Origin of the sequence: Cellvibrio sp. pealriver (assembly GCF_001183545.1) — a bacterium.
Lineage (GTDB): Bacteria > Pseudomonadota > Gammaproteobacteria > Pseudomonadales > Cellvibrionaceae > Cellvibrio.
The window spans coordinates 3,219,081-3,449,766 of record NZ_KQ236688.1; the positions used below are offsets into that span (position 1 = coordinate 3,219,081).

The 230,686-nt window shown below is 48.1% G+C and carries 203 protein-coding genes (1 of these 203 running past the window's edge); 80 read left to right on the forward strand and 123 right to left on the reverse strand.

The features are described 5' to 3' along the window. From phoB to VC28_RS14010, 3 genes are all read left to right on the forward strand, one after another. Positions 1-443 carry the 3' portion of a phosphate regulon transcriptional regulator PhoB gene (gene phoB / locus VC28_RS14000; RefSeq protein ID WP_049631177.1) on the forward strand. 256 nt of this gene lie to the left of the window's left edge, so only the last 443 of its 699 coding nucleotides appear in the window; its start codon lies beyond the left edge, outside the window; the stop codon is at positions 441-443. Between the two features lie 149 nt (positions 444-592). Further along, entirely contained in the window at positions 593-1,876 is a 1,284-nt protein-coding gene (gene phoR / locus VC28_RS14005; protein WP_049631178.1) for a phosphate regulon sensor histidine kinase PhoR, read from the forward strand. Between the two features lie 282 nt (positions 1,877-2,158). Beyond that, positions 2,159-3,313 (forward strand): lytic polysaccharide monooxygenase, encoded by a 1,155-nt coding sequence (locus VC28_RS14010; protein ID WP_231591772.1) that lies wholly within the window; start codon positions 2,159-2,161, stop codon positions 3,311-3,313. 145 nt (positions 3,314-3,458) lie between these two features. Here the strand turns inward: VC28_RS14010 and VC28_RS19320 are convergent, their stop codons facing one another. Further along, positions 3,459-3,875 carry a DUF2141 domain-containing protein gene (locus VC28_RS19320; RefSeq protein WP_053094208.1) on the reverse strand — a complete coding sequence of 139 codons (417 nt, stop codon included), beginning with the start codon at positions 3,873-3,875 and terminating at the stop codon, positions 3,459-3,461. 204 nt (positions 3,876-4,079) lie between these two features. Here VC28_RS19320 and VC28_RS14020 point away from each other — a divergent pair, with 204 nt between their 5' ends. Next, the gene (locus tag VC28_RS14020; protein WP_049631180.1) at positions 4,080-5,198 is read left to right on the forward strand and encodes a sensor histidine kinase; all 1,119 of its coding nucleotides are present in this window, start codon (positions 4,080-4,082) and stop codon (positions 5,196-5,198) included. After that, the gene (locus tag VC28_RS14025; RefSeq protein WP_049631181.1) at positions 5,191-5,802 is read left to right on the forward strand and encodes a response regulator transcription factor; all 612 of its coding nucleotides are present in this window, start codon (positions 5,191-5,193) and stop codon (positions 5,800-5,802) included. The genes VC28_RS14020 and VC28_RS14025 overlap by 8 nt, the downstream gene beginning before the upstream one ends. Before the next feature lie 57 nt (positions 5,803-5,859). Here VC28_RS14025 and VC28_RS14030 read toward each other — a convergent pair whose 3' ends face one another. From VC28_RS14030 to VC28_RS14080, 11 genes are all read right to left on the reverse strand, one after another. Continuing rightward, entirely contained in the window at positions 5,860-7,440 is a 1,581-nt protein-coding gene (locus VC28_RS14030; protein WP_049631182.1) for an aldehyde dehydrogenase (NADP(+)), read from the reverse strand. A 33-nt stretch (positions 7,441-7,473) separates the two neighbouring features. Continuing rightward, positions 7,474-8,391, reverse strand: coding sequence for a 5-dehydro-4-deoxyglucarate dehydratase (gene kdgD / locus VC28_RS14035; RefSeq protein WP_049631183.1), 918 nt, complete (start codon positions 8,389-8,391; stop codon positions 7,474-7,476). A gap of 172 nt (positions 8,392-8,563) precedes the next feature. Then, on the reverse strand, positions 8,564-10,111 hold the full coding sequence (garD, locus tag VC28_RS14040; protein WP_049631184.1) for a galactarate dehydratase: 1,548 nt from the start codon (positions 10,109-10,111) through the stop codon (positions 8,564-8,566). Positions 10,112-10,128: 17 nt separating this feature from the next. Then, on the reverse strand, positions 10,129-11,538 hold the full coding sequence (locus tag VC28_RS14045; RefSeq protein WP_082191546.1) for an MFS transporter: 1,410 nt from the start codon (positions 11,536-11,538) through the stop codon (positions 10,129-10,131). A gap of 140 nt (positions 11,539-11,678) precedes the next feature. After that, positions 11,679-12,740 (reverse strand): lactonase family protein, encoded by a 1,062-nt coding sequence (locus VC28_RS14050; RefSeq protein ID WP_049631185.1) that lies wholly within the window; start codon positions 12,738-12,740, stop codon positions 11,679-11,681. Positions 12,741-12,852: 112 nt separating this feature from the next. Beyond that, complete coding sequence (locus VC28_RS14055; protein ID WP_049631186.1) at positions 12,853-14,244, reverse strand: glycoside hydrolase family 28 protein; 1,392 nt, start codon at positions 14,242-14,244, stop codon at positions 12,853-12,855. Positions 14,245-14,333: 89 nt separating this feature from the next. Beyond that, positions 14,334-15,536, reverse strand: coding sequence for a glycoside hydrolase family 88/105 protein (locus VC28_RS14060; RefSeq protein ID WP_049631187.1), 1,203 nt, complete (start codon positions 15,534-15,536; stop codon positions 14,334-14,336). Positions 15,537-15,672: 136 nt separating this feature from the next. Further along, entirely contained in the window at positions 15,673-18,555 is a 2,883-nt protein-coding gene (locus VC28_RS14065) for a TonB-dependent receptor (protein WP_049631188.1), read from the reverse strand. A gap of 642 nt (positions 18,556-19,197) precedes the next feature. Beyond that, positions 19,198-20,100: a LysR family transcriptional regulator gene (locus VC28_RS14070; RefSeq protein WP_049631189.1), complete on the reverse strand. Its 903-nt coding sequence runs from the start codon at positions 20,098-20,100 to the stop codon at positions 19,198-19,200. A gap of 97 nt (positions 20,101-20,197) precedes the next feature. Beyond that, the gene (locus VC28_RS14075) at positions 20,198-21,946 is read right to left on the reverse strand and encodes an ABC transporter transmembrane domain-containing protein (protein ID WP_049631190.1); all 1,749 of its coding nucleotides are present in this window, start codon (positions 21,944-21,946) and stop codon (positions 20,198-20,200) included. 213 nt (positions 21,947-22,159) lie between these two features. Then, positions 22,160-22,369 (reverse strand): cold-shock protein, encoded by a 210-nt coding sequence (locus VC28_RS14080; RefSeq protein WP_049631191.1) that lies wholly within the window; start codon positions 22,367-22,369, stop codon positions 22,160-22,162. A 260-nt stretch (positions 22,370-22,629) separates the two neighbouring features. Between VC28_RS14080 and VC28_RS14085 the strand changes: the two genes are divergently transcribed. Beyond that, positions 22,630-23,097, forward strand: a complete 468-nt coding sequence (locus VC28_RS14085) for a hypothetical protein (RefSeq protein WP_049631192.1) — start codon at positions 22,630-22,632, stop codon at positions 23,095-23,097. Positions 23,098-23,206: 109 nt separating this feature from the next. Further along, positions 23,207-24,397 carry a Bcr/CflA family multidrug efflux MFS transporter gene (locus VC28_RS14090; protein ID WP_049631193.1) on the forward strand — a complete coding sequence of 397 codons (1,191 nt, stop codon included), beginning with the start codon at positions 23,207-23,209 and terminating at the stop codon, positions 24,395-24,397. A gap of 4 nt (positions 24,398-24,401) precedes the next feature. Here VC28_RS14090 and VC28_RS14095 read toward each other — a convergent pair whose 3' ends face one another. The 5 genes from VC28_RS14095 to VC28_RS14115 all read right to left on the reverse strand — a co-directional run bounded on the left by VC28_RS14095 (position 24,402) and on the right by VC28_RS14115 (position 29,074). Further along, positions 24,402-26,219, reverse strand: coding sequence for an ABCB family ABC transporter ATP-binding protein/permease (locus VC28_RS14095; RefSeq protein WP_082191549.1), 1,818 nt, complete (start codon positions 26,217-26,219; stop codon positions 24,402-24,404). Between the two features lie 73 nt (positions 26,220-26,292). Further along, positions 26,293-27,729 carry an ATP-binding protein gene (locus VC28_RS14100; RefSeq protein ID WP_049631194.1) on the reverse strand — a complete coding sequence of 479 codons (1,437 nt, stop codon included), beginning with the start codon at positions 27,727-27,729 and terminating at the stop codon, positions 26,293-26,295. Continuing rightward, positions 27,726-28,397: a response regulator transcription factor gene (locus VC28_RS14105; RefSeq protein ID WP_049631195.1), complete on the reverse strand. Its 672-nt coding sequence runs from the start codon at positions 28,395-28,397 to the stop codon at positions 27,726-27,728. The genes VC28_RS14100 and VC28_RS14105 overlap by 4 nt, the downstream gene beginning before the upstream one ends. Next, entirely contained in the window at positions 28,397-28,735 is a 339-nt protein-coding gene (locus tag VC28_RS14110) for a PepSY domain-containing protein (protein WP_231591775.1), read from the reverse strand. Before VC28_RS14110 ends, VC28_RS14105 begins: the two co-directional genes overlap by 1 nt. 6 nt (positions 28,736-28,741) lie before the next feature. Beyond that, positions 28,742-29,074, reverse strand: coding sequence for a PepSY domain-containing protein (locus VC28_RS14115; RefSeq protein WP_049631196.1), 333 nt, complete (start codon positions 29,072-29,074; stop codon positions 28,742-28,744). A gap of 280 nt (positions 29,075-29,354) precedes the next feature. Here VC28_RS14115 and VC28_RS14120 point away from each other — a divergent pair, with 280 nt between their 5' ends. The 4 genes from VC28_RS14120 (at position 29,355) to VC28_RS14135 (ending at position 34,697) form a co-directional block, all read left to right on the forward strand. Continuing rightward, a complete protein-coding gene (locus VC28_RS14120; RefSeq protein WP_049631197.1) occupies positions 29,355-31,328 on the forward strand; it encodes an alpha/beta hydrolase family protein in 1,974 nt (657 codons plus the stop codon). A 201-nt stretch (positions 31,329-31,529) separates the two neighbouring features. After that, positions 31,530-32,699 (forward strand): glycosyltransferase, encoded by a 1,170-nt coding sequence (locus tag VC28_RS14125; protein WP_049631198.1) that lies wholly within the window; start codon positions 31,530-31,532, stop codon positions 32,697-32,699. Between the two features lie 30 nt (positions 32,700-32,729). Next, positions 32,730-33,722, forward strand: a complete 993-nt coding sequence (locus VC28_RS14130) for a glycosyltransferase family 2 protein (RefSeq protein ID WP_049632421.1) — start codon at positions 32,730-32,732, stop codon at positions 33,720-33,722. A 114-nt stretch (positions 33,723-33,836) separates the two neighbouring features. Next, positions 33,837-34,697 carry a PA4780 family RIO1-like protein kinase gene (locus VC28_RS14135; RefSeq protein WP_049631199.1) on the forward strand — a complete coding sequence of 287 codons (861 nt, stop codon included), beginning with the start codon at positions 33,837-33,839 and terminating at the stop codon, positions 34,695-34,697. Between the two features lie 55 nt (positions 34,698-34,752). On the opposite strand, the gene VC28_RS14140 is transcribed toward VC28_RS14135, so the two are convergent. Further along, on the reverse strand, positions 34,753-35,508 hold the full coding sequence (locus tag VC28_RS14140) for an SDR family NAD(P)-dependent oxidoreductase (RefSeq protein WP_049631200.1): 756 nt from the start codon (positions 35,506-35,508) through the stop codon (positions 34,753-34,755). A gap of 121 nt (positions 35,509-35,629) precedes the next feature. On the opposite strand from VC28_RS14140, the gene VC28_RS14145 reads away from it, so the two are divergent. Then, positions 35,630-36,529, forward strand: a complete 900-nt coding sequence (locus VC28_RS14145) for a LysR family transcriptional regulator (RefSeq protein WP_049631201.1) — start codon at positions 35,630-35,632, stop codon at positions 36,527-36,529. 49 nt (positions 36,530-36,578) lie between these two features. Here VC28_RS14145 and VC28_RS14150 read toward each other — a convergent pair whose 3' ends face one another. The 8 genes from VC28_RS14150 to VC28_RS14185 all read right to left on the reverse strand — a co-directional run bounded on the left by VC28_RS14150 (position 36,579) and on the right by VC28_RS14185 (position 46,731). Continuing rightward, entirely contained in the window at positions 36,579-37,277 is a 699-nt protein-coding gene (locus tag VC28_RS14150) for a DUF975 family protein (protein ID WP_049631202.1), read from the reverse strand. 73 nt (positions 37,278-37,350) lie between these two features. Then, positions 37,351-39,171 (reverse strand): DNA helicase RecQ, encoded by a 1,821-nt coding sequence (gene recQ / locus VC28_RS14155; protein ID WP_049631203.1) that lies wholly within the window; start codon positions 39,169-39,171, stop codon positions 37,351-37,353. Positions 39,172-39,174: 3 nt separating this feature from the next. After that, positions 39,175-40,395, reverse strand: a complete 1,221-nt coding sequence (locus VC28_RS14160; RefSeq protein WP_197085534.1) for a type II toxin-antitoxin system HipA family toxin — start codon at positions 40,393-40,395, stop codon at positions 39,175-39,177. Continuing rightward, entirely contained in the window at positions 40,385-40,654 is a 270-nt protein-coding gene (locus VC28_RS14165; RefSeq protein ID WP_049632422.1) for a helix-turn-helix domain-containing protein, read from the reverse strand. Before VC28_RS14165 ends, VC28_RS14160 begins: the two co-directional genes overlap by 11 nt. 244 nt (positions 40,655-40,898) lie before the next feature. Further along, a complete protein-coding gene (locus VC28_RS14170) occupies positions 40,899-41,912 on the reverse strand; it encodes an alpha/beta hydrolase (RefSeq protein WP_049631205.1) in 1,014 nt (337 codons plus the stop codon). A gap of 378 nt (positions 41,913-42,290) precedes the next feature. Then, entirely contained in the window at positions 42,291-45,455 is a 3,165-nt protein-coding gene (locus VC28_RS14175) for a DUF3427 domain-containing protein (RefSeq protein ID WP_049631206.1), read from the reverse strand. 55 nt (positions 45,456-45,510) lie between these two features. Beyond that, a complete protein-coding gene (locus VC28_RS14180) occupies positions 45,511-45,723 on the reverse strand; it encodes a helix-turn-helix domain-containing protein (RefSeq protein ID WP_049631207.1) in 213 nt (70 codons plus the stop codon). Between the two features lie 354 nt (positions 45,724-46,077). Then, on the reverse strand, positions 46,078-46,731 hold the full coding sequence (locus VC28_RS14185; protein WP_049631208.1) for a helix-turn-helix transcriptional regulator: 654 nt from the start codon (positions 46,729-46,731) through the stop codon (positions 46,078-46,080). Between the two features lie 314 nt (positions 46,732-47,045). On the opposite strand from VC28_RS14185, the gene VC28_RS14190 reads away from it, so the two are divergent. Then, complete coding sequence (locus VC28_RS14190; protein ID WP_049631209.1) at positions 47,046-47,327, forward strand: DUF1330 domain-containing protein; 282 nt, start codon at positions 47,046-47,048, stop codon at positions 47,325-47,327. Between the two features lie 38 nt (positions 47,328-47,365). Then, on the forward strand, positions 47,366-48,142 hold the full coding sequence (locus tag VC28_RS14195) for a nucleotidyltransferase domain-containing protein (RefSeq protein WP_049632423.1): 777 nt from the start codon (positions 47,366-47,368) through the stop codon (positions 48,140-48,142). Positions 48,143-48,248: 106 nt separating this feature from the next. On the opposite strand, the gene VC28_RS14200 is transcribed toward VC28_RS14195, so the two are convergent. After that, the gene (locus VC28_RS14200) at positions 48,249-48,926 is read right to left on the reverse strand and encodes a hypothetical protein (RefSeq protein ID WP_049631210.1); all 678 of its coding nucleotides are present in this window, start codon (positions 48,924-48,926) and stop codon (positions 48,249-48,251) included. A gap of 553 nt (positions 48,927-49,479) precedes the next feature. On the opposite strand from VC28_RS14200, the gene VC28_RS14205 reads away from it, so the two are divergent. From VC28_RS14205 to VC28_RS14215, 3 genes are all read left to right on the forward strand, one after another. Next, complete coding sequence (locus VC28_RS14205) at positions 49,480-49,797, forward strand: helix-turn-helix domain-containing protein (protein ID WP_049631211.1); 318 nt, start codon at positions 49,480-49,482, stop codon at positions 49,795-49,797. Further along, positions 49,794-51,029 (forward strand): type II toxin-antitoxin system HipA family toxin, encoded by a 1,236-nt coding sequence (locus VC28_RS14210; protein ID WP_049631212.1) that lies wholly within the window; start codon positions 49,794-49,796, stop codon positions 51,027-51,029. Before VC28_RS14205 ends, VC28_RS14210 begins: the two co-directional genes overlap by 4 nt. A gap of 166 nt (positions 51,030-51,195) precedes the next feature. Next, entirely contained in the window at positions 51,196-52,011 is an 816-nt protein-coding gene (locus tag VC28_RS14215) for a Cof-type HAD-IIB family hydrolase (RefSeq protein ID WP_049631213.1), read from the forward strand. Between the two features lie 22 nt (positions 52,012-52,033). On the opposite strand, the gene VC28_RS14220 is transcribed toward VC28_RS14215, so the two are convergent. The 7 genes from VC28_RS14220 to ubiE form a co-directional block, all read right to left on the reverse strand. Next, positions 52,034-54,784: an ATP-binding protein gene (locus VC28_RS14220; RefSeq protein WP_049631214.1), complete on the reverse strand. Its 2,751-nt coding sequence runs from the start codon at positions 54,782-54,784 to the stop codon at positions 52,034-52,036. A gap of 31 nt (positions 54,785-54,815) precedes the next feature. Next, the gene (locus VC28_RS14225; protein WP_049631215.1) at positions 54,816-56,633 is read right to left on the reverse strand and encodes a putative bifunctional diguanylate cyclase/phosphodiesterase; all 1,818 of its coding nucleotides are present in this window, start codon (positions 56,631-56,633) and stop codon (positions 54,816-54,818) included. A 160-nt stretch (positions 56,634-56,793) separates the two neighbouring features. Continuing rightward, positions 56,794-57,141: a hypothetical protein gene (locus tag VC28_RS14230; RefSeq protein ID WP_156184336.1), complete on the reverse strand. Its 348-nt coding sequence runs from the start codon at positions 57,139-57,141 to the stop codon at positions 56,794-56,796. A gap of 29 nt (positions 57,142-57,170) precedes the next feature. Further along, positions 57,171-58,778 (reverse strand): hypothetical protein, encoded by a 1,608-nt coding sequence (locus VC28_RS14235; protein ID WP_049631217.1) that lies wholly within the window; start codon positions 58,776-58,778, stop codon positions 57,171-57,173. A gap of 28 nt (positions 58,779-58,806) precedes the next feature. Next, positions 58,807-60,447, reverse strand: a complete 1,641-nt coding sequence (gene ubiB / locus VC28_RS14240; RefSeq protein WP_049631218.1) for a ubiquinone biosynthesis regulatory protein kinase UbiB — start codon at positions 60,445-60,447, stop codon at positions 58,807-58,809. 16 nt (positions 60,448-60,463) lie between these two features. After that, on the reverse strand, positions 60,464-61,075 hold the full coding sequence (locus tag VC28_RS14245; RefSeq protein WP_049631219.1) for a ubiquinone biosynthesis accessory factor UbiJ: 612 nt from the start codon (positions 61,073-61,075) through the stop codon (positions 60,464-60,466). Next, positions 61,075-61,824 carry a bifunctional demethylmenaquinone methyltransferase/2-methoxy-6-polyprenyl-1,4-benzoquinol methylase UbiE gene (ubiE, locus tag VC28_RS14250; RefSeq protein ID WP_049632424.1) on the reverse strand — a complete coding sequence of 250 codons (750 nt, stop codon included), beginning with the start codon at positions 61,822-61,824 and terminating at the stop codon, positions 61,075-61,077. The genes VC28_RS14245 and ubiE overlap by 1 nt, the downstream gene beginning before the upstream one ends. Positions 61,825-62,021: 197 nt before the next feature. On the opposite strand from ubiE, the gene VC28_RS14255 reads away from it, so the two are divergent. Beyond that, the gene (locus VC28_RS14255) at positions 62,022-62,528 is read left to right on the forward strand and encodes a hypothetical protein (protein WP_049631220.1); all 507 of its coding nucleotides are present in this window, start codon (positions 62,022-62,024) and stop codon (positions 62,526-62,528) included. A gap of 128 nt (positions 62,529-62,656) precedes the next feature. Here VC28_RS14255 and VC28_RS14260 read toward each other — a convergent pair whose 3' ends face one another. After that, complete coding sequence (locus tag VC28_RS14260; RefSeq protein ID WP_049631221.1) at positions 62,657-62,854, reverse strand: hypothetical protein; 198 nt, start codon at positions 62,852-62,854, stop codon at positions 62,657-62,659. Here VC28_RS14260 and VC28_RS14265 point away from each other — a divergent pair. From VC28_RS14265 to VC28_RS14275, 3 genes are all read left to right on the forward strand, one after another. Beyond that, complete coding sequence (locus VC28_RS14265; RefSeq protein ID WP_049631222.1) at positions 62,853-65,105, forward strand: arginine/lysine/ornithine decarboxylase; 2,253 nt, start codon at positions 62,853-62,855, stop codon at positions 65,103-65,105. The two genes, VC28_RS14260 and VC28_RS14265, sit on opposite strands and share 2 nt — an antisense overlap. Positions 65,106-65,250: 145 nt before the next feature. Then, a complete protein-coding gene (locus VC28_RS14270) occupies positions 65,251-70,911 on the forward strand; it encodes an alpha-2-macroglobulin family protein (RefSeq protein WP_197085535.1) in 5,661 nt (1,886 codons plus the stop codon). A gap of 60 nt (positions 70,912-70,971) precedes the next feature. Continuing rightward, a complete protein-coding gene (locus tag VC28_RS14275) occupies positions 70,972-71,718 on the forward strand; it encodes an SDR family oxidoreductase (protein ID WP_049631224.1) in 747 nt (248 codons plus the stop codon). 71 nt (positions 71,719-71,789) lie between these two features. Here the strand turns inward: VC28_RS14275 and VC28_RS14280 are convergent, their stop codons facing one another. Beyond that, positions 71,790-73,763: a carbohydrate-binding protein gene (locus tag VC28_RS14280; RefSeq protein ID WP_049631225.1), complete on the reverse strand. Its 1,974-nt coding sequence runs from the start codon at positions 73,761-73,763 to the stop codon at positions 71,790-71,792. 483 nt (positions 73,764-74,246) lie between these two features. Here VC28_RS14280 and VC28_RS14285 point away from each other — a divergent pair, with 483 nt between their 5' ends. After that, positions 74,247-76,835 (forward strand): glycoside hydrolase family 3 protein, encoded by a 2,589-nt coding sequence (locus VC28_RS14285; protein WP_049631226.1) that lies wholly within the window; start codon positions 74,247-74,249, stop codon positions 76,833-76,835. A 195-nt stretch (positions 76,836-77,030) separates the two neighbouring features. On the opposite strand, the gene VC28_RS14290 is transcribed toward VC28_RS14285, so the two are convergent. The 6 genes from VC28_RS14290 to prlC form a co-directional block, all read right to left on the reverse strand. Beyond that, entirely contained in the window at positions 77,031-78,515 is a 1,485-nt protein-coding gene (locus VC28_RS14290) for a tryptophan halogenase family protein (protein ID WP_049631227.1), read from the reverse strand. Positions 78,516-78,572: 57 nt separating this feature from the next. Then, complete coding sequence (locus VC28_RS14295) at positions 78,573-79,601, reverse strand: cupin-like domain-containing protein (protein ID WP_049632425.1); 1,029 nt, start codon at positions 79,599-79,601, stop codon at positions 78,573-78,575. Between the two features lie 40 nt (positions 79,602-79,641). Then, a complete protein-coding gene (locus VC28_RS14300; protein WP_049631228.1) occupies positions 79,642-80,364 on the reverse strand; it encodes a SapC family protein in 723 nt (240 codons plus the stop codon). Positions 80,365-80,566: 202 nt separating this feature from the next. Next, positions 80,567-83,638 carry a TonB-dependent receptor gene (locus VC28_RS14305; protein ID WP_049631229.1) on the reverse strand — a complete coding sequence of 1,024 codons (3,072 nt, stop codon included), beginning with the start codon at positions 83,636-83,638 and terminating at the stop codon, positions 80,567-80,569. Positions 83,639-84,098: 460 nt separating this feature from the next. After that, positions 84,099-84,350, reverse strand: a complete 252-nt coding sequence (locus tag VC28_RS14310; RefSeq protein ID WP_049631230.1) for a YheV family putative zinc ribbon protein — start codon at positions 84,348-84,350, stop codon at positions 84,099-84,101. Beyond that, positions 84,351-86,423 carry an oligopeptidase A gene (gene prlC / locus VC28_RS14315; RefSeq protein ID WP_049631231.1) on the reverse strand — a complete coding sequence of 691 codons (2,073 nt, stop codon included), beginning with the start codon at positions 86,421-86,423 and terminating at the stop codon, positions 84,351-84,353. An 83-nt stretch (positions 86,424-86,506) separates the two neighbouring features. Here prlC and VC28_RS14320 point away from each other — a divergent pair, with 83 nt between their 5' ends. Both VC28_RS14320 and VC28_RS14325 read left to right on the forward strand, forming a co-directional pair. Then, complete coding sequence (locus VC28_RS14320; RefSeq protein ID WP_049631232.1) at positions 86,507-87,046, forward strand: gamma carbonic anhydrase family protein; 540 nt, start codon at positions 86,507-86,509, stop codon at positions 87,044-87,046. A gap of 33 nt (positions 87,047-87,079) precedes the next feature. Next, positions 87,080-87,751, forward strand: a complete 672-nt coding sequence (locus VC28_RS14325) for a fumarylacetoacetate hydrolase family protein (protein ID WP_049631233.1) — start codon at positions 87,080-87,082, stop codon at positions 87,749-87,751. A gap of 13 nt (positions 87,752-87,764) precedes the next feature. Here VC28_RS14325 and VC28_RS14330 read toward each other — a convergent pair whose 3' ends face one another. The 4 genes from VC28_RS14330 to VC28_RS14345 form a co-directional block, all read right to left on the reverse strand. Continuing rightward, positions 87,765-88,055, reverse strand: coding sequence for a type II toxin-antitoxin system RelE family toxin (locus VC28_RS14330; protein WP_049631234.1), 291 nt, complete (start codon positions 88,053-88,055; stop codon positions 87,765-87,767). After that, positions 88,045-88,293, reverse strand: coding sequence for a type II toxin-antitoxin system Phd/YefM family antitoxin (locus VC28_RS14335; protein WP_049631235.1), 249 nt, complete (start codon positions 88,291-88,293; stop codon positions 88,045-88,047). The genes VC28_RS14330 and VC28_RS14335 overlap by 11 nt, the downstream gene beginning before the upstream one ends. Positions 88,294-88,359: 66 nt before the next feature. Beyond that, positions 88,360-89,052, reverse strand: a complete 693-nt coding sequence (locus VC28_RS14340; protein ID WP_049631236.1) for a pirin family protein — start codon at positions 89,050-89,052, stop codon at positions 88,360-88,362. A gap of 70 nt (positions 89,053-89,122) precedes the next feature. Further along, the gene (locus tag VC28_RS14345) at positions 89,123-89,563 is read right to left on the reverse strand and encodes a DoxX family protein (protein ID WP_049631237.1); all 441 of its coding nucleotides are present in this window, start codon (positions 89,561-89,563) and stop codon (positions 89,123-89,125) included. Positions 89,564-89,734: 171 nt separating this feature from the next. On the opposite strand from VC28_RS14345, the gene VC28_RS14350 reads away from it, so the two are divergent. Beyond that, on the forward strand, positions 89,735-90,619 hold the full coding sequence (locus tag VC28_RS14350; protein ID WP_049631238.1) for a LysR family transcriptional regulator: 885 nt from the start codon (positions 89,735-89,737) through the stop codon (positions 90,617-90,619). A 51-nt stretch (positions 90,620-90,670) separates the two neighbouring features. Here the strand turns inward: VC28_RS14350 and VC28_RS19775 are convergent, their stop codons facing one another. The 9 genes from VC28_RS19775 to VC28_RS14390 all read right to left on the reverse strand — a co-directional run bounded on the left by VC28_RS19775 (position 90,671) and on the right by VC28_RS14390 (position 98,355). Further along, positions 90,671-91,315, reverse strand: coding sequence for a hypothetical protein (locus VC28_RS19775; protein WP_156184338.1), 645 nt, complete (start codon positions 91,313-91,315; stop codon positions 90,671-90,673). Positions 91,316-91,347: 32 nt separating this feature from the next. After that, positions 91,348-92,016: a hypothetical protein gene (locus tag VC28_RS14355; protein WP_049631239.1), complete on the reverse strand. Its 669-nt coding sequence runs from the start codon at positions 92,014-92,016 to the stop codon at positions 91,348-91,350. Between the two features lie 169 nt (positions 92,017-92,185). Then, positions 92,186-92,629 carry a YqaA family protein gene (locus VC28_RS14360; protein WP_231591777.1) on the reverse strand — a complete coding sequence of 148 codons (444 nt, stop codon included), beginning with the start codon at positions 92,627-92,629 and terminating at the stop codon, positions 92,186-92,188. A gap of 23 nt (positions 92,630-92,652) precedes the next feature. Then, positions 92,653-93,336: a type 2 periplasmic-binding domain-containing protein gene (locus tag VC28_RS14365; RefSeq protein WP_197085536.1), complete on the reverse strand. Its 684-nt coding sequence runs from the start codon at positions 93,334-93,336 to the stop codon at positions 92,653-92,655. 163 nt (positions 93,337-93,499) lie between these two features. Beyond that, positions 93,500-94,336, reverse strand: coding sequence for a shikimate dehydrogenase (gene aroE, locus VC28_RS14370; protein ID WP_049631242.1), 837 nt, complete (start codon positions 94,334-94,336; stop codon positions 93,500-93,502). Positions 94,337-94,382: 46 nt separating this feature from the next. After that, complete coding sequence (gene hemF / locus VC28_RS14375) at positions 94,383-95,300, reverse strand: oxygen-dependent coproporphyrinogen oxidase (RefSeq protein ID WP_049631243.1); 918 nt, start codon at positions 95,298-95,300, stop codon at positions 94,383-94,385. A 141-nt stretch (positions 95,301-95,441) separates the two neighbouring features. After that, the gene (locus VC28_RS14380) at positions 95,442-96,011 is read right to left on the reverse strand and encodes an L-threonylcarbamoyladenylate synthase type 1 TsaC (RefSeq protein ID WP_049631244.1); all 570 of its coding nucleotides are present in this window, start codon (positions 96,009-96,011) and stop codon (positions 95,442-95,444) included. A gap of 41 nt (positions 96,012-96,052) precedes the next feature. Then, positions 96,053-97,243 (reverse strand): DNA-processing protein DprA, encoded by a 1,191-nt coding sequence (gene dprA, locus VC28_RS14385; RefSeq protein ID WP_049631245.1) that lies wholly within the window; start codon positions 97,241-97,243, stop codon positions 96,053-96,055. A gap of 53 nt (positions 97,244-97,296) precedes the next feature. Continuing rightward, positions 97,297-98,355 (reverse strand): LysM peptidoglycan-binding domain-containing protein, encoded by a 1,059-nt coding sequence (locus VC28_RS14390; RefSeq protein ID WP_053094209.1) that lies wholly within the window; start codon positions 98,353-98,355, stop codon positions 97,297-97,299. A 154-nt stretch (positions 98,356-98,509) separates the two neighbouring features. On the opposite strand from VC28_RS14390, the gene def reads away from it, so the two are divergent. The 5 genes from def to lpdA all read left to right on the forward strand — a co-directional run bounded on the left by def (position 98,510) and on the right by lpdA (position 104,424). Beyond that, positions 98,510-99,019: a peptide deformylase gene (gene def / locus VC28_RS14395; protein WP_049631246.1), complete on the forward strand. Its 510-nt coding sequence runs from the start codon at positions 98,510-98,512 to the stop codon at positions 99,017-99,019. A 68-nt stretch (positions 99,020-99,087) separates the two neighbouring features. After that, complete coding sequence (gene fmt / locus VC28_RS14400) at positions 99,088-100,059, forward strand: methionyl-tRNA formyltransferase (RefSeq protein ID WP_049631247.1); 972 nt, start codon at positions 99,088-99,090, stop codon at positions 100,057-100,059. Further along, positions 100,053-101,351, forward strand: a complete 1,299-nt coding sequence (rsmB, locus tag VC28_RS14405; RefSeq protein ID WP_049631248.1) for a 16S rRNA (cytosine(967)-C(5))-methyltransferase RsmB — start codon at positions 100,053-100,055, stop codon at positions 101,349-101,351. The genes fmt and rsmB overlap by 7 nt, the downstream gene beginning before the upstream one ends. 111 nt (positions 101,352-101,462) lie before the next feature. Further along, positions 101,463-102,848, forward strand: a complete 1,386-nt coding sequence (gene trkA, locus VC28_RS14410; protein WP_049631249.1) for a Trk system potassium transporter TrkA — start codon at positions 101,463-101,465, stop codon at positions 102,846-102,848. 157 nt (positions 102,849-103,005) lie between these two features. After that, a complete protein-coding gene (gene lpdA, locus VC28_RS14415) occupies positions 103,006-104,424 on the forward strand; it encodes a dihydrolipoyl dehydrogenase (RefSeq protein WP_049631250.1) in 1,419 nt (472 codons plus the stop codon). An 85-nt stretch (positions 104,425-104,509) separates the two neighbouring features. On the opposite strand, the gene VC28_RS14420 is transcribed toward lpdA, so the two are convergent. The 5 genes from VC28_RS14420 to gmk all read right to left on the reverse strand — a co-directional run bounded on the left by VC28_RS14420 (position 104,510) and on the right by gmk (position 109,766). Next, the gene (locus VC28_RS14420) at positions 104,510-106,024 is read right to left on the reverse strand and encodes an FAD-binding oxidoreductase (RefSeq protein ID WP_049631251.1); all 1,515 of its coding nucleotides are present in this window, start codon (positions 106,022-106,024) and stop codon (positions 104,510-104,512) included. Positions 106,025-106,128: 104 nt separating this feature from the next. Further along, a complete protein-coding gene (locus tag VC28_RS14425; protein WP_049631252.1) occupies positions 106,129-106,512 on the reverse strand; it encodes a RidA family protein in 384 nt (127 codons plus the stop codon). A gap of 61 nt (positions 106,513-106,573) precedes the next feature. Beyond that, complete coding sequence (gene spoT / locus VC28_RS14430; RefSeq protein ID WP_049631253.1) at positions 106,574-108,688, reverse strand: bifunctional GTP diphosphokinase/guanosine-3',5'-bis pyrophosphate 3'-pyrophosphohydrolase; 2,115 nt, start codon at positions 108,686-108,688, stop codon at positions 106,574-106,576. 97 nt (positions 108,689-108,785) lie between these two features. Beyond that, the gene (gene rpoZ / locus VC28_RS14435) at positions 108,786-109,037 is read right to left on the reverse strand and encodes a DNA-directed RNA polymerase subunit omega (RefSeq protein WP_049631254.1); all 252 of its coding nucleotides are present in this window, start codon (positions 109,035-109,037) and stop codon (positions 108,786-108,788) included. A gap of 111 nt (positions 109,038-109,148) precedes the next feature. Further along, a complete protein-coding gene (gene gmk / locus VC28_RS14440; RefSeq protein WP_049631255.1) occupies positions 109,149-109,766 on the reverse strand; it encodes a guanylate kinase in 618 nt (205 codons plus the stop codon). 152 nt (positions 109,767-109,918) lie between these two features. Between gmk and VC28_RS14445 the strand changes: the two genes are divergently transcribed. From VC28_RS14445 to VC28_RS14455, 3 genes are all read left to right on the forward strand, one after another. Next, positions 109,919-110,140: a hypothetical protein gene (locus VC28_RS14445; RefSeq protein ID WP_049631256.1), complete on the forward strand. Its 222-nt coding sequence runs from the start codon at positions 109,919-109,921 to the stop codon at positions 110,138-110,140. 111 nt (positions 110,141-110,251) lie between these two features. Beyond that, the gene (locus tag VC28_RS14450) at positions 110,252-110,767 is read left to right on the forward strand and encodes a hypothetical protein (RefSeq protein WP_156184340.1); all 516 of its coding nucleotides are present in this window, start codon (positions 110,252-110,254) and stop codon (positions 110,765-110,767) included. A gap of 13 nt (positions 110,768-110,780) precedes the next feature. Then, positions 110,781-113,543, forward strand: coding sequence for an LTA synthase family protein (locus VC28_RS14455; RefSeq protein WP_049631258.1), 2,763 nt, complete (start codon positions 110,781-110,783; stop codon positions 113,541-113,543). Positions 113,544-113,580: 37 nt separating this feature from the next. On the opposite strand, the gene VC28_RS14460 is transcribed toward VC28_RS14455, so the two are convergent. The 8 genes from VC28_RS14460 to VC28_RS14495 form a co-directional block, all read right to left on the reverse strand. Continuing rightward, positions 113,581-114,741: a TRAP transporter substrate-binding protein gene (locus VC28_RS14460; protein ID WP_049631259.1), complete on the reverse strand. Its 1,161-nt coding sequence runs from the start codon at positions 114,739-114,741 to the stop codon at positions 113,581-113,583. A gap of 4 nt (positions 114,742-114,745) precedes the next feature. Further along, positions 114,746-115,177, reverse strand: coding sequence for a hypothetical protein (locus VC28_RS14465; protein WP_049631260.1), 432 nt, complete (start codon positions 115,175-115,177; stop codon positions 114,746-114,748). Further along, positions 115,174-115,767, reverse strand: a complete 594-nt coding sequence (locus VC28_RS14470) for a nucleotidyltransferase domain-containing protein (protein WP_049631261.1) — start codon at positions 115,765-115,767, stop codon at positions 115,174-115,176. The genes VC28_RS14465 and VC28_RS14470 overlap by 4 nt, the downstream gene beginning before the upstream one ends. 76 nt (positions 115,768-115,843) lie before the next feature. Beyond that, positions 115,844-118,084, reverse strand: a complete 2,241-nt coding sequence (gene uvrD / locus VC28_RS14475; RefSeq protein ID WP_049631262.1) for a DNA helicase II — start codon at positions 118,082-118,084, stop codon at positions 115,844-115,846. Positions 118,085-118,194: 110 nt separating this feature from the next. Further along, complete coding sequence (locus VC28_RS14480) at positions 118,195-118,533, reverse strand: hypothetical protein (protein ID WP_049631263.1); 339 nt, start codon at positions 118,531-118,533, stop codon at positions 118,195-118,197. A gap of 198 nt (positions 118,534-118,731) precedes the next feature. Next, entirely contained in the window at positions 118,732-119,571 is an 840-nt protein-coding gene (locus VC28_RS14485) for a CPBP family intramembrane glutamic endopeptidase (protein ID WP_049631264.1), read from the reverse strand. Positions 119,572-119,587: 16 nt separating this feature from the next. Further along, the gene (locus VC28_RS20000; protein ID WP_082191555.1) at positions 119,588-121,225 is read right to left on the reverse strand and encodes a serine hydrolase domain-containing protein; all 1,638 of its coding nucleotides are present in this window, start codon (positions 121,223-121,225) and stop codon (positions 119,588-119,590) included. 158 nt (positions 121,226-121,383) lie between these two features. Further along, positions 121,384-123,567, reverse strand: a complete 2,184-nt coding sequence (locus VC28_RS14495) for a di-heme-cytochrome C peroxidase (protein WP_049631265.1) — start codon at positions 123,565-123,567, stop codon at positions 121,384-121,386. Between the two features lie 234 nt (positions 123,568-123,801). Here VC28_RS14495 and VC28_RS14500 point away from each other — a divergent pair, with 234 nt between their 5' ends. Next, positions 123,802-124,119, forward strand: a complete 318-nt coding sequence (locus VC28_RS14500; RefSeq protein WP_049631266.1) for a DUF4156 domain-containing protein — start codon at positions 123,802-123,804, stop codon at positions 124,117-124,119. Positions 124,120-124,374: 255 nt separating this feature from the next. Then, on the forward strand, positions 124,375-126,435 hold the full coding sequence (ppk1, locus tag VC28_RS14505; RefSeq protein ID WP_049631267.1) for a polyphosphate kinase 1: 2,061 nt from the start codon (positions 124,375-124,377) through the stop codon (positions 126,433-126,435). A 117-nt stretch (positions 126,436-126,552) separates the two neighbouring features. On the opposite strand, the gene vapC is transcribed toward ppk1, so the two are convergent. Beyond that, a complete protein-coding gene (gene vapC / locus VC28_RS14510; protein ID WP_049631268.1) occupies positions 126,553-126,954 on the reverse strand; it encodes a type II toxin-antitoxin system tRNA(fMet)-specific endonuclease VapC in 402 nt (133 codons plus the stop codon). Beyond that, positions 126,954-127,184 (reverse strand): type II toxin-antitoxin system VapB family antitoxin, encoded by a 231-nt coding sequence (vapB, locus tag VC28_RS14515; RefSeq protein WP_049631269.1) that lies wholly within the window; start codon positions 127,182-127,184, stop codon positions 126,954-126,956. The genes vapC and vapB overlap by 1 nt, the downstream gene beginning before the upstream one ends. Positions 127,185-127,379: 195 nt before the next feature. Here vapB and VC28_RS14520 point away from each other — a divergent pair, with 195 nt between their 5' ends. From VC28_RS14520 to VC28_RS14530, 3 genes are read left to right on the forward strand one after another with little or no spacing between them, the layout of a single operon-like run. After that, complete coding sequence (locus VC28_RS14520) at positions 127,380-128,240, forward strand: SPFH domain-containing protein (protein WP_049631270.1); 861 nt, start codon at positions 127,380-127,382, stop codon at positions 128,238-128,240. Positions 128,241-128,263: 23 nt separating this feature from the next. Further along, positions 128,264-128,494 carry a type II toxin-antitoxin system antitoxin gene (locus VC28_RS14525; protein ID WP_197085537.1) on the forward strand — a complete coding sequence of 77 codons (231 nt, stop codon included), beginning with the start codon at positions 128,264-128,266 and terminating at the stop codon, positions 128,492-128,494. After that, positions 128,494-128,682 carry a DUF4177 domain-containing protein gene (locus VC28_RS14530; protein WP_049631271.1) on the forward strand — a complete coding sequence of 63 codons (189 nt, stop codon included), beginning with the start codon at positions 128,494-128,496 and terminating at the stop codon, positions 128,680-128,682. Before VC28_RS14525 ends, VC28_RS14530 begins: the two co-directional genes overlap by 1 nt. Before the next feature lie 163 nt (positions 128,683-128,845). Here the strand turns inward: VC28_RS14530 and yaaA are convergent, their stop codons facing one another. Together yaaA and VC28_RS14540 are read right to left on the reverse strand one after the other, a co-directional pair. Beyond that, positions 128,846-129,634, reverse strand: a complete 789-nt coding sequence (gene yaaA / locus VC28_RS14535; RefSeq protein WP_049631272.1) for a peroxide stress protein YaaA — start codon at positions 129,632-129,634, stop codon at positions 128,846-128,848. Between the two features lie 45 nt (positions 129,635-129,679). Further along, on the reverse strand, positions 129,680-130,162 hold the full coding sequence (locus tag VC28_RS14540) for a DUF4265 domain-containing protein (protein ID WP_049631273.1): 483 nt from the start codon (positions 130,160-130,162) through the stop codon (positions 129,680-129,682). A 100-nt stretch (positions 130,163-130,262) separates the two neighbouring features. On the opposite strand from VC28_RS14540, the gene VC28_RS14545 reads away from it, so the two are divergent. The 7 genes from VC28_RS14545 to VC28_RS14575 all read left to right on the forward strand — a co-directional run bounded on the left by VC28_RS14545 (position 130,263) and on the right by VC28_RS14575 (position 136,273). Then, on the forward strand, positions 130,263-131,540 hold the full coding sequence (locus tag VC28_RS14545; RefSeq protein WP_369799058.1) for a M48 family metalloprotease: 1,278 nt from the start codon (positions 130,263-130,265) through the stop codon (positions 131,538-131,540). Between the two features lie 115 nt (positions 131,541-131,655). Beyond that, positions 131,656-132,207 (forward strand): TRAP transporter small permease subunit, encoded by a 552-nt coding sequence (locus VC28_RS14550; protein ID WP_049631275.1) that lies wholly within the window; start codon positions 131,656-131,658, stop codon positions 132,205-132,207. Beyond that, the gene (locus VC28_RS14555; protein ID WP_049631276.1) at positions 132,201-133,574 is read left to right on the forward strand and encodes a TRAP transporter large permease; all 1,374 of its coding nucleotides are present in this window, start codon (positions 132,201-132,203) and stop codon (positions 133,572-133,574) included. Before VC28_RS14550 ends, VC28_RS14555 begins: the two co-directional genes overlap by 7 nt. Before the next feature lie 193 nt (positions 133,575-133,767). Further along, entirely contained in the window at positions 133,768-134,265 is a 498-nt protein-coding gene (locus VC28_RS14560; protein WP_049631277.1) for a hypothetical protein, read from the forward strand. 93 nt (positions 134,266-134,358) lie between these two features. Next, positions 134,359-134,754 (forward strand): acyl-CoA thioesterase, encoded by a 396-nt coding sequence (locus VC28_RS14565; protein WP_049631278.1) that lies wholly within the window; start codon positions 134,359-134,361, stop codon positions 134,752-134,754. Between the two features lie 271 nt (positions 134,755-135,025). After that, a complete protein-coding gene (locus tag VC28_RS14570; RefSeq protein WP_049631279.1) occupies positions 135,026-135,583 on the forward strand; it encodes a cytochrome b in 558 nt (185 codons plus the stop codon). Between the two features lie 96 nt (positions 135,584-135,679). Next, entirely contained in the window at positions 135,680-136,273 is a 594-nt protein-coding gene (locus VC28_RS14575) for a YceI family protein (RefSeq protein ID WP_049631280.1), read from the forward strand. Positions 136,274-136,301: 28 nt separating this feature from the next. Here the strand turns inward: VC28_RS14575 and VC28_RS14580 are convergent, their stop codons facing one another. Together VC28_RS14580 and VC28_RS14585 are read right to left on the reverse strand one after the other, a co-directional pair. Further along, on the reverse strand, positions 136,302-136,919 hold the full coding sequence (locus tag VC28_RS14580) for a PEP-CTERM sorting domain-containing protein (protein ID WP_049631281.1): 618 nt from the start codon (positions 136,917-136,919) through the stop codon (positions 136,302-136,304). Positions 136,920-137,043: 124 nt separating this feature from the next. Next, entirely contained in the window at positions 137,044-137,970 is a 927-nt protein-coding gene (locus VC28_RS14585; protein WP_049631282.1) for a LysR family transcriptional regulator, read from the reverse strand. A gap of 99 nt (positions 137,971-138,069) precedes the next feature. Between VC28_RS14585 and VC28_RS14590 the strand changes: the two genes are divergently transcribed. The 5 genes from VC28_RS14590 (at position 138,070) to mapR (ending at position 142,154) form a co-directional block, all read left to right on the forward strand. Next, on the forward strand, positions 138,070-138,537 hold the full coding sequence (locus tag VC28_RS14590; protein WP_049631283.1) for a PACE efflux transporter: 468 nt from the start codon (positions 138,070-138,072) through the stop codon (positions 138,535-138,537). An 82-nt stretch (positions 138,538-138,619) separates the two neighbouring features. After that, complete coding sequence (locus VC28_RS14595; RefSeq protein WP_049631284.1) at positions 138,620-138,895, forward strand: type II toxin-antitoxin system Phd/YefM family antitoxin; 276 nt, start codon at positions 138,620-138,622, stop codon at positions 138,893-138,895. Then, complete coding sequence (locus tag VC28_RS14600; protein WP_049631285.1) at positions 138,892-139,188, forward strand: type II toxin-antitoxin system RelE/ParE family toxin; 297 nt, start codon at positions 138,892-138,894, stop codon at positions 139,186-139,188. The genes VC28_RS14595 and VC28_RS14600 overlap by 4 nt, the downstream gene beginning before the upstream one ends. Positions 139,189-139,353: 165 nt before the next feature. After that, the gene (ccoG, locus tag VC28_RS14605) at positions 139,354-140,736 is read left to right on the forward strand and encodes a cytochrome c oxidase accessory protein CcoG (RefSeq protein ID WP_049631286.1); all 1,383 of its coding nucleotides are present in this window, start codon (positions 139,354-139,356) and stop codon (positions 140,734-140,736) included. Positions 140,737-140,741: 5 nt separating this feature from the next. Then, the gene (mapR, locus tag VC28_RS14610; RefSeq protein WP_049631287.1) at positions 140,742-142,154 is read left to right on the forward strand and encodes a GntR family transcriptional regulator MpaR; all 1,413 of its coding nucleotides are present in this window, start codon (positions 140,742-140,744) and stop codon (positions 142,152-142,154) included. A 58-nt stretch (positions 142,155-142,212) separates the two neighbouring features. On the opposite strand, the gene VC28_RS14615 is transcribed toward mapR, so the two are convergent. After that, on the reverse strand, positions 142,213-142,905 hold the full coding sequence (locus VC28_RS14615; protein ID WP_049631288.1) for a glycosyltransferase family 32 protein: 693 nt from the start codon (positions 142,903-142,905) through the stop codon (positions 142,213-142,215). 91 nt (positions 142,906-142,996) lie between these two features. Next, a complete protein-coding gene (locus tag VC28_RS14620; RefSeq protein WP_049631289.1) occupies positions 142,997-143,947 on the reverse strand; it encodes a LysR family transcriptional regulator in 951 nt (316 codons plus the stop codon). 479 nt (positions 143,948-144,426) lie between these two features. Between VC28_RS14620 and VC28_RS14625 the strand changes: the two genes are divergently transcribed. Then, positions 144,427-145,455: a hypothetical protein gene (locus VC28_RS14625; RefSeq protein WP_049631290.1), complete on the forward strand. Its 1,029-nt coding sequence runs from the start codon at positions 144,427-144,429 to the stop codon at positions 145,453-145,455. 47 nt (positions 145,456-145,502) lie between these two features. On the opposite strand, the gene VC28_RS14630 is transcribed toward VC28_RS14625, so the two are convergent. Genes VC28_RS14630 through VC28_RS14640 form a run of 3 tightly spaced genes read right to left on the reverse strand, consistent with a single transcriptional unit; the run spans position 145,503 to position 147,286 of the window. Further along, positions 145,503-145,781: a type II toxin-antitoxin system RelE/ParE family toxin gene (locus VC28_RS14630; protein ID WP_049631291.1), complete on the reverse strand. Its 279-nt coding sequence runs from the start codon at positions 145,779-145,781 to the stop codon at positions 145,503-145,505. Beyond that, positions 145,778-146,047 (reverse strand): CopG family ribbon-helix-helix protein, encoded by a 270-nt coding sequence (locus VC28_RS14635; protein ID WP_049631292.1) that lies wholly within the window; start codon positions 146,045-146,047, stop codon positions 145,778-145,780. Before VC28_RS14635 ends, VC28_RS14630 begins: the two co-directional genes overlap by 4 nt. Before the next feature lie 57 nt (positions 146,048-146,104). Then, on the reverse strand, positions 146,105-147,286 hold the full coding sequence (locus VC28_RS14640) for a PA0069 family radical SAM protein (RefSeq protein ID WP_049631293.1): 1,182 nt from the start codon (positions 147,284-147,286) through the stop codon (positions 146,105-146,107). A gap of 277 nt (positions 147,287-147,563) precedes the next feature. Here VC28_RS14640 and VC28_RS14650 point away from each other — a divergent pair, with 277 nt between their 5' ends. Continuing rightward, complete coding sequence (locus tag VC28_RS14650) at positions 147,564-148,733, forward strand: carbohydrate-binding protein (RefSeq protein WP_049631295.1); 1,170 nt, start codon at positions 147,564-147,566, stop codon at positions 148,731-148,733. Positions 148,734-148,836: 103 nt separating this feature from the next. Further along, positions 148,837-149,832 (forward strand): family 16 glycosylhydrolase, encoded by a 996-nt coding sequence (locus tag VC28_RS14655; protein ID WP_049631296.1) that lies wholly within the window; start codon positions 148,837-148,839, stop codon positions 149,830-149,832. 77 nt (positions 149,833-149,909) lie between these two features. Here VC28_RS14655 and VC28_RS14660 read toward each other — a convergent pair whose 3' ends face one another. The 3 genes from VC28_RS14660 to VC28_RS14670 form a co-directional block, all read right to left on the reverse strand. Further along, positions 149,910-151,049, reverse strand: a complete 1,140-nt coding sequence (locus VC28_RS14660) for a helix-turn-helix domain-containing protein (RefSeq protein WP_049631297.1) — start codon at positions 151,047-151,049, stop codon at positions 149,910-149,912. A 94-nt stretch (positions 151,050-151,143) separates the two neighbouring features. Beyond that, positions 151,144-151,470 (reverse strand): YnfA family protein, encoded by a 327-nt coding sequence (locus VC28_RS14665; RefSeq protein ID WP_049631298.1) that lies wholly within the window; start codon positions 151,468-151,470, stop codon positions 151,144-151,146. A gap of 33 nt (positions 151,471-151,503) precedes the next feature. Beyond that, positions 151,504-151,905: a MerR family transcriptional regulator gene (locus VC28_RS14670; RefSeq protein ID WP_049631299.1), complete on the reverse strand. Its 402-nt coding sequence runs from the start codon at positions 151,903-151,905 to the stop codon at positions 151,504-151,506. A 93-nt stretch (positions 151,906-151,998) separates the two neighbouring features. Between VC28_RS14670 and VC28_RS14675 the strand changes: the two genes are divergently transcribed. The 5 genes from VC28_RS14675 to VC28_RS14695 all read left to right on the forward strand — a co-directional run bounded on the left by VC28_RS14675 (position 151,999) and on the right by VC28_RS14695 (position 156,321). Beyond that, on the forward strand, positions 151,999-152,283 hold the full coding sequence (locus tag VC28_RS14675; protein ID WP_049631300.1) for a hypothetical protein: 285 nt from the start codon (positions 151,999-152,001) through the stop codon (positions 152,281-152,283). Positions 152,284-152,358: 75 nt separating this feature from the next. Continuing rightward, a complete protein-coding gene (locus VC28_RS14680; protein WP_049631301.1) occupies positions 152,359-152,703 on the forward strand; it encodes a metalloregulator ArsR/SmtB family transcription factor in 345 nt (114 codons plus the stop codon). Between the two features lie 25 nt (positions 152,704-152,728). Next, positions 152,729-153,736: an ArsJ-associated glyceraldehyde-3-phosphate dehydrogenase gene (locus VC28_RS14685; protein WP_049631302.1), complete on the forward strand. Its 1,008-nt coding sequence runs from the start codon at positions 152,729-152,731 to the stop codon at positions 153,734-153,736. 81 nt (positions 153,737-153,817) lie between these two features. Continuing rightward, positions 153,818-155,020 carry an organoarsenical effux MFS transporter ArsJ gene (arsJ, locus tag VC28_RS14690; protein WP_049631303.1) on the forward strand — a complete coding sequence of 401 codons (1,203 nt, stop codon included), beginning with the start codon at positions 153,818-153,820 and terminating at the stop codon, positions 155,018-155,020. Between the two features lie 32 nt (positions 155,021-155,052). Beyond that, complete coding sequence (locus VC28_RS14695) at positions 155,053-156,321, forward strand: hypothetical protein (RefSeq protein ID WP_049631304.1); 1,269 nt, start codon at positions 155,053-155,055, stop codon at positions 156,319-156,321. A gap of 206 nt (positions 156,322-156,527) precedes the next feature. Here the strand turns inward: VC28_RS14695 and VC28_RS14700 are convergent, their stop codons facing one another. The 4 genes from VC28_RS14700 to VC28_RS14715 form a co-directional block, all read right to left on the reverse strand. Continuing rightward, the gene (locus VC28_RS14700) at positions 156,528-156,911 is read right to left on the reverse strand and encodes a GreA/GreB family elongation factor (RefSeq protein WP_197085538.1); all 384 of its coding nucleotides are present in this window, start codon (positions 156,909-156,911) and stop codon (positions 156,528-156,530) included. Positions 156,912-157,222: 311 nt separating this feature from the next. After that, positions 157,223-157,894 carry an RES family NAD+ phosphorylase gene (locus tag VC28_RS14705; RefSeq protein ID WP_049631305.1) on the reverse strand — a complete coding sequence of 224 codons (672 nt, stop codon included), beginning with the start codon at positions 157,892-157,894 and terminating at the stop codon, positions 157,223-157,225. Next, positions 157,894-158,304 carry an MbcA/ParS/Xre antitoxin family protein gene (locus tag VC28_RS14710; protein WP_049631306.1) on the reverse strand — a complete coding sequence of 137 codons (411 nt, stop codon included), beginning with the start codon at positions 158,302-158,304 and terminating at the stop codon, positions 157,894-157,896. Before VC28_RS14710 ends, VC28_RS14705 begins: the two co-directional genes overlap by 1 nt. 224 nt (positions 158,305-158,528) lie before the next feature. Then, entirely contained in the window at positions 158,529-160,043 is a 1,515-nt protein-coding gene (locus VC28_RS14715; RefSeq protein WP_049631307.1) for a methyl-accepting chemotaxis protein, read from the reverse strand. Between the two features lie 180 nt (positions 160,044-160,223). On the opposite strand from VC28_RS14715, the gene VC28_RS14720 reads away from it, so the two are divergent. From VC28_RS14720 to VC28_RS14740, 5 genes are all read left to right on the forward strand, one after another. Continuing rightward, positions 160,224-160,595, forward strand: a complete 372-nt coding sequence (locus tag VC28_RS14720) for a hypothetical protein (protein ID WP_049631308.1) — start codon at positions 160,224-160,226, stop codon at positions 160,593-160,595. 78 nt (positions 160,596-160,673) lie between these two features. Continuing rightward, on the forward strand, positions 160,674-161,975 hold the full coding sequence (locus VC28_RS14725) for a TolC family protein (RefSeq protein WP_053094211.1): 1,302 nt from the start codon (positions 160,674-160,676) through the stop codon (positions 161,973-161,975). Further along, positions 161,972-163,210 (forward strand): efflux RND transporter periplasmic adaptor subunit, encoded by a 1,239-nt coding sequence (locus VC28_RS14730; RefSeq protein WP_049631309.1) that lies wholly within the window; start codon positions 161,972-161,974, stop codon positions 163,208-163,210. Before VC28_RS14725 ends, VC28_RS14730 begins: the two co-directional genes overlap by 4 nt. Before the next feature lie 18 nt (positions 163,211-163,228). Next, positions 163,229-166,375: an efflux RND transporter permease subunit gene (locus tag VC28_RS14735; protein WP_049631310.1), complete on the forward strand. Its 3,147-nt coding sequence runs from the start codon at positions 163,229-163,231 to the stop codon at positions 166,373-166,375. Continuing rightward, positions 166,372-166,722, forward strand: a complete 351-nt coding sequence (locus tag VC28_RS14740) for a DUF3147 family protein (RefSeq protein ID WP_049631311.1) — start codon at positions 166,372-166,374, stop codon at positions 166,720-166,722. Before VC28_RS14735 ends, VC28_RS14740 begins: the two co-directional genes overlap by 4 nt. Before the next feature lie 104 nt (positions 166,723-166,826). On the opposite strand, the gene VC28_RS14745 is transcribed toward VC28_RS14740, so the two are convergent. Together VC28_RS14745 and VC28_RS14750 are read right to left on the reverse strand one after the other, a co-directional pair. Further along, entirely contained in the window at positions 166,827-167,951 is a 1,125-nt protein-coding gene (locus VC28_RS14745; protein ID WP_049631312.1) for a serine hydrolase domain-containing protein, read from the reverse strand. A 149-nt stretch (positions 167,952-168,100) separates the two neighbouring features. Then, positions 168,101-168,748 carry a PEP-CTERM sorting domain-containing protein gene (locus VC28_RS14750; protein ID WP_049631313.1) on the reverse strand — a complete coding sequence of 216 codons (648 nt, stop codon included), beginning with the start codon at positions 168,746-168,748 and terminating at the stop codon, positions 168,101-168,103. Positions 168,749-169,070: 322 nt separating this feature from the next. Here VC28_RS14750 and VC28_RS14755 point away from each other — a divergent pair, with 322 nt between their 5' ends. Then, entirely contained in the window at positions 169,071-169,691 is a 621-nt protein-coding gene (locus tag VC28_RS14755; RefSeq protein ID WP_049631314.1) for a cation efflux transmembrane domain-containing protein, read from the forward strand. 71 nt (positions 169,692-169,762) lie between these two features. Here VC28_RS14755 and VC28_RS14760 read toward each other — a convergent pair whose 3' ends face one another. Further along, complete coding sequence (locus VC28_RS14760) at positions 169,763-171,175, reverse strand: alpha-amylase family protein (RefSeq protein WP_049631315.1); 1,413 nt, start codon at positions 171,173-171,175, stop codon at positions 169,763-169,765. A 418-nt stretch (positions 171,176-171,593) separates the two neighbouring features. Here VC28_RS14760 and VC28_RS14765 point away from each other — a divergent pair, with 418 nt between their 5' ends. Beyond that, positions 171,594-172,277, forward strand: coding sequence for a YkgJ family cysteine cluster protein (locus VC28_RS14765; RefSeq protein WP_049631316.1), 684 nt, complete (start codon positions 171,594-171,596; stop codon positions 172,275-172,277). A 95-nt stretch (positions 172,278-172,372) separates the two neighbouring features. Beyond that, positions 172,373-174,958 (forward strand): bifunctional diguanylate cyclase/phosphodiesterase, encoded by a 2,586-nt coding sequence (locus VC28_RS14770; RefSeq protein ID WP_049631317.1) that lies wholly within the window; start codon positions 172,373-172,375, stop codon positions 174,956-174,958. Here the strand turns inward: VC28_RS14770 and VC28_RS14775 are convergent, their stop codons facing one another. The 30 genes from VC28_RS14775 to rpmH form a co-directional block, all read right to left on the reverse strand. Beyond that, the gene (locus tag VC28_RS14775) at positions 174,959-175,732 is read right to left on the reverse strand and encodes a TSUP family transporter (protein ID WP_049631318.1); all 774 of its coding nucleotides are present in this window, start codon (positions 175,730-175,732) and stop codon (positions 174,959-174,961) included. 106 nt (positions 175,733-175,838) lie between these two features. Continuing rightward, complete coding sequence (gene glmS, locus VC28_RS14780; protein WP_049631319.1) at positions 175,839-177,671, reverse strand: glutamine--fructose-6-phosphate transaminase (isomerizing); 1,833 nt, start codon at positions 177,669-177,671, stop codon at positions 175,839-175,841. A gap of 170 nt (positions 177,672-177,841) precedes the next feature. Further along, the gene (locus VC28_RS14785; protein ID WP_049631320.1) at positions 177,842-178,603 is read right to left on the reverse strand and encodes a DeoR/GlpR family DNA-binding transcription regulator; all 762 of its coding nucleotides are present in this window, start codon (positions 178,601-178,603) and stop codon (positions 177,842-177,844) included. 91 nt (positions 178,604-178,694) lie between these two features. Further along, the gene (locus VC28_RS14790) at positions 178,695-179,924 is read right to left on the reverse strand and encodes a serine hydrolase domain-containing protein (protein ID WP_049631321.1); all 1,230 of its coding nucleotides are present in this window, start codon (positions 179,922-179,924) and stop codon (positions 178,695-178,697) included. Between the two features lie 119 nt (positions 179,925-180,043). After that, complete coding sequence (locus VC28_RS14795) at positions 180,044-181,117, reverse strand: helix-turn-helix domain-containing protein (protein WP_049631322.1); 1,074 nt, start codon at positions 181,115-181,117, stop codon at positions 180,044-180,046. A 48-nt stretch (positions 181,118-181,165) separates the two neighbouring features. After that, positions 181,166-181,426: a type II toxin-antitoxin system RelE family toxin gene (locus tag VC28_RS14800; RefSeq protein ID WP_049631323.1), complete on the reverse strand. Its 261-nt coding sequence runs from the start codon at positions 181,424-181,426 to the stop codon at positions 181,166-181,168. Further along, complete coding sequence (locus VC28_RS14805) at positions 181,413-181,646, reverse strand: ribbon-helix-helix domain-containing protein (RefSeq protein ID WP_049631324.1); 234 nt, start codon at positions 181,644-181,646, stop codon at positions 181,413-181,415. The genes VC28_RS14800 and VC28_RS14805 overlap by 14 nt, the downstream gene beginning before the upstream one ends. Positions 181,647-181,714: 68 nt before the next feature. Further along, positions 181,715-183,742 carry a glycoside hydrolase family 9 protein gene (locus tag VC28_RS14810; RefSeq protein ID WP_049631325.1) on the reverse strand — a complete coding sequence of 676 codons (2,028 nt, stop codon included), beginning with the start codon at positions 183,740-183,742 and terminating at the stop codon, positions 181,715-181,717. A gap of 164 nt (positions 183,743-183,906) precedes the next feature. Continuing rightward, positions 183,907-185,367 (reverse strand): polysaccharide lyase, encoded by a 1,461-nt coding sequence (locus tag VC28_RS14815; RefSeq protein ID WP_049631326.1) that lies wholly within the window; start codon positions 185,365-185,367, stop codon positions 183,907-183,909. 220 nt (positions 185,368-185,587) lie between these two features. Then, complete coding sequence (locus VC28_RS14820) at positions 185,588-186,247, reverse strand: hypothetical protein (RefSeq protein ID WP_197085539.1); 660 nt, start codon at positions 186,245-186,247, stop codon at positions 185,588-185,590. An 80-nt stretch (positions 186,248-186,327) separates the two neighbouring features. Next, positions 186,328-186,525 (reverse strand): hypothetical protein, encoded by a 198-nt coding sequence (locus VC28_RS19780; protein WP_156184341.1) that lies wholly within the window; start codon positions 186,523-186,525, stop codon positions 186,328-186,330. A gap of 244 nt (positions 186,526-186,769) precedes the next feature. Next, positions 186,770-188,128: a bifunctional UDP-N-acetylglucosamine diphosphorylase/glucosamine-1-phosphate N-acetyltransferase GlmU gene (glmU, locus tag VC28_RS14830; RefSeq protein WP_049631328.1), complete on the reverse strand. Its 1,359-nt coding sequence runs from the start codon at positions 188,126-188,128 to the stop codon at positions 186,770-186,772. A 163-nt stretch (positions 188,129-188,291) separates the two neighbouring features. Next, complete coding sequence (locus VC28_RS14835; RefSeq protein WP_039916149.1) at positions 188,292-188,717, reverse strand: F0F1 ATP synthase subunit epsilon; 426 nt, start codon at positions 188,715-188,717, stop codon at positions 188,292-188,294. Positions 188,718-188,804: 87 nt separating this feature from the next. Then, positions 188,805-190,184, reverse strand: a complete 1,380-nt coding sequence (gene atpD, locus VC28_RS14840) for a F0F1 ATP synthase subunit beta (RefSeq protein ID WP_049631329.1) — start codon at positions 190,182-190,184, stop codon at positions 188,805-188,807. 114 nt (positions 190,185-190,298) lie between these two features. Continuing rightward, the gene (gene atpG / locus VC28_RS14845) at positions 190,299-191,162 is read right to left on the reverse strand and encodes a F0F1 ATP synthase subunit gamma (RefSeq protein WP_049631330.1); all 864 of its coding nucleotides are present in this window, start codon (positions 191,160-191,162) and stop codon (positions 190,299-190,301) included. 74 nt (positions 191,163-191,236) lie between these two features. Further along, positions 191,237-192,781 carry a F0F1 ATP synthase subunit alpha gene (atpA, locus tag VC28_RS14850; protein WP_049631331.1) on the reverse strand — a complete coding sequence of 515 codons (1,545 nt, stop codon included), beginning with the start codon at positions 192,779-192,781 and terminating at the stop codon, positions 191,237-191,239. Positions 192,782-192,803: 22 nt separating this feature from the next. Beyond that, positions 192,804-193,340: a F0F1 ATP synthase subunit delta gene (locus VC28_RS14855; RefSeq protein WP_049631332.1), complete on the reverse strand. Its 537-nt coding sequence runs from the start codon at positions 193,338-193,340 to the stop codon at positions 192,804-192,806. 11 nt (positions 193,341-193,351) lie between these two features. Continuing rightward, positions 193,352-193,822, reverse strand: coding sequence for a F0F1 ATP synthase subunit B (locus tag VC28_RS14860; protein WP_049631333.1), 471 nt, complete (start codon positions 193,820-193,822; stop codon positions 193,352-193,354). A gap of 51 nt (positions 193,823-193,873) precedes the next feature. Then, on the reverse strand, positions 193,874-194,113 hold the full coding sequence (gene atpE, locus VC28_RS14865) for a F0F1 ATP synthase subunit C (RefSeq protein ID WP_039916140.1): 240 nt from the start codon (positions 194,111-194,113) through the stop codon (positions 193,874-193,876). An 83-nt stretch (positions 194,114-194,196) separates the two neighbouring features. Further along, positions 194,197-195,102 (reverse strand): F0F1 ATP synthase subunit A, encoded by a 906-nt coding sequence (atpB, locus tag VC28_RS14870; RefSeq protein WP_049631334.1) that lies wholly within the window; start codon positions 195,100-195,102, stop codon positions 194,197-194,199. Between the two features lie 48 nt (positions 195,103-195,150). Beyond that, entirely contained in the window at positions 195,151-195,540 is a 390-nt protein-coding gene (locus tag VC28_RS14875) for an ATP synthase subunit I (RefSeq protein WP_049631335.1), read from the reverse strand. A gap of 293 nt (positions 195,541-195,833) precedes the next feature. Next, positions 195,834-196,745: a ParB/RepB/Spo0J family partition protein gene (locus tag VC28_RS14880; protein WP_049631336.1), complete on the reverse strand. Its 912-nt coding sequence runs from the start codon at positions 196,743-196,745 to the stop codon at positions 195,834-195,836. Positions 196,746-196,780: 35 nt separating this feature from the next. Continuing rightward, on the reverse strand, positions 196,781-197,584 hold the full coding sequence (locus VC28_RS14885) for a ParA family protein (RefSeq protein WP_049631337.1): 804 nt from the start codon (positions 197,582-197,584) through the stop codon (positions 196,781-196,783). Between the two features lie 36 nt (positions 197,585-197,620). Further along, positions 197,621-198,241, reverse strand: a complete 621-nt coding sequence (gene rsmG / locus VC28_RS14890; protein ID WP_049632432.1) for a 16S rRNA (guanine(527)-N(7))-methyltransferase RsmG — start codon at positions 198,239-198,241, stop codon at positions 197,621-197,623. Positions 198,242-198,349: 108 nt separating this feature from the next. After that, positions 198,350-200,260 carry a tRNA uridine-5-carboxymethylaminomethyl(34) synthesis enzyme MnmG gene (gene mnmG / locus VC28_RS14895; RefSeq protein ID WP_049631338.1) on the reverse strand — a complete coding sequence of 637 codons (1,911 nt, stop codon included), beginning with the start codon at positions 200,258-200,260 and terminating at the stop codon, positions 198,350-198,352. Between the two features lie 764 nt (positions 200,261-201,024). After that, positions 201,025-202,389 (reverse strand): tRNA uridine-5-carboxymethylaminomethyl(34) synthesis GTPase MnmE, encoded by a 1,365-nt coding sequence (gene mnmE / locus VC28_RS14900; RefSeq protein ID WP_049631339.1) that lies wholly within the window; start codon positions 202,387-202,389, stop codon positions 201,025-201,027. A gap of 9 nt (positions 202,390-202,398) precedes the next feature. Then, positions 202,399-204,111, reverse strand: coding sequence for a membrane protein insertase YidC (yidC, locus tag VC28_RS14905; protein WP_049631340.1), 1,713 nt, complete (start codon positions 204,109-204,111; stop codon positions 202,399-202,401). A gap of 1 nt (position 204,112) precedes the next feature. Further along, complete coding sequence (gene yidD / locus VC28_RS19600; RefSeq protein ID WP_369799042.1) at positions 204,113-204,436, reverse strand: membrane protein insertion efficiency factor YidD; 324 nt, start codon at positions 204,434-204,436, stop codon at positions 204,113-204,115. Then, entirely contained in the window at positions 204,408-204,917 is a 510-nt protein-coding gene (gene rnpA / locus VC28_RS14910; protein ID WP_049631341.1) for a ribonuclease P protein component, read from the reverse strand. Before rnpA ends, yidD begins: the two co-directional genes overlap by 29 nt. 106 nt (positions 204,918-205,023) lie before the next feature. Next, positions 205,024-205,161 (reverse strand): 50S ribosomal protein L34, encoded by a 138-nt coding sequence (gene rpmH, locus VC28_RS14915; protein ID WP_049631342.1) that lies wholly within the window; start codon positions 205,159-205,161, stop codon positions 205,024-205,026. A gap of 460 nt (positions 205,162-205,621) precedes the next feature. On the opposite strand from rpmH, the gene dnaA reads away from it, so the two are divergent. From dnaA to VC28_RS19870, 5 genes are all read left to right on the forward strand, one after another. Beyond that, complete coding sequence (gene dnaA, locus VC28_RS14925) at positions 205,622-207,169, forward strand: chromosomal replication initiator protein DnaA (RefSeq protein ID WP_049631344.1); 1,548 nt, start codon at positions 205,622-205,624, stop codon at positions 207,167-207,169. A gap of 81 nt (positions 207,170-207,250) precedes the next feature. Then, entirely contained in the window at positions 207,251-208,354 is a 1,104-nt protein-coding gene (dnaN, locus tag VC28_RS14930) for a DNA polymerase III subunit beta (RefSeq protein WP_049631345.1), read from the forward strand. Positions 208,355-208,400: 46 nt separating this feature from the next. Then, positions 208,401-209,498 carry a DNA replication/repair protein RecF gene (recF, locus tag VC28_RS14935; RefSeq protein ID WP_049631346.1) on the forward strand — a complete coding sequence of 366 codons (1,098 nt, stop codon included), beginning with the start codon at positions 208,401-208,403 and terminating at the stop codon, positions 209,496-209,498. Between the two features lie 70 nt (positions 209,499-209,568). After that, positions 209,569-211,989: a DNA topoisomerase (ATP-hydrolyzing) subunit B gene (gyrB, locus tag VC28_RS14940; protein ID WP_049631347.1), complete on the forward strand. Its 2,421-nt coding sequence runs from the start codon at positions 209,569-209,571 to the stop codon at positions 211,987-211,989. Between the two features lie 259 nt (positions 211,990-212,248). Further along, entirely contained in the window at positions 212,249-212,410 is a 162-nt protein-coding gene (locus tag VC28_RS19870) for a hypothetical protein (protein ID WP_197085540.1), read from the forward strand. Between the two features lie 83 nt (positions 212,411-212,493). On the opposite strand, the gene VC28_RS14945 is transcribed toward VC28_RS19870, so the two are convergent. Next, on the reverse strand, positions 212,494-215,313 hold the full coding sequence (locus VC28_RS14945; protein ID WP_197085541.1) for an alpha-amylase family glycosyl hydrolase: 2,820 nt from the start codon (positions 215,311-215,313) through the stop codon (positions 212,494-212,496). 469 nt (positions 215,314-215,782) lie between these two features. Here VC28_RS14945 and VC28_RS14950 point away from each other — a divergent pair, with 469 nt between their 5' ends. Continuing rightward, positions 215,783-217,081: a CAP domain-containing protein gene (locus VC28_RS14950; RefSeq protein WP_049631348.1), complete on the forward strand. Its 1,299-nt coding sequence runs from the start codon at positions 215,783-215,785 to the stop codon at positions 217,079-217,081. A gap of 4 nt (positions 217,082-217,085) precedes the next feature. Here the strand turns inward: VC28_RS14950 and VC28_RS14955 are convergent, their stop codons facing one another. Both VC28_RS14955 and VC28_RS14960 read right to left on the reverse strand, forming a co-directional pair. After that, complete coding sequence (locus VC28_RS14955; RefSeq protein WP_049631349.1) at positions 217,086-217,835, reverse strand: RES family NAD+ phosphorylase; 750 nt, start codon at positions 217,833-217,835, stop codon at positions 217,086-217,088. Positions 217,836-217,853: 18 nt separating this feature from the next. Beyond that, positions 217,854-218,225, reverse strand: coding sequence for an MbcA/ParS/Xre antitoxin family protein (locus tag VC28_RS14960; RefSeq protein ID WP_049631350.1), 372 nt, complete (start codon positions 218,223-218,225; stop codon positions 217,854-217,856). 189 nt (positions 218,226-218,414) lie between these two features. Here VC28_RS14960 and VC28_RS14965 point away from each other — a divergent pair, with 189 nt between their 5' ends. Next, entirely contained in the window at positions 218,415-220,043 is a 1,629-nt protein-coding gene (locus VC28_RS14965; protein ID WP_231591779.1) for a glycoside hydrolase family 43 protein, read from the forward strand. Between the two features lie 56 nt (positions 220,044-220,099). On the opposite strand, the gene VC28_RS14970 is transcribed toward VC28_RS14965, so the two are convergent. Then, positions 220,100-220,576 carry an Lrp/AsnC family transcriptional regulator gene (locus tag VC28_RS14970; RefSeq protein ID WP_049631352.1) on the reverse strand — a complete coding sequence of 159 codons (477 nt, stop codon included), beginning with the start codon at positions 220,574-220,576 and terminating at the stop codon, positions 220,100-220,102. Positions 220,577-220,952: 376 nt separating this feature from the next. Here VC28_RS14970 and leuA point away from each other — a divergent pair, with 376 nt between their 5' ends. The 7 genes from leuA to VC28_RS15015 all read left to right on the forward strand — a co-directional run bounded on the left by leuA (position 220,953) and on the right by VC28_RS15015 (position 230,616). Beyond that, positions 220,953-222,620: a 2-isopropylmalate synthase gene (gene leuA, locus VC28_RS14980; protein WP_049631354.1), complete on the forward strand. Its 1,668-nt coding sequence runs from the start codon at positions 220,953-220,955 to the stop codon at positions 222,618-222,620. A 315-nt stretch (positions 222,621-222,935) separates the two neighbouring features. Beyond that, complete coding sequence (locus VC28_RS14985) at positions 222,936-224,138, forward strand: Fic family protein (RefSeq protein WP_049631355.1); 1,203 nt, start codon at positions 222,936-222,938, stop codon at positions 224,136-224,138. Between the two features lie 431 nt (positions 224,139-224,569). Further along, positions 224,570-225,820, forward strand: a complete 1,251-nt coding sequence (locus VC28_RS14995; RefSeq protein ID WP_049631357.1) for an ABC transporter permease — start codon at positions 224,570-224,572, stop codon at positions 225,818-225,820. 11 nt (positions 225,821-225,831) lie between these two features. After that, the gene (locus VC28_RS15000) at positions 225,832-227,094 is read left to right on the forward strand and encodes an ABC transporter permease (RefSeq protein WP_049631358.1); all 1,263 of its coding nucleotides are present in this window, start codon (positions 225,832-225,834) and stop codon (positions 227,092-227,094) included. A gap of 208 nt (positions 227,095-227,302) precedes the next feature. Further along, on the forward strand, positions 227,303-228,031 hold the full coding sequence (locus VC28_RS15005) for an ABC transporter ATP-binding protein (RefSeq protein WP_049631359.1): 729 nt from the start codon (positions 227,303-227,305) through the stop codon (positions 228,029-228,031). A 68-nt stretch (positions 228,032-228,099) separates the two neighbouring features. Beyond that, positions 228,100-229,338: an ABC transporter permease gene (locus tag VC28_RS15010; RefSeq protein ID WP_049631360.1), complete on the forward strand. Its 1,239-nt coding sequence runs from the start codon at positions 228,100-228,102 to the stop codon at positions 229,336-229,338. Between the two features lie 12 nt (positions 229,339-229,350). After that, positions 229,351-230,616 (forward strand): ABC transporter permease, encoded by a 1,266-nt coding sequence (locus VC28_RS15015; protein ID WP_049631361.1) that lies wholly within the window; start codon positions 229,351-229,353, stop codon positions 230,614-230,616. Positions 230,617-230,686 lie beyond the last annotated feature (70 nt).

The window sequence follows — 230,686 nt, forward strand, 5'->3', positions numbered from 1 at the left end:
AAGGCGAGGAAGACAACAAGATCCAGGGGCTGGAAGTGGGTGCCGATGATTACATCACCAAGCCTTTTTCCCCGCGTGAACTGGTTGCCCGCTTGAAAGCCGTGTTGCGCCGCGCTGATCCGCAAATCAACTCAGCACCGATCACCGTACAAGGCCTGTGCCTTGACCCCGCCAGCCACCGCGTCACCATCAATAACCAGTCGGTGGATATGGGGCCAACCGAATATCGTTTACTGGAATTTTTCCTGACCCATCAGGAAAGAGCCTATACTCGCAGCCAGTTACTGGATCACGTCTGGGGCGGCAATGTGTATGTGGAAGAGCGCACGGTCGATGTGCATATCCGTCGCCTGCGCAAAGCCCTGACCGTGGATGGCCACGAAGACCTGATCCAGACAGTGCGCGGTACGGGCTATCGTTTTTCTACTCGTATTGAAGCCTGATAACACTTTCGTGAGCGGCTGCAGCTGATCAGTGCTGCGAGACCGTCTGCGGCATGGATGCCGCAGTCGAGCCTACATGGATGTATTCACGGCGAGTCTCGCAGTGCTGATCAGCTGCAGCCGCGGATTTAGAACCAAGAGGCTCGACGTTGTTAAAAGGTTTTAGCGCTGAACTCCAGCGCATTCTTATCATCCTCGCCATTTGCAGCCTGATTGGCTTCTTCAGCGATAATTATTCGCTGTGGATGCTGATTGGCTGCTCCAGTTATATCGTCTGGATGCTCTGGCAAATCCGCCGCCTCAACCAATGGCTGGTACGGCAGGACAGCCAAAATCCACCAGAAGCCAGCGGCATCTGGGGGCAAATTTTCGACAACATCTATCAATTGCAGCGCGACCAGCGCCTTGAAAAAGAAAACCTGCAAGCGGTGATCAAACGCATCCAGGAAATCAGCTCATCACTGAAAGACGGCTTGATCATTTTGGATGCGCGCGGCCATCTGGACTTCTGGAACCCCGCTGCCCATCGCATGCTGGCGCTCAACACCAAAGACCAGGGGCAGTCGGTAATCAACTTTATCCGTCACCCCAAATTTGTCGCCTATTTTGAAGAGGGCAAATACGAAGAACCGCTTGAGCTGCCGTCGCCCCGCTTTGCCTCCAAGCATCTGCAATTTCAGATTACCCCATTCGGTAAAAACGAACGCTTGATCGTCGTGCGCGATATCACCCAGGTGCACAATCTGGAAAAAATGCGGCAAGACTTTGTGGCCAACGTGTCCCACGAGTTGCGCACGCCGCTCACGGTGATCAACGGCTACGTAGAAACGCTGGCCGATAACAACACCATCCCCAGCTGGAATAAGCCCTTGCAGCAGATGTTGCAGCAGGCCAAACGCATGTCGCTGCTGATCAACGATTTGCTGGTGCTGTCCAAACTGGAAACCACCGAAGCGGGTCACAACCACAAGCCGATTAATATCGAGCAGCTGCTGACGATTATCAAAAGTGAAGCGGAAGTGCTCAGCAAAGAAAAAAACCAGCAGCTGACTCTGATCTGCAACAACACCACCAAGCCTTTGTTGTTACCGGGCAATGAAAAAGAATTGCACAGCGCCTTTTCCAATCTGGTCACTAACGCGATCAAATACACACTCGCCGACGGCAAAGTGAGCATGCTGCTCTGGCAAGACCAAAAAAATGTCTATGTCTCGGTGAGCGATAACGGCCCCGGTATTGAAGCGCAGCATATCCCGCGTTTGACCGAGCGCTTTTATCGTGTCGATGCCAGCAGAAATAGTGGGACGGGTGGAACAGGTCTGGGATTGGCGATTGTGAAGCACGTATTGATGCGCCATGAGGCCGAACTGAAAATCACCAGCGAACCCGGCAAAGGCAGTGTGTTCATGTGTGTCTTCCCTTTGCCGCAATAAATTCTGTTATTTGCGCAGCTAATCACATTATTTTGACGTCAAAATAAAATTCGAACTTTTAATTTCGTTTTCTTCTGAAAATTTTCCGAAAATCAAACCTGCATCCCAAAATATTACCCCCCAAACTGAAAGTCGGACTCGCCAATACAACGTTGTCATTTTAGACTCGTTCCCATGCAATGATCTTTGCGCCATGCCCTGATCACGTGCATGTTTTATTCAGTCGTACTCCCGAGTGCTGTCCAGGCACCATCTAACAAACAATAAGTTCGGAGATTGAAAGTGAAAAAGACAATGAAAGCATGCGGTATTTCCGCAGTCGTATTGGGCTCAATTCTGGTTGCAGGCCAGGCATTTGCCCACGGTTATGTATCTTCCCCAAAAAGCCGTGTGATCCAATGTAAGGACAACGGCATTGAGAACCCGACCCACCCAGCGTGTATCGCAGCGAAAGCAGCGGGCAACGGCGGTCTCTACACTCCACAAGAAGTGGCAGTGGGTGGTGTGCGTGACAACCACGAATACTTTATTCCGGATGGCCGTCTTTGCTCTGTAGGCCGCTCTAACCTGTACGGTATGGATCTGGCGCGCACCGACTGGCCAGCAACCAACGTAAGTGCAGGCCCACTGCAATTCGTGTGGACTAACACCGCTGCGCACAAAACCATGTACTTCCGTTACTACATCACCCGCGAAGGCTACAACCACGCGCAACCACTGCGCTGGTCTGACCTTGAATTGATCCACGATTCAGGTAAAGCTGATCAAGAACAATTCTCTTACCACACCGTTCAAATGCCACCACGTACTGGCCGTCACATTGTGTACAGCGTATGGCAACGTGACTGGGAAAGAGATGCGGCTGAAGGCTTCTATCAATGTATCGACGTAAACTACGGCGGTGGCGGTAACTCTTCTGTTCCTGCGTCGTCTTCTTCTGTAGGTTCTGTAGCAAGCTCATCTGTTGGCTCAAGCATTTCCAACAATACCTGTGCTGGTTTGGGTATCTGGAATCCAACTATCGCTTACCAAAACCCAACCCAAGTACAACACAACGGCAAGCGTTATCAGGCTAACTACTGGACTCAAGGCAACAACCCAGAGACCAGCAATGGCCAATACGCTCACTGGTTGGATCTAGGTGCGTGCGGTGGTTCAACTTCATCTACCCCATCCAGCGTTGCACCTAGCTCATCAAGCCGCTCAAGCGTAGCGTCTTCTGTTGCTTCATCAGTAGCATCATCTGTGTCTACCGGTAACTGTACTTCTCCTGCTTATGTAAACGGTGCTACTTACGCAACCGGCGCTAAAGTTGTTAACGCAGGTAGCGAGTATCAATGTACTGTTGGCGGCTGGTGTACTGTTGGCGGCCCATACGCACCAGGTACTGGCTGGGCATGGCAAAACGCATGGTCCTTGGTTCGCAGCTGTAACTAAGGCCTGCTGACCGTTATTACTTACAAGCACAAGTCCTGCAAGTCTGGCCTGTAAGTAATGCGGCGCACATAAAAAACGGCGATCTGAAAAGATCGCCGTTTTTTTATTTAACACAACCTACCACCTCCACCTGCCTGGCCTGTTGTTAGCGCAGCTGGATTTCAATTTCAGTCGGTTGATTAAGCTGTATTTTCGCATCGTCAAATGACGGTGGGCCAAACATCCCGCCATTGTTGGAAAACCCATAGGGTTCGGTGGGGATACCCATCGCATTCATATCGATACTGCCATTATCGTTCTCATCCTGAAACAACTTCACCGCGTATTCACCCGCCGGAAGATCGCCCAGCACAACCCGCATACTGTCACCAGTCATTTTCACTTTTTGCACTGCCACGCGCTGGCTGTTGTTGTCGTAGTGCGTTTGTTGGTTATAAACCGCCACTAGCAAATGACCGTCTGTTGAGGCGATGTTACCCACATTCACCACCAACTCGTGCGCCATAGCGGGCAGCGCGCATACCAACAATCCTGCACCTGCCAATTTATTGATCAACCGCATAACAAAACTCCTTTAAGCCGATATCTATAGTGATTGCATACCCGCACACAATACAAAAATCGCGATAACCCGGCAGGTGTCAATACTCAGGATTTTACGATGACACAGCTCATCAAAATACGATGACAAATGTCCTGTTCTTGTGGATGTAATTTTGGACGTAAGATAGGCGGCCCGTTTCCACGCAAAGCCTCAGGATACTCCATGACCAATGACCGATACCTACTCACACTGGCGGGCGTGATCACCTGGGGCGCAGTCGCCTACATTGAATTCCAACGGCTACTGGAATCGGTTTATGCCGTGCCCGGCATTGCTGGCTATCTGGTTTTTTTATATTTATTTGTCAGCGTTACTTACACAGCAAACATCCAACTCCATTATCGGCGGCACCAGATTTTTTTATTATTGCAGCTGGCCATCGCACTCTTGTTATTGCTTGTGCAGCGCAGCGATGTAGCGCCCGTACTCCTCGTGATTTGGGCTGCGCAACTGGCCGATTATTTTTCACGTCGCCAGGCCATTTTATGGGTGTTGCTGAGTAACCTTGTGTTCTTTTTTATAATGACCTGGGTGTGGCATTACACCAATCAAGTAATCAGTGCACTCACGTTCCTTGGCTTCCAGATATTTGCACTCGCCACTGCATTTGCACGTGTCAGCGAACGCCATGCGCGTGAAGAGCTGGAGCAGGCCAACCAACAATTGCTAGCGACGCGTATTATTCTGGCGCAATCCAGTAAGCAGGAGGAACGTTTGCGCATCGCGCGCGACCTGCACGATATTCTCGGCCACCAACTCACTGCACTCAATTTGCAGTTGGAAATTCTGCAACACAAAGTAGCGCAACCACTGCAAGCGTCGGTGATGGATACCAAACAACTCGCCAAACAGTTGCTCGACAATATCCGCGCGGTCGTGCGCGACCAACGCACCGCTACCGCAGTGGATTTTCATCAGGCAGTGCAGGCACTGGCAGAACATCTCCCGGAATTGGAGCTGGAAATCAATGGCCATTTGCAATTGGAATCTGCGCAAATCGCCGAGCAATTATTGCTCTGTATCCAGGAGGGTATCAGTAATGCGGTGCGTCACGGCAAAGCCAAAAAAATCCAACTCGCGTTTGAGCAGAAACAACAACAAAACCAACAACACATTGTTATTCAGCTCGATGATAACGGCCATGGCTGCGCGCTGATTAATCCCGGCAATGGACTCAAAGGCATGCAAGAACGTCTTCATCCTTTTGCTGGCAAGGTTGAATTAATACCGTTGAAGAAAGGTTGTCGGTTAGCGATAACAATGGAGTTACACAATGCTTAATGTAGGTTTGGTTGATGACCAACAGTTGGTGCGGCAGGGGATTTCCGGATTGCTGGCAATTTCCGGCAATGCGCAAGTCAGTTGGGAGGCGCGCAACGGCGAAGAAGCGCTGGCGTTTATCACTCAACAGCCTGTCGATGTGCTGCTCGCCGATATTCGTATGCCGGTGATGGATGGCATCAGCCTGGTGAAGCACCTGCGCGCACGCAGCAATAACACACCCATTTTGATGCTCACAACATTTGACGATGCGGATTTATTTGCGCAGAGCATAAAAGCAGGCGCTAACGGATTTTTATTAAAAGATGTGTCGCTGGAAAAACTCGTCAGCAGTTTGCAACTGGTGTCTGACGGTTCGACATTTTTGGCCGAGCCCGATATGTTGCGCGAATTCCAGCAAAAAAAATCGACATTGGATTTATCGGAACGGGAAAAACAAATTTTGCGCTTGTTGGTTAATGGCCGGTCCAATAAAGAAATTGCAAAAACGATTTTTCTGGCGGAAGGCACAGTGCGCAATCACGTATCCAATATCCTCGCCAAACTCGACTGCCGCGACCGCACCCAGGCGGTACTCAAAGCCATCAGCGAAAATCTGGCGTAAAACACACACTGAAAACACGCTTGTGTTTTACGCCGGATGCACCTTAAAAAACCGGGCTCACACTAGAAAAATACTACCGTCAATCAAACGCTTCACCTGCAACGGATTATTCGCCTGTAATTCTGCAGGCAATAATTCATCGGGCAAATCCTGATAACACACCGGCCGCAAAAAACGCTCCAGTGCAGCAGTGCCGACCGATGTAGTGCGCGCATCGGTTGTTGCTGGCCAAGGGCCACCATGAACCATTGCATGACACACTTCCACACCGGTAGGCCAACCGTTGGCAAGAATACGTCCGGCTTTGCGTTCCAAAACCGGCAGAAGTCTGCGCGCGGCATCACGCTCGGTGTTTGCAAAATGAAGCGTGGCCGTGAGTTGTCCATCCATTTTTTTTAGCACTTGCACTATTTCATCTTCATTGCGGCAACGAATTAATAGCGATGCAGCACCGAACATTTCTTCGTGCAAATTAATATCGGCAATAAAAGCTTGCGCCGTAGTTGCATAGAGCATTGCCTGACATGTATTGGGGGCAGGTGAAACCAAACCAGAGGCAACCAGTTCTACCTGTTTACTTTTTGCAATGCACGCAGTGGAATGTTGGTACGCATTATGGATGCCGGGGCTCAGCATGGTTTGCGCAGCCGATTCTTGCAGCGCAATTTTTGCGGATTGGATAAATTGATCAAGCGCAGGAGAATCAATCGCCAAGAGTAATCCCGGGTTAGTACAAAACTGCCCGGCTCCCATAGTGAGTGATGCAACAAATTGTCGGCCTAATTCCACCGCTTTATCTGTTAATGCACCGGGTAACAACACCACCGGATTCAATGCACTTAATTCGCCATAAAAAGGAATGGGCTGTGGACGCTGCTGAGCAACGCGCATCAGCGCAATACCACCGGCACGCGAGCCGGTAAATCCAACCGCCTGAATAACCGGATGCGCAACCAATGCTGTTCCTAATGTGTTACCTGAACCATACAGCAACGAAAATACACCTTCAGGCAAACCGCATTGCGCTACCGCCAGTTGAATAGCTTGCCCAACCAATTCCGATGTGCCCGGATGCGCCGAGTGCGCTTTTACAATAACCGGACAACCCGCCGCAAAAGCAGAGGCGGTATCGCCACCGGCCACCGAAAACGCGAGTGGAAAATTACTTGCACCAAATACTGCAACAGGGCCAAGTGGAATTCGGCGCTGACGTAAATCCGGACGCGCCACAGGTTTGCGCTCCGGCATAGGCAAATCAATGCGCGGCAAATTGTGTTCACCGGATTGGATAGCCTGCGCAAATAAACGCAATTGATTACAGGTGCGGGCGCGCTCGCCTTCCAAACGTGCACGCGGCAAACCGGTTTCTGCCATAGCGCGTTCAATTAATGTATCGCCAAGGGATTCAATATTGCGCGCGATAGTCTCTAAAAAACGGGCGCGCTCCGCAGGCGAGGTTGCGCGATAACTATCAAATGCCTGCTCTGCCAACGCACAGGCACGTTCAACATCCGCCACACCACCCAAATGATAAACAGGCTCAAGTTGTTCGCCAGTTGCCGGGTTTACGGCATACAAAGTTCCTTTGTCGCCCGCAATTTGCGCAGCACCGATAAGCAAGTTTCCCGTTAATTTCATTGAAGCTACCTTTTACAATCTATCGCGTGGGTTTTATTGGATGCGTGAAATTAACGCGGCAAGTTCAGCCATTTCACTCTCGGTCAAATCCAGCAAAGGTGTGCGCACAGGGCCGGCATCGCGCCCCACAATTTTCATACCTGCTTTTACAATTGACACAGCATAACCCTGTTTGCGATTGCGGATCGCAATATACGGCAACACAAATTCATTGAGCGATTTATACACCTGCTCATAATTGCGCGCGCGCACGGCATGATAAAAATTCAGCGCAAATTCCGGCGCAAAATTAAAAATGGCCGACGAATACGTAGTCACGCCCATTTCCAAATAAGGTAATGCAAATGTTTCTGCTGTCGGCAGCCCGCCAATGTAAGTCAAGCGATCACCTAAGCGGGCGTAGATGCGAGTCATTAATTCAATATCGCCCAAACCGTCTTTATAACCCACCAGATTGGGGCAGCGCTCCGCCAGTTTTTCCAGCTCGATTTCATCCAGACGTTGGTTTGCACGGTTATACACAATCACACCCAGTTTGGTGGATTTACAAATAGCTTCTACATGCGCAGCCACACCGTCTTTTGCCGCTTCGGTTAAATAAGGCGGCAGCAATAAAATACCATCGGCACCGGCAGCTTCTGCGGCTTGGCAATATTCAATTGATACCGCTGTACCACCACCGGCAGGGGCAATCACCGGCATTTTATTTCCGGTTTCTTCCACCGCTGCACGCACAACGCGATCCACTTCTTTTTGCGTGAGTGAAAAAAATTCACCGGTGCCTCCGGCTGCAAACATAGCGGCTGCTTCGTGGCTAAATAGCCAATTCAGGTTAGCGCGATAAGCATCTTCATTGAACGAATGGTCACTGGCTTTAAAATGGGTAACCGGAAAAGACAACAAGCCACTACCAACAATTTTTGCGAATTCTTTAGGTGTATAACGGGACACGGAATCATCTCCTGCTGAGGATATTTTGAGGAAATTTTTGCACCGCGCCCTGTGCGGGTAAAGCTTAATTACTGACTGGGTTAATACTGATTTTGTATTGATACAAATGCCGCGTCGATTTCTTCACGCCAGAGAAACAAAAACGCGCGAACAAGTCGCGCGTTGGTACACATCAGGTGACCGGTGCAGGATTAAACAACACCAGTGAGTTATACAATTTCCAATGTTCGGCCCAGGTTTTTTTGCCGCTGGCAACATCGAGCATTAACTGGAAAATTTCCCAGCCCATTTCTTCAATGGTTTTTTCACCATCGGCAATACGCCCGGCATTCACATCCATAAGATCGTGCCAGCGGCGCGCCAGATCTGTTCGCGTTGCTACTTTAATCACTGGGCACTCTGCCAACCCATAAGGCGTACCGCGGCCAGTGGTGAAAATATGCAAATTCATTCCCGCCGCCAATTGCAAAGTGCCGCAAATAAAATCGCTCGCGGGTGTGGAGTTATAAACCAAACCACGGGTAATACCGCGATCGCGCAAACGCTCACCCGGCGACACCACACCCACAATGGGCGATGATCCGGATTTCACAATTGAGCCCATGGCTTTTTCAACAATATTCGATAAACCACCTTTTTTATTTCCGGGCGTAGTATTCGCACTGCGGTCAACCATACCCGCCGCGAGATAATTATCGTACCACTGCATTTCTTTAATAATATCGGCGGCCACTTGCGGCGTTGCTGCGCGCGCAGTCAATTGGTCTACACCATCGCGCACTTCGGTATTTTCTGAAAACATAACTGTTGCACCGGCGCGCACCAATAAATCGGCTGCGTAACCCAGCGCAGGGTTGGCAGTGATGCCGGAAAACGCATCGCTGCCGCCGCATTGCATGCCCACCACCAAGGCTGAGGCCGGACAGGTTTCGCGTGTGCGTTTATTTAATCGCTCCAGATGAAATTCCGCCTGCCGCAAAATGGAATTGATCATGCTCATAAAACCCACATGTTCTTCATCTTGCAAACACACGACCTGCGGGCCATCAACAACGGTTGCAGGAATTGATCCGGCGGGCATTAACCGCGATGGCTGTAATTTTTCACAACCCAAACTGATCACCATTATTTCGCCACCAAAATTCGGGTTGAGCGAAATATTGCGAATAGTGCGAATGGGAATTGGCGCTGCCGGTGCATCTATCGCCACACCACAACCGTAGCTGTGCGACAAACCAATTACGCCATCCACATTCGGATATTTTGGCAATAATTGTTCGCGAATAATCTTTACCGCGTAATCCACCACACCCGCTACACACTGCACGGTTTGGGTGATGGCTAAAATATTGCGCGTACCCACACTGCCATCGGCATTGCGATAGCCTTGAAACGTAAAATTATCCAGCGGCTCGCCTGCAGTGCCAATACGCGTACTGATAGGTAAATTTTCCAACCCTAACGCATTGGGCATTATCAATACATTTTCATTTACCCAACTGCCAGCGGCGATATTGTCTTTGGCATAACCGATGGTAACGTTGTAGCGGATCACCGCATCGCCCTGCGCGAAATTTTTCAACGCCACTTTATGTGCTTGCGGAATATTTTCACGCAGTATCACACCGCCTGCCACTTCTGTTCCCGCCGCTAACCCACCCTCGCTGACAACGACAGCAACGTTATCGGCCGGATGCATTTTGATAACCGCTTGGGACATACTAAAACCTCAAAAAATTATTGTGCCGCAGGTGCACTCACTGAATCGCTCAGGGTGATGCGTTTAATCTCACCGACAACACACAAATAACTGACAATCGCCACAACCGCATGCGCCCCCACATAAGCGAGCGCACCCGCAAATGAACCGGTGCTATGCACTATGTAACCAATCACAATTGGCGTGACTATGCCGGCGCTATTACCAAAGGTATTGAATAATCCGCCCGACAAACCGCCCGCCTCTTTTGGCGATGTATCCGCTACAACCGCCCAGCCCAGCGCACCTACACCCTTGCCGAAATAGGCGAGCGACATAATCGCAATCACCAGCGTATCGGTATCCACGTAATTGCACGCAATCATGCTGGTGGACATTAACATGCCCACCACAATCGGCAATTTTCGCGCAAAGGTGAGAGAGTAACCTTTTTTGGTCAGGCGATCAGAAAGCCAGCCGCCAGACACACCACCCAAAAATCCGGCAATCGCCGGAAGCGATGCCAAAAAACCCGCCTGCAAAATACTCATGCCGCGCTCTTGCACCAAATACACCGGAAACCAGGTGAGAAAAAAATAGGTGAGCGAATTAATACAGTACTGCCCGATATACACACCGAGCAACATGCGCGAGGCAAGCAATTCTTTAATGCACTTGAAGGTATCAACACGCTGGTTTTGTTGCGTGGAATTATCAAGGTCAACCAGCGCACCACCTTCTTCTATGTAACGCAATTCGCTGGCATTGACGCGCGGGTGTTGTTTGGGTGAGAAAATCGTTTTTAACCAGATACCGGCCAATACAATTCCCAGTGCGCCCATAAAAAAGAAAATACTTTGCCAGCCGTAACTGTGCACCATCCAGCCCATTAAGGGCGCGAAGGCAACGGTTGCAAAATACTGCGCCGAATTAAAAATAGATGCTGCCAGCCCGCGCTCATGGGTGGGAAACCACGCCGAGGTAATACGGCTATTACCGGGAAAGGCAGGCGCTTCTGCTGCACCGACCAACAAGCGCAACACAATCAGCATAATGAATGCGGCACCGCCCGTTAAAAAACCCACAAACCCTTGCAGCAGGGTAAAAGTGGACCATAAAAAAATACTCGCAAAATAGGTCAACCGGGAACCAAATTTATCCAGCAACCAACCGCCGGGAATTTGCGCCAACACATAACTCCAGGCAAACGCAGAAAAAATATAACCCATCTCAATAGGCGATAAACCAAGATCGCTGGCGATATCAGATCCGGCGATAGAAATTGTCGCGCGGTCGGCATAGTTGATAGTGGTGGCGATGAATAGCATCGCCAAAATTCCCCAACGGGCACGCGTTGCAGTCGCTGTACTGATAACCCCCTGATTAGCGGATAGATGGCTACCGCTTTGGTTTATGTCGGGTGCGCCGTTTGCTGGTGCATTGGCCATGAATCAACTCCCGCATTGGTTGAATCGTTTTATTGTTAGGTTATTGTTACGTTATTAAGTCTTTTAAATGATGCGAGCTAATGAATGCCAAATCAAACCAATCGATAAATGGATTAATCCAGTTTGCGCATGAATACCATTCACTCATTCTGTACTTCCGGTTTATTGCTGCGCGCTTTCAATGCAAGCGTTTCCACCCAGGAAGGATTATTACCGGTTGCCTTGCGCTCTGTTACGGTCAGCGCACCCGTTGCAGGATTTATCGCAAACACCTGCAGGTGATGGGATTTTTGCCCAACCACTAACAGATAACGCCCGCTCTCAGAAATTGTAAACGCGCGCGGCTGATGTTCGGTTGTCCATTTACCCAGCGCGCGCAAGCGCCCCGATTGCTGATCCACCCTGAAACCAAATAGGCTATTGCTGTTGCGCTCCGATACATACAAAAAATGTTCATCCGGCGTTAAATGAATATCGGCCGCCCAAGGCGCATTCCCTGCTGGCAAAAGCGAATGCGATTCGCGCAACCTCAACACTCCCGTTGAAGGGTCGCGCGCAGCAACTTGCACTTGCGCACTTAATTCACTGAGTACATAAACGCGCTTTTTTTGTTTGGAAAAAACAAAATGGCGCGGCCCGGAACCTGCCGGTAACTCAAGCGCTGTTGTATGTGGAGTCTCATCACCCAGCCGAAAATAATCCAAGCGGTTTTCACCGAGTAACGACACATAAATAAATTGATTTTCAGGGTCCGCGGTTATTTGGTGCGGGTGCGCACCTGTCTTAATTACCTGCGCTTGCGCCGCAGGAATTCCCTCGGAATCCAATGGCTGGATGCTAATGCTATTGCCTCCATAGGAAGCCGACAATAAATAGCGCCCCGCGCGATCAAGATCGATATTGGCCATGCTATCGGGCAAAGGGATTGATGTTCGCGCAGTTAAATAACCCGTGTGCGGATCAATATCAAACACCGCCACGCGATAAGGCTCCGAGCGGATCGCGGCATAAAGCAGCCGCTTGTTGTGCGATAAACGCAGCGGCATGACTGCACCGCGCACCGCAAGGGTTTGTTGCAATGCAGCTTTGCCGGTTTGTTCATCCAACCAAAATACAGACAGACTGTGCGAATCGCTGTTGGCGATATAAACCGCTGTTGTTGCAGAGGCTATTGTTGCTGAGGTTGTTGTTGCTGAGGCCATTGTGGAAATAGCACAGAACCCAAATAAGAACGAACAGAGTAATAATAAACATGCCCGGCAACCAAGTCCGGGCACAGGCATCGTCTTTTCAACAGCGCCAATAGTGGAAGAATTATTCAAAATGCGCCGACAATGTTTGTCCATTGATTTGCAAGTCGGTAAAGGTCACATTTTTCAGGTTGGTAAAATCCATAAACTGTTTGGCAGATTTCACCTGGATATTTTTAAACAATACATTTTCCAATGGCTGCACTTGCGGGGCGTGGCTGATAAAAAAAGTATCCACTTTTTCTGCCACAATATTTTCAAACACAATATCGTGATATTTGGATGGAAAATTTCCGCCCAGATAACCCGCCACATAACTCAAGTCAAACCAGAATAAATATTTGGCTTCACCAATTTTCGTGTTGCGGATGCGCACATGCTCCACACTGCCACCGCGATCAAGATTTGCTTTTAAACGGAAAACCGATGTGCCTTTTAAATAAGTGTTATCGGTGAAAAAGACATTTTTAATCCCGCCTGACATTTCACTGCCCAGGCCCACACCGTCTTCACCATCGAGAATATTATTTCTCACCACCACATTTTCACTGGGGCGACCAATGGTGCGGCCATCCAGATCGCGGCCGGATTTAATCACGACCGAATCATCACCGGTGCGGAAATGGTTATCTTCAATCACCACCCAGCGGCCCGAATCAATATCAATACCGTCGTTGTTCGGGAACATGCTATTTACTTTGACTTTGCGCATTTGTGCGTGGTCGGTGTACACCAAATGATTAACCCAGAAAGGGGAGTTGATCGCAGTGTAGCCTTCAAGCAACACCCGTTTTGCATTCACAATCTGGATCAGCGATGGACGCAAAAAATGCCCTTCAGCGAATTGACGTTTTTCCAGTGGCACACCGTCAAAACCCATTTTACGCAGCGCCGCAATATCATCGGCTTGTTGTGTATGCCACGCATGGAATTCACTGTTGGCATTACCGTCAATCGTGCCGGTACCGGTGATAGCAACATCGGTAACATTATTGGCATACACCAGCGGTGAATAACCGTAAATTTCTGTGCCTTCCCAGCGGGTAAATACCGCAGGCAAGTAATCTTTTGCCGCTGCACTGAATAACAGGGTTGCGCCTTCTGCTACATGTAAATTAATAAAACTCTGCAAATGCACAGGCCCGTTGGACAACCACTTACCGGCAGGGATAATCACTTTACCACCACCAGCGGCAACAGCAGCGGCAATCGCTTTTTGAATCGCAGGACGGGCATCGCTTGCGCCATCGCTTTTTGCACCAAAGTCGGTAATCACAAAAGTATTCTCGGGAATCTTTGGTGATTCAATTTTTTTAAGAATGACATCCATTTGTTTCCAATCCGACTTCTTATAAAAATGCGTCGAGGCTTGAGCGCTGGATAGCACAACACAGTGCATCAACAATAAGCAGATGCTGATTTTTCGCAGACTGGGGAATAGAGTGGTTGATAACATAGTGGTTCTCACTTTTTATAAACGTTACTTTTATAGGTGTTGCTTTTATAGGCGCTGCTTTTATAGACGTTGTTTTTTCGCTGAATACATTATTTAAATTGCGCAATTTCGACACCAGCCAAAATAAATGGCCCCAACCCATGAGGGTCATCGGTGCGGATGGCTTCACTGACATAATACTCAAAGGTGCCCGTTCTATAGGGTTCATTGCCCAGGCCTGCGCTACCGCAGGTATCTTTTAAATGCAGCATGCCCTGACTATCCAATTCAGTATGATTTTTTACGATCCCATCAAAAATATTACGTGCGATACCTTTATATTTTTCCGGTAAATAATGTTTGTTGTAACCCTTGGCAAAGGCATAGGCAAACATGGCGCTACCGGAGGTCTCCAAATAATTACCATAGCGATCACCCTGATCTGTCACCTGATACCAGAGATGACTTGGGTGCTGCACTTTTAATAAAGCTTCCGACAATTCGTTTAACAACCGGATCAAGTCTTTGCGCTTGGGATGATTTTTGGGGAAGTAATCAAGCGTATCGACTAACGCCATGGCATACCAACCCATAGAGCGCGACCAGAAGTGCGGCGATAAACCTGTTTCTTTATTCGCCCATTTTTGTAAGTGACTTTCATCCCAGGCGTGAAACAGCAATCCGGTTTTGGCATCGCGGGTTTTGCTTTCAATCAGCAAAAACTGGTGCGCAATATCATCAAACGATGCGCTGGATTCTTTGTGCACTTGTGCAAATTGCGCGTAGTAGGGCGCGCCCATATACAAGCCGTCCAACCACATTTGCCAAGGGTAAATATTTTTGTGCCAGAAACCGCCGCCGGTAGTGCGCGGCTGCCATTGCAATTGCACACGCAAACTTTGCATAGCCGTTAAATAGCGCGGGTCTTTATATTTTTCATAGAGTAAAAATAAAAGTTTGCCGGGATTGATGGAATCAATATTAAATTCCGTCTGGGAGTAACCGTGAATTTTGCCGTTTTTATCGATGAGTTGATCGACAAACGTTTTACCGTAGGCGAGATATTTTTCATTGCCGGTTTGTGCATAGAGTTTTTGAAAACCGTACAACACCAGTGAATAAGGATAGCCCCACTCAGGCTCAGTTAACTGCTTGAACTCACGCATGGTCCAGGCTTCGGGGTGGCGCTGCATAATGGAGTTAGCCATTAGCTCGGTAGTCGCCAACGGCGTTTGTTCTGCCTGTGCTGCGCAGCTCACGCTAAGTGCAGCCCCAAAAATAAGAGAAGATACCAACAGAAATATTTTTTTCATGGAGAACACCACACTCGGAACAGCATCAATACCGCATGCTACGCGGCGGGAATGCTTTAGAGGAAAGAACCGGATCATTAATCAATAGTAATGATCCGGTTATTGCTGCTAATGGTACTGACTTGTGGATGACAACTTAGAAGGTCGCGCGAATTCCAAGGCTGATTTCACGGCCAGTGTTATTCACCTCACGCACCAAATCCAAATCGCCACCTGAGGTGACCGGGCCAGTGGTGTAAAGACGCTCGTCTTCTTCTGTCAGGTTAATCACTTCAAGACTGACTTTGACGTTGTCGGTAATGTTGTAGAACGCCGACATATCCACACGGGTTGGACCAGTGGTGTTTTCGGAATAGTTGCGATCACTGCCAGGAATTGAAGTTACGTAATCATCGCGACCATTCACGACTACGCGCGCACCAAAGTTTTCACGCTCAAAGTACACACCGTAGTTGTAACTGTTTTCCGATAAACCACTTAATGGACCTTTGATATCACCAGGGTAAGTAATTTCAGAATCCACGTAGGTGTAGTTGGCAAACATACCTAAGCCTTCAAAGGTGGAAGGCAAAAAGCTGAACGGTTGTTGATAGGAAATTTCATAACCATCCACCGTTGCGCCTTCACCATTAACCGGAGTAGAGATGTTCCACTCATCGTTAATACTTACACCATTAGGATCAAACGTCGGTGAGCTTGGGTTGGTTTGCGGGAATGCCGTTGCGACAATCGCTTTCAATTCCGGCGACAAGGTGCTCGCCACAGTGTCACTCAAAATAAAGCTATCAATATCTTTGTGGAAGAAGGTAATCGCCACTACGGATTCTTCCGCAAAATACCATTCCACGCCTAAATCAACAGCATCCGCCATCGTTGGTTTAAGACCTGGGTTACCGATATTCAGGTTGCCATTGATTGGCGTTGCGTTAACAGTCGCGGTCATGCTCGACATATTAGGGCGCGATAAATTTCTGTTGGCACTGAAGCGAACCAATACATCATCCACCACTTCCAAGGTGGCGTTCATGGAGGGCAGCCACTCTTTGTAATCGCTCTCGCGTTTTGAAATTTCGGTTCCGGCAACACCAATAGAAGTCACTTCCGTTTCAACATAACGCAAACCGGCATTGACCATTAATGGCATGCCCGCCAATTGCATATTGCGGTTGTATTCGGTGTAGGCACCAGTTGTCGTTTCGGTGACATCGAAGGTGGTAGGGTCATTCGGATTCAATGTAAATGAGCCTGCGTTATAAGCCGCTTTGGTTGCAGCAAAATCATTCACAATAAAATTCGTCGGGAAACCCGCAGGTGGATTAATTGCATCGCCATAACCTTTGGATACTTTATCCAAGGTAGTCGTCAAATTCACAGTAGCTTGGGTGATTGGAAGAATAGTTGCGGTGCCCGAACCGGTATTCACTTTTGCAACAGGATCGGTCAGCGAACCGGCGGTTGGATCATGGCGCTCGGAGGTAATGTTGCGGTCATTCCAGATCACACCGGTTTTGATACTGGATTCATCCAGATCCCAGGTCAGGTCTGCGCGGAAAGTATCGTTCTCACGCTCCACAATATCTTTACGCAATGTCGGCGCAGTGAAGTGATAATTCAACGGATCAGTAATATCAAAGCCGTAACTCATTTCCGCAATATCGCCATCGCTGCGGAAATCATAAGCAAAATAGGTTGGATTCAATCCGTTGATCGCTTTGCGCGTAGGTGCAGCGGCGTTTGCATAACTCGGATTGAGCGCATCAAGGTTAAAACGATACTGCTCTTCGTCGTGCACCACTGCGGCATTACCAAACATCAGATCCAATTTTAAATTATCAGTAAGGTCAAACTTTCCTGACAACACAACTTGTTCGAATTCGGTATCACTGAATTGGCCACGGCTTTCTACGCGCGGGGTAACACCGGTAAATTCACCGGCAATCGCAACGCGGCCAGCGTCATCCAACACAATATTGGTGGGCGTGATGGATGCAAAGGTATTGCGGAATTGCGCAAAGAAATTGTATGAAGAGACGGACGTTTTCAGATCGGATTTCAAATAATCCAACGTAAATTCCATGCGATCAGTTGGTCTGAACTGGAATGAACCTGTTACACCGGTACGCTCCTGATCAGTGTTGAATGAATCCATACGCGGTAAACGCGGGAACAACATGTAATCGAGTTTTTCATTGGCGAATTTTGCGCTGGTTTGATCGAGATCAGGATAGTTAGCTAGCGGATCTGGAGTACCACCACTGATAGCAACTGTAGAATCATTGCCAACAAAACTTCTGTTGGAGTTATCAAAAGCCGATGTCCAGCGCACGCTGCCAAAACCTTCCTGACGAATATTGCGCTCGGATTGTGCAAAACTCACTAACACACCCAACTTATCATCCGCGAATGTATTGCTAAACATACCGACTACACGCGGGTCATCTTCACCGGTCAGGTTATCAACGGCCATTGATCCGCCAACAACGGCATGCAAGCCCGGATTATCAAAAGGCTTGGCAGAATAAAGCTCAACTGTAGAAGCAAGGCCACCTTCTTCCAGTGAGCCTTTGGCCGATTTATTCAACACAATTTTATTAAATAATTCTGATGCAAACACGTTGAAGTCAAACGAGCGACCGCGATTCACGCCGCCAGAGGAGTCAAGACCACCGGTGCTTGATGGTACTTCCATTCCATTTAAAGTTGTTGCAGAAAAACCGGGGCCAAGACCACGCACGGTAATATTGCGCCCTTCACCGCCTTCGCGGGTAATCGCAACACCGGGAACGCGCTGTAAAGATTCAGCGAGGTTAAGGTCGGGCATTTTGCCCATGTCTTCTGCGACAATTGCATCGACATTGTTGGCCGAGTTGCGCTTGGTATTCAGCGCATTTGCCAAGCTGGCGCGGAAACTACCGGTCACGATAACTTCCTCAACCTCGGAGTCCTGAGCATAACTGGTGACGGGGATCATGCTGGCTGCAATAGCAAACACAAGCGGGTTAACTGCAAACTTTTTCATAGAGCTCTCCATTATTATTACCTGACGTTTTTATTAATTAGCAAATCGGTTTGAGTGTCGTTTATTAAACAGAAGTCGTGATCACGCCATTATTCCAAATAACTATTTTAGTTTTAGTGTTTATTGAAATAGATTTTTATGCTGATCAAGCTTCGTTGCGCAATCCATAGGCCGAAGTCATTACACATTGCCGATATGCAATTTTTATAACGTTGTATTAATAATTTTTTTATTTGCTTTCTATTAAAAGTTTTTTAATTTTCAATTTATAAAAATTATTTTTTTAAAAAATTTGTAACCGCTTTTATAAAATTCTAGTGCTATAACACGAGAGAGAAAAATTCACTCATTGCCAAACAAAAAACCTGCGCCCCGTTAAAGAAGCGCAGGAATTACGCTATGAGTGTAACTAAGGCAAACAACAATCACGACCTTTCCGGACGAAGTAGAACCAGCTAGCCGAACCAGAGTGACCGACGGAATCGCGATACCTTGCGGTGAAAGCCCTGTGAAACTTGCACCTGATCGCAAATCAGTTGGTTCGATTTTGCGAGCTAATCATATACAAATCAAACCAATTGCTATTCACACCTATTTAATTTGTGTATCAAAACTGCCCAATACCACTGTGCAAACTGGCTATCAATCCATCAATTCCGCCATAAACCCGGGCAACACCTCTTGCAATAAGGTCTCCAGCGCGGGGTTGTGGTTATCTTTACGATAGCTATAGGCCATTTGCACTGGTTTGGCTGGATGGGTTAACACTTTGCGCAACAGTAACCCTTCAAAGTGGAGGCTGCAGGCAGATTTGGGGATTAGCGCGACACCGATTCCGGACTTCACCAAGGCCAACATGGTATGGATTTGCGCCACATATTCCACAATCTGCGGCAACACCTCGGCTTGCAGGAAACAACCGGATAACAAATCGTGGAAATAGCGCGCTTCGTAGGGGGAATACATCAAAAAAGGTTTTTCATGCAGGCAGTCCAAGCCCGGCTGCTCCGGCCAATGATCAGCCTCTTGCCGGGGAATCGCCAAATAGAGTTCTTCACTGCCAAGCAGCGCAGTCTCCAGCTCACCTTCGTGGTTATGCGGGCGCACCAGACCTATATCCAGCACACCGGAATGGAGCGCTTCCAACTGTGCACCTGTCACCAACTCTTTGAGTGTCAGCGAGACATCCGGTGCCAGCTCGCGCAAGTGGCGCACAATTTCCGGAAGCAATTTATAGCCAAAAGAGGCGGTAAAACCGATCGACAGGGAGCCTTTTTCACCTTTTGCATTGCGCCTTGCAGTGGCGGCCGCTTCTTCGGCCATCCGCAAAATACGTGCAGCATCAGGGAAAAATGCCTTGCCTGCCGCGGTTAAACGCACGGTGCGGCTGGTACGTTCCAGCAGTTGTACGCCAATTTGATGCTCCAGCAGACGTATCTGCCGGCTCAGCGGTGGTTGGGTCATATTGAGCCGCTCAGCTGCGCGACTGAAGTGCAATTCCTCGGCAACTGCTACAAAGCAGCGCAACTGGCTTATCTCAAACATCTATTCATCATCCGCATCAATCACAAAACACCAATTCCTTAATGATATTAGATGACCACTGCAGATGCGCGAATATCGCCAGTAAATTTATCAGCGGCTAAGGCTCCCGTTGAAACTGCAATCGTGCAAGCTGCTGATATAACTCACTGCTGGCAAGCAATGCCTGATGGGTTCCGCTGGCGACAATATTCCCCTGCTGTAACACCAAAATTTTATCGGCATTCACGACCGTCGATAAACGATGGGCAATCATGATCGTTGTCCGGTTCTGCATCAGCGTTTCCAGGGCTTGCTGTACTTTTTGCTCGCTGTTGGAATCCAGTGCGCTGGTTGCTTCATCCAACAACAAGATTGGGCGGTCAGCGAGAATTGCGCGCGCAATTGCAATGCGCTGCTTTTGCCCACCCGATAAACGTACGCCGCGCTCACCCAGAAAACTGTCCAAGCCTTCCGGCAACTGCGCGATAAATTCCATTGCAAATGCCGCTTCGCAGGCGGCGATTACTTCGGCATCGGTGGCATCTGGCCGCGCGTAGCGCAGGTTATCGCGCAGGCTTGCGGCAAAAATCACCGGATCTTGTGGTACCACGGCAATGTGCGAGCGCAGTGCGTGAATATCGGCTTCTTTGATATTGATGCCATCCAGCAAAATCTCGCCCGCTTGAGGGTCGTAAAATCGCTGCAGCAATTGGAATACGGTAGTTTTTCCTGCGCCCGATTGCCCGACCAGCGCAATTTTTTCGCCGGGATTAATCTGTAAATCAAACCCGGTAAATACCGGCGTATCGGGGCGCGATGGGTAGGCGAAGTTAATGCCGCGCATGCTGATCTCACCCCGCACTTTTCCGGGAAATACCAGCGGATGCGGCGCTTGCGGTAAACTGGATTGCGTTGCCAACAACTCAACCAATCGCTCAGTAGCACCTGCTGCACGCTGCACATCGCCAATCACTTCAGAAATAGTGCCCATCGCACTGGCAACAATCACGGCATAAAAAATAAATGCCGATAACTCACCGGCACTAATCGCACCGCTGAGCACATCGTGCCCGCCCACCCATAAAATCAGTGCGATGGCGCTGAACACCAAGGTGATAACTGCCACCACCAATAACGCGCGTTGGCGAATGCGTTTGATGCCGGTTGCGAATGTCGATTCAACCCGCTCATTGAATTCACGTACCGATTCCGCCTCATGCCCGTAAGCTTGCACTGTGCGAATCTCATGGATCACTTCATCGGTGTAGGCACCAACATCGGCAACCGAATCCTGGGTCGCACGCGCCAATTTACGCACACGCCGCCCGAACATAATAATCGGCACCAATACAAACGGAATCGCCAGCAATACCAACAGCGTCAATTTCAAACTGGTGATGGCCAACATCACCAACCCACCTAACAACAGCAGCGCATTGCGCAACGCCATGGACACACTGGAGCCAATAACCGTCTCCAACTGAGTGGTGTCATTGGTCAAGCGCGATAGCACATCGCCAGTGCGGTTCTGCTCAAAAAACTCTGGCGATAGGGTTAATAAATGCGAGAACACATTGCGGCGTAAATCCGCCGTGATGCGCTCACCCAACCAGGACACCAGATAAAAACGCGCGTAGGTGGCCACCGCCATCACCAGAATCACAACCAACGTGCCCAATAACGCGTAGTTGAGCCACTGTGCGCTCCCCGCCACAAAACCTTTATCGATCACCTGCCGCAAGCCTTGGCCAATCAGCAGCACCGACACGGCAGCAACCAGTAGCGCGATAAACGCAAACACAATGCGCAAACGGTAAGGGCGAAGCAAATCCAGCAGGATTTGGCGGCGGGAGAGCGGATGAGTCATAACTGTTCCGAAAGAGTGAAGTACAGAACAGATTGGGCGATACCCATGTAAAAACAAGCAGGAAGATGTAAGAGGTGATGTTTGTCAGGTCACTGGCGACAAAAACGACACATCTGCACAAAAAATGCAGGCAATAAAAAAGGCGAAATCCGAAGATTTCGCCTTTTTAGCGTTAACACCAGCGACCTTGGTCGCTAGCAAGCATCTAAATAATTAGATAGCTTGGATGTTTTCAGCTTGTGGGCCCTTTTGGCCTTGGGTAACGGTGAAGCTAACTTTTTGGCCTTCAGCCAAAGTTTTGAAACCAGTACCAGAGATAGCACTGAAGTGAGCGAATACATCTGGACCAGATTCTTGCTCGATGAAACCGAAACCTTTAGCTTCGTTGAACCATTTAACAGTGCCAGTAGTTGTTTTAGACATAGTATTACCTATTAATACAAAAGTAAGTGTACCCCGAAGGGTGGTTTGTGCTGGAAATGTGGGAATTACTTATGTAAACAGGACGAAATACTACGTAGGAACTTCGAAATGTGGTGCATAAATATTAGACGTACTTTCAAGCTAAGACTCAGTTTACACGCCTTTATACTAATGTCAATCAAAGGGATTTTAACCTGCAGCCAGACCTTCGGAATATAATTGGATACTTCCAATCCTTTTGAGATAAATGAAGACCTGCTATGTCATCCCTACGCCTGCACTGCCGTTTATACACGCGCCTCTCACTGCTGCTGTTATCCCTCTGCATCGCCTGCCACAGTTGGGCGCAAGAAGGGGGCTTCACCCTTGCTGACTGGCCCAACACCCAAAGCACACTTAAGCCCATGTATGTCAAAGCGATTATGGAGCAAGCCGGGGTACATAAGGTGAGCTTCCAGAAAACGGCTGATTTTTATGTCGCGGAACTGGATAAATTTGCCGCCTTTGCACAAGACAAAAATTATTCGCCTTATTTAAAGACCTCGGTTGCGCAAAACCTTGCGACGATTGCGGTCATCCATTGCGATTGGAATAACGGTGTCGCGCCATGGGAATTTGCACAAACCTATTTAGGCGATAAGCAATTAGAACTTTTAAATCCACTTTATAGCGATGCTATAACCAAACTCAAAAATAATTGCGACGATAACACCACAAGCATGCAATGATCGAATTTTTCGTTGATTCGCACCTTCGTTGACCCATCGTTTTAATACAGGCAGATGCGTAAACTAAAACCACATTCTTACGCTTGATCGCAAATACCTGTGTTTTTCCATGACCAAAGAAACCCATCCGTTTTTAATTGTTTTACTCGCTGCCGTGATCGCCACCACACCGCTTGCTGTGGATATGTATTTACCGGCGATGCCCGATATTGCGCGCGATTTGGATGCACACATCGGCAGCGTGCAGCAATCGCTCAGCATTTTTCTCGCCGCCTATGGCGTGGGTATGTTGTTATTCGGCCCGCTCGCCGATTCACTCGGGCGCAGGCCATTAGCGATTTTTGGTTTGACCGGTTTTACGCTGTGCAGTATCGCACTCGCGTTTGTCGATAACATTCATCACTTTTTATTGTTGCGTGCACTGCAAGCATTTTGCGGCGCAGCGGCGACGGTTGTTGTGCCTGGCCTGGTGCGACACTTGTATCAGGAACACACCGCCAAAGGCATGTCGTATTTATCCATGATCATGATGCTTGCACCATTGCTGGCACCCAGCATCGGCAGCGCTATTTTATGGGTGAGCGAGTGGCACAGTATTTTTATCGTATTGGCACTTTACGGTGCGTTGATTTTTGCCTTCGTGTGGAAATGGTTGCCGGAAATCAGCCAACCCATTAATGACTCACCCAAGGTTACTGGCAATTTTTTTAGCGGTTATAAAGTGGTGTTTTCCAACAGCCAGGCACGCCCGTTAATTGCCAGCATGATGTTTGGCTCATTTGCGTTCTTTTGTTTTATTACTGCCGTGTCGTTTGTGTATATCGATTATTTTGGCGTAAGCGAGCAAATGTTCAGCGTGTTGTTTGGTGTGAATGTTATCTGCCTGATTATTGCAAACTTTATTAACAGTCGCGTGGTGACACGCTTTGGTTCACTGCACATGTTGCGCATAGGTATTGCACTTGCATTGGTCAGCGCGCTGTTGCTGTGCGGATTTAATTTTTTTGGACTGAACATTTGGTTCAGTGTATTCAGTATCGCACCGCTGATGGCAGGTCTGACCTTGGCATCTACCAATACCGATGCGCTGGTGCTGATGAAGTTCCCGCACAACTCCGGCACTGCAACAGCAGTGATGGGCACATTGCGTTTTGGCAGCGGCGCATTTGCCGGGCCGCTGCTTGCATTTTTTTATACGGGTACCGCCATGCCTTTTTCACTGTTGATGTTGGCCGGTGTGTTGGGCGTGATTATTTGCCAAGTCTGGTTTTTTTACACATCACGCTACGAAAAAAAATAAACCATTAATCTTCAGCTTCTTGCAATTGCATCGCCCACATCTGCGCGTATTTTCCTTGTAGTGCCAACAATTCACTGTGAGTGCCTTGCTCAACTACGCTACCTGCATCTAATACAATTATTTGGTCGGCATTAATAACGGTTGACAGGCGATGCGCAATAACCAACGTGGTGTGGCCACTTGCCACTTCATCCATAGCGGCAAGAATGGCTGCTTCTGAATTGGAATCCAGTGCGCTGGTGGCCTCATCAAAAATTAGAATCGGCGAGCCTTTTAATAATACCCGCGCAATCGCAATGCGCTGTTTTTCACCGCCAGACACTTTTAAGCCGCGCTCGCCAACAAGCGTTTTATCGCCCTGCGGCAAACTGTGAATAAAATGTTCGAGATGCGCCATTTTAATTGCGCGGTCAATTTGCTCATCGCTCGCGTGTGGATTACCGTAGGCAATGTTGTCGCGGATGCTGGTGTTAAACAGCACGGTATCTTGCGGCACTATGGCGATGGCGCGACGTAAACTCTCCAGCGTTACCTTGCGAATATCCTGTCCATCAATCTGGATACTGCCGGAATTAATATCGTAAAAACGGTATAACAGGCGGGAGAGCGTGCTTTTACCTGCACCCGATGAACCCACAATAGCTATTTTTTTTCCCGCCTGAATATGCAAATCAAACTGCTTTAAAATTGGGCGCTCGGCGTGATAACCAAATTCAACTTGCTGGAAATGGATTGCACCTTTATTCACCTGTAACGGCTGTGCATCACTGGCATCACTGATTGCCGGATTGCGTTTTAATAACGCCAGCATATTTTCCAAATCGGTCAGCGAACGGCGAATTTCGCGGTACACAAAGCCGAGGAAATTGAGCGGAATAAATAATTGGATCATATAGGCGTTAATCATCGCCAAATCGCCCAGCGTCATCTCTTTATCGAGCACACTTTGCGCAGCCATCCACATCATGGCGGTCATTGCCAGCGCAATAATCAATGCTTGCCCGGAGTTAAGTGCGAGTAGTGACATGCGGTTTTTTAATTTGGCGCTTTCCCAATTGGCCAGAAATTTATCGTAGGTTTCCGCTTCGTATTGTTCATTATTGAAATATTTAACCGTTTCATAATTGAGCAGCGAATCAATTGCGCGCGTGCTAGTGGAGGAGTCGGCCTGATTCGCCTCGCGCACAAATTTATTGCGCCACTCAGTGGTGTAGATGGTAAACACCACATAAATTGCCACTGCAACCAGCGTGATAACCGCGTACCAAATAGAAAAAGCCGCTGCAAAAATAACGGCTACCATCAGGATTTCAAACAGGGTAGGAACAATATTGAACATTAAAAAACGCATCAAAAAACTGATGCCATTGGTGCCGCGTTCAATATCGCGGCTAATACCGCCCGTTGCCCGGTCAAGGTGAAATGCCAACTCCAGTGAATGCAAATGCTGGAATACACGCAAGCCGATTTTGCGCATCGCATGCTCAGTCACACGGCTGAATAATGCATCGCGCACTTCACCGAAAAACACACTGCCAAAGCGCAAAGCACCGTAAAACAAAATAAAAAAAGCGGGCAATGCAATTTCCGGTGCGATACTGCGGTCAACGCCATCAATAATATGTTTGAGCGCCCAAGGCATTACCAGAGTTGCGCCTTTCGCGGCCAGCAGCGCAACAATCGCCAGCACAACGCGACCTTTGAATTCCCACAAATACGGCAGCAAATACGCCATGCTCTGGCGCAAATTGACTTTGGTATCCGCAGTGCGGGGTTCGTTATTAGGATGGACTGATAAGCCGGAGGAGTGCATACCGCGCATAGAAAATCTTCTGTGTGTTTGGTGATGTTGTGCCTGAAGCGGCGTTACAACAAACGAATACGCACAGTGTTAATCAAGCAGCGGAAATGGGCAAGCGAATGACAACTTGCAAACCACCAAGATGACTCGTGTGCAATTCAAGCTCGCCTTTGCAGTGCTCGACAATGTCGCGCACTATGCCCAAGCCCAAGCCATGCCCTTGCACAAGCTCATCGATGCGTGCCCCGCGCTGCAACACCTGCTCGCGCGCGTCAACCGGAATACCGGGGCCGTCATCATCAATCGTTAAGATAAAATGCGTATCGCCCTGTTGAATCTTGAGCAACACCTGATGCTTTGCCCATTTGCAGGCGTTATCCAACACATTGCCCAGCAGCTCCAGAATATCTTCGCGGTCCCATGGCAAACGCATTGATTGTTGTTCCACCCAGGCAACCTGCAAACCGCCACCGTGAATTTGCACAAGAGTGCTGATTAAATCGGGAATTTCTCTGGCGCAATCAAAATAAGCGCCTGGCAGTGCCTCGCCCGCCAGACGTGCGCGCCCCAGCTCGCGGCCAATACGTTCTTGCATATTGGCAAGTTGGTGACGCAATTGCTCGCGCAATTCAGGATGCGCATTTAATTCCTGGCGATTGGCAAGGCTGAATAAAACAGCCAACGGGGTTTTTAATGCGTGCCCCAAATTGCCCAATGCGTTGCGCGAGCGTGTGAGCGTGTCCTCGGTATGCAACAACAGATGATTGATTTGTTTCACCAACGGCTGCAATTCCTGCGGCACTTGTGAATCCAATTCTGTGCGCTGGCCCTGCTGCAATTGCGCAATTTGCACACGCGCATCTTCTAATGGCCGCAATGAACGCGCGACCAGATAACGCTGGAACAATATCAAGAAAATTAATGCGCCTACTCCCACGCCGCCGCCAATCCACTGCAAACGACGAAAGCTATCCAATATCGGCGTGTAATCCTGCGCGACTACAATATTAATTTGCTGACCGTAGCGGCGATACTGTGCGCGGTAAACCAATAATTGTTGCTCTTGCGGGCCATCAGCTAACTGTTTTTGCAATCCGGTTTTGGCGGGCACTGGCAGCATAAAATCCCACAACGACCGCGAGCGCCAACGCAATGTTATTGGCTCGGCATCCATTGGTTGAACAGTAGATGGCGGGGTTGATTCAGGATTAGTTGCAGTTGAATTGGTTAAGTTTGAATTCACTGAGGTTGAATTTGCAGGAATTAAATCAATCGAAAAGTAATATCCGGAAAAAGGGCGATGATAAGAAGCGGAGATTCGCTGTTGATCCAGCTCAATACCATTCGCACCGCGCGCAAGCGCCGCCACGAGCAATTCGGTTTCATCGCGCAAATTATTTTGTAGATAGCGACGCAAACCTTGATCAAATAACCACACGCTGACTTGTGCCAGCAGTAACCCAACCAATATCAATAGCGTAAACAGACTGATCCCAAGGCGATGTTGAATGGAATCGAAGCGGATATTCATGGCTGTTGAATTCCGATAAAGCGATATCCCTGACCGCGCTTGGTTTCAATAGCGCTTTTACCTAACTTGCTGCGCAGATGATTAATGTGTACTTCAATGACGTTGGAATCGCGTTCATTTTCGCCATCGTATAAATGGTCATTCAACTGGCTTTTGGAAATGATTTTTCCCACATTTAACATGAGGTAACGCAACAAACTAAATTCGGCAGCGGTGAGCGCAATTGCATTGCCTGAAATAATTACCGTTTGTTTGGCTTCATCCAACTGTATGCCTGCAGCTTCCAGTTGTGGTTGGTTGACTTGCCCGTGGGCGCGACGCAATAACGCCTGGATGCGCAATTGCAATTCTTCGGGATGAAATGGTTTAGTGAGGTAATCGTCGGCACCGGCTTTTAAACCATCGATGCGCTCTGCCCAATGGTCGCGCGCGGTCAAAATCAATACCGGGCGCTGCATTCCCGTTGCGCGCCATTCGCGCAGAATATCCAATCCGGATTTTCCTGGCAGGCCCAAATCCAACAAAATCAAATCGTATGGTTCGCTGGCACCTTGATAGACTGCATCGCGGCCATCGGCCAGCCAATCTACTGCGTAGCCACAACGTTTTAGATCGGCACTGAGTTCGTCCGCCAGCGCCACATTGTCTTCAACGATCAGGATGCGCATCAATCATCCTCTTCGTCTTTTAAAATTTTTCCCGTGTGCGCATCAATTTCAAGCTCACGCACCACACCATCGCGCGTGGCTAATTCCACTTCATAAATATAAATATCGTCATCCTCTTCGAGTTCCACTTCCAACAAACTCGATTGGGGATGACGCTCGGCAACCAACGCCAATAATTTTTCCAATGAAATAATATTGCCCTGCTCGCGCAGACGTAGAGCTTCATCTTGCGATAAATCACGCGCGCTCACCCCTTGAGGAAGGGCAATAAACACCGGGGGGAGCGCAGCAAGAAAAATACACATGGCGATATGCGCAATATTTTTCATCAGTGACATTGAACCTTAATCATCTTGATGGTTTTTTAGTACCTGACCGTTAGTCGCATCCAACTCCAGATCCCACTCAACACCCTGGGCATCTACGACTTCCAATTGGTAGACATAACGGCCCCATTCGTTTTCCAACTCGGTCTCGCCGATAACACCACCCGGATGCAGCGCAAGTGCTGTCTCATTGAGTTTGTCGAAAGATTGGATGGTACCAGAATCGCGCAGTTTGATCGCCTCATCGATCCCCAGATCGCGCGCTTGTACGCTCATCGCCAGCGTTGTCGACATACCCGCTACTAATATTAAGGTACTTGCCATCGCTACAGTTTGTTTAAAGGTTTTCATAGTAAAGCTCCTGATCCAGTTAAAAAGGAATAAGTCTTGATTTGACGTGATCAGGTTAAAGCCCATCGCTTAAATGAAACTTAATTTTGGGGTTTATGGCCAAGGCCACGTTAATGGATTGACGGGTAAATCCGCGCTGTGGATACTGTCACCGTAACAGACATTGCTGATGGAGACATGCCTTCAACGGAACCTGAAAGGGGAGTGTATGGATCTGGATCATCAAGGAATGGCTGCTCATAACCCGGATCGAAAAACGATACACATCCAAGGATATCTTATGCACTTGCCCGCCTTTTTCCGCGCATTGGTCGTTGATGCGACAAAAGCCTCTATAACATTGACCTTCATACTTTTCTTAAGCCCTGTGTTCGCAGCAGATACCGAATACAAACGGTTACCACTCGAAGCTTTTTATAACGATGCATTGGTCGAGACAGTTCAACTATCACCCGACGGAACGCACTTATTAGCACTGCGTAACTCCGGTAGCGATACTGCAGTAATGGTGATGGAATTGAGCACCGGTAAAGTTTTTTTCCCTACAAAAACTGATAACAAAGAATTTAAATTTAATTGGGTTAGCTGGGCTAATAATGACCGCATTTTGATGAGCTTGCGTTTTGATAGCCGCTCATATAACGGTGTGAAATACATGCAGACCCGGCTACTTTCGGCCGATGCAAAAAAGCCTGGCAAATTAATTACATTGTCAAAACCAGATGATGGTGCCAATGGTTGGGTCAGCCAGTTTCAAGACAATGTCATTAGTTATCTACCTGATGATCCCAAACATATTTTATTGAGTGTTGATCGCGAAGTACCCTTCCAACAAACCGTATACAAATCCAATGTTTATACGGGGAAATTGACTCGCGTTAAAAAGCATTCATCTTCTGTACGCTCCTGGTTTGCTGATCGCCAAGGCAATGTCCGCATTGGTGAGCACTACGATGACAAAAAACGTAAAGTCACTTATAAAGTCCTGGACGATGCCACACAAAAATGGACAGTAGCCTGGGAATATATAGTGTTTGATGAACCAAGCATTAGCATTGCAGGTTTCGGCAGTAAGCCAAACGAGCTGTATTTATTTGCCGATCACAATGGCCGTCAAGCGCTTTATAAAGTTGATCTATCCAAGCCCGGATTTCCGAAGGAATTGATATTAAGCGATGAAAATTACGATGTAAGTGGTCGCTTGATTTATTCCGATGCACATAAAGAGGTTGTGGGACTTTATTACAATGATGGAAGCTCACGCAGTATTTTTTGGAATAAGGAATTCAAAGCATTTCAGGCGGGACTTGATAAAGCAATGCCTGACACACGTAACTATATTGTAAGTATGAGCAGCAATGCCCGTAGATACATTGTATTCACTACCAACAGCACCAACCCCGGAACTTACATGTATGGGGATAGGGATGCAAAAACACTTTCCTATGTTGCAGCGGCCTATCCTCAATTAACTGAAGACGTGTTAATAGAAAAAGAATCACGCCGCTACAAAGCACGGGACGGATTAGAGCTAGAGGGGTTTTTATCCTTACCGAAGAATTTTGCAAAAAAACCTACCGCTACAATTATCCTACCTCATGGTGGGCCGATGAGCGAAGACGGCAAAGAATTCGATATGTTTTCTACGTTCATGGCGAATCGTGGCTATGTCGTTTTCCAACCCAACTTTCGCGGTTCATCGGGCTATGGTCACGATTTTATGATGCAAGCTGTCGGCGGTATGGGATTGGAGATGCAGGATGACCTCGAAGATGCCGTTACCTATTTAGTAAATGAAAAAATTGCCGACCCTAAAAAAGTATGCATAGTAGGTGCAAGCTATGGCGGCTACGCAGCACTGATGGGGGCAGCAAAAACGCCAGACTTATTCAAATGCGCGATAAGTTTTGCTGGCATTTCTGATCTGATTAAGTTGCGCGACAAGTATCGCTACTTCACCAACAAAAATGCAGCTCGCAAACAAATTGGTGAAGACAAAGACCAATTGAAGCAGACATCTCCCGTACGCATGGCAGAACGCATAAAAATTCCAATTTTGTTGATCCATGGAAAAGATGATGTAGTAGTTCCTGTCATTCAAAGCCAGATAATGGCTAAAGCGTTGAAAAACGAAGGCAAAGCTTACGAATATATTGAGCTAGAGGATGGAAGCCACTATCTGGACTATCTCCCTCATCGGCAACAAACATTTGAAGCGATGGATCGGTTTTTGGCAAAATATTTACCCCTATAAAACGTCATAAAAATTGCCTAACGTCGGCCTCTTTATAAAAAGACCTATGTTAGGCAATGAACTTTTCTTACTCTAGAAAAACTCCGCACAAAGTTTCACAATTTTTACTGCCTGTTCTTTTTATACTGCTTTCATCTGGATTACACATCCGCTGCAACCGTTCGCAATCCAAATTTTCGCTTAACATCTTTGGTTTCCACCATGAATAGCCCGCTATCAGCTATCGCATCACATTCATCGTCGCTCAAAGTCATCCATTTTGTGACCGGTGGTTTTACGGGCTCTACCAAGGTAGCAATTGAATTGATTCGTGCCGCCAAACAGAATCCGGCACTTTCAAGCATGCTGGTGTTGCGAAAAAAATCATCCACCGATATGGCGCAAGTACAGCAATTGCAGCGGGATGGCATTGCCTTAAAACTGGTGGCCGGTTGGTCACATGCGGCAACCATCATCGAACTGATCCGTATTTGTAAGGAATATCAGCCCGATATTCTTGTCACCCACGGTTTCAGCGAACACTTGTGGGGGCGTTATGCAGGGCTGCTGGCGCGCGTGCCGCATTTGATTCACGTTGAGCACAATTCGCGCGAACGCTATACGCCGCTGCGCTTGCTGCAAGCGCGCTGGCTTGCGCAGCACACCGACAACATCATCGGCTGCTCTGAAGGTGTTCGGCAACGGTTGTTGGAGTTGCAATTTCCGCCGGAGAAAATCAGCGCAATTAATAACGGTATCGATCTCACACCCTATACCGCAACACATCCCCTGCCATTGGAAGAGCGTATTCCTGGCATTGTGATGCCCGCACGTTTTGCCAAACAAAAAGATCATGAAACGCTGATCCGCGCAATTGCTCTGCTACGCGAAAAAAATATTTTCCCGTCAGTATTTTTTGCCGGTGCAGGAAGCAAGCGCCATATTGCCCGCGCACAAAAATTAGTAGATGAATTGCAACTCAATGCACAAATTCATTTTGCTGGCCACTGTGGCAACTTGCCTTTTATTCTAATGCGCCATCAAATTTGTGTGTTAAGTACGCGCTATGAAGGCATGCCACTTGCGCTGGCAGAAGGCATGGCCTCCGGTTGCGCGGTTGTGGGGTCTGCGGTAACCGGTGTAAAAGAAATGATCCATCACGGCAAAGATGGCCTCTTGGTAAAACCCCAATGTGCGCATGCGATGGCGGATGCACTTGAGATAGTGCTGACCAATTCCAGCTATGCGCAAATACTTGCCACCCAAGGACGCGAGCGCGCACTGGCCGAGTTTTCCCTTGCGCGTATGGCACAGACTTACGAACAAGTATTTTTTAGTTTGCAAAGCAGCAAAAAAATCGCACACAGCGAACAACTTATTCTGGAAAACTGATTTTTATTGATCGACAAGGCGCAATTGATTGTGGTTCATTCATCCAAACCCTGGCTCAGTATTTTAATCCCTGTTTATAACGTTGCCGATTATCTACAAGAGTGTCTGGACTCTGTGATAACGCAGGTTATCCCCGGTGTAGAAATTATCGCATTGGATGATTGCTCTACTGACGATTCACTCGAACGACTTCAGCGCATTGCCGAGTCAGCAAAAACCCCGATCAATATTTTACGCCACGCTCACAACCGCGGTTTAAGTGCTGCGCGCAATACATTGCTCGATCACGCGCGCGGCGAATATATTTGGTTTCTAGATTCAGACGATGCACTACACCCGGGTGCAATTGAAGAACTGCAACAAGTTGTGTGGCAGCACGAGCCGGATTTGGTGATGTGTGATTTTCGCGTGTGGCGCGAACACCAGCGCTTTAAACATAAATGGCGCGGTGAAGATCACACTGCTACGTTTGCGGGCAAAAAACGCCAGCTATTAACAGATCCGTTAAAATTATTTGAAGGCATTTATAAAGAACGCAACCTGCACATTTGGTCAAAAATTTCCAAACGCTCACTCTGGGGAACTGACCTGCGTTTTCCGGAAGGCCGTGTAATGGAAGATATGGTCGTCACACCGCGCCTTGCCCTGCGCGTTAAAACGTATTTTTACCAACCCAGTGTGTGGGTTGCGTATCGTCAACGTGAAGGCAGTATTTTATCCAGCTCAAACCAGAAAAAAATTGATGACATGTCAGTCGCCTGTGAAGGCGTATTGGATTTATGGTTAAAGCACTATCCGCAACTGTCACGCAAAGCACGTTTTTACTTCAGCTATTTTTGCGTGAAAACCCATATTTGCGTTGCGCGTGATATGCGCAGTCTGTACAACAATCCCACACCGGATCTCAGTGTGTATCGCGAACGGTTTTTTGAACATATTGGCTGGGGCAAGCGCGAACTCTTCAGTGAATACATCAAACGCGGCTGGGTATTACGGCTCAGGCGTTTTATCCAGGAACATTAAAGCACCTGTCACTGACGGTGCCACGGTAATCCAGCGATTATCCACCGTCGGCAGCGAGTGTTATCATGCCTACCACAATTGCCTGAATAACAATCGCTTGAATACCCAACACCAATGAAAATACCTAAACGCCTAACGGCATTGATCGAGGATGGCTTGATCGATGAAGTTTATTACCCCTTGATGAGCGGCAAAGAAGCGCAAGTATTTGTGGTGCGCGCCAATAACGAAGTCCGCTGTGCCAAAGTCTACAAAGAAGCCAATAAACGCAGCTTCAAACAAGCGGTGCAATATCAGGAAGGGCGCACCGTGCGCAATTCGCGCCGCGCCCGCGCGATGGCCAAAGGTACCCGCTTCGGTCAAAAAGAGGCAGAAGAAGCCTGGCTCAATGCCGAAGTGGAAGCGCTGTATCGCCTTGCCGATGCCGGTGTACGCGTACCCACACCTTATTGGTTTGTAGATGGCGTACTGGTCATGGAACTGGTGGTCGATGAGGAGGGCGAACCCGCCCCGCGTTTGGATGATGTCGCCTTTGACCCAGACACCGCGCGCGCTTATCACGCGCAAATGATGAAGGAAATCGTACGCATGCTCTGTGCAGGCCTCGTTCACGGCGACCTGTCGGAATTTAATGTGCTGGTCGATCACTCAGGGCCTGTGGTGATCGATCTACCGCAAGCCGTCAATGCCGCTGGTAATAACAGCGCGCAGATGATGCTCACGCGCGATGTAAACAACATGCGCGATTATTTCGGCCAATACGCACCGGATTTACTCGTCACCCATTACGCCGAAGAAATCTGGGATCTATACCAACACGGCAATTTGCACCCCGAGGTCAAACTCACCGGCGAATTTGCCCAGAGCAATATCGATGCTGACCTCGCCACCATGATGCGTATCATCGAACACGTAAAAGAAGAAGAGGAAGAGCGCAAAGAACGCGAGCGCATGGCGCGGGATGGGGAATTTTAATAACACACCGCTAAACCAAACTGGCGATAATCGTATCGCCAGTGTTCGGCAAGGCTTACACCATCATCCCACCCGATACCTCAATACGCTGCGCGTTGATCCAGCGGTTATGCTCGGATAACAGCGACGCAATCATCGGCCCGATATCATCAGGCACACCGGCGCGCCCCAGTGCGGTCATCGCAGAAATTTGTTGGTTCAGCTCTTCATTGTCGCGCACACGGCCGCCGCCAAAATCGGTTTCAATTGCGCCCGGCGCAACAGCATTTACCGCGATACCGCGCGCACCCAATTCTTTGGCCATGTAGCGGCTCAATACTTCAATCGCACCCTTCATGGAGGCGTAAGCGGCGTAACCGGGATAGGTGAAGCGTGTGAGGCCGGTAGAAATATTCACAATGCGGCCGCCGTTTTTGATCAATGGCAATAATGCTTGTGTGAGAAAAAAGGTGCCTTTCAAATGGATATTCATCAGCAGATCAAATTGCTCTTCCGTGGTATCGGCAAAACTTGCGTGAATGCCGATGCCCGCGTTATTGATTAAAAAATCAAAACTCTCGCGCTGCCATTGGGATGACAAGAGTGTGCGCAACTGCTCTGCAAATACAGCGAACCCTCTGCTATTGCCCACATCCAACTGCAGCGCTGCTGCGTTTACACCGAGCGCTTTAGCCTCGGCCACAACCGCTTCTGCCTCCGCGTGCTTACTGTTGTAGGTCAGCACTACGTCCACACCTTGCTTTGCCAAGGCCAATACAGTGTTTTTACCCAAACCGCGGCTGCCGCCAGTAACTAATGCAATCTTGTTCATGTTCATTTCTCCGTTAAGGACGATGTTGTGTTGGTGAAGCCAGTCTATTAATCGCCTTAATTTAGATAAATAAGCAAAAACGGATTAGACTGTTCGGATTATCCGAACAATAGGGCATGACATGAACCGACTGGATGCAATGCAGATGTTTGTGCGTGTAGCCGAACTGGCCAGTTTTACCAAAGCAGCCGATAGCCTGGGGCTACCCAAAGCCAGCATTTCCACTGGCATACAACAATTGGAAAACCTGCTGGGAACACGCTTGTTGCACCGCACCACACGGCGGGTACAACTCACACTGGATGGCCAGATTTTTTATGAGCGCAGCAAAGATTTGCTGGCCGATATGGATGAATTGGAAAGTTTATTCCAGCAAGGCGCGAGCAATTTGAGTGGCCGCTTGCGTATTGATATGCCCAGTGCAGTAGCCAAAAACCGCATACTGCCGAGACTGCCGGAATTTCTTGCGCTGCACCCACAATTGCGTTTGGAAATCAGCAGCACTGACCGGCGGGTAGATTTAATCCGCGAAGGATTTGATTGCGTTATCCGCGTAGGCAAACTCAGCGATTCATCACTGATTGCAAAACCGCTGGGACAACTTGAACTGATCAATTGCGCGAGCCCCGCTTATCTCGCCCGCTACGGAATACCCGACACATTGGAAGCACTCGCGCATCACCAACTGGTACATTATGTTCCCAATTTGGGATCGAAATCTGCCGGGTTTGAATATATGTACGATAACGACGTTCATTTTATTTCGATGGAAGGCAAGATCACGGTCAATAATTCCGATGCCTACACCGCTGCATGTCTCGCGGGTTTTGGTATTGCCCAAATTCCGCGCGTGGGAGCACAGGATTTTCTCGCACAAGGAAAACTAATCGAGGTATTACCAGATTACCGCGCAGAACCCATGCCGGTATGGCTGATCTACGCCAACCGCCGCAACCTGCCGCGCAGGCTACAAGTATTTATGGATTGGGTCAGCATACAAATGCAGGGATATATCGCGTAAAAATAAAAACGGCCAGTTTCCCAGCCGTTTTTATTTTTTAGTAGGCGCATTACATGGTTGTTTGTTCAACACCAAACATATTTCTGTAAATAACACCTGACAGCAAAATAGCAAACGGCAGCGACCAAATCAGCCCGATACCGAGTGGAATAATACTCACCAACACAATCACCATTACAACTAAATACAGCGCAAACACACTGAACCAACGTTTGGTAATGGTTTTACGTGATGTTTCGAGCGCTTCCCATATGCCCATATTTTTTTCAACCATCAGCGGGATAGCAGCGGTGTAAGCAATCGCCAAATAAATGCCGGGAATAATCAACAACACAAAGCCCAACAAGATCAATAACACCATCAATACATAGAGTAAAAAAATCGGAATGGTTTTGGAGAAACAATCAAACACCATGAACGCATTGATTGGCGTGTTCACGCTGCGCTTGATAGACATGAGCGAGATGGCGGCATACAACGGATAGGTAACGAGTGCGATAACAATCTGGCCAATAATGCCAATCATTACCGATTCCTTTCCTAAAAATTCAAAGGGTACTGATACAGCAATGGATATACCGATATAAATCAGCAGCGCGCCCCACAAACTGGCTTTCACGCCGCTCACTAATTCCCATGCTTCTTTAAGAACACCTTCAATTGTCCACTCCATATTTATTGAAGGCACTGCTGCTTGCGGCTCTTGCAGGTTGCTTTCGGGGGTTTGATAAGGATTTGAATCTGTCATTGTTATCTCCGTTTCCTTTATGGATTTGCGTTATTGGTCTTGCACTGTTGGACTTGCGTTTTGTTGGAACCCATCAAGCTTCGTACTCTGCCTCGCGGATAACCGCAAGGAACTCCTCGCCGAAGCGTTTTAGTTTACTCTCACCCACACCGGTAATACTGCGCAATTGTTCCGTTGTTAGCGGGCGAAACTCCAGCATTTCACGCAGTGTGGCATCGTGGAATATAACATAGGGCGGAACACCTTGCTCCTCTGCCAAGCGTTTGCGGCAACTGCGCAGCGCATTCCACAAGCGCTGGTCTTCTGCGGCAATACCTTGGGTAAGATTGGCGCGGCGCGGTGAATTGCCGGTGGTTTTATTATTGGCGATTTTTAAGTCGCGCCGTAAATAGATTTTTTCTTCGCCGCGCAAATAGGCACGGCAACTTTCATTTAATACCAAGCCGCCAAAACCATCGCTGCTGACATCAAGCAACCCGCGCGCAACCAATTGGCGAAAAATAGATTTCCATTCGTCAGCGCTGAAATTTTTACCTATGCCATAGGTGGTGAGCTGGTGATGGCCGAAAGACAGAATTTTTTCGTTATTGCTACCGCGCAACACATCAATCACATGGCCTGCACCAAAGCGCTGCCCCGTGCGATACACGCACGAGAGCGCCATTTGCACCGCCTCGGTGGCATCCCAGGTTTGCGGTGGCGATATACAGGAATCGCAATTGCCGCAAGCACCGGCAAGTGCATCACCAAAATACCGCAACAAACTTTGGCGGCGGCAACTGGTAATTTCACACAAGCCGAGCATCGTATTTAAGCGCTGTTGCTCGTTGCGTTTAAATTCTTCACTGCCTTCACTTTGCGCCATCATTTGCCGCAACTTCACCACATCTTCCAAACCGTAGAGCAACAACGTTGTTGCGGGCTCACCATCGCGCCCGGCGCGGCCGGTTTCCTGATAATAGGCTTCAATACTTTTGGGTAAATCCAGATGCGCGACAAAACGCACATCGGGTTTATCAATGCCCATGCCAAATGCAATGGTCGCCACCATAATAATGTTGTCTTCACGCAAAAACCGTTCCTGGTTTGTTTGGCGAATATTAGCCGCGAGACCTGCGTGATAGGGCAACGCATTAAACCCTTCGCCACACAACCACTCAGCAATTTGTTCCACTTTGTTGCGCGACAAACAATAAATAATGCCTGAATTGCCCGCTTGCTCATCGCGCAAAAAGCGCATGAGTTGGATTTTGGGATTATTTTTTTGTGCGATGCGGTATTGGATATTGGGGCGATCAAAACCATTAATAAATTGTTTGGCATCGCCCAGTTGTAACCGCGCGACAATTTCATCGCGCGTGCGCAAATCTGCCGTTGCGGTTAAGGCGATGCGCGGCACCCGTGGAAATTCGCGGTGCAGCAATTCCAGTTTTAAATAATCCGAACGGAAATCGTGCCCCCATTGTGATACGCAATGCGCTTCATCAATTGCAAACAGGGAAATAGTTAGCGAATGCAATAACTCCAATGTGCGCGGCTGGATCAAACGCTCGGGCGCGACGTACAGTAAATCCAACTCACCGCGTTGCAACGCCAACTCGGTCTGCCACATTTCTTGCGGCGAAAGCGATGAATTTAAAAACCCGGCACGCACGCCCAATTCACGCAAAGCACTCACCTGGTCTTGCATTAACGCGATCAGCGGCGACACCACAATGCCAACACCTTCACGCACCAGCGCCGGAATTTGGTAACACAGCGATTTACCACCGCCCGTCGGCATAAGCACCAGCACATCGTCGCCCGCCACTACCGCATCGATGACCGCTGCTTGCGGGCCGCGAAAATCATGGTAGCCGAATACGCTGTTTAAAATTGAAAGCGGAGTTTTCATCAATTACACAATCCTTTGCTGCAATAATGTCGCTATTGCGTCGCCAATCGGTTGGAACCCTTTGTGCGTAGCCATGAGTTGCTCAAGCAACGGTAAACCACTTGCGCAGGATGCATCAACATCGTTTACGATTTTATCGATAGTTTTGCCATTTAACCGGCAATGCACTTTGGCGAACTTTTCCAATACTTTCCATTTTGGCCAGCGCTTACTGCCGGTTAATGTGAGCGCCATGGAATCGCGCGGTATGTAGGGTGTGGTACTGACCAAATCAAAGACCGGCGCAAGTGTTCGTGTAACGGCGGGGATTTGGCCTGCGCGATACTCATGCAAGCTGGAATAAAGTACACCGAAATTTTTTAAATGTGCATCGCCATTTCTGATACGAATATTTAGCAGAGTCACCTTGAAGAAATCTTCCAGTGCTTGTTGCAGATATTCAGGTGAAACGAATTGCACGAGTGTACCCGCGCAGGCCTCGATACTGGATTCATATTTTTGCGGGGTAGTTTTGCCCTGCAATACACAAAAATCTTCAAAGCCTAACGATTGGCCTTGCGCATCCATATCAAACCTTTCACATACCAACAGTTTGCCGTTATCACTGAGATAAAAATTCGCCGTATTCAGCCCTGCATTGCGCGCAAGCGTCAGGCAAAAAAATTCATTGCAGGCTAATTCCGGAAATTCTGCCCCCCAACTTTTCACTATATATTTTTTGAGTGGCAGGCTTGCTTTATTAAGCAGCGAATTCTGCGCAGGATCACACATATCCATCAGCACTTTGGGCTGTACACCGGCCACACCGGATTGCAGCGCATAACGTTCAAATAATTGTTGGAATAATTCTGCATCATCACTCTTCAATAATTCATTGAGCGATGGCGGTGTGTGCTCATCATCGGGTAGGGGTTTGTCAGCCAGGCTATATCGCAACCGGCCAATTTGGTGGTTACCCAATAGCGTGAGATAGGTTAAATCTTCACTGCCAAAATGTTTTGCAGCAAAACGCTCAATGGCCTGACGCAAATACCCTTCAGGCAAATTCATTTGAAAGAGAGGATGCAAACCCTGGTCGTAGTGATAGCTTTCCACCCGCAACGGCATAGTGAGCGACAGCGCCTCAGTTGCATCCAGCCCATACGTAAAACTGTGGCGTTGTTGCGCGCGCGCCAAACGCCCAACGCGCTGCGAGGCGACAAATACATCGACCTTATCCTGCACGCTGCTGCTCCTCCACCTGGGCGGCAACCAACTCATCCAACGTAGGCAACCCGGCATTCGCCAAGGCTAATTTTTTGCCCAATAGCGCCAACACCCGCTCGATTTTACGGATACCGATATCGGTGTAATCGTTGCGTTCCAGCATGCCCAACGTAGTGCGATCCAGCCCGGCCATGTCGGCCAATTGCGACTGGCTCCATCCACGCTCTTTGCGCAGGGTTTTGATTTGTGAACCAAGATGTTCAAGTGCAGATGTCATAGCTGATGATTCAATAAGCATTTTTGATGAATATATACATCAAAAATGCTTATTTCAAACGATTTGATGAATATATTCATCAAATTAGGAGAGGCGCACACTCGCCAGAAGGTCATCACCGCGCCTCATGGGCTTGAGGCCTAAAGCCGGACTCCCGCTCGGATTTAACTCCTGTGTTGCTCTACCTCCTGCATCCATGCAGTCGAGGCGAGAGTGAGAGGTGCCGCGCGTATGACGGGTTGGCCTAGTTTTTCAGCGTTTTGTTCAGGAAGTTGATCATATCGTCCACTGGCCAGGCAGCGTCTTTATCAAAGCAACTATTGGCCCAGTTGCAGCCGTTATCCAGATACGCGTGATTTTTGTTAGGGTACACCTTGTACTCCACTGGCTGCTTGCCCGCTTTAAGCAAATCCACATAGTGTTGTGCAGATTCCGGCGGGGTGGTTTTGTCCAGACTACCTACATGCACAAATTGCGGTGGCAATTTGTACTCACTCGCCTTGGGTACAAAATAAATTGGCGATACCGCTTTGTAATAATCTGCGTGGTCTTTTACGTTGATCTCATTACCAAACAACCCGCGCGCTTCGGCATTGCCGAATTTCCAAAACATATTGCTGGGCGATTCAAAACCGCCTTGTGCCGCTTTGTATAAATCGAACGCGCCGTAACTCACAATCGCCGCCTGCACTTTTAAACCATCTTCTTGCGCTACCTGTTCAGCGGTTTTTCCGGCAGGCAGATAACTCGGTTTAAAACCAAGGCTATCGCCCGCGTAGCCATCGCTCTCTAACTGGCGGCCACGCGTGAGGATCATGGTAGTCAAATGCCCGCCCGCGCTATCGCCAGTCACTGCAATGCGCGATGGGTCGCCGCCGTACTCGGCAATATGGTCTTTCACCCACAACAATCCGCCGAATACATCTTCAATAATCTGGTTCATTTTGACGGTGTTGCCTTGATCCACCAACAATCGGTAATTCATATTCGCCACCACAAATTCACCGTCGCGCGCGATCTTGTTGGACAGGTCATTCATGATCGAATTGTTATTCACCAACCAACCACCACCGTGATAAATCACCAACACCGGATAGGATTTTTTGCCCGTCTGCGGGACATAAATATCCAGTGTTAACGGAAAGTTATCCGGCTTGGCAAACTCAATCCCCTTATGAACTTTCACCTCAGCCGCCGCTGCCGACAACGCGCTCACACCCAGCATGAGCGCCATTAACAAGTTGATGGTATTTCGCATAATTACCTCGCTGTAGATTTTGTTATAGACATTTGTTTTTGTAGTGAGAGAAGCATAGATCCCGATCCACCAGCAGGAAAGTGACAAGCGTCAACGCTTGGGTTGGGGTTTGTTTGGGGTGTGTAAGTAAGTGTAAGGGGGGAAAGCCTTTTACATGGTTTAACTTTATGCATATTTGTTCAGTTTGAATGAATAAATACGTATAAAGTTAAACCTTCCGGGAAATTTATAACCGTGTCTGTGCCAGCATTTATGCTGTACAACACCGCCAGCGGTGCGCTGACGAGAGGTGATTGGGCGTTAGCTACATGTAGCGACCATTTTCGTGACGTCACGAAAATGGTCGGCAGCATTCTTAATCAGTGTACAACTGCTTCCTTATGCCATAGCTAATTTGGCAGCCTCATGCCACATGGCTGATGGCATAGGTGTTTCTAGTTTCCATGTGATATTCATTGGCTGACTTCCTTGATGAGATAGATATTTCACTACACCAAAATTAACGAAGCCCATAGTTCTGTCGTTTTCATCTTGAGCTTGCTCCCGCACAAATAAAATTATTTTTAAATCGCTTTCCTGATGTTGCACATACTCCAATCCCTTTCCCCTATCTGGTCTTGCACTGTTTTGAGACTGCCAATGAAATAACACGTCACTCAAAGCGTAATCGTGATACATGGTCGTTGGCGAAAAGCGCTTTTCATTTTTGTTTAATGTAACAAATAACAGTTCTATGTTTTGATCAGCTAATTTCAGCACGCCTTCCCTAGACGTTGAAGCCTTCTCAAATGTACTAGCACCAAATCCAACCAATATTTGTTCGCGCGTATAGCGCGCATGAACTTTAATAGGGTGATCACTGTTTTCAGCCAGAGGTTGCTCATTATTGTGTATTCGAGCGATTAAGCGATCTATAACAGTAATTAATTCTTGTTGTAACTGATCATTGCATAAGGAAGTCAGGCTTTCTGATAAGGAAGAAAAACTTGTCTCAGAACCAGCACATCCCCAGAAATTATAATGACACATAAGTGCAAAGCGGCTCTCTATTGGATTTGTAGCATCAAATTGAAAGTTGCTTTGGCACAGTGTGCGTAAAAAACGTAAGTAGGATATTGATGTGCATGCTAATAAATGATTATTGATCGCACGATAATATGCTCGATAAAGACGTTCGTCTGGCACATTCTTATTGTTGCAAGGTAACACTGCGTTAGCTAATAACGTCCAGCCACCTAATTTATTAATTTTAATGCTGTATAAATCTTCTAAATCTATATTTGGGTTAATCTGCAAAAAGTTCTGTAGATTGAATGGTAGGTGGGTATGGCTAGAAAATCCATTGATGAGTGCAGTCAATCTAGATCTATTTAGAACTGCTCGACGAATATTCCTCAATATCATTTCTTGTGTTTTTTCTTGCAACTCGATACGGCAACCTAACGGTAAATGTGGAAAGCCATTGTTAATTTCTTTTTCTATTGATTGGTTAGTTTTGCCGACTAAAGCGCGAAATTTTTGCGTAAAATCATATTCAGATCTTGAATTGCCAACAAAGTCAAGAACAGTACAGCATTGTTTTTCATCTGCTAGACGCAAACCACGGCCCAATTGTTGCAGAAAAATGGTTAAACTTTCTGTTGGTCGTAAAAAAAGTAAAGTATCGACTTCTGGAATATCAATTCCTTCATTAAAAATATCAACAACGCATAATATATTAATTTCACCGCTGCGTAGCTTTTGCTGTTTTATAGCACGCTCATCTGCGTTGTCACTAGTCAGAAATTCGCACGGAATTTTATTTAAGAGGAATTTTTTCGTCATGTATTCTGCATGATCTTTACTGACACAAAACGCTATTGCCTTCATATTCATGACATCAGTAATAATTTCGTTTATGCTTTGAATTATACGCTTAACTCTCTGTTCATTATGAGTATATAGATTGGTAAGCTCTGCAATATCATAACGACCCTGACTCCACGATATTTGTGACAAATCGGTATCATCATCAATTGCAAAATATTGAAACGGACAAAGATGACGACGATTAATGGCTTCTGGTAATCTAATTTCTGCTGCAATTACACCACAAAAATCATCCAAAATATTTTGTCCGTCATGCCTTTCTGGTGTTGCGGTTAAACCTAATAAAATTTTTGGTTTAAAGTGTTGCAATATTCCTCGATAACTTTGAGCTGCAATGTGATGCACCTCGTCTATCACAATGTAATCATAGTAATCTTCGGACAAGGGCAAAGAATCAAGCTGATTATTCAGTGTTTGAATAGATGCGAATAAGTGATTAAATCGCTCTGGTTGAAAACTCCCTACCCACAACTCACCGAACTGATTATTCCTTAAAACACCGCGATACGCATTCAACGCTTGTATTAATATTTCTTGCCTGTGCGCAACAAATAAAAATTTTGCTTTTGGATTTTTCTTGTAATAACGAGAAAAGTCGAATGCTGAAATAATAGTCTTTCCTGTGCCAGTTGCAGCCACAACTAAGTTACGATGACGATCATGTAGATTTCGCTCTGCATCCAGCAAATCTAAAATTTCCACTTGGTGTGGAAATGGCTTTATATCAAAGTGAAAGTTACTCTGTTGGGCACCAAAACCTTTTGCTTCACTCAGCGCTTGCGTAAGCTTATTTTTACTATCTATTTCACCATCGAATACTTCAAAGTCATTGGATTGCCAATAGGTTCGGAATGTACTTAATGATTTTTCAATAATATGTGGGATTTCCTGAGATGTAATTTTTAGATTCCATTCTAAGCCGGTTGTTAAAGCAGAGTGTGATAAATTTGAAGATCCAATATAGCCGGTATTAAATCCCGTATTACGGATAAACAGATAGGATTTTGCATGTAATCTCTCTCGCTGGGTGTTGTAGCTTAGCTTGACTTCCGTATTTGGCAAGCTTGCTAAAAATTCAACAGCTTTAGCATCTGTGGCCCCCATGTAAGAAGTTGTAATTATTTTTAGTTGTTTACCACTACGAGTAAAATCCTCAAGTTCTTTTTTAAAGATTCGAATACCAGCCCATTTTATAAATGAAACCAACCAATAGATTTCATCTGATGATGCGATTTCGCGCTTTAACTCAGACTCAAGCGAAAGCCCTGCATTGTTACCACAAAAAAGCTCGCTTTGAGTCAATCCAGTTAGAGGAAAAATATTTGCGTTATATTTTTCTAAATCTGCAGCTATAGGATTTCTTTTGTCAAAAATTGCCGTGAGTATCTTACTCTCACTGACCAGCAAATTTTCATCAAAAAAATCATCATCATTGATATGATTTTTTAACCATAAAATCAAATTATTGGCTAATGATATTTGTTTTTGCAATCGCTCATCGCCAGAAGGAATCGAGTCAATTGCATAGGTCATGACTTTGACTAAAAACCTTGATAGCCATATTGCTGCTTCGCTAGTCTCAAGTCTTCTCTCACCCACGTAAAAATTGTCCCTATCAAGATTCCGTTCTATCAACTGGGTGATTAGTTGTTCGTAGATACCTATCTGATTCATGTTAAATCTTCCGATGACTGAAAATGTAACGAGTATGTATTCTGTATCAAGAATATTAGTCGGGCATTAGTTCTTTAGGTTTACAACCCAATGCACTAGCCAGTTGAAGCAAAATTAAGTATGAAGGATTGGCTATTCCTCGCTCCAACCGCGAAATAAAGGAGCGGTCAATATTAGCCATCAATGCCAACTGCTCTTGCGATAAATTAATTTGCTTCCTGATCGATTTGATAGTCACAGCGAGAGCCATTAATTCTTTGTTGCTCATAATTTATCGATCCCTTAAAGAGAGAGTTTCATGAGGTAAGCATATAATCCTCAATACTACTTACAGTTGCAGAAACGCACAAGTTTGTATTGCAATCGGCTGGAAGGTATTGGTGATTTTGAAATGCGCATTAAAAGGCAAAACACGCCGCAATCTTAATGAGGTAATTCACACCGCTGCGAATTGGATTATGTATGACTCTCCATCTGCAGAAATTGAAGGGAAAGTGTGACTTGTAGGAAGTAGCCCGCATGGAGTCTAACGGAAGCGGGGTTGGTTTTATTAACGGCAATTCAAACCAGAATCAAATATGCCCCGTATTTCGCTAGGCTCCATACGGGCTACGTATTGGTTTTATTCGACATTATCTTTCGCATCTTCTATCGCTTGAATCAGGTAATTGGGTTCGTCGGTACCGAGGCGGATAAATGAGCCGCCTTTCAACTCGATTTCAACTCCCAACAAACCCGAGACGTTGTAGATCCAGCCGGTGCCGTAGGCGTGGATGCCGAAGCCCATCCAGACAGGATTTTTTACTTTTTTGCATTGGCCAACTTCTTCCAGTGGCAAACTCTTTTTGAATAGGCCGGGGCCAAAATACCAACTGATTTCGCTTTCGTTGACTTCGATGGTCATAGAGCTGAACGCAATCGCGACAAGAGTGAGTACACCAAACAGAACGCCGATGCCAGCCGCAGGAAGCGCTACAGCAAGATCATTAATGGCCAATACCAATGCCGCAGCTATGGATATACCGGCAAGGGTAACAAAGCCCCATTGTTTATGTTTGTAAGCCTGACAAGCACCGTCGCGCCAGAACAATGTATCGGCTTCTACATTAAAAACGGCGGCGAGAGCTTTGATGGATTCTTGCGAGCCGCTGCCGCGCGCTTCCAATCGCTGAATGGTGCGCAGCCCAAGACCCGTCATTTCGGCAAGTTGTTCTTGCGACCATAAACGCTCGGTGCGGTATTTTCTAATCAGTGATGATTTTGCTTTCATATCCATCTTTCATTACTCCAGGTACATTGATCCAAGTGAATCGATGTGGAGCAAATTACCTGAAGATTTGTTAATTAAGTGACGCCACCTACCTGCCAATCGCCCGCCACACCAGTAAACATAAGGGTTTTAGCATGGAGCCTAGCGGAATACGGGGTTGATTGCATTAATGATAATGTTAAAACAAAATCAAAAACTTCCGCATTCCGTTTCACTCCATACGGGCTACGCTCGTGAAATTCCAAACATCGGCTAATTGCCGGTTTAAGTTGCGTCTACTGCTATGATTCCGTGACATACAAACCGCAGGAGCTTCAAAAATGCCCGCCTACATCACCGTCAATTTCACTCCGACCGATAAGGAGAAGCTACAACAATACATCTCCGCAGTACCGGCTACACTGGCCAAGTACAACGGTGAATATCTGGCCAGAGGCGTGTTCGAAACGCTGTCCGGCAATATCGATTATGAGATGCAGGTCATCCTCGCATTTCCTACCAGAGAACAGGCAACGGGCTGGTATTATTCACCGGATTATCAGACATTGATTCCGCTGCGCGATGCCGGTATGCGCGCGCAATTCCAATTGCTCAGTACATAACGCTGGCAACCAAACCTTAGTCCTTGATGAATAAATTTATGATCCCCGCTCACATCCACACCGAAATCCTGAAACGTATCAAAGCCGCCGAACAAGAACACAACGTAAAAGTGTTATACGCGATTGAATCCGGCAGTCGCGCCTGGGGCTTTGCGTCGCCTAATAGTGATTACGATGTACGGTTTATTTATGCGCATCCGCGCGATTGGTATTTGACGATTGATGTAGAAGACAAGCGCGATGTAATTGAATACCCGATTGTGGATGAGATTGATATTAACGGTTGGGATATTCGCAAAGCGTTAAAACTGTTGTGGCGATCTAACCCCGGTATTGTAGAGTGGTTGCAGTCGCCTATTGTTTATATTGATGATGGTTTATTTGCACCTGCGGCGCGTGCACTGTTGCCTGAAATTTATTCACCTGCGAAGGGGATGTATCATTATCGCAGTATGGCAAAAACGAATTATCGCGGTTACCTCAAAGAAGATATTGTTCCTCTCAAAAAATACTTTTATGTATTGCGTCCATTACTCTCAATTATGTGGCTTGAGAAATTTCAAAATCCCGCGCCAATTGAATTTCACCTGTTGCGTGAATTATTAACCGAGTTCCCGCAGGTAAATGAAGAAATTGAATTGTTATTAGAACGCAAAAAACAAAGTCTGGAAAAAGAATTGGCACCTGCGATTCCTGTGCTTAACCAATTTATAGAAAGCTTGCTGGAGTATTACGAGGGGCATAAACCCATTGAAGTTGATACCGAACGGGATATTGAACGGTTAAATCAATTATTCAAACGGTACATGATGTAACCCGCATGGAGCCCAACGGAATGCGAGACTTGTCTTTTTTGAGGACGGAATAAAAGGGCAACCTCAAAAGCTCCCTTATTTCGCTAGGCTCCATACGGGCTACTGTTTAAAGGTTACAGATATCTTCTGGAACTTGCGTGAGCACGTTAGAAGAAATTTCCTTTCCTGTAGATATATCGATCTTCTTAATAAAATTTGAATCTTTTTCTTGCGCTATAGCATGGAGCTTGCCATTGCACATTTTTGGAGTGTGAGTCTGCCAAACAAAATCTTGCTGCCATTGATTTTTTAGGGATTTACAACCGCTTTGTCTTACAACCGATTTTGCTAATGCAGCTGGATAGCAAACAATTAGATTGGTGTTGTTATCTGAGTACACCACTTGTGAATCGGGCGGGAATGTTAACTCGGTTAAATGCCAATCGTTGTTTTCCATTTTATACACTTCTCCATCCATGCTTACTGAATGGATATTTTTTTGGTATACAAAAATATCGTTTTGAATGCTTTCAAATGGCCAATATTTAATAGAGGAAAGATCACTGCTAATCTTTGCAATATATGGATAGTTTGCTCCTTCTTTGTCTATCTTGAAACCTGCGAGATAAGCATTCCCCTCATAATTTAGGGCATCGTAAATACCTTGAATTTCCAATTGAATTTTTTTGCCATCGGCACTGGTAACTAAACCATCTTCTCGCCAAGCTAGGGATACATCAGCATTCGTTTTGCATGCTGTTAAAAGAAATAGTGCTAATGCACCAAGAAATTTATATTGTTTCATTGTATTTGCGCACCACGAATGTTGTTTTTGGTTTAAAGCCGCCCATGCTCATAATTACATCTCTGCCGCACAGATTAATAGTGGATCACTGCCTAGTGACGATGGCCCACCCCACGCCTCATAGCGAGCGAAAAATACATTTCCTTTTTTTAGGAAGAGCAAATTCTGTCCTGGGAAAAAATGCAGTTCCATTGAGCTGTCCTTAATTTTGTTCCAAATTAGATGAACACAAAATGTAACAACCGAGGTAAAAAAATACATTCGTTTTTAGGCAGCGTTTTTAATATACGCTATGGGCATCACATATAATGTCATTTAAGTTGCGTAATCCGCATGGAGCTAAACAGAATGCGGGGTTTGTCTTTTTTGAGGACGGAATAAAAGGGCAACATCAAAAGCTCCCGTATTTCGCTAGGCTCCATACGGGCTACCAATCATCATGGGGTTACATCACCAACACCCCTCCCATCACCAACAGCAATCGCTAAACCCTGCTTTACTTGCTACAAAATGAGCACTATAGTTACCATATAAGGCCTATTTGGTAATTATTATGCCCAAAGACGACTCCAGCCAATCACGTACTGCCATTGTTTTTCCCCGTAACCAGAAGGTCTTGGCGCAGCTTGGGGAGAACATCAAGCTTGCGCGCAAACGGCGAAACTACACTCAGGCACTGATTTCCGAGCGCACCGGGTTGAGCCGTTTAACTATTCGCAAAATTGAAAACGGGGATGCAACTGTTTCCCTTGGCCACTATGTGGCGGTGCTGGGTGTGCTCGGTTTGGTGGATGATTTGCTCAAGGTGGCGAGTGACGATGCGCTTGGGCGTAAATTGCAGGATATAAAACTGATTGGAAAATCAACATGAATACGGAAGTTTATGTGTTTGCTGATTGGGAAGAATTTGCTGAGCCAACGTTAGTTGGTAGCTTGCGTTCAACAGTCAATAAAAATAAAGAGCATTTCAGTTTTACTTACGATGAGACTTGGCTGCGGTCTTCATTCGCGCAAAAAATTGATCCTGATTTACATCTTTATTCCGGTGAGCAACACAGCACTGACTCCAATAATTTCAGAATTTTTTTAGATTCATGCCCGGATCGCTGGGGTCGGCTGCTGATGAAGCGGCGCGAAAATTATATCGCCCGACAAGAAAATCGCCGCCCGCAGGTGCTTCATGAAATTGATTATTTGCTTGGCGTTCATGATCTTTATCGCCAAGGCGCTTTACGTTTCAAACGCGAATTAACAGGCGAATTTCTTGATAACGACCAGCGCTTGGCAGCGCCGCCCATGTCCTCCCTTAAAGAACTTGAATACGCAGCGCAACAAGTGGAAGACAGTAATAGTGAAGACCCTGACTATTTAAAATGGCTGTACATGCTTATGTCTCCAGGTTCCTCCCTTGGCGGCGCACGACCCAAAGCCTCGGTTATTGATGATGCAAAACATTTATGGATAGCGAAATTTCCAAGCCGTTATGATGATTACGATATAGGTGCGTGGGAATATCTTGCCCATCAACTCGCGCTGAATGCTGGCATTCATATGGCTCCCTGCCGCATAGAAAAATTTAATAGTCATCACCATACGTTTTTAACAAAACGTTTTGATCGTACGGAAAAAAACCGTTTGCATTTCACCTCCGCTATGACCCAACTCGGCTATTACGATGGCGAACACGATGCAAGTTATTTGGAATTAGCCCAATTCCTCACCGAACAAGGTTCCAATACCAAACCGGATTTGGAGCAATTATGGCGGCGCATCATTTTTAATATTGCTATTTCAAATACCGATGACCATTTACGCAACCATGGCTTTATTTATCACCATGGAGGCTGGATTCTTTCACCGGCATATGATGTAAACCCGGTAACTCCTGCTAGCGGATTACATTTAAATATCACCGACGATGACAATCGTCTGGATTATGACTTGGCGATGAGTGTTATCGACTTTTTTCAATTAAGAAAAAGTACTGCAGAAAAAATCAAAACTGACGTATTAACCAGTGTCAGTCAATGGAAAACAACAGCTACCGCTATTGGCATTAGTCGAGGAGAGCAACAGCTTCTTTCTGCTGCATTTAATGTTTAAAGACATAGAGTAGTCCGCATGGAGCCTAGCGGAATGCGGGGTTATGGGATCCAACGGAATACGGAGTTTGTCTTTTTTGAGGGCGGCATAGAAAAGCAAAATCAATAGCCCCGTATTCCGTTACACTCCATACGGGTCACGAATTATTCTCTATTTGGAGTTTTGCATGTTTGAGCAGTCATCAGCTCCCAACACATTTGTATTTGATATGGATGGCACTCTGTTAAATGAGCACCATGAACTTTCGCCATTAACGATTAGTGCGCTGAATGCACTGCGCGAGCGCGGTCACCGGTTGGTGATTGCGACGGGGCGGCACTACAAGGATATTCGTGCATATTTAACGCAATTGGGTGGCGGTATTGCGGCAATTACCTGCAACGGGGCGATGATCCATAACGCAGAAGGTGAGTTAATCCGGCGTGCGTGTTTACCATTGATTGTTAATGAAACGCTGTTGCCTTTGGGTGAAGCAGCGGGTGTTCATTTAAATATGTATACCGATGTCGAGTGGTTGGTGAATGCGCCCTGTGAATCTATGTTGGATGCGCACGCAGAATCACAATTTTTTTATCGCCAAATTCCATTGCAGGAAATGATCATCACGCCCGCATTAAAGATTTTGTTTTACGGGGAAAACGCCAAACTGCAACAACTGAAAGTACAAATTGAACACGCACTTCCGTTGCCAATCCATTTGACCTTTTCCGACGATTATTATTTGGAGGCCATGCCGCAACATATTTCCAAGGGCAATGCACTTAAAACCCTGGCGATGTATTTGAATTTCTCGCTGACCAATAGCATGGCCTTTGGCGATGGATTTAATGACGTGGAATTATTTGGTGCGGTTAGCCACGCAGTGGTGATGGGCAACGCGAGTGAAAAATTGAAAAACTTATTCCCTCACGCCCATCGCGCGTTATCACATACTGAAGATGGTGTGGCGCGCTTTTTGTTTGAGCATGTACTGCAGGGCTAGTAATTTATCTTGCGCGAATAATTTATGCCGAAATACCCACAAGCCACTCGCGCACCAGCTGCTCTATTTTTTCCAGATCGTATTGGCGCATTGCGTTAATAAGTTGTTGGTGACGCTGCTTGCCTAATTGCTCGGCGGTGAATGCAGTAATGATTTTTTTGCTCGCTGACATTTCACCGCTTGCCGCGAATTCAGCTAATTCCTGCAAACGGCCTGCAAGCAGTGAGAGATCAACGGGACCAGCATCTTCCTGTTCTGTCTCGCTTACATTTGCGTCTGTATCAAAATGCACATGCACATAATGTTTTAGTGCGGCGAATACATCGTCAAACGCATAGGGCTTGCCGATAAATTCCTGGAAGCCTTGCGTTAAATAATACGCGCGTTCATGTTCCAAACTGGATGCCGACACTGCAACGATGGGCGTGCTGCTGTAGCCGGGCAATGCGCGTAACCGGCGCAGCATTTCCAATCCGTTTAAATAGGGCATGCGGATGTCGGTAAAAATAATATCGAAGTGCTGCGCTTGGCAAAGTGCCAAGCCTTCGCGGCCATCGTGGGCGGCGTAGGTTTCGCAACCAATCTGCTGCAACAAATCCACCAGAATTTCACAACTGGCTTCATCGTCCTCCACCACCAACACTTTGCATTGACTGCCGGGTTGCAAGTGATGAACTTGTGTTTGGGTGTCGCGCGGGTCGAGCAAAATATTTTCGCTGAGTAGCGGCAAACGCAAATGCGCCAGCGTGCCCTGCCCAAGAATACTGGAGAGTTGCAAGCTGCCACCCATGCCTTCGGCCAAATGGCGCGAGAGGGTAAGGCCAAGGCCGGTACCACCGGCATCTTCACCGGCTTGGCCTTGCTTGAAGGCCGAAAATAATTCGGCTAACTCTGCTTCTGAAATGCCGGGGCCGGTATCGCCAATCACAAATTCAACTTCACCAGCAAGATGCGCCACATATAAACTGACGCTACCCTCGGGCGTAAATTTGATCGCATTACCTAATAGATTTAACAGGATCTGACCGATTTTTTGGCGGTCGCCTTTTACGATATAGGGGTCTGGCAAATCAACCTGGGTAATCAATTGCAAGCCTTTATTTTGCGCCCGCTCGGCCATGATAATTTTAATATCATCAACTTCCTGATGAAGGTCAAAATATTCTTTGCGCAAATTCAACACGCCGGATTCAATTTTGGAGAGATCCAGAATATCGTTGATGAGTGTTAACAGGCGCTGGCTGGCAACCAAAATTAATTGCAGGCGTTCGCGTTGATTGCCGGTGAATTGCTCATCGCGCATTAATAATTGGGTGTAGCCCAATACAGCGTTGAGCGGCGTGCGAATTTCATGGCTCATATTGGCCAGAAAACGGCTTTTGGCGTGCGTGGCTTTTTCGGCTGCATCTTTTGCTAGTGATAATTGTTTTTCTACTTCTTTTTGCGCAGAAATATCGCGGCCAATTCCCAGAATGCCAACGGCGTTACCCTGCTCATCGCGTACCGCGACTTTTAATGTATCCAACAAATAGTGTTCATGCTCGTTAACACTAATTAATTGTTCATAGCGATGCAGCTCGGTACTTTTTAGCGCTTGCTGATCATTGTGACGAAAGAATTCTGCCAGCTCACGCGATACCAGTTGTTCTTCAGTTTTGCCCACCACTTCATCTTCAGTTTGGTTAAGCATGCGTGCAAAAGCTTTATTGCAGCTGACATAAATGCCATCAAGATTTTTAAACCAGACAGGATCGGGAATATTATCGAGCAGGCTGCGTAAATGTTGCTCGCGGGCGCGCAATGCCGCTTGGGACTCCTGCAACTGCTCTTGCGTTTGCTGGCGTTGCATCACTTCATTCAGCAGCCAGTCATTGGCTTTGCGCAGCGCCTGGGTATGCGATAGTACTTCATCTTCCAAACGTTTTTGATTTTCACGCAACAGCGCTTCGTGTTTTTGACGCGTGCGAATATAAGCAGTTAATAAACCGATCAGCGATAAACCCAGTGCAAGCACCGATAGCTGCAACCAACTGGGTTGATACCAGGGTAACGTGTTTTGCGCGGGCATCAGCATCTCTGCGGTATTGGCAAAACGGTTCGATTCGTTGTGTTCGATGTAACCCAATGCAGACACCAGATACATCACCAAACCTACGCCCACATTCAACAACAAAAATGCTTGTGAATGCGTATTTTGTCGCACCCGTGGAATTAATAACCACGCGAATGCCGAGGTGAATACCAACATACCGATGCTGTCGCCCATCCACCAAAATTCCCAGGTTTTTCCCATCTCTGCCGCAGGTATAACCGAGAGCCAATACAAGGTGACTACGCCAACACTGGCGGCAATCAGTGTGCCTAGAAACACGCTGGCAATAAACAACAGCGTGCGGCGCAAATTCACTAATAAGTTACTGCTCAATAAACCGCGATTGATACGTGCAATAACAATTGCCTGAAATAATGCGGCACTACCAATAACCAGCGCTGCCACCAAGGTTGATAGGCTGGCACCCGCGATGGGTTCAAGGTGGACGAAGTAGGTTGCGCTAACGGTGCCTAGCAAAATTCCCGGAGTGATACGCAATCCAAATATTAATAAACTGAAAAGCGCAAAACCTGCCGCCGGCCAGATCAGCGACACTTGCGATGTAAGCGAACCCCAGCTAATGCCAAACTGCACCAATAAAAAATAAACCACCGCAAAACCCAGGTTAAGCAGTGGTAATTTGGCGTAGAGATAAAAATATTTACGAGAGAGCTTCAGCACCGGTAACGCACCCTGTGTAAGTCAGGTGTAATCAGCCCAGGAGTTTTTCCAACGACTGATAATTCAATTCTTCCGGGCGATGGTGGTGATAACCCTGCCCCCAACTGACACCCAACTCGCGCAGCTGTTGGGCAACTTCGGCTGTTTCTACAAACTCGGCAATAATTTCTTTATCCAAAGAATTCGCCATTTCCACAATGGATTTCACCATCGCGTAGTGCGCAGGGTCGGTATCCATATCGCGCACAAAAATGCCGTCGATTTTTATTTTGTCGAATGCCAATTGATGCAAATACGCATAAGACGCAAAGCCGCTGCCAAAATCATCCAGCGCAAAATGACAACCCAACTCGCGCAGCTCTTTCATAAATTGGCGCGCCGATTCTACGTTGACAATCGCTTGGGTTTCAGTGATTTCAAAACAAAATTTATGTGGTGGTAAATTGTGGTGATGGAAACTATTGATGATGAATTGCGCCAATTGTGATTCACGGATAGAGATGGCAGATAAGTTAATGGATATAAGCTCTAACAGCTCCAGCAATTGCGGATGCTGTGCAAATAAATTGAAGGTACTGTTAATTACCCATTTATCCAGCTCGGGCACCAAATGCAAACGTTCCGCCGGGCCGATGAATTCACCGGGTGAGACCATGCGCTGATGAGTTGCATCCCACAAACGCAACAATATTTCCAAACGATAACGGGGTTTGGCCAGGCCCGCTGTTGCGGGCAGAAATTCAATCATCTGGAAATAGGCGCGGAACAATTGGCTATGTACTGCATCCACCAAACGCGATGCCCAATTAATATTGTCTTTGTGCAAGTTGCTGCGTTGGGCAGCCTCTTCGTAACTGAAAATACCGCCGCGCGCTTCACGCTTGGCAACAAAAATGACTTCATCGGCGGCGAGCATGACTTGATCGTAACTCACCATGGTGCGGTTAAGTGGAATGGTGGCGATGGAGGCAGCCAATTGGAATTGGCGATCTTCCCATTGGAAATTAAATTGCTGCAAATGCTTGAGAATATTTTTTCCAAGCGCAATTCCTTTGTCGCCTTCTTCACAATGCGTGACGACGGCAAAACGGTCGCCGCCCAAACGCGCAAAAAAATCATTGCGCGTTAACAAGCCGCTGATGCTATCGGCAAATTGGCGCAATAGTTCATCACCGGCGATACAGCCGCAACTTTCGTTAATCAAACGGAAGCGGTCGATATCAATTAACAAGAACGAGGCATTAATGTCTTGTACTTGCACGCGCGCCAGCAATTCGGATACATGAGCTTCAAGGGCATTGCGGTTGTGCAGACGGGTGACAAAATCGTGGGTGGCGAGATAATTGAGGCGGTCTTGCATGTAGCGCCGCTCATTAATTTCCTCGCGCAGCTGGCGGTTGGCGATGGTCAGCTCGGCGGTGCGCTCGCGCACCTTGCCTTCCAGCTCACGGTTAAAGGATTTCAGTTCCGCGAGCATTGTCTGCCGTTCCAGCTGATGGCGCACACGGGAGCGCACCTCATCGGCATTGATCGGCTTGGTAATATAGTCAGCGCCGCCTACACGGAAGCCCTGGCTAATATCATCCGCACGCGCAGTCACAAAGATAATCGGGATTTCAGTGGTGGCCAATTCGGCCTTGAGGCGGGTACAGACTTCAAAGCCGTTCATGTCCGGCATCATTACATCGAGCAAAATCAAATCGGGCAAGCGCCGTGCAGCCAGCTCCAGCGCACGTTCTCCGGACGTTGCCACAATTAATTGGCAATCCAGATCTTCAAGAATTCCGCTGAGGACATCCAGATTTTCGGGGGTATCATCGACCAGCAAAATACGTGTCGCGCTCGACATGACAATAAAATCCTTGACTATTGTTGTCTTCGGATAATAGCAGATGAGAAAAGAATAGCTACGCGCTGTTTATGAAGATTTGTTTAGTGGTCAGGTGTCAAAACCAAAAGCGGGAATATGTAGGGGTTCGATTGACTGAACCCCTTTTGTTACATTCTTATTAATAAGCCGCAAGTGCAGGCACAGCTTCAATTAACGCACGGTATGCATCCGGGTTGAGGGTTTTGAGCTGTTGGATTTTTTCAATATGGCTGCGCTCGATAGAAGCACCAGCATTGATTAACAGGGCAATATCGCGTGGAGTACTGAAGTAAGGCGATCCATCATCCCGTTTCATTTGAGAATTATAACTATCCAATTCAGCCAACCCATAATCCAGTGCATCCAATCCGGGAAAGTCGGGTTTAGTGCTCACACCATTTTCCAGTAGCAATGCAATTGCCTCTGTATTATTGCCAAGACGTATAGCCCAAGATAATGCATTGCCATCGTAATCCTTAGAGTCCAAAGGCACGCCGTAAGGCATTAACTTCTTAATTAGATCAACACGATTTTAGTTGCCAATCCGGTTATCACATAAGGTGATAATTCATCGACATGGGGTAGGATTTTTTCCATAAATTCCCATGTGGCATTCTCGTCACCCGCATAGGAATTGAGGAGTGACGAACAGAGATTAGGACGTAAATCTGTGCGAGGATGCGTGGTACATAAGGTCAATGCTTTGTCCCATTGTTTATCAAAGGTAGCATTGATCATTGCCTTATTAGCTTCTTGCGATTGACGATTTGCTAAAAGGATAGCTTCTGGAACCACTTCTGCCAGTTGGGTAGCCGCCATTCTCTTCCATTCATTTTTAAACAGACTATCTATATGCTCCATCACCAGCTTTTTAGTTGCCAGGGATACTCTGGCAGAGTTGGGATTACCTTTTAACAACTCTTCTAAATATTGTTCAACCGTATATTTATGTTGTTTAACGCAAGCTTGTTCTGTTTTTTTTGTCGAGTCTATTTTTTTACGAAAGCCATCCAGTTCTGCTTTTAATTGTTGTCCTAACTCCAGGTGCTCTACAGGAACATCGATAAGCGGAGTCAATGAAACAGCATAATCGCGCTGTATATTATCGGGCAGCCAACGTTTGAGTCGCTCCAATGACGACACCTGCGTCATCCTTGCTCCATTCTTGAATGCATCCTCAACATAGATAAGTGCCCGCTGCCTCTGATCACCGGTAACAGGCTCGGGCATTACATCAAAAAAGGTTGCCATTGAGTATTCATTAGCAACATAAGGTGGGATGCCTTTGTTGAAAAAATAATAGAATAAATCATCGCGAAATACGGAGGCCGCTACCATGGTGAGATTGCTATCAATGTCATCAATTTGCCAAGTCGAGTTTAAATTACCTTGGTATCTTTCCGCCAAATAAGTAATCACTTCGGCACTAGCCGATCTGGTGGCTTCAACAATCGCCTCTAAATGAATTGCTACGCCCGCATCCAGAAGTGACTGGATCTCATTAATAGTAATTTGCGGATTTTTATTGATTGCCTCTGCAAGCACTGAACTACCTATACGCAAATGTGCAGGGTTAATTTGCTTTCTTTCAAACGCATCTATCAAACCTGCATAATCATTTTTATCCAACAATTTATCAAAAGTGTCACGCTGATCACTAGGCATGTGAACCATGGAGTCATAATTGTCAGGTAGCAACACCTCATGATAAATGTCATTGTGCTCCTGAATATCTCTCCCCATTAGTGCTGCAGAAACAGTATTTTTATTCAGTTCAGCAACATCCCCTATTTGTTCTAACTGATTTCTTTCATAACCTTTTTCTTCCAATTGGCGAAAAAAGGCAATCAAGTGATGGTTTTGCTGTTGGTGCAACAAGTCAGGTGTTTGATTATCACTAAACAGAGCAAAGCAATCCGACTTGGTTACTGTGGGCAATTGACTTTGCTCAGGAGAAATACCTGAACCGGAAAGGGATGCAACCGATTCAATGACTGGGGAGTTTTGGCTGTTTGCCAAATCAGGGGAAGATAAAGCCGGTGACGTTTCCATCCAGAAAAAATAAATACCGGCGGCGATTATTCCTACAATGAGAAAAATGCTAATCGATTTTTTATTGTTCATCATCAATCCTTAATGGGGTGGTAAATCGTTATTTTCTAAACCACAAGGCCAACAAGCCAATGGCACCCAATACAATAGTGGAGGGTGATACATCGGTAATAATCCAATCGCGCAATACCGCTGAACCTTGCATATCTTGATAGAGAAAATATCCGGCTGCACCAAGGGCGACCAGCGCGATTAATTTCCGGCGGCCGCGATGCTGGTGCAGGTTGCGCTTGGCAACATCGTTTTCCAATGCATCCAGCTTTTGCGTAATCAGCGGTAATTGTTGCAAGCTGCTGAAAATCAGATCCGGCACCTGCGGGAATTTTTCCATCCAATCCGGTGCGGTGCGTTTGAGTTCGCGCCAGAGCGATTTGGGATGAAAACGGTTTTTCAACCAGCGCTCCAAAAACGGGTGTGCAGTCGCCCACAAATCCAGATCGGGATATAACTGTCGGCCAAGCCCTTCAATATTCAGCAAGGTTTTTTGTAACAACACCAATTGCGGCTGCACTTCCATATCGAACCGGCGCGCCGTGCGGAACAAGCTCAGCAATACATTCGCAAACGAAATTTCTTTCAGCGGTTTTTCAAAGATCGGCTCGCACACCGTGCGAATTGCCGCTTCCAATTCTTCTACCCGCACATAGGATGGCACCCAACCACTTTGCACGTGCAGCTCGGCAACCTGACGATAATCACGGCGGAACATCGCCAGTAAATTTCTGGCCAAATAATATTGGTCTTCACGCGTGAGTGAGCCGACGATGGCCATATCCACCGCAATATATTGCGGCAGTTGCGGGTTTTTGGTGGAGACAAAAATATTGCCTGGGTGCATATCGGCATGGAAAAAATTGTGCTCGAACACCTGGGTGAAGAATATTTCCACTCCTCGCTCGGCCAATTTTTTCAGATCGGTATTTTGCGCATTGAGCGCGGCCATATCCGTTACGGGAATGCCATAAATGCGCTCCATCACCAATACATTGCTGCGGGTGTAATCCCAATAAATTTCCGGCACATAAAGCAAAGGCGAATTTAAAAAATTGCGCCGCAGTTGCGAGGCGTTGGCCGCTTCGCGCTGCAAATCCAGTTCATCAATAATGGTAACGCGGTAATCTTCTACAATTTCAACCGGATGCAGGCGTTTTCCATCGAGCGTATTGTTTTCTACCCAGCGCGCCACCAACAACAGCAGCTCGATGTCTTGTTCAATAACCGCCTGGATACCCGGACGAATTACTTTAATGACCACCTCGCGGCCATCGTTCAACACCGCCGTGTGCACCTGCGCTACCGATGCCGACGCAAGCGGCGCGTGCTCGTAACTTGCAAAAATATCACTGACTTTCGCACCTAAGGATGCTTCAACAATGCGCTGGAATTCTTCACTGGCAAAAGGCGCGACATTGTCTTGCAGGTGATTTAATTCCTGCACTATGTCATCGGGCACGAGATCGGGGCGGGTTGATAACAACTGGCCAAATTTGACAAAGATAGGGCCTAGGTCTTCGCACGCACGGCGCAAACACTCGCCGCGTGAGAGCCGCGGTGCCGGGAATAATTTGAAAAATAATAATAGAAGTTTCGCAGCAAAAGGCAGATTCGCTGGCAACAATTGATCCAGACGATAGCGTGCAAATACGCGCAGGATTTTTAATAGACGGAAAAAAACAATCACGGATTCAATTTCTCTTTCATGGTTTTTTATTAATGATCGTTTCAACACGCGCAGCTGCGCGATCTACCGCCAGACGCAACTCATCCACATCGCGATAAAAAGTTTCAAGTTCGGGTTTACCGGGCATGGTTTTTAATTCTTCGGTGAGGAATTCTTTGGTGAGCCGCTGCGCACTGTTTGCACGGTCTTTTACCCAACCAAATTTTGTGCGGATCAATTGTGCTGTTTGGTGTCCGATGATATCGCCCGTGAATTGGCTGAGCATATCTTCCCAATCGATGTCGAGGTTTTTGAGCAATCGCTGGTAGTCAGCAAGCAGCGATAAATCACCCATCGCGGTAACGCCACTGTCTTTTAAATTGTGGATTTCGGTTTGTGCCAGTTGCGCAAGCGCAGGCAGGGAACCAGTGATACGCGTATCCACATCGCCGTCCCAATTGCCCATTAGGCGCAGCTCATCATCCATTGGCATGATAAAAAAATTCAGTGCCGGTGCGCTGATTTGCACCGCAAGAATTTTTCCTTCCAAACGAGTAAGACCGGTGCGCGTGGCGGGATCGTAACGCAGAGCTGCGTTGATAATTTTCTCGGCGCTGGCGAGCGCGCCAATCAATAGGGTGTTAGCCATTAGGGTTTAATGCCTTTATGCAGCGCGACTATGCCGCCGGTCATATTGTGGAATTCGGTGCGCACAAATCCGGCGCTATCCATCATGTCTTTCAGTGTTTGCTGATCCGGATGCATACGGATGGATTCGGCAAGGTAGCGATAGCTATCAGCATCGTTAGTCACCAACTTGCCCATAAACGGCAGCACTTTGAATGAATAGGTGTCGTACACCTTGCTGAGGATGTCACTTTGCGGTTTGGAAAATTCCAGCACCAACAATCGCCCGCCCGGTTTCAATACGCGCAGCATGGAGCGCAGGGCGAGGTCTTTGTCGGTGACGTTGCGCAGACCGAAGGCGATGGTGATGCAGTCAAAGGTGTTATCCGGGAAGGGCAGGTACTGTGCATCGCACTGGGCAAAGTTGATATTGCCGGCAATGCCGCGGTCGGTGAGCCGGTCGCGGCCAACGCCGAGCATTGAGGCGTTGATGTCGGCGAGCACCACTTGCCCGTTAGCACCCACTAATTTGGCGAACTGGTAGCTCAAATCGCCGGTGCCGCCCGCGATATCCAATACCTTGTGGCCAGCGCGCACGCCGGATGCCTCAATGGTAAAGCGCTTCCACAAACGATGGATGCCTGCTGACATCAAGTCATTCATCAGATCGTATTTGGCGGCGACGGAATGGAATACTTCAGCAACGCGCCCCGCTTTTTCATCGACAGGCACTTCCTGAAAGCCAAAGTGGGTGGTTTTTTTCTCGTTCATAACGGATTCCAAAGGCAGGGCTAACCGCAAAGGGCAGGATGCCCGCATTGTACTGGCATTAACTGCACTGGGCGAGGCATATAGATACACAGGATGTTGTGGATTCGCGGCGGTTTCATATTTGCGCGGTGAGTGCGTAAAATCGCCCGCGACCAAAACCGGATCTAACGCAATCAACCACACGTAAGGAACCCTGCATGCGCTCCTGTTTTACCGCTATGGCATTGTTGCTGTGTTTGTTTACTGGCTTATCGGTCCACGCCAACCAAGCGACAACCAGCCCGCTCAAGCCCTTCACTACCGATGGCTGTTCGCTGTGGCTGGATGGTACTCCAGAGAACCCGAATCTTTGGCGGCACTGCTGTGTTGCGCATGATCTGGCCTATTGGAAGGGCGGCAGCAAAGCCGAGCGCAAAAAAGCCGATGACGAGATCAAAGCCTGTGTCAAAACTGCACAAGGCCCCGGCATGGCCAAATATATGTACAGCAATGTGCGCTGGGGCGGCAGCCCTTACTGGATGAACCACTATCGCTGGGGCTACGGCTGGCGCTATTGGGATGGGATGACCCCGCGCGGCTACAAAAAACCCAGTGCAGAGGAACAATTACTGATCCAGCAGGCGATGCCAGCGGCACAGCGCGTGATAGAAGAGGATGCACGGAAAAATCCCGCCAAGCCTGTTGAACCCGATCCGGCCCAATAAGCTCCCGTCTCTGTTGCTAACGCCCTTAAATGTCACAAATGGGTGTTTGAATTCGCTCAAGTGAATTACAATCGCCGCCGCGTTGCCGGGAACTTCGCAGTAGAAAATTCGTTCTACACTTAGACCGGTCAATGCGCGGCACTGTAAACCATACCTATGGCTTCCAAACCACCACCGGTTTTTCCTCGGTTCGCTGTTCCAGTGAGCTGGCCGGAAGGTTCGCCAGTAACCAGCGCTGATGTGTAGGGCATCAGTACAAGCACCACCCAGAGGCGTGCTCGCCAGCAAGTGAAATTCCATTCGTTTATTTTTTGTGGGGATCCCATGAAATTTCGCTTTCCTATTGTCATCATCGATGAAGACTTCCGCTCCGAGAACACCTCGGGTTCCGGCATACGCGCGCTAGCCGATGCTATCGAGCAAGAAAACTGGGAGGTACTGGGCGTTACCAGCTACGGTGATTTGTCGCAGTTCGCGCAGCAGCAATCGCGCGCCTCGGCGTTTATTTTGTCGATCGATGACGAAGAATTTGGCACCGGCTCGCAAGAAGAGACCGATCACGCCCTCAAAGCCCTGCGCGCGTTTGTGGAAGAAATCCGCTACAAAAACGCCGACATCCCGATTTACCTATACGGTGAGACGCGCACCTCGCGCCATATTCCCAACGATATTTTGCGCGAGCTGCACGGCTTCATTCATATGTTTGAAGACACGCCTGAATTTGTGGCGCGCCATATCATCCGCGAAGCCAAATCTTATCTCGATGGCCTTGCACCGCCGTTTTTCCGCGCGCTGGTGCATTACGCACAAGACGGCTCCTACTCCTGGCACTGCCCCGGTCACTCGGGCGGCGTAGCCTTTTTGAAATCGCCGATTGGCCAGATGTTCCACCAATTTTTCGGTGAGCGCATGCTGCGCGCCGACGTGTGTAACGCAGTAGAAGAGCTCGGCCAACTGCTCGACCACACTGGCCCTATCGCGGCCTCCGAGCGCAACGCCGCGCGTATTTTCAATGCCGACCATTGTTACTTCGTCACCAACGGAACCTCTACCTCTAACAAGATGGTGTGGCACTCCACCGTGGCACCGGGCGATATCGTGGTAGTTGACCGCAACTGCCATAAATCCATTCTGCACTCAATCATCATGTGCGGCGCGATTCCGGTATTCCTGATGCCGACGCGTAATAACCTCGGCATTATCGGGCCAATTCCGCTGGAAGAATTCACGCCGGAAAGCATCGAGCGCAAAATACAAGCGAACCCGTTTGCGCGTGAAGCCGCGAATAAAAAGCCGCGCATCCTCACCATTACCCAATCGACTTACGATGGTGTGCTCTACAACGTCGAGACGCTGAAAAATATGCTTGATGGGAAAATCGATACGCTCCACTTCGATGAAGCCTGGTTGCCGCACGCGACTTTCCACGAGTTTTACCAAGACATGCACGCGATTGGCAAAGACCGCCCGCGCGCAAAAGAATCGATGATTTTCTCTACCCAATCCACGCACAAACTGCTCGCCGGTTTGTCGCAGGCATCGCAAGTGTTGGTGCGCGAATCGGAAAAAGTAAAACTGGACCAGGACGCGTTCAACGAAGCCTACTTGATGCACACATCAACGTCGCCGCAATACTCGATCATTGCATCTTGCGATATTGCCGCAGCGATGATGGAAGCACCCGGTGGTCACGCGCTGGTAGAAGAATCGATTCTGGAAGCACTGGATTTCCGTCGCGCGATGAAAAAAGTGGACGAGGAATGGGGTCAGGATTGGTGGTTCCAGGTTTGGGGGCCGGATGAATTTGCAGCCGATGGCGTTGGCTCGCGCGAAGACTGGGTATTGCGCAGCGATGACAACTGGCACGGCTTCGGCAAACTCGCGCCGAACTTCAACATGCTCGACCCGATTAAAGCCACCATCGTTAACCCTGGCTTGTCGGTCAATGGCCAATTTGCCGAGACCGGTATTCCCGCGTCGATCGTCACCAAATATTTGGCTGAGAACGGCGTTATTATCGAGAAGTGCGGCCTCTACTCGTTCTTCATCATGTTCACCATCGGCATCACCAAAGGCCGTTGGAATACACTCGTAGCCGCGCTGCAACAGTTCAAAGATGACTACGACAAGAACGCGCCTATGTGGCGCATCATGCCGGAGTTTGCACAAGCCAACCCGCGCTATGAGCGCATGGGCTTGCGCGATCTTTGCCAGCAGATTCACGATTTCTATAAAGCCTACGATGTTGCGCGCTTGACCACGGAAATGTATTTGTCCGACATGCAACCGGCGATGAAACCGTCCGATGCGTTTGCAAAAATGGCGCACCGTGAAATCGAGCGCGTACCCATCGACCAGCTCGAAGGCCGCATCACCTCGATTTTGTTAACGCCTTACCCGCCGGGTATTCCGCTGTTGATTCCGGGCGAGCGCTTTAACAAAACTATCGTGGACTATTTGAAATTCGCACGCGATTTCAACGAAAAATTCCCCGGCTTTGAAACCGACGTACACGGCTTGGTGAAACGCGAAGTGGATGGCAAAAAAGATTATTACGTTGACTGCGTAAAACAATAAAGCTGCCGTTCATGGACAGGATGTTATAAATTAAAAGCCATCTCATGAAAGTGAGGTGGCTTTTTTGTTGGGCAAAAAAATAACGCGCCGAATCATCGGCATTTTTGGAATGTATCCACCAATCACAACCAAACAGGGAAATATTATGCGTGTTCATTGGTTTTCTTATTGTGCGATTGCCGCTTTGGTCTTTTTGCTCAGCGCGTGTGACAAACCCGCGCCAGAACAAAAAACACAATCGGCACCGCTTGATATAAAAACAGCAGAGGCCATAGCGCCGGATTGGGAGGCGCATATCGCTGATTACCCCAAGCGCTGGGTTGCCACTGAATCCCCCCTGTACATCCGCTTCACGCATCCCGTGGTAAGCGAAGCCGAAGTGAACACCGCATTTGACCCCAAGCAGGTGTCGCTGGATATCAAAATTCCCGTCAACCTCACGTTTACCTCCACAACAGACCTGCGCATCCAACCGATTGAACGATTGCCGGGTGATACAAAAATTCGTGTGCGATTAAGCCCCAAAGGGCTGAGTGGAATCGAAAATTCGCTCGATGATTTTGAATTTGAAGTGCATACCATCAAACAGGATTTTGATTTGCGTGTAGACAGCTTGAGCACGCAAGACGATGACGAGAACGTTATGCAGTTGAGCGGTGCAATTACCACCGCCGACACCAGTGAGCTGGATGCAGTGAAAAAAATCCTGCGCATCCAGGTGAATGGCCGGGATAGCAATGCGGTCTGGTCACAGGAATTGGATAAAAAAACACATCGCTTTTTACTGACCGGCATTGAACGCGGTGAGGCCGCTGGCTCCATTCATTTGGAGTGGGATGGTGCTGCTATTGGCTCGGACGACAAAGGCGCGCGCGATATTGAAATCCCTGCACAAAAAGCGTTTCAAATTACTGGCGTGCAAGTCACACACAAACCCAATACCACCATCGACATTCAATTTTCTGAAGAGCTGGACAACACCCAAAACCTCAGCGGTTTGGTAACGCTTGAAGGCAAACCCGTGAATGTGGTTGTAGATGGTAGCGTGTTGCGCTACACGCCCGACAAACTGGACGCAGGCGAACTTAATTTAACCATCAACGGTAGCGTCAACAGTAAAAAGCGCAAAAGTCTGGGCAGTGATTACCAACAAAAAATTGTTTTGGAATTAGTAAAGCCATTAGTTCGCTTTGTAGGTAGCACCTCTATTTTACCGCCAGCAAAACAAATTTCTGTTCCGTTTGAAGCAGCGGGCGTGGATTCAGTACAAGTAATCGCCTTTAAAGTATTTGCCAATAACATCGGCCAGTATTTGCAAGACTATCAATTGACCGCAGCTTACGCCGCTACTGACACTGGCCGCTACTTGTGGCGTAAAACCTACAACCTGCCAGAAATTCCACGCAGTGGTGTGCAACGTTTTAATCTTGACCTGACCGAGTTAATGGCGCAGCACCCGGAAGGATTAATCCGTTTGGAATTGCGTATTGACCGCAGCAATTCTATTTATACCTGCGATCAGGCGCGCCCCACAGAACCTACCAGCAAAATGCCGGAAAATGCTGATGGTGAAAATTATTACGACCGCGAAGAAGAACCGGCTTGGTATCAACAATATTACCAATCGAGCGGTTACTACAATTACAGCGAGCGCAATAATCCCTGTGACGATACTTACTATTACTACGGCGACAATATTGCATCGGCGCGCAATTTTATTGTCTCTGACATCGGTTTGATGGCAAAGCGCGGCAGCGACAACCAACTGCATATTATCAGCACTGAATTAACCACCGCCAAACCATTGGGCGGTACCGAGGTGACTGCATTTAATTATCAGCGCCAGCCCATCGGCAGCGGAAAAACTGACAGTTACGGTATGTTGCAATTGAATACCGATGGCGTGGCATTTTATTTGGAAGCCAAAAACGATAAGCAGGTCGGCTACTTGCGTGTGCGCAACAGTGAAGCGCTACCCACCAATCAATTTGATGTGAGCGGTGAACACATTAAAGGTGGACTGAAAGGATTTTTATACGGCGAACGCGATGTATGGCGGCCGGGTGATGATATTTTCCTGACCTTTATTTTGGAAGATAAAACCCAGCAGTTACCGGCGAACCACCCGGTTACGTTGGATTTGTTTGATCCCAGTGGTAAAAAAGTGCTGAGCCGAACTAACGTACAGCCGGTTAATGATTTCTATACATTTAATCTGCGCACCGATGAAAACGCGCCCACCGGAAATTATCGCGCTGTAGTGCATGTGGGCAACCGCTATTTTGATCAAATGTTAAAAATCGAAATGGTTGTTCCCAATCGCATTAAAGTCGATTTAACGCCAGCAGAAATACCCTTGCGCATTGGTAACATGCCAACCCAAGTCAGTTTATTTGCGCAATGGTTGCAAGGTGCAACCGCGAAAAATTTAAAATCCGATTCTGAATTAAAACTCTTTCCGAAAGCCTCTGTGTTTGCAGGCTTCGAACAATTTGTGTTTGATGACCCTGTGCGCAGTTTTTCCAGCAGCACCCAAAAAGTGTTTGATGGGCAATTGGATGAAAAAGGCTATGCCAGTTTTCCGGTGAATGTGAGTTTGTCATCGCCACCACCGGGGAAATTAACAGCCTCTTTTACTACTCGCGTATTTGAAGAGAGCGGTAACTTCAGCACCATTTTACGGCCCTATGAATTATTGCCGTTTGATCACTGGGTGGGTTTAAACATCCCCAAAGGCAGCGGCTATATGGATGCCATCAGCCGCGATGAAGATCATCCTATTTTAATCCAAACCTTAAATGCACAGGGCAAAGCCGATGCAAACCGCACAGTGGAAGTCAACGTATATGAGATCGGCTGGCGCTGGTGGTGGGATGAAGAAAATGAAAATCTCGCCGAATATTTTAATAATTCCACGCATCGCTCAGTGGCAACCGAAACCTTGGTGAGCGATAGCAACGGACGCATCAATTGGAAATTGGAAAAAAATAAATACGATTGGGGCCGTCATATTATCCGTGTGTGCGACATTGAAACGGACGATGCGGGTCACTGCTCTGGTGAAGTGGTTTATTTGGGCTGGAGTTATGGCTCATCAACCGCCAGCGATTCAGCCACGCAATTAATGCTGTCTACGGATAAAGAAAAATATCAGGTGGGCGATATTGCCAAAGTGCGCTTACCTAAAGCGCGCGAGGGGCGCGCATTAATCAGTATTGAAAATGGCAGCAAAGTATTGGAATCGCGCTGGTTGGATTTACAACAAGGCCAAACCGAAATTGATATTCCCATCACCCAGGCGATGGCACCTAATGTATACGCAAACATTGCGCTTTTGTTGCCGCATCAGGAGCGCGTTGCCGAAGCACCTATGCGTTTATACGGCATAGTGCCGCTGTTGGTGGAAGACCCAGCAACACGTTTGTTACCCGCATTAGAAGTGGCTGAAAAAGTCCGGCCAGAAACAGAATTCACGATTAAAGTGAGCGAGCAAAACCAACGCGCAATGACCTACACATTAGCAATGGTAGATGAAGGTTTGCTTGGCCTTACCAATTTCCATGCGCCCGACGCACACAACTATTTTTACAAACGCGAAGCACTGGGTGTACGCACCTGGGATTTATTCGACATGGTAGTCGGTGGTTATGGCGCATCGCTTGAACGCGTTTTAGCAATTGGTGGTTCCGATGCAGCACTGGAAGCCGAACGCAAACGTCGTGAACGCCGCTTTCCACCCGTCGTAAAATTTCTCGGCGCATTTGAATTAAAAGCAGGTGAAACACGTGAGCATAAAATTCAATTGCCGCCTTATATGGGCTCAGTGCGCGTTATGTTAGTAGCGGGCGATACCGCTAACAATGCAAAAGCCGATAAAGCGGTGAGCGCGTATGGCAGTGTTGAAAAAACCGTTACTGTTACGCAACCCGTCACGTTATTTGCAACACTACCGCGCGTACTTGGGCCAGGTGAATCCGTTAATTTACCGGTGAACGTATTTGTCAGCGAAGCGAATATCCAGAGCGTGGATATTTCTGTGGAAGCGAATGAAATATTCACTATTGAGAAAGGCAGTGCAACGCTCAGCTTTAATGAGCCGGGCGATGCAATTGCCAACTTGCAACTCAAAGTCAATGACCGCATCGGCAAAGGCCATGTGAAAATTACTGCGCGCTCGGGCAATGAAATCGCTACGCAAGAAATTTATATCGATTCGCGCGCGGCAAATCCGCCCACTACCGTTTGGGAAAATAAATTGCTACAACCGGGCGAGACCTGGACATCGCCGCTGCAACAAAATGGCATGATCGGCACCAATAACGCGAGCCTTGAAGTGAGCACACTGCCGCCATTGAATTTGGAACAGCGACTGGATTATTTAATTGGTTATCCGCACGGGTGTATTGAACAAACCACCTCAGCGGTATTTCCACAGTTGCGTTTGGAAAAATTGGTTAACTTAACCGACGCACAAAAAGCCGATATTGAACACAACATCAATGCAGGCATTAAACGCCTTGCGAGTTTTCAACATGCGAGTGGTGGATTCTCTTATTGGCCGGGCGATGGTTATGTGAATGAATGGGCATCCAGTTATGCAGGGCACTTTTTGTTGGAAGCAAAACGGGCAGGCTATTCAGTTCCAAAAAATTTGCTGGATAATTGGATTCGCTACCAGACCAATGCTGCACGCAATCCACAAATTGAAGGCAATTATTACGATGAAGTTGTGCTGGCCTATCGCCTCTACACACTGGCATTAGCCGACAAAGCCGAATTACCGGCCATGAACCGTTTGCGCGAAACGTTTAAATCATCAACGCAAAATAGCCAGCAAGATTATCGCCTGCCTGCACGCTGGTTACTGGCAATGGCGTATCAGCATGTTGGTGTAAAAGATGCTGCGCAAGATGTAATGGGCGCAGTATCGAATAACGTTCCTGTTTATAAAGATGCCGGATATACCTACGGCTCTGATATGCGTGACCGCGGCTTACTGCTCGCAACACTGGTAAGTTTGGATGCAAACAAAGACCTTACCTGGCAAGTGGCTGAACAAGTAGCAACTGATTTATCCAGCGATAGCTGGTACTCCACACAAAGTATCGCGTGGGGCTTATTGGCCATGAGCGAATTTTCTGCCGCCAATGTGAGCAGTAACGGTGTGAAATTCGCGTACCAGCAACATGGCGAAAATAATTGGATCACGCAAGCCAGCAACAATGCCTTGTTCCGCACCGCGATCAATAATCCGCAAGTGACTGTGCGCAATGATCACGACAAACCCATTCGCGTGCTGGTGAGCAACCGCGGTATTCCTGCTAATTTGCATGAAGAACCCAGTAATGATGGCCTTGCGATGAAGGTGGATTTTTTAACGCTGGACAATAAACCGCTTAGCGTTGAGCAATTGCCACAAGGGCAGGATTTTGTTGCGGAGGTCACCATCACTGGTGAGTTCGATAAATTGCTCACCAGCAATATCGAAAATATTGCACTCACCGCCGTCGTACCCAGCGGTTGGCAAATTCGCAACGAACGTCTTGAAGGTGCGCAAATGCCCAAAGGCATCGACTACATGGATATCCGCGATGACCGCGTACTCGCTTACTTTAGTTTGTGGCGCAATTACTACTGGAACTATCGCTACCAGGACCGCAACCAAACCAGCGTTACATTGCGCATTATTTTAAACGCGAGTTACGCCGGTAAATTCTATCTACCCGGTTGGCACACCAGCGCTATGTACAATGAAAAAATACATGCAAAGAGCAAAGGGTATTGGGTGGAAGTGATAGATAAATAAATGTAGATAGATTGATAATCAATTTATGACATGAAAGATTGTTATCAAAAGGCGCGGCATATGAATAACCCCGTTGTGTTAATTACCGGCGCAAGCAGCGGCATAGGTGCGACAACTGCACTGTTTGCCGCCGAGCGCGGTTACGATGTTGCGATTACGTATTTACATAACCGTTCCCAGGCAGAGGTGATCGCTGGAAAAATTATTGCGCTCGGCCGAAAGGCTCTGTGCATTCAGGCAGATGTCAGTATCGAACAAGATGTGTTGCGTGTGTTTGATCAAGTGGATGCGCATTTTGGACGTTTGGATGCCTTGATAAATAACGCGGCGATTTTGCGCCAAAAATTATTCCGCGACATGCAAGTGGCCGAATTGGAAAAAACCTTTTCGGTGAATGTGATTGGTAGTTTTATCTGTGCACGCGAAGCCGTTAAACGTATGAGCACACATAACGGTGGCAATGGTGGTGCAATTGTGAATATTTCATCAGTGGCATCACGCTTTGGTGCACCCTTTGAATATATTGATTATGCGGCTAGCAAAGGGGCGATTGATACTTTCACACTCGGACTTGCCAAAGAAGTTGTGAGTGAAGGGATTCGTGTTAATTGCGTCCGCCCGGGCATTATCAACACCGAGCTGCATGCAAAAGGGGGGGAACCAGAGCGGATTAAACGTATCGCGCCCTCAATACCCATGCAACGCGCAGGTGAGCCAGAGGAAGTTGCTAAAACTATCTTATGGTTATTATCCGATGATGCTTCATACATAACCGGCAGTTTGGTAGATGTCAGTGGAGGGCGTTAAGATCAAAAACATTCTCCAATAAAAAACGGCAGAAAAATATCTGCCGTTTTTTGTTTGCATCCTTTAAAAAATTACTGCCGCTGGATATCAACAAACGGACTGTAAACGCCATTTTTATCAAAGGCAGCAATCTGGAAAATATATTCTCCTTCTAACCAAGGGAAGTTATAGGTTGTTGTCCATGCATCATTAATACTGATGTAGGTAAATTTTGCGTCGGTGGTTTTTTTGTAGCGGATTTCATAGCCACCCACTTCGGTAATATCCAGATAATTACCATTTTCACGTTTATTCGGCGCGGTCCAACTTATCCCCACTGGCCCTGCAACATGTTGGCCACTTGCTGCCGATGATGATGACCAACTTGAAGAACTCACCGCCGGTTTTGATGAACTTGATGAACTGATCGCTGCTTTTGAAGAGCTGGACGAACTGACCGCAGGAGCGGATGAACTTGATGAACTGCTTACCGTCGGTGGGCTGACCGGATTTGTAGCGATAGGTTCGATTTTAAACCAATTCACATTAAACCCACCCAATAATGCTTTAATACCGAAGGAATGTTTTCCTGCAGGTAAGGTTACCGTGCGTTCAACACTGACCCATTTTTGCCAACCGCCTGTTACTGGTACAGACACCGTATCAAAAATGGTAGAAGTCCCCGCTTTATGAAATGTAAATTGCCCTCCTGCACTCAGGCTGGCAACACGATAAGTCACTTTGTAGTTGGCGGTTTTGGGAATAAACACTTCAACATTTTTGTAATCCATCCAATCACCAGTATTGATGTTGCCGGTGTTTTGACCACCGCCAACATCAGCAGTATTTTCATTCCAAACACCGCTCATTGCAGAATAATTTTCTGCTTGAATAGTCAATGGCATAGGCGTGCCTATAGGCTCGATCTTAAACCAGTTCACATTGAACCCGCCTACTTTTGCAAAAATCGCAAACTGGTGATCACCTTCTGTCAAATCGACTTCCGTTTCCACATCGACCCAGGTTTGCCATGCGCCTGTTTTTGGAATACTCACCTCTTGATAAGGTGTATTCGTGCTGGCCTCCTTCAATTGAAGAACACCACCACCATTCAGACTGGCCACACGATAGGTAATTTTGTATTTACCAGTGATGGGTAATTTCACATTGGTGCCGGAATAATTCATCCAGTCGCCAGTATTGATGTTGCCCGTATTTTGCCCGCCACCGACATCTTTTGTGGGTTCATTCCAAACACCAAACATGGTCGTATAATTTTCAGCCTGGATAACCACTGAATAATCTGTCGGTGTTATTGCGGGCGTACTGGATGCAGCTGAACTGCTTGCAACACTCGCAACAGATGAACTGCTTGAAGCAGCCAAGGGCGCAGTTACATTTTCAATCTTAAACCAATTGATATTGAATCCACCCAGGGTTGCGATCAGGGTCAGGTTGTGTGTTCCCGCGGTGAGCATAACGGTGCTCTCAACATCAACCCATTTTTGCCACCCACCAGTTACTGGCACAGTCACTGTATCCAAAACGGCAGACCCTGATTTCAATTGAAAACTTCCACCTGCGCTCAAGCTCGCCACACGGTAAATGATTTTGTAAGTACCATCGGCAGGAATATTGATGTTGTTGTACGTCATCCAATCACCGGTGCCGATATTGCCGGTATTCATCCCACCACCAACATCCTGAGTGTTTTCATTCCACACACCGCTCATGGTTGAATAATTTTCCGCCTCAACAGTGATGGGAGCCGCGCGGGCAATACTGGGAGCAAACATCATGAATGGTGCGCACAAAGCCATTGCGATAGAGGCATGACGCAAACGCAATTGCCAATTCAGGCCTCGCTTGAGTTGTAACCGGTCAATAAAACCCAGCTCAATTAAAATTTCACCAATAGGTGCGACAGTTGCCGTGCTGTCCGAAGGATCCAGTAAGCGTTTCCGACGGGATTGCTCCGCAATAGCAAGATCGAGCTGTGCGGGCGTTATCAATCCCTTACTGACAAGTATGTCACCTAAGCGTGTGAGCTCTTTTTTCTTGAACATGGTTCCTCCAAAACTACAACCGCATACGTTTTGCGAGCCGAGTGATATGAATCTAAATATGGTCAGATGGTATTTATCCTTTTTCAGTGTAGAAGAGCTTGTCGATTTTGGGATGCGGAACACATGTGCTCTGTTGCAATCTTTTCGCATATGAGCATCGGCGGATATGCTTTTAAAAGAGACAGGATGTTTTATGGATAAAAACCTGTTTTTTATATACCCAATATTTCTTGCAAATCACTGCCTCTGGAGAATTTTTCGATCATAAAAGGTAAAGTTTATTCGCAGGATTGCCATCAACTGCTACCTTTTATAAGCGAATATTTATGCTGCAGCTATTTTGGCTGTTGCATATAACCAATATTGATTATTATCGCGCCCTTTTTTGGCTCGCCTCATTTGGCATTCCATTCGGTATGGTTAATCGCTTTGCCATTGATTGTTTAAATAACAAGTCACTGCTTACATAACAGGTCTTCCACTATGAACAATAAAGTACAGCTTCGGTCGCTGGTTTCCGGTGCCGTTCTACTATCACTACTCGCTGGTTGCGACTCCCAAAAAACAGAAGCGCCTTCGGCTACCACTCCACCGGCTGCAACATCCACTGCCACCACTGTGGAATGGCCTGCAATCACCAGTGCGGTTAAAAAAGATCCGGCTGTTGAACAGCGTATTGAAGAGCTGCTGGCCAAGATGACGCTGGAAGAGAAAATCGGCCAAGTCATTCAACCCGAAATCAAATTCCTGACCCCTGAGGATATAAAACAGTATCACGTGGGTTCCGTGCTGAACGGTGGCGGTAGTACCCCCGGCAGCAACAAGTACGCAACGATGGAAGACTGGGTCAATCTGGCCGACAGCTTCTATAACGCGTCGGTTGATAAATCCAACGGCCGTATTGGTATTCCCATTATGTGGGGTACCGATGCAGTACACGGTTTGGGTAACGTGATTGGCGCAACCTTGTTCCCGCACAACATTGCGCTGGGTGCGACCAATAACCCTGAGCTGTTGAAAGAAATCGGCCGTGTGACGGCTGTTGAAATCGCCGTAACAGGTCTGGATTGGGACTTCTCACCTACAGTTGCTGTAGCGCGTGATGACCGCTGGGGCCGCGCTTATGAAAGCTGGTCTGAAGATCCAAAAATCGTCGGTGACTTTGCTGGCAAGATGGTCGAAGGCCTGCAAGGCAAAGGCGGCTCTGAAGAGTTCCTGTCCAACAACCATGTAATCGCAACTGCCAAACACTTTATTGGCGATGGCGGCACCTTGAACGGCGTTGACCGCGGCCCAACCCAAGGCGATGAACAACACTTGCGCGACATCCATGGCGCGGGTTACTTCAGTGCGCTGGAATCAGGCGTACAAGCAGTGATGGCCTCCTTCACCAGCTGGGATGGCACCCGCATGCACGGCCACAAATACCTGCTGACCGACGTACTCAAAGGCCAAATGGGCTTTGACGGTTTGGTCGTGGGCGACTGGAGCGGCCACAGTTTTATCCCCGGTTGTACCGCAGTGGATTGTCCTGAATCGCTGATGGCCGGTTTGGACATTTATATGGTGCCGGAGCCCAACTGGAAAGACCTGTACAACAACTTGCTCGCACAAGCCAAATCCGGTGAAGTCACTGCCGAGCGTTTGGACGATGCGGTGCGCCGTATCCTGCGCGTGAAAATCCGTGCCGGTCTGTTCGAGAAAGGTGCTCCATCTACCCGCCCATTGGCCGGCAAGAAAGAACTGCTGGGTGCACCTGAGCATCGCGCAGTTGCCCGTCAGGCGGTGCGTGAATCGCTGGTGATGCTGAAAAACAAAAACAACCTGCTGCCGCTCGCACGCAACCAAAAAGTATTGGTAGCAGGCGATGGTGCTGACAATATCGGAAAACAAGCTGGCGGCTGGTCTGTGACCTGGCAAGGCACCGGTAACGTAAACTCCGATTTCCCTGGCGCCACTTCCATTTATGGCGGTATCAATGAAGTGGTAAGCGCTGCAGGCGGTACCGCTACTCTGAGTGTGGATGGTTCATTTAGTGACAAACCCGATGTCGCCATTGTCGTTTTCGGTGAAGACCCTTACGCGGAAATGCAGGGCGATGTGGGCATGCTCGCCTACAAACCACGCAATCCAACCGATCTGGAGCTGCTGAAAAAACTGCGCAGTCAGGGCATTCCTGTCGTATCCCTGTTTATCACCGGTCGCCCATTGTGGGTTAACCGCGAGCTCAACGCGTCTGATGCGTTTGTTGCTATCTGGCAACCAGGCACCGAAGGTGCAGGTGTTGCGGATGTGATCTTCAAAAATGCTGCTGGTGAAATCAATTACGATGTTAAAGGCCGCCTGAGCTTCTCCTGGCCAAAACATCCTGACCAAACGCCGCTCAATAAAGGCGATGCGAATTACGATCCGCTGTTCGCATACGGTTATGGCATGAGTTACGCCGACAAAAACACCCTGGGTGATGACTTGCCGGAAGATGGCCTGAAAGCCGCTGAAGCATTGGATGTATTGGAAATTTTCAACCGTCGTCCAATGGAGCCATGGCAGTTGGAAATTATCGGCTACCAAAACGACATAGTGCCGATGAACAGCAACACTGTTAAAGCCTCGTCGCTCACCATTAAAGCGGTTGACCGCGATATGCAGGAAGATGCGCGCCGCGTAGAGTGGAACGGCTCCGGCAATGGCCAAGTGGCATTATCAGTCGCCAACCGTCAGGACTTCATCAACTACTACAACAGTGATTCCGCGCTGGTGTTTGATATTAAAGTTGATGCAGCACCCAGTGCGGTTGCCTACTTGCGTTTGGGCTGCGGCTCTTACTGTGCATCGGACATCGACCTGAGCGAAAAACTCAAGGGCTTCGCCGGTCAAGGCTGGCAAACAGTCACTGTGCCATTCAAGTGCTATCCGCAATCCGGTGCCAACTTCGGTATCGCACAACCACCAGAAGAGTTCTGGACACAAATCCTGCAACCTTTCTCGCTGATCACCAGCGGCACTATGGATATTACCTTCGCTAAAGTAAGCGTGGTAAAAGGTGCAGGCAAAGATGTAGCCTGTCCGTAATACCACTCGTTGCATAAATAAAAAGCCCGATCAGCAAAACTGATCGGGCTTTTTGCTTTTTGTATTACTGTATAAATTTTTAATGTGGGTTTTTATTCGCGTTTTTATTTGTCTCTGCTTTTTTATCAGACCGGCATACCGATTGATTTACATGCAATCGATAAAAATATTAATCGTCAAACGGCCATTCCGGATTTACCGCTGAGATTTACAATAATGGTCAACAAATTCGTGATGCATCGGCAACTTTTCGACTACCTCAGCAATTGTTGTGCGCATTTTGGAAAGATGTCCGATCATCTCCTCATCCGACATAGTCTGAAATATCGAATGGTAATGCTGTGGCATAAGACCTTGACCCAGCATAACGTGCAGCCACGAATCACGCCTGAACAACTCCCGACTATCCTGATAAGACAGCGCATGCTCTTTAAATAATTCAAGCCGATGGGACAATGATTCTGGAACACTCATATTTTTACAATAGCGCCAGAACTCACTGTCTTCACGTGACGTTACGTGATAATGCAAAATAATAAAATCGCGAATATTTTCCAATTCCGCTATCAATTGTTGATTATATTCTTTGATAACGGATTCCGTAATGCCATTAAAGGGAAACATGTTCATCAGCCGAACAATACCGATCATAAACAGATAGATACTGGTTGATTCCAGCGGTTCGACAAACCCACTCGAAAGCCCCAACGCAATACAATTTTGATTCCAAAAAACTTTGCGCCGCCCGGTTTTATATTTTATAACCCTCGGATCTGTTAACACTTTCCCTCTAACATTATTTAAAAGATGCGCTTTTGCTTGATCGTCAGACATAAAGTCACTGCAAAACACATTTCCATTACCAACGCGATGCTGAAGGGGAATATGCCACTGCCAACCGGCATGATGGGCAGTACAGGTAACATAAGGCTTGGGTGGTTCTACCGATTCGGTTTGTATCGCGATAGCGCTGTTACAGGGCAGCCAGTGAGACCAATCTTCATAAGGTGTGTTTAAGGTTTTATCTATCAACAGGCCGGTAAAGCCGGTGCAATCGATAAATAAATCACCTTCAATAAGCTCGCCCGACTCCAATAAGAGCGCCTTGATATCGCCATCAGGGTGCTGCTGCACCTGCTGAATTTTTCCTTCAATACGCTTGGCACCATGCCTTTCACTAAATTGACGTAAAAATTGTGCGTAGCGGGTAGCATCAAGATGATAAGCATAATTGATGGTGCCTGTTTTTGACGTAGCAAACTTATTTGCTTTAGCCGCCTGCACCTCCAAACTGTACTCACCAAACTCCGCGTTTATACCTTTGCTTTTTGCATGCAACCAAAAATGTTGAAAATCAGCGAGGTAACTACCCTGGCCGGTTGACCCAAAAGGGTGAATATATTCATCGCCAATTTGACCCCAATTTTTAAACGAAATCCCAAGCTTGAAAACCGCTTCGGTCGCGCGCATAAACTCTTGTTCATCAATCCCTAGCAATGAGTGAAATGTCCTCATCGGCGGGATAGTGGCTTCGCCCACACCGACGGTTCCAATTTGATCAGACTCAACCAGTACCACATCCAAAAGTTTTCCCAGCTGCTTGGACAGGGCAGCCGCAGCAACCCAACCTGCAGTACCACCACCCGCAATTACCACTTTTTTCACACTATTATTTTTCATCGCCACAGCTCATCAATTAATCGTATTCGTCAATATATTTGCAGATAAATAAAACATTTAACGGTTAAGTTTATTCAGCAGCATCGCACGCAGCATTTTACTTTTTGCCAAATCCATTTCACCCAGATACCCTCGCGCTGGCTCCGGCAAATGTTCGGCAGCTTGTTCAGCATCACCAAAAATGTAGTAGTCAAAAATGTGTTTCCACCCCAACTTTTCGTGCTCCGGTTTATCGCGCAAACTCAACAACGCGTGGTACAACACGTTGGTAGCAGCACCCATATATTTCGGTGAATTACTCCACCAGTAATTTACCAGCACATTAAAAGCATTGAGCGCTTCAACCTGGTGCCACCACATGCTTGGCAGGTACAACGCATCACCTGCTTCCAGCTCAGCAATTTGGCCGTGTTGAATCGCATCGGCAAATTTTGGATATTGTGTGAAGTCGGGATTATTAAAATCCACCATGCTCAATGCTTGCCCACCTGGAGTCGGTGTTAAAGGCCCCGGATACAAATTAGCAATTTGGTCAGGAGGGAAAAGGGTGAACCTGCGCTTGCCCACTACGCAGCAGGCTAAATTATCCGAAGCATCGTAGTGGCAACACGCAGTGGTGCGATTGCCAATCCAGATGCTGATGCGTAGATCTTCAAGCGGAACTATCGATTCAGGCCGCGGGATAACAATGTCATTCTCGCGCCTGAAATCGGGAAAGTGTGTGTCGATAACATTCGACGCAATGTAATACGATGTGGGATTCTGTTCGTTAAAACCTGCCTGAATCAGATCAAGGACTTCATCCACGCGCATGGTGCGGGAATCATAATTTAGCTGTGTCCGTTCTTCGTTGTAAAAGAAACGACCTTTGATATCAGGTGATCCAATAGAGGCCGTTGAAGGAGCCCCGTTGTAGTGGGACTTTAAATAGTGGATTGCATGACTATCTGATTGTCGCCCTTGTTCAGCAAGTTTCCAGTGATTGACTAAACCCTTAATCACAACCGGTTCTTTGGATGAAAATATTTCTTCATCCAAAGCCCGGCAATCAGTAATAACGTTTGTTCTAGCGGTAATCATTGACATAATATTTTTCACGCTGACTTTTTAGGCTATTCTGACAACCTTACTTTCTTTTATTTTTGATTTCTGTCAATTTTCGAATGTTTGTCATTGAGCTTATTACTGCATAGGCGAGAGATAAAAATCCCAGCTTGTTCAATTTTTCCAATTGCTCACCACCGAGCGCCATCAATTTTTCTTCATGAATAGTGAAGTTACCTACCAAACGATGTTTCTCACCATTATGTAAATCGATTTCTATATCGACAGGCTCAATTAAACCAAGCTCGGTAAACGCATTGAACATTGCATCTTGCATCGCAATGCCTTCGTGAATAATTTTCAAAATACTGGCAACGTGATCCAAATATGGACCGTTACCGCCATGCTCCAAAAATAATGGATAACCTTTTTCACCATTGGCTTTCGGATGATCCAAATCGATATGAATGACGGGCACTTTATGCTTGTCCGCATCAGACTGGAAGCCGATCAGGAAGGGGCCTCGCGCAATCACCGCGGGAATGTAATACGCATCCCACCCTGCTTTTACAGTTGGATTTAAAAACAGGTTTTCACCTTGGCTCAACCCCAACAAAACGGTTGCGTGAAATTTTTGTGTTTCAGGATTTTTTCTGAACAGGATTGGATATTCTTTTTGCAGCTCAATAAATTCGGTAGGGAAGGCTAATGCACTACTGACATTATCGCCAAATTCGGCTCCGAAGCGGGTGACTACTTTTAAATCCTGGTGTGCCAGGTTATTCAATAATACTGTGTTTGCCATTGCTTGATGTCCAGACCTTTAAAACCCATGGGTATTGGTAAAATTTTATTTGTATTTGATGCGGCGCATATAAGTAAAGCATATCTGAGAATGCAATAACGTTTCAGATGAAATTAAAAAGCCAGAAGAAATTAAAAAGCCGCTTTTCAGCGGCTTTTTAACTTATCAACGATAAGACGTTTAATTGAATCTAGTGATTTAATTAAAACGTGTAGCGAGCGCCAATTTGGTAACGAGCACCCAAATCGTACATATCCCACATCATCGCGTAATTACGGCCGTGTGAACGGCTGTCTTCACCAGTGATGTTGATACCTTCCAAAGACACCGTCAGTGCGTCAGTCACCGAGTAACTCAGGTTAAGATCGATTTGAGAATAATCCTCGATATAACGTGGGTTACTGAAACCACCTCTGCTTGTCTCATTCAAGTACTCGCCACGCCAGTTATACGCAATACGCGCCTGGAAGCGGTCGTTTTCGTATATACCTGACAGGTTTGCAGTATCGCTCAAACCAACCAACGCAAATTGAGACTCGGTTGGTGAACCCAGGTTATCGAAGCCTACGTCACCACGAACCAAGGTGTAGTTAGCCTGAACACCAAAACCGGTATCGCCGAAGAAGTGTTGCACGGCGAGTTCGATACCGTGGATTTTAGCTTCGCGTCCGTTGTTTGGCGTATTGGTTCTAAACACGGCCAGCGGATCACTTGCGTTGTCGTAAATATCCCAACCCGGTTGAGCGAGGATAAACTGATCTTGCTCAGGTGTTCCTGTGTAAGCAGTGTTACCAAATTCAGCTACCCAAGCTGCATTGAGACCGCCGCCAGGTAAAACGACAAACTCGTTGTATGCCGTTTGGCTGAACAGGGACACGTCGCTAACGGCGATTCCAGCGGCTTTCAACTGTGCTGCTGCTGCCTCTACACGAGGACCGTTAGTCGAGTTGCGAATACCTAGCAACGAGCGGTTTACTTGTTCAGAACCAATAAAGTTCTTCACATTTTTTTCAAACACGCCAATAGAAGCGTAGCTACCCTCATCGTAATACCACTCCACGGAGAGGTCGAAGTTAGTTGACTCCAAAGGTAACAAGCCAGGGTTTGATGCGCTCGCTGTTGGAATAGCGCCCAAATAGGTAGGACCACCACCGCTGCCGAAGTTGGAGGCGGATACGCCCAGTGAACCCAAGCCCGCTCTGGCAATGGTTTTGCTGAACGAGAAGCGGCTAACCACATCATCGGTCACATTCAATGTTAAATCGAAGCTAGGCAGCAGATTGTCATAGCTGGCTTTGGCAGAAGCCAACGTTTGTGGTTTGGATGTATCAACGTTGATGGAAACGTCGTTGTCGCTCTCCCAGCGGTAGAAGTAAGCAGAGGACAAAGAGCTTGAGTCTACATCGGTGGTCTCATAGCGCAAACCGGTCAAAACACTGAACGGCATATTCCCCACATTACCTTCCAAGCCAACCTGGAAGTAAGCGGACTGCATGTCTTCCACCACAATGTTATGGGCAGACTGGTTCATTTTTGCAGGCAATATGCTGCTGTAACGAGGGATAGTCATGGCAGCTTCATACAGCTCGGCAGCGTTGGCAATAAAGCCATAACCACCCGCTTTTGGAGAGAAGTCATCAAACTCACCCTGAAGATCAAAAGGACGAATCAGATTGCCAAACTCACCTGGGTAGTTACCATCCCAGTTGCCCAGAGAAATGTTTCCTGACGCATAGCGGCGGGTGTTAGATTCCATTTCACGGGACTCTATACCGAAATCAAAGTGACCGTTGTCAAGCTCGTAACGACCATCAAGTTTAATCTGGGTAACAGACGATAACTGATCCGCTTGATCCAGGTTGAGCATGGTTGAGCTGAGGTCGCTTGGATCAACCTGGCCATTAGGTGTCCAAGCCTGTTGATCTATCGCTGACTGGGGTCTTTGACGGCGTGAATCATCATAAACGTTCAGATAGGTGGGGAATTCTCCGCCAAAAAACCACTCCCGCTCAACAACAACAGGAGCTGCGAGCGCCATACGGATAGAGCCGGTACCGTGAGGGCCAGTACCGCGGCTGTGCATTTCTGAATCGTGTACGTCCAGGTCGAACGAGAGGGCATCAGTCACCTGATAACTCAAGTTTACGCCAAGAGAATCCAATGTGTTGGTTTGCTCTCTCCACTGTTGTTCAAAACCTTCATCAATCGCATTACCGTATGCCTCTTTGGCATAGATCATGGTTGCGATCTCTTGGTTATCAAATTCAACAGCCTGGAAATTGCCTTGTTGCTGCATCCAGTTGCCCGCTTGACCCAACTGTGACTTGATTTCATTTTCCGCAAAGGTGTAATCCACGGTAGCGGTAAAATCTTCCGTAGGAGCAAACTGAAGGGTTAACTGTGCGTTGTCGCGAGTACGTTGAGTGTCGATAAACTCATAGCGCAAGTCATAGAAGCGCGAGTACAGCTGACCCTCATCCGGTGCATTGATCACCTCGGCATTAGCGTTGTTCCACGTTCTTTGTGGTGCATTAACGCTGTCCCAAGTGTAGATACCCCAATCGTTAACTGTAGCGCCAACAGTGCCTGAATCGCGCTGCTGATGGCTAGCACTCACGGCCACACCGAAAGTGGAATCGTCATTGGCCCAGCTGAACAGGCCTGATGCTTCCGGAGTTACGTCATCACCAGCACGGTTAGTGGTATCCATAACGGCTTTGACGCCAGCGCTTGCTACCAAGCCTGGATTATCCAGTGGTTTGGCAGTTTTAACATTGACGGTCGCACCAATACCACCGGTAGTGATATTCGCTTTACCTGTTTTATAAACCTCTACACCGCTAATACCTTCTGACGCGAGGTTTGCAAAGTCAAACGCCCGGGAATCACCGCCACCACCGTTGCTGGTTGATGCTGCTGGCATAGTACGGCCATTCAGGGTCACCATGTTGTTGTCTGCGCCGAAGCCACGCACGGTGATTTGTGAACCTTCACCGTTTGAACGGCTGATGGATACACCAGTGATACGCTGCAGGGATTCTGCCAGGTTGGTATCAGGGAACTTACCAATGTCTTCCGAGCTAATCGCATCCACGACGCCCGCCGAATTACGTTTGGTATCCATCGAACGCTCTAGAGACGCACGGATACCGGTCACCATAACTTCTTCAACGCTTTCATCTTGCGCGACGGCAAAACCACTAAAGCCGGTAACGGCAGTAGATGCGATGACTGTGGCAATGAGTTTCTTTTTGAATTTTGCTGTTTGATACATGTAGCACTCCTTAATCTAATTATGTTCAGGACTTTTTACTAATACCGCCAAGAATTGGGCTTAAACGTGCCGATGGTGTTTAAGCCCTCCATCACTTCTAGCCAAAAGCGATGGAGACAAGCACAGGACTGACGTCAATTACCCCTTCACTGCGAATTATTGTTAAACACAGATAGGAGGCAGCTCGTCACGGACAGTGCCGACTTGAATACAAGTATCATATATTCATATTGACCACAACATAAACGAACCAGCTTCTATTCAAACAAACAATAAGTGTTACGGCAGGCCACACTCCGCACAACAAATCGGCTTATTGGTAGCACTTTTAGAAGGTGTTTTTACTGATGAAATGACAGCGATGTCAATTGAGTGGCTAACGATGAAGAAAGCCGTAACGGATGGCATTACTGCCACCCGTATATTCATCTATGAAAATATTTTGATTAGCAATTAAAGATCATTGATCCGGTTTACTGAAGGGAAGGATGTTGATGACCTGCACGGCATCGCGCTTGTCTTCTTCGGTCTGGTTTACGCGGGTTTCCAACTCCCGCGCCACCGGCTTGAAACGCATTTCCTCTTTATAGCCACAGGCGACACATTCGCGGTAGTCCTTACCCTCCTCGTTGAACACGACGAGCTTGTCCATTTCTGAACAGCGCGGGCAAACCGCGCCTGCGACGAAACGACGTTTTGTGCTGTAAGCCATTTACGCTGCCTCATCCGACGTTTCAGAAGGAGAGAACCCGGAGTGACGCAACAACGCGTCGATCTTCGGCTCGCGCCCGCGGAAATTTTTAAACAGCTCCATGGGTGCCTTGCTGCCGCCCTGCTGCAAAATTTCCTGCAGAAAACTCTCGCCAGTTTGCGCGTTGAAAATTCCTTCCTCTTCAAAGCGCGAGTAAGCATCGGCGGACAATACTTCAGCCCATTTGTAGCTGTAGTAACCGGCGGCGTAACCACCGGCAAAAATGTGACTGAAGCTATTTTCAAAACGATTAAACGCAGGCGGCTTGATGACCGCCACCTGATCGCGCACTTCATTTAATACATCCTGTGCGGATTTGGGCGCGGCCGGATTGTATTGCGCGTGCATACGGAAATCGAAAATGGAAAATTCCAGTTGGCGGATCATTTGCAAACCGGATTGGAAATTTTTGGCAGCCAGCATTTTATTGAGCAGGGATTGCGGCAGCGGCTCACCGGTTTGGTAGTGGCCGGAGATCAGCGGAATCGCCTCTGGCTCCCAACACCAGTTCTCCATAAATTGGCTCGGTAATTCCACCGCATCCCATGCCACTCCATTAATACCACTGACCGCTGCAACATCAATTTGGGTGAGCATGTGGTGCAAGCCGTGGCCGAATTCATGGAACAGAGTGGTCACTTCATCATGGGTGAGCAGCGAGGGTGTATCGCCTACCGGCGGGGTAAAATTGCAGGTTAAAAACGCGACGGGTAATTGCACGCCCAGCCCGGTTTTGCGGCGCACGCGGCAATCGGCCATCCAGGCACCGCCTTTTTTCTTGTCGCGCGCAAATAAATCCAGATAAAAACTCGCGATCTTTGCGCCGTTTTTTTCGATTTCATAAAAACGCACATCGGGGTGATAGCTGTCGAACTCGGCGATCTGTTTTACCTGGATGCCGAACAAACGCTGTACCACCTCAAACATACCCGCAATCACTTTTTCTGCGGGAAAATACGGGCGCAATTCTTCTTGCGATACCGAATACTTTTCTACGCGCAATTTTTCGCTGTAGTAGGTCGTGTCCCATGCCTGTAAATCGGCGCAGCCATTGGCGGCGGCAAACGCGCGCAACTCAGCGTAATCGCGCTCGGCATAGGGTTTTGATTGTTGTGCAAGCTCATCCAAAAACTGCAGCACTTGTGCGGGTGACTCGGCCATTTTGCTCGCCAGTGAACGCTCGGCGTAATTATCGAACCCGAGTAATGTGGCCAGCTCATGGCGCAAGGCAAGCGTCTCGGAAATGATCGCGGTGTTATCAAATTCAGCAGCAGAAGATCCATCGGCCTTTTTGCCTTGCGCCGAAGCGCGGGTCACATAAGCGGTGTAAATTTCCTCGCGCAGTGCGCGATTATCGGCATACATCATCACCGCGTAATAAGATGGAAAATCCAAGGTGACTGCATAACCTTGCAGATTTTTTTGCGCTGCCGCTTGCGCCGCTTGTGCAAGTGCCGACTCCGGTAATCCGGCCAGCGCATCGGCGTTATCAAATTGTTTATACCAGGCTTGGGTTGCATCCAACACATTGTTGGAAAATTGGGTAGCCAATTCCGATAAGCGTTTTTGAATATCGCCAAAACGCTTTTTATCCGCTGCATCCAAGGCAACGCCACCCAAACGAAAATCGCGCAGGGCATTGTTGATGGTTTGCTGTTGCGCTTGAGTCAAGCGCGTAAATTCATCGCTATCGGCCAATTGCTGATACGCGCGATACAGCGCTTCGTTCTGGCTGAACTCGGTTGAGTAGTCGGCCAGCAGCGCAACACTTTCGGTGTAGGCTTTGCGCAACTCATCGCTATTGGAAACCGAATGTAAATGGCTGACCGGTGCCCAGGCCTGATCCAACTTATCGCCCTGTTCCTCCAAAGGCACCACCAGTGAATCCCAGGTCGGTTGGGCAACATTCGCCAGCAACTGCGCCAATTGCGCTCGCCCTTGTTCAATTAATTCACTGATTGCCGGGGTGACATGCTCAGGCTTGATCGCCGAAAAAGGCGGCAGCAAGTGACTGGCTAATAAAGGGTTACTCATGGATAGCTCCGTATGGCGAAAATCGGGCGGGGTTTGGCGTATCATACCACCCACAATGACGATGGGTTTTGAGGAGAATATCTATGGGCGCGATTAGAAATTACCAAGGCCACACCCCGCAATTAGGTGCGCGGGTATTTGTCGATGAATCCGCGGTGGTGATTGGCGATGTCGTGCTCGGCGATGATGCATCGGTGTGGCCGTGCGTGGTCATCCGCGGCGATATGCACCGCATCCGCATAGGCGCGCGCACCAGTGTGCAGGATGGCTCCGTATTGCATATCACCCACTCCAGCGATTTCAATCCCGCTGGCCACCCACTCACGATTGGCGATGATGTCACTGTTGGCCATTCAGTGTGCTTGCACGGTTGCACCATTGGCAACCGCGTTTTAGTGGGCATAGGCTCAACCATTCTCGATGGAGCCATAGTAGAAGATGAAGTCGTGATTGGCGCAGGCTCATTGGTGCCACCGGGCAAACGCCTTGAATCCGGATTTATGTACATGGGCTCGCCGGTCAAACAAATCCGCCCGCTCAAAGATTCCGAGCGCCGTTTTTTTACCTACTCGGCCAATAATTACGTGAAATTAAAAGATACTTACATCAACGAAAACACGTAATAGCTGAAGCAAAAATATCATCAAGGAAAGCAAATGAAATACGCATTACCGATCGTAGACAGCAACACGGAATTTCCCGTCAACAAAATTATTTGTATCGGCCGTAACTATGCCGAACACGCGCGCGAAATGGGGCATGACCCTGAGCGCGAACCGCCATTTTTCTTTTTCAAACCGCAAAGTGCACTCGCGCAAAATGGCGATGATTTTATTTACCCGCATTTTTCACAACAAGTTGAACATGAACTTGAATTGGTGATTGCGATTGGCAAATCCGGCGCGAATATTTCTGTTACCGACGCAAGGGATTATGTCTTCGGTTTTGCCGTGGGCCTTGACATGACTTGCCGCGATCGCCAAAAAGAAGCCAAACAATTAGGCCGCCCCTGGGAACTTGCCAAAGGTTTTGACGGCTCAGCACCTTGCACCGCCATCCAACCCGGCTCATTAGCGGATTTGGAAAAGTACGGCGATTTAGTCTTAACACGCAACGGTGAAGAAGTACAACGCGGCAACTGGCGCGATATGGTGTGGCCAATTCCAGAATTGATTGCGCAAATATCGCGTTATTTTAAATTGGAAACCGGCGATTTGATTTTTACCGGCACACCTGCAGGTGTAGGGCCAGTGCAGAAGGGTGATGAATTGTTGGCGCGATTGGAGGGATTTTCACAAGAATTACGCCTATCAATCGCTAGGCTATAGATCACTTCAACAATTATTCTCGCAGCCGTGCAAGTGCCAATTCATACACTTCATTTTTATCGCGCTTGCCGATTGCGATAACTGTCACGGTAATAACCTCATCGCACACTTCATACACTAAACGGTAGCCCGCCTGGCGCAATTTGATTTTATAAAGCCCCTGCGCACCGGTGAGCGCAGCAGAAGGCACATGAGGATTCTCCAACCGCTCCCGCAGTTTCTTTTTAAATTGTTCTTTTACCGTTGCCCCTAACTTGTGCCATTCCTTGAGCGCAGATTGTTTAAATTCGAGGCTATAAGTCATCCAACGAAACCTTTACCGATTCTTCCGCTTGGCGTGCCTTAACCAACTTGAGCAGCTCCATATCATCGATCAGCTCCATCATCGCTTCATAAGCAGCAGCAGGAACGCAATAGAACGCTGGCTCGTTACGATTTAATACTACTACCGGTAACCCTTGGCCACTGGCAACCACCTTCATAGGATTTGCTTTAAGGTCGGAGATGCTCGCCGCAACATCGGTTAATATTTGATGGCTCATGATGCAATCACTCTAATAAAAGACCTAATAATAGGTCTTTTATTAGGTCTCTGTAAAGTGTATCAATCATGGCAAATCAAACACCAAAGCTTTCACCGGTTGTTTAGTTGCGTTCAACTGCAGTTCGCTGATCTCAGCCAGTTTTGCACCATCGCCCGCACGTACCGATTCACCCTCAATTTTTAACTCGCCATCAATCACATGCACATAGTAATGACGATTTTTGTGCGTGTTTAATTGCGCGGTTTCGTTAGCACCCAATAGCAATTGGTAAATGCGCGCATCCTGTTTGATTACCAGACTTCCGGCTTCGCCGTCCGGGCTTACCGCAAGGGTTAAACCGGGGTTGCGGCCAAAATCTTTTTGCTGATAGCCGGGCGCTTCACCGTACACATTCGGTTGAATCCAGATTTGCAAAAAGTGTAAGCCTTTAGTGCGCGACGGATTAAATTCGCTGTGGCGGATTCCGCTACCGGCCGACATCAACTGAAATTCACCCGGTGGCAATGTTGCTACATTACCTTCACTGTCTTTATGGGCAATTTCACCGTCGAGCACGTAGCTAATAATTTCCATATCGCGATGACCATGGGTATCAAATCCGGCACCGGGCGTTACGCGGTCATCGTTAATCACGCGCAGCGCAGAAAATCCCATGTGGCGCTCATCGTAATAACTGCCAAATGAAAACGTGTGCTTACTATCCAACCAACCGAAGTTGGCACCACCGCGTTCATGGCTGCGTCTGATACTGATCATGTTACACCTCACTCATTGCGCGGCCGGTCAATTCCGGCCGCGAAGTATCCAATCGGGTTTTTACTGATATTTACTGCACACGTTGGGCGATCAGGCTATCGGCACTGATACGGCCGCCGCCGGAGATCAGCAGGGACACAGCACCGGCAAGCAGCGCCAAACCAAACTCATAGCCGTTGTTGCTCATAAACAAACCGTTGCTGATATGCACCGAGAAAATCGCCACCACCATGGTGAATGCCAGTACCAACGCGGTAGGACGAGTGAGCAGACCAAGAATCAAAAACAGGCCGCCGAAGAACTCTGCTGAACCGGCCAGCGCCGCCATCAATACGCCGGGACCGAGGCCAATAGAATCCATCCACTGCCCAGTGCCTTGCAGGCCGTAGCCGCCAAACCAGCCGAACAATTTCTGTGCGCCGTGGGCGGCGAAGATAATACCCAGCGGCAAACGCAGTGCCAGTTGAGAGAATGAGTTGTTAGTTGCCAGTACTTTAGTGATTAGGCTCATGGTGTTCTCCAAAAAATTTGATTACTAAGTTGCGATTAGGTTTCTGGTTTGGCTCGCCGCATTTCGCTGTTCGCCTCACTTGTTGCCAGAATAGGCTTGTAACCGGCGAGAAAAAAGCGGAACATTTTGAGTTATTACTTCAAATTTTTTGAACAAAGGAAAAGCCAAGCCATGCACCATGCCATCACCCTGGAAGCCCTGCGTGTACTGGATGCGATTGAGCGTAAAGGCAGCTTCGGTGCCGCTGCTGAAGCCTTGTTCAAGGTGCCATCGGCACTTTCCTATACCGTCCAAAAGCTGGAATCCGATCTTGGTATCAGCTTATTTGATCGCAGCAAGCAGAAAGCCCAGCTGACTGCGGCTGGGCGCTTGTTGTTAGAACAGGGTCGCCAACTGCTACAAGCCGCCAATGCGATAGAGGAGGCGGTGCAGCAACTGGAATCCGGCTGGGAAACCCAATTGCGCATCGCGGTGGATACCGTATTGCCGCTGGCTCCCTTGCTAAAACAGATCAACGCATTCAACCAACTGGATAAACGGGTCGCCATCACCATCAGCGAAGAAGTCTTAGGCGGCACATGGGATGCATTGATCGCCGAGCGCTGTGATTTAGCGCTCGGTGCGAGCGGTGATTTACCCAAAGGGATTTTTGAATATCGTTTAATGGGTGAAGTGGAATTTGTGTTTGCTGTCGCGCGCGAACATCCGCTCTGCCTGCATAAAGGCCCGGTCGATGCCGCCGCCATACGCGCATTCCCTACGATTGTCATGGCAGATTCATCGCTCACCTCACCGGGGCGGGAATCGGGCTTGCTCGAAAGCAAACAAATTATCCGCGTACCTAATGTTGCTGCAAAAATTCAGGCGCAAATTTTCGGCGTAGGCGTGGGCTTTTTGCCAAAACATGTAATTAGCGATGAAATAAAACGTGGCGATTTGATTGTGCTGGAATGTTCCGTACCACGCCCGAATATCCCGCTTTACATGGCGTGGCGAAAAAATAATTCAGGCAGGGCGCTGCGGTGGTTTGTGGATGCTTGTGAAAAAATGGACTGACTAAATCATAAATAAAATCCCGCCATCAATTTCGATAGCGGGATTTTAATTTTATTTACAAAAAACACCATATTCAGGACTACGCCCATTACCACTATTTGGGCAACGAGACGTCCAACCCACATTTTTAAACTCCAAACTACAACCTGCACCACATCTCGCTATGTAGGTTGGATTTGATAGTAAAGCCGGATCTGCAGAGTTAGCACAAAAACCTCCATGTACCTGCATTCCTGGGGTAGTGCAAGAAGATACATTTGAGGCGGTGCTGGAGCTTTGTGCAGAACTGGAAGATGCTACATTTCTGAAAAAGCTTGGACTCATACAGGAACCTGTGTAAGTAATATTTGCAGCCGGTGTTAAAACACAATTTTGAACATCGCCATTGGAATAACCCACGAAACTTTGCGTGGCAACCAACGCATTATTTGACTCCCTGCATTCACGAACAATATTTCTATAGGTATTATTTGGTGGTCCATAAGAACTAACGACAGTCCAAGTACAAGACACTGGCGTTTGTGCATTCGCACTCAATCCAATAAAGGCCGCAAAACTGATTGCTACAGAACCCAACATTTTTATAACTCTCATAACATCTCCAATTTTTTTAATTTGAATTTTTCCTTTCGCGATTTTGAAAAGGCTTGCAATAACAAATCCCCTAAAAATCACAGATGAAATCTGATATCCCAATCAGATACTTGAGTTAACATCTGGCTTAGCCATCAATTAAACTCAAATCCTTTCTCGTTACGAGCGACATATAAAATAGTCTCGCCTTGCCGAATTTGGTTATTATCAATAATCACTTGTGCTGCACGTTCGCTACCCAATACCTGGGAGATAGCCATTGCAGTTTCATTTGCATGTTCACTGTTCACCACACTTACAGTGATTTGGCACTGGGTAGATTTACAGCGGGTAGATTTAAGTGCAACACCCGCTAGAGCAGGTGCTTGGGAAAAAAGAGATTGGATATGTGATTCTTCTGCGAGCGCCCAGTTGTAGTCCGTTTCTTCTGCGTCAAACCGCCCGCGCATCTCAACACCCAGATCAAACCAAGCCTTTTCCTTTTGATTATTCGTTAGCCATTGTGTAAACGCTTCCGAACGCTGCTGGAACTCATATTCGGCTTTGACCGCATCGACCTGCTGCTGAGTGTTTCGGTCTATGCTTGCCGCTTGGATAGAGCTTTGGGAAGAAGATGCAATGCTGTGAAAATTATTTTCAGATGACATTTGCTGAAAATTGTTAGCTACTGAGATGATATGCAGATTTTTTTCATAAATTGCCTCTACAGCAACAGGATCAACTGATTTTTCGCTATTTATGCCTATAAAATAGCCAAACCCAGCAGAAACAAGAATTGAAAAAGTAAAAACGACTTTATTCATGCTCTAATCATCCTTCCTGAATGTTGAAAGAAGAATAACAGAATGAAAATAATTTTCAGCAGATTTAGGCGACAATATTATCTTTCATCATCCTTACTCGGATGAAAACCCTTATCGACCCATCGCTTTTTTATGTTTTTAGCGAGACTGGTGAAATAAAAATGAAAAGCTACAAACTGAAGATGCCTATCGTAATGCCAATTAGAGCGGCGTATCTGAGTGCTTTTCCGAATGCAACCAATACAAAAAATTGCCAAAAACGCACACGCATAACACCTGCAACAAACGTTAATGGATCACCGACCACCGGTAACCATGAAAAAAATAGAGAAACCAGCCCGTAACGTTGGAAATGCACTTGAGCCCGGGCAAGTTGGGCAGGCTTTATTGGAAACCATTTTTTATCTTGCCAGCGCAAACATTCTTTTCCCAGATACCAATTGATACAGGAACCCAAGGTATTACCACTGGTCGCTGCTAACCATAATAAAAAAACAGAGTGCTGCTGCTTTAGCAGTACTAATAGTAAAGCTTCAGAAGATAAAGGGAATAATGTGGCTGCAATGAACGCAGAGATAAATAGACTGCCATATGCCATAAAAATTTCATTCAAAAAAGACAGTCTGGTAGGGGCGTTTAATAATCAACGCTATTATGGATCTTGAAAATTTTTCGCTGATTATTTTGCAAAATAAAATATCCAGCTTTTAACATAGGCATCTTCATGAACAACTCATCAAACGATCCATCTGCCTGAGCAATAGTTAAACCCCGCTCAATTCGATTAGCCAATGCTTTATTCTCTTTATTAACATAAAAACAATATCGGACAGGAATATCGTACTGTAACAATATATTTTTTTCTTGTACCAACCCCAAATCACTAAATCGGGCGATATCACTACTCACTTCATGCAGTCCGCGCGATAAAAAATCAAAACGTCCCGCACTTAACATTTTAAACAGCCCTGCATAATTAGCGCCGTAGATAACCTTAAACCCATTTGAATCCATGATCAGGCCATCTGTCCAATAATGGCCTGATCCAGCAGAAAATATTTTCATATCTTGCAGGGTTTTAACATTATCAAAGCGAGGCTGTGAGTTTTTATGAATCAGAAGGGCGCGATAATTATTAAGGCTTTTGAGTAAATCAACATCAACCACCCGAAGCTTTTCGGCTCGCTCTTTGGTGACAGAGCCCCACATGACATCAATACCGGCGTTGGCAATTAACATGGCGCGGTCACGCTCAATACCACCGCGATGATCCAGATAGACAATAATAAAATCACCATCTGTAGGCCGGGTTTTTTCCAACGCCAGATTCAGCACCTGCGTGTAATAAAAATAGATGTCATTGATATTCGTCGTAGCAGCGCCCGATACAGTGACTTTTAATGGCTCTGCGTGTGTAACAGCACTGGACCACAACAGGCATAACCAAAAGAACGTATTAATGAGCTTGATCATATTGCGTAGATTACTGTTTATTTTTTTCAGCAATCTGACGGCGCATGGCGGTAATGACAGGAACCACTTCCGGGCGAATTTGTCGCCACAAATAAAATGCCTCCGCTGCTTGCCCAATAAGCATGCCTAAACCGTCTGCCACATGTGCTGCGCCAAAATCCTTTGCCCAACGTAAAAAAATGGTGGGCTCAGCGCCGTACATCATGTCGTAACAGCAAGCGTTTTCTGCGAGCAAATTATCGGGCAGTGGCGGCAACTCACCTTGCATACTGGCCGACGTACCGTTAATGACAATATCAAATGTCTCACCCACCAATTGCTCAAAGGTTTTGGCCTGTACATCACCCAAATCAAGAAAGTTTTTGGCAAGTTCTTCTGCTTTTGCGAAGGTTCTGTTTGCGATGACAACTTGCGCGGGATTTTCCTCCAGCAACGGCTGCAAAACACCACGCACTGCACCACCCGCGCCCAAAATTAAAATGCGCTTGCCTTCCAGCTCCCAGCCAAGATTGTGCATGTCATGCACCATGCCTATGCCGTCGGTGTTATCACCCAAAATAGTGCCATTGCTCAACCGTGCTAATGTATTGACCGCGCCTGCGCGTTCAGCACGAGCCGTTCGTTGCTGCGCAAACGCATACGCGTTTAATTTAAACGGCACAGTAATATTTAAACCCTTGCCTCCTTGCTCAAAAAATTCCTGTGCCGCTTTTTCGAATTCACCTTCATTAACCAATTGTTTGGTGTAGTGCATGTCTTGACCGGTTTGCTCGGCAAACTGGCGATGAATACTGGGCGATTTACTATGGTTAATCGGGTTGCCGAATACGGCGTATAAGTCAGTCATGGGTTATCCAAAAAATCAACAAAACAGTTATCAGGCTATTTATTTTTTATTTCAGCCATTCGCGATGTGGTAAAAATTTTTCGTACAATTCTGCTTCTGCACTACCTGCATCCGGTTGCCAGTTATATTCCCAACGAACCAACGGCGGCAACGACATAAGAATTGATTCGGTGCGACCACCGGTTTGCAATCCAAACAAGGTGCCGCGGTCATACACCAGATTGAATTCAACATAGCGGCCGCGGCGATAAAGCTGGAAGTCGCGCTCGCGTTCAGTAAATGGCATCGATTTACGCGCGCTGACAATCGGTAAATACGCAGGAATATAGCTGTCACCTACTGCACGCATCAGCGCAAAACTATGGTCAAAGCTTTCAGCGTTGTAGTCATCAAAAAATAATCCACCTACCCCGCGCGCCTCGTTGCGATGTTTTAGATAAAAATACTCATCGCACCATTTTTTAAATTTGGGATAGAGATGTTCGCCGTGTGGATCACAGGCGTTTTTGGCAGTTTGGTGCCAATGGACAACATCCTCCTCATTGCCATAGTAAGGCGTTAAATCATAACCACCACCAAACCACCACACAGGTGCTGCGCCTTCTTTTTCGGCGATAAAAAAGCGTACATTGGCATGACTGGTTGGCACATAAGGATTATGCGGATGAATGACCAGAGACACCCCCATCGCTTCAAAAGAGCGCCCGGCAAGTTCAGGGCGATGCGCCGTCGCTGAAGCTGGCATTTGCGTTCCGTGTACATGGGAAAAGTTAACGCCACCTTTCTCAATCACTGCACCATTAGTGATAACGCGCGAACGCCCACCGCCACCTTCCACGCGCGTCCATGTGTCCTCTGCAAAGGAAGCTTCACCGTCTTCCACAGCCAGGGCGTTACAGATGCGATCTTGCAAATCGAGAAGATAGGCTTTTACCGCAGCCTTATCCGGTTGGGAAAGAGTCATGAGAATTCCTTAACAATGAGCCGGAGAATACCCGGGAGGAGGGTACATGATAAGAAAGGCCGACATTCTACGCGGCCATGCATGAAAGGGGAAAACCTCGATTGGTTTCATGATTGGATTGCGACGAATGGTTGATTCCCATCAACCTGGGCGAATGATCTCACCCGTCAATAGATCGCGGATTTCAGAGGGCGCATTTCGCTTCCCAACATGCCCTGCGGTAATCGCATCCAGGCTGCTGCCAAAATAACGCCGCACCTGATGGATGTCGGTTGCCGGTGGAAGACCGGCCGGATTACATGAGGTAGACACAATAGGGCCACCAAAGGCACGCGACAAACCCGCCGCAACAGGGTGGTCCGTCACCCTCAGCGCCACACTCGTGAACTTACCGGTAATCCAGTAGGGAACCAATCCATTGTTCGGCACCAGCCAGGTATGCGGCCCTGGCCACGAATTTTTCAACCGTTGACGCTGAAGATCATTGAGGTGACAAATAAAAGGCTCAAACATAGCGATATTGGCAGCTACAAGAATCACGCCTTTTTCAATCGGGCGATCTTTTAATGCAAGGATTTCATAAACAGCGGCTTCATCAAACGGATTGCAACCCAACCCCCATACCGCCTCGGTCGGATAAGCCACTACACCACCCTGTTTCATTTGGCGCGCGGCAAATTGGATGCGGGGATTCAGCGACCAATCAATCATGGGTGCGATACCTTTTATCAAGAGAGAACGATGTAATATCGCTATGATACCAGCTCAACTGCACCTGTCCGCACATAAGAAGCACCGACCTGTTGTACTAACCCCTTAATTTCCAAGCCAATCAGCTGCGCCGACAAGCTGCCAATATCCAAACCTGTGCGCTCTGCCAACAAATCGACCGGCAGAGGATCGTAGCCCAGCGCCTGCAGAAGCTGCTTTTCCGGATCATCAAGCGTAATAACGTCTTGCGTTATCGATGGCTGCGGCTGTTCATTCAGAGCGAAAAAATCAGTTTGTGATAGCGGCTGTTTGATTTCCTGCCGCTTATAGCTGAGCAATCCCGCTAACTGATCAACAATGTCCTGCGCCGTTTCAACCAGTGTTGCCCCTTGGCGGATCAGCTGGTGGCAACCGCGCGCTAAAGGATTGTGGATAGACCCGGGGATCGCGAATACCTCGCGGTCATGCTGTAACGCGTAGGATGCGGTGATCAACGAGCCGCTTTGAACTGCAGCCTCCACCACCAAAGTACCTCCACTCAAACCGCTGATAATACGGTTGCGTTGGGGAAAGTTGCAGGCATGGGATGCGGTCCCCAATGGAAACTCACTAACCAATGCACCACCGCTATCGATAATTTCTTGGGCCAGGGAGCGGTGACGGGAGGGATAAATCAGATCAATTCCGGTCCCCATTACCGCAATGGTTTTGCCATTGGCGCGCAGGGCACCCCGATGTGCCGCAGCATCTATTCCCAAGGCCAAACCACTGGTGATAGCAAACCCGCGCTCGGCCATGTAGTGCGCAAAACGTTCGGCATTTTCAGCGCCACCGCCACTGGGGTTACGGCTACCTACAATCGCCAACTGTGGCAGGCTAAGGCTTGCGGGTTCCCCGCGTACAAACAATAACGGTGGCGGACGCGGAATTTCACGCAGCAAGCGTGGATAAAGCGGATCGTCGTAATGCAGGCAGTAGAGTCCGGGTTGCGATTCGAGATAAGACAAATCTGCCGCTAACCGACATCCCGGTTCAGATCGATCAGGGTTGGATAAGTAATTTTTCAGCATCTCAGCGGCTGCAGGTTTTAGAAAAGAACCCAAGTCAGCAGGAGGGGAATTGATTAGTTGTGAAGGACATTCCAACTGGCTCAGCAGCTGCCAGTAGCCAGCAACACCGAATTCAGGCAGACGCAGAAGCAAAAGGGTTGCAGCAAGCGGAGAGAGGGGCATAGGGTTCATCCTTGAACTGGGGAGGGCTGCCAGTAATGGCAGCGGATTGGATATCAGGGATTGCGCACTTTATCGTGAACAGCCAAAGCGCGATCAGCCTCTAAAACCAGTGCAAAACTCATTTTTTCGAAGGTGCGGAATACCATCAGCAGGCCAGCACGTTCATCAGGCAAAGCAATTTTGCCGCCTTTCACGCGATCAGTAACCACTTCACCTTTTTTATAAATCGCCATCACATTGCCGATCTGCAAACCCTCACGCTCACCGCGATTGATAATCACAGTGTTGTACTTCCCAACTTGGGAAACACCACCTTCTACGGCAATGATTTGTGCTTCGATATCAACATCGGGGGCACTTGGGAAAAAGATGGAATCGACAGAGCGGTCTTCACTGGGAAGGAGTTTGTCACCCGGGCGAACTTCCTCGTAGGTGCGCAAGACGTCCAATGTCGCTATGTCGTTATCGACTTTGGATATGGCAACCGTACCAATACCTTGGGCATAAACACCGAGGAACTCTTTGGTTACCGGATCTTTAAATACCTGACCTTGGCGATACAGACTGTAATTGGCGTAATTGGCATCGAACTCGCCGCGTGCGTAAGCGCGATCACCTGCGCCAACAATCACGTGTTGTTGTTGCCCTGCAAGCATATAAGGCGCAGCCTCAAGCTCACCTTGGGCGACGATACGGCTGCGCGACAGGAACGCATCGATTTTATCGAGCGGAATGGTACTGATGGCTTCTTCGGTATTCTGGACACGGATGCTTGGGCTGAGTTTGATCGCACCATTCGTATTCACACCGCGCTCACCGGGAACCATTTTCAGGGTGCGTTCCAAAGTCAAACGTGGCTGGCCATCCAGATAGATCAACTTGATCAAATCACCAGGGAAGATCAGATGAGGATTTTCAATATGGGGATTAACATGCCATATCTCCGGCCACAGCCAAGGGCTATTCAAAAAAGTGCCGGAAATATCCCACAGGGTATCGCCTTTTTTGACGGTGTATTCGTCAGGATGACCTGTCTTTAAGAGTGCATCGTCAGCCCAGGAAAAAAAGCTGATGAGAGAAGCCGCAGCGACGGCCAGTAATATTTTTTTCATAGAAACCGATCCTGTTTTATTCGGTCCTGGGGCAGATAGACGTATAATAATGAATTAAAGCCCATGCTGTTTCCATTTGCACCGCATAAATCCTGTGCGATCATCATGTTAGCAGCGGTTATTACCTTTTTACTAGAAGTTTGTCACAAACACTATGGCCTTGTTACCTATCCTTGAATTTCCCGACCCACGGCTGCGTACTGTCGCCAAACCCGTCACAGAAGTGGATGACAGTATCCGCACATTGGTCGATGACATGTTTGAAACCATGTACGACGCTCCCGGTATCGGTTTGGCGGCATCGCAGATCAACGTCCATAAACGTGTAGTAGTTATAGACGTGAGTGAAGATAAATCCCAGCCACTGGTGTTTATCAATCCCGAAATTGAAGTGCTGGATCAGGAATTAAATGAATACGACGAAGGCTGCCTGTCAGTGCCTGGGTTCTATGAAACCGTCGTACGCCCCGGCCATATCCGGGTGAAAGCACTGGATCGCGATGGCAAACCGTTTGAAATGGAGCCTCAGGGATTGCTGGCGGTATGTATCCAACATGAGCTGGACCACCTCAATGGCAAACTGTTTGTAGATCATATATCGCCATTCAAACGCTCGCGTATCCGCACCAAGCTGGAAAAGAAACACAAGGCTGAGGCGCGTTAATACGCGCATTGCCAACCAAGGCGCCATGAGCGCCTTTTTTATTGCAAAAACAACTCGATAGGTCATCCATGAGCCAAGGTTTGCGTATTATCTTTGCGGGTACACCAGAATTCGCCGCAGAACATCTAAAGGCGCTGCTGGGCAGCCACCATCACGTGATTGCCGTTTACTCCCAGCCAGACCGTCCGGCAGGGCGCGGTAAGAAACTGACCGCAAGTCCGGTAAAGGAAGTGGCGCTTGCCCATGCTATTCCCGTCTACCAACCGCTGAACTTCAAAAGCCCTGAAGCGGTCGCTGAGTTGGCATCGCTCAATGCTGATTTGATGGTGGTAGTCGCTTATGGTTTGATCCTGCCCAAAATCGTTTTGGATACGCCACGCCTCGGCTGCATTAATGTCCATGCATCGATACTTCCGCGCTGGCGCGGCGCAGCACCTATCCAAAGAGCGATAGAGGCGGGTGATACTGAAACTGGTGTCACGATTATGCAAATGGATGTAGGGCTGGATACAGGCGATATGCTGATAAAAGCATTTTGCCCGATTTTACCCGACGATACCGGCGGAAGCCTGCACGATAAGCTCATCCATATTGGAACACCAGCGCTGCTAGAAGCGCTCGATCTGATCCAATCCGGCCTCATCACACCGGAAAAACAGGACGACAGCCAATCCAATTACGCCCCCAAACTCAGCAAAGAGGAGGCCGCACTCAACTGGCAGTTGCCATCCGTCGAACTGGAGCGCAAGGTGCGCGCATTTAATCCTTTTCCTGTAGCCCATACCAAACTGGCGGGCGCAGGCGATGACCAGCGCATTCGAGTGTGGGCGGCCACATTCTCTACCCAAACCCACACGGCCAACCCCGGCAGCATTACCCGCATAGACCCCCAAGGGCTTTGGATTGCCTGTGCGCAGGGGCAACTGATCCTTGAGCAATTGCAATTGCCGGGAAAGAAAGCCATGACAGTGACTGAAATCCTGCGCGGCCATCCCGACCTATTTAAAGTGGGCGACCAAATGGAGCAACCTCCATGCTAAGCGTGCGTGCAGCCGCGGCTCAGGTCATCGCGCAAATACTGAACGGTAGCGGCTCACTTTCAAGCCTTTTGCCAACAATTTTGCCGAAAATTGCCGAAAATGATCGCTCTTTACTGCAAGAACTCTGCTTCGGCTGCTGCCGCCATCACCCCCAGCTTCATGCCTACACCGAATATCTGCTAGAAAAACCTTTGCGCGCGAAAGACAACGATGTACAGGCGTTGCTGCTGCTTGGCCTTTACCAATTGCTGCATACACGCATCCCTGACCATGCCGCGATTGGTGAGACAGTAGAGGTGACCCGCCATATCAAAAAGCCTTGGGCGACCAATCTGGTAAATGGTGTTTTGCGCAATTTCCAGCGCGATAGCGGCAAAATTACTGCTTTTTTCAGCGAAAATCGCGCCTTTCAAAGCAATCATCCCGCGTGGATGGAAGGTAGCATCCGTAAAAGCTGGCCAGAACAAGCCACACAAATCATGGCCGCCAATAACCAGCATCCGCCCTTCACGCTGCGCCTCAATACACACAACATCAGCCGCAGCGATTACCTCCAACTGCTGCAAGATACCGGGGTTAACGCCAAGCCCACGCCTTATAGCCCTTATGGCATCACACTGGAACATGCCTGCGACCCACGGCAACTACCCCATTTTAATGAGGGCTGGCTGAGCGTGCAGGATGAAGCAGCGCAATTGAGTGGCGATCTTCTGCAATTATCGCCAAATTTGCGGGTGTTGGATGCCTGTTGTGCACCGGGTGGAAAAACCGGTCATTTACTGGAGCTGGAACCCAGCCTCAAGGTAACTGCGCTTGATGTAGAAGAGCGCCGCCTGCAGCGGGTGCGAGAAAATCTTGCCCGCCTGGGTGTGAGCGCAAATATTCTCTGTGGTGATGGCACTCGCCCGGCCGATTGGTGGGATGGCCAGTTGTTTGACCGCATACTGCTGGATGCCCCCTGTTCCGCCACCGGTATTGTGCGCCGCCATCCGGATATCAAAGTGCTGCGCACCCCGGAAGAAATTGACCGGCTGGGACAGTTGCAACATCAGTTACTGCAAAGCCTCTGGCCATTGCTCAAGCCCGGCGGCGTGTTGCTCTATGCGACTTGCTCGATTATGCCCAAAGAAAATACGCGGGTTATCGAAGCCTTTTTGACACGCCACCATGATGCAAACTGCGACCAACTCGATGCCGATTGGGGCTTGATGCAACCCTGCGGCAGGCAACTATTACCGCAAGTGGATGGTCATGACGGTTTTTACTACGCGCGTTTGCGTAAGGCCGCGTAAGGGTATAGCGACTATTATGTTGTTGGCTCCCGCGTGCAGGGCAACGTTGCGGAAATAAAAGCCACAATGCAGAAGTAAAAAGTGACGATACGAAAATAAAACAGGCGAACTATGAAAATTATCATTCTCGGTGCCGGACAAGTGGGTGGCAGTCTCGCGGAACATCTGGCGAGCGAATCGAATGACATCACCGTGATAGACACCGATGAAGCGCGATTGCGCGAACTGCGCGACCGACTGGATATCAGCGTCGTCACCGGCGAAGCCTCCCACCCGGATGTACTGGGGCAAGCAGGGGCGGAAGATGCTGACATGCTGGTCGCTGTCACCAGCGACGATGAGATCAATATGATCGCCTGTACCGTCGCCGAACATTTATTCCATACCCCCACCAAAATCGCGCGGGTACGCGCTACTTCCTACCTGACCCATCAGCAACTGTTTGAAAACGGCGCTATTCCGATTGATGTACTCATAAGTCCTGAGCAGCTGGTATCGGAATACGTATTCCGCCTGATAGAACAGCCGGGTGCCTTGCAGGTGGTGGATTTTGCCGATGGCAAGGTTCAGCTGGTAGCGGTCAAGGCCTATCACGGTGGGCCATTGGTGGGGCAGGAATTGCGTTTTTTGCGCGAACATATGCCTTCCGTCGATACCCGTGTTGCGGCAATTTACCGGCGCAATCGCGCCATAATGCCGACCGGAACGACGGTGATCGAGGCCGATGACGAAGTGTTCTTTATCGCGGCAAAAGCCGATATCCGCGCGGTCATGAGTGAGCTGCGCCGCCTTGAAGTCGCTTATAAACGTGTGACTATCGCCGGTGGCGGGAATATCGGTTTGCGCCTGGCAAAGATGCTGGAGGGCAAATACAACGTGCGCGTCATCGAGTTCAACAAGCAACGCGCCATCCGCCTCTCTGAACAGCTGGAACGCGCGATTGTGATTCAGGGCAGCGCGTCAGATAAAGATTTGCTGATGGAAGAGAGCATTGAAGATACCGATGTGTTCCTCGCGCTCACCAATGACGACGAGGCCAATATCATGTCATCCATGCTCGCCAAGCGCTTGGGTGCACGCAAGGTGATGACGCTGATCAACAACCCGGCTTATGTAGATGTGGTTCAAGGCGGCGATATTGATATCGCCATCTCCCCGCAAACCACTACGATTGGCAGTCTACTGACGCATGTGCGTCGCGGCGATATAGTGAATGTTCACTCACTGCGGCGCGGCGCGGCCGAGGCGATTGAGATCATCGCTCATGGCGACGCCAAATCATCCAAAGTAGTGGGCAAAGCATTGGAAGACATCGATCTTCCTGAAGGCGCAAACATCGGTGCGATTGTGCGACAGGGGCCGGATGGCGATGAAGTGGTGATCGCCCACGACGACGTGGTAGTACAATCCGGCGACCATGTGATTATTTTCCTGCTGCAGAAAAAACACATCCGCGATGTTGAAAAGCTGTTCCAGGTGGGCTTCAGCTTTTTCTAGACACTTATCCGGGAACAACTTCTTTACAGCACAAAGCACGCCGACAGGGCGTGCAATTGCCACACAATATTCCCAACAACCGCTATGATGCGGCTTATTTTTGATCGAACGAATCGCTAGCACGAACTGACAGACCTCACCTGCACAGGAGCATCTCATGGCAAATATCAAGACCCAATTAGTTGTACTCGGCAGCGGCCCCGGCGGATATTCCGCCGCATTTCGCGCGGCCGATTTAGGTTTGGACGTCACGCTGGTAGAGCGCTACTCCAGCCTGGGTGGTGTCTGCCTGAACGTGGGATGTATTCCTTCCAAAGCACTGCTGCACGTTGCCGAAGTGATTAATGAAACCAAACACGCCAATAACCTTGGCCTGAGCATAGGTGCTGTCAGTCACGATCTGGATAAGGTGCGCGCCTACAAGGATTCCGTGGTCAGCAAATTGGTATCCGGTGTCGGCGCTATGGCCAAAGGCCGCAAAGTGCGTGTGGTGGAAGGGCACGGCAGTTTTACCGGCAGCCATCAATTACAAGTCGTGAATGGCGGCGAAACCACATTGATCGACTTCGAACATGCGATCATCGCCGCTGGCTCACGCAGCGTGAAGTTACCCTTTATCCCCGAAGATCCTCGCATTTTTGACTCAACCGGCGCTCTTGAACTGCGCTCTGTACCCAACCGCCTGCTGGTAATTGGTGGCGGGATTATCGGGCTGGAAATGGCAACCGTTTACGAAGCGCTGGGCAGTAAAGTGACGGTGGTCGAATTTGCTGACCAACTGGTACCCGCTGCCGACAAAGACCTTGTCGCGGTGTACAGCAAGTACAACAAAGACCGTTTCGAGGTTCTGCTCTCCACCAAAGTAGAATCAGTGACCGCCAAACCGGATGCCATTGCTGTCGCCTTCAGCGGCGCGCAAGCCCCGGCCACCCCGCGCGAGTTCGATGCGGTACTAGTCGCCGTAGGCCGCACTCCCAATGGCAAGCTGATTGGTGCCGATAAAGCCGGCGTGCATGTGGATGAACGCGGCTTTATCCCGGTGAACGCATACCTGCAAACCAATGTGCCGCACATCTATGCGATTGGCGACATCATCGGCCAACCCATGCTTGCCCACAAAGCAACTCATGAAGGCCATGCCGCTGCCGAAGGTGTTGCTGGCCATCCGCACAAATTTGAACCTATGGCGATCCCTTCTATCGCCTACACCAGCCCCGAGATTGCATGGGTTGGCCTGACTGAGAAAGAAGCCCAGCAAAAAGGGATTGCATTCAAAACCGCGGTATTCCCCTGGAGTGCGAGTGGCCGTGCAATTGCTGCCGACCGCAGCGAGGGCAAGACCAAACTGATTTATGACCCTGCTACTGACCGTTTGATCGGTGCCGGGATTGTGGGTGTCCACGCCGGTGAGTTGCTGGGTGAATTGACGCTGGCGCTGGAGTTTGGCGCAAGTGTGGAAGACATCGCCCTGACCATCCACGCTCACCCGACCCTGCATGAATCCGTCGGTTTGGCGGCAGAATTGGGCGCAGGCACCATTACGGATTTGCCGAATCCAAAAGCAAAGAAAGCCTGATCTGACGCTATCTGTAGCCAAAAACGACTAAGACAAAGGGAGCCTCAGGCTCCCTTTGTCTTACCCGGGGTTTAACCACATCGTTCTAGCTCGCCTTTACCCCTTGGGGAATCCTGAAGAAACCGGTGGGATCATAGGTCGCCTTAACCTGTTGCAAGCGCGGGTAATTGGCACCGTAATAGGCTTGTGACCAATCGCTAATGAGCGGATCTATGTAATTCACATAAGCGCCGCCGCTACTCCAGGGCTTCATGATCTGGCGGAAATTGTTTACCCAGGTTTGCGCTTTATCCACCGTCGCATTAGACGTTCCTGCGGCGAAGTAGGTGTAGTACTCGATACTGAACAAAGCACCGCGATGGATAAATGCGGTTTCATCGGCTGCGATGTCATCAATCGCACCGCGCATCAGATCCATAATCATCATGCCGTAGTTACCTTGGGCAAAGCTGTCGGCAATGGCCTGCTTCATCACCAGCAATCCTGCCTCATCAATCGGCTCATGGAAGAAGTCGGAACTTGCGGCAAAGGCATTGCGCTGGGCGCGCCCGGCGGGGTCATAACCAGCCACATAGCAGGCGGACGGATTAACCGCGCAGCCGCCCAGCATGGTATCGCGGTAGCTATTGGTCGATTGGGTTTTGAAGAGTGGAGTGACTTTGGCGGCAAGCAGGAATTGTTGCCAGTAGATGTCCATCTCCGCTTGGGAGCCAATACAAAATGCCCGGACGTACACCGACGGAGCGGCTGATCGACTATCCCATCCGGGAATGACCTGCGCCCAAATATGGTTGGGCAGCGTCTCTGGCCACGCCTGCCAGGCTGTCATTACCGCGACAAAATCGTTGAAGTCGAAATACGCTTCAAGGGTGGTGATATCGCTGGTGGTGTGGGTTTTGAACGTAAAACTGGTCACTACGCCGAAATTGCCACCGCCGCCGCCACGCAAAGCCCAGAACAGATCGGCATGGTTATTCGCATCACAGGTGACCATGCGGCCATCAGCCAAGATCACATCAGCGGAGAGGAGGTTATCGCAGGTCAGGCCGTAGGCGCGGTCAACAATGCCGATGCCGCCGCCCTGGGTAAGGCCTGCAATCCCCACGCTCAGGCAGCTGCCTGCCGGGATCGCCACACCTTTGGCGGTCAGTTGGTCATAAACATCCACCAGTTTGGCACCAGCACCCACCACCGCAGTGCCTTCGCCAACGCTGATCGCATTCATCTGCCCCAGCTCCAGCACAATGCCGCCTTCGCTGGTGGAATAACCCGCATAGCCGTGACCACCGCAACGCGGCACCAATGGCAGCTTATTGGTTTGCGCAAAAGCGAGCGCTTTCTGGACATCCTGCGCATTGCTACAACGCACTACCGCTGCGGGCTTGATGCTATCAAAGCGGGTGTTGAAAACAGGGCGAAAATTATCGTACTGGCTATTGCCGGGGCGCAGCACAGTGCCCGCCAACTGGTTATCCAGGTCAGACCAAATATCGCTCGCAGAAGAAGAACTACCACCAGAACTATCGCTGCCGCCTCCACCACCACAGGCGGTCAAGGCAGCAGACGCAAGGGACACTACAAGAAATTGCCGACGATCCATAATCACTCTTACCCGTATTGTTATCGGTGTTTGCAAACACCTGTGCTTATCGGATTCCAGAGCTGTAGTAGTGATTATTGATAGTTTTTACCTGTAAATATGGATCAGAGCACCATCACGCCATCGGCTTCAATCAAGGCTGCACGCGGCAACTGGTTGATGCCGACTGCCGCACGCGCGGGATAGGGCTGCTGGAAATACTGACCCATCACTTCATTCACAATCGGGAAATTGGCCAGATCCGTCAGGTAGATATTGAGCTTGACGATGTCCTTCAAACCACCACCGGCGGCATCGCATACCGCTGCCAGATTTTTAAACACCTGATGCGCCTGGGCTGCAAAATCGCCGTCCACCATTTGCATGGTTTTGGGATCCAGCGGGATTTGGCCCGACAAATAAACGGTATGGTTTACCTTCACGGCTTGAGAATAAGTCCCTATAGCGGCAGGGGCGTTATCACTGTGAATAATGGCTTTATTGGTCATGAGATAACCTTTGTGGGAGTGTTTAAAAAAGAAAGAAGAGCGAAAGTATAGAGGATTATGGCTAGTTTTTACTGCGATTCACGCGAATCACAAAACTCAGGTTGCGGATGCGACGCATGATATTGGCAAGGTGAATGCGGTTGTGTACACCGACGCAGAGATGAATCACGCTGTTGTGGGCATCGCGCTCGTGCACGTTGATGTGCTCGATGCTCGCACCCTGCTCGGTAATGCGCGTGGCGAGGGTGGCGATAATGCCGCGGTCGCTTTCCACTTCAACCCGCACATCCACTAAAAACTCGCCGCTGACAGTCGCCGCCCAGTTTACCTGGCTGATTTTGTCAGGGTAGCTGCGGATTTCAGCGATATTGCGGCATGTATCCTGATGGATCACCAACCCTTTACCGGAACTGACGTGACCGATAATCGGATCGCCCGGAATCGGGCGACAGCAGCGGGCAAAGCTGATCATCATGCCTTCAGCAGAATCGATGGTAATCGCCGAATTCATCGCACCAGCGCGGGCTTTTACCTCGGCATCCGGCTGCAGCAGCTTGATGACCGAATAAACCACCTTGTTACCCAAACCGATTTCCTCGTACAGCTTCTCCATGGAATCCACTTGGGTGCCGTAGAGAATCTTGTGCTGCTGTTCATCGCTCAGGTGATCCAGATCCATGTGAATCTCACCCAAGGCGCGGTTGAGCATGCGCTTGCCCAACGCCACTGATTGGTGATGGCGCTGATGCTTGAGGTAATGGCGGATGGCCGAACGCGCCTTTGCCGATACCGCAAAATTCAACCAGTTAGGATTAGGCTGTGCACCCTGCGCGGTGATGATCGCCACCTTTTGGCCACTCAACAAGGGTTGCGACAGCGGAGCCATGCGCTCATTAATACGGCACGCCACGCAGGTATTACCAATGTCGGTATGCACGGCGTAGGCAAAATCCACCGGTGTTGCACCAGTCGGTAACTCCACAATTTTGCCTTTGGGGGTGAATACGTAGACTTCATCGGGGAAGAGGTCAATCTTCACGTTCTCGATGAATTCGAGGGAGTTACCCGCATTTTTTTGCATTTCCAACAAGCCTTGCACCCATTGGCGCGCACGGCTATGGCTTGCGTTGACCGGCTCGTCGCTGTTGGACTTGTAGAGGAAGTGGGCGGCGATCCCGCTATTGGCCATCTCATCCATTTCTTTGGTGCGGATCTGCACCTCAATCGGCACCCCGTGCATGCCGACCAATACAGTATGCAACGACTGGTAACCGTTAGCTTTGGGGATGGCGATGTAGTCTTTGAATTCGCTCGTCACCGGCTTGTACAGGTTGTGCACCACACCGAGCACGCGATAACAGGTGTCTACCGAATCGACAATAATGCGGAATGCATAGACATCCATAATTTCTTTGAAGAACTTTTTCTTCTGGCGCATCTTTTCATAGATGCTGAATAAGTGCTTCTCGCGGCCGATCACAATCGCGGTGATATTGTCTTTCTGCAGGCGCTTTTCAAACGAAGTCTGGATCTGCTCAACCAATTCCTTGCGGTTACCACGCGCAGTTTTGAGTGCGGCTTGCAAGCGCGTCGCGCGCAGTGGATACATGCAGTAGAAGCTGCGGTCTTCCAGCTCCAAACGCACCTCATTCATCCCCAAGCGATGGGCAATAGGCGCGTAAATCTCCAGCGTTTCTTTGGCGATGCGGCGCTTTTTATCGGGTGGCATCGCACCCAGGGTACGCATGTTGTGCAGGCGGTCGGCAAGTTTAACCAGAATTACGCGCAGGTCATTGGCCATCGCCAAGGCCATTTTCTGGAAGTTTTCCGCCTGTTTTTCCGCGTGGGATTCAAACTCAATCTGGGTGAGTTTGCTCACGCCATCAACCAAATCCGCCACTGAATCGCCAAATTGGCCGGCAATCGCTTTTTTGCTGATGCCGGTATCTTCAATCACATCATGCAGCATGGCGGCCATCAGGCTTTGATGGTCCATATGCATGGTGGCGAGGATGTCGGCTACGGCAAGAGGATGGGTGATGTAGGCTTCGCCGCTGCGACGTTTTTGACCGTCGTGGGCTTGTTCGGCGTAGAAGTAGGCGCGCTTCACCAAATTGATTTGGGAAGGTTCGAGATAAGACGAAAGCCGATGGCTAAGGGCCTCGATGGTTTGCACGCCTTTCTCCGGAATTTTTGGCCGGGGTTTGGTCCGGCCAGTCCAACAGCACAACTGCCATACATCTATTCATAAGATGGAGGCAGTTGTTGGAAATTTAAATCTCGTTGTCGTACACGCGCTCAGGCTTGGGTTGTGGCAGGGTATCTTTTTCCAACAGGATGCTGGCGTCGATAAAACCTTCTTCAATTTCGCGCAGGGCGATTACAGTCGGCTTGTCATTTTCTGGCGCAACGTGTGGATCTTTACCACCAATCGCCAATTGACGCGCGCGCTTGCTGCCAACCATCACCAACTCAAAACGGTTATCAACGTGATCCAAACAATCTTCAACGGTAATACGTGCCATAACTTTGTGTGCTCTATAAAAACAAACGCGAGGGTAAACGCAGCTGTGCTGCAATCCGGTCGGCTATTATGCGTCAGCGGGCGTCACTCTGCCAACCGCGCATGGACAAATTTAAGCCAATAAGTCGCCAAGTAACTGGCTATGGCGCTCAACCTGACGCGCAAGGCGGATATGCTGGCTGGTGATCAACGCCTGGAACTGCGCCAGTGCGACGGTAAAGTCATCGTTGATGATCAGATAATCGGCCTCAACATAATGCGACATTTCACTGATCGCCTCGCTCATGCGCGCCTCGATTACCGATTCGTCGTCTTGCCCACGGCCGGTCAAGCGCTGGCGCAAACAGGCCAGTGATGGCGGCAGGATAAACAAACTCACTGTACCCGGCATCAGCTTGCGCACTTGCTGCGCGCCTTGCCAATCGATCTCCAGAATTACATCAATGCCTTGGTTCAAGGTATCAACCACCCATTGCTGCGAGGTCCCATAAAGATTGCTGAACACCCGCGCATGCTCAAGAAAAGCACCCTCGGCTAGCATCTTTTCAAAGGTGGCATGATCGACAAAATGGTAATTCACACCATCCACTTCGCCAGGGCGCATCGGGCGTGTGGTGTGGGACACCGATACGCAGACTTCCGGGTTGGATTTGACCAGCGCACTGACAAGACTGGTTTTGCCCGCACCCGAAGGGGCGGAAACAGTGTAGAGAGTACCGAGATTAGCCATGGACAAAACCTGCTCGCAGAAAAGTGAAAAACCAAATTATGGCACAGCACGCCCCTCTCGCACATTGGATTGCAATAACCCCTGTTTCACTAACCATACATCCTGCTCTGTGCCATAGTAGCGCTATTGTCCACCTGCCTGCGAGTCAGCCAATGTTGCGTCAACTTCTCTCAATTACCCAAACTGCCGAACGTTTGCGTGTGCGCCCTGAATATGTGCGCCAGTTAGTTGCTAAAAAACGCCTGGATTTTATTCACGGCGAACAACTGGATGCAGCACAGGTTGAACGCCTTGCGCAGCTTATGGAAAAACTGCGCAGTAACGGCATAGCGACACTGGTGGAAATTACCGCGCAAGAACATCAGGAGGAATAATCCGAACCGTGAAAGGTTTACGTCCTGTTGCAAAAAATGGCACCATTACAAAAATATGACAATTATTTTAATGATTCCATTTTTTGGCATACACGATTTACAGGTAAGGACATGTCACTACACGCAGGACTCGAACAGCGCATTACCCAAACATTCATTATTGCGATTGTGATTGCACTCATCTGGATGTTTACACTTATCAATCAACCTGCAGCAGAAATTCACCGCGTTAATTTTGGCAATCAGGCGCAACTTGTCAGTGTCATTCCCGCTCCCGAAAATATTATGCGCGGGCGCAATGTTGAATTTGTCGTGAGCTGGTGGCTGCTGGAGCCACTACCCGCAGGTCATACTATTTCTTATCGATTGCGCAACCGGCAACAGGATCTTGCGCTTCTGGATACCACCAGCATACAAACCAGTGGGCAGCCTTATGCATCTATCTCTACTGGTGGTATGGTTTTTAATGACCGGATTTCACTCCCAACGCCCGCTGACGCAACACCTGGCATTTACGAAGTCGTTGCCTATTTATATCCCTTTGAAAATTACGCACTACACACCGATCAAGGTTCACCTATTTTTTTATCGCAGCGAACACTGTTCACCGTGAATATCACGCACTGAATCACAAGCGCTTATGAAACGATTTTTAACACCGCCACAGAGTTGGTCTGGCTGCTTACTTTTTTTATTGGTTTGCACCCATTTGATTTACCACTGGACAACCGCAGGCATTCAATGGATTAACTACAGCCTGTGGATAGCAACACATCTAGGCAATCTGCTGATCGCAATACTGATCGGAACGCATCTACAACAACAGCTTAACCCGCAACGAAGCAACGCATTATTACTGCAAATACTGATCATTTATCTCTTACTTCAACTAATTAACTATCCACTTCAAAACCCGATTCTTGACCATGCGCAGGCATTTTTCTGGTTGGAACCACAAGGCGCAGGGCTATTCGCTGGTGCTGCATTAATGTCACTAAGTGGAATTATTATTTTCCACCATTTCCAGTTAAAAAGCCTAATGCACTGGCGATCCTTATTGTTGCCTGTATTTTTGCTGGTATTGATGATTGCGTTAGCTACTCGCCATAATTCTTTTTATCTTGTCGGTCTTTCTATTACTATAACTGCCGGATATTTTCTCCTCGATAAAAAAATACCATGGCATTCATTTATTTCCGGCGTATTCAGTACACCCACATCCTGGTTTTATATCAGTTTGATTTTTACATCCATAATCATCCACTGGTCTCCGCCTTTTTTTGCAGACACCCGTCTTTTAGTAAAGTATTTGTTTTGCATCTTGATAGGCGCTTTGATCGTATTGCTGTCAGCAACGCATTCGGCTACCACATTGTGGGCCTGGATAAGCGGATGGCTTGATTGGATTAGCGGCACACAAAACCAAAACAATAATGCACATGAAATTGCTTCCCTCAACTCTGCTTTAGGCGATGCTCCCCTGTGGAAGCGTTTGAACCAATCACGGAGCATTAGCACTCTGCTTGCTCTATCACTTGCCGCATTGCGTATCCTGCTCATCACAACGCTGACTTTTTTGATTATTGAATTACCGCTCCGGTATTGGTCGATTCAAGCCGCTTTGTATTGGGTACATGATTCAATTTTTTTCGCCGCAATAGCTTATGGCGCTATCTTTTTAATTTATTGTAGCTTGCGCACTTTTTTAAGTTGGCACGCAGCAACAATCATGTTGTTTATTTTGGCAGGACTTTTTTCGGTCACCAGCGAAATAAAAACGCGATACCTTGGCGTTCCTCTGGTGCCCAGCGATTTAAACCTGATTAATCAAGCCCTGGATTCATTAGTCTTTATTGTCGGAACAGCAAAAGCGTTTTTGATATTTTCTGCACTTTTTATCCTGCTGTCTGTATTTTCTTTAGGTGTCTGGCGCTTCGCAAAACGACTTGCCAACAGAAATCCATGGATTGGTATGCGCGGGGCACTTTCTTTGTTGGCTATTTTTTGGTTATTACAACCAGGAAATTGGTCTCTGGATGAAAAAGTCCCCAATGCATGGGAAAGTGGTGACAGTGCAGGCCTGTATAAAAAAATTGGTTTTGTTACCGGATTTTTATTCCGCTATCAGCAGTTTTACATACGTCCACCACAAGGCTTTTCCAAACAATCCATTACAGCCCTGGCAACACAAATAAATATCGACCTGCAAGATATTCACGTACAACCTCAGCAGATTACACATCAACCCCGGCCTCATATTATTGCGATTCAATCAGAAGCATTTTGGGATCCAGGCTTATTGCACAGCGAGTTATTTCCTCATGGATCGCCCGGAAATTTATCGACCATTTGTAAACACTACACTGGATATTGCCAAACAGGCTATGTGGAAGTTCCGGTCTTTGGTGGCAGTACTGCGAATAGTGAGTTTGAATTTCTCACCGGTTTATCCATGAGATTGTTACCGCACGCGACAGTACCGTTTGTTCATTACGTTCAGAAACCGATTCCCAGTATTGGCTGGCGATTACAGCAAGCCAATTACCACACGCTGGGGATTCATCCCAATGGCGGTTGGTTTTGGAACCGTGATAAAGCCTACCCATCACTTGGTTTCCAGGAATTTTTGGATATCAGCGCCTTCGATGATGCAGAAAAAAATCAACTGTATGTAACAGATCGCGCCATAAACAATGTGGTTTATGATCGGATTGAGCAGGCACAACAACCGCAATTTATTTTTGCCGTCACTATGGCCAACCACGCGCCGTTTACTGACCAGCGTTATTCGTCGTTGCGCGATGTCGCGATTGATTGGGAACAGTTGCCAATGCTAACGGAAGAAGAGCAACAGGCTATCAAAACCTACTCTATCGGTGTGCGCGAATCACGTCTGGCACTGGAAGAACTCATCCATACTTATAGCGAAGAAAATGCGCCGCCAGTCATTATTGTGTTTTACGGTGATCACTTGCCTATTCTTGGAGAAAATTATTCTATCTATCACAAGGCGGGTTTTAAAACAGAAACTATGCACGATCAATTTCAGGAGTTTTTTTCAACTCCTTATCTTGTATGGAGCAACCAACCTCTGTCCACGCCACTGGCCAGCTCAATGACAGTTTCATTATTGGGTCAAGAAGTCATAACTCTGGCAGGATTGAACCCAAGCGGTTTGCAACAAGTGGTTAGCCAGTTACAAGACTCGCGCTTTTTACGCAGACCAACGCGCGCACAGGTTTTATCAAATGAACAACAGGTGCCTTTGACCGAACAACAAAAAATAGCGCGACAGCTCTACAAACACGCTAATTTCGATGCACTGTTCGATCAGTCCACGCCGGCATTTTTTGGTTTGATGCCACCTGCCACCATAAAGCCGGTGGCAGATGCGAATCCATAAGTGCAGAACAGATTTTTGATGAAGGTTTATCCGAGGGCTACTTGGATAATGAATCTCTTACCTCGTAATAGGTCTGCTCGGATATTTTCTGGTAGGCAGCCGAATCACGCATAAAATGCTTATAGGATTCATAAACCTTTTTAAATTGCGGATCTTTCGCGGCTTGCTGTTCATACACCTGCTGCGAAATTTCATAAAAGCGCTTTAACACTTCATCTGGCAATTTGCGAATTTGCACACCTTGTTTATCAACCAATTCTTTTAGCGCGCGGCTATTGTGTGCGGTGTAACTGTCAAACATATCCTGACTCATCGCACGCGCGGCATAAGTCACAATAGCTTGCAAATCTTTAGGTAAACTCTCAAACGCGGTTTTGTTGATGATCAACTCCATTGACGGCCCCGGCTCGTGCCAACCCGGGTAATAGTAATATTTAGCGATCTGCTGAAAACCAAACGCCAAATCATTTTCCGGCCCGACCCATTCAGCGGCATCGATCACACCGGTTTGCAGCGCTGTATAAAGTTCACCGCCGGGAATATTGACTGAAGTGCCGCCAGCAAGATTAAACACCTCGCCCGCCAAACCGGGGATGCGCATTTTTAATCCGCGTAAATCGTTCACTGAATTTATTTCGCGGTTAAACCACCCCGCCATTTGCACACCGGTATTACCCGCCGGAAAGGGAATCAAATTAAACGGTGCATAAATTTCTCGCCACAATTCCAAACCGCCGCCGTGATTAATCCAGCCATACAATTCCTGCGCGTTCATACCAAACGGCACAGAGGTAAAAAACTGCGCCGCTGGTACCTTGCCACGCCAAAAATAACTACCTGAGTGCCCCATCTCCACACTGCCTGCAGACACAGCATCAAACACCCCCATCGCAGGCACCAATTCATTTGCGCCGTACACATGGATTTGTAAACGCCCGCCCGACATTTCATTAATTACACGCGCAACATTCTCCGCGCCCACGCCAAGGCCAGGCGTATTTTTCGGCCAGGAAGTCACCATTTTCCAGTGATAGGTTTGTGTAGAAACGGCTGACGAATGTTGCTCACTCGCCACGGTTTGTATCGCCGCTTTTTTTGGTTTGGATTTCTCCAACACCAAGGCCGCAAATGTCGCCGCAAACGCCGCGATCAACACAACGATAACCAGCGGGTACCAATTAATAGATTTATTGTTCATAGTGTTATTTTTCGTTTAGCAAAGAGGTTTTTGTTTCTATTATTTTCCACAATGCTTCAGCTTGAATAATGCATTCATTCACTGCAGCATCCGTTACCAAATCACCGGAATAATCCGCAACATTTCGCTGCTTACGCAAAGCGTCCAAAATAATTATCTGAGTGTGAGAGATGTTCAGCGTCTTTGGTAAAGTCTGGATCATGGTTTGATGATGGCCCGGTTTACTGGTCAAGGTGCGATAACCTCGGCTTTGAAGAGCCGCATTGGCAATTTGCATTATTGATTTATAAGCCACATCGAACCGGTTTTCATTACTCAGTTGGATCAACTTTGCATCCTGCAAATTACGTTGTGCTGCTTCCAGCAACCGACGAATTGTTAACGGGTCTGGTGCTATTACTTCCAGGCTCATCCCTACCAAATTGTCCAATGTCATGCATGTCTCCTGACTAGATTCCTTGTTCCAATAATTTCAATAACCGGTTTTTCAAACAACTCCCGAATGAACACCGAATTCTCACTGAGTGCCTTACTCCACTCATCGGGAGAATAAAGCTTGGGATTTATTTCCCGCCCTAATAAGGACTGGCAGGGGTAGATTGCACTGACCAGTTCACTAAAACCCAGACTTCCAACCACCAGTAAATCAATATCGCTGTGCAGCCCCGCCTTACCACTGGCAACAGAACCAAATACCCAAGCCAGCTCAATCTGCCCCGCTAAAGGCAACAAAGCCTGCGCCAGCACATCCGCCAGCCCAGAGGTTTTGCGCACTATACTGGCCAGCTCTTCAAATACCAACGACTGCCGGTTAGCCCGGTAGCTGACCTGATTTCCTTGGGTCATCTTTTCCAGAATCCCTACCTCTGCCAAACGGCTCAGCTCCTTATGCAAGGTGCCCGGCTGGGTTTGTGTAAGACGCGCTATCTCGCGCACATGGTAAGCCTGCTCAGGCTGCATCAACAGCAACCCCAACACACGGCGGCGATAGTCACTAAAAAGAAGTTCGGCAATAGGGGAGGCCATATAAGCGCCCTCAAGACTCAGGTGTAGCCTATTTTGCTACATTTGTAGCTTTTTTGGCTACACCCAAGCTTCTGGATCACAACCCCTGCAATTTCGCGTACTGCATTACCAAGCGTTTGGTGCCGATTTTTTCGAATTTGACTTGTACGACGGCGTTGGGGCCTTTGCCTTCGAATTGCAAAATAACGCCTTCACCGAAGATCGCGTGGGTGACGCGTTGGCCGAGTTTGAAGCCGGTGTCTTCGCCGCTGTCGCTCAGGTTTTCGCGCTGGTTTTCACGTAAGGAAGTGCGCTGGAAGCTGACCGGGCGAGTGACGGCGGTTTTTAAACGGACTTCTTCAATGCACGCCGGTGGAATTTCTTTGACGAAGCGCGATACGGCATTGAAGGTTTCATTGCCGTATAAACGACGGGTTTCGGCGTAGCTGATAAATAATTTTTGCATGGCGCGGGTGATACCCACGTAGCAGAGGCGGCGCTCTTCTTCCAAACGATCCGGGTCATCGGCCGACATTTTGTGCGGGAATAACCCCTCTTCCACGCCAGCAAGAAACACTAGCGGGAATTCCAAACCTTTGGCTGAGTGCAACGTCATTAATTGCACGGCTTCTTCAAATTCATCGGCTTGGGTTTCACCGGCATCGAGTGCGGCGGTATCCAGAAATTGTTGCAGCGGGGTGATGTCATCGTTGTTTTCATCAACATCAAATGCGCGGCAGGCGGTGATTAATTCCTGCAAGTTTTCACCGCGCGCCTGGCCTTTCTCGCCTTTTTCATTTTGATGAAATACCAGCAAGCCGGTGTCTTCAATTACCATGCGCGCAATTTCATCGAGCGCGGGCAACTCGCCGTGGTCGTCAAATGCGTGAGCATCGTTCGCAAGTTTGATAATCAAATTTAAAAAGGTTTGTACTGCATTACCGGCGCGCGCCGCAAACACTTTGTGCGCGAGCATTTGCTCTGTCGCAGCCCAGAGTGAACAGCCCTGATCGCGCGCAAACAGGCGGATGTCGTCTACGGTTTTGCCGCCAATGCCGCGTGTAGGTGTGTTGATAACGCGTTCAAAGGCAGCATCGTCATGGCGATTGCTGATGAGGCGCATGTACGCAATCGCATTTTTAATTTCGAGGCGATCATAGAAACGCAAACCGCCATAAATGCGATAGGGAATTGCCTCGCGCAAGAGCGCTTCTTCCAGCACCCGCGACTGGGCGTTGGAGCGATATAAAATTGCTACCGAATCGCGTTTGTTGCCTTGCTTTAACCAGCTTTGGATGCGCTCCACAATAAAGCGCGCTTCATCTTGTTCGTTGTAGGCGGCGTAGAGCGAAATGGGTTCGCCTTTATCACCTTCGGTCCACAATTCTTTGCCCAAACGACCAGCGTTGTGTTTGATCACCGCGTTGGCGGCTTGCAAAATATTGCCGGTAGAGCGGTAATTTTGTTCGAGGCGATAGACTTGTGTGCCCGCAAAATCTTGCGAGAAGCGTTGGATGTTTTCAATTTTTGCGCCGCGCCAACCGTAAATGGATTGATCGTCATCGCCCACTGCGGTTACGCACGAGGTTTTACCGGCAAGCACACGCAACCACGCGTATTGCACAGCGTTGGTATCCTGAAATTCGTCAACCAACATAAACGGAAAACGGTTGCGATAGTGTTCGAGTATGTGCGGTTTATTGAGCCACAGCTCGTGGGCGCGCAATAAAATTTCAGCGAAGTCCACCATGCCACCGCGTTGGCAATCTTCTTCATAGGCGCGATAAATTTGCAGCATGGTGCGCACGAATGGATCGCCGGTTTCCTGAATATGTTGCGGGCGGCGGCCTTCGTCTTTTTGTTCGTTGATGTACCACTGCGCCTGTTTGTGCGGCCATTTGTTTTCATCGATATTGAGCGCCTGATACACGCGCTTGATCAGCCGCAGTTGATCATCGCTGTCGAGAATCTGGAAATTTTGCGGCAAGTTGGCATCTTGCCAGTGGGCTTTTAGCAGGCGGTGCGCAAGTCCGTGGAAAGTGCCGACCCACATCGCACGACTGTTGATGTGGTGATGGCCTCCGCCAGTCGGCAGCGTGTTATGGAAAAGCTCATCCAATCGGCTGCGCATTTCGCGCGCAGCCTTGTTGGTAAATGTCACCGCCATAATGGAATAGGGCGATACCTGCTCCACCTGAATCAGCCAGGCGATGCGATGCACTAGCACGCGCGTCTTGCCACTACCCGCCCCCGCGAGGATCAGCTGGTTAGTGGCCGGTGCAGAAACGGCCTCGCGTTGGGCATCGTTGAGAGAATCTAAGAGCAGGGAAACATCCATAACCAGCGCCAGTCAAAATAAAGGATCTGGCGATTTTACTGGCTAGATATACATATGGCCATCATTGTTTTTAGCGATGGCTGGCGACAGTTATAGGGTGTTAGAAAAAGCTACTTGGTGTTAAACGCCCGCGCCTTGATCAGCGATACCATCAGTAGCGCACAGATAAAACCAATCAGAGGTACCGAACCGGGGATATCGCTCGTGGCGTTCTGGTTTACCTGAAAATCGCTGGGCTGGGCGGCAACCGGTGCCCGAACAGGCACCTCGGTTACGCCATAAGTACTATTCCCACGTGACAAACTACCCGCCGCCAAACAATCCTCATTAGAGAAAACCACTTGCGACTGGGTGCAATCCAACAGTGCTGCATTGGCCGATACAGCGGCCATCAATGCAACCAGTGTGAACACTATTGTGAGATTTGCCCTGTAAGAATAGTGAGCCATGTTGTTCTCCTCCCGCTGTCAGGCTGCAAGGGTATCTGAGACTCTAGCAGCAAAACTTCGTGATTCAAGTCACGCTTTTTCGGTTGATACTGACCTTATTTTGGGCAAAAAAGCGTGTTTAAACGACAAGCCTTTGATTTCACTGGGGCTCGCAAATGTGAAAAAAAACGAATCTAGCGATGGGTTATAAGCAGCGTTTTAGAAGGGAAAAAATGATCCAGGAATTTCCTGTTTTCGCAGCAGTGCAGCGACATCCATGCTCAAGGCGACACCGGCATGCACCAGAACGCCACCCCAAATAGAACGGGATTGCAGGGCGAGGATACCCAGAAACAAGCCAAACAAAATGGCACCGGTTGCCTCCAGTGGCAACTTGGGCAAATGGATCATCATGTAGGGAACACACATCACCCAAATCGCGTTTGCGCCCATGGCCGGACGCAGGGCATTGAGCATAAAACCGCGAAAGAAAAATTCGAGAAACACAAACTGGCTCATGTAGAGCATCTCCCACAACAAGAAATCCAGCCAGCTGCGCCCTGCATGGTCGTAAAAAGGATAATGGTTGACGAAATCCTCACCAAAACTCACCAGCACCACAAACACCAGAATCGGGCTGAGAAGCAACAGATAACCGCGCCAGTGTTCGCCGACCTGGTTCCAACGCCAGCCAAAATCGCGCATGCGCTGTTTGAAACCGATACGGATCACCAACCACGGCAGGATGATAAACGTGAGCAGATGGCAAGCGGTCCACCAGAGATAACCGCACAGCTCCAACCAGCCGCTGGCTTGCAATGCATCCAGATAGCGATGGCCATCGCCCAGCCACACCAACAGTGCATGGAGATGGGTGGAAAACTTGGCGTAGTGCAGCACCAGCAAACTGACCGATACACAGGCCAACACCCAAACCACCCGCCGCAATGCAGCGGGGCGATCCAGAGTGTACGACGGTGCGGCTGCATCTATGTCATCGAGCGCGCGCAAAATCTGGCGCGGATGCAGTTGCGCTACCAGCACGGCGACAGGATTCATGCTCCGCGCGTCCCGGTCATTTCTTTTTAGCCGCTTCACGCGCGGCAACCTGCGCACGCTCATAGCTGTCGATAAAGCGGAAAATAATATCGCGCGCGAGGCGGGTTTCCGAATTGCTCAGGAACACCATGCCGATTTGCAGATCGCGGTTGAACACCATCTCGGTGCGGAAGCCTTTTACGTGGCCGCCGTGATGGACAAAATTCTTGTAGCGGCCGTAATCAAACACGCGCCAGCCAAGACCATAAGCAGTATTTCCCACGGCTTTACGCACACCGTAATAATTCTGCGCCGGAGTATTTTTGGTCACACGCGCTTGGATGGGGTTGAGTATCGACAGCGGCAGTGCATCCTGCCGCTTGCCCATTTGCCCGAGCAAAAAGCGCGACATATCGACAATACTGGCATTCACCCCCGCCGCCGGCGCAACGCGATACCAATTGCCGGTCACTGAGGTGGGAATCCAGCGGCTGCCGTTATTGATGTGGGGCGATGCACGGTTAGGCGAGGCATTGTAATTGGCCAATCCATAGGAGGCGGTGGTCATCCCGAGCGGATCAAATACATGTTGGCCGACATACTTTTCAAAGCTGACGCCGGATTTCTTTTTGATCATATCGCCCGCAAGGCTGTAACTGACATTCTGGTAGGCGAAGCATTTGCCCGGCGGGCAGACGAAATTCACGTAGCGCAAGCGCCGCACGGCATCGGCGTAACTCATATTCTCGTCGATAAAGTGGGTATAGGTATGGCGCGGCAAACCCGATGCCTGAGACAACACATGGCGTAACGTTAGCTGCTTGCCATAGCGCGCATTTTTAAACGCGACATCCGGCAACACCGAGGTGACCGTGGTATCCCAGGTGATTTTGCCCTCATTGACCAGCGCACTGGCGGCGGTGGCAGCAAAGGGTTTGGAGAGAGAGGCAAGGCGGAAAACGGTATCCGGCGTGACCTTTTCACGCGTACCTGCGCGGCGCACACCATAGCCCTGCAAGGATTTTATTTGCCCGCCCGACACCACCACTATGGCCACACCCGGCACAAAAGGCGCGACTTTCTTGGCGACATAATCTTCAAATTCAGCGATAAAGGCCTCGGGGTGCCCGGCTGGATAGCGCGGCGCTTTGATCGGTGCAGTAGTAATGATGGGAATGGTACGTGCCGGTTCCGCCGGTTCTGCTACAGCGGGCTTTGGTTTAGCCGCTTCCGCTTTGGGTGCAGGTTTGGCCGCCGCGGAGGTTTGCGTTTTGGCCGTAGCAGCCGCTTGGGTTTTTACCGGCTGGGCCGCCGGTTTGGCAGAGACAGAGCTGGCCGCCAGAGAAGCAACGGGGGTCGCCGTGGCAATGGCAAGCGAGCTGGCTAGCGAACTGTCAGACAATGACACCACAGGGGCGGTCGCTTGCGCCGGTGATGACGATGCTGCAACTGTTTGGGTAAACGCCGTGGTTTGCAGCGTCTGGATAGGGGCGGTCGCCACCGAAGACCCAGCACTGCTGGCACTGGACTTTAGTTGAAAGGGCAGTGCGATAGGCACAGTCACGCGCTTTTCGCCCGATGCCTGTGCGCCTTGCAATCCACATAACAAGATCAGGGCAAGACAGGTGGCCTTGCGCACCAGAAAACAGGATTTACTACTTATTGTTGATCGCATAAACGGGCAGATAACTCGTTAAAGGCCATTACGGCAGATGGCCATCAAAATGGCGTCTAAAAATACGGCGCTGAATACACAAACGCCACGGGTGAGGCTGCCCGGAACGACTCCGGAGCAACTCCAACCGTGGCGTGGCCTTTCCCTATCCGCCCTTTTTACAGGGTTTTAATATATTCCACCAAATCCCAACGCTCATCGTCGGTCAGCGGTTTCTGTTGCTGGCCATTGACCGCCGGAGCATGCACAGTGCCGTATTCATGGCCACTGTTGAAATCGCCCAGCTTGTCCGCCTTGAACGTGAAAGCCTCATAACCCTCAGTGCGCAACCCGACTTTACGTGGGTCAAACTCGCGGCTACCAACCTCGAATTGCATTGGACGATAAAGCCCATCATCAGGATCACCGGCGCGTTTCACCGGCAATAACAAATCATAGATGCTGGGTACCGAACCATTGTGCAAGTAAGGGGCTGTCGCCCAGATGCCATTGAGTGAACGCGCTTTGTAGGATAGCAGCGATTTATAAGGCTCAGCGGTGGTGTCAGGGTCGTAATTGCCGGATTTTACACTGGCTTTGATTTTATTATCAAAGAAGGATTTCGCCATCATATACAGCCAATCCAGTGTGCGGCGCGGCCACCATTTATCCGGATCAGGCTCGGTCGCCACCTCGCCCATAGTCGCTGCCGTAAGGATCTGCACCACCGGCGCACGGTCTTTGATGACAAGAGCACCAACGCTTTCCGTCTGGTAGGTGTTTTTGAAATTGCCCGAATAGCCGGTGTAATTGACGCTGTTTTGCGCCATGGCCGGGTCAGTTCCCACCGCCTTCAGGCTCGACATATTGGCCACAACGATGCGGTCGCGGTCGGTGCGGTCAATCACCTCATGACAGGATTCGCAGTACTCGGCATACAAACGGCGGCCGCGGCGCACCTTGTCTTTATCGATTTTCCACTCCGGCAACTCACCGAAAATCGCCTTGGCGTGATCCTGTTCCAGGCTCTCTTTGGTGAGCGTCGGCCAGACGGGCGAAGTCAGGCTCGCCAGATGGGATTCCAGACGCGAGAGATTTACCAGATCGATGGATGACGTGAATTCTATCTGGTAGCTCTTGCTGCTTTGGCCAGTCAGCCAGGACGACAAGCGCCAGCCGCGTTTGTGCGCCTCCCAATCGAGTATGCCAAATACGCCAATGACCTCACCGGTATTGCGCCCCAGCGGGCCTACCCCGGCATTGTTGGCCAAGCCATTCCACTGCACATAATCCGATTGCACGATATCCCACAAGAAGGGGTAGCTCACCGGTGCGTTGGGTTCATTGAAAATCTGCTGCTTGATGCGGTTCATGTCCGCCATGCCCAGCGCCGGATAGCCCTCTTTGTCAGACATCAAACGGTCGATAATTTTGGCAAACTGTAAGTCGCCGATAATGGTTTCGCTGATGCCCTCAAGCACTTTATCGACCTGCGCTTTGGTCAGCAGATCGCTGTCACTGTCGCTATCGGATTTGGTCATTCCCAGCAGTACATCGCGCAGTTGTTTACGGCTGATAACATGCTCAAGCACCCGGTTATAAATGCGCCCGAACGCATCCAGGCGCGCGTAGCCATATTCCACACTGGATAGGTTGATGTTGTTATATAAGCGGATCTTGCGCGCCCAGCGTTTGAGGTCAGCTTGCACATCCTCGGCATTGGCATAACTGTTATTCAGCTCCAGCACCTTGGATACAAAACGCTGGTTTTTCTCGCCGTTGGTCATGGCGACATCCAAACTATGCTGCAAGTCCGTCAGGAAGCCCACCATATCCGCCATGGCCGGGCCGCCGTCGATACGGATCGCTTTATTTTGATAATTGACCTGGCCGGTATGGCAGGCAGCACAGGTAAAGCCGACGTAATCCTTACCTTTATAAGACTCTTTCACGAAACCGACGGGCAGCCCATCGGGGTTAAAAAAGGTAGGCTTCTGCGGCAGGTAACGATATTTATCGATCACACTGTTGGCGCGGAATAATTCAGTGGATGTCGCTTGTTCAAGCGCGATAAAAAAATCGTAGGGCATCAGTGCCGAGCCCTGGGTGGTGTTGTAGTACCAGAGGCTATCGTTCGCGCTCCAACCCTGATCGAGGTAAATCGGTGTGGAATAACTTTCACCAAAAGCGCCGTTCTCAATGGCAATCGCCCCGCGCTCCGGATCATCGTCCCAGCTTTGGTAAAGTTTGCCGATAGCCAATGCAATGCCCATAGGGATAGCAATGACAATCAGCAGCTTGATCAAGCGCCAAAAATTGCGCCGGGAAAACAGGTTGCCCAGGCTAAACGAATGTGAGCCCATAGGATTAACTCCTCTTTAATAATTTTCCTATTTGTTATGGATGAGGGTAAAGATAGCCCTCTGGTATACCGCCGCCAAAAAATAAAGGATTTACGCCAAAATAAACACTACAGCTTATTACTTCTCGCCTGCGGGGGTGCGGATCGGCGGCTTGCAACCGGAGCGCGCTCCGATTAGTGTAGCCACACATTTTTGCCCCCTGATTACTGTTTAACCACATTCGAGGAACATCCCATGAAAAAGACCGCTTTATTACTTGTTGCAATCACCAGCCTCACCAGTGCTTGTACCTGGGTTAAAGTCAGCGAACAAGGCAGCAGTGTTGCCGTTGCCAATGCCGCTAACGTGCGCAGCTGCGACAAAGTGCGCACCGTTAACGTAAAAGTAAAAGATAACTTCGTTGGTTCAATGAAGCGCGATCCAAACAAAGTAGCGACTGAATTGACCAACATGGCGCGCAATGAAGCCAGCCAATTCGGTGGCGATACCGTGGTACCGGTAACCTTGGTACAAGACGGCCGCCAAAGCTTTGATGTGTACAAGTGCAACTAAGTCTTTAGCGCGCCAACACGTTTGCCATTAGCCCGGTTTAACACAACCGGGCTCATTCAAACTCACGCCTCTCACTTCATACTCACCCTTCTCTCTTTACCTCCCCCACGCTCCATTCTTTGCACCCGTCCCGCCGCGGATCAAAAAACTTTGCTAGTGTTAGCAATAGCAATCTACTGTCTTATTTCTGTCACAAAATTGCCATAATCTGGCTGCACCACTTACGGGTTAATAATCGTGTCCACGAGGTACAAGGTGTCTAACGCCTATTTCAACCGCGAGCTTAGCCTGCTCGAATTCAACAAGCGCGTTCTCCATCAAGCCTATAACCGCAGTTTGCCGCTGCTGGAGCGCCTGCGCTTCCTGTGTATTTTTTCCACCAACCTGGACGAATTTTTTGAAGTGCGCGTTGGCGGTCTGGTAGAAATTCTGGAGCGCAATGCGCCGCCCACCCAGGGGCCGGATGGCATGACGCAAACGCAAACACTGAATGAAATTTCTTTGCGCGCGCACGAATTGGTCGCAGAGCAATACCGCATCCTCAACAACGAAGTCTTGCCCGCGATGCGTGAGCAAGGCATCCAGATTTTGCGCCGCGAAGATTGGACAGCCGAACAAATCCAATACCTGAAACACATTTTTTTATCCGATGTACTGCCCGTACTCAGCCCGATTGGGCTTGACCCGGCGCATCCATTCCCGCGCATCCTCAACAAAAGTTTGAATTTTATTGTGCGGCTCGACGGCAAAGATGCATTCGGCCGCAACTCCGGCCGCGCCATCGTACAAGTGCCGCGCTCACTGCCGCACATTATTGAATTGCCGGAAGCGCTCAGCAACAAAGGCCGCAATTTTGTTTTTATTTCTTCCATCATCCATTTTTTTATGGCCGAAATTTTCGTCGGCATGACGGTGGTAGAAAGTTACCAATTTCGCTTAACGCGTAACTCGGATATTTTTCTCGACGAAGAAGAGACCGACGATTTGTTGCGCGCGGTGCAAGGTGAACTGGCCTATCGCCAATATGGCGATGAAGTGCGTTTGGAAATTACCGATACCTGCCCGGCAGAGTTGGAGCAGTTTTTATTGCAGCGCTGCGAAATCAAAGAGCGCGATTTGTACCGTATTAATGGCCCGGTGAATTTGAACCGCTACAGCGATTTGTTTGATCTGGTCAAAGACCAACAGCACTATTTCATCCCCTTTGTGCAAGCAATGCCAAAATTGCCCAAGCGCACCAACTCCTATTTTGAAGTACTGCAAAAACAAGATATTTTGTTACACCACCCATTTGATTCATTTCAATGTGTTGTGGATTTTTTGCGTGAAGCCGCTGCCGACCCGAATGTATTGGCAATTAAACAAACCCTGTACCGCACTGGTTCCAATTCGCCAATTGTGGATGCATTGGTTGCCGCTGCAAAAGCAGGCAAAGAAGTCACGGCAATTGTCGAGCTGCGCGCACGTTTTGATGAAGAACAAAACGTGGCACTGGCCGAGCGTTTACAACGTTTTGGTATTCACGTGATTTACGGTGTAGTGGGTTTTAAAACCCACGCCAAAATGATTTTGGTTGCACGCCGCGAAAGCAGCAAGCTGCGTTATTACGTTCACCTGGGCACCGGAAACTATCATCCGCGCACCAGTAAAATTTATACCGACTACGGCTTGCTCACATCCGATAAAGATATTGGTGAAGATGTCTACCGCATCTTTTTGCAATTATCGAGCATGGGCAAAGCATCAAAAATGGAAGCGCTGCTGTACGCGCCTTTCACTTTGCATAAAGGTATGGTGAAACGCATCCGTACCGAAAAAGAACACGCAGAAAAAGGACTGCCAGCACGCATCATCGCCAAAATGAATTCGCTCTACGATGAAGAATTGGTGAATGAGCTTTACGCGGCATCGCAAGCCGGTGTGCAAATCGATTTAATTGTGCGCGGCGTTTGCCAATTGCGCCCGGGCGTTACAGGCATGTCAGAAAATATTCGTGTGCGTTCTATCATCGGTCGCTTTCTGGAACATCACCGCGTATTTTATTTTGAAAATAACGGCAACCCCGAATTATTTTGCTCCAGCGCCGACTGGATGCTGCGCAACATGTTCCATCGTGTAGAAACCTGCTTCCCTATCAAACACAAAAAAATCCGCGACCGGATTATTGAAGATATGGAGTTATACCTGCAGGACAACACCCACGCCTGGTTGCTACAAGAAGACGGCAGCTACCTGCCCACACAACCCAAAGACGGCGAAGATCCCATAGACGCACAAGCCATTTTGTTGGAGCGCTGGTCTGCGCATACGGCGTAAAAATCAATCGCGCCAAAAATCATTACGCAGAAGGTGAAAAATGTCAGCTTTATTCATTAAAACCTGCAGTTTGTTGGTTGGGCAGTAATGTCCAACCGTCCCGTAAAAACACAATCGTTATTTAACCCAGTTTGCCAGCCGGATGCCTGGAACGTTTTCAAATTGTTTTATGTTGTTCGTTACAACAACCAACCCTTTTGATCTGGCATGACCAGCGATCATTTCATCGTAGGGACCGATAGGGCGACCGATTTTTTTGAGTTCTGCCCTAAGCTGCCCAGTATGAACTGCGGCTTCATTGTCGTAGGGTAAGACTTCCAAACGCGCAGCAAAACCTTCTATATCACGCAAATTGCGCTCTACGGCGGCGGATGCCTCAGCGCCATAGATCAGCTCCATTAGCGTGACCGATGAAATACACATTTGGCCATCGTGCGCTTTAAATGCTTCTCTCACTTCACTGGGTTTGTTCTTGATCGTGTAAATAGCGATATTGGTGTCGAGCATGTATTTCAACATCAAAATGCCTCGCGCTCTTGATGATCAGGCTGCTCACGACTAGCCATGAAGTCATCAGAAACACCTTCACCGTCAAACCAACTATCCCAAGACTCGCCAGCAGGTGTGATGATCCGGGCGCGCCCCTGAATCACAATATCCACTTGTTTCACTGTATCCGGATAAGCAACCGGCTTTGGAAGCCGCAGAGCCTGACTCTTGTTACTCTTGAAAATACTTGCTCGTTCCATTTTTTACTCACCTTTAGTAGATACCTGCGGTATATCCCATTCTGAAATCGCTCATGGGATATGTCAACGGCATATCCCATGATTATTTTTTATCACCTTTGTATTTACTTTATCCAAATACGGTATTAAATTGATATCTAAATGATATCAACATCAATAACAAACCCATTGGAAACCCAAGTAAGGAGCAAGATCATGGTTCATGAAGTTGAAGCGCGTAGTGGTTCAGGCTACTTCCTGCTGGTCGTTTTGCTGGCACTGCAAGTGCTGACGGTAGCCGGGGTCGTGATGATACCTGGCACTATCAAAATTGTTGCCGGGTTGGCGGCGGTTATCGTGTTTATCTGCTGGTTCGGGTTTTATATGGTGCAGCCCAACCAAGGCAAAGTGTTGCAGCTGTTTGGCCAATACGCGGGCACTGACCGCAACAACGGGCTGCGTTGGGCTAACCCGTTGTACAGCAAAAAATCGGTGAGTTTGCGCGTGCGCAATTTTGAATCCGGCCGTTTGAAAGTGAACGATGCCAACGGCAACCCGATTGAAATTGCCGCGGTGATTGTGTGGAAAGTGGTGGACACTGCCGAAGCCGTATTTGAAGTGGATGATTACGAAAATTATGTGACCATCCAGAGCGAAGCCGCGCTGCGTAATTTGGCAACCAGTTACCCCTATGAACACAATGGTGAAGACGAGCAGTTGTCACTACGCAGTGATTCCAACGCGATTGCGCTGAAATTAAAAAATGAAGTGCAAGACCGTTTGCAAAAAGCCGGCGTGGATGTATTGGAAGCGCGCTTGAGCCACTTGGCCTACGCACCGGAAATTGCACAAGCAATGTTGCAACGCCAACAAGCGAGTGCTGTGCTCGCCGCGCGCAAAATTATTGTGCAAGGCGCAGTGGGTATGGTGGCCGATGCCTTGGAGCAATTAAAAGCGCAAGATGTTGTGGAATTGGACGGCGAACGCAAAGCGGCGATGGTGAGCAATTTATTAATTGTGCTCTGTGGCGACCAGCAAGCCAAACCCGTGATTAACACCGGAACACTCTACTCATAGGTGACTATTAACAGGTGATTCAGGTGAGTAAAAAATCCTTTCCACTGCGCATTAATGAACAAGTCATCGCCGCTATGCAGCGCTGGGCGGATGATGACTTGCGCAGTTTGAATGCCCAAATTGAATTTGTATTGCGCGATGCATTGGTAAAAAGCGGCCGCGTGAAATTGATCCAGAAAGTGGTCACTGATCTTGAGCCAACCGACAGTGGCCAATTTGATAACGACGAGACTAACGAAGAAGGAGACAAATAATGCGTTGGGAATACAAAACAATTACTTTTAAAAAACGCAGCTTTTTTTCCGGCGCGATTGATGCGGAAGCACTTACTCAACAGTTGGATGGCTTGGGGCGTGAGGGATGGGAATTAGTGAGTATTTGCCCCGGATCATTTTTTGGTGCGCCAGTGGGTGTGATCGCAGTATTAAAGCGGCAGAGATAATTTTCTCACTTCCACATCAATATCACTTGCTGCCAGATCGTCACTCCCGCTCGCGGGAGTCCATTTTTAAAACCTATGGATACCCGCAAGCGGGTATGACGAGTCCCAATATAGTAAGTTTCTCCTTTGAAACAGGACACGTAGTCGGGAGACTGGGAGTGATTCACACTATTTCTTCTCTCGCCTCATCCCTCAAGAAAACCCACTCCTTCGGTGAAGACGAACGTTCATCGTAGCGATAGCCGGCGGTATCAAACTGTTTCAGTTGCTCTACTTTTTTTAATTTATTTTGGATGATGTAGGCACTCATCATGCCACGCGCTTTTTTGGCAAAGAAGCTGATGATTTTGTACTGGCCGTTTTTGCAATCTTTAAAGACGGGGGTAATCACTTCTGCGTGCAATTTTTTGGTGTTCACTGCGCTCCAATATTCGGTTGAGGCGAGGTTGACCACTACACGTTCTTTTTGCGCATCCAATTCCTGATTAAGTTGATCGGTGATGATATCACCCCAAAACTGATACAAATTTTTACCGCGCGCGTTGGCAAAGCCGGTGCCCATTTCCAAACGGTAGGGTTGGATTAAATCGAGCGGGCGCAACAGTCCGTACAGGCCTGACAAAATGCGCAAATGTTGCTGCGCAAAAGTGAAATCGCTTTTTGAAAAATTTTCCGCTTCCATGCCGGTGTACACATCGCCTTTAAACGCGAGCACCGCTTGTTTGGCATTGCCCGGTGTAAAGGGTAATTGCCACTCCAAAAAACGCTGTGCATTTAATTCGCCGAGTTTTTCGCTGATCGACATCAACTTGGATACTTGCGGCGGTGTAAGCGCGCGCAAATCTTTAATCAACTCTTGCGAGTGATCCAAAAATTGCGGTTGCGTATGCACAGCGGTTTTTGCTGGCGTTTCAAAGTCCAGCGTTTTAGCGGGGGAGATTAGATGCAGCATAAATAAATCGGGTTACCAGCGAACGATAGCGAAAAAGCAAAAAAATTATTCCGGTTTTAACAGATCTTGCCACCAGTTGAGCGGTGTTTGGCCATCGGTAGGGTCGTACACATTGCCGTACATCCACGCACTTTGGCCATCGCGGCCGACAAATTCGTTGAGGATATTTTCAATCGCAGTAAATCCGCAGCTCACGTGGATGGAATACACCAACATACGCGGCGTTTCGCGGTCCAGTTCACCACCAAGCTTTTCCAGTTCGGGCGTGAGCGCATCGGCAAGGGTTTGGATATCGTTGCGGCTGAAGACACGGATACTCAAGTTGCCGCTGCGCTGCACCAAATCAAATTCGCGCGTATCGGCCAGCATTTTCACCACATCGCCACTGGCCAGGCCTTTGGCAAATGCGGGCGATTGCACCAATTGGAAATTGCCATCATCCAATTCGCGTACGTGGAGCTGTTCAACAATCGGCTGGCCATTCGCGCCAATACCGGCAAAAAGTTCGATCACTTGCAAGGACTTCATAAATGGGCGTTCACTTGTGAGAAAAGGCACCTTTAACGGTGTCTGATAAGGGAGTTATGGCATTATACCCATCTCTGTTACAAGGAGTCTTACTATGAAAATGCTTTCACGTGTGTTTGTCCCTTTGTTTGTATGGGGTGCTATCGCCTCATCACTGATTGGCTGCGTGGTCAATCCGGTGACTGGCAAAAGCCAGATTTCCCTAATGTCGCCCGAGCAGGAAGTGGCCACGGGTGCCAAGAACTATGTGCCGGCACAACAATCGCAAGGTGGCCAATACGTGGTCGATCCCGGCCTCACCACCTATGTGCAGCAAGTGGGCAAGAAGCTCGCCGCCGTGAGTGACCGCCCCGACTTGCCTTACGAGTTTGTGGTGCTGAATAACGATGTCCCTAACGCCTGGGCGATGCCCGGCGGCAAGCTGGCCATTAACCGCGGCTTGTTAGTCTATCTGGAAGATGAAGCACAACTCGCCGCAGTGATGGGCCACGAAATTGTCCACGCAGCCGCCCGCCACGGTGCGCAACAACAAACCCAAAATGTATTGATGGGTGCCGGTGTGCTGCTGGCTGGTGTTGCGATTGCCGAGAAAAAACCCGAATACGGCGCGCTGGGCATGGGTGCGCTGGCGGTGGGATCGCAAGCATGGCAAGCCAAATACGGCCGCGACCATGAATTGGAATCCGATGCGGTGGGCATGAAGTACATGATTAAAGCGGGATATGACCCGCAAGCCGCCGTCGAGCTGCAAGAAATATTTGTGAAGTTATCGGAAGGCAGAAACGCCGGTTTTATCGAAGGCCTGTTTGCCAGCCATCCACCTTCACAAGAACGCGTGAATAAAAATCGCGCATTAGCCGCTAAACATCCCGGCGGTGTACGCAACAAGGCCGCGTTCCAACGCGCCATGGCGCAAGTAAATAAAGACAAAAAAGCCTACGAGAATTATCAAAAAGCGCAGAAACTCGCAGGCGAGAAAAAATATATCGATGCAATGACCTATGTTGAACAATCCATCGCCCAACAACCCAAAGAAAATTTATTCTGGGAGATGAAAGGCCAACTGTTATTGCAACAGGATAAAACCAACGAGGCGGTCACTGCACTGAACCGCGCAGTGGATGCCAACCCGAAATATTTCAAGCCTTATGTATTCCGCGGTATTGCCTACAACCAATTGGGCAAACAGGATATGGCCGAAAAAGATTTACTCACCAGCACGCGTTATTTGCCCACACAAATTGCTGCCTATTATTTGGGTGAAGTGAATATGGCCAAAGGCAACCGCTCACAAGCCGCGCAGTATTACCAACAAGCAGCGCAGGGCGGCGGCGACATTGGTGAAGCCGCCAAAGGCAAATTGGGTAAATTGCAGTAACCGTTTTTTAACCATTGTTGTTTTTATTTAAAATTCGCAGGCGCTATTGGAATACACAACACCAATAGCGCCTGTATTTATAATCGACACACATTATTACGATAATAATTCCATCATGAACCACTCCGCTGATATTTCTCCTGCGCAACAATTTGTGCGCGCGCTCGATTCCATCGCCGAATACACCGGCACGACTACCGCTTGGCTTACCGGCATTATGGTGCTGGTGGCCTGTACTGTCGTTACCTTGCGCCATGTGTTTGGTATTGGTTCTGTTGCACTGCAAGAGTCCGTCACTTACATGCATGCATTGGTGTTTATGTTGGGCGCAGCCTACACCTTAAAAAAGGGCGAACATGTGCGGGTGGATATTGTGTATCGCAAATTATCGCTACGTGCGCGTGCATGGGTGGAAGTGTTGGGGAGTTTGGTATTCACCTTGCCATTGATGATATTTATCGGCTGGGGCAGTTGGGATTTTGTGCAGGAAAGTTGGCGTATTCGTGAAGGTTCAACCGATTCTGGTGGATTAGGCGGTGTGTATTTATTGAAAAGCTTACTGCCATTAATGGCAGTCAGTGTGAGCTTGCAGGCAATTGCCGAATTGCTGCGCAATTTATTAGTACTGATGAACATTGCTCCAGCGCAGGAGGAAGCATCATGCTAATTGAATTGATCCCGCTGTTCATGTTTGCAGCGATATGTATTTTTTTAATGTTCGGCTATCCCGTCGCACTCACGCTAGGAGGCGTTGCATTAGTGTTTGCAGGTGCAGGAATTGCAGGCGGTGTGTTTGATCCGAATCTATTAAAAAGTTTTCCCACGCGCCTGTACGGCATTATGAACAATTACACGCTAGTGGCTGTTCCGCTATTTGTATTTATGGGCACAGTGTTGGAAAAATCCCGCCTTGCGGAAGATTTATTGGAAAACATGTCCAAAGCCTGTGGGCGTTTACCCGGGGGGTTGGGTATTTCGGTTATCGCTGTGGGTGCCATGCTCGCCGCCAGCACCGGTATTGTAGGTGCAACAGTAGTGACTATGGGTTTGATGTCGCTGCCGCTTATGATAAAACGCGGTTACGCGCCCAGCTTTGCCTGCGGCACTATTTGCGCAACAGGAACACTCGGGCAAATTATTCCACCTTCAATTGCACTCGTGTTATTGGGCGATGTGTTATCCAGCGCTTACCAACAAGCGCAATTAAAACTCGGTGTGTTCAACCCCAAAACCATTTCCGTTGGCGATTTATTTGTCGCCGCCATAGTGCCCGGTTTAGCGCTGGTCGCACTCTATATGCTCTATGTTTTCTTTACTGCCTTTTTCCGCCCACAAATTATTCCGCGCACATCCATCGACCAAAATGCAGAAAAAGTACCCTTCATTAAAATTTTGTTCAGCTTATTACCGGTGCTGTTATTGATCGGTTTAGTGCTCGGCTCCATTTTAATTGGTGCCGCCACACCCACCGAAGCGGCTGGCGTAGGTGCACTCGGTGCCTGTTTGTTAGCACTCGGAAAAAAACAACTTTGCATAAAACGTTTGCGTGAAGTTTCACAATCCACCATAAAAATCACCGCCATGATTTTTATGATCCTGATCGGCGCATCTTTATTTTCACTCGTGTTCCGCGGCTTTGGTGGCGAAGAATTGGTACACAACTTTTTCAGTCAATTACCGGGCGGTGTATTTACTGCTGTATTACTGGTAATGCTGGTGATGTTCGTACTCGGATTTATTCTGGACTTTATCGAAATTATTTTTGTAGTCGTACCAATCGTCGCACCGGTATTACTCGCCATGGGTGTAGACCCTATTTGGCTCGGCATTATGATCGCCGTAAATCTGCAAACCTCTTTCCTCACACCACCCTTCGGATTCGCACTTTTCTACTTACGCGGCGTCGCACCCGCCAGCATCAAAACCAGCGAAATCTATCGCGGCGTTGTACCCTTCATCGCACTGCAACTATTACTGTTATGCGTAATGGCTATTTGGCCGGGGATTATTACCTGGTTGCCGGAGCAGATGTAAGCCAACGACTTACTCTTAGAACTTATAGTTATCAATTAAACCTTTTGTGCTAACTATAGACTCCAATAAATTGATTTACCTTCTCAGCAATGATCACTACACTCCCAAAATAAACAAATAATAATACATACAACAGAAAAACCTGATTCTTCATAATTAGATAAAAAATCTATCCTTAACAAAAGGCACCAGAATGAAAAGAAATATTTTCTCTTATTTTTTTTATAGCATCATTGCTTTCAGTACTTCAAATGCAATCGCTGAAATAAAGACCCAACAATTAGACAATGGCTGGATTGCACTAACTAAGCAAGTAGACCCATTTGATAGCTCTACTGTTAAGGTTATTCAAATAATCAAAGATGATTTTGTATTCCAATGCGGCGAGCTAAACATGAAGGGAGGATCTTATGGATTTGAAAGCTTGAGTTTTTCCGCAGAAATAAGATATTTAATTGATGAGAAGCACACACAAAACAAAACTGGAAAATATTCTACTTACCTCAGCGGATCAGACATGGTTACAGATAGTAGATACTATTCTTTCGAAATAAATGCTGAAGATATTAATGCTATGAAAAACGGTTCGAGCATGAAAGTTGCTGGGAAATATGGAAATTCAGGCTGGGAGACAAAGAGTCTAAACTTAATAGGGTTTACATCAGCATATAACATGATGTGTGACAAATAAATTTAACTTTATATACAGCAATTATCCCTTCTACAACTCGCTAATCACCCCAGAGGGCTATACTTGCCACAGCCCTCTGGAGATTACGCCATCATGCAAGAATTTAACTCTACGCCTACCGGCACCATCGCGTTGCAAACTATCACCATGCCGGGGGATACCAACCCCTTTGGCGATATTTTTGGTGGCTGGGTGATGGCGCAGATGGATATTGCTGGCGCGATACATGCGAATGAAGTTGCGCAGGGGCGGGTGACGACGGTGGCGGTGGGGAGTATGGTGTTTATGCGGCCGGTGCCGGTGGGGGCGATTATCAGTTGTTACACCAGTACGTTGCGCATTGGGAATACCTCTATCCGCGTAAAGGTGGAAGTATGGATTAAAGATTTCCTGACTCACAAAATCAGTCAGGTGACGCAGGGCGAATATGTGTATGTGGCGATTGATGAGCAGGGTCGCAAGCGGCCGGTGCTGAAAAACCCTGAATAAATGCCCTGAATTTTGGATGATAACAAACGAAAAATCTGATGGGTCTGCGCGTATTCTGTGCGCTTATGATTATTAAAAATTTTCCAACTCCCTGATTACTCACTACTTATTCAGTTAAACCTTTCTTTACGCCCGCACCTGTGTTTTTCCCGCCGGGCTCCGCTAGACTTAAACGACCTTGTTATTGTCATCTGTTACCGTGTATCGTCTTTTCACGTTGTTTTTCATTTTGTGCATATTCAAATAAACAGGCTTTCCGCAGAGGCTAGGGATGTTAAAAGATTCGCGCAGTGGTTACGGTTTGGTTTCCATTCTGATTCATTGGATAAGTGCGCTGCTCATTCTGTTTTTATTTGGATTGGGCACTTACATGGTGGATTTAACTTACTACGACGACTGGTATCACAAAGGCCCCGAGTTGCACGTGAGCCTCGGCTTGGTTGTTTTATTATTGATGCTGGTGCGCATTGTGTGGCGCATTGCCAACCCAACCCCGGTTGAACTTACCGCAAAACGCGCACAAAACCTTGCCGCAAAACTCGTTAAAATCGGTTTGTATCTTTTCATTTTTGTGGTGCTGATCAGTGGTTATTTAATTACCACAGCGGAAGGCCAACCGGCGAGCATGTTTAATCTGCTGAAGTTCCCCGTTCTAGTTGAACTGGAGGCGGGCAATGTCGATCTTGCCGGTGAATTGCATGAATATTTTGCCTGGGGAATTATCGCGCTGGTTGTACTGCATGTACTGGGTGCGCTGATGCATCATTTTGTGATGCGCGACAAAACCTTGGTACGCATGATTAAACCTGTTAAAAAATCCGATGTCTGATGATTGAATTTTATTGTCTCAATCAACACTTAACTTAAAACAACATTAATTTAAAACGTTTCACTCAACTCGATGAACCTCAAAGGAGTTTACACAATGTTAAAACAATCCTTATTAAAAAAATCTTTTCTCGCATTAGCCGTTAGCAGCGTTGGCTTGATGAGTTTGCCAACCATGGCTGACACTTATGTGATTGATACCAAAGGTGCGCACGCATCGATCAATTTTGCAATCAAGCATTTGGGCTACAGCGTACTGACTGGCCGTTTTGATAAATTTGAAGGTGAATTTACCTACGACCCTGCTAAACCAGAAGCAAGCACTGTGAATGTCACTATCGACACCGCCAGTGTTAACTCTAACCACGCCGAGCGCGACAAGCATTTGCGTAGCGATGATTTCCTGAATGTTGAAAAATTCCCGAAAGCGACCTTTGTGAGCAAGTCTATTAAAGTGGATGACAAAGATGAGTTTGACATCATCGGTGATTTGACTCTCAATGGCGTAACCAAAAGCATCACCATTGAAGTAGAAAAAGTTGGCGAAGGTAAAGACCCATGGGGCGGTTACCGCGCTGGCTTCTCCGGTGAGACTGAGATCAAATTAAAAGATTTCAACGTGAAAATGGATTTGGGCCCAGCATCAGAAGTGGTCAAACTGGAATTGGAAATTGAAGGTATTAAAAAATAATTTCCACGTGTGAACACAAAAGCCCGGCTTATCGCCGGGCTTTTTTATGCGCGCGCCACAATAAAAAACCTGAACCCAACAACAATAATGTACCCGACGACGGCTCAGGTAAATGTGCGTAGGTAAAGGTTAAATCATCAATGCCGGCATTGACCCGCCCATCAAAAAAACTGGAAAAATGCAGCCGCTGAAAGCCAGCGGGTGAATAGAAACTCACAAGCTGATTGGGTGTGTAAGGTGTCGGCGTGTGCGGATTAAATCCATCTGTGGTTTTAGAATACGCATTGCCATCGGCATCTAGCGCGTCGATATAAATATTATCTCCAAGATAAGAAGACACATACAGGCTTACCATCGTCGGGAACCGATCAACAAACAACAAACTACCACCGTGCCCCATCAACAAATAATTTGGTGATGAGACGCTGGGCTCTGATGGTGAGCGATAGGTTGCGAGAAAACCATCAACGATGATTAAGCCATGGTCGGCATATTCATCGGAGAGAGGGTGATCGCCAAAATGATCAAAAATCGGCGTGGGGATATATTCACGATCGTCAAAATTAATCGTCACTGCCTGGGCAGTGGTACCCGTCAATAAACCTAATAGCACAGCAATGTTGCGAAACTTGGTGACGACACACATACGAACCTCCTGGTTCAAACGCAGGGCGAACAATTGAAGGGAGCGAGAGGACTTGACCGAAAGAGTCGATTGATTTTTATACAATCTGAACAGGCTTTACCAGTAGCAATTCACATTTTTGCCACTACCTGCCGGCCGCCTGCCGATACTGCTCACCCATCAACGCAACAAAGCGCTGCGCGCCCAAACCCAATGGGCGCTCACGCGACCACACCAGATCCACCCATAACTCTTCGCCGTTAGTGAAATTGCCCATGGGTAATTCCACCAATAATTGGCCGTTGAGATACGGCTGCACACAGGCGCGTGGCAACCAACTCCAACCCAATCCGGCCAGAGCCAGTTGCAGTGCCGCCTCGGGGTGATCCACCCGCCAGTGGTGATCCGATGCCACGCAAAACTGCTCGCTGGTGGCGAGCCCTGTGCCTTCATGGCGGCTGCCGACGATGATCTGGCGCACCGGGCGCAACTGATCGCCCTGCAACTGGCCGGAGTCCGACAGCAATTGCAGCAGGGGATGGTTGCGCGCAATCACGGCGACTAATGTCTCGCGCCCCACTTCCTGAAAGCGCTCGCGCCCATCGGCGGCAGGGCGCTCAAATACCAGCGCGAGCTGCGCTTCACCGCGATGCAATAAATCCAGTGCATCGCTTTGCGGTGCAGTGATGATGCGCACGTCCAGCGAGGGATATTCCTTCGCCAATACTTGCAAAGGTTTCACCCACTGGGTGGATTGCAGCTCGGGGGCGATCACCAATGTCAGGCGCGGCTCCAACCCTTGGCTGAGTTCCAGCGCCTGGGTATTGAGCTGCTGCATTTGCCCCATCAACAAGCGCGCTTGCGGCTCCAGCGCGCGCGCATGGGCGGTGGGTTTTGGCTCGCGACCGCTGCGTTCAAATAACTCCAGCGCCAGCTCCGCCTCCAGATTGGCGATCGCCATGCTCACAGCTGACGGCACTCGCCCCAGCTGGCGCGCCGCGGCAGAAAAAGAGCCGGTATCCAATACCGCCAGAAATACCAGCACCGCGTCTGAATTGAATGCTTTGCTCATCGCCAACCCCACCTTTCAGAAAAACTGATATTAGCTAACTTTTTCTGTCAGTTAAAACTTTAGAAAATATCAACATCTTACCCAGATGAAGAGGTTGTGATGCAAAGTGCTTCTGTTCAAACTCGCCCCTTACAAGGAGCCAAGCGCCGTGTGGTATACGTCGCGCTCTATGAGCTGATTGCGATACTGCTTTCCACCATTCTATTGATGTTGATGAGCAACACAGGCACCGCTGAATCCTTGGGGCTGGCGGTGGCGGCATCGGCCTTGGCGATCATCTGGAACCTCGTCTTCAACAGCCTGTTTGAACGCTGGGAATCACGCCGTGCAAAACCGGGGCGCAGCCTGGGTATGCGCATATGCCACGCAATAGGGTTTGAAGGCGGTTTACTGGTGCTATTGGTGCCTTTGGTTGCCTGGTGGTACAGCGTCAGCCTTTGGCAGGCGCTATTGATAGACTTGGGTTTACTGGTGTTTTTTCTGGTGTACACCTTCGTATTCACCTGGGTGTTTGATGCCGTATTTGGCTTGCCATCGTCCGCAAGGCTGCAATCTACCGCCATCTGATCCGGTTTTTTAACTTGCCCAAGGGATTAAAATAGATTAAAACAGAGAATAAACCGTTTATTCTCTGTGATGAGGGTTCAGTATGTTTCACAGCTCCGACATCTACACTGTGACCGATTTCAGCCGCAAACCGGCAGAACACATCAAACGCCTGAACGAAAGCAAGCGCCCTGAAATACTGACGGTCAATGGCAAAGCAGCCGTCGTCATTCAGGATGCCGAAAGCTACGAAAAGATGGCAGCCTTGGCAGAATATGCCGATAGCATCCTCAATATCCGCAAAGCGCTTGCTGAAGAAGGCCGTGAGTTAACCAATTTCACCCGTGAGTTCGAAGCAAAATACGGAATAAAACGTTGAAGGAATATCGCGTTCACATCAAACCCACCGCAGAAAAGGATCTTGAGCAACGCTATCTGCAAATAGCAGAAGATTCTCCGGAAAATGCCCTGCGCTGGTACCTTGGTTTAATAGAAGCGATTGAAACGCTGTCGTTAATGGCAGAGCGGTGTCCCATCGCCGCTGAAGATATTGATGTGCAAATGGGTATCAGGCATTTGATTATCGGCAATTACCGTGTGCTTTTCCGGATTCACAACCAACAGGTTGATGTACTTCATATCCGTCATAGCGCTCACGAGCGTTTTCTGTGAATCTACGGCACCATTCATAAATCCTGTTTCTGTAACTTCTCTTTCCACAGCTTCTCTTTCTACTATAAAAAACTGATCCGGTTTTTTTAACCTAAACTGAATCTGTTTTCAGTACAGATTCGGGCGCATAGTGGCCTTGTTCAGTTATCTGCGCATGAGGCCGTTATGAGCGATTCCCCGTTGTTGATCCCCACCCGCACCTTGCCTGAAGGCAAAATTTTCACGCGCAGTTTTACCGGCCGGTTCCGCAACTTGCGTTTATTGGGTGCCGGTTTTTTAGCGCTGCTGTTTTTTGGGACATCCTGGATTAATTGGAACGGCCACCAAGCCGTCTTGTGGGATTTGGAGACGCGTCAATTCCACGTGTTTGGCACCACCTTTTGGCCGCAGGATTTTATGCTGTTGTCGTTCGCGATGATTATTGGCGCGCTCTTGTTATTTGCCGTTACGATGGTTGCTGGCCGGGTGTGGTGTGGTTATGCCTGCCCGCAGAGCGTGTGGACCTGGGCATTTATGTGGGCGGAGAACATTACCGAGGGCGACCGCAACCAGCGCATGAAATTGCAACAGGCACCTTGGGGAGCAAACAAATTATTCAAACGCAGCAGCAAGCATCTGCTGTGGATTGTCATGAGCCTCGCTACCGGCATCGCCTTTGTGGGTTATTTTGTGCCGGTGCGCGAATTGGTGCATAACCTTGCACAGCTGGAGTGGTTGAGTAGCAGTGCGATTTGGGTCGCTATAGTGGCATCGCTCACCTACGTAAATGCCGGATGGGTGCGCGAAAAAGTGTGCGTGCATATGTGCCCTTATGCGCGTTTCCAAAGTGTGATGTTTGATCGCAACACTTTGGTCATTGCTTACGATGCAGCACGCGGCGATACGCGCGGCTCGCGCAAAAAAATCGATGATCACAAAGCACTTGGCCTTGGCGATTGCATCGACTGTTACATGTGCGTGCAAGTGTGCCCGACCGGTATTGATATCCGCGATGGTTTGCAAATGGATTGCATTGGTTGCGCTGCGTGTATCGATGCCTGTGATGATGTGATGGATAAAATGGGTTACGAGCGCGGGCTGGTCAGCTACACATCCGAGGCTGCATTAGCTGGCGAGCCGCAGAAAATTCTGCGCCCGCGGTTATTGGGTTATGGTGCCATCATCGCCGTTATGCTTGCGGCGTTATTCATGTCATTAAACGCGCGTGAATTAGTCGATTTGAGCGTTGTGAAAGACCGCAGTGTGATTTATCGTCACACGAGCGATGGCAATATTCTCAACGTGTATCGTTTGAAAGTGACGAATAAAACCCAACAGCCCGCGCGTTACACATTGCAGTTGCACAATGCGCAGGGCCTATCGTTATCGCGCGAGCATCAATTTACACTCAAGGCAGGTGAAATTTATGATTTTCCTGTCACGGTAAAAATGCCGTCATCACTTCATCAGGCCGCCGGTATGATTCATTTTGATTTTGAATTGGTAAACGATTCCACACCGCTTCTGCCCAATCGGGAGGCCGCCAATTTTATGTATCCTGCGCAATAATTTTTATGAAATTATACGAAAAGCTCGCCGATGAAATTGCTGCATTGATTCGCGCGGGCGTGCTCACTGCAAATGAAAAAGTGCCCTCGGTGCGCAGTGCCAGTCGCACCTATGATGTAAGCCCTGCAACGGTTTTTGAGGCTTACTATTTATTGGAGAGCCGCGGCTTCATACAAGCGCGGTCGCGCTCCGGATATTTTGTGTGCGCGCAGGCCAACAAGGATTTAGCCGAGCCGGAGATGTGTCCGCAACTGACAGAGACCACACCGGTGGATGTCAGCGAACTGGTTTTTTCAGTGTTAGGTTCAATCAAAGATCCGGATATCATTCCGCTCGGCTCTGCCTTTCCCAGCCCGGATTTATTTCCACTGGCGCGCCTGGCGCGCTCCATGAATAAAAGCCTGCAGCAAATGCCTGCCAACCGCATCCTCACCGATATCACCAGCGGCAACCCGCACTTGCGCAGGCAGATTGCATTGCGTTATCGCGTGAATGGTGTAATGCACGCGCCAGAAGAACTGGTGATTACCAATGGCGCATTGGAAGCATTGAATTTATGTTTGCAAGTGGTTACCCAACCGGGTGATTTGGTCGCCATTGAAACACCTACTTTTTATGCTGCACTGCAAATTTTAGAGCGCTTGCAATTAAAAGCGGTAGAAATTCCTGTGCACCCGCGCGACGGTATTCATTTACAAACACTGGAAGACAGCTTACAGCGTTTGCCGATTAAAGCCTGTTGGCTGATGAGCCATTTTCACAATCCGCTCGGCGCATCCATGAGCGATGAAAAAAAACAAACCCTGTGCGAATTATTGCATCGCCATCAAGTGCCTTTAATTGAAGATGATGTTTACGCTGAATTGTATTTTGGTGTAACACCGCCCAAACCCATCAAACAATTTGACCGCTCCGGTTTGGTGATGCATTGCGGTTCTTTTTCCAAAAACCTTGCTCCCGGGTATCGCGTAGGGTGGGTATCTGCTGGCCGCTATGCGGAACCAATACAGCGTTTGAAATTGATGACAACCATATCGCCTTCGGTTCCCGCGCAAGCGGCTTTGGCCGATTATTTACAGCAGGGCGGATATGATCGCCATTTGCGTAAACTGCGCAATTCGTTGGAGCAACAACAACAGTGCATGTTGAATGCGATTGCCACTTATTTTCCTAAAGACACGCGTGTTACACGCCCAACTGGCGGATATTTTTTGTGGGTGGAATTACCAGAGCAGGTGGACAGTTTGCAATTATTTTCCATGGCATTGGCGCAGGGCATCAGTATCGCTCCCGGGCCAATTTTTTCTGCAACGCGGCGATTCCGCAATTGCATCCGGTTGAATTACGGTTATGCGTGGAATAAAGAAATGGATGATGCTTTCGCAACATTAGGGAAATTAATTACTTCCTTGCTCTAACGTCTGGGTTCGCTGTGCTAATGCCCTGACTCGCCGCTCTAATGAATAGACTCGCAGTTTACACCACCGCCGAAATCCAGCGGCGCAAACGGCTGCGCAGATATTGCATCATCGGCTTGCCGCGCCATGAACCCCAACACAAATGCGCACCAATGGTGTGCGCAGTTTTTTTTGCGGTCAGTTTAGCCATTGCAAATTCCGGATAAATAACATAGCTGGGCATCACTGTAATATCGTCTTTATAGTGCGGATGTTCCTGCAAAAATAATGTCAGCGCATGCGGGCCACTGAGAAACACAATATTGGTTTCACCGGCGCGATGCTTGGCAAAAATCTGTTCGATAAATTTTAACCACATCTCAAAGCCCGGCTCCGATGCCATAAAGGCATTGCCCAGTTTTGCGCCACCGCCAATGCTTTTGCATTCCGGCTCTTCAATCGCTAATACACATTTATTATTAAGAAATTTTTGGTTAATCGGTTTATAGAAAACATAATCGGTATCAAAATAAATTCCGCCATACACGTACAGATACAAGCAGCGCGCAATATCCACACGGATTACTCCCACCGGAATACGTAAATAATCTTGTAGAAATTGCGGCGCTTTCTCCTGCACAAGCTGGAGATTGGTTTCATCGGTCCAGGCGTGGTATTCAAAATCGGGCATTAATGCGCGCGCGCGACGCGTTAGCTGACGCTCTTCCCAAACGTAGGACTTGGAACATTGGTGCAGGATTTTCGGAATCATGGCGTTTTCCTTTTTCATCTGGCGATTAAAACCGGAATACAGCGCTTAGTTTTAATGTTTGCAATTGCTATGCCAGTAAAAAAGGAGCCGCTCAACCCTGACCGGTTCTTCGCTGTTTGAGCGTGGGTGATTGATAAAGATATTGGTCGTGATCCACCAGCCACAGCTCGCGGTCGCGGCACATATCCACGAGATAATCGATAAAACGCCGCACATAGCCAGGCATGTATTTATCTTTGGGAAACACCAGACTGAGGGTTTTTGTCTCCCGGCATTCTGCTAGCGGCAGCGTCGCCAATTCGCCACTTTGCAGTTCGTCGTAGCACATAAATAAAGGCAAATGCACCAATCCGAAGCCTTGGCTGGCAAATTGTTTGGCAAGGATAAATTCATTGACCACTAATTGCCGGCACTGTTGCAGCGGCGAATCGCGGCCAGTATTGCCCGAACTTTTGCTCACCATAATGTAAGTGTGACGCGCGAGATCATCGGCTGTTTGCGGCGGGCTGATTTTTTTCAGGTAACAAGGGCTCGCGACCAAACCGTAATTAATCGTGCCCAAACGGCGCGCGACCAGCGATGAATCCTCTAACTCGCCCAAACGGATCGCCAGATCAAAACCGTCGCCCAATGCAAAACTGTTGCGGTCACAGACATTAATATCCAATTTGATACGCGGATGTTTTTCCATAAACGTCATCAGGTAATTACAAATGGCTTTGCTGTTGCAATCGTGCGGCAGACTGATTTTGATATTGCCTTCCAGTGCCGTCTGGTGCGCCTGTACCTGCGCATTGGCCAATTCAATCTGCTGGATAATCTGGCAGCAGTGTTGGTAGTAAGCCTGCCCCGCACTGGTCAATTGGAAATAGCGGCTATTGCGCGCAATCAGCGTCACGCCCAATGCCGCTTCCAACTGTGCCAATTTGCGGCTGATGGTTTGTTTGCTGCTGTTTAATTGCTTGCTCGCGGCGGTGATGCTGTTTAATTCTGACACGGCATGAAAAATATAAATGTCGTTTAAATTAACATTGGATACCATAAACCCCTCAACAAAAGTTGACGCAGAAAATAAAGGTACTGCTCTACTGAGTTCTGTAGAACCTCTGTTTGCTGGGGCAAATCGCTAGGTTGGATTGGCTGGCACTTAAATTATCATGCAGGCCAATCAAATTTCCTGATGAGGTGTATTGGTCTTAGTGTGGTTTGCAATGTATCGTCATTGCTTTTTTATTTCTGTTAACCGTATTCCCGCGAGGCTTTTTTTGGGTTTGGTCGCGCAATTCCGTTTTATTTTTTATCTCCATAGCGCTAAACCGTTTGCTGATGTGAACAATAAACGGTGACCACAAACTACCGCGGCTTATTTAACACAGCTTCCCTCCAAATAACAGCCCAAATCACCGCCGCGCGCGTATCAAAGCTGCAACGCAGTGTCCCGATAATTTCACTCTGCAAATAGGTTGTTGACGAATAGTATCTTCGCCCTGCTACTGAATAACGAATAAAAGGAGCCTTGATATGAAATGCCGCCTCTCTTTATGGCTTGTCTTATGCCTTGCCCCAGCACTGTTTCCGCAGATGGCGCACGCGCACGTTAAATGGTTTGTCGATGACAGTCACGCCTTTACTGAAGCCGGTTATTTCTTTGATAGTCTTTTTGCATTTATCCTTACCGGTGCATTTTTATTTGTAGCAGCCGCCAGCCTCTTACAGCGGCACGCACGGCAAAACATACGCAGCTATGATTTTCTTTATGCACCTGTCAGTAAACTCTGGATGAAAAATCCATCGCGCTACATCAACACCTTATTAAAATTTTCACTGGGAATATTGCTACTCGCCAATTTACTGCAAGGGCATTTTATTGCACCCAATTTCGTGCGCGATGGCGGATCATTTGAATACGCACTGGTTCAGGCGCTGTTGATATTGTTATTGATTGTGGATGTCAGCCTGTTTGCATTGGCACTCTTTGTGTTTTCACTTTCGCTATTTTTATTATTTCCTATCGCCAGTGCGATTGATTACGCACCGGAATTAATTGCGCTGAGCATCGCACTGTTTTTTACCAGCCCGCGGTATGCAGAGGGGCGTTTAAATATGAACTTTTTCGGCAAACAATATCGCATTCAACATCGCTCATTGGCTGTCGGCATTGTGCAATTTGGGTTGGGTTTGCAATTAATTATTCTCACCTTCCATGACAAATTATTGCACCCCGGTTATGGCCTGGCATTTTTGCATGAGTATCCGGTGTTTAATTTCCCACACTATTTTGGCTGGCACAGTTTTACCAATACCCATTTTGTTTTTGGTGCAGGCATGGCCGAGCTGTGCTTTGGTGTATTGCTCGTGGCCAATATTGCACCGCGCATTGCATCGCTGTTAATTGTGATTATTTTTACGTTGACCGGAATTGTGCTGGGGCCAGAAGAATTACTCGGCCATGTACCAATTATTGCGATGGCACTGGTCTTACTGCTCACACCGCTCCCCGGTTTTGCCGCACCTGAAGCGCAATTGGATTCGCAACTATTACCAGATTGACCTGTGGCAATTTACCAGCATTAAATGCGACGAACTGTGCGCGGGAGTCAGCGCTGCTCGCGGGTATGCCACACACGTAATACATAAAGAGTGTCAGCATGGATTTCATAGCGCAGCTCATAAGCGCCAATCAGGATACGACGAACTTCGCGCGGTAAAAATTCATCCAGCTTTTCACCAATACGCGGATTAGCGAGCAGTTTGACAGGTGATTGGGTGAGGTTCTGGATAACCCGCGCAGCGGCAGGTAGATTGAGGGGAGCGAGAAAATCGTAGAGCCGCGCCAAATCCATGAGCGCTTTACTTGTCCATTCGATTTGCATCATTTGGGTACCGGTAAGGGTTTGTCTGTACCCAGACTTTCAGCCCACGCCTGCACAGAGTGGTGATCAATAACTCGCCCCTGATCTACGTCGTCAAGCGCCTCCCGGGTCAAGCGGCTGCGCTCTTCTTCCTGATCAATCCAGGCTGCTAGCGCCTGTTTGATAATCCAACCACGTGAACGCTCAAGGCGCGTAGCCAATTCATCAATCTTTTCAGCCATTGGCAGGGAAACATGGGCGGTTATTACTTTGGTGTCTGCGGTAGCCATAACAGTCTCTTAATCACAGTGATTAGAAATTAATCATAGTGATTACCAATGTTGGATTCAACCAAAAATATCCATCTGCCCATCGGACTTTTGGGTGGCGGGGATGTGTAGGGGTTTGCGGAATTGGGTGCAATCCAGTTCGCCGTAGCGGCGGCTTTTATCGAGGCCGTAGCGTTTTAGGCCTTTTAAAAATCGCTGGCGGATCATATCGGCCCACAGCCCTTCGCCGCGCATGCGCGTGGCAAAATTTGCATCGTAGTCTTTACCACCGCGCATATCGCGGATGCGGTTCATCACCCGCGCGGCGCGTTCGGGAAAGTGGATTTGCAGCCATTCCTGAAACAGCGGATTGATCTCCCACGGCAAGCGCAGCACGGTATAACCGGCGGCAGTCGCGCCTGCATCGGCGGCGGCTTTTAATACGCGCTCGATTTCCTGCTCAGTAATAAACGGAATAATTGGCGCAACACTCACCATGGTGGGAATGCCCGCATTCGCCAAACGCTCGATAGTTTGCAAGCGGCGAGTGGGCGATGCGGCGCGCGGCTCCAAAATGCGAGCGATGCTGTGATCCAACGTCGTGATGGTAATCGCGACTGCCGCGAGATTTTTCTGCGCCATCGGCTGCAGCAAATCAATATCCCGTTCAATTAAGGCCGATTTGGTAATCATTCCCACCGGATGGTCGCACTCATGAAACACCTCCAGACATTGGCGGGTGATATTCAGCTCGCGCTCGCAGGGCTGGTAGGCATCGGTGTTCACCCCGAAGGCGATGGGGCTCGGCTGATAATTCTGCTGCGCGAGTTCACGGCGCAGCACATCCGCGGCATTGGTTTTGGCGTACAGACGGGTTTCAAAATCCAGCCCCGGCGATAGCCCCAAATACGCGTGGGTCGGGCGTGCAAAACAATAGACGCAACCATGTTCGCAGCCACGATAGGGATTGATGGAGACGCTGAATGGAATATCCGGCGACTGGTTGCGGCTCAAAATGCTCTTGGCCAGCTCGGGGGTGACGTGGGTTTTTAACGCGGGGCGGATGTCAGTGTCATCCTCATGGGGTTGCCAGCCATCGTCCACGGTTTCAATCAGCTGGGTTTCAAAACGGCCGGCAATGTTACTCGCTGCACCGCGCCCCTTTTGCGCTTGGGGTTTGGCGACGATCCACAATTCCGGGTCTATCGATTCTGAGCCTATTGATTCCGGGTCTACATAGTCATGATCATCAGCCGCCATATCACCACCCCCGAATTACTGCAGTGCAATTTACTGTATATAAAAACAGTATTTTGCGCTTCATAGCGGCTGCTTGGCAAGGTACGACTTTTATCTGTGAGCAGGATTTTGCGTTTGTTGGGTGTCATTGTCGGTTTGCAGCGCATCATTTTACGTTTAGTGCTCAAACTGGTGCGACGCGCCCTGTACCTGCCCACAAGATACGCTTGTGGCATTCAGTGGTTGCCACCCAACGACAAACTCAAGCGTTTTCTAATAAAGATAAAAGGTACTCGCTATGTTCACTCTCAATCGCTATACCGGCGTGCTCTTTGCGCTCGCCACCCTGATCGGCGTTAGCATCACCAGCGCCGCCACTGCCAAGCCTTACAAAGCGGCGGAAATCTACTCCAAGCAAACCTATAAATACGGCCGCTATGAAATGCGCATGCGCGTCGCCAAGGGGAGCGGGGTATTGTCCACATTCTTTACCTACAAAAATGGATCGGAACAGCCGGGGGTTTTCTGGGAAGAAATCGACATCGAGATCTTCGGCAAGAACAACGCCACCCAATGGCAGAGCAATGTGATTATCGGCACCAATCGCCCCACCACCAAAACCGAAGGGGTGCACACCATGCCTTATTCATTGGGCGATGGTTACAACACCTATGTACTGGAGTGGACACCCAGTTACATCGCCTGGTTTGTGAACGGCACGCAAGTGCGCCGCATTAACGGCGGCCAGTTCGTCACCAGCCTGACCAGCCCGCAAGATCTGCGATTCAATCTGTGGGCGGCGAATATCGCCGAGTGGGTCGGGGCTTGGAACCCGAACATACTGCCGGTTTATCAATTCGTAAATTACATCGAGTACAAACCCTGGAATGCTTCTACCAATAGTTTTGGCACCGGCTGGCGCGATGATTTCAACAGCTTCGATACCAATCGCTGGAATAAAGCCAACTGGACGTTTGGTGAAAACCTGGCGGATTTCGACCCCAATAACGTCGTCGTAAAAAATGGCATTTTGGTATTGGCACTGACCCGCGAAGGCCAAACCGGCTATACCGGCACACCTCCGGCCGATAACGGCTCTACGCCCGCACCTACCGTTTTTATTGAAGCAGAAAGCTTCAATGAAGTGGGTGGTAGCGTCAATGTGGCGGGTGGAGTTGTGGGTTATATCGATGCCGGCGAATGGTTCAAATACCACAATGTGAATATCCCGCAGGCCGGGACTTATCGCGTGGAGTACAAAGTCGCCTCGGCACTGACCACGGCGCAATTTACACTCGATAAAAACGGCGTTGGCTTGGGCACCATTAGTGTTCCCAACACCGGTGGCTGGGGAACCTATCAAGTGATTTCACACAATGTGTATTTGAATGCAGGTGTGCAAAGTTTGGCGATCTACGCCAACACTGGCGGCTTTAATATCGATTGGATCAAGCTCACTAAAATTTAATCTGTTTTAGCCCTTGGGAGAGGCGGGCACTGCTCGCACTCCCATTTTTTAATACTGTTTTTTTGATGTCGATTTTTAATTGTTTGTTGATGAGGTAAACGTTATGCGTCGTTTGTTGTGTGTGTTGTTAACCGTCACTGCCGGATTGGTTAGTCATCTCGTTCATGCCAAGGCTTACAAGGGCGCAGAAATTTATTCCAGTGAAAGTTATCTGTATGGCCGTTACGAAATTCGCATGCGTGTGGCGAATGCCAGCGGCGTGTTATCCACTTTTTTTACTTACAAAAATGGCTCGGAAGTCGGCAATACTTTTTGGGAAGAAATTGATATTGAAGTGTTCGGAAAAAATAACGCAACCGAATGGCAAAGTAATATTATTCTCGGCAGCTCACGCCCAACACTTCACACCGAGCAAGTGCACAACGCCAATACATCTCTCGCCAATGCGTATCACACTTATGTACTGGAGTGGACGCCGGATTACGTCGCCTGGTATTTGGATGGCGTAGAAGTGCGCCGCATCACCGGCACCAGCACCGTCACCAGCCTCACCAATCCGCAAAGTTTACGGTTTAATTTGTGGGCATCGGATTCAGTGCCTTGGGTAGGCGCGTGGGATGACAGCGTGCTGCCCGTGTATCAGTTTGTAAATTACATCGATTACAAAGCTTACAACAACACCACCAAAACATTTGAAGGTGGATGGCGCGATGATTTCACTACATTGGATACCACACGCTGGGGCAAAGCAAACTGGACATTTGACGGCAACCGCGTGGATTTTGCGCCAGAAAATGTGGTGATCAAAGACGGCATTCTAGTGCTCGCACTCACCAAAGAAAACGCAACAGGTTACACAGGTACACCACCGGCAGATGAACCTGCAAACACCAGCAGCTCCGCTGCAAGTTCCATTGCCGTTTCCAGCTCTGCAGCGTCCAGCTCCACTGCGAGTTCTATCGCAGCCAGTTCAGCCGCTGCATCGTCTGTCGCCACGTCAAAAGCATCGGGCGGATCTGGCGGTGGCGGTGGCGCATTTAACTTGCTCGGCTTGATTGCGCTGTGTGGATTATTGTTGGTTCGTCGCGAGAAAAAATAACCCTCACCCCAACCCTCTCCCATTTACGGAAAAGAGAAGGGAGAGGGAGTTAAAAAGTCTTGACGACGGGAGGGGGATTACAGCGGATGTTGTTTTCTAAACTCCGCTGCCGACATTCCCGTATAGCGTTTAAAAAACCGATGAAATGACGATTTACTGTTAAATCCTGACTCCAACAAAATATCCAGTATCGTCATAGTGGAACATTGGGGGTCAAGCAACATTTGCTTGGCCTTATTTACCCTGTACTCATTCACAAATTCAAAGAAATTGGTGTTGAACTCTTTGTTAATAATGTTCGATACCTCGCGGTAATGAATACCCACCTGCCGCGCAAAATCTTCAATATTCAAATTCTGTTTTAAATACAACTGATGCTTTTCCATAGTGTTGCGGATGCGCGCAATTGCCTCCGGCGATATTTCTACTGCTACTGCAACTTCTTTTTCTTTGGGCTTGTCTTTGGTCTCTAACAGTTGATGTGCATACAACAAGCTGTAAACAAAGAGCGCGTTAACCAACAAAAAGGTAATGTAATTATCAAAAATACCGAAACTGTCGGCGATGGAGAAACTCACGGTTTGCCCCAGCAGATGAACCACCAGCGACCACAACCAATTCAGCGCAAACCCCAAGGTCAACAACAACAGCCAATAAGGCCCCTGCAAACTCAAGCTGGAATAAAATTCTTTTAATTGTTGTTTGTAACGATAAATTTCCAAGGCTGCAGCAAAGGCATAGACCACAGGCAAGAATTTTAAATAGTGCCATACAAAACCGGTGAGCCTGAGGGTAAGATCTGTGTGGCTATTGGGTAAATAACGCAATCTATCACTGTCCAAACCGCCCAATAAAATCCAACCTAATAGCACGAACAAATGCAATAAATGCATGCTGTCTTTTAAACGCAACGAAAAATTCGCGCGCGTGATAGACACCACATACAGATATAAATAAATACTTTTGCCTACCACCGCGGTCACCAACCCCAGCGACAACATCATCTTTGCCAATCCGCTATCCAAACCAATGTAATCATTCCACAGCCATAAATTACACAGCGCACTTGCACCCACGCACACAAAAAAACCCGACAACAGATGTGAAGCAATCGCTTTTTGCTTGGATAGCAACCACTGAAAAATGACCAACAGCACACAGACAGCGAGTGTGAGCAGCAGAATCAGATCATGGATATTGAAGATAGGGGTTTTCATGGTTGGTTTGAGTCTTTTTATAGTGGTTTTATTAGTAGATAGAAAAATTTTAGCAGAGAGATACGTCAGCGTTTTGAAATTGGTTGCATATCACTCAGTGATCACGCCAACCCAACACAATAATTGCCATGCCCAACAGCGCCACACTGGCACCTACCCAATCGTAAACCGAGAGTTTTACACCATCGACAAAATACAACCAGAGCAATGCGACGGCGACATACACACCACCATACGCCGCATAAACACGGCCACTTGCGGCGGGGTGCAAAGTAAGCAGCCACACAAATAGCGCGAGGCTTGCTGCGGCAGGCAATAGCAACAAAATAGAGCCGCCTTTTCGCAACCACAGGTAAGGTAAAAAGCAGCCGATAATTTCAGCCAGCGCAGTGGCGACAAATAACAAGGTTGTTTTGAGCATAGAATTTTCCAAAAAACTGGCGCGCCCATAACATTAATGGGCGAGTGCATCGATAATGCTGCAATCGGGTGCTTTAGCGTTAGGGCAACAACTCCGGCAACCTCCCGCTAATTCCCGTAAACTTTTTTCCATTAATTGCAGCTGTGTAATTTTCTGTTGTATGTCTGCCACATTATTTTCAACCAATTGCAACGCATCGTCACAAGAGCGGGTGTTATTTTCCGAGAGACTTAATAACTCGCGGGTTTTTTCCAAACTGAAACCCAACTGGCGCGCTTTCACAATAAACTGCAAACGCTTTTGTTGCGTTAGGTTATATAACCGGTGACCGCCCTCAGTGCGGTGGGGTTTATCCAACAATCCCAAACGCTCGTAATAGCGGATGGTTTCTATGGGGCAACCGGTTGTGCGCGACAACTCACCAATACCCAACATATTTATTCCCTCATAAAGTACTTGAATCTGTAGCAGCTCCAGATTTTAACCTTATCACTTCGCAATCACACATTTAAATTGGGCGGAGTTGTTATGAATAAATCAAAAGCATGGTTAGTGTTTGGCACTGCCTTGGCATGTATCGGCTGCTGCGCAATACCAGCCTATATTGTGTTTAGCGGTATATCGGCTGCCGGTATTGCTGCTGCAATCTGGTCACCGCAATTACTGGAGTTAGTTCTCTGTCTCTTACCGCTTTTGGTGCTCGGCTGGGTGTATGCCCGCTACACAAAGCGCCAACGCTGCTGTGACAACCCTGCCAAATGCTGTGGTTCCAACCAGTGCCGCAGCCCTACTGATCCAACCAACAAAACCTAACCATAACAAGTAACGCTTGCCTGAATATACGTTTTTTCATATATTCAAATAAACATATATTCAGGCATCGCGATTATGTCCCTTTTCACCCCCGATTCACTCTGCAAAACCCTCGCAGACCCAACGCGCGCGCGCATTGCACTGTTGGTTGCGCGTGAAAAAGAGCTGTGCGTCTGTGAACTCACCTGCGCGCTCGATGAAATCCAACCGAAAATTTCCCGTCACCTGGCACTTTTGCGCGAATCCGGTTTGCTTGCTGATCGCCGCAAAGGGCAGTGGGTGTATTACCGCTTGCATCCGGAATTACCGGCATGGGTTACCAAAACCTTGAAAACGCTACTGGATGCCAACCATGAGTGGCTAGAGGAAAATCACCAGCGCTTGTGCGCGATGGAAGACCGCCCAAACCGCTGTTGTTAATAATCAAATTATTGTGAGCGCGAACATGAAAAAAATCAGAATCGGTATTAATGGCTTTGGCCGTATCGGTCGTTTGGCATTGCGTGCGAGTTGGCAATGGCCGGAATTTGAATTTGTGCAAATCAATGACCCTGCGGGTGATGCCGCGACTTTCGCGCATTTATTAAAATTCGATTCAGTGCAAGGTCAGTGGGCACCTGAAACCAGTGCAGATGACAATGCGATTATTATTGACGGAAAATCGATTAAATTTACGCGCAATAAAACTATTGCTGAAACCGACTGGAGTGGATGTGATTTGGTGATTGAAGCCAGCGGCAAAATGCGCGAGGTGAAATTACTGCAGGCTTATTTGGATCAAGGTGTAAAACGTGTTGTTGTGAGCGCGCCGGTTAAAGAAGCGGGTGTGTTAAATGTAGTGATGGGTGTTAATCAACATTTATTTGATGCAGCGATACACCGCATAGTGACAGCCGCGTCTTGCACCACTAATTGTTTAGCACCGGTGGTAAAAGTGATTCATGAGCAACTCGGCATTCAGCACGGTGCCATCACTACCATTCACGATTTAACCAATACCCAATCGATTTTGGATCAACCCCACAAAGATTTGCGCCGCGCGCGTGCATCCCACTCCAATTTAATTCCTACTTCAACCGGTTCAGCCACCGCAATTGCAGAAATATTTCCCGAATTGCGCGGCAAATTAAATGGCCACGCGGTGCGTGTTCCGCTTGCTACTGGTTCACTGACTGACTGTGTATTTGAAGTAAAGCGCGCAACCAGCGTAGAGGAAGTAAACGCGCTGTTAAAAACAGCGAGTGAAACTTATTTGAAAGATATTTTGGGTTATGAAACACGGCCATTGGTGTCCAGCGATTTTTGTGGCAATCCACTGTCATCCATTGTGGATGCGCTCTCTACTATGGTGGTGAATGGCAGCCTGGTAAAAATTTATGCCTGGTATGACAACGAATGGGGTTATGCCAATCGCACGGCGGAATTGGCAAAACTGGTGGGATTGGGGGATTAAATAATTTTTTCTTGGTATTGAACATTGTCTGTTGGGCATCGCTGCGCTCAGCGCCAACCTACGGAGCACCTTGTAGATAATATGAGTCAATCATCGGCCATAAAACAATACGCCATCGTCACCGGCAATTATTGGGCATTTACCCTTACCGACGGTGCGCTACGCATGTTGGTGGTATTGCATTTCCATCAGCTGGGTTACAGCCCGCTGCAAATTGCGGCGCTGTTTTTGTTTTATGAAATATTTGGTGTGGTGACGAATTTACTGGGCGGTTATTTGGGGGCGCGTATTGGCCTTAACCGCACCATGAATATCGGCTTGGGTTTGCAGGTAATTGCGCTGGCCATGCTGGCGGTGCCAAGTCAGTGGTTAACCATTCCGCTGGTGATGGCAGCGCAAGCGTTATCGGGAATCGCAAAAGATTTAAATAAAATGAGCGCGAAAAGTGCAATCAAACAATTGTTGCCGGGCGAGCAACAGGGGCGATTGTTTAAGTGGGTGGCGCTACTCACCGGTTCTAAAAATGCGTTAAAAGGCGTGGGCTTTTTTCTTGGCGGCGCACTGCTGGCACTGATGGGTTTTAAAGCAGCGGTACTGGCCATGGCAGCGGTGTTGGCGCTGGTATGGATTGCAAGTATGTTTGCGCTACAGCAGGATTTAGGTAAAGCCAAAAACAAACCCAAATTTTCTGAACTCTTTTCCAAAAGCCGCGCGATTAATTATTTATCCGCTGCACGTTTATTTTTATTTGGCGCGCGCGACATTTGGTTTGTCGTGGCATTACCGGTTTTTTTATCCAGTCAATTGCAGTGGAATTTTTGGCAGACCGGCGGGTTTTTAGCGAGTTGGGTAATTGGTTACGGCATAGTGCAATCTGCCGCGCCTTTTTTACTGCGCACTAAAACCGGCAATCCACCGACAGGTCAGAGCGCTTTTATCTGGGCATTAATACTTACGCTAGTCACCGCGAGTTTGGCTTTTTTATTAACGACCGAATTGTCAGCCACAATAGTATTAATCGGAGGCTTGATTGTATTTGGTATTGTGTTTGCGCTTAATTCGTCGGTGCATTCTTATTTAATTGTGAGTTACGCCAAAAGTGATGGTGTATCGCTGGATGTAGGTTTTTATTACATGGCCAATGCGCTGGGGCGTTTGATAGGTACACTTTTGTCAGGCTGGGTTTATCAAGTGGCGGGCTTGGTCGCTTGTTTGTGGGTAGCGGCGCTGTTTATCGGCATAACCACATTGATTTCCATCGCACTGCCACGCAATAGTCAATAACGTTTTTTCCTCTCAATCCATTCGGGTGCGCTATGAATCGTGATAATCCTTGTGATTGCAGTTCAGCGGCGGAATTATTAAATCGCGCCTGTTTTTGCAAAACTCTCCAGCGCGAGCAATTATTGGCAAGCCTGCAAGCCCAGGCATTGCCCGCAGAAGTGTTGCAGCATGAGGCGCAATTGTTTTCCAATACCGCAACCTTTATTTCACCCGCGCAGTGGCAGCAGTTACAAAATCTGGTGCAAGCGGTGATGCGTGTTACTGCGCTGCCAGCGTATCGGCAGCGGGTATTAAACAATGCACCCGCTCTTGCACAGCGGCCATCGCCCACGGCGGGTGTATTTATGGGTTTTGATTTTCACATGAGTGATGCTGGCCCGCAGATTATTGAAATCAATACCAACGCCGGTGGTGCGTTTTTAAATGCGGCGCTACTGAGCGCGCAAACTGCCTGCTGCAATGCCGCTGGTGCCTTGCCAGTATTATTGCAACCGCAGTTGGATGCAGAATTTGTTGCTATGTTTAAACAGGAGTGGCAACTCGCGCGCGGCACGCAACCATTGCGCTGCATTGCCATAGTGGATGAAAACCCCAGCGCGCAATTTTTGTATCCGGAATTTTTATTGGCGCAAAGCCTATTTGAGCGCGCCGGTATCAAAACCCTGATTGTCGATCCGCGTGAATTGCAGTTGCAGAATGGGCAATTGTTTTTCCAGCAACAAATCATTGATTTGGTGTACAACCGTCTAACCGATTTTTCCCTCGCGCAAGCACACAACCAAATACTGCGCACCGCATACGAACAAGATGCCGCAGTGCTCACACCCAATCCATATCACCACGCGCTTTATGCGGATAAACGCAATTTGGTATTGCTGAGCGATAGCAAAACATTGAATGACCTTGGTGCAACGCTTGAGGATATAAACACACTGGTCGCGGGAATTCCGCACACCCAATTAGTCAGCGCCGATAACGCCAGTGAATTGTGGAATGCACGCAAACAATTATTTTTTAAACCTGCCACCGGCTATGGCAGTAAAGCGGCTTATCGCGGTGACAAACTTACCCAGCGGGTGTGGCAAGAAATTTTGCAGAATGATTATGTCGCCCAACAACAAGTACCACCCAGCGAGCGCGGCATTTTAGTGGACGATGAAAAAACCTCACTCAAAATGGATATTCGCGCCTACGTTTACGCTGGCAACATTCAATTACTCGCCGCGCGTTTATATCAGGGGCAAACAACAAATTTCCGCACCCAGGGCGGCGGTTTTGCACCGGTGTTTGTGGCGGGTTAAGGCTTATCGATTGTAAAAAAAGGCGCACTCTGGAATGAGTGCGCAAATGGCTACGGACTTAAACACCAAATAAAATCAGTTAATTGCTCAGTACTGATTTGTTAGCGCGCTTATCTTTTTTATCGCGTCGTTTATCTTTCAATGATCTTTGTGGTTCTTTTTTAGTTTTCTCTTTAGACATACTGTGTACTCCTGATTACCAACAATTAATTTTCAATACGGATCACACGAAATAACGCTGTGCGCGAGAATATTTTTATCTCTATTACATCACCTGGCCTACGGCCAATCAGTTGCCGCCCCAGAGGTGAAAAACAGGATATAAACCCTTTATCGGGATCGCTGTCGCGTGGATTTGTGAGCACTAATGTAAAAATGTTTTTTTCCTGTACATCAAACAATGTCACTTTATGTCCGATAGTTACCCGGCATGTGTTCGTGTCTGTACATGCAGTGCTTTGCTCCAAATTAGTAAACAACGTCGATAATTCAGCTGCGTTTAGACTCATGCTCCAGGGCAGGTGCAAATAGTGTTGACGAGCACAATCGCCCAGTCGTTTTTTCAAACGATTGAAGTATTGGGGTGACAATTTATTTCTCCAGCACAATAAAATAACGGCTCAAAACAAAATTGTTTTAAGTGGATTTAATCAACCAGAAATAAAAACGAAAAATAGCCGAGCGTATTTACCGCTCGATTAGAGGGGAAAGGCGAGAGAAACTCTTTTAAGGATAAAACGCAGTAAGGAAAACATAATAGGCGCTTTAATATTAATGATTGGGATGATTCAATCATAACCCCAATAAAATTTAAGTCAACCGCGTTTCCAGCCATTGCTTGATGACTGATAAAACATCAAATAATTTTCATTAAAGTAATGTCCAGGATTTATTTTTCAAACTAAAAAATTGTTTCCACCGCCAACACATGCGTTATTAAATTCCCATCCCAATAAAACTGATAATGCCCCGCTTGAATCGCCGGTGGTGTTAACGCTTTTGGGCGCAAAGCCGCAATGCATTCACCACCGGCATGGCGAACTGATTGATACAAGATCCCCATTTCGTTTTGCGCTTTTAATTGTCGCCCTATGGCTTGGGCGTAAGCGAAACTATCGGGGTTGTGCACCTGTGCATCTGCGCGAAGATCGACTAATTCTGTATGCACTTCGCAGGTATAACAGCGCAGGGTGAGCATTTGTGGGGGCTCATTGGTCGCTTGTAAAAAGCGTGCGCGGCTGAAGCGCGATTCCGCCAGCGCGGTTTCCAAATTTAAACCGGCGTAGTAAATGCCGAAGCGGCCATCGGTAAAACGGCTGGGAATTCCTGTGTGGGTGAAGGCCGCCATAATCGCAGTGGTGCCTGGGCCGGTCACCCGGTCTTCGGGGGCGACCAAGCTAATGTTGCCCGCTTGATCTTGCAGGCGATCATTGGTCAGGCTTTCGAGTGCATAAGCGGCTTCAAGCTCGGTGGGGTCGAGCAGGTTTTCAAACAGGGCGATGGGTGGGAAGTGGCTGGGGATCAGGCGATAGGTATTGCTGTGAACTTCCTTGTGGGTTGTCGATTTTGCCATCAAACATAAACCTCACCGCGCCAGCCATCCAAATAGCGGCGCACATCCACCAAATCCACCACACGGCCAGCCAGCATTCGCTCCAGTGCTGAGGCACCGCCGAAATCGCGGTTGGGTTTGCGCACCCAGTTTTTCCACTGTGCGGGGTCAGCAAAGAGTAGCTGTACCGCCTTGTAGATACCGGCAAGATAAGACAGGCGTTCCAAGGTATCTTTGCCCAGCTTGATAGGCTCGCCCGTTGCCAGCTTTTGCCGCCAATTGTGCAGCGTCGTGCGGGTACCAAGCCCGGCGAGGGTGCAGCGTTGCTCGTCGGTGAGGCTCCATTCTTCGGCGATGCCAAAAAACAATTTCACAGCTACACGGCTCATCTGTGCCTCATCTACCGCCGGTAGCGGTTGGGATTTGCTCATTGCTGTTAGCTCCTGATTTTCTACAGTCTCTTTCACTATATGTTCAAAAGTGAACAATATCAAACAATATATTTCAAAATGAACAATTTAGAATCTTCTTGTTGTCTATATCCGGGAACGTCATACACAACAATAACCCCCCCCAGCGACACATGTATCACTGGGGATTTATCGCTGGGAATGATTAGAAAGGCTTGCAGGAGGAATCGAAAAGCAGCGAGCGGTTAACTCGCTACTTTGAAGAACGACATTAATTGTTGCAGGTGTTGCGATTGGTCATTGGTCTGTTCGGCCGTAGCGGCAAGCTCTTCGGCGGCGGCAGCGTTTTGTTGGGTGGCGGCATTGATTTGGCTCATGGCCACATTTACCTCCGACAAACCGCTGGACTGTTCGGTTGAGCTGGCGGAAATTTCCTGTACCAAATCCGAGGTCTTGGTAATTGCCGGGACCATATCGCCCAAGAGTTGGCCTGCGTGTTCTACCAGCTCCACATTACTGTTGGTCAGTGCGTCAATTTCCTGCGCTGCTACACGGCTGCGTTCGGCCAGCTTGCGCACTTCGCTCGCCACTACGGCAAAACCACGGCCGTGTTCACCCGCACGCCCCGCTTCAATAGCCGCGTTCAACGCGAGCAAATTAGTCTGGTAGGCGATGTCATCAATGATCGCTACTTTTTCAGCAACCAAACGCATGGCATCTACCGTTTGGGTCACTATAGTGCCGCCTTCTTTTGCTTGTAACGCCGCTTTGGATGCTATGCCGTTAGTGACTTTTGCGTTGTCGGAATTTTGCGCCACAGAACTGGAAATTTGCTCAAGCGTGGCAGAAATTTGCTCCACACTGCTGGCTTGTTCCGTCGTCGATTGGCTCAAACTTTGGGTAGTTGCGGATACCTGTGCCGAGGCGCTGGAGAGTGCATCCGAGGTGTTGAGAATATCGGTCACGGTTTGCGACAAGCGCTCCATAGAATCATTCATCGCCATCAATAACTGGCCGAATTCATCGCGGCGCGGATCCCGGTTGCGGAAGCTAAGATCGCCCTCCGCCAGTTGGCGCACCGCAGTAGCGACGGTTTGCAACGGTGTCGTGATGCTGCGGAACAACATAACCGAAAGAACAACGGCCAAAAGAATGCCAATCGCACCGGTGATAATCATTGCAATTGAGGTACTGCGGAAATTGGCGACTGCGGATTCGTGTTTCTCGGTAAGGATTTGCTCCAGGCGCTCCTGCATCAAATCCAGTTGGTTGCGCATCGCCTCAAAATCGTCGGCTGCTTTACCAGTGCTTAACTGCAAAGCCGCCGCACGCGAAGCCTGGTCGCCCTGTTTTACCAACGCAATGACTTCATCCGTGGATGCCTCCCAGGTATCGCGCAGGCTGGCATAGAGTTTCATTTGCTCGCGTAATTTGTCGTCATCCATCAGGCTGAAAAACTGATCGACACGGTCGCGCGCCTGCTGTTTATTTTCCGCGTGTTCTTCCAGCAAGGTTGTGATTTTGTCACTTGCCGGATCTGTTGCGATAAGCGTTCGCTCTGCCACCAGCGCTTGCTGGAGATCCCGATCCGAGGAATAAAGAGTACTGGTGCCCGGCACAAAATTACTCAGGATGAGCTTGGTGGTGCTATGTTCCTGATGAAAGGCATAGGCGACAAAGACCAGCAGTGCCACAAAGGTGAGAGTCACCAGTGCAAAACCGCCACCTAAACGTTTGGATACCGAAATATTCACTAGCATAAATTGCCTCCATTCTCGCGATCGGCTAATAGCAGGTCGATTGTTATCATCGTAGATAGACTTTTACCCTAGCTCCAAAACAGTGCTTCTTCCAGTTTAGGGGGCATTCAGCCTAGTCAGCGCTGGCCGTCTTGGCTATGCTTGCGTACTTGTTCAGCAGCCCGATAGCGCCTGTAACCTATGTCCAAACGCTCCCATCATCTTGCCTTTTTGGCTTTTAGCTTCTGGCTGCTCAGCAGCTGGGCGGGGGCACATGGGCATTTTTGCTTTGATGGGCAGGAACCACCGATTTCGGTGCATATGCATTTGGATGGCCATGAGGTGCACGACCATCACCCGGATGAAGTCCATCAAGATGCCGATATAGAACTGGGTACCTCGGTGCTGGCCAAGCTGGGCAAGATCGATTTAGGTCTGGTTCTGCTCGCGGCAGTGGCGCTGGGCTTGTTAGTCTTGCCCGCGCGCTTTGGCATAGGTTTCTATCAACCATCTCCTCTTTCTCTCCCGCTCTACACACGGCCGCCGTTGCGCGCGCCGCCTTTCGCTGCCTGATTCTTTCCTCACATGCTGCACTTGCAGCTTTAAATCGGTTACTTGCGCCTAAAAAGCGCGAAAAAGGCAGGAAATGCAATGAAAATCCGTTTATCTGCACTGGTATTTGTCGCCAGTGCTGTCTGTGCACCTGTGCAGGCCCAAAACACTATTAACGCTCAAGACATTGTTAGCTCTCAGGACACGCTCAGCTTGCAGCAAGCACTGAACGCGAGCTTGCTGCATAACCCGCACTTGGCGGGTTATCAATTTCGCCGCGCGGCCTTGGCAGGCGAGCACACCACTGCGGCCTTGCGGCCAGAACTGCGCCTGCAGGGCGAGCTGGAGAACGTTGCGGGTTCGGGTGAGTTATCGGGTGTGGATGGCGCTGAATTTACGCTGTCGTTCACCTCCATCATTGAACTGGGCAACCAGCGCGATGCGCGTCTTGGCGTGGTGACTGCACGCCAGCAACAGCTGGCAACCGAGCAGCGCGTGGCAGTGCTGGATCTGGTCGCGGCGGTGAATTATCGCTTTATCGCACTGCTCGCCGCGCAGGAACAGGTGCGTTTGGAAGAAGACGCGCAGCGGCTGGCGGAGCAGTTAGTCGATAGCCTGACCAAGCGCGTCAAGGCAGGCAGCACCCCACAAGCTGAGTTAATGCGCGCCCGCGCGGCACTAGCGCGCACTGCAATCGCGCTGGAAAAGTCGCGTCAGCAAGCCCAGCAGGAAGCCCTGCAATTAAGTGCTTACTGGGCTGACCCCATGCCGGACTTCACCCGCGCCAGCGGTGATTTGTTTGCACTGACTAACCCACAAACCCTTGCCGAATGGCAAACACGCCTGGCACAGAACCCGGACGTGGCACTTTTGGGCGATGAAACCCGCCTGCGCGCGGCTGAACTGCGCAAAGCAGAAGCAGAGGGCAAACCGGCCTTGGGCTGGAATGCCGGAGTGCGCCAATTGCAGGCATCAAATGACACAGCGTTAGTGCTCGGCCTCAGTGTTCCATTGGCGAGCGGTAAACGCGCCAGCGGGGCGATACAGACCGCTCGCGCCGAGCAAAATGCCGCTCAATTTGCCGAAGATAGCATCAGATCACAGCTTGAAACTCGCTTGAATCAAACCTTTGCTGCCCATCAACAAGCTTGGAGCGAAGCGCAGAGCCTGCGCGACCAGATTTTACCGCTGATGCAAGAGGCCAGCCGCGCGACCGCCAACGCCTTTGAACAGGGGCGCTATAGCTCGCTGGAACTGGCCATGGCACAGCGCGAACTGCTCGATGCCCGTGCCGAACTCATCAGCGCCGCCCTGCGCGCCCATCAAACCCGCATTGAACTGGAGCGTCTGACCGCGTCCGCGCCCGTTCCCTCAACCCAATCAGGGGAGACAGCCCAATGAATAGTTTTATCCGCACCCTTTTATTAATTGCGAGCCTCGGCCTCTCGGCCCAGCTGTTCGCCTCTGGCGATCACGATCATGGCCACGATGAGCACGACGAGCATCACCCCGAAGAACCTGCAAAGGGCAGCCATAATGGCCGCCTGTTGGAAGACGGCGACTTTGTGGTCGAGTTGGCGATTGTTGAACAGGGCATACCACCCGAATACCGCGCCTGGGCAAGTGTTGATGGCAAACCCATCGAGCCGGACGATTGGCAATTAGAGGTGGAACTCACCCGTTTGGGTGGCGAGGTCAATCGCTTTGCGTTCAAACCCGAACAGGATTTCCTGCGCGGGCAGGGCGTAGTGGAGGAGCCGCATTCGTTTGATGTCAAAGTCACTGCGCGTTATCAAAACCAACGCCATGAATGGACTTATCCCTCCTACGAAGGGCGCATCGCGATGAAGGCAGATATTGCTGCAGCATCCGCTATTACCACCGCCATCGCCAGTGAAGGCGTACTGCAAGAACGCATCAAGCTCTACGGCAATATCGTGGCCGACCCGCTACGGCTGAGCCATATTCAAGCGCGTTATCCCGGCCTGATCCGCAGCGTCAAACCCAGCATCGGTATGCGCGTAAAAGCGGGCGAGGTGATTGCTACGGTGGAGTCCAACGAAAGCCTGCGCGAATATCCGCTGCTGTCGCCCATCGATGGCACAGTGGTGGAGCGCCACGCCAATGCCGGCGAATTTACGGCCGACCGCGTGCTGTTCAGCATCCTCGATGAGCGCGTGCTTGAACTGCATCTGCAAGCCTTTCCCACCGATGCCGCCAAGGTCAAAAACGGCCAGGCGATTGTGATCAACGCCAACGGGCAGCAGGCGCAGACCAACATTGAATACATCACCCCACGCCACGGCGATACCCCCACGCTGGAAGTCCATGCGCCGGTGGATAACAGCAGCGGCCAGTGGGTGCCTAACCAAGCGGTTGAGGGCTGGGTAAGTGTGGCCGATACACCCGTGGCGCTGCGAATTGAAAATCGCGCGTTGCAAAGTTTCCGCGATTGGCAGGTGGTGTTTATTAAAGTTGGTGACACCTATGAGATTCGCCCACTCGAACTCGGGCGCAGCGATGGTACCTACACCGAAGTGCTCGCTGGCCTGAACGCGGGCGATGAATACGTGGTGGAAAACGCTTACATCCTCAAAGCCGACCTGGAGAAATCCGGGGCGAGCCACGACCACTAAGCGCAGGAGAATCAAATAATGATTGATGCAATCCTGCGCACCGCCATCGCACGGCGCTGGTTAGTGCTGGCCGCTGTGGGTTTTCTCATCGGCTTGGGCATGTGGAATTACCAGCGCCTGCCAATTGATGCAGTGCCCGACATCACCAACGTGCAAGTACAAATTAATACCGAAGCGCCCGGCTATTCGCCGCTGGAAACCGAACAGCGCATCACTTACCCGGTAGAAACCGCACTCGCCGGTTTGCCCAAACTCGCCTACACCCGTTCGATTTCGCGTTACGGTTTATCGCAAGTCACGGTGGTATTTGAAGAGGGAACGGATATTTATTTTGCGCGCAATTTAATTAGCGAGCGCATCGCGCAAATCAAATCCGCGCTGCCGGAAAATATTTCGCCGGTCATGGGGCCCATCGCCACCGGCCTCGGCGAAATTTTTATGTATACGCTCGAAGCAACCTCTTCATCAAAAGAAGGTCCTGAAACCTTTAACGCGATGCAATTGCGGGAGCTGCAGGATTGGGTGATCCGCCCGCAATTAATGCAAGTCAAAGGTGTGGTGGAAATTAACGCGATTGGCGGTTACACGCGGCAGTATCACATCACACCCGATCCGGTGAAATTATTGCAATGGCAATTGGGTTTTGACGATCTGATTAATGCACTCAATGCCAACAACAATAATCGCGGTGCCGGTTATATCGAGCGTAACGGCCAGCAATTATTGGTACGCACCCAAGGCCAACTTGAAAGCATTGCGGATATTGAAAACGTCATTGTGAGCAACCGCACCGGCGTAAAAGTGCGCATTCGCGATCTGGCGCAGGTTGCGATTGGCAAAGAATTGCGCACCGGCGCGGCCACGCAAAACGGGCGTGAAATTGTGCTGGGCACCGCGATGATGTTGATGGGCGAAAACTCGCGCACTGTTGCGCGCGCACTCGCGGCCAAACTGGAAGACATTAATCGCTCACTGCCCGAAGGCGTTACCGCAACCGCAGTTTACGACCGCACCACACTGGTCGATAAAACTATCGCTACCGTGCAAAAAAATTTGCTCGAAGGCGCGCTGCTGGTGATCGCGGTTTTATTTTTATTGCTCGGTAATTTACGCGCGGCGCTGATCACCGCCGCAGTGATTCCCATCACCATGTTGATGACCATTACCGGCATGGTGGAAGCGGGCGTATCGGCCAACTTGATGAGTTTGGGTGCGCTGGATTTTGGTTTGATTGTGGATGGTGCAGTGATAATTGTAGAGAACTGTATCCGCCGCTTAGGCGAAGCACAGCGCAGCAGTTCACTCTCGCTCAAAGAGCGATTACAACTCGCCTATGAAGCCACCAATGAAGTCATCCGCCCGAGTTTATTTGGTGTAGGGATTATCACGCTGGTGTACTTGCCGATTTTTACGCTCACCGGTGTGGAAGGAAAAATGTTCCACCCAATGGCAATCACTGTTGTCATCGCATTAACAGCAGCATTGATATTGTCGATCACTTTTGTACCTGCCGCTATCGCACTGTTGATGAACGGAAAAATTGCCGACCATGAAAGCCGTGCAATGCGCTGGTTAAAAGGTCGCTATCAACCATTGTTGGTTGCAGCGCTGGATTGTAAAGCGATTATTCTTGGCAGTGCGCTGGTGTTGGTGATCGGCTGTGTATGGCTCGCCACGCGTTTGGGCTCGGAATTTATCCCGCAATTGGACGAAGGCGATATCGCACTGCACGCGCTGCGTATTCCCGGTACCGGTTTGGAGCAAGCAGTGGCAATGCAAAGTGTGCTTGAAGCGCGCATCAAACAATTTCCGGAAGTGGATAACGTGTTTGCCAAAATCGGCACTGCCGATGTCGCAACCGACCCTATGCCGCCATCAGTTGCCGATAATTATGTGATCCTCAAACCGCGCGACCAATGGCCAAATCCCAAACGCAGTAAACAGGATCTGGTCGATGCAATTGAACAATCGGTGCGCGAATTGCCCGGCAACAATTACGAATTCACCCAACCGATTCAAATGCGTTTTAACGAATTGATTTCCGGTGTGCGTTCAGATTTAGGGATTAAAGTGATCGGCGATGATCTCAATCAATTGCAAACATCGGCCGCTGAAATTTTGGAAGTTGTCGAAAAAATTCCCGGCGCTGCTGATGCGCGTATGGAACAAGTCACCGGTTTGCCGGTGCTCACCATCACACCCAAACGCCAGCAATTAGCAGCTTATGGTTTGACGGTGAATGAAGTGCAGGATTTTGTGGCAAGTGCGGTTGCAGGGGAAAGTGCTGGTGTGATGTACGAAGGTGACCGACGCTTTGAAATCCTTGTGCGCCTGCCCGAACATTTGCGCACCGATGTTCTTGCATTGGAACGCTTGCCGGTTCCTATTAGCGGTGAGCCGTATTTTGTGCCGCTCAATGAAATTGCGCACATCGAACTCATACCCGCGCCCAACCAAATCAGTCGCGAAAATGGCAAACGCCAGATCATCGTTACTGCCAATGTGCGCGGCCGCGATTTGGGATCATTTGTGCGCGAGGTGCAAACGCAAATTACCACGCAAGTGAAATTGCCAAGCGGTTATTGGCTGGATTATGGCGGCACTTTTGAACAGCTCGAATCCGCCAGCAAACGTTTAGCGATTGTTGTTCCACTAACATTGTTAATGGTTATCGTACTATTGGTAATGGCTTTCGGTTCACTAAAAGATGCGCTGATTATTTTCACCGGCGTACCTCTCGCACTCACCGGCGGCGTACTCGCACTCTGGCTGCGCGACATGCCGTTATCGATGAGTGCAGGCGTGGGTTTTATTGCACTCTCCGGTATTGCCGTCTTGAATGGTTTGGTCATGCTCGCGTTTATCCGCCAGCTCTATCACGAATCCGGCGATTTAATTCACGCGATTATCGAAGGTGCGTTAACACGCTTGCGCCCGGTATTAATGACTGCGTTAGTGGCGAGTTTAGGTTTTGTCCCTATGGCATTTAATGTAGGGATTGGTGCAGAAGTACAACGGCCGTTAGCGACGGTGGTAATTGGCGGGATTATTTCATCGACATTATTAACGCTGGTGGTGTTACCGATTCTTTATTTACTGGGTCATTCTAATATTGCTTCTACAAAAACATCGCTTACATCAACAAAACATCCGGAGACACTATGAGTTGGATTATTACCAAATATTTAATCACTGCAGCATTGGTGGTTTTGATTTCTGAAGTTGCCAAGCGCAGTGACAAACTCGGTGGTTTAATTGCCGCCTTACCGATGGTAACTTTGCTAACGCTGATTTGGTTGTATGTAGAAAATCAATCAACGGAGAAAATCGCCAACCACGCCTGGTATACCTTTTGGTACGTAGTACCAACTCTACCGATGTTTTTATTTTTCCCAATGCTGCTCAATCGTTTTGGTTTTTGGATGGCACTGGGAATGTCAGCCATTATTACCATCGTCAGCTTTGTCTTGTTTGCACTGGTTGTAAAACGTTTTGGAGTCGAACTTTGGTAAGTAAGGCATAACGACGTTGTCGGTTGGGGTGAGCTTGCACAACCCAACCGACACACGTAGACCTGTGAGCAGGTTTTACTTTTTATCGTAAAAACGAAAAGCTTTTACTGATACAGCATTTCAATCACTTTCCCTGCAACTCTGCCTTCTTTTTTCAATTGCCCATTAGCGACATTGGAAAGAAAAATGTAGCTAATCTGGTCTTCCGGTAAACGTAAAATATCCGAGTGAAAACCGTATATTTGACCTGGGTGACCTATGGTTGGTTTTCCTGAAATATCTTCAATTCCCAAACCATAGCCATAGCCCACAAACGGCACAAAGCCATTGGTAAATTTATGCGGGGTAGTCGCTTCTGTGTAATGGGCTTTATTTAACAGCTTTCCGTTATGGAGCGCTTCATTCCAAATAAATAAATCATTTACCGTCGTGTATAAAGCCGCTGCGCCATTCCATGTCGTCATATTCACATTGATTGCGCGAACCGGCTTTCCATCTTTCATAATGTAGCCAATCGCACTGTGAGGATAGTTGGTGTGATTATCGTAAAGCCCGGAATTTTTCATGCCTAACGGATCAAACAAATTTTTCTGCATATAAATTGCAAGCGGCATGTTTGATACTTTTTCGACAATCAGCCCTAACATAAAATAGCCGTTACCCGAATAAGCCCATTTTTCTCCTGGCTCAAAAAAGAGATCATGTTTTTTGATGTAGCCCAGATGCACATCAGGAGCAACGGCTTGATCTAACGGAAACGGAAATTCTTCGTCTTTTTGATGATCCCAAATACCAGACGTATGGTTAAGCAAATGCCTTATGGTAATTTTTTCGCCTTGGGAAAAATCAGGAAAATACTTCATCAAGCGGTCATCCAACGACAGCTTTCCCTGTTCAGCTAATTGCAAAATAGAAACTGCAGTAAATTGCTTGGTAATGGAAGCAGCTCTAAATTTTGTATCAGTATCATTCGGCACTTTATTTTCTACATCCGCTAGTCCCACCGCACCTTGGGCAATTACTTTTCCATCCTTTGCAACCAAGTAAGAAAAGCCTGGTGAATGTTCATCAGACAGTGATTGAAAATATGCTGATATCTGCTCAGCGTTATATTTTTCCTGTGTGTTTGCGTCTGCCATAGGAATAGCCGGTTGACTAGCACAACCGGTCAATAGCGAAATTGAGAGCAATGCAGCAATAACCGAGTTAATAAGTTCTAATCTTTTCATTCAGACTTCATCCCTACTTTATTAAATACAACAAATCAATTGCTTAACTTTAACCATGTCTTACCGCGAAGGAGCCAAAGGGCTACACCAACCCTAAATGGAAAAGCCGGCAGTGTGCCGGCTTTTCGATATATTGACTCTGCTTAACACTATTGGCGACGGCGCGCCAAGTTCAATCCCAACAAGCCCAAGGCAAATAGCATCACACTATTGGCTTCAGGAACGCTAGCGGGCAGAGCTTTTACCAACATAGTGGAATAGAGAATATCAGGGTTGTTGCGGTATGAATCTAAATTCACGTTGCGGCCATAAACATCTACATAATCACCGCTCGTATTGAAGTTCATAAAGTTAACATAGCTCAAGGAGCCAGTAGAATCGGCAAAAAAACCTCTAGAAAAGCAATAAGAGGAATTCAAAATATTGCAGCCCATACTATCGAATGTAGTTTCATGTACCGATTGATAGGTTGGATAGGTAACGTCGTCATCGTAGCGGGCATAATAGTTACCTGATACATACTCGGCATCGAAATCTGAACCCTTGCCTGAAAAAGCGTTATGCCAAAGATTCAGTACCTGTGCTTCTGTCGCCAGGCTCCAGCCGATCCAAGTGGTGCTTAACTCATCCACTACCTGGTCATAGCTGAGGTTATTGTTAATACCGAAATCCATCCACTCCAAACCGGTATCTGTATCGATAAAACTGTTATTAGAAGTATCGATAATGCCTGCATGGCTGAATTGTGCAGCCAAGGCCAAGAGAGTCGCGCAGGCACCTGCAAAAAAAAATTTCATAGAGTTAGTCCTGTAACGGGTAATTTAGTCAAAAAACTGGAAAATATGGCAGCGGCGGGATAATACACAATAAGTGCTAGTGCTTCTAATGACATTTTGTGTTTTGCTATAAATCGTCAGATGAACAGTTGATTCCAAGTCAACTACACTAAGGTTGTGTACACACGACCTGGAAAACAACTTTGATGAATTCTTAGTTCAAGTAAGCAAGTAGGTGATTATTGATAACACTTAGGTAATAGTTATATTAGTAGCAAAAGCTTACCGCTCACCAACCTACATCAAATCTATTTTGAACAAAAATATAATACTGGAGAAAAGCATGGGTGCCAGCTGTTGTCATCACGACCACGATCATGAGCCATCGAACTCTCCAGATCCGAAATATCGCCGGATTTTATGGATAGCGTTGATTATTAATGCGCTTATGTTTGTGATTGAAATTATTTTTAGCCAGCGTGCGAATTCTGTTTCGCTGCTTGCGGATTCGATCGATTTTTTGGGCGATGCCGCTAACTACGGCATTAGCATTTGGGTGTTGGCGATGAGTGTGCAAACACGCGCAAAAGCATCGCTGCTTAAAGCTGCATCCATGGGGCTTTTTGGTATTGCCGTGCTAAGCCACGCTATTTGGAACGCCATTACCGGCGTGGTACCCGATGCACAGACCATGACACTGATTGGTTTTCTGGCATTGGTCGCCAATGTGACTGTGGCGATTTTGCTTTTTGCGTATCGCAATGGCGACAGCAACATGCGCAGTGTATGGCTGTGTACACGCAACGATGCACTGGGGAATATCGCCGTTATACTCGCTGCAGTTGGAGTATTTGGTACAGGAACCAATTGGCCGGATTTAATTGTCGCCGCCATTATGGCAAGCCTTGCGTTAACGGCATCGGTTCAGGTAATTAAACACGCGCGAATTGAATTGAAACATTAAAATTGCACGGCATAAAAAAACCCGGACATGTCCGGGTTTTTTATTTCTAGCTGATTGCAAAAATATCGGGATTATTCCGGCAACCACATACGCGCGGTGCGTGCTGGCAATGCGAAGATATAGCTGCTGCTATTGATGTAAACCAAATTGCCGTTGGTTAATACATCGCGATAATTGCGGTACCACTTAAAGCGGCTGTTGGTGTTCACGCTAAAATTTTGTTGGCTGCCGCATTTGTTAATACCCACTACACCTTCTTCACCACGGCGGAACAAAATTGCACAGCTGTTGTGTGCCAATACTTCCATGCCTTGCCCTTGTACTGTGTTGTGGAATTTCAACATCGCGGCAATGTGCGTCGCTTTATACGCATTTACCCAACGGTTGCTATCGGTGCCGGTGCTATCGCTAAAAATTAATGGCTTTCCACCATCGCGCCCCATGATGTAGGCATATGCCAATTTCTCATCGGTTGCATCCATTATCCAGGCACGGAAACCACTGTTGAGTGGAATGTCGTGATTGATAGTGAAGGTGACCGCACGGAAACGGTCAATCGCTTGACCTACCGCTTGTGGATCTACCAGCGAACTCATGCTGCCGTTAAATCCAAACGCGTTGCGGATATGTTGGAACAACGGGAAGTCATAGGCATTGTGATCGGTATCGCGCAAATACGGGCTAAGGAACCGGTCAAATTCCACATTGCCTGCACCGCCACTGGTAATAATCTCACCAAACAAATACATATTGGTTTTGATGGTGGAGGTAAAAATTTGGTTCAGGTGATACGCCGTCATGTGTTTGGCAGCATCGATACGGAAACCTTTTACACCCATATTTTTCAGCGAGGTTAAATAATTGCGCTGTTGGGTCACAACCCAATTGTTAGGGTTTAAATCCGGTAACCCGGTATCGCCACCGCCACCACACATACGCCAGTTTTGCACTTGCCACACATCGTTATAATCGCTGATGCAATTAGCAGGGTTAAAATCCCCGCTGCCAAATATTCCCTGGGTTAAATCACCAAATAATTTTTGGCTGTTCCAATAAGTCGCGTTGGAATTGTACGCACTAACCGCTGCAGCACCGGGAAAATCGGTTGCGGCATTGCGCTCATTTGCCATGTGGTTCAGCACAATATCGGCATACACAGCCACGCCTTGTGCATTTAATGCATTCACCATGGTTTGGAAACTTTGTTTGTTACCGCGCGCGTGATCAATCACGCGGATGTCTTGCGGCTGATAGCGTTGCCACCATGCCGAATTGGCCGCATTGGATTTTAACGGCGGCGCAACCAACACCGCTTTGTAACCCAAATTTTTAATTTCGGTAGCCTTGGCCGATACATCGCTGTAATTCCAATCGAACGCATGCAAAATCGCATCGGCACTGGCCTGTTGCACAACACCAATACTGGTTAACGACAGGCTGATCATCGCAGCCGATAAAAAACGTTTTAAAGCAGTAGTTTTCATGTGGGATCCCTCGTGGAGATTCGGGGTTGATTATGGTTATTGTGTTTTTTTGGGCAAAGCAATTCCCTCACGCAAATGCGCTTGAAAAAATCGATTCACCGGCTGGATAAATGTATCCAAAATGCAATGCTACACAGTGTGGATCACACACATAGCAACAAGACAGAAATGGGTTGTAACCTTGGCTCTATCCTGAATTCTCAATCCAGAGTTATTGTTATTTCACTAACAGAGCACACGCGTTAACAGGGGTTGTACGCGCATAACTGCCAATTATTTACGATTAATTTGCAGCCAAAATAGTTAAATCTATTTAAGAAAATTTGAAAAGTCTGTTGCATACGTATTCAATAGCATCAATCCCGATTTAGGCAGATTTGGAAATTCACTTTCACTCTTATTGCGTGCTAACCATTAAATGACAGAACTTTTTCAAACTACCGCCCAGCAAGAATACCAACGCGCTACAACTCAATTTAAAAACAGCAAAGATGCCAATGCAGCGCTGAAAAAATCCTATGCGCGTTACGATAATCTGATTGCTGTCGCGGTTGATGAATCACCGACCAAGCCCGAGTGCAAAGCCGGTTGCGCGTTTTGTTGCCATTACAAAGTGGAGGCGCGCGCGCATGAAGTATTATTGGCGAAAGACTATATCCGCACCCACTTCAGTGCCGGGCAAAAAGCGCAGCTCGTAGAACGGCTTACAGCAAATGCAGCCATCATCCGTACACTGACACCTGAACAACATCTGCTAACCAATATCCGCTGCGCGCTGCTGGATAACAACCAATGCAGTATTTACCCCGCGCGCCCGTTCCGCTGCCGCAACTTTCATTCGACCGATGCACAAGCCTGTGAGGCATCATTTAATCATCCGGACGATATGGCGATTGCGACAGGTATGATCGAGGGCGTGGCGATTCTTGCCGATGCCCATACACAAGGGTTTGAAGCCGCTGCCGCCCAGACCGGGCGCGATAACCGCATCTACGATTTCACTACCGCTCTGCTGGAAGCACTGGCGGATGACCAGCCCTTAAAACGCTACCAGCGCGGCAAAAAAGCGTTCCAGCAAGGGATTGAAGTGGTGGCTGAATAAAGCCGCAAAGCCCTTGGATGAAACCACCACAAACCGGCCAGAAATCAGGTGCTATAGTAAACCTTACTTATTTTTGATTGCTGACTGGACCCCTTATGCCCGAGGTTGTGCCCTTACTGTTTCGCCGTCCGCGCGCGCTGGCATTTGTGGTATTGGCAGTATGCCTTTGCCTGTCAGCATTAATTGTTTGGCAGATGGAACAAAACCTGCGCCACGGCACCCGTGCGGATGTCGAAAACCTCGCGCAGAACCATGCTTTTTTGGTACGCGACAGCCTCGACCAGGCACTCACGCTCAACTATTCATTAGCGACTATGGTGCGCCTTGGCCAGGGCCGTACCCCGCGCTTTGATGATGCCGCACGCGAGCTACTGCCTTATTTTGATAGCGTCTCCCATATCAGCCTCGCACCCAACGGCATCATCACCCAGGTGTATCCGCTGGAAGGCAATGAAAAATCCCTCGGCCTCAACCTGCTGGAAGATAAACTCCAAAGCAGGGAAGCCATTCGCGCGCGCGACAGCGGGAAGCTGACGCTGGCAGGCCCGGTCAATATGGTGCAGGGCGGCCTGGGAGCTATTGCACGCCTGCCGGTGTTTTTGGAAGACCAGGGTGGCCGCCAGTTTTGGGGGTTCTCGGTAGTGGTGATCCGTATCAACCGATTGCTGGAAGCCGCCAACCTCAATCAGTTGACAACCCAGGGGATGGCCTACCGGCTCTGGCGCACCAACCCGGATACTGGCGTGCAAGAGACGATTGCCGAGCATAGGCCAGATGCACTTTACGAACCTATCAACAAATCTTTCGATGTACCCAATGGCCACTGGACACTCAGCGTTTCACCGGTGGCCGGCTGGACCAAGCTCTGGCAGTTGGGTGGAGCTTGCCTGGCGGCATTGATGATCAGCTTATTGCTGTCTTACCAGACGTTTTTGATGGCCGTGTTGCAGCGGAGGCGTTTGCATTTGCAGGATGCCGTGGCTGAGCAGACACGCGAATTGCTTAATGCCCGCGCGCATTTGCAAGCAACGCTCGATGCCATTCCCGATTTGTTATTTGATATCGACTATAACGGCATTATCCACAGCTATCACACCAACCGGCCGGAGTTGCTGACCGTACCACCAGAGGAATTTTTGGGCACCAGTTTTCATCAATACCTACCTGAAGAGGCTTGCATAATTATCCACCAAGCTTTTGATGAGGCGATGGAGAAAGGTTCTTCATCAGGAAAATGTTACTCCGTTATGCTGCCACAGCGCGGCCTGACAACTTTTGAATTATCGGTATCGCGCAAAGCCAATGACGAGAGCGGCGTACCGCGCTTTTTGGCGCTCAGCCGCGACATCAGCGAGCGCAAACAAAACGAAGAACGCATCAACACGCTCGCCTTTTTTGATCCGCTCACCCAACTACCCAACCGCCGCTTACTGCAAGACCGGTTGGAACACGCCATCGCCACCAGCCAGCGCCAAAAAAATCTGGGCGCATTGTTATTCATCGACCTCGATGATTTCAAAACCCTGAACGACAACCGCGGCCATCACGTCGGCGATCTATTATTGATTGCCGTCGCGGAACGCTTGAAACAAGCCGTGCGCAGCCAAGACACAGTTGCCCGTCTGGGCGGTGATGAATTTCTGGTGGTGCTGGAGGGGCTTGATCAGGCACGCGATACAGCAGCAAGGCAAGCGCAGCAAATCGCCGAAAAAATTCTCTTTAGTCTCAATGAAGCCTATCAATTGGAAAATCAGGAGTATTTCAATTCACCCAGCATAGGCCTGTGTTTATTTGGCGATCAGGCAGTCGCCATCGATGAATTGCTTAAACAAGCCGATCAGGCCATGTACCACGCCAAAGCGGCGGGCAGAAATACACTGCGGTTTTTTGATCCGGAAATGCAAGCCATGACCGCGCAACGTTTTGCATTGCAAAATGAAATTCGCGAGGCTTTGCAGCAGCAACAATTCCAACTCTATTACCAACCGCAAGTGGATAACCAGGGCGCTGTTGTTGGAGCAGAAGCCTTGATCCGCTGGTTGCATCCGCAGCGCGGAATGGTATCGCCCATGGAATTTATTCCCATCGCCGAAGAATCCGGTTTGATTTTGCCGCTGGGTAACTGGATTGTAAAAACCGCGTGCGAACAATTAATCCGCTGGAGCCAAGCACCCGCCACAGCTGATTTGGTATTGTCGATCAATGTCAGCGCCCGCCAGTTCCAGCATCCACAATTTGTGGAACAAATATTGGCAATTATTGCGCGCACTGGCGCAAACCCAACCAAACTCAAACTGGAACTCACAGAAAGTATGCTGGTTTCCAATGAACAAGACATCATCACCAAAATGGATGCGTTAAAGGCCGCCGGCATTAAATTTTCACTCGACGATTTCGGCACTGGTTATTCATCGCTGTCGTATTTAAAACGCCTGCCGATTAACGAACTGAAAATTGATAAATCTTTCGTCAACGACATTCTCGCCGATGCTAACGATGCCGCCATTGCGCGCATGATCATCCGCCTCGCGCAAAGTATGGAATTGACCGTAATCGCCGAAGGTGTAGAAACCCAGGCACAACGCGACTGGCTGGAAAACGAAGGCTGCTTTAAATATCAGGGTTATTTTTTTGGTAAGCCGGTGGCGATTGATCATTTTTGCACTGAACCCAGACATTAATTACCAATACACCGACACCAATCCAAAACCACTTAGTATTAACAGCGCACTGCCAATCACACGGTAAAAAATCACTGGATCAGCCGCAACCAAACGCGTGTGAAATTTCAAACCAAAATAATGCCCAACTGCCGTCGCCGGTAACAACCAAAGATGCGCCTGCAATTGCAAATCCACCCCGGCAATTAAAAACGCCACCATTTTGATGCTCACCAAAATAAACCAGAGCACAAACAAGGTATCGCGTAATTTTTCACGCGCAACGTGCACCATATACACCGTCATAATCAGCGGCGCGCCAATCAATGAAGTACCGCTAATATAAGCGCCGAGCGATAAAAAAATTCCATCGCTCACCGGATTCGAACTCTTGAACGGTTTATTCAAAATATAAGTGATGGCGTACACGGAAATAATGCAAAAAATAATCGCACTCATAATGTTCGCCGGAATGGTCAACAAACCGGCCACACCAATCAGCTTCGGGATAATCATTATCTTGAGCGATTTTTTAAGATAAACCCAATCAACGGTGGATGGCTTTTTTTCTCCTGTCGCTATTTGTTTGCGATTGTTTTGCCACACAGTGAGCGTTGAAAAAATTAATAGATGCACCGCGATAATTGGCAAATACACCAACGGGCGGTTATCTACCAATAGCAACAACGGCAACGCCATCATCGCCCCACCAAACCCCAAACCGGTGCGCACAAAACCGCTCCAGATGAAGATCAGTAACACGAGGATGAGCTGGGTGAGGGAGAGATCATTCATGGGAGAAATCCAATTGCTAACTGCGGGTACAAAGCAACCACAAATAAATAAGGCACCCAAAAGGTGCCTTATTTATACATACGCAGGTCAAAACAACAAATACTAATTATTCCACCGTCACACTCTTCGCCAAATTCCGCGGCTGATCCACATCCGTGCCTTTAATAATCGCCACGTAATAACTCAGCAATTGTAGCGGCAAGGTATAGAGAATCGGTGCTAACCATGGGTGGATATGCGGGACGTTGATAACGCGCATAGTGGCATCGGATTCGAAGTGCGCGTCTTCATCGGCGAAGACATACAAAATCCCGCCGCGTGCGCGCACTTCTTCCACGTTGGATTTTAATTTTTCCAACAAGTCGTTATTAGGTGCGACAACGATGATCGGCATTTCGGCATCGATTAGCGCGAGTGGGCCGTGTTTTAATTCACCGGCTGCGTAAGCTTCAGCGTGGATGTAAGAAATTTCTTTTAGCTTCAGCGCGCCTTCCATTGCAATCGGATATTGATCGCCACGGCCTAAGAAGAGTGAATGGTGTTTGTCCGCAAACTCTTCTGCAAGTGCTTCAATTTTTGGGGCGAGTGCGAGTGACTCTTCCAATTTTGCGGGCAGATTTTTTAACGCGCCGACCATTTCTTTTTGTTGCTCAGCAGAGAGACCGTTGTATTTGCCAATGGCTAATACCAGCATCGCCAAACCAACCAATTGCGTGGTGAACGCTTTGGTAGATGCCACACCAATTTCTGCACCGGCGCGAGTCATAAATGCTAAATCAGATTCACGCACCAATGATGAACCCGCCACGTTACAAATACTCAAGCTGCCTAAATAACCGAGCTCTTTTGCCAAACGCAATGCAGCCAAAGTGTCTGCCGTTTCACCGGACTGGCTGATGGTAACAACCATACTGTTAGGTTGCACAAACGATTTTCTGTAACGGAATTCGCTGGCGATTTCCACGTTACAGGAAATTCCGGCAAGGGATTCCAACCAATAGCGCGCTACCATCGCCGAGTGATAACTGGTGCCGCAGGCGACGATTTGAATGTGTTTTACTTTTTTAAATAATTCTGCAGCGCCGTTGCCAAAGGTTTCATCCATTACCGATTCACTACTCAAACGACCTTCGAGTGTATTCATCACCGCATTAGGCTGTTCGTAAATTTCTTTGAGCATAAAGTGACGATATTGGCCTTTGTCACCCGCATCGTAACTGGCAGTAGATTCGTGAACCTGACGCTCAACGGCTACACCGTCTTTATCAAAAATACGAATGCTATGACGGGTGATTTCTGCTACATCACCTTCTTCCAAAAAAATAAAACGGCGAGTGACTGGCAATAGCGCAAGCTGGTCGGACGCAATAAAATTTTCGCCAATACCCAAACCAATCACTAAAGGTGAACCAGAACGCGCAACCACTAAACGCGATGCATCGTTTTTATCCATCAACACAGTGCCGTAAGCGCCGTGCAATTGTTTTACGGTTTTTTGTACCGCTGCTAATAAACTCTCGGTATTTTTTAATTCTTTTTGCACCAAATGCGCGATCACTTCGGTGTCGGTATCGGACGTAAATACATAACCTTCTTCTTGCAACAGGCGACGTAAATTTGCGTGGTTTTCAATAATGCCGTTATGCACGACCGCGATATGTTCTTTTGACACGTGCGGGTGCGCATTGCGCTCACTCGGCTCACCGTGGGTTGCCCAGCGGGTGTGTGCAATACCGGTACCGCCCGGTGTTGGGCTACTGTGTACTGCATCGGACAATTCTTTTACTTTGCCCAAGCGACGTACGCGTTGCAATTCGCCGCTGCTATTCACCACAGCCACACCGGCTGAGTCGTATCCACGATATTCAAGGCGGCGTAATCCTTCCACCAGAATATCCACCACATCGCGTTGCGCTACTGCGCCAACAATTCCACACATAATTTTCTCCTTAGGTTTCTGAGCTGTAGTAAAAATTTGTAGTAGTAAAAATATTTTTTTAATCCCTATCAAAAAGGGGAGGAAGAGCAATCCCTCCTAACCTCCCTTTTTCAAAGGGAGGGATTAAATCCCCCTCTTTGAAAAAGAGGGGTTAGGGGAGATTAGGGGTGTTAACCAATAATCACTTGCACACCTTGTTGTTCTATTTTTTGTTTATCGTTTGCATCAATGCCGTCATCAGTGACGAGGACTTTTATCGCTGACCAAGGCAATTCCAGATTGTGAATTTTGCGCCCGATCTTGTCGGACTCCGCCATCACAATCACTTCGCGCGCGACTTCGGCCATCACGCGGCTCAAGCTGTAAAGTTCGTTAAAGGTGGTCGTGCCGCGCTCCAAATCCAAACCATCCGCGCCGATAAAAAATTGGTCGAAGTTGTAGGAACGTAAAATTTGTTCGGCGAGTTGGCCTTGAAAGCCTTCGGATTTTGGGTCCCAAGTGCCGCCGGTCATGAGAATCGTGGGTTCGTTTTCCAGCTCGCGCAGGGCGTTGGCGATGCTGAGGGAGTTGGTCATCACCACTAGCCCTTGCTTGTGCGATAACTCGGGGAGTAGTGCTGATGTAGTAGAACTGCCGCTATCGAGGATGATGCGGTTGTGGTCGCGTATCAGTTGCGCGGCAGCTTTGGCAATGGCTTGCTTACGAACCGAAACTTTTTCGACCGGATCGCTCATCAATTCTTGGGGAACCGGAACAGCACCACCGTAACGACGCAACAGCAAGCCGTTGGATTCCAGGGCAGCCAAGTCCTTGCGGATAGTGACTTCTGAGGTAGCAAACTGCTCGGCAAGCGCTTCAACACTGACTTCGCCACTACTGTTAAGCAGGTCGATAATCGCCCTACGGCGCTGCTGGGTGTTGCGTTTTGTCATGATAACTTGCCAATAAGTTTCGATTTGAAAGATATTGTAGTCTTTCGAAACTTATTGGCAAGGTTTATTTGGTTAAAAAAGCAACTTGGTATTAGAAGAACAGGCGCGCCAAAGGCATGCTTACCTGTCCAAAATCCCAGAATTCTTCAACATTGGCGTTGATCATGACGGCAACTACCATGTTTCGCTCTGGAATCACCATCAGCCAACTTTGCGAGCCGCGTGAAACGCCGCCGTGGTTGGCATTTTTGATGATGCCGTTGCCATCGTCATACTCTGCCCAACGCCACCCAAGTGCATAGTTTTGTGGATTGATTGAACCATCTGATAGTTGCTGGGGTTGCCAGAAAAGCGCGCGGGTTTGTGGGGCGATGAAATCATCATTCAACCAAGCCGAACCCAGCATGGCCATATCGGAAGGTGTGGAGATGAACCCGCCGCCTGCGAGCCGATGGCTTAAATCGACTTTTTGCCACACGCGAAATGCAGGGTGCTTTCCATCTTTATTCCAATAAAAAGTCGCCAATGAATTCGGCTGGGACAATTCATATTCAGCACCCGTGGCGTTCATTCCCAGAGGCGTAAAAATGTTGTTGCGCATAGCACTAAGAAAAGGCTCATCTGCTACAGATTCCAACACCACACTCTGCAATACGGTATTGAAACTGGTGTAGTGAAATTGGCTGCCCGGCGTAAATAGCAGCGCTGTATCATCAAATACTTCCAGCGATTCACGCACAGATGTGTAGCGTTTATCGAGCTTAAATAAATAATGCATTCCCCACAGGTCGCCATAATTATCCAGATAATCCGGCAAGCCGCTGGAGTGGGAGGCGAGTTGCCGCGGTGTAATATTTCTCCATTGCGGATTAGGTAAATCCGCAATGTAATGGGAGATAGGTTTATCCAAATCGATTTTTCCATCTTGGACAAATTTAGCGAGCAATGTGGCGGTGACAGCTTTAGAGGTACTGCCAATCCGGAATTGTGTGCTATCAGTTGCGGGGGTTTGTTGTTCGATATTTTCCCAACCCACTGCACCCGCCCAGATAATTTTTCCATCCACTGCGACTGCAGCCGACATTGCCGGTGCGTGAATTTTTTCCCGCTGTTGCGCGAGTAATGCTAATGCCGCAGTTGATTGTGGATGCGCAGAAAATGCAGTTGTTTGTGGATAGGTATCCGGCGCGGCTATATCGGTCGGGAACCACATAGGTACTTTGCCTTCATAGGCAAGGAATTGGTAAATCGGTGCGGCAAACCAAATTAATGTCATCGCACCGGCGAGCAGGCTGATTTTTTTGTAGGAAATCTTGCACATTTTTTTTCACCATCGCGTGTTATTTAAAAATAACACTCTGGTGGAGCAAGCAGAAAATGGCTTAGCAAAATCAAAAAAAACTGATCGATTTTAAAATTGATCAGCGAAATTCACTTTTATTAAGGTGAATTCTGCTGTTGCGTTGCTGTGCGATACGCCGTTGGCGTAGTGCCCGTAATTTCTTTGAATGCGCGATTAAATGAAGCGATTGAACCATAACCCAGATCCAGCGCAATCGTGAGCACTGGCAATGATGTTTCCACCAAGCGCTTGCGCGCCGCCTCGATCCGGTAGTAATTCAGGAAGGCGTTGAAGTTGGTGTAACCCAGCGACTGGTTAATCAGTTTGCGCAAATGGTGTTCCGCGCATTCCAATTGTTCGGCCAGTTTGCTGATGGTGAGATCGGGTTGTAAGTAACCCGCATCGTCAATAAAACAGTGCAGCTTTTTAGCGAGTGCATTTTCTTGCGGGATCAAACGTGAATAGCGCGGTGCATCCGGTGTTGTATTTGATACGGATTCTGGTTTTATCGATAACGCATGAAAAAAAAGCAACGCCGCCGTCACACTGGTGCCAAGCAAACAAATGGACGCGTTCATCAGCATGAAAAACTGATGGCGATTCAACCCGGTTCTGCTGAGCTCGACCAGATCCAGCATGAGAAAAAATAATCCGACTAACAATACAAACCAAAAACGCGCCACACGCCGCTGCTCCACCAAGTCATTGCGCCAGGTCAGCATCACACTCGCCAAAAGATGCACAATAAAAATCAATGCGATGACATGGCTCGCCATTTGGAGCTGACCGCCACCACCACGAATCAGGAAAACATAAATATAAAAACAACCCAGCAACACCAAGGCTAGTTTTCCAACAATCGGCCAGCGCTGTAAATTGAATTCGTCATCAAACAGTTGTTTGCCGAGCAACCATAAAAATACCGGCATGGTGTGGGTAAACATCAACAGGATGCTGCGAATAAAACCCTGCGGGCGCGGTGAGTAAGGTGCGGTCAACAGTAAATAAGCAGCAATACCGAGCGCCAACATCAGTGGAAGAACCTGCATGCGAAAAGTAGATTGCGTGCGATAGGGCTTATAAAACAGATAGGCAACCAATAGCAGCAATTGCCCGATGCAGGCGTAGCGGATAAAAAAATCAACACTGGAAATCAGGTTATTGGTAAACATGTGGGTTTCCATCACATCGACCCTGACTGTTTTTATAAAGGGTTAGGATTATGTTGCGTAGACTGATGACCTATGCCCAACCTTGATCACCACCACAACCAATTCACCATCGCGGATTTCATAGACAATCCGGTAGTTGCCTTGGCGAACACGATACAGCTCATGGCCGCTGAGTTTGATGCAACCATGGGCGCGGGGATTTTCGGCAAGTTCGTCGATACGGCTGAGAATTCGCTGGATGTCTGCAGTGGGAATTGCGCGCAGATCTTTCGCCACAGAACTTTTGAAGGTGATTTTATAGTTTGCCATTCGCCTTCAAGTCATTGAGTAGCGCTTCATAGCTAACTTCCGGTTCACTCACACGATCGGCGTAGGCTTTAAGGTCTTGCTGGTCTTCGCTCATCAACAGGCGCACGGCTTCATCGACCAGTTCAGAGACAGATACCTGGGTCGATGCCGCTTTCAGGCGAAGGGCTTGATGGAGTTGCGGATCGAAGTAGATGGTTGAGCGCTTGGATAACTGGCTCATGGGAGTGGCCTCTTGGTTGACACCACAACATCATGACGTTGTGGTGTTGTGGTGTCAAATCAAGGCTTTTATTGCTTGGGCACAAACTTGGACAGCAACCGAATATAGGCGACTTGATAGTCATTATGGTTTTCGGTGATCTGCCAAGAGTTGAGCGGCCAGCTGGTGTTGAAATCCAGATAGGCTTTCATCGCCGGTTGGCCTTTTGGGGGGTTGGGTGCTGCTGAGCCGCAACCAGAATTTGGACTATTAGACGTACAGTTACCGTCCCAGTCATAAGAGGGGTTAGGGCCGCCCACTAAAAAGCCGGGTGCCGGGCCATAAGTAGAGGTTCCAACACGATCCCAGAGTGCGCTGCCGTTGGTGAACCACGAATGGTAGAACTCGTTGACCGAACTGTGCACACCCAGACTGTACATATTAGACAGGTAGACCATTGCCTGTGGATTAACGCCGTGGATGTAATTCAGATAGCCCACCGCCGCGTTGCGCACCTCTGCTTGGTCAGTACCGCTGATGTTGTAGTCGATCAGATTGTGGAAGGTCAGCCCCTTGCGGGAAATGGTGCGGTTGCTGCCCCAGGTGAAGTTGCTAGTGCCGATATAAGCGCGGTAAGGGTCATCGCCATTGCGCACCGCCGGCCAGTTGTTGTTGGCGTTGAATGCGGATTGGTATTGATTTTTCAGGCTGGTAGCGACGGCACCGGTGGCATCAGGCAGGCTGGCGTAATAGAGCCAGGCGGTGACTTCCGGTTCATTCCACACATCCACCCAGCTAGTCGCGTTAGTGGCGTTGGCATCCACATGGCTGCGATAGGTGGCGGAGCCGGTGGCGGCAAACAGGTAAATAGCGGCGGCTGTTTTCTTGGTGGCGTGGCCTGCGTCATCCACCTCTTGTTGGCCAGCACCTAAGCCAGCCGATGCGCCCTCGTTATTGCGGAAGGTCACATTGGGGTTAGCGACCGCCCAAGTCCAGGCATTTTCCGCGCGGGTTTTCAGGTCAGCGGCGTAGGCATTCAGCTCGGGGTTATCCAAACCGGCCAAGATTTTACTGCCGAGCGCAAACGCGCCCGCGCTGGTCAGTGTCGCTGAAGTGCTGGCCGGGCCGTAATAGCTGGGGCCAGTCGCGGCAGATGGCGGACTGGCGTGCGCAAGCCCAAGGATCGACAGCACCGAGCCATCCTGGTTCTGCATTTTCTTCAGCCAGTCAAAACCCCATTTGATCTCGTCGATTATGTCGGGCACACCGTTGCCGGATTCGGGGATGTTGTAATCGTCTGTCCAGACCGTCGGGTTTTCTGCATAGGCGTGGAGCAGGGCGACCAGATAATAGGCGTGCCAGTTGGTGTACTTGTTGTAATCGCCGGCGTCATACCAACCACCGGATAGGTCTTTTTCGGTCGCGGCATTATTTTTGTCGCTGTACAGACGCGCGTTTTTGTCCTGCCCCGCGCCTATGTGGCTTGCACCATCCGTCCAACCTGCTTCGGCAAAAGGCGCTTGTTTGGCAAAACCGGCGCGCTGGTAAAAGAAACTGCGCATCGCATGTTTGAGCACAGGTTTGTACACATCGGCCGCGATTTTAAAGCCGGGCGAGCGGACATTCTTTTCTACATCCAGCACCGCGTAATTACCCGGCGTGGTGACGCTGGAGAAATCGAACCACCAGGCTTTATCGCCTGCGGCATCAAAGGTTGCGCCGGATTTCCAACTCACCGCACTGCCACTGAGCACCACGGCGTTGGTATCCAGATTGATCAGCTGGTAAGTCGCACCGGGGGTAAAACTCAGTGCCGCGTCATAACCGGTTTGCGGGTCGCGGATCACCGCGACTTTTTTGGCATCGGGCAAGTAACCAAATTGATCGACCACAATAAAACTGCTGATCGCCGCGGCACCCTGACTGGCTGCACTGGAAGCGGCGACCGATGAGGTCGCTAGTGAAGAGACTGCAACCGACGAGGGCGCAACACTGCTGGCAGGTGCAACGGAAGACGCGGGTTTGGGAGTACTGGAACCACCACCGCCTCCACCACCACCGCAGGCAGCCAGTGATCCTACAAACGAAAGTGCAACGAGAAGTGTTGATCGGGTCATAAATCGCTCTTTATATTTATCTGATTTAATCGTCAGATGATACGGGTTTCACAACCAAAACTTAAGACGATTTTTAGATCTTTACGGAGACTTACTTGCGACCTGACAAGCATCCGGTGTGGAGCAGCGCTTCACACCGGATTAACATCACTGATGAATTGTGATCAGGGGTTGATCAACTCCACCCACGGCTGGCCATTGTCCAAGCGTACCGGGCTGTAAACACCCACATGGTTTTCCGGCAGTGAGTTTTGCAGCGGATTTTTATTCACCGAGACACCCCAACGCACCTGATAGTAGTGATACACGCCCATGGCATCCTGCAGATACACCTTTGCGTTTTGGCTGTAGGATTTATTTATCCACAGTGTGTATCCGCTGATCGGATGGCTAATGTTGCCGCCGTTGTTACCGCCTGTGGTCACTTCACTCAAGCGGCTGGTAGTACTGATACTGATATCGTCAAAATAGGAATACTGATCTATCGCCGGTGCCCAATCGCTGGTACTGCCGCCAAAAAATGTTTCAAACAAAAACTTGTCGATGCTGACCGATGCCGAATTGCGCAACATCAACCCACTCACACGCGCTACTTCTTTGCCATCGATATAAGTGGTAACTGCGCCGTTATATTGGTTGGCGGTACCCAACTCAACAAAACTGGTGATGGTGTACCAGCGCCCTTTGGTGAAAAAACTGGCGAGTGATTTGTAGTCGCCGCATTCTTCCTGCTTGACGGGATTGTATAAATACAAAAACCCATTGCCATTCTCACGCCACATAAATCGTGCGCTGAATCCATCAAGCAAACTGTTGTTCACACAGCCGGTTGGCTTGGTGCCATCAAATCCTGCCAAGCCCGGCAACTTTCCGCCTTTAACCCAGGTGAAATTGCTGTCGAACATCACTTTGTATTGCAGCCACAATTGCGTGTGCGGGCCGCCCGGAATCGAATAGGTAAATACAGATGCTGAATTACCACCAATCTGATTCGCTTTATAAGTTACGCGCAACACGCGGTTATTAGCATCGAGCGGATCCGCCAAAATACTCAAGCGATTATCTGCCACACCTGCTGATGCACCGGGATTAAATCCCCAATCGGCACTGAAACGCGCTGCGGTATACGCACCTACTGTGTGTTGTTGAAAATTGTTGTTGTAAAGCGCCGATAGATTATTTGTACTGGAACTGCTGGATGATTCTATCGAGCTTGCCAGAGATGAACTGTTCGATGAGCGCGAACTACTGGATGGCACCAGCGAAGACGATTGACTGGAGATTACAATCGCGGAAGAACTACTGGACGAACTTTTACTGGATGAGGATTTACTCGATGCCGGTATTACCGATGAGCTGCTCGCTGTAGCACCACATGCGCCCAAGTCACTCCACGCATTGGTCCACGCCCAACCAACGCCCGGCTCATAAGGACCGCCCACCGTACACCATCCACCCACGTTACAGGAAAACGCCCGGTTATTATGTTTAACCATTTGTCCCGTTGTATAGCTTTGGCCATTTTGGTATTGGCTCAGGCTGCCGCACTCGTAGGCACTGTTGGCCGCACTTATCAATAGCGCACTTGCGCCCAGTGCAAACGCACTGATCAGGTTTTTGCTCATGGTGTTAATCCCCGGCTTTTTATTAGTGATTGCAGCAAAGCTGCTACGGACGTATAACCAGAGCGATCAATGTGTAGTGGTGATGTATTAACTATTTTTTGTTTGTGCCGATCATCATTATTTTAAAAAGACTATTCATCCCACTTTTTACCAATTATCCCTATTACTAAAAATCGAACCATAAATTGGGATGTATTGAGCAAATCAGTCACCCTTTTTCTTATTCCACATTCGCCACAATAAATTCCAGAATTTGTTTCGCGCTGGTGACATTATCCAATTCGGTATAGAGCGATCCATCACTGCCGGAATGATGGCCGTGGCCGACCAGATTAAATAAATGCTGCCCCGATTGTTGCGAATCGATAATCGCTTCATAAATCAGTGAAGGCTGTCCCGATGAACCTGTGCCTGAATAAATCGCATCGTCCGGAAAACGAGTTTTGCTGTAATACTCGTTGAAATCATAGGTGCGGTTTACTTCCATTATCAGCTTGTAGCGCCCCATGCGCGGTGCCGACAGAGTGACTTGATAATCCACTTTGGGTGTTGCTGCAGAAATGCCATCCAAATCCGAATTGTGTTGGTCTGGAGTGTAAAGTCCATCAACCGATTTGATTCCACGCTTGTGGCTCCAATAAGGCAATGCCTCGGGGCGGCGCACTACATCAATCGCCGGATCTTTTGAGCGATAACTGGAGTCGGACGTTTTGCCGGTGATGTACAGCGTATCGATATATTTGCCTTCCAGCGTTTCCATCCACACCACAATTTGCGGCGTGCTGGTGTAGGTTATTCCCAGAAACAAATCTTGCGGTGGCGAGTGATACTCGCGGCCAGCTTTAAAAAACACATGTAATATTTTTTGGTTTTCGCCCATTCAGCGAATGAATTTTTGAATTGCGCCAATTCTTCCGGTGTTAAGAGCGCGGCTAACTCCGCTTCTTTTTGTGTGAGGAATTACGGAATCTTGTCGCTTTGGTTGGTGAAGTAGAGCTTGGATACTTCGCGATAGGAATCGAGGATGGCAGACATCTTTTCAGCGCGTTCAGCATCAGGATTTAATTCCGCAACAAAACGCTGATGGCCAACCGTCCAATAACTCTTTCTATTCCAGTTGGCCTGTGACGGGAATCGCTTGTGAATAAGCCAATGCATGGGCCTTTTGTGCAAGGCTTGTCAAAGGCCGGCTGATTCGTCGCGCCAATAAGGTGGCAACAATCGTCGCAATCAGCAACACAAATAAACTGATAAACCCGACTATCTGGTTTGCATCCGTTACGGGAATCCAGTCCAGCGTTTGGTGCTTACATTCATGCGCATGAAATTCTCCATAAATGCATGGGAAGGGTTCCATAAAAAACGAGGCACTTGGCCTCGTTTTACTTTTCGTTTTTTCTATTTATTTTTTTGTCGGCCGTTCCCAACCTTGAATATTACGCTGTTTACTGCGCGCAATTGCCAACTCTGCATTTTCCACATCTTTAGTAATTATCGACCCTGCACCAACAGTGGCACCCGCACCAATTTTTACCGGTGCGACCAATGCAGAATTAGAACCGATAAAGGCGTTATCACCAATTTCGGTTTTGAATTTATTCACACCATCGTAATTGCAGGTGATAGTTCCAGCGCCCACATTCACCTTGCTGCCGACCTTGGCATCGCCGATATAACTCAAGTGGTTCACTTTACTACCTTTTGCGATCACGGCCTTTTTGGTCTCAACAAAGTTTCCAATTTTGACTTCATCTGCCAAATCAGTGCCTGGGCGCAAGCGGGCGTAAGGGCCAATATCACAATTGGCTGCCATCGCCGCTTCTTCAATATGGCTGAAGGCTTTGATGTGGGTTCCCGCTCCAATCTTGCTATTAATAATCACACAGTTGGGTTCAATCACCACACCATCACCCAACACAACATCGCCTTCAAACACACAGTTCACATCAATCACTACATCGCGGCCGGCGGTTAAATTACCACGAATATCAAGGCGCGACGGGTCAAGCAAAGTCACACCCGCTACCATCAATTCATTGGCTTTTTGTTTTTGATAAAAACGTTCGAGTGCGGCTTGTTGCTGACGATTGTTAATGCCTTCCACTTCTTCAACTGCATTCGGTTGCTCAACATGGATGACGATGCCGTCGGCCTTCGCCATAGCGATAATATCGGTAAGATAATATTCGCCCTGTGCGTTATTATTTTTTAATTGCGGTAACCATTTTTGTAAATGAGCCGCTTTGACCGCCATGATACCGGTGTTAATTTCACGAATTTTTTTCTGCTCGTCGCTGGCATCTTTATGTTCGACAATCGCAACAACTGCATTTTTTTCATCGCGCACAATACGGCCATAACCTGTGGGATCGATCATATTGACGGTGAGTAAACCCATTTGTTTTTCGTTCACGCCGGCGATTAATTTTTGCAGGGTTTCCGCGCGTGTCAGCGGAACATCGCCATAAAGAATTAATACAGTTGCATCATTACGCACTTGCGGCAAGGCCTGTTGCACCGCATGGCCAGTTCCCAATTGTTCGGCTTGCAGGACAAATTTCACATCGGGTGCAGCCATTTTTTCCTGCACTTTTTCTGCACCATGGCCAACGATAATTAAAATTTGTTCACCGCCTACCGTACGCGCTGTATCCACCACATGTTGCACCAGCGCTTTACCGCCAATCGGGTGTAAGACTTTGGGTAAGTCCGAGCGCATACGAGTGCCTTTACCGGCGGCAAGAACGAGGATGTCGAGCATGATGAAATCCTTTAAATGTTTGATTGAGCGAGCAAGTAGTTTGTATTTTCTGCATTTTAGCGAGTTGATCGCTTATTGACATGAACAATACGGCATCAGTTAAAAATTTTGTGCAATAAAAAAGGCGACTCGAGAGTCGCCTTTTTTGTCCAACAACAAACGCTTACTTGCCCGCTTTTCTTTTGATTGCTTGCAAGGTACGCAATTGGGCAGCAGCTTCTGCCAGTTGCGCGGCGGCGCGCTGGAAATCTATCTCGCTGGATTGATCTGCCAGTTGTTGTTGCGCTAATTGCTGTGCTTCCAAAGCTGCAGCTTCATCCATATCGTCTGCGCGCAAAGCGGTGTCCGCCAGCACAGTGACATGGTAAGGCTGAACTTCAAGATAGCCACCGGAAACAAAGAAAATTTCCTCAGCACCACCTTGTTTGATAAGACGCACAGGACCAGGTTTGATACCTGTCAGCAATGGGGCGTGACCGTAGGCAATACCTACTTCACCCAGACTACCGGTAGTGATTACCATCTCTACCAGGCCGGAGAAAATCTCACGCTCAGCACTGACGATATCGCATTGAACTGTCATGGCCATTTTTGTGTCTCGGTTATCTTGCGTTACTTTTCAGCTAAATCGGCGAAACAAATCAGCAAAGGCCCCGCATTAACGGAGCCAACTCAATTACTTGAGCTTGCTGGCTTTTTCGATTGCTTCGTCGATTGAACCTACCATGTAGAAAGCTTGTTCTGGCAGGTGATCGTAATCACCGGCTAACAAACCTTTGAAACCGCGGATGGTTTCTTTCAGTGGAACGTATTTGCCTGGAGAACCAGTGAATACTTCCGCTACGTGGAAAGGTTGTGACAAGAAACGTTCGATCTTACGCGCACGAGATACGGTTTGTTTGTCTTCTTCTGACAATTCGTCCATACCCAGAATCGCGATAATATCTTTCAACTCCTTGTAACGTTGCAATACGGTTTGCACACCGCGCGCCGTTGCATAGTGCTCGTTACCGATAACCATTGGGTCCAACTGACGTGAAGTTGAATCCAGTGGATCGATCGCCGGGTAAATACCTTTTGCAGCAATATCACGGCTCAATACTACGGTTGAGTCCAAGTGCGCAAAGGTGGTTGCTGGCGACGGGTCGGTCAAGTCGTCCGCTGGTACATATACTGCTTGTACAGAGGTAATAGAACCGATCTTGGTAGAGGTAATACGCTCTTGCAGAACGCCCATCTCTTCCGCCAATGTTGGTTGGTAACCTACCGCTGAAGGCATACGACCCAACAGAGCAGATACTTCGGTACCGGCCAGGGTGTAACGGTAAATGTTGTCAACGAACAACAGAACGTCTTTACCTTCGTCACGGAATTTTTCCGCCATGGTCAAGCCGGTCAACGCAACGCGCAGACGGTTCCCTGGCGGCTCATTCATCTGGCCGTAAACCATCGCCACTTTATCTACTACGTTAGATTCTTTCATCTCGTGGTAGAAGTCGTTACCTTCACGAGTACGCTCACCTACACCGGCGAATACAGACAGACCGCTGTGCTCTTTCGCGATGTTGTTGATGAGTTCCATCATATTTACGGTTTTACCTACACCAGCACCACCGAACAGGCCTACTTTACCGCCTTTGGCGAAGGGGCAAACCAGGTCGATAACTTTAATACCGGTTTCCAGCAGTTCTTCAGAAGCTGCCAGCTCTTCGTATTTAGGCGCAGCGCGGTGAATCTGCATACGCTCTTTTTCGCCGATTGGACCCGCTTCATCAATTGGGTTACCCAATACGTCCATGATACGACCGAGGGTTTCGGTACCCACTGGCACTTTGATTGGCTCGTTGGTGTTGGTCACGGTTAAACCGCGACGCAAACCTTCAGATGAACCCAGAGCAATAGTGCGGACTACGCCGTCGCCTAATTGCTGTTGCACTTCGAGGGTCAGGTTGCCATCGGTGATAACCAGTGCGTCATACACTTTAGGCACTGCATCGCGTGGGAATTCCACATCGATAACGGCGCCGATAATCTGAACGATACGTCCGCTACTCATTTCCGGTTCCTCTTTGTTCCAGAAATTCCAGATCCCTTTTAATAAAACTCAGGGCTCTGAAGGATTAAATACAAAAATCGTTAGCCTTTCAGGGCAGATACATAACAGCGCCGCTTATTGGATCGCTGCCGCACCGCCCACAATTTCTGACAGTTCCTGGGTGATCGCTGCCTGACGCGCTTTGTTGTAAATCAGCTTCAAGCTATCAATCAATTCACCGGCGTTGTCGGTCGCACTCTTCATCGCAATCATTCGCGCTGCTTGTTCAGAAGCCGCGTTTTCTACTACCGCCTGATAAACCTGCGATTCAATAAAGCGAGTCAACAACCCTTTCAACAGGAACTCTGCATCCGGCTCGTAGATATAATCCCAGTGATGTTTCAACTTGGTATTTTCTTCGGCAACCAAAGGCAGCAATTGACGAACTTTTGGTGTTTGGGTCATGGTGTTAACAAAGTCGTTGCTCACCAGAAACAGCTTGTCGATAGTGCCGGCTTCAAACGCATCCAGCATTACCTTCACACTGCCGATCAGGTCGGCCACTTGTGGGGCTTCACCGATATCGCGAGTTGAGGCAACTACATTGCCACCAAAGCTTTTGAAAAACTGGCCAGCTTTGGCACCAATCAAACCCAAATCAATCGCTACACCTTTGTCAGCCCATGCCTTCATATCCCGGATAGCGGCTTTGAACAGGTTAGTGTTCAAGCCACCACACAGGCCACGGTCACTGGAAACAATGATGTAACCCACGCGCTTAACATCGCGCTCTTTCATAAAACGGTGTTTGTACTCGGGGCTGGAGTTGGCCAGGTGCCCGACTACTTCACGGATACGCTGGGCATAAGGTTTACCCAATTGCATCCGCTCTTGTGCACGGCGCATTTTACTCGCGGCGACCATTTCCATCGCGCTGGTAATTTTCTGCGTGCTTTTGACGCTCGCTATCTGCGTCCGAATTTCTTTTGTGCTTGCCATCTCTCGAACCCCGGTTAAGGCCTCTCGACCTAAAAGGTTAGAGATCGCTGCGAGTTAACGCAGCGATCGCCAGATTACCAGGTGCGGCTCGCTTTCAGCTTGGTCACCAGCTCTTTGAACTTGCCTTCCAATTCGCCATTCCAGTCACCGGTGGCATCGATGTGAGCCATAGTGTCAGCGTATTCAGATTTGGCGAAAGACAACAGAGCCGCTTCGAAGTCCAGCACTTTGCTTACTTCGATATCTTTCAGGTGACCTTCGTTCGCAGCGAACAGTACCAATGCCATTTGCGCAACGCTCAATGGAGCAAATTGTTTTTGCTTCATCAGCTCGGTAACACGTTGACCATGTTCCAACTGTGATTTGGTTGCTTCGTCCAGATCAGATGCGAACTGGGAGAAGGCTGCCAACTCACGGTATTGCGCCAATGCGGTACGAATACCACCGGAGAGTTTCTTGATAACTTTGGTCTGTGCAGCACCACCTACACGGGATACCGAAATACCGGCGTTCATCGCAGGACGAATACCTGAGTTGAACATGGACGATTCAAGGAAGATCTGTCCGTCGGTAATAGAAATCACGTTGGTTGGAACGAATGCAGAAACGTCACCAGCCTGAGTTTCAATGATTGGCAACGCGGTTAAAGAACCGGTTTTACCTTTCACTTCACCCTTGGTGAACTTCTCTACATACTCTTCGCTTACGCGAGATGCACGTTCTAGTAGACGGCTGTGGAGATAGAACACGTCGCCAGGGTAAGCTTCACGGCCTGGTGGACGGCGCAGCAACAGGGAGATTTGACGGTAAGCCCAAGCTTGCTTGGTCAGGTCGTCATAAATAATCAGAGCATCTTGGCCGCGATCGCGGAAGTATTCACCCATGGTACAACCGGTGAATGCTGCCAGGAATTGCATGGATGCAGGATCAGAAGCAGTCGCTGCGATCACAATGGTGTGATCCATAGCGCCGTTTTCTTCCAGCTTGCGCACAACGCTCGCTACAGAAGACGCTTTTTGACCAATCGCTACATAAATACACTTAATGCCAGAACCTTTCTGGTTAATGATGGCATCAACGGCGATAGCGGTTTTACCAATTTGACGGTCGCCGATGATCAGCTCGCGCTGGCCACGGCCGATTGGCACCATCGCATCGATTGCTTTCAAACCGATTTGTACTGGCTGGTCTACCGATTTACGCCAAATTACGCCCGGTGCAATTTTCTCAACTGCGTCGGTCATTTTGGTGTTCAGCGGACCTTTACCGTCGATTGGGTTACCAAGAGCGTCAACAACGCGACCCAGCAATTCCGGACCAACAGGCACTTCAAGGATACGACCAGTACACTTACATTTTTGGCCTTCGGCCACACCGCGGTAATCACCCAGGATTACAGCACCAACGGAGTCGCGCTCCAGGTTCAGTGCCATACCGTAGATACCGCCTTCAAATTCAATCATCTCACCGTACATAACATCGGCGAGACCGTGAATACGAATAATACCGTCAGTTACGGAAACGACAGTACCTTCGTTTTGTGCTTCTGTTGAAAACTCAAGGCCAGCGATGCGCTGCTTGATGATTTCACTGATTTCAGAAGGATTCAGTTGCTGCATGCTCTGTTCCTCAACCCTAAAATTAGGATTTCATTGCTTCGGCGAGCTTCGCCAAGCGACCACGGACTGAACCGTCGATAACCATATCGCCAGTGGAGATAACAATCCCACCTAACAGGTTCTTATCTACCGAACCTTGCACACTGACTTTACGATCCAGTTTGGCGCTCAGGGCCTGAGCCAATTTGTTAATCAAGTCAACTGGCAACTCGTAAGCTGCTGTTACCTCGACATCAATAGTTTTTTCTTGCTGTGCTTTCAGTCTGGCAAACAGCTCTTTCACATAGGGAAGAAGTGCCAAACGTTTATTGCTTGCAAGGGTGTGGATGAAGTTTTTTTGACTTTCATCCAGTTGGTCACCACAAACCTGTACAAACACGGAAGCTTTCTGCTGTGCCGACAAACCAGATGCGCTCAACGCTTTTTTCACCTGATCTTGTTCGGCAACGGCGGCTGAAACTTCCAGAGCTTCAAACCATGACTGCAATTTGTTGGCAGCCAGGGCGAACTCGAATGCTGCTTTGGCGTAAGGTCTAGCCAGGGTAGTGAGTTCAGCCATATCTACCTCTCTTACAGCTGCGCAGCGAGTTTGTTTACCAACTCGTTGTGAGCATTTTGATCGATAGAAGATTCCAGAATCTTTTCTGCACCCGCTAATGCCAGGGTCACTACTTTCGCACGTAATTCTTCACGCGCACGCGCAGTTGCCTGGTCAATTTCAGCCTGGGCAGCGGCTTTAACACGATCTGCCTCAACACGTGCTTTCTCTTTTGCTTCTTCAACAATTTCGATAGCGCGCTTGTTTGCTTGATCAATAATTGCAGCAGCTTCTTTCTTTGCAGAAGTGAGTTGCTCAACCACTTTTTGTTTAGCCAGTTCGAGATCTTTTTCAGCTTTATCGGCAGCCTGAAGACCATCAGCGATACGCTTGCTACGCTCTGCCATTGCCGCAACAATGGGTGGCCAAACAAAGCGATGTGTCAGATAAATAAAGATGACAAACGCCACCATCTGACCGATAAGAGTTGCATTAAGATTCACGTTTAGATGCCTTTGTTAAAGGAATTTAAATCGCAAACACGACAGCTAAAATTAGGCGCCAGTTGCGAACAGGATGTACATACCGATACCAACACCGATCATTGGTACCGCGTCAACCAGACCCATAACAACGAAGAATTGAGTACGCAGCATTGGAATCAATTCTGGCTGACGAGCACCGCCTTCCAGGAACTTACCACCAAGAATACCTACACCAATGGCAGCACCAACAGCACCCAGACCAATTACCAGTGCACCTGCCAAATAAATCAAAGCTTGAGCTTCAGTCACAGTGTTTTCTCCTACTAAGTTGATAAATAAAAATTAAAAGAACAAACAAAAAAACAAATTACAAAACGGGTTACAAAAAACGCTTAGTGTTGCTCATCGGTTTGATAAGCCATGCTCATGTACACAATGGTCAATGACATGAAAATAAGGGCTTGCAAGAAAATAATCAGGATATGGAACAACGCCCAGATAACCTGAATAACACCCGCAACACCGGCAAAAATGATTCCTGCACCGTAAAGGATCGCCACCAGGATAAAAATAATTTCGCCTGCATAAAGGTTACCGAATAGACGCAAACCCAGAGAAACTGGCTTTGCAATCAAACCTGGCAATTCCAACACAAGGTTCACAGGGATAAAGAGCGTTTGGATAATCGGATTACTGCTGCTGAACGGGTGCAAAGTCAGCTCTTTAAGGAAGCCCAACAAACCTTTTTGAGTAATGCTGAACCAAAGAATCAGGATAAATACACAAAAGGCCATGCCTAAAGTGATATTAGGATCGGTTGTGGGAACCACTTTGAAATAGACATGGTGTGGATCCATACCCAGTACATTAGCGCCAAACAATTGCGCCAACCCGGGAAGCAGGTCGATGGCAACCAAATCCATCGCGTTCATGAAAAATACCCACACAAAAACAGTCAGTGCCATAGGAGCAATCATGGAGTTTTTGTAAGGGAACATACTTTTGACATTGCCTTCGACAAATTCGACGGCTGCTTCAACGGCGTTTTGCATGCCGGTTGGCACATCGCTGGTCACTTTCTTGGCAACACTACGGAAAATCAGAAAAAACACTGTTGCCAAAAATACCGACCAACCCAATGTATCAACATGGAAAGCCCAAAAACCCATTTGAGCTGCTTCATCGCTATTGTGTGCGAACCCCCAGGTACCATCAGGTAACTGGCCATAGGTGAGATTGGTAAGGTGGTGTTTAATATACTCGGAGGATGTTAATGCTTCGTTCTCGGCGGATGACATCGTTAAGTTCCAAATTAAAGTTGAAAAAACGTTTAACCCATTAACGCTTTAAACCTTGCGGCGCATCAGCGGGTATGTCCAGGCAATTACCTGAACTATCACATAAGCCATGATCATAGTGGCGGCATAAGCGGCTTCCTTTAGAAACCCAATCTGCTTGAATGCCAGCAGGAACAACACGGCCGTGATGATAAATTTTCCAAACTCACCCATATAAAATGCTGCAAGCATTCTTTGGGTCGGCGCGCCCAACGCAGGGCGAAACGCTATGAGTGCCAGCCATAAGTTGGCTGTCACACCAATTATTCCACCGATTAAAATTGAAATTGCGACCGAATCATTGATCGCCAGGGCAGTAGCGGCAGCAACCAGAGTTAATACCAACTGGGCGGCTACTGTTTGGAGAGCTATATCACGCCCCTTGAGATAACGAGACAAGTGTTTTTACCCCCCCAATTTTGCGGCGGCATTCTGTCATAAACACTTTCTTATTACCATTAGTAACAAGCTTATGTTCCTTGCGCCCAAACGTGGCGCATTATAGAGACTAAGCCCCCCAGCAGCAACCTTCGGGCTAGCACCAAACTCAAAAACTGACTAGTAAATTTGCTGTAAATTTAGGCGTTATTTTGAGACTTACTGCCGCTTGTGGCTAATAGAAGCTATTACAACTAGATGTAGGTACAAGGCACCAAAATCAGGATGCCTTGTATAGGACGAAAAGATAAAAATTATTTGATATGACCGAGAATGCCATCGAGTTCATCGAGGGAATTGTAGCTAATCACCAGTTTTCCTTTTCCTTTGGCACTGTGCTGAATTTCAACGCCAGCTCCCAAAGTTTCCGACAGTTGATCTTGCAGGCGGCGAATATCAGCCGATACTTTGACTTCTGGCGTTACTTTTTCCTGATGTTGATTTTCCTGTAATTGACGAACCAATGCCTCCGTTTGACGCACAGATAATCCTTTTGCGACTACCTGACGAGCAATCTCTTTCTGCTGGAACGGTTCCAGAGTCAATAAAGCGCGGGCGTGCCCCATTTCCAAATCGCCATGTTCCAGCAATGTTTTGACTTCTTCGCTTAATGCAATCAGACGCAGCAGGTTAGTCACCGTAGTACGTGACTTGCCCACCGCTTGAGCCACTTCTGCATGGGTTAACTCAAATTCATCTTGCAGGCGCTTTAACGCAACCGCCTCTTCAATGGGGTTTAAATTTTCGCGCTGGATATTTTCGATCAGCGCCATAGCGATGGCCGCTTCATCCGGCACTTCACGGATTACTGCGGGGATTCTATCCAAACCAGCCAATTGCGTTGCGCGCCAGCGGCGTTCACCCGCGATAATTTCATAGCGTCCTTCACCGATGCTGCGCACCACTATCGGTTGCATTACGCCCTGGACTTTTATCGACTCAGCTAATTCTTCCAAGGCTTCCTGATGCATATCGCGACGTGGCTGATACTTACCACGTTGGATTAACTCGACAGGTAAGTGTGCGAGCTTGCCATCTTTGTATTCAATTTTTTGATCAGCCTCACTTGGAGTAATGGGCATTTCCGGTGCTGGCGAAGTTACTCCCAAACCTGCACTCAGCAATGCATCCAATCCTTTACCCAAACCTTTGCGTTTACTCGACATTCTTGTTGGCCTTGTGTAATTCAAAAATTGAATTTTTAGTTGGCTGCTACAGCTTCTGCGGCAGATTTATTGCTGGATTCATTGCGGCGTAAAATTTCCCCCGCCAATGCGAGGTATGCAATAGCACCTTTGGATTGACGATCAAAGGCTAATACCGGCATACCAAAACTTGGGGCTTCTGCAAGGCGTACATTGCGCGGAATACAGGTGCGATACAATCGATCACCAAAGTGTTGTTGTAACTGCGCCGATACATCGTTAGTCAGACTGTTACGCGGATCGTACATAGTGCGCAACAAGCCTTCGATTTTTAAATGCGGATTTAATACTTTCTGGATTTGATTGATAGTACCAACCAAAGCTGACAAACCTTCCAGTGCATAGTACTCACATTGCATCGCAATAATGACACCGTCACATGCAGTTAATGCATTCAAGGTAAGCATGTTCAACGAAGGGGGGCAGTCAATTAAAATATAATCAAATTGGTCACGCACTTGATTAAGCGCGTTCTGCAAACGGCGTTCTTTATTATCGAGCGCAAGCATTTCAACTTCTGCTGCAGTCAGGTCGCCGTTTGCTGGCAACACTTGGTATTTACCGCTTTCCGACAGCACCAAACAATCATTGATTGATTCGCGTTCTGTGAGCACATCGTAAATGGATTTTTCCACTTCGTTTTTATTAACGCCACTGCCCATTGTAGCGTTGCCTTGCGGATCAAGATCAACCAGCAATACACGTTTCTTGGTAGCTACCAAAGATGCCGCCAGATTCACGCAGGTTGTTGTTTTGCCCACACCGCCTTTTTGGTTTGCAATCGCATAGATCTTGGTCAAGTGACAATCCTATAACCACCGCGTGGTTGAAAAATTTTATTGTTTAGCCTGCAGGATTAACAAGTGGCGTTCGCCGTCAGTTTCTGCGACAACCAATTTAATACTTTCCAATAACTCAATTTTGTCGCTGATGGGTGCCAACTCATCTTCAGGAAAAATGCCCTTCATGGCGAGAAAAATTCCATCTTTTGCAACAAGGTTTGCGCATCCTTCAGTCATATCCTGCAAACTGGCAAAAGCACGACTAATAACACCATGAAACTTTTCTGCCGGATTAAATTCTTCTACACGGCGATTTTCTACGGTTACGTTTGTTAACCCCAGTAGGGTCTTTACGTGGAATAAAAACCGGGTTTTTTTACCATTGCTATCCAGCAACGTAAATTGTTTTTCAGGAAACATAATTGCCAACGGAATTCCCGGAAGGCCACCACCTGTTCCTACATCAATTATCCGCGTCAGCGGACATTTTTTTTCTACTCTGGCTTTATGTGAGTTAAACCAAGGCACTACGCTTAAACTATCCAACAGATGACGCGCAACCATTTGCTGGATATCACGCACCGCGGACAAATTATACGCTTTGTTCCATTTTTCAAATTCACTGACATATGCCAGTAATTTTTCAGTTTGTTCGCCAGTAAGCGAAACCGACATTTCAGCTGCACCGCGTACTAGCTGTTGGGTTAATCTATCGTGTAATTCTGGTTCAATCACGTGCACTACTCAATGTATCCGCGAAGCGGAAAAAATTTTATTCGCTGATTAACTGGCTTGTTGTTCAGGTGTATCTTCTTTTAAACGCTTAAGTACACCGCGTTTTTTCAAATACACTAATACCAGTGATATCGCTGCCGGTGTTACGCCGGAAATACGCGATGCACGAGCTAATGTTTGTGGCCTTGCTGCGATGAGTTTCTGTTTTACTTCATTCGATAAGCCATCGACTTGTGAATAATCAAAGTCATCAGGAATAATCGTATTTTCATATGCACGCAAGCGATCAACATCTTCTTGCTGACGTTCTATGTAGCCAGAATATTTTGCCCCGATCTCAATTTGTTCGGCAGCTGCTTCATTGGCAAGCGATTCACCCTTTAAATGTGCAACATCAGCATAAGTTAATTCCGGCCTTTTTAACAAATCCATCAAACTGTATTCGCGTGTCAATTTAGTCTGGATTTTTTGCTCAACCAATTCTGCCTCAGTGGAACCGGCTTGAATCCAGGTTGAACGTAAACGCTGTTGTTCCAATTCGATTTGTTCGCGTTTATCACAGAAAATTTTCCATTGCTCATCACCGATCAAACCAAGTTCGCGGCCTTTTTCGGTCAAACGCAAATCCGCATTGTCTTCACGCAATAACAGGCGATATTCAGCACGGCTGGTGAACATGCGATAAGGCTCTTTGGTTCCCAGTGTAATCAAATCATCAACCAGAACGCCGATGTAGGCTTGATCGCGAGTCGGACACCAGGCTTCTTTTTCCTGAGAACGGAGTGCGGCATTGATACCTGCAAGCATACCTTGCGCACCCGCTTCTTCGTAACCCGTGGTGCCGTTAATCTGACCAGCGAAAAATAATCCGCCAATCACTTTGGTTTCCAAGCTGTGTTGCAAATCCTGCGGATTAAAAAAATCGTATTCAATCGCGTAACCAGGGCGAAGGATATGTGCGTTTTCAAAACCCTTCATCGAACGCACGATTTCCAACTGCACATCAAACGGCAAGCTGGTGGAAATCCCGTTCGGATAAAGCTCGTGTGTGGTAAGTCCTTCAGGTTCGATAAAAATTTGGTGTGAATCTTTATCCGCGAAGCGGTGAATTTTATCTTCGATCGATGGACAATAACGCGGACCTATCCCTTCAATTACACCTGAGTACATCGGTGAACGGTCGAGATTGCGGCGAATAACATCGTGAGTTTTTTCGTTGGTATGGGTTATGTAACAACAAATCTGGCGCGGTTGCATTTCACGGTTTCCACGCACAGACATTACCGGGCGCGGTTCATCGCCATATTGTTTTTCCAGAACATCAAAATTAACCGTTCGGGCATCGACACGTGGCGGTGTGCCGGTTTTTAAACGATCAACACGCAGTGGCAATTCGCGCAGGCGTTTGGATAGCGCGATTGATGGTGGATCACCGGCGCGGCCGCCGGAAAAATTTTGCAAGCCAATGTGAATCAAACCACCGAGGAAAGTACCGGCGGTGAGTACCACCTGATTGGCCATAAATTTCAGACCCATTTGGGTCACAACTCCACGCACCTGATCGTTTTCAACAATCAGATCGTCAGCAGCTTGCTGGAAGATCCACAGATTTTCCTGATTTTCCAAAGTTTCGCGGATCGCCGCTTTGTAAAGGATACGGTCAGCTTGAGCGCGGGTCGCCCGTACCGCCGGGCCTTTGCGCGCATTCAGGACGCGAAATTGAATACCGCCTTTATCGGTGGCCAATGCCATGGCACCGCCAAGGGCATCAATTTCTTTTACAAGATGGCTTTTACCAATCCCGCCGATGGCGGGATTACAGGACATTTGGCCGAGTGTTTCAATGTTGTGGGTGAGCAACAAGGTTTTGCAGCCCATGCGCGCTGCAGCCAAACAGGCCTCTGTTCCAGCATGGCCGCCACCAATCACGATCACATCAAAACGATCCGGGAAAATCATCGCTTACACCTTGCAGTTTACCTGCGTACTTAACCGAAATATGACCTGAAGGTCAAAAGGGGCAACATTATAGAGCGAGTCTTGGTTTTGCACAAAACTTGTACAGGGATTAATCAGTATAAATTTACTATCTCCAAAATCAGCATCCGCTAACTCAATACGATACACGTCATAGGTTCATCCTTGGAGCTTGTCTTCAGATTGAGTTACCCAAGTCCTTTATGTAAGAGCCAGTCAAGTTATCCAAAAAAAGCGTCTGCGTTACAACAAAGGAGAAATTTTTTAAAAGAGAAATATATATTTTGTTATTTAGGGTTTTGATGATGTTGTTATATATAGTGCCGTTTATTTCTGTGGATAAGATTTAAAAGTTATTATTTTTCAAATACTTGAGATGATGATAATCCATAGGAAAACAACTCGGTAAGCTGCGTTTAAGCTGATTGAAAGCTGGTTGTAACACCACGAGTTATACATAAAAGAGGGAAAACGGGAGTTATCCCCAAAACGCCGCCCAGTTTTTGTCATGAACACACACAGGTTTGTGCACAACACTCCTCTATTAATAATAAAATTTCTCGATAAAACAGCTATTTACCTCTAAATCTTAATATTTTCTGTGGATAACCTGTGTAACTGTGTGGAAAAACATGAAGATAAGTCGGTATTAAGGTTTCCCTTACTGGAAGCTTTTGTGTAAAGAGTGTGATTTTTGGAAATTGGATTGATTGAAGATAGGGACAAGAAAGATGATGAAATTTACGTCATTTGCCTATGCAGAAACTGCTGAAGATCCTGCCTAAAAGATCATCAGGGGTAAATTCACCGGTAATTTCCCCCAGGCTATTTTGCGCCTGACGCAGATCTTCAGCTAGCAACTCACCTGCTGCATAACCATGAAGTTGGGCTTTACCTGAATTCAGGAACGATTGAGCACGTTCCAGTGCATCCAAATGGCGACGACGCGCAGTAAAACCACTTTCTCCGGTCTCGCTGTAGCCCATGATAGTTTTGAGATGCTGTTTTAAATCATCGATACCGGCACCAGTAGCAGCGCTGATACCGATGTAGGTGTTGTTCAAGTTGGACTGGAATAAACCTGCCGCTTCGTTGCTAAGGTCAATTTTGTTACGAACCAGCGTGATTTTATTGGGATCTTGTAGTTGTTCGACAAATTCTGGCCAGATTTCCCGCGGATCCGTTAACTGGCTCTGACGGCTGTCCACCAGTAGTAACACCCGATCAGCTTGTTGAATTTCCTGCCATGCGCGTTGGATACCGATTTGTTCAACTTCATCCGGGCTTTCGCGTAAACCGGCGGTATCGATAATATGTAATGGCATGCCATCGATATGGATGTGTTCGCGCAGTACGTCGCGAGTCGTGCCTTCAATACTGGTGACAATGGCAGATTCGCGGCCGCTCAGGGCATTGAGCAGGCTGGATTTTCCAGCATTGGGGCGGCCGGCAATTACCACACGCATCCCATCGCGCACCAAAGTACCTTGTCTTGCTTCTTTAAAGACGTTTTCCAGTTTATCGATAATGGTATTCAGGTCATTGGCGACTTTGCCATCGCTGAGGAAATCAATTTCTTCTTCAGGAAAGTCGATAGAGGCTTCCACGTAAATACGCAAATGGATCAACGCTTCAACTAACTCATGGATACGTTTGGAGAAAGCGCCTTGCAAAGAGTGAAGTGCATTGCGTGCCGCTTGCTCGGTAGTAGCGTCAATCAAATCGGCGATAGCTTCGGCTTGGGAGAGATCGAGCTTGTCGTTTAAAAATGCCCGTTCAGAAAATTCGCCCGGGCGCGCAAGGCGGATTCCCAGTTGGGTAATTTCCCGCAGCAGTAAATCAAGAATGACCGGGCCGCCGTGGCCTTGTAGCTCAAGGACATCTTCACCAGTAAATGAATTTGGGCCGGGGAAAAACAGGGCTATGCCTTGGTCGAGCACATCACCCTTACGGTTTTTGAAATCGCAATAATGTGCGTAACGTGGCTGGATATTAATAGAAAGAAGAGTTTCCGCAACGAGCCTGGCTTTCGCACCAGAGACCCGGATAATACCGACACCACCGCGGCCAGTGGCGGTAGCGATGGCGGCGATAGTGTCGGTAATCAGCATAGCGATAACTTATTTAGCAGTAGGTTCGGCGTCGATTTGTTTGGTAATAATGTACTGTTGGATGATCGACAAGGTGTTGTTGGTTACCCAATACAATACCAAACCAGCAGGGAACCACAGGAACATAAAGGTAAACACAAACGGCAGCATGTTCATAATGCGCGCTTGCATAGGATCAGTCGGTTGCGGGTTCAACTTCTGCATGAAGTACATGGTAATACCGTAAATAATCGGCAGTACAAAGTAGGGGTCTTTTACCGATAGATCGAGAATCCAGCCAAAGAATGGCGAATGACGCAACTCAACCGATTCCATCAATACATAATACAGTGCGAGGAATACCGGCATTTGGATCAACAGAGGCAAGCAGCCACCAAATGGATTTACTTTCTCGGTTTTGTAGAGCTTCATCATCTCTTGTGAGAATTTTTGACGATCATCGCCATAACGCTCTTTCATTTCGGCCATTTTCGGCGCTAATTTGCGCATTTTCGCCATGGATTTATAGCTAGTTGCCGAAAGTTTGAAAAACAGGGCTTTTACAATCAGGGTTAACCCAATAATTGCAAGACCCCAGTTTCCAACCAATTCGTGGATCCACTTAAGAACAAAGAACAAGGGTTTTGCTACCCACCAAAGCCAACCGTAATCCACAGTTAAATCGAGATAAGGAGAGATTTGCTCCAAACGTTCAGTATCTTTGGGGCCAGCATAGAAATTAGCGCTGATGACACCTTGGGTACCCGGAGCTACTTCAGTGATATTGCCGATAAATCCCATCAAGTAGAGATCATTTTCATCGGATTTGTGTAAATAGTAACTGTTGTTGCTATTGGCATCAGGAATCCAGGCGCTGACAAAGTAGTGTTGCACCATCGCAATCCAGCCGCCGGTATTACTGAAGTTGAAGCTGCGCAAGTCGCGATTATTTAGACTTTGTGCTTCATCGTATTTTTCTCTCATGTCAGCGAAGGTAATTTTTTTGTACTTTTCATCGGGCGTAGTGATCGCTGCGCCCAAATAAGGGTTCATTTCCAGAGCGCTGACTTTGACGAAATTCTGGCTATCGCGTTTGATTTGGCCATAAATGCGGCCTGACCAGTTATTACTGCTTTGGTTATCGATCAGGTATTCAACATTGATCAAGTATTCGCCGCGAGTAAACGTAAAACGTTTGGTGATTTTGACTTCACCCTGCTGCAACACCAGATCAACCTGCAGTTGGTTTTGGCCTTCGCTCAATGAATATTCTTGTTTTTCACTGCTAAAGACCGGGCGGGATTTAACATCGGTACCGTTTGGACCAATCAAACCACTTTGTGCAAGGTAGGTGTGGTTGTTGCGGTTATCCAACAGGACAAATGGTTGGTCAGGGGTATCCAATTTCAGAAAGTGGCGCGGCAATGCTAATTGCACAATATCACCACCGACCGGGTTGATAGTCAGATCAAGACTGTCTGTTTTGACGTTGATCATCTGTGCAGCTGTTGCCACCTGGGTATTTTTTTCTGACTCAGATGAAGTATTTGCCGCAACGGGAATATCAGTATTGGCAACGGCATCTGTCGGTGAGCCACTGGTGGGGTTCACTGAAGGGGAAGTTGTTTGGGTAACTGCTGTACCTGGTACAGGTAGTTTTTCCTGATATTCATGCCAGCGAATAACCAACATCAACAAGGTCGCGAGAATTGCTGCAATTAACAGGTTTTTTTGCCAATCCATCTTAATGACTGCCATCTGTAGTGTGTGAGTGAAAAGAACAACATTTGTTGTTTTTGGGTTCAGGTATCTTTGATTCAGGTACCAGGTCTATCCCGCCTTCATGCCAGGGGTGGCATTTTAGTAGGCGACGCAGGGTTAGATAAGACCCTGTAAAAAATCCATGCCGAACAATTGCTTCTTCCGAGTAATGTGAGCAGCTGGGATAAAAGCGGCATTGGTTGCCAATCCAGGGGCTTAATACATAGCGATAAGCGTGGATTAACCTGATCGCCAGCCAAACCAGACAGGAATACGTGCTACTCATCAGTTGTTTTAGTATCTGCATTAATAGATTCCCCACTTGTCTGGGGTTGCGATGTTAACCGATGATGGCGCACTTTTTTGAAAATTCGCTGACACTGTTGATTTAATTGCTGGTTAAAGTCGATATTGGACAGTTTATCCATGCCTTTACGCGATAAAACCACAACATCCAAACCAGCAAAATCCTGCTGGTGAAGGCGAAAGCTTTCGCGGATCAAACGCTTCATGCGGTTTCGTTCAACTGCCAGGCGTATGTGTTTTTTTGCCATGACCAATCCCAAACGCGGCTGGGTTAGCTGGTTCTCACGGGCAAGGATCAAGAAAAACTGATGTGAAGCGCGAAAAGGAGCGTCATCAAACACAGGTTTGAAATCAGCAGCACAGAGTAAACGTAGGGATTTGTTAAAGCGGAAAGAATCAGGTTGTGAGCCTGAACCAAAGCGATTGCTGCTTCGGAGTTGATTCGAACTAGCAGGCTGTTGAAATTCTATTTTGGCTGGCATAAGTGCGCTAAAAATAGTCTGGGAATGGCGGTTATCGACTACTTTATTTCACGTTTGCCAATAACAAATTTCAACAAACTGCTAGTGAACCAAGAATCGGTAGCGATTAAACGCGAGTCAGTTCTGCACGGCCTTTTGCGCGACGACGAGCCAATACTTGACGACCGCTTTTAGTTGCCATACGAGCACGGAAACCGTGGTTGCGAACGCGTTTCAGATTGCTGGGTTGGAATGTTCTTTTCATGATAAACCTGTTAAAAATCCTGAGTTAATTCACACGGTGTGCGAAAAGAGGCGGGATTCTAATGAATGCCTTCTGCTAAAGCAAATAATTTTGAGCAAATAATCAACAAAACAGCTGTTTTTCATTGGTTCTCTATTTTCACCAGTTTTCCCTCAGTTAATTCATATCTTATCCACAGTTTTATCCACAGAATTATTGTTTTTATCACTGATCCGATAGATTCGGAGTGTTTTTTTTCATGGGGATATTGATTGCTAACTACTTGAATTTTAATGCTTAAGTTTTAACCTGATAATTTTTTTATGGTTGTTGTGGATAACTCTGTTATGCGGGAGTAGACTTGCCTCCCCCTGTGCAAAACCCGCCAGGATATTTATTTATGTGTCCTCGATATTTCTTATCGGGAACACCCTCAGTTCAATAAACAATAACAGTCATTTGTTTGTCGGGAGTTTTAGTTTTGTCGCAGTCAATTTGGAAGTTATGTGCCGCTAGCTTGCAGGATGAATTGCCTTCACAGCAATTCAATACCTGGATTCGGCCATTACAAATTGATGAATCTGCTGCGCCGCAAGAATTGCGCCTATTGGCACCTAACCGATTTATTTGTGATTGGGTATCAGAGAAATTCCTGAACCGTATTCGTGAGCTAGCCAGTCATTATCATCAAGGTAATGGATTGCAGGTGGCAGTGGGTGTAGCACCCAAACCTGCTATTGGATTTCAGGTAACTCCACGCAGGGCTACGCAGCCAGAGCTTGTCCCGTCTATTGTCAGTGAGCAGCGATCCGTTGATGTACCGGTTTTGAATCAGCCTGCTGAAGAAATTTCAACGCGCGATACCAGTAAACAAAGTTCATTGATAATGCCTGCTTATGCCAGTAAAAGCACCGATTATGATGCTAAAGTTCGTGATCTAACACAGGAGAGCCTGGATACCTACACGCGCCCAACTCCGGATGTTGAAGTTGAGGGAGGTCTCAAGCACAGCAATTATCTAAATGTGTCATCAACTTTCGCTACGTTTGTTGAAGGTAAATCCAACCAGTTAGGTTTGGCAGCAGCGCGTCAAGTGGCCGAAAATCCGGGCGGGGCTTACAACCCACTCTTTATATACGGTGGTGTGGGACTAGGTAAGACTCACTTGATGCAGGCTGTAGGCAACGCGATGGTTGCGCGCAATCCGAATGCGAAAGTGGTTTATCTACATTCCGAGCGGTTTGTGGCGGATATGGTGAAAGCACTGCAATTGAATGCGATTAACGATTTCAAGCGCTATTACCGTTCAATGGATGCGCTATTGATTGACGATATCCAATTTTTTGCAGGCAAAGAGCGATCGCAAGAAGAGTTTTTCCACACCTTCAACTCACTGCTTGAAGGTGGCCGCCAGATTATCCTGACCTGTGATCGCTTCCCGAAAGAAATTAATGGATTGGAAGAGCGATTGAAGTCCCGTTTTGGTTGGGGCTTAACGGTCGCTGTTGAGCCGCCAGAGTTGGAAACACGCGTGGCGATCCTGATGAAGAAGGCTGAGCAGGTCAATATTGAATTGCCACATGAAGCGGCATTTTTTATTGCCCAGCGCATCCGCGCCAATGTGCGTGATCTTGAAGGTGCGCTCAAACGTGTGATCGCCAGTGCCAATTTCACCGGTAGACCAATTGATGTTGAACTGGTGCGTGAGGCCTTGAAAGATTTATTGGCGTTGCAGGATAAACAGGTGGGTATTGATAATATCCAACGTGTAGTGTGTGAATACTACAAAATCAAAATGAATGACATGATCTCCAAGCGACGCAGCCGCTCAGTGGCGCGCCCGCGTCAGGTTGCAATGGCTTTGGCTAAAGAATTGACCAACCACAGTTTGCCAGAGATTGGCGAAGCATTTGGCGGGCGCGATCATACAACCGTGTTGCATGCGTGTCGCAAAATCAAGGAACTACAGGAAGAAACAGCGGATATCCGCGAGGACATGAAAAACTTGCTGCGCTCGCTGACTACTTGATATAAACACCGTTATGTTGTGCATCATCGATTTGCGATAAAAACTCAATAAGTCCCGGAAGATTACCTAAGAGACCATCACATGAAATTTGCCGTATCCCGCGAAGCGTTGCTTAAACCCCTACAATTGGTGGCTGGTGTGGTGGAGCGTCGTCAGACGTTGCCGGTGTTGTCCAATGTACTGATTCAATTGAACGGTGATCAGTTATCACTGACCGGTACTGATCTTGAGGTTGAAATTGTCGGCCGCATCACACTGGAGCAACCCGGTGTTTCCGGTGATATTACTGTTCCTGCACGTAAGCTGGTAGATATCTGCAGATCGCTACCAGATGGCAGCAATATTGAGTTTTTTCTAGAAGAAAACCGAATTATGGTCAAGTCTGGCCGCAGCCGTTTTACGCTGTCCACCTTGCCCGCATCCGATTTCCCCAATGTAGAAGATACCCCAGGAAACCTTCGTTTCAGTTGCGCCCAGCAAGAAGTCAAACGTCTTATTGAACGCACTGCTTTTGCAATGGCACAACAGGATGTCCGCTATTATCTGAATGGCATGTTATGGGAAGTCCGTCAGGATCAATTGCGTGTAGTCGCAACAGACGGTCACCGTATGGCGATGTGTACCCGTGCAGTGGCAGTCAATACAAATGATGTGGTTCAGGCAATCCTGCCGCGTAAAGGTGTACTGGAATTGTCACGTTTGCTTGACGATTCTACCGCCCAGGTTGAGGTTGTTTTGAGTGCTAACCATATACGTGTCACGTCAATGGACTATACCTTCACCTCAAAATTGGTAGACGGTAAATTCCCTGAGTATGAACGCGTATTGCCACGCGGTGGTAATAAAGTAGTAATAGGCTCCCGTCTTGAATTGAAACAAGCGTTTGGCCGCACAGCAATTTTGTCCAATGAAAAATACCGTGGTGTACGCCTGCTTCTATCAGATGGCACTTTGACGATTGTTGCCAATAACCCTGAGCAAGAAGAAGCAGAAGAACAAGTTACTGTGGATTACACAGGTGAATCCTTGGAAGTCGGTTTTAACGTAAGTTATTTGCAAGACGTCACCAATGTTATTAGCAACGAAAATATCAAAATTACCTTGTCTGATGCTAATTCAAGTGCATTGTTAGAAGAGCCGGAAAACAGTGACTCTCTCTATGTAGTTATGCCGATGCGCCTGTAATGGCGCATTGGTTTTCTGATTTTTCAGATCCTGTCCTGCAGGTTCTATGACCTTAAAACGCCTCCTTATTCAGAATCTACGCAATTTATCCAACGTAGATATCAGCCCTTCACCCGAAGTTAATCTCTTTTACGGAGAAAATGGTTCCGGAAAAACCAGCATTCTGGAGGCAGTTAACTTACTTGCGTTAGGGCGGTCTTTCCGAAGCCATAAACACAAAGCGTTAATTAACTATCAGCAAGCATCGTTTACTGTGTTTGGAAAAGTGCTTGGTCAAGACCATTCCGAAGTACCCATAGGCATTAATCGCACACAAGAAGGTGAGGCCTTCTTCAAAGCGAATGGTGTGAATGTGCCTTCAGCAGCTGATTTGGCTATCTATCTTCCAGCGCAAGTGATTAATTCAGATACATTTTTATTATTAGAGGGCAGCCCTAAAGTCAGGCGGCAGTTTATTGATTGGTTAGTGTTTCACGTGGAACCTAATTTCTTCCCTGCATGGAAGGCAATCCAACGTTGCCTCAAACACCGCAATAGCTTGTTGCGGCGTGATAGAATAGACAGCTTTGAGTTAGCCCCATGGGATCAGGAGCTGGTTAGTCTGACAGAGACAATCCACCGGTTTCGCGCTATTTGTATTGAGCATTTCAATGCTTGCATTGATGAACTTTTGGAAGAGTTTGTCAAAGTTGATGGAATCAAGCTGAGCTATTATCGCGGCTGGGATAAAGACACTGCATACGCAGAGGTCCTCAGTACAGGTGTAGAGCGAGACCAAAGGTTGGGATACACCCATCTTGGTAGTCATAGGGCAGATCTAAAAATAACAGTGAAAGGGCAGGATGCTGCAGAGATACTTTCCCGAGGGCAACAAAAGCTTCTTGTATGTGCGCTCAAGATCGCACAAGGGTTTGTATTTAATCAGTTAACCGGCCGCAAGTGCATCTATTTGGTAGATGATTTACCAGCAGAACTGGATGAGAAGTACCGGTCACTACTGGTTAACTGGTTAAATAAAATGAAAACACAGGTGTTTATCACAGGCGTGGAGCGGGAAACACTCTTATCCAGCTGGCGTGATTATACCGATATCACCCCTAAAATGTTTCACGTGGAACAGGGTAGGGTAACTGAGACTGGATAAGTCTCATGAATTTAATGAATACATTATCAGCCTAATGCTGATCGCTAATGAACCAAAGCGGAGAATAGCTATGTCAGAAGAGAACACTTACGACTCGTCCAGTATTAAAGTCCTGAAGGGCTTGGATGCGGTGCGTAAGCGCCCAGGGATGTACATTGGCGATACCGACGACGGTTCAGGCCTTCACCATATGGTATTTGAGGTAGTAGATAACTCCATCGATGAGGCTTTGGCTGGGCATTGTGATGAAGTACGGGTTACTATCCACCCTGATGAAACTGTCTCTGTATCCGATAACGGCCGTGGTATCCCGACCGAGATGCATGAAGAGGGTGTATCAGCAGCAGAAGTGATCATGACTGTGCTTCACGCCGGTGGTAAGTTTGATGACAACACCTATAAGGTATCCGGCGGTTTGCACGGTGTAGGTGTATCGGTTGTTAATGCGTTGTCTGAGTATTTGAAACTGACCATCCGTCGTGGTGGCAAGATCCATGAGCAGATTTATCGCCACGGTGTACCCGATGCGCCACTGGCAGTGGTAGGTGATTCCACCACTACCGGCACAGAAGTGCATTTCAAACCATCGGCTGAAACCTTTACCAATATTGAATTCCACTTTGAATTATTGGCTAAGCGTTTGCGCGAATTATCCTTCCTGAACTCCGGTGTGCGTATCGTATTGAAGGATGAACGTTCAGGTAAGGAAGAGGTTTATCAATACGAAGGTGGTTTGCGTGCCTTTGTTGAGCATTTGAATACCAATAAAACCCCCATTAACAAGATGGTGCATTTTGTTTCACTCAAGCGTGACGACGGTATTGGTGTTGAAGTGGCGTTGCAGTGGAACGATTCCTTTCAGGAAAATCTGTTCTGTTATACCAATAACATTCCCCAGCGCGATGGTGGAACTCACTTGGCGGGTTTCCGCGCTGCATTAACACGCGGTTTGAATACCTATATCGAGAAAGAAGGAATCGCTAAAAACGCCAAAGTGGCCACTACTGGTGATGATGCCCGTGAAGGCTTGACCGCTATCATCTCGGTAAAAGTACCCGATCCAAAATTTTCCAGCCAAACCAAAGACAAGCTGGTGTCTTCCGAGGTGAAAACCGCGGTAGAGCAGGAGATGAACGAACACTTTGGTAACTATTTGCTGGAAAACCCGCAAGAAGCCAAGGCGATCGTGGGCAAGATGATTGATGCTGCCCGCGCCCGTGAAGCTGCCCGTAAAGCGCGTGAAATGACTCGCCGTAAAGGTGCACTGGATATTGCTGGCTTGCCCGGCAAACTGGCAGATTGCCAAGAGAAAGATCCAGCACTTTCAGAACTTTACCTGGTGGAGGGTGATTCTGCGGGTGGTTCTGCCAAACAGGGTCGCGCGCGTAAAACCCAGGCGATCCTGCCGCTCAAAGGTAAGATCCTGAACGTTGAGAAAGCCCGCTTCGACAAGATGCTCTCATCGGCGGAAGTAGGAACCCTGATTACCGCGCTGGGCTGCGGTATTGGTAAAGAAGATTACAATCCGGAAAAACTGCGCTACCACAGCATCATCATCATGACCGATGCTGACGTGGACGGTTCACACATCCGTACCCTGTTGTTGACCTTTTTCTTCCGTCAAATGCGCGAGTTGATTGAGCGTGGCCACATTTATATCGCCCAGCCACCGCTGTACAAAATTGCCAAGGGCAAGCAGGAGCAATACCTGAAAGATGAATCGGCGATGACTGAGTTCCTGACTCAAGCCGCGTTGGAAGATGCCAGCCTCTATGTAAACCCGAGCGCGCCTGCTATTTCAGGTGAAGCCTTGGAGAAGTTGGTGCAGGAATATCGCAAAGTGATGGCGACTATCGAACGCTTGTCGCGCTTGTATCCGGCAGAAGTGTTGGAACAAATGATTTATTTACCGGCAGTTCGCCCTGAACATCTGGCAGACCAAGGCCATATGCAGCAGTGGTGCGACCAAATGCTTGCCCGTTTCAGTTTGGATGCGCGCGCTGGCAGCCAGAAATACAACATTGTGGTGCGCGAAGATGCAGAGCGTCATTTGTTCCTACCGATGGTAGAAATTATCGCTCATGGTATTAGCACTCCATACCCGTTCAATCATGACTTCTTTGCTTCGGGCGAATATGCATCGATTGTTTCTCTGGGCGAAAAACTGGAAAGCCTGATTGAAGAAGGTGCTTATATCCAGCGCGGCGAGCGTAAACAACCAGTTGCCAGTTTTACCGAGGGCCTTGAGTGGTTGATGAAAGAATCGCGCAAGGGCTACAACATTCAACGCTATAAAGGCCTGGGTGAAATGAACCCTGAACAGCTGTGGGAAACCACCATGAATCCGGAAACCCGCCGTATGCTGCGTGTGACCATTCAAGATGCTATCGCCGCTGATCAAATTTTCACCTGTCTGATGGGCGATGCGGTAGAACCTCGCCGCGATTTCATCGAAACCAATGCGTTGGCGGTAGCTAACCTTGACGTATAATTTTTAATTAAATCAAATAGTTAAGTTAAAAACCCGGAAAAAATTCCGGGTTTTTTTATACTTATTGGAAGGACAATATCAAATAACCAAGAGAGTTGATCCAGGATAAAATCCAATTTTTGATATAGTTAGTGATGTTGATTATAAAAAATTGAAATAAAAAATGACCTAAAAATCATGAGTGGCTAAATTGTGCTGGTCTATACTCAGGCCGTGGTAAACGATTTAACAGAATCAACTGTGTAGCGAGACAAGTGGAATGACAATCGAGAAAAAAACACCCAAAGTGCTATTAACCCAGATCGAAGATGCGTTGGAAGAACGCCAGCGTCATGACCGTCGCCAGCAGCATGCGGGTATCCCGCAAGATGTGCCTAATGATCGCCGTAAGAATGATCGTCGTGCACAAAAGCATAAATAAGCTGTTATCTGAATAGCAAAAGTAAAAAAGGGGCAATAAGCCCCTTTTTTATTACCGGTTGTTTGTGCGATCGGGTTGATGCACTAACGCAGCCAGGTTCCGGTATTACCGATTTTGCCCGGACCATTCAGCACATAAATCCCCGCCGAATAGCTGGCAACATTAAAACTGATACTGCCATTGGTCACATTGATGGTGTTACCCGTCACCGCATCGCGGTAGGTTCCATTTTTCACACCGCTCACAGTGATCGATTGGCCACTGCTGGATGCTAGCCCCACCACCGCATAGCTTCCCTCTGAAGAAAGATCGCGCACATAACTCATGCCTGCGCCCCATTCACTCACTTGAGTACTAGGCGCTTTTTGCAGGGCAGGTATCGCACTGCGGATCTGGTTCAGGCGTTTGATGTGTTGGTAGAGGGGATGGCTTTGGGTGGCAGCGAGGTTATCCAGATGCGGCCCGAAATAGGCGCGCCCGGTCTGGTCGATAGTGTCGCTGTTGCCGGCGATATCCTGCGGTAATCCGGCCTGGAACATAATTTCTTCACCGTAGTAGAGCGTGGGAATGCCGCGATTGGTCCAGAGCAGGTTGTACACCATCGCGGCATTGGCCATCTCGCCGCCGTAGCGATATTTAAAATCGTTATCTGGCCCTACATCGTGGTTCTGGAAGAAGGTGACGAGTTGGGTGGCATCGCCATAGACCCAATCCATCGCCATTACCCCACCGATACCGCCAAAGTTGCCGCGTGTGACGTTATCGCGGAAGGTTGAAAAGACTGAGAAATCCAACACCGAGAAACCGGAATCGCCACCGGCTAACGGATTGGCCGGATTGCTGGTGGTGCGCGTATACCACCAGGGGCGGATCACAGCGCTGGCGTTGTCGTTGGATATCTCGGAGCCAAACCCGGTGCCTTTTACCAGGTTTTCACCAAATACAAATAAACCCGGTTTGTGCGCTTTCCAGTTATTCACATAGGTCAGCATTTCGTTGCGCTCGATGTGTTTCACGGTATCCAGGCGGATCGCATCCACGCCCATATCCAGATACATGCGAATTGCGCCGTTTAAATAGTCTTTTACGTTTTGGCGGCCAGTGGCCAGGTCGATGGTGTCGCCCGCCATGTGTTTGCGCTGCAGCGCGAGCGGACTCTCCCAATCACCGCCGGACATAAAGCCATCCAGGTGATACCAGTTAGGGTCAAGGCCGGCGGCATCGATACCAAAGAAACGGTTGGCGTCATATCCGGCTTTGGGTACGGTCACACCGGTTTTGGGATCGACCAACGGCACTGTTCCGTTGGGGTCGCTGGTATGGCGGTCTTTGAACCATTGGGGAGCGACGGGGTTGTCGTTATCGTCGCGGAATGTGCTTTTATAATCGCCTAAATTGCCAAGATAAGGCCCATTTACGATATTCCCCTGAACCCCGCCTGCCGGTACGTAGTACTTGATTGGCAGGTGATCGATCCAGACCGCGTTGCGCAAACCGTATTGGCTGGAGTGGTTGATCACCACATCCTGGATTACTTTCAGGCCTTTGGCATGGGCGGCATCGATAAACTCTTTGTAACCGGCTCCGGGCGATTCAAGGCGCGGATCGACTTTGTAAAAGTCATAGGCGTGATAACCGTGGTAATCCAGACCCGAACGGTTTTCTACCGGTGGCGTTACCCAAATGGCGGTAAAACCAAGGTCTTTAATGTAATCCAATTTTTGGATCAACCCTTTGAAATCACCACGCCAGTGTGGGTCGCCCGCCTTGTAGCGGTCGCGGTTGTAATAGTTATTGCTGGCATCGCCATCATAAAAACGCGCGGTCAGCAAAAAATAAATCGTCTCTTTGCGGAAATCGCCATTCACAATACCAGTGATGGAACTGGCAGTGCTGCTGCTGATGGCGCTCGAACTGGTTGCCGCCACACTGGAATTCAAATTGGCCAGGGTGATGGCTTTGGTGCTGGCGTTGAAACAAATGGAATAAAGTGTGTTGGCAGCGACTACATAATCCGTTTGCGGATAGCTCTCGGTCCAATTGGCAAAGTGATCGATCTTGAAACGCGGATTGGTACTCGCCGCACCAAATTGCTGTTGCGTACAGTGCAAACCATTTTGCAATGTCATCAACGTTGATGCCCAATTGTTCGGCGTACCGCGGAAATACCAATTGTCATTCGCGGCAGATGAAACACTAGTGGACGAACTGCTTTTTGATGAAATCGCTGCGACAGATGAGGGTGCTGAACTGCTCGGCGCAACACTACTTGATGAACTTGAAATACCTGCAATGGGTGTCAGTGTGTAAGCGAGTGTCGCGTCATTCACTTGTACGCGATACTGTCCTGCAACGTTGGAATAAATATCACTGCCGTTTTGGTTTAATACACCATCACTGTTGCTATCGCCGTAATTCACTGCCCAGTTATTGCTGGTATCAAATTTAAAACGCTGGTTGGCTTGGCCATCAAAGGTCACATCCACCGACCACAGATTATTAGCGACCAGCGTCATCGCGCTGGTAGACCAATTGTTGGCAGTGCCGCGAAAATTCAGCGCAGTAAAATTTTTATTGAATGCAGTAGAGTTGCAGTTAGAAACTGATTGCACTGCAATTGCTTTACTGACGGTATTAAATGTAATCCGGTAAGACTGGTTTGCGGCAACGATGTAATCACCGGTTGGATAACTCTCACTCCAATTACCCGTGCGATCAATTTTAAATCGCGGGTTAGTGCTTGCTGCACCAAAAGTTTGGCAGGTGGAAACATCCGTGGACGATACTGCCGTCATCGCCGTCGTTGTCCAATTATTCGGAGTGCCGCGAAAAAACCAATCGGCATAGGCCAGATTGCTGATCAGCAGCGTACCCGCCGCAATCAGCTTAATAGATGTGTTCATAATGTCCTCGTGTCAGGTTATAAATTATTTTTTAATGCGCCAGGGTTGCGAAAAAATCGCGCCGGAAATCAGGATTGCAATACAGCAAAACAGGAACTGCTAAACAGCAAATGGATACATCAACATTATTATTATTCTGGTGTGGACAAGGTTTACGCCTTATGCCTGCAGTAGACTAGAGCGAGTAATTGTGACAAAACAATAAATTGCATACGTATGCAGCATATGAATACGTATGTAAAAACGGGATGATCTAACACTAAAGACTTTTTATAGCTGATTTTTTTCTAGCAACCCTCGAATTTTCTAACGCGCAAGGCGATAGAAATATGGAGGCTAATGTGAAAAGGCCTTGCAGCAATTTCGCCAGCCTCAAGCATGTGATGATGACTTGTGGTCAAGGTCTCAGTGTTTCATCGTCAAGCTTGTTAGTATTTTTCGCCTGTACTTTGCGAAGAGAGTATTGGCTATGAAAAGCATCGTTAATGTGGATAAATGTATTTCAGTTTTAATGCTGTTGACATTAGTTGCTTGTGGTGGAGGTGGTTCCGGTGGAGGAGCTTCCAATCCGCCAGCCGAAAATTCTTCAACGCCTGCGGCGAATAATTCTTCCAGTATTACTAGTAGTACGAATTCAATAACAACTTCTTCATCTGGCAATGCAGTAACGGCACCGCAAAATGTTGCTATCGTGCCGGGCAATGGTTCAGTTACTTTGAGTTGGAATCCGGTTGTCGGTGCAACGGGGTATCGAATTTATTTTGCTTCTGAAGCCAACATTATTATCAATTCGATTGCCAGCTTTGATGATGGTACGCGTGTGGACAATGCAATGTCACCGCATGTGATTAACAATTTGCGCAATCAGGAAACGTATTATTTTGTAGTGACTGCGCTGAATGGCAACAGTGAAAGTATTGCCAGTACAGAAGTGAGTGCAACACCGGGCTCGATTGATTTAACAAAACAACCCACTGCGCAAGAAGTGTTGGTAGTGGAATTAGTCAATCGCGCCCGCGCCAACCCTGGTGCAGAGGCAGCACGTTTAGGTATTGGTTTAAATGATGGGATAACCGGAACACAAATTACCGATACGCCCAAGCAGCCCCTTGCGCACAATCTATTACTGATTCAATCAGCGCGCCTGCATTCGCAATGGATGCTGGATGAAGATATTTTTTCCCACACGGGCCAAAATAATTCCACACCCCATGAGCGTATGCTGGCGGCAGGTTATACCTTCACCGGCAGTTGGACTAGCGGAGAAAATATTGCTTGGAGTGGTACCACGGGCAGCAGTATTAACTTGACCAGTTATGCAGTGTCGCAACATGAAGGTTTATTTAAATCGCCTGGTCATCGCGTCAACATACTCAACGGTAATTTTCGTGAATTGGGTGTTGGTCAATTGCAAGGCTATTTTATGCAGGACGGCCGCAATTATTTATCGTCTATGCTCACGCAAAATTTTGCGCGCTCTGGCTCAAATTATTTTTTAACCGGTGTGATTTATGACGATAAAAATAACAATGAATTTTACGATGTCGGTGAAGGCCTGAGTGGAATCAGCATCACCATCAATGGCAAAACCTACCCTGCATTTAATAGCGGTGCCTATTCAATTCCATTCCCTAACGGTACTTACGAATTGAGTATTACTGGCGATGCACTGGGCGCACCAGTTTTTTATGCAGTGCAAATCAGCAACCAGAATCGAAAATTGGATGTGATCAAAAGCGGCAACAATGTGCGTGTGAATACGCCGTGATCTTCTAAACGGCTGGCATCTGCAAGCGGTCATTTACGCAAAAAGTATCCAATGCAAAACGGATAATCTCTTTTTGTCCCACTTGTTTGAAAGCTACCTCAGTTGCGCTTAGTTCACACAACCACTGTGTCATTTCTGCCGGTTTTTTTTGTGCGAGTGCGGAGGGGATAAATAAACCGACACAGTGTTTTTGTTGTGGGTCGCGTGCCGATTGATATTCAAATGCCTGCACACCCGCACTGCGCATATCGCTGCCGAGTTGTTGGGTCATTGAATAATGTTGCGGATGGGTAAGTTGCGTTTGGTATTGGGTAAATGGTTCAGTGTGTAAACGAATTCCGCGCTCGGTTGCGTAATTCACGCTGAATAATGTGTGTGCAGAGGTGATGGTGTTTTTGATGGGAGAATTGCTGATTGAATACCAAAATACAAATCGGTAATAGGCCGCTTCTGCCAAGGTCGTATTTGCATTGCAGCCCGCATAAAAAATACCAGGTTCATGCGCGCGCCCAAAACGTGAACCCCATTTGAGCGGTGGATAGCGAAACGGTGTTTTCAATAAATAATGATAGTGGTCGCAATGTGCTGGGTAGGGTGGTTTTACTGAGTCGAGTAATTCTTCCAACAACGCCTGTTCTTCGAGTGTATCGACATAACCCAGGGTAGCGATTTGCTCCTGGCTTTCAACTAACCGCCATGCAGTGCCGGATATGGGCTGAATGTACGTTGCTCCCTCGCAGGTTTCCCAAATCATCCGTCCCACCCTTCGCGATTAAATTTTGCCGCGCAGGGCATCAACAAATTGCAGCACCTGAATCAGCCCTTGAATGGATTCGATCTGCCGCGCGGGCACGCCACCCGTCACCTCGTTGGGGCTGTGCATAAAATGTTTGATCCAGTCTTTATCGCCCCCGGTCAACGCAAAAAGCGCGCGGGCGATGCGGATCAACAGCAAAGCCAGTTCGCCCTGTTTGGATTTAGGGTCAAGTGCCGGGTTTTGTTTAAGGCGGCTCACAGCGGTGCGATGGATTCCCAATACAGCAGCCAACTCAGCTTGCTTCAAGCCGAGCTGGTCGGCGGCATTCAGTACCGCTTTGGCGAGTACCGATGCTGGATCCGGACTGGTTTGTGCAAGTGCTGACATGACGAACCCCTATCATCTAACAATGTTCAATATGCACTTATAATAGGTTATATGTGCATATTGAACAAGTTTTGGGCGAATAGTAAAGAATGAGTAAAGGTCTTGAGATGAATTGCTTCGTTGTAGGAAATCATTGAGGATAGGTCGCCGATTTGTCGCATAAACCACACAAAAGAAAGGATCAGCAAGGTGCAAAAACTCACTCACTTCCGCTACGACTGCATGGGGTTTAACAGCCAATTGCCCAAGGTAAAGATTTTGCCTGCCGTGTCCAGACTCACGGGTTTGCTATTGTTTTTGAGTTTATTGATGGGCTGTCAAACGGCGGAAATCAAAAAACCGTTTGCTCACAATCCTGTGATCTGGGCCGATGTACCTGACCCTGCTGTGATGCGCGTGGGCGATACTTATTATATGAGTAGCACCACCATGCATATGAATCCCGGTTTGCCGATTATGAAATCAAAGGATTTGGTCAATTGGGAAATGGTGCGTTATGCCTATCCAACGTTATCAAGCGATGAAAAATCCAGTTTGAATAATGGCAAAGAAGCTTACGGTGAAGGTACCTGGGCGAGTAGTTTGCGTTATCACAATGGACGTTATTACGTCAGTAGTTTTTCCAACACCACCAAAAAAACCTATATTTTTTCAACCGACAATATTGAGACAGGCGATTGGCAACGCGTTGAAATCGATGCTTTGTTTCATGATTCATCATTATTTTTTGATGATGGCCGTGTATTTATGATTTACGGCAATGACGATATTTTTATCGTCGAGTTGACCGCTGATGCGACCGCAATTAAAAAAGACGGCGTTAATCGTGTATTAATTCCAAAAGCGTCACGTGTTGCCGGTGATAAATTCTGGGTTCCTTCCGAAGGTTCGCAGATGTTAAAAGTAAACGGAAAATATTACCTCAATTTAATTTCCTGGCCCGCGAATAAAATGCGCACGCAATTAATTTATCGCTCCGATACTTTACTGGGAAGTTATGAAGGTAAAGTCGCATTAACGGATAAAGGCATTGCCCAAGGTGGATTAATTGATACGCCCGATGGCAAATGGTATGCGTTTTTATTTCGCGATCGTGGTGCTGTAGGGCGTATTCCTTATTTGGTGCCCGTGCACTGGCAAGACGGTTGGCCGGTTTATGGTGTGAACGGCAAGGTGCCCGATGAGTTACCTATTCAAGTTACTCACCAAGGATTCAATAATATTATTGAATCAGATGAATTTGATTATGCTGCCAACCAACCACTTAAAATGGCGTGGCAATGGAATCACAACCCGGTTGCCGAAGGCTGGTCGCTGACTGATCGCAAAGGCTTTTTGCGGTTAACCAATTTACGTTTGGATAAAAGTTTTGTTGAAACACAAAATACCTTGACCCAACGTACCTTTGGCCCGGTTTCAACTGCATACACCTTAATTGATGTCAGCAAAATGAAAGCAGGCGATTACGCTGGCATTGGTGCTTTGCAATCAATTTATGGATTTGTCGGCGTTGAAAAAACCAAAGACGGTTTATTTATTGTGATGGCGAGCGGTGAAAAAGATCAGTGGGAGGTGATCGAACGCGTGCCGCTCACGGAATCAAAAATTCATTTAAAAACTTATATGGATTTCCGCGATCTGAAAGACACAGCAACCTTCGCTTACAGTCTTGATGGCATAGATTGGAAACCCATCGGCAACACCCTGCAGATGAAATATTCACTGGATCATTTCATGGGTTATAGATTCGCCCTGTTTAACTTCGCCACGGAGCAAACCGGCGGCAGTGTGGATTTTGATTTTATGCGATTGGAATAATTACCGTTTTATAAATGGGTAAGGATGCTTTTCAAACAGATCAAAACCGCAAGTGTTCATCCCACCGGCAGCGCCGTTTTATCCACTGGCGACTTCAACACAAACGACGAATGCACACCGCTCACCCCTTCGATGCGGGTGAGTTTTTGTAATAAAAATTGTTGGTAGGCATCCATATCTTTTACGATAACTTTCAACAGGTAATCGGCAGATTGGCCGGTGATCAAATGGCATTCCAACACTTCAGGGTAAGCTTCCACGGTTTTTTCAAACGCATCGAAACGATCCGGAGTGTGTTTATCCATGCTGATCTGGATAAACGACACCAGCGTCAGCCCCAGTTTGCGCGCATTGAGCAGCGCGACATAGCCGTCAATCAGGCCGGATTCTTCCAGCGCACGCACCCGGCGCAAGCAAGGTGAAGGAGAAAGGCTGATACTGTCAGCCAGTTCCTGATTGGAAATGCGCCCGTCTTTCTGGAGTGCTTCCAATATCAAACGGTCGTATTTATCCAGTTCCAAGCGTGATTCCATAGCGGTAAATCTCTAATGTAAGAGTTTAAATTTCAATAAATATATAATTTAAGCAATTTTATTGCTAATAAGTTGATATTAACACAATCTTCGCAATCATCTGCCAGTCTCGCCACACTATACTAAAACCATGCTGATAAAAGCCCAGGCGCTATCCGCGCGGGTTTGGGGTTTCCACCGATGTGACTGCATCACCAGAAACCGGCACCTGTCACCACCAGGTTCCTGACCAGATCCGTTTACATCAGCCAAGACCGCAAGACCACTACTACAGCAGTACACAAGAACTATACAGCTCGGAGCCTGGAACACTTGTACAGCAAGGTTCCAAGCGCTCCTTATAAACCGGACACTTAGGCAATATTCGGAGTCGATCATGCTTGCCAATCCATCTACCAAGTACCAGCGTTTTGTCGGTGTCTCCTTGCCCGACCGCCAATGGCCGAACAATCACATTGAGAAACCGCCCATTTGGATGAGCACTGACCTGCGTGATGGCAACCAAGCGCTGATCGATCCTATGTCCGTTGCCACCAAGTTGCGCATGTTCAAAGAATTGGTGGCGATTGGTTTTAAAGAAATTGAAATCGGTTTTCCGTCTGCGAGTGAAATTGATTACAACTTTACTCGCCAGTTGATCGAGGAAAATTTAATTCCCGATGACGTCACTATTGAAGTGTTGGTGCAAGCGCGTTACGACTTGATTGAAAAAACCGTGCAGAGTTTGCGCGGTGCCAAGCGTGCGATTTTGCATATGTACAACCCTCTCGCACCCGCGTTCCGCAAAATTGTGTACAACACTGACGAAGCCGGTGTAAAAAATATTGCGATTCAAGGCACCAAGTGGTGTAAAGAATTAACCGCGCAAGCTCCAGAAGTGGATTGGACTTTCCAATACTCACCGGAAGTTTTTTCATCTACTGAAATCGAATTGGTGAAAGACGTGTGCGATGCGGTGGTGGAGATTTGGAATCCATCGCCGCAGAAAAAATTGATTTTGAATTTGCCAGCAACGGTAGAGATGAACACACCCAATACCTATGCAGATCAAATTGAGTGGATTCATCGCAATATCAATCGCCGCGATTCCATTATCATCAGCGTGCACCCGCACAATGACCGCGGCACTGCAGTAGCCGCGGCTGAATTAGCGGTAATGGCCGGTGCAGATCGTGTGGAAGGTTGTTTGTTTGGCAATGGCGAGCGCACCGGTAATGTGTGTTTGGTGACCTTGGCGATGAATTTGTATTCGCAAGGTGTAAGTCCCGGTTTGGATTTTTCCGACATCGACCGCGTGCGCAAATTGCATGAAGAGTGCACGCAATTGCCGGTACATCCACGTCACCCTTATGCGGGCGAATTGGTATTTACCGCGTTTTCCGGTTCACATCAGGACGCAATCAAAAAAGGTTTTGCAGTGCAGAAAAAAGATGCGCTGTGGGAAGTGCCTTATTTGCCAATCGATCCAGCCGATTTAAATCGCAGTTACGATGCTGTCGTGCGGGTAAACGCACAGTCCGGTAAAGGCGGTGTGAGTTTCCTGTTGCAACAAGAAGTGGGTTTGCAATTGCCACGTCGCTTGCAAATTGAATTCAGCGGTGTGGTACAAAAAGTCAGTGACAGCACCGGCAAGGAAGTGAAGGCCAGTGAAATCGCCAAAATATTTAACGATGAATATTTTGCAGTGACAACGCCGATTACTTACCAGTCGAGCAAATTCACTGAACAGGATGATACGCATCAGGTTGATATCACTATCCACGCACAACATCAGGATAAAACCGTGCAAATCAGCGGCAGCGGCAACGGCCCCATCGATGCCGCCGCTCACGCGATCAGCCAGTTTATCGATGGTGAAGTGAGTGTGATTGATTACCACGAACACTCCGTTGGCGAAGGCTCCGATGTCGCTGCAGTGACCTATGTGGAAATCAAAGTGAAAAACGGCAAACCCGTTTACGGTGTAGGGCAGGATCGCAACATCATCACTTCAGCAGTGAAGGCACTGATTAACGGCGTGAACCGCAGCGGTGTGGTGAGTTAATAAGTTATTGTCTCGATAAAAGCGCAGCCAGTGAAAACTGGCTGCGCTTTTTTTATGCCGGTTCCATAGACAATCAGTGATTGCTAGGTTTGGATTGTTGGTTGGCTGATATGTATAAAAAACGAGTTTTTCTTGGTTCGCTGGGAGAAAAGCAAGTCTTATGGATTATTAACCGGCCAATAATTCGGCCAAATAGACAAATAAAATTTACAAAATATGTAAAAAGTGATTTAAACTCAATAGGTTACTAGCACTATAAAGCGGCCAACAAAGCGGCCAAATTGTTTCCTTTATCGGGTTCTTTCGGGTGTAGCTATGGCCACTTCTATACTGGATATTGCGCCTTTTATCCCCAGCGATAAATCATTGGGGCAGTCATTATTACCTGATAAAGCTATATCCCTCATTAGCCAATCCGCGAAGCTCACTGGCCAGATTGCGCCATTAACACTGGCTCGCCTTGAACAGCATATGGCGGCTATTAATTCTTACTATTCCAATCTGATCGAGGGTAATGCAACTCGCCCCCATGAAATTCGTGCGGCACAACGCGGCAACTACAGTGGCGATCCTGCCAAACGCGACTTGCAGCAGGAATCTCTTGCACACATGCAAGTGCAAGAGTGGTTAGTGGCGCAACAACCGGATTTGGATAGGTTATTTACGCCCGATTTTATTTGCCGTTTACATCGCGAATTTTATCAGCGCGTACCTGAAAGTTTGTGGGTTATTAAAGACGAACAAGGCGAGACGGTAGATAAAGTTATTCCCGGTGAATGGCGTGCTCGCTCGGTAATTGTTGGACAACATATTCCACCCAAAGCGGAAGACCTTGCGCTGCTAATGGCAAAGTTTTGCGAAACCTATAACCCTAAAAAATTCAGTGGCGACCGAAAAATTATTGCGCTTATGGCGGCGCACCATCGTTTTGCATGGATTCACCCCTTTATTGATGGCAACGGCAGAGTGGGGCGTTTATTAACAGATGCCGCACTGAAAGCAGTAGGGCTGGAAAGTTATGGTGCATGGTGTCTCAGCCGAGGATTGGCACGCTCAGCTACGCAATATAAAAATTTGTTAGCAAATGCAGATGCACCCCGTCAGGGCGACCATGATGGTCGCGGCCATTTTACTGAGAAAGGATTAATCAATTTTTGCGATTACATGTTGGATAACGCAATAGATCAAGTCACTTACATCAGTGATTTACTTGAATTGGCCAAAATGCGTCAGCGTATAGAAAGCTATGTAGCGGCGCGCAATGATGATCGAGTTGATGGCATTAGTGGGCAATTAAAATCGACGGCGAGTTTAATTTTATTTACTGCGTTTCAGCAGGGCGAAATTCAACGCGCTCAAGCATTGGAATTATGTGCGATGCCTGAGCGCAGCGCACGGCGGCTATTAAGTCAGTTAAAAAGTGAGGGACTATTGAGTGAAACCAGTAGTAAATCTCCATTGCGTTGGGAAATTCCAGAGCACGCCGAACCTTGGTACTTTCCAAATCTCAATCCGTAACCATTAAATTGTTTAAACAACGCGCTAGACGTTTAATTCATTTAATCCCGAGTATAGATACCATTATCAATTCTGATTTTACTGTCATCTGTTGAATCCAATCTGCATTCCCGCACGTCTTATTATTTGAGATTGCCAAATTCCCTATCCCCCCAACTTGGGAATCGGGTTTTCTCTCCGCATGATTTACTCACTATTAGCGGCACCTGTGACAGGTGGGTAATGTGCTCCGGCAGGTGCTGCTGCCGGAGTTTTTTTTGCTGAACGTGCATACTCTTATGCTTGTTCGTCGGCTCCTTAATCAAGGCGATTGGATTGCTTGTCCTGTTTCCCAAAAAAAAGAAAATTACCGGAAGTGAATCCAATAGGGTTTCACACGCGTCAAATCCCACACGCCTTTACGGTATCACCCGAATCGTTGGGAACTCGCGATGGATAGTTTGCAAGAAATTCTTTTTAGCCTGCGCCAGAACAAGTTGCGTACCGGGCTGACGGCCTTTGGAGTGTTCTGGGGCATTCTCATGCTGATCCTGTTGCTGGGTGCCGGGCGTGGGATGGAAAAAGCGTTTGCTGAAGGCTGGAGCAACGATGTTGCTGATTCCATCTGGATATTTCCCAGCACCACATCCGTGCCCTATATGGGGTTGCCCGTGGGGCGGCAGATCCAGCTAACCCAGTCTGATATGGCTGCGATTCGCCAGCAAATTCCCGGCGTGCGTTTTCTCTCCAGCGAAAATCCGCTCGGTTCTTTTATCAATTCCGATATTTCTATCAGTTACGGCACCAAGTCTGGCAGCTTCGGCGTGCTGGGCGTTGCTGACCAATATTTCAATATCAAGGAAAAAATACGCTTTGATGAAGGCCGCCGGTTGAATGGTTTGGATGAAGATGACAATCGCAAAGTGGTGGTTATTGGTACGCGGGTGAGTGAGCGATTGTTTACGACGCACATAGAAGCCATCGGAAAAGAAATCCAGATCAATGGGATTTCTTTCAAAGTAATAGGGATTTTTTTTGATAAAGGCAATCAAGGGCGAATGTCAGAACGGATTTATATGCCGGTGAGTGCCTTTAAAAAAGCTTTTGGCGGAGGGCAAGATGTGGCGTTGATTACTGTGCGCCCCAAAGAAGGTGTTGATGGAATAAAACTCGAAGAAGATGTGATGGCATTGCTCAAGCAGCGCCACAAAATTGCACCCGATGATGTGCGGGCAATTGAAGCGAGCAACATGGCGCGTGCCGCACAAGATGTGAATGCAATGTTTACCGGTTTGAATATGTTTATCTGGTTGGTGGGAATCGGCACTTTGCTTGCGGGCATTGTGGGTGTGAGCAACATTATGATTATCACGGTAAAAGAACGCACACGTGAAATTGGCATCCGCAAAGCGTTAGGCGCAAATCCGAATTCAATTGTTGGCAGTTTGTTATTTGAATCGGTGTTAGTGACCAGTGTGGCGGGTTACTCCGGTTTGGTATTGGGTGTTGCCATTCTTGAAGGTGTTTCTGCGCTGTTTACCAAAATGAAAATTGAATTGCCTTTTTTTCAGCAGCCGGAAATTGACATAGGCGTTGCCATCAGTGCGCTTGTGTTACTGATTGCCTCTGGTGTAATTGCCGGATTAATGCCTGCGTTGCGTGCAGCGCGTATTACACCAATAGAAGCTATGAAGGCCGAGTAAAGGAGCTATTTATGTTTGATTGGGATAAATGGCAAGAAATTATTACCAGTTTACGCAAACAAAAATTGCGCACCGGCCTCACTGCCTTTGGGGTTTTCTGGGGCATTTTTATGCTGGTGATACTTCTGGGTTTTGGTACCGGTTTTGGAACCAAAATTGAAAATATTTTTGGCGATGCCAAAAGTGTAATACTGCTTTGGCCATCCAACAGCACCCAGCTGGAATACGAAGGTTTGGGCAAAGGCCGCACCATTAAATTTACGCCGGAAGATGTTGTTGCTATTCGTCAATCTATATCCAGCGTGCAAATGATTGATGGAAAAAATAATCTCGGTAGCTGGGGGGCAGCACAATATATTGTCTACGGAAAAGAAAGTGGTTCTTTTGCCGTAATGGGCACCCATCAGGGGTGGGAATCGTTTGAATTTATCAAACTGCATGAAGGCCGTTATATCAATTCCCTTGATGAAAAAGAAAAACGCAAAGTCGCTGTGATCGGAACACGCGTTCAAGAGGTGCTATTTAAAAATGGTAAAAATCCTATTGGGGAATCCATCGATATTGGTGGCGTAAAATTTAAAGTGATTGGTATTTCCAGCTCGCGTGAACCCGGCGATGGAGGGCAGCAAAATAACGGGCGTATTTTTATTCCCAACGAAACCCTGCGCCAGGCATTTAACCAGATGGATGCTTACCAGTTTTTATTTTTTACGCCTGTGCCAGGTGCAGACCCGTTTGCAGTTGAACGCGATGTAAAAACGTTTTTGTACGAGCGTAAAAAAATTCATCCGGATGACAGTGGTGTTATCGGTGGTTTTAATATGGAACAAAATTACCAGCAAAACCGCAGTTTAATAAACGGCATTTTGGGTTTCAGTTGGATGGTTGCAATTGGCACTATCATCGCCGGCGTGATCGGTGTAGGGAATATCATGCTGGTAGTCGTGAAAGAGCGCACGCGTGAAATTGGTTTGCGCAAAGCCATGGGCGCAACACCGATCAATATCAGTGTAATGATTATTCATGAATCGCTCATCATCACCTTGATTGCCGGTTATGCAGGCTTAACGGCAGGCGTGCTGTTATTAGAGGTAATAAAAGCATTACTGGTAAAAATGGGGCAGGGCGATGGCATCTTTGCATCGCCCTATATCGATATCGACATCGCACTCATGGCACTGGTTGTGTTGGTGATCACCGGTGTGTTGGCGGCACTCTTACCTGCAATCAAGGCTGCATCGGTCAATCCCATTACTGCGCTGCAGGACGAATAAGCAGTAAGACCGATAAAATTTTTTTCACTGCCTGAATCCAAAACAATCGGATACACATCAAAGCTAATAACACGGGCAAAATGCGCAGCACACCCGGCACTGACACTTGTCATTAGAGTGTTAAGCCAAAGTAAATAAGCCGGACATTTGTGTGAAAGACTCTAAGCTGTCGGCTTGGGCCCACAGTGTTCAATAACAGGAAGCTACCATGATCAAACTGCATAACATCCACAAGTACTATCACTCTGGCGAACAGCCACTGCATGTACTGAAAGGCATAGACCTGCATATCCGCGAAGGAGAGCTGGTATCGATTATGGGATCTTCGGGCTCAGGCAAATCGACCTTGTTGAATATCCTCGGCATATTGGATACCCATGACCAGGGCGATTATTTTCTTGCCGGGCGTGAAATCAAAAAACTGAAAGAAAAAACCGCGGCGAAAATGCGCAATGAATTATTGGGTTTTGTTTTTCAATCATTCAATTTACTGCCATTTAAAAACGCGACTGAAAACGTTGCACTGCCGCTTTATTACCAGGGCGTGAGCCGCAAAGAGCGCAATTATCGCGCTGAACAATATTTGGAAATGGTGGGGCTTTCACATCGCGCCAAGCATATGCCGAATGAAATGTCCGGCGGACAAAAACAGCGCGTTGCTATTGCCCGCGCGCTAGTCACCAAACCCAAAGTAATTCTTGCCGATGAACCTACCGGCGCACTGGATAGCCAAACTACGCAAGAAGTGATGGCGCTCATGAAAGAAGTGCATCAGCTAGGCAATACCATCGTGATTGTGACCCACGAACAGGATATTGCCGATCAAACCCAGCGCCAAATTATTTTGAAAGACGGATTGATTGTCTCTGGCAAACATCACCATTCCCATGTGGCGGATGACATTGCCGATCAGGATGAAGAAGCGATTTTGGGTTAGAAAAAGTCTTGGCTAAAAAACCGGCGGATCATAAAAATCCCGGATGAAAAAAACTTGGATGAATTGCCATGATTGATAGTTTGCAAGAAATTCTCTACACGCTGCGCATGAATAAATTGCGTACCGGCCTTACTGCCTTTGGCGTGTTTTGGGGAATATTTATGTTGATGCTGCTGCTCGGTGCCGGGCGCGGTATGCAAAATGGTGTGTATGAAGATTTTGGTTCGGATGTATTGGATTTTATTGTGGCTTACACCGGCACTACATCGGTCGCGTACAAAGGTATGGGGTTGGGGCGGCAAATCCAGTTGACGCTGGATGATGTTGAAGCGATCAAACAACAAATCCCGGGCGTGCGTTTTATTGCTGCAGAAAGTACCCGTGAAGGTGTTTCGCTTGTATACGGGCGTAAGAATGCGAGCTTTTCGGTGTTGGGCGTACCCGATGAATATTTTGATGTGAAAGAAAGTATTCCGTTTAACATCGGGCGCAAAATTAATCCGCTGGATGAACAAGAGCTGCGCAAAATTGCGGTGATTGGCACCGTTGTTGCCGAACGTTTATTTGGCAAAGACGTTGATCCGATCAATAAAGATATCCGTGTAAACGGTGTGATGATGAAAGTCGTCGGTGTGTTTTATGACAAGGGAAACCGCGGCCGCGATTCTGAACGCATTTACATTCCCCAGCCGACTTTTCAAAAAATATTTGGTGAAAGCAACCGCATAGGCGCGATCTGGTTGCGGCCGGAATTAGGTTTGGATGGTTTTGAGCTGGAGAAAAAAGTCATCGAATTATTGCAGCGCCGCCATTCGGTTTCTCCGGATGATAAACGCGCGGTTCGCTCCTTCAATATGGCGGAGCCAGCCAAAATGGTGAATGGATTATTTTTTGGTATTAACGCGATTATCTGGTTCGTCGGTTTGGGAACGCTCATGGCCGGTATTGTGGGTGTGAGCAATATCATGATTATCACGGTGAAAGAGCGCACACGCGAAATTGGCATCCGTAAAGCACTGGGTGCAACACCTTTTAATATTGTGGGCACTTTGTTGTTTGAGTCGATTATGGTTACCAGTATTGCCGGTTATGCTGGCTTGGTGATGGGGGTCGGGTTAATCGAATTAATATCGTTTGCACTAAATTCGGTGGGTGCACAATTGCCGTTTTTCAAAAACCCGGAAATCAATTTTCAAGTAGCGGTAACGGCAATTATTTTACTGGTCGCGATTGGTGCCCTTGCAGGGCTAATGCCTGCGGTGCGCGCGGCGAAGATTATGCCCATCGAAGCGATGCGCGCGGAATAACAGGAGCCACTGATGATTATCGATACTGAAAAGTGGCACGAGATTTTTAAAACACTCGGCCAACACAAACTGCGCACCGGCCTTACTGCATTCGGGGTTTTCTGGGGCATTTTTATGCTCACTTTATTGCTCGGTGCAGGCAAGGGTTTGGAGAACGGCGTTAACGAAGGTTTTCCGCGTGTACCCAATATTGTGTGGGTGTGGGTGCAAGGCAATACGCAGCTGCCTTATCAAGGTATGCCGATTGGCAGGCAAATCCAATTTAAACCGGAAGATGTTGCCGCCATCGAAAAAAATGTGCCCAGCGTTGGTTTTATCCGCGGACAAAACTCTGTGGGTATCTGGAGCGGAACGCCTCCCTACGCAGTGCATAAAGACAAAAACGGAACATTTTTTGTGGAAGGCATCCACGCAAAAATGGAAAACATCAACTCATTGCGCATGATCCTCGGGCGCAGCATTAATGAGTTTGATGATCGTGAAAAACGCAAAACAGTGATCATCGGAACCCGTGTACGCACGCAATTATTTGCAGAGGGTGAAGATCCGATTGGGGCAGACATCACCATCAACGGCATCAGTTTTAAAGTGGTGGGTGTATTTGAATCCCTTGCCAATGGCAACCAGCAACAAGAAGAAGAAAAAATTTACATCCCTAACGATACGCTGCGTTATGCGTTTAATCAGGTGGGTTGGATTGGTAGTTTTGTTATCCAACCAAAACCTGGATTGCATGCGCGTGTCGCAGAAGAAGATGTAAAAAAATATCTCGCGGAACTTAAAAAAGTCGATCCAAATGATGTAGGTGTATTTGGCAGTTTCAATTTACAAAATGAGTTCGACAAGATTGAAGGTTTGTTTACCGGTATTACGGTTTTCAGTTGGGTAGTTGCGATAGGCACCATCATGGCGGGCGCGATCGGTGTGGGCAATATTATGTTGATCGTAGTGAAGGAGCGCACACGTGAAATCGGTTTGCGTAAAGCGCTGGGCGCAACACCCAATTCGATTATCGGCATGATTGTGCAGGAATCCATTTTTATTACCACGGTTGCAGGGTATATGGGCTTGGTAATAGGCGTGCTGATTTTAGAAGGTGTAGGGCAACTATTAGAAGCGGGTGGCGGTAAAGCAGGATTTTTCGGCAAGCCGGAAGTGGATTTTGCAACCGCGTTTAGTGCATTGGTGGTGCTGGTTATTTCCGGATTACTCGCATCAATGTTGCCTGCTGCAAAAGCCGCAAGTGTTAACCCTATAGTGGCGTTGCAAGATGAATAATTTTTACAAAAAGTGTGTGGCACGGTATTCGGAGTAGAGGACAGAGTTTGGTTTAAAACCATATGAGGCA

What these genes read in the sequence shown, in the direction of transcription:
- VC28_RS19320 (WP_053094208.1), bottom strand. Translation starts at nt 3,875, where the DNA reads ATGCGGTTGATCAATAAATTGGCAGGTGCAGGATTGTTGGTATGCGCG.
- VC28_RS14020 (WP_049631180.1), top strand. Translation starts at nt 4,080, where the DNA reads ATGACCAATGACCGATACCTACTCACACTGGCGGGCGTGATCACCTGG.
- VC28_RS14025 (WP_049631181.1), top strand. Translation starts at nt 5,191, where the DNA reads ATGCTTAATGTAGGTTTGGTTGATGACCAACAGTTGGTGCGGCAGGGG.
- VC28_RS14030 (WP_049631182.1), bottom strand. Translation starts at nt 7,440, where the DNA reads ATGAAATTAACGGGAAACTTGCTTATCGGTGCTGCGCAAATTGCGGGC.
- garD (WP_049631184.1), bottom strand. Translation starts at nt 10,111, where the DNA reads ATGTCCCAAGCGGTTATCAAAATGCATCCGGCCGATAACGTTGCTGTC.
- VC28_RS14045 (WP_082191546.1), bottom strand. Translation starts at nt 11,538, where the DNA reads ATGGCCAATGCACCAGCAAACGGCGCACCCGACATAAACCAAAGCGGT.
- VC28_RS14050 (WP_049631185.1), bottom strand. Translation starts at nt 12,740, where the DNA reads ATGGCCTCAGCAACAACAACCTCAGCAACAATAGCCTCTGCAACAACA.
- VC28_RS14055 (WP_049631186.1), bottom strand. Translation starts at nt 14,244, where the DNA reads ATGTTATCAACCACTCTATTCCCCAGTCTGCGAAAAATCAGCATCTGC.
- VC28_RS14060 (WP_049631187.1), bottom strand. Translation starts at nt 15,536, where the DNA reads ATGAAAAAAATATTTCTGTTGGTATCTTCTCTTATTTTTGGGGCTGCA.
- VC28_RS14065 (WP_049631188.1), bottom strand. Translation starts at nt 18,555, where the DNA reads ATGAAAAAGTTTGCAGTTAACCCGCTTGTGTTTGCTATTGCAGCCAGC.
- VC28_RS14070 (WP_049631189.1), bottom strand. Translation starts at nt 20,100, where the DNA reads ATGTTTGAGATAAGCCAGTTGCGCTGCTTTGTAGCAGTTGCCGAGGAA.
- VC28_RS14075 (WP_049631190.1), bottom strand. Translation starts at nt 21,946, where the DNA reads ATGACTCATCCGCTCTCCCGCCGCCAAATCCTGCTGGATTTGCTTCGC.
- VC28_RS14080 (WP_049631191.1), bottom strand. Translation starts at nt 22,369, where the DNA reads ATGTCTAAAACAACTACTGGCACTGTTAAATGGTTCAACGAAGCTAAA.
- VC28_RS14085 (WP_049631192.1), top strand. Translation starts at nt 22,630, where the DNA reads ATGTCATCCCTACGCCTGCACTGCCGTTTATACACGCGCCTCTCACTG.
- VC28_RS14090 (WP_049631193.1), top strand. Translation starts at nt 23,207, where the DNA reads ATGACCAAAGAAACCCATCCGTTTTTAATTGTTTTACTCGCTGCCGTG.
- VC28_RS14095 (WP_082191549.1), bottom strand. Translation starts at nt 26,219, where the DNA reads ATGCGCGGTATGCACTCCTCCGGCTTATCAGTCCATCCTAATAACGAA.
- VC28_RS14100 (WP_049631194.1), bottom strand. Translation starts at nt 27,729, where the DNA reads ATGAATATCCGCTTCGATTCCATTCAACATCGCCTTGGGATCAGTCTG.
- VC28_RS14105 (WP_049631195.1), bottom strand. Translation starts at nt 28,397, where the DNA reads ATGCGCATCCTGATCGTTGAAGACAATGTGGCGCTGGCGGACGAACTC.
- VC28_RS14110 (WP_231591775.1), bottom strand. Translation starts at nt 28,735, where the DNA reads ATGTCACTGATGAAAAATATTGCGCATATCGCCATGTGTATTTTTCTT.
- VC28_RS14115 (WP_049631196.1), bottom strand. Translation starts at nt 29,074, where the DNA reads ATGAAAACCTTTAAACAAACTGTAGCGATGGCAAGTACCTTAATATTA.
- VC28_RS14120 (WP_049631197.1), top strand. Translation starts at nt 29,355, where the DNA reads ATGCACTTGCCCGCCTTTTTCCGCGCATTGGTCGTTGATGCGACAAAA.
- VC28_RS14125 (WP_049631198.1), top strand. Translation starts at nt 31,530, where the DNA reads ATGAATAGCCCGCTATCAGCTATCGCATCACATTCATCGTCGCTCAAA.
- VC28_RS14135 (WP_049631199.1), top strand. Translation starts at nt 33,837, where the DNA reads ATGAAAATACCTAAACGCCTAACGGCATTGATCGAGGATGGCTTGATC.
- VC28_RS14140 (WP_049631200.1), bottom strand. Translation starts at nt 35,508, where the DNA reads ATGAACAAGATTGCATTAGTTACTGGCGGCAGCCGCGGTTTGGGTAAA.
- VC28_RS14145 (WP_049631201.1), top strand. Translation starts at nt 35,630, where the DNA reads ATGAACCGACTGGATGCAATGCAGATGTTTGTGCGTGTAGCCGAACTG.
- VC28_RS14150 (WP_049631202.1), bottom strand. Translation starts at nt 37,277, where the DNA reads ATGACAGATTCAAATCCTTATCAAACCCCCGAAAGCAACCTGCAAGAG.
- recQ (WP_049631203.1), bottom strand. Translation starts at nt 39,171, where the DNA reads ATGAAAACTCCGCTTTCAATTTTAAACAGCGTATTCGGCTACCATGAT.
- VC28_RS14165 (WP_049632422.1), bottom strand. Translation starts at nt 40,654, where the DNA reads ATGACATCTGCACTTGAACATCTTGGTTCACAAATCAAAACCCTGCGC.
- VC28_RS14170 (WP_049631205.1), bottom strand. Translation starts at nt 41,912, where the DNA reads ATGCGAAATACCATCAACTTGTTAATGGCGCTCATGCTGGGTGTGAGC.
- VC28_RS14175 (WP_049631206.1), bottom strand. Translation starts at nt 45,455, where the DNA reads ATGAATCAGATAGGTATCTACGAACAACTAATCACCCAGTTGATAGAA.
- VC28_RS14180 (WP_049631207.1), bottom strand. Translation starts at nt 45,723, where the DNA reads ATGAGCAACAAAGAATTAATGGCTCTCGCTGTGACTATCAAATCGATC.
- VC28_RS14185 (WP_049631208.1), bottom strand. Translation starts at nt 46,731, where the DNA reads ATGGATATGAAAGCAAAATCATCACTGATTAGAAAATACCGCACCGAG.
- VC28_RS14190 (WP_049631209.1), top strand. Translation starts at nt 47,046, where the DNA reads ATGCCCGCCTACATCACCGTCAATTTCACTCCGACCGATAAGGAGAAG.
- VC28_RS14195 (WP_049632423.1), top strand. Translation starts at nt 47,366, where the DNA reads ATGATCCCCGCTCACATCCACACCGAAATCCTGAAACGTATCAAAGCC.
- VC28_RS14200 (WP_049631210.1), bottom strand. Translation starts at nt 48,926, where the DNA reads ATGAAACAATATAAATTTCTTGGTGCATTAGCACTATTTCTTTTAACA.
- VC28_RS14205 (WP_049631211.1), top strand. Translation starts at nt 49,480, where the DNA reads ATGCCCAAAGACGACTCCAGCCAATCACGTACTGCCATTGTTTTTCCC.
- VC28_RS14210 (WP_049631212.1), top strand. Translation starts at nt 49,794, where the DNA reads ATGAATACGGAAGTTTATGTGTTTGCTGATTGGGAAGAATTTGCTGAG.
- VC28_RS14215 (WP_049631213.1), top strand. Translation starts at nt 51,196, where the DNA reads ATGTTTGAGCAGTCATCAGCTCCCAACACATTTGTATTTGATATGGAT.
- VC28_RS14225 (WP_049631215.1), bottom strand. Translation starts at nt 56,633, where the DNA reads ATGTCGAGCGCGACACGTATTTTGCTGGTCGATGATACCCCCGAAAAT.
- VC28_RS14235 (WP_049631217.1), bottom strand. Translation starts at nt 58,778, where the DNA reads ATGAACAATAAAAAATCGATTAGCATTTTTCTCATTGTAGGAATAATC.
- VC28_RS14245 (WP_049631219.1), bottom strand. Translation starts at nt 61,075, where the DNA reads ATGGCTAACACCCTATTGATTGGCGCGCTCGCCAGCGCCGAGAAAATT.
- ubiE (WP_049632424.1), bottom strand. Translation starts at nt 61,824, where the DNA reads ATGAACGAGAAAAAAACCACCCACTTTGGCTTTCAGGAAGTGCCTGTC.
- VC28_RS14255 (WP_049631220.1), top strand. Translation starts at nt 62,022, where the DNA reads ATGCGCTCCTGTTTTACCGCTATGGCATTGTTGCTGTGTTTGTTTACT.
- VC28_RS14265 (WP_049631222.1), top strand. Translation starts at nt 62,853, where the DNA reads ATGAAATTTCGCTTTCCTATTGTCATCATCGATGAAGACTTCCGCTCC.
- VC28_RS14260 (WP_049631221.1), bottom strand. Translation starts at nt 62,854, where the DNA reads ATGGGATCCCCACAAAAAATAAACGAATGGAATTTCACTTGCTGGCGA.
- VC28_RS14270 (WP_197085535.1), top strand. Translation starts at nt 65,251, where the DNA reads ATGCGTGTTCATTGGTTTTCTTATTGTGCGATTGCCGCTTTGGTCTTT.
- VC28_RS14275 (WP_049631224.1), top strand. Translation starts at nt 70,972, where the DNA reads ATGAATAACCCCGTTGTGTTAATTACCGGCGCAAGCAGCGGCATAGGT.
- VC28_RS14280 (WP_049631225.1), bottom strand. Translation starts at nt 73,763, where the DNA reads ATGTTCAAGAAAAAAGAGCTCACACGCTTAGGTGACATACTTGTCAGT.
- VC28_RS14285 (WP_049631226.1), top strand. Translation starts at nt 74,247, where the DNA reads ATGAACAATAAAGTACAGCTTCGGTCGCTGGTTTCCGGTGCCGTTCTA.
- VC28_RS14290 (WP_049631227.1), bottom strand. Translation starts at nt 78,515, where the DNA reads ATGAAAAATAATAGTGTGAAAAAAGTGGTAATTGCGGGTGGTGGTACT.
- VC28_RS14295 (WP_049632425.1), bottom strand. Translation starts at nt 79,601, where the DNA reads ATGTCAATGATTACCGCTAGAACAAACGTTATTACTGATTGCCGGGCT.
- VC28_RS14300 (WP_049631228.1), bottom strand. Translation starts at nt 80,364, where the DNA reads ATGGCAAACACAGTATTATTGAATAACCTGGCACACCAGGATTTAAAA.
- VC28_RS14305 (WP_049631229.1), bottom strand. Translation starts at nt 83,638, where the DNA reads ATGTATCAAACAGCAAAATTCAAAAAGAAACTCATTGCCACAGTCATC.
- VC28_RS14310 (WP_049631230.1), bottom strand. Translation starts at nt 84,350, where the DNA reads ATGGCTTACAGCACAAAACGTCGTTTCGTCGCAGGCGCGGTTTGCCCG.
- prlC (WP_049631231.1), bottom strand. Translation starts at nt 86,423, where the DNA reads ATGAGTAACCCTTTATTAGCCAGTCACTTGCTGCCGCCTTTTTCGGCG.
- VC28_RS14320 (WP_049631232.1), top strand. Translation starts at nt 86,507, where the DNA reads ATGGGCGCGATTAGAAATTACCAAGGCCACACCCCGCAATTAGGTGCG.
- VC28_RS14325 (WP_049631233.1), top strand. Translation starts at nt 87,080, where the DNA reads ATGAAATACGCATTACCGATCGTAGACAGCAACACGGAATTTCCCGTC.
- VC28_RS14330 (WP_049631234.1), bottom strand. Translation starts at nt 88,055, where the DNA reads ATGACTTATAGCCTCGAATTTAAACAATCTGCGCTCAAGGAATGGCAC.
- VC28_RS14335 (WP_049631235.1), bottom strand. Translation starts at nt 88,293, where the DNA reads ATGAGCCATCAAATATTAACCGATGTTGCGGCGAGCATCTCCGACCTT.
- VC28_RS14340 (WP_049631236.1), bottom strand. Translation starts at nt 89,052, where the DNA reads ATGATCAGTATCAGACGCAGCCATGAACGCGGTGGTGCCAACTTCGGT.
- VC28_RS14345 (WP_049631237.1), bottom strand. Translation starts at nt 89,563, where the DNA reads ATGAGCCTAATCACTAAAGTACTGGCAACTAACAACTCATTCTCTCAA.
- VC28_RS14350 (WP_049631238.1), top strand. Translation starts at nt 89,735, where the DNA reads ATGCACCATGCCATCACCCTGGAAGCCCTGCGTGTACTGGATGCGATT.
- VC28_RS14355 (WP_049631239.1), bottom strand. Translation starts at nt 92,016, where the DNA reads ATGAATAAAGTCGTTTTTACTTTTTCAATTCTTGTTTCTGCTGGGTTT.
- aroE (WP_049631242.1), bottom strand. Translation starts at nt 94,336, where the DNA reads ATGACTGACTTATACGCCGTATTCGGCAACCCGATTAACCATAGTAAA.
- hemF (WP_049631243.1), bottom strand. Translation starts at nt 95,300, where the DNA reads ATGACTCTTTCCCAACCGGATAAGGCTGCGGTAAAAGCCTATCTTCTC.
- VC28_RS14380 (WP_049631244.1), bottom strand. Translation starts at nt 96,011, where the DNA reads ATGATTGATTGGTCGCTGAATCCCCGCATCCAATTTGCCGCGCGCCAA.
- dprA (WP_049631245.1), bottom strand. Translation starts at nt 97,243, where the DNA reads ATGCCCCTCTCTCCGCTTGCTGCAACCCTTTTGCTTCTGCGTCTGCCT.
- VC28_RS14390 (WP_053094209.1), bottom strand. Translation starts at nt 98,355, where the DNA reads ATGAAAAAAATATTACTGGCCGTCGCTGCGGCTTCTCTCATCAGCTTT.
- def (WP_049631246.1), top strand. Translation starts at nt 98,510, where the DNA reads ATGGCCTTGTTACCTATCCTTGAATTTCCCGACCCACGGCTGCGTACT.
- fmt (WP_049631247.1), top strand. Translation starts at nt 99,088, where the DNA reads ATGAGCCAAGGTTTGCGTATTATCTTTGCGGGTACACCAGAATTCGCC.
- rsmB (WP_049631248.1), top strand. Translation starts at nt 100,053, where the DNA reads ATGCTAAGCGTGCGTGCAGCCGCGGCTCAGGTCATCGCGCAAATACTG.
- trkA (WP_049631249.1), top strand. Translation starts at nt 101,463, where the DNA reads ATGAAAATTATCATTCTCGGTGCCGGACAAGTGGGTGGCAGTCTCGCG.
- lpdA (WP_049631250.1), top strand. Translation starts at nt 103,006, where the DNA reads ATGGCAAATATCAAGACCCAATTAGTTGTACTCGGCAGCGGCCCCGGC.
- VC28_RS14420 (WP_049631251.1), bottom strand. Translation starts at nt 106,024, where the DNA reads ATGGATCGTCGGCAATTTCTTGTAGTGTCCCTTGCGTCTGCTGCCTTG.
- VC28_RS14425 (WP_049631252.1), bottom strand. Translation starts at nt 106,512, where the DNA reads ATGACCAATAAAGCCATTATTCACAGTGATAACGCCCCTGCCGCTATA.
- rpoZ (WP_049631254.1), bottom strand. Translation starts at nt 109,037, where the DNA reads ATGGCACGTATTACCGTTGAAGATTGTTTGGATCACGTTGATAACCGT.
- gmk (WP_049631255.1), bottom strand. Translation starts at nt 109,766, where the DNA reads ATGGCTAATCTCGGTACTCTCTACACTGTTTCCGCCCCTTCGGGTGCG.
- VC28_RS14445 (WP_049631256.1), top strand. Translation starts at nt 109,919, where the DNA reads ATGTTGCGTCAACTTCTCTCAATTACCCAAACTGCCGAACGTTTGCGT.
- VC28_RS14450 (WP_156184340.1), top strand. Translation starts at nt 110,252, where the DNA reads ATGTCACTACACGCAGGACTCGAACAGCGCATTACCCAAACATTCATT.
- VC28_RS14455 (WP_049631258.1), top strand. Translation starts at nt 110,781, where the DNA reads ATGAAACGATTTTTAACACCGCCACAGAGTTGGTCTGGCTGCTTACTT.
- VC28_RS14460 (WP_049631259.1), bottom strand. Translation starts at nt 114,741, where the DNA reads ATGAACAATAAATCTATTAATTGGTACCCGCTGGTTATCGTTGTGTTG.
- VC28_RS14465 (WP_049631260.1), bottom strand. Translation starts at nt 115,177, where the DNA reads ATGACATTGGACAATTTGGTAGGGATGAGCCTGGAAGTAATAGCACCA.
- VC28_RS14470 (WP_049631261.1), bottom strand. Translation starts at nt 115,767, where the DNA reads ATGGCCTCCCCTATTGCCGAACTTCTTTTTAGTGACTATCGCCGCCGT.
- uvrD (WP_049631262.1), bottom strand. Translation starts at nt 118,084, where the DNA reads ATGGATGTTTCCCTGCTCTTAGATTCTCTCAACGATGCCCAACGCGAG.
- VC28_RS14480 (WP_049631263.1), bottom strand. Translation starts at nt 118,533, where the DNA reads ATGGCTCACTATTCTTACAGGGCAAATCTCACAATAGTGTTCACACTG.
- VC28_RS14485 (WP_049631264.1), bottom strand. Translation starts at nt 119,571, where the DNA reads ATGAATCCTGTCGCCGTGCTGGTAGCGCAACTGCATCCGCGCCAGATT.
- VC28_RS20000 (WP_082191555.1), bottom strand. Translation starts at nt 121,225, where the DNA reads ATGCGATCAACAATAAGTAGTAAATCCTGTTTTCTGGTGCGCAAGGCC.
- VC28_RS14495 (WP_049631265.1), bottom strand. Translation starts at nt 123,567, where the DNA reads ATGGGCTCACATTCGTTTAGCCTGGGCAACCTGTTTTCCCGGCGCAAT.
- VC28_RS14500 (WP_049631266.1), top strand. Translation starts at nt 123,802, where the DNA reads ATGAAAAAGACCGCTTTATTACTTGTTGCAATCACCAGCCTCACCAGT.
- vapC (WP_049631268.1), bottom strand. Translation starts at nt 126,954, where the DNA reads ATGTTGAAATACATGCTCGACACCAATATCGCTATTTACACGATCAAG.
- vapB (WP_049631269.1), bottom strand. Translation starts at nt 127,184, where the DNA reads ATGGAACGAGCAAGTATTTTCAAGAGTAACAAGAGTCAGGCTCTGCGG.
- VC28_RS14520 (WP_049631270.1), top strand. Translation starts at nt 127,380, where the DNA reads ATGGTTCATGAAGTTGAAGCGCGTAGTGGTTCAGGCTACTTCCTGCTG.
- VC28_RS14530 (WP_049631271.1), top strand. Translation starts at nt 128,494, where the DNA reads ATGCGTTGGGAATACAAAACAATTACTTTTAAAAAACGCAGCTTTTTT.
- yaaA (WP_049631272.1), bottom strand. Translation starts at nt 129,634, where the DNA reads ATGCTGCATCTAATCTCCCCCGCTAAAACGCTGGACTTTGAAACGCCA.
- VC28_RS14540 (WP_049631273.1), bottom strand. Translation starts at nt 130,162, where the DNA reads ATGAAGTCCTTGCAAGTGATCGAACTTTTTGCCGGTATTGGCGCGAAT.
- VC28_RS14545 (WP_369799058.1), top strand. Translation starts at nt 130,263, where the DNA reads ATGCTTTCACGTGTGTTTGTCCCTTTGTTTGTATGGGGTGCTATCGCC.
- VC28_RS14550 (WP_049631275.1), top strand. Translation starts at nt 131,656, where the DNA reads ATGAACCACTCCGCTGATATTTCTCCTGCGCAACAATTTGTGCGCGCG.
- VC28_RS14555 (WP_049631276.1), top strand. Translation starts at nt 132,201, where the DNA reads ATGCTAATTGAATTGATCCCGCTGTTCATGTTTGCAGCGATATGTATT.
- VC28_RS14560 (WP_049631277.1), top strand. Translation starts at nt 133,768, where the DNA reads ATGAAAAGAAATATTTTCTCTTATTTTTTTTATAGCATCATTGCTTTC.
- VC28_RS14565 (WP_049631278.1), top strand. Translation starts at nt 134,359, where the DNA reads ATGCAAGAATTTAACTCTACGCCTACCGGCACCATCGCGTTGCAAACT.
- VC28_RS14570 (WP_049631279.1), top strand. Translation starts at nt 135,026, where the DNA reads ATGTTAAAAGATTCGCGCAGTGGTTACGGTTTGGTTTCCATTCTGATT.
- VC28_RS14575 (WP_049631280.1), top strand. Translation starts at nt 135,680, where the DNA reads ATGTTAAAACAATCCTTATTAAAAAAATCTTTTCTCGCATTAGCCGTT.
- VC28_RS14580 (WP_049631281.1), bottom strand. Translation starts at nt 136,919, where the DNA reads ATGTGTGTCGTCACCAAGTTTCGCAACATTGCTGTGCTATTAGGTTTA.
- VC28_RS14585 (WP_049631282.1), bottom strand. Translation starts at nt 137,970, where the DNA reads ATGAGCAAAGCATTCAATTCAGACGCGGTGCTGGTATTTCTGGCGGTA.
- VC28_RS14590 (WP_049631283.1), top strand. Translation starts at nt 138,070, where the DNA reads ATGCAAAGTGCTTCTGTTCAAACTCGCCCCTTACAAGGAGCCAAGCGC.
- VC28_RS14595 (WP_049631284.1), top strand. Translation starts at nt 138,620, where the DNA reads ATGTTTCACAGCTCCGACATCTACACTGTGACCGATTTCAGCCGCAAA.
- ccoG (WP_049631286.1), top strand. Translation starts at nt 139,354, where the DNA reads ATGAGCGATTCCCCGTTGTTGATCCCCACCCGCACCTTGCCTGAAGGC.
- mapR (WP_049631287.1), top strand. Translation starts at nt 140,742, where the DNA reads ATGAAATTATACGAAAAGCTCGCCGATGAAATTGCTGCATTGATTCGC.
- VC28_RS14615 (WP_049631288.1), bottom strand. Translation starts at nt 142,905, where the DNA reads ATGATTCCGAAAATCCTGCACCAATGTTCCAAGTCCTACGTTTGGGAA.
- VC28_RS14620 (WP_049631289.1), bottom strand. Translation starts at nt 143,947, where the DNA reads ATGGTATCCAATGTTAATTTAAACGACATTTATATTTTTCATGCCGTG.
- VC28_RS14625 (WP_049631290.1), top strand. Translation starts at nt 144,427, where the DNA reads ATGAAATGCCGCCTCTCTTTATGGCTTGTCTTATGCCTTGCCCCAGCA.
- VC28_RS14630 (WP_049631291.1), bottom strand. Translation starts at nt 145,781, where the DNA reads ATGATGCAAATCGAATGGACAAGTAAAGCGCTCATGGATTTGGCGCGG.
- VC28_RS14635 (WP_049631292.1), bottom strand. Translation starts at nt 146,047, where the DNA reads ATGGCTACCGCAGACACCAAAGTAATAACCGCCCATGTTTCCCTGCCA.
- VC28_RS14640 (WP_049631293.1), bottom strand. Translation starts at nt 147,286, where the DNA reads ATGGCGGCTGATGATCATGACTATGTAGACCCGGAATCAATAGGCTCA.
- VC28_RS14650 (WP_049631295.1), top strand. Translation starts at nt 147,564, where the DNA reads ATGTTCACTCTCAATCGCTATACCGGCGTGCTCTTTGCGCTCGCCACC.
- VC28_RS14655 (WP_049631296.1), top strand. Translation starts at nt 148,837, where the DNA reads ATGCGTCGTTTGTTGTGTGTGTTGTTAACCGTCACTGCCGGATTGGTT.
- VC28_RS14660 (WP_049631297.1), bottom strand. Translation starts at nt 151,049, where the DNA reads ATGAAAACCCCTATCTTCAATATCCATGATCTGATTCTGCTGCTCACA.
- VC28_RS14665 (WP_049631298.1), bottom strand. Translation starts at nt 151,470, where the DNA reads ATGCTCAAAACAACCTTGTTATTTGTCGCCACTGCGCTGGCTGAAATT.
- VC28_RS14670 (WP_049631299.1), bottom strand. Translation starts at nt 151,905, where the DNA reads ATGTTGGGTATTGGTGAGTTGTCGCGCACAACCGGTTGCCCCATAGAA.
- VC28_RS14675 (WP_049631300.1), top strand. Translation starts at nt 151,999, where the DNA reads ATGAATAAATCAAAAGCATGGTTAGTGTTTGGCACTGCCTTGGCATGT.
- VC28_RS14680 (WP_049631301.1), top strand. Translation starts at nt 152,359, where the DNA reads ATGTCCCTTTTCACCCCCGATTCACTCTGCAAAACCCTCGCAGACCCA.
- VC28_RS14685 (WP_049631302.1), top strand. Translation starts at nt 152,729, where the DNA reads ATGAAAAAAATCAGAATCGGTATTAATGGCTTTGGCCGTATCGGTCGT.
- arsJ (WP_049631303.1), top strand. Translation starts at nt 153,818, where the DNA reads ATGAGTCAATCATCGGCCATAAAACAATACGCCATCGTCACCGGCAAT.
- VC28_RS14695 (WP_049631304.1), top strand. Translation starts at nt 155,053, where the DNA reads ATGAATCGTGATAATCCTTGTGATTGCAGTTCAGCGGCGGAATTATTA.
- VC28_RS14705 (WP_049631305.1), bottom strand. Translation starts at nt 157,894, where the DNA reads ATGGCAAAATCGACAACCCACAAGGAAGTTCACAGCAATACCTATCGC.
- VC28_RS14710 (WP_049631306.1), bottom strand. Translation starts at nt 158,304, where the DNA reads ATGAGCAAATCCCAACCGCTACCGGCGGTAGATGAGGCACAGATGAGC.
- VC28_RS14715 (WP_049631307.1), bottom strand. Translation starts at nt 160,043, where the DNA reads ATGCTAGTGAATATTTCGGTATCCAAACGTTTAGGTGGCGGTTTTGCA.
- VC28_RS14720 (WP_049631308.1), top strand. Translation starts at nt 160,224, where the DNA reads ATGTCCAAACGCTCCCATCATCTTGCCTTTTTGGCTTTTAGCTTCTGG.
- VC28_RS14725 (WP_053094211.1), top strand. Translation starts at nt 160,674, where the DNA reads ATGAAAATCCGTTTATCTGCACTGGTATTTGTCGCCAGTGCTGTCTGT.
- VC28_RS14730 (WP_049631309.1), top strand. Translation starts at nt 161,972, where the DNA reads ATGAATAGTTTTATCCGCACCCTTTTATTAATTGCGAGCCTCGGCCTC.
- VC28_RS14735 (WP_049631310.1), top strand. Translation starts at nt 163,229, where the DNA reads ATGATTGATGCAATCCTGCGCACCGCCATCGCACGGCGCTGGTTAGTG.
- VC28_RS14740 (WP_049631311.1), top strand. Translation starts at nt 166,372, where the DNA reads ATGAGTTGGATTATTACCAAATATTTAATCACTGCAGCATTGGTGGTT.
- VC28_RS14745 (WP_049631312.1), bottom strand. Translation starts at nt 167,951, where the DNA reads ATGAAAAGATTAGAACTTATTAACTCGGTTATTGCTGCATTGCTCTCA.
- VC28_RS14750 (WP_049631313.1), bottom strand. Translation starts at nt 168,748, where the DNA reads ATGAAATTTTTTTTTGCAGGTGCCTGCGCGACTCTCTTGGCCTTGGCT.
- VC28_RS14755 (WP_049631314.1), top strand. Translation starts at nt 169,071, where the DNA reads ATGGGTGCCAGCTGTTGTCATCACGACCACGATCATGAGCCATCGAAC.
- VC28_RS14760 (WP_049631315.1), bottom strand. Translation starts at nt 171,175, where the DNA reads ATGAAAACTACTGCTTTAAAACGTTTTTTATCGGCTGCGATGATCAGC.
- VC28_RS14765 (WP_049631316.1), top strand. Translation starts at nt 171,594, where the DNA reads ATGACAGAACTTTTTCAAACTACCGCCCAGCAAGAATACCAACGCGCT.
- VC28_RS14770 (WP_049631317.1), top strand. Translation starts at nt 172,373, where the DNA reads ATGCCCGAGGTTGTGCCCTTACTGTTTCGCCGTCCGCGCGCGCTGGCA.
- VC28_RS14775 (WP_049631318.1), bottom strand. Translation starts at nt 175,732, where the DNA reads ATGAATGATCTCTCCCTCACCCAGCTCATCCTCGTGTTACTGATCTTC.
- glmS (WP_049631319.1), bottom strand. Translation starts at nt 177,671, where the DNA reads ATGTGTGGAATTGTTGGCGCAGTAGCGCAACGCGATGTGGTGGATATT.
- VC28_RS14785 (WP_049631320.1), bottom strand. Translation starts at nt 178,603, where the DNA reads ATGACAAAACGCAACACCCAGCAGCGCCGTAGGGCGATTATCGACCTG.
- VC28_RS14790 (WP_049631321.1), bottom strand. Translation starts at nt 179,924, where the DNA reads ATGTGCAAGATTTCCTACAAAAAAATCAGCCTGCTCGCCGGTGCGATG.
- VC28_RS14795 (WP_049631322.1), bottom strand. Translation starts at nt 181,117, where the DNA reads ATGTTTACCAATAACCTGATTTCCAGTGTTGATTTTTTTATCCGCTAC.
- VC28_RS14800 (WP_049631323.1), bottom strand. Translation starts at nt 181,426, where the DNA reads ATGGCAAACTATAAAATCACCTTCAAAAGTTCTGTGGCGAAAGATCTG.
- VC28_RS14805 (WP_049631324.1), bottom strand. Translation starts at nt 181,646, where the DNA reads ATGAGCCAGTTATCCAAGCGCTCAACCATCTACTTCGATCCGCAACTC.
- VC28_RS14810 (WP_049631325.1), bottom strand. Translation starts at nt 183,742, where the DNA reads ATGACCCGATCAACACTTCTCGTTGCACTTTCGTTTGTAGGATCACTG.
- VC28_RS14815 (WP_049631326.1), bottom strand. Translation starts at nt 185,367, where the DNA reads ATGAGCAAAAACCTGATCAGTGCGTTTGCACTGGGCGCAAGTGCGCTA.
- VC28_RS14820 (WP_197085539.1), bottom strand. Translation starts at nt 186,247, where the DNA reads ATGGGCGAAAACCAAAAAATATTACATGTGTTTTTTAAAGCTGGCCGC.
- VC28_RS19780 (WP_156184341.1), bottom strand. Translation starts at nt 186,525, where the DNA reads ATGCATTGGCTTATTCACAAGCGATTCCCGTCACAGGCCAACTGGAAT.
- glmU (WP_049631328.1), bottom strand. Translation starts at nt 188,128, where the DNA reads ATGCTCGACATCCTCGTTCTTGCCGCCGGTAAAGGCACTCGTATGCGC.
- VC28_RS14835 (WP_039916149.1), bottom strand. Translation starts at nt 188,717, where the DNA reads ATGGCCATGACAGTTCAATGCGATATCGTCAGTGCTGAGCGTGAGATT.
- atpD (WP_049631329.1), bottom strand. Translation starts at nt 190,184, where the DNA reads ATGAGTAGCGGACGTATCGTTCAGATTATCGGCGCCGTTATCGATGTG.
- atpG (WP_049631330.1), bottom strand. Translation starts at nt 191,162, where the DNA reads ATGGCAAGCACAAAAGAAATTCGGACGCAGATAGCGAGCGTCAAAAGC.
- atpA (WP_049631331.1), bottom strand. Translation starts at nt 192,781, where the DNA reads ATGCAGCAACTGAATCCTTCTGAAATCAGTGAAATCATCAAGCAGCGC.
- VC28_RS14855 (WP_049631332.1), bottom strand. Translation starts at nt 193,340, where the DNA reads ATGGCTGAACTCACTACCCTGGCTAGACCTTACGCCAAAGCAGCATTC.
- atpB (WP_049631334.1), bottom strand. Translation starts at nt 195,102, where the DNA reads ATGTCATCCGCCGAGAACGAAGCATTAACATCCTCCGAGTATATTAAA.
- VC28_RS14880 (WP_049631336.1), bottom strand. Translation starts at nt 196,745, where the DNA reads ATGTCGAGTAAACGCAAAGGTTTGGGTAAAGGATTGGATGCATTGCTG.
- rsmG (WP_049632432.1), bottom strand. Translation starts at nt 198,241, where the DNA reads ATGTCGGTTTCGCTTACTGGCGAACAAACTGAAAAATTACTGGCATAT.
- mnmG (WP_049631338.1), bottom strand. Translation starts at nt 200,260, where the DNA reads ATGATTTTCCCGGATCGTTTTGATGTGATCGTGATTGGTGGCGGCCAT.
- mnmE (WP_049631339.1), bottom strand. Translation starts at nt 202,389, where the DNA reads ATGCTGATTACCGACACTATCGCCGCCATCGCTACCGCCACTGGCCGC.
- yidC (WP_049631340.1), bottom strand. Translation starts at nt 204,111, where the DNA reads ATGGATTGGCAAAAAAACCTGTTAATTGCAGCAATTCTCGCGACCTTG.
- yidD (WP_369799042.1), bottom strand. Translation starts at nt 204,436, where the DNA reads ATGCAGATACTAAAACAACTGATGAGTAGCACGTATTCCTGTCTGGTT.
- rnpA (WP_049631341.1), bottom strand. Translation starts at nt 204,917, where the DNA reads ATGCCAGCCAAAATAGAATTTCAACAGCCTGCTAGTTCGAATCAACTC.
- rpmH (WP_049631342.1), bottom strand. Translation starts at nt 205,161, where the DNA reads ATGAAAAGAACATTCCAACCCAGCAATCTGAAACGCGTTCGCAACCAC.
- dnaN (WP_049631345.1), top strand. Translation starts at nt 207,251, where the DNA reads ATGAAATTTGCCGTATCCCGCGAAGCGTTGCTTAAACCCCTACAATTG.
- recF (WP_049631346.1), top strand. Translation starts at nt 208,401, where the DNA reads ATGACCTTAAAACGCCTCCTTATTCAGAATCTACGCAATTTATCCAAC.
- gyrB (WP_049631347.1), top strand. Translation starts at nt 209,569, where the DNA reads ATGTCAGAAGAGAACACTTACGACTCGTCCAGTATTAAAGTCCTGAAG.
- VC28_RS19870 (WP_197085540.1), top strand. Translation starts at nt 212,249, where the DNA reads ATGACAATCGAGAAAAAAACACCCAAAGTGCTATTAACCCAGATCGAA.
- VC28_RS14945 (WP_197085541.1), bottom strand. Translation starts at nt 215,313, where the DNA reads ATGAACACATCTATTAAGCTGATTGCGGCGGGTACGCTGCTGATCAGC.
- VC28_RS14950 (WP_049631348.1), top strand. Translation starts at nt 215,783, where the DNA reads ATGAAAAGCATCGTTAATGTGGATAAATGTATTTCAGTTTTAATGCTG.
- VC28_RS14955 (WP_049631349.1), bottom strand. Translation starts at nt 217,835, where the DNA reads ATGATTTGGGAAACCTGCGAGGGAGCAACGTACATTCAGCCCATATCC.
- VC28_RS14960 (WP_049631350.1), bottom strand. Translation starts at nt 218,225, where the DNA reads ATGTCAGCACTTGCACAAACCAGTCCGGATCCAGCATCGGTACTCGCC.
- VC28_RS14970 (WP_049631352.1), bottom strand. Translation starts at nt 220,576, where the DNA reads ATGGAATCACGCTTGGAACTGGATAAATACGACCGTTTGATATTGGAA.
- leuA (WP_049631354.1), top strand. Translation starts at nt 220,953, where the DNA reads ATGCTTGCCAATCCATCTACCAAGTACCAGCGTTTTGTCGGTGTCTCC.
- VC28_RS14985 (WP_049631355.1), top strand. Translation starts at nt 222,936, where the DNA reads ATGGCCACTTCTATACTGGATATTGCGCCTTTTATCCCCAGCGATAAA.
- VC28_RS14995 (WP_049631357.1), top strand. Translation starts at nt 224,570, where the DNA reads ATGGATAGTTTGCAAGAAATTCTTTTTAGCCTGCGCCAGAACAAGTTG.
- VC28_RS15000 (WP_049631358.1), top strand. Translation starts at nt 225,832, where the DNA reads ATGTTTGATTGGGATAAATGGCAAGAAATTATTACCAGTTTACGCAAA.
- VC28_RS15005 (WP_049631359.1), top strand. Translation starts at nt 227,303, where the DNA reads ATGATCAAACTGCATAACATCCACAAGTACTATCACTCTGGCGAACAG.
- VC28_RS15010 (WP_049631360.1), top strand. Translation starts at nt 228,100, where the DNA reads ATGATTGATAGTTTGCAAGAAATTCTCTACACGCTGCGCATGAATAAA.
- VC28_RS15015 (WP_049631361.1), top strand. Translation starts at nt 229,351, where the DNA reads ATGATTATCGATACTGAAAAGTGGCACGAGATTTTTAAAACACTCGGC.